At 70.1% G+C, this 228087-nt stretch carries 219 protein-coding genes, 5 tRNA genes, 3 pseudogenes and 1 riboswitch (2 of these 228 cut by a window edge); of the genes and pseudogenes, 75 read left to right on the plus strand and 152 right to left on the minus strand.

Going from position 1 to position 228087, the window contains the following annotated elements; translation table 11 throughout:
• The 4 genes from CP983_RS16715 to CP983_RS16730 all read right to left on the minus strand — a co-directional run.
• Positions 1-847 carry the 5' portion of a helix-turn-helix domain-containing protein gene (locus tag CP983_RS16715; protein ID WP_150500216.1) on the minus strand. Its footprint begins 434 nt before the window's first position, so the window shows 847 of its 1281 coding nt (coding positions 1-847); its start codon is at positions 845-847; its stop codon lies beyond the left edge, outside the window.
• Positions 848-1267: 420 nt separating this feature from the next.
• Positions 1268-1759: a helix-turn-helix domain-containing protein gene (locus tag CP983_RS16720; protein ID WP_150500218.1), complete on the minus strand. Its 492-nt coding sequence runs from the start codon at positions 1757-1759 to the stop codon at positions 1268-1270.
• 209 nt (positions 1760-1968) lie between these two features.
• Complete coding sequence (locus CP983_RS16725; RefSeq protein ID WP_167537888.1) at positions 1969-2454, minus strand: DUF3017 domain-containing protein; 486 nt, start codon at positions 2452-2454, stop codon at positions 1969-1971.
• A 25-nt stretch (positions 2455-2479) separates the two neighbouring features.
• Complete coding sequence (locus CP983_RS16730; protein ID WP_107903926.1) at positions 2480-3334, minus strand: bifunctional methylenetetrahydrofolate dehydrogenase/methenyltetrahydrofolate cyclohydrolase; 855 nt, start codon at positions 3332-3334, stop codon at positions 2480-2482.
• 274 nt (positions 3335-3608) lie between these two features.
• Between CP983_RS16730 and CP983_RS16735 the strand changes: the two genes are divergently transcribed.
• From CP983_RS16735 to CP983_RS16785, 11 genes are all read left to right on the plus strand, one after another.
• A complete protein-coding gene (locus CP983_RS16735) occupies positions 3609-4253 on the plus strand; it encodes a hypothetical protein (RefSeq protein WP_125528380.1) in 645 nt (214 codons plus the stop codon).
• 276 nt (positions 4254-4529) lie between these two features.
• Positions 4530-5498, plus strand: a complete 969-nt coding sequence (locus CP983_RS16740) for a hypothetical protein (RefSeq protein WP_125528379.1) — start codon at positions 4530-4532, stop codon at positions 5496-5498.
• A 135-nt stretch (positions 5499-5633) separates the two neighbouring features.
• Positions 5634-6383 carry an FHA domain-containing protein gene (locus CP983_RS16745; protein WP_125528378.1) on the plus strand — a complete coding sequence of 250 codons (750 nt, stop codon included), beginning with the start codon at positions 5634-5636 and terminating at the stop codon, positions 6381-6383.
• Positions 6380-7951, plus strand: coding sequence for a protein kinase domain-containing protein (locus tag CP983_RS16750; protein WP_150500222.1), 1572 nt, complete (start codon positions 6380-6382; stop codon positions 7949-7951). The genes CP983_RS16745 and CP983_RS16750 overlap by 4 nt, the downstream gene beginning before the upstream one ends.
• A 252-nt stretch (positions 7952-8203) precedes the next feature.
• Positions 8204-8947 carry a hypothetical protein gene (locus CP983_RS16755; RefSeq protein WP_107903935.1) on the plus strand — a complete coding sequence of 248 codons (744 nt, stop codon included), beginning with the start codon at positions 8204-8206 and terminating at the stop codon, positions 8945-8947.
• On the plus strand, positions 8944-10323 hold the full coding sequence (locus CP983_RS16760; RefSeq protein WP_150500225.1) for a protein kinase domain-containing protein: 1380 nt from the start codon (positions 8944-8946) through the stop codon (positions 10321-10323). The genes CP983_RS16755 and CP983_RS16760 overlap by 4 nt, the downstream gene beginning before the upstream one ends.
• Before the next feature lie 127 nt (positions 10324-10450).
• Positions 10451-11041 carry a M23 family metallopeptidase gene (locus tag CP983_RS16765; protein WP_150500227.1) on the plus strand — a complete coding sequence of 197 codons (591 nt, stop codon included), beginning with the start codon at positions 10451-10453 and terminating at the stop codon, positions 11039-11041.
• 131 nt (positions 11042-11172) lie between these two features.
• Positions 11173-11772 (plus strand): ALF repeat-containing protein, encoded by a 600-nt coding sequence (locus CP983_RS16770; RefSeq protein ID WP_150500229.1) that lies wholly within the window; start codon positions 11173-11175, stop codon positions 11770-11772.
• Between the two features lie 152 nt (positions 11773-11924).
• Positions 11925-12332, plus strand: a complete 408-nt coding sequence (locus CP983_RS16775) for a peptidase inhibitor family I36 protein (protein ID WP_150500231.1) — start codon at positions 11925-11927, stop codon at positions 12330-12332.
• A 1-nt stretch (position 12333) separates the two neighbouring features.
• Complete coding sequence (locus tag CP983_RS16780; protein WP_150500233.1) at positions 12334-12567, plus strand: peptidase inhibitor family I36 protein; 234 nt, start codon at positions 12334-12336, stop codon at positions 12565-12567.
• Between the two features lie 127 nt (positions 12568-12694).
• Positions 12695-14551 (plus strand): protein kinase domain-containing protein, encoded by a 1857-nt coding sequence (locus CP983_RS16785; RefSeq protein WP_150500235.1) that lies wholly within the window; start codon positions 12695-12697, stop codon positions 14549-14551.
• Positions 14552-14600: 49 nt separating this feature from the next.
• Here the strand turns inward: CP983_RS16785 and purH are convergent, their stop codons facing one another.
• Together purH and purN are read right to left on the minus strand one after the other, a co-directional pair.
• On the minus strand, positions 14601-16166 hold the full coding sequence (gene purH / locus CP983_RS16790) for a bifunctional phosphoribosylaminoimidazolecarboxamide formyltransferase/IMP cyclohydrolase (protein ID WP_150500237.1): 1566 nt from the start codon (positions 16164-16166) through the stop codon (positions 14601-14603).
• Positions 16163-16792: a phosphoribosylglycinamide formyltransferase gene (purN, locus tag CP983_RS16795; protein WP_126904157.1), complete on the minus strand. Its 630-nt coding sequence runs from the start codon at positions 16790-16792 to the stop codon at positions 16163-16165. The genes purH and purN overlap by 4 nt, the downstream gene beginning before the upstream one ends.
• 273 nt (positions 16793-17065) lie before the next feature.
• On the opposite strand from purN, the gene CP983_RS16800 reads away from it, so the two are divergent.
• The gene (locus CP983_RS16800) at positions 17066-17860 is read left to right on the plus strand and encodes a hypothetical protein (protein ID WP_150500239.1); all 795 of its coding nucleotides are present in this window, start codon (positions 17066-17068) and stop codon (positions 17858-17860) included.
• A gap of 24 nt (positions 17861-17884) precedes the next feature.
• Here CP983_RS16800 and CP983_RS44725 read toward each other — a convergent pair whose 3' ends face one another.
• Positions 17885-20161, minus strand: a complete 2277-nt coding sequence (locus tag CP983_RS44725) for a cell division protein PerM (RefSeq protein ID WP_425282253.1) — start codon at positions 20159-20161, stop codon at positions 17885-17887.
• A 96-nt stretch (positions 20162-20257) separates the two neighbouring features.
• On the opposite strand from CP983_RS44725, the gene CP983_RS16810 reads away from it, so the two are divergent.
• The gene (locus CP983_RS16810) at positions 20258-21367 is read left to right on the plus strand and encodes a helix-turn-helix domain-containing protein (RefSeq protein WP_150500241.1); all 1110 of its coding nucleotides are present in this window, start codon (positions 20258-20260) and stop codon (positions 21365-21367) included.
• Positions 21368-21471: 104 nt separating this feature from the next.
• Here CP983_RS16810 and sucD read toward each other — a convergent pair whose 3' ends face one another.
• The 8 genes from sucD to CP983_RS16845 all read right to left on the minus strand — a co-directional run bounded on the left by sucD (position 21472) and on the right by CP983_RS16845 (position 33526).
• Positions 21472-22356, minus strand: coding sequence for a succinate--CoA ligase subunit alpha (sucD, locus tag CP983_RS16815; protein WP_150500243.1), 885 nt, complete (start codon positions 22354-22356; stop codon positions 21472-21474).
• 27 nt (positions 22357-22383) lie between these two features.
• Positions 22384-23565, minus strand: coding sequence for an ADP-forming succinate--CoA ligase subunit beta (sucC, locus tag CP983_RS16820; RefSeq protein ID WP_150500245.1), 1182 nt, complete (start codon positions 23563-23565; stop codon positions 22384-22386).
• Between the two features lie 595 nt (positions 23566-24160).
• The gene (locus CP983_RS44445; protein ID WP_189748954.1) at positions 24161-26296 is read right to left on the minus strand and encodes a hypothetical protein; all 2136 of its coding nucleotides are present in this window, start codon (positions 26294-26296) and stop codon (positions 24161-24163) included.
• A gap of 321 nt (positions 26297-26617) precedes the next feature.
• Entirely contained in the window at positions 26618-27790 is a 1173-nt protein-coding gene (locus CP983_RS16830; RefSeq protein ID WP_150500247.1) for a chromosomal replication initiator protein DnaA, read from the minus strand.
• Between the two features lie 324 nt (positions 27791-28114).
• On the minus strand, positions 28115-29281 hold the full coding sequence (locus CP983_RS16835) for a VWA domain-containing protein (protein ID WP_150500249.1): 1167 nt from the start codon (positions 29279-29281) through the stop codon (positions 28115-28117).
• On the minus strand, positions 29278-29436 hold the full coding sequence (locus CP983_RS43995; RefSeq protein ID WP_167537716.1) for a hypothetical protein: 159 nt from the start codon (positions 29434-29436) through the stop codon (positions 29278-29280). The genes CP983_RS16835 and CP983_RS43995 overlap by 4 nt, the downstream gene beginning before the upstream one ends.
• Positions 29433-32021, minus strand: coding sequence for a DUF5682 family protein (locus tag CP983_RS16840; protein WP_229914930.1), 2589 nt, complete (start codon positions 32019-32021; stop codon positions 29433-29435). Before CP983_RS16840 ends, CP983_RS43995 begins: the two co-directional genes overlap by 4 nt.
• A gap of 374 nt (positions 32022-32395) precedes the next feature.
• Complete coding sequence (locus CP983_RS16845; RefSeq protein ID WP_150500251.1) at positions 32396-33526, minus strand: ATP-binding protein; 1131 nt, start codon at positions 33524-33526, stop codon at positions 32396-32398.
• Positions 33527-33692: 166 nt separating this feature from the next.
• On the opposite strand from CP983_RS16845, the gene CP983_RS16850 reads away from it, so the two are divergent.
• Both CP983_RS16850 and CP983_RS16855 read left to right on the plus strand, forming a co-directional pair.
• A complete protein-coding gene (locus CP983_RS16850) occupies positions 33693-35051 on the plus strand; it encodes an SWIM zinc finger family protein (RefSeq protein ID WP_150500253.1) in 1359 nt (452 codons plus the stop codon).
• A gap of 105 nt (positions 35052-35156) precedes the next feature.
• A complete protein-coding gene (locus CP983_RS16855) occupies positions 35157-36785 on the plus strand; it encodes a DUF5691 domain-containing protein (RefSeq protein ID WP_150500255.1) in 1629 nt (542 codons plus the stop codon).
• Between the two features lie 160 nt (positions 36786-36945).
• Here the strand turns inward: CP983_RS16855 and icmB are convergent, their stop codons facing one another.
• Positions 36946-37362 (minus strand): coenzyme B12-dependent isobutyryl CoA mutase small subunit, encoded by a 417-nt coding sequence (gene icmB, locus CP983_RS16860; protein WP_107903977.1) that lies wholly within the window; start codon positions 37360-37362, stop codon positions 36946-36948.
• 651 nt (positions 37363-38013) lie between these two features.
• Here icmB and CP983_RS16865 point away from each other — a divergent pair.
• Together CP983_RS16865 and CP983_RS16870 are read left to right on the plus strand one after the other, a co-directional pair.
• Positions 38014-38874, plus strand: a complete 861-nt coding sequence (locus CP983_RS16865) for an esterase/lipase family protein (protein ID WP_150500257.1) — start codon at positions 38014-38016, stop codon at positions 38872-38874.
• Positions 38875-39144: 270 nt separating this feature from the next.
• Positions 39145-40770: a M23 family metallopeptidase gene (locus CP983_RS16870; RefSeq protein ID WP_229914931.1), complete on the plus strand. Its 1626-nt coding sequence runs from the start codon at positions 39145-39147 to the stop codon at positions 40768-40770.
• 65 nt (positions 40771-40835) lie between these two features.
• On the opposite strand, the gene pcrA is transcribed toward CP983_RS16870, so the two are convergent.
• Positions 40836-43322 (minus strand): DNA helicase PcrA, encoded by a 2487-nt coding sequence (gene pcrA / locus CP983_RS16875; protein WP_150500261.1) that lies wholly within the window; start codon positions 43320-43322, stop codon positions 40836-40838.
• A gap of 354 nt (positions 43323-43676) precedes the next feature.
• A riboswitch (cyclic di-AMP (ydaO/yuaA leader) is annotated at positions 43677-43846 on the plus strand.
• A gap of 8 nt (positions 43847-43854) precedes the next feature.
• Between pcrA and CP983_RS16880 the strand changes: the two genes are divergently transcribed.
• Both CP983_RS16880 and CP983_RS16885 read left to right on the plus strand, forming a co-directional pair.
• A complete protein-coding gene (locus CP983_RS16880; RefSeq protein ID WP_150500263.1) occupies positions 43855-45033 on the plus strand; it encodes a C40 family peptidase in 1179 nt (392 codons plus the stop codon).
• Positions 45034-45353: 320 nt separating this feature from the next.
• Positions 45354-46361 carry a tellurite resistance/C4-dicarboxylate transporter family protein gene (locus CP983_RS16885; RefSeq protein WP_150500265.1) on the plus strand — a complete coding sequence of 336 codons (1008 nt, stop codon included), beginning with the start codon at positions 45354-45356 and terminating at the stop codon, positions 46359-46361.
• Here the strand turns inward: CP983_RS16885 and CP983_RS16890 are convergent.
• Positions 46339-46692, minus strand: coding sequence for a hypothetical protein (locus CP983_RS16890; protein ID WP_150500267.1), 354 nt, complete (start codon positions 46690-46692; stop codon positions 46339-46341). The genes CP983_RS16885 and CP983_RS16890 overlap by 23 nt on opposite strands.
• A gap of 423 nt (positions 46693-47115) precedes the next feature.
• Here CP983_RS16890 and CP983_RS16895 point away from each other — a divergent pair, with 423 nt between their 5' ends.
• A complete protein-coding gene (locus tag CP983_RS16895; RefSeq protein WP_150500269.1) occupies positions 47116-48168 on the plus strand; it encodes a C40 family peptidase in 1053 nt (350 codons plus the stop codon).
• A 12-nt stretch (positions 48169-48180) separates the two neighbouring features.
• Here the strand turns inward: CP983_RS16895 and CP983_RS16900 are convergent, their stop codons facing one another.
• Complete coding sequence (locus tag CP983_RS16900) at positions 48181-48900, minus strand: LuxR C-terminal-related transcriptional regulator (RefSeq protein ID WP_150500271.1); 720 nt, start codon at positions 48898-48900, stop codon at positions 48181-48183.
• On the minus strand, positions 48897-50222 hold the full coding sequence (locus CP983_RS16905) for an ATP-binding protein (protein WP_093747028.1): 1326 nt from the start codon (positions 50220-50222) through the stop codon (positions 48897-48899). Before CP983_RS16905 ends, CP983_RS16900 begins: the two co-directional genes overlap by 4 nt.
• 143 nt (positions 50223-50365) lie before the next feature.
• Here CP983_RS16905 and CP983_RS16910 point away from each other — a divergent pair, with 143 nt between their 5' ends.
• Both CP983_RS16910 and CP983_RS16915 read left to right on the plus strand, forming a co-directional pair.
• Complete coding sequence (locus tag CP983_RS16910) at positions 50366-51799, plus strand: PspC domain-containing protein (protein WP_150500273.1); 1434 nt, start codon at positions 50366-50368, stop codon at positions 51797-51799.
• A complete protein-coding gene (locus CP983_RS16915) occupies positions 51786-51992 on the plus strand; it encodes a hypothetical protein (RefSeq protein WP_107903991.1) in 207 nt (68 codons plus the stop codon). Before CP983_RS16910 ends, CP983_RS16915 begins: the two co-directional genes overlap by 14 nt.
• A 30-nt stretch (positions 51993-52022) precedes the next feature.
• Here CP983_RS16915 and CP983_RS16920 read toward each other — a convergent pair whose 3' ends face one another.
• Entirely contained in the window at positions 52023-52550 is a 528-nt protein-coding gene (locus tag CP983_RS16920; protein ID WP_125529529.1) for a DoxX family protein, read from the minus strand.
• A gap of 529 nt (positions 52551-53079) precedes the next feature.
• On the minus strand, positions 53080-54360 hold the full coding sequence (locus tag CP983_RS16925) for a hypothetical protein (protein WP_150500275.1): 1281 nt from the start codon (positions 54358-54360) through the stop codon (positions 53080-53082).
• 320 nt (positions 54361-54680) lie between these two features.
• On the opposite strand from CP983_RS16925, the gene CP983_RS16930 reads away from it, so the two are divergent.
• Positions 54681-55565 (plus strand): DUF4429 domain-containing protein, encoded by an 885-nt coding sequence (locus CP983_RS16930; RefSeq protein ID WP_150500277.1) that lies wholly within the window; start codon positions 54681-54683, stop codon positions 55563-55565.
• Positions 55566-55591: 26 nt separating this feature from the next.
• Here the strand turns inward: CP983_RS16930 and CP983_RS16935 are convergent, their stop codons facing one another.
• Positions 55592-56398, minus strand: a complete 807-nt coding sequence (locus CP983_RS16935) for a class II aldolase/adducin family protein (protein WP_150500279.1) — start codon at positions 56396-56398, stop codon at positions 55592-55594.
• A gap of 142 nt (positions 56399-56540) precedes the next feature.
• On the opposite strand from CP983_RS16935, the gene CP983_RS16940 reads away from it, so the two are divergent.
• A complete protein-coding gene (locus CP983_RS16940; protein ID WP_150500281.1) occupies positions 56541-57014 on the plus strand; it encodes a pyridoxamine 5'-phosphate oxidase family protein in 474 nt (157 codons plus the stop codon).
• 21 nt (positions 57015-57035) lie between these two features.
• Here CP983_RS16940 and guaA read toward each other — a convergent pair whose 3' ends face one another.
• Positions 57036-58610 (minus strand): glutamine-hydrolyzing GMP synthase, encoded by a 1575-nt coding sequence (guaA, locus tag CP983_RS16945; RefSeq protein ID WP_125528798.1) that lies wholly within the window; start codon positions 58608-58610, stop codon positions 57036-57038.
• A gap of 321 nt (positions 58611-58931) precedes the next feature.
• On the opposite strand from guaA, the pseudogene CP983_RS16950 reads away from it, so the two are divergent.
• Positions 58932-59222: pseudogene (locus CP983_RS16950) on the plus strand (chorismate mutase); the annotation flags it as partial.
• Between the two features lie 439 nt (positions 59223-59661).
• Here the strand turns inward: CP983_RS16950 and CP983_RS16955 are convergent.
• Positions 59662-60783 (minus strand): hypothetical protein, encoded by a 1122-nt coding sequence (locus tag CP983_RS16955; protein ID WP_150500283.1) that lies wholly within the window; start codon positions 60781-60783, stop codon positions 59662-59664.
• Between the two features lie 244 nt (positions 60784-61027).
• Here CP983_RS16955 and CP983_RS16960 point away from each other — a divergent pair, with 244 nt between their 5' ends.
• The gene (locus tag CP983_RS16960) at positions 61028-62083 is read left to right on the plus strand and encodes an LPXTG cell wall anchor domain-containing protein (protein WP_150500285.1); all 1056 of its coding nucleotides are present in this window, start codon (positions 61028-61030) and stop codon (positions 62081-62083) included.
• A 91-nt stretch (positions 62084-62174) separates the two neighbouring features.
• Here the strand turns inward: CP983_RS16960 and CP983_RS16965 are convergent, their stop codons facing one another.
• The 8 genes from CP983_RS16965 to CP983_RS17000 all read right to left on the minus strand — a co-directional run bounded on the left by CP983_RS16965 (position 62175) and on the right by CP983_RS17000 (position 77743).
• Complete coding sequence (locus CP983_RS16965; RefSeq protein ID WP_150500286.1) at positions 62175-63953, minus strand: GMC oxidoreductase; 1779 nt, start codon at positions 63951-63953, stop codon at positions 62175-62177.
• 64 nt (positions 63954-64017) lie between these two features.
• A complete protein-coding gene (locus CP983_RS16970; protein ID WP_150500287.1) occupies positions 64018-65631 on the minus strand; it encodes a succinic semialdehyde dehydrogenase in 1614 nt (537 codons plus the stop codon).
• 131 nt (positions 65632-65762) lie between these two features.
• A complete protein-coding gene (locus CP983_RS16975) occupies positions 65763-67433 on the minus strand; it encodes a serine/threonine-protein kinase (RefSeq protein ID WP_150500289.1) in 1671 nt (556 codons plus the stop codon).
• A gap of 38 nt (positions 67434-67471) precedes the next feature.
• Positions 67472-69181, minus strand: coding sequence for a serine/threonine-protein kinase (locus tag CP983_RS16980; protein WP_150500290.1), 1710 nt, complete (start codon positions 69179-69181; stop codon positions 67472-67474).
• Between the two features lie 92 nt (positions 69182-69273).
• Complete coding sequence (locus tag CP983_RS16985) at positions 69274-70455, minus strand: serine/threonine-protein kinase (RefSeq protein WP_150500292.1); 1182 nt, start codon at positions 70453-70455, stop codon at positions 69274-69276.
• A 96-nt stretch (positions 70456-70551) separates the two neighbouring features.
• Positions 70552-72297, minus strand: a complete 1746-nt coding sequence (locus CP983_RS16990; protein ID WP_150500294.1) for a serine/threonine-protein kinase — start codon at positions 72295-72297, stop codon at positions 70552-70554.
• Between the two features lie 152 nt (positions 72298-72449).
• On the minus strand, positions 72450-75386 hold the full coding sequence (locus CP983_RS16995) for a protein kinase (RefSeq protein ID WP_150500296.1): 2937 nt from the start codon (positions 75384-75386) through the stop codon (positions 72450-72452).
• Positions 75387-75571: 185 nt separating this feature from the next.
• Positions 75572-77743: a serine/threonine-protein kinase gene (locus tag CP983_RS17000; protein ID WP_150500298.1), complete on the minus strand. Its 2172-nt coding sequence runs from the start codon at positions 77741-77743 to the stop codon at positions 75572-75574.
• 209 nt (positions 77744-77952) lie between these two features.
• On the opposite strand from CP983_RS17000, the gene CP983_RS17005 reads away from it, so the two are divergent.
• Entirely contained in the window at positions 77953-79038 is a 1086-nt protein-coding gene (locus CP983_RS17005; RefSeq protein WP_107905258.1) for a serine hydrolase domain-containing protein, read from the plus strand.
• Between the two features lie 77 nt (positions 79039-79115).
• On the opposite strand, the gene CP983_RS17010 is transcribed toward CP983_RS17005, so the two are convergent.
• On the minus strand, positions 79116-80822 hold the full coding sequence (locus tag CP983_RS17010) for a glycerol-3-phosphate dehydrogenase/oxidase (protein WP_150500300.1): 1707 nt from the start codon (positions 80820-80822) through the stop codon (positions 79116-79118).
• A 263-nt stretch (positions 80823-81085) separates the two neighbouring features.
• Here CP983_RS17010 and CP983_RS17015 point away from each other — a divergent pair, with 263 nt between their 5' ends.
• On the plus strand, positions 81086-82294 hold the full coding sequence (locus CP983_RS17015) for a nucleotide sugar dehydrogenase (RefSeq protein ID WP_150500302.1): 1209 nt from the start codon (positions 81086-81088) through the stop codon (positions 82292-82294).
• Between the two features lie 128 nt (positions 82295-82422).
• Here CP983_RS17015 and CP983_RS17020 read toward each other — a convergent pair whose 3' ends face one another.
• From CP983_RS17020 to CP983_RS17035, 4 genes are all read right to left on the minus strand, one after another.
• The gene (locus CP983_RS17020; RefSeq protein WP_107904018.1) at positions 82423-83547 is read right to left on the minus strand and encodes a GuaB3 family IMP dehydrogenase-related protein; all 1125 of its coding nucleotides are present in this window, start codon (positions 83545-83547) and stop codon (positions 82423-82425) included.
• 104 nt (positions 83548-83651) lie between these two features.
• On the minus strand, positions 83652-85157 hold the full coding sequence (guaB, locus tag CP983_RS17025; RefSeq protein ID WP_150500304.1) for an IMP dehydrogenase: 1506 nt from the start codon (positions 85155-85157) through the stop codon (positions 83652-83654).
• 164 nt (positions 85158-85321) lie between these two features.
• The gene (locus CP983_RS17030; RefSeq protein ID WP_030946246.1) at positions 85322-85909 is read right to left on the minus strand and encodes a sigma-70 family RNA polymerase sigma factor; all 588 of its coding nucleotides are present in this window, start codon (positions 85907-85909) and stop codon (positions 85322-85324) included.
• 306 nt (positions 85910-86215) lie between these two features.
• Positions 86216-86827, minus strand: a complete 612-nt coding sequence (locus CP983_RS17035; protein ID WP_003948568.1) for a response regulator transcription factor — start codon at positions 86825-86827, stop codon at positions 86216-86218.
• A 380-nt stretch (positions 86828-87207) separates the two neighbouring features.
• Here CP983_RS17035 and CP983_RS17040 point away from each other — a divergent pair, with 380 nt between their 5' ends.
• Positions 87208-87537, plus strand: coding sequence for a WhiB family transcriptional regulator (locus CP983_RS17040; RefSeq protein WP_150500306.1), 330 nt, complete (start codon positions 87208-87210; stop codon positions 87535-87537).
• A gap of 84 nt (positions 87538-87621) precedes the next feature.
• Here the strand turns inward: CP983_RS17040 and CP983_RS17045 are convergent, their stop codons facing one another.
• Complete coding sequence (locus CP983_RS17045) at positions 87622-88518, minus strand: LysR family transcriptional regulator (protein WP_030946240.1); 897 nt, start codon at positions 88516-88518, stop codon at positions 87622-87624.
• Positions 88519-88597: 79 nt separating this feature from the next.
• Here CP983_RS17045 and CP983_RS17050 point away from each other — a divergent pair, with 79 nt between their 5' ends.
• The 3 genes from CP983_RS17050 (at position 88598) to CP983_RS17060 (ending at position 91013) form a co-directional block, all read left to right on the plus strand.
• A complete protein-coding gene (locus CP983_RS17050) occupies positions 88598-89266 on the plus strand; it encodes an MOSC domain-containing protein (protein WP_107904022.1) in 669 nt (222 codons plus the stop codon).
• Between the two features lie 146 nt (positions 89267-89412).
• Positions 89413-90186, plus strand: a complete 774-nt coding sequence (locus CP983_RS17055; protein WP_107904024.1) for an SDR family NAD(P)-dependent oxidoreductase — start codon at positions 89413-89415, stop codon at positions 90184-90186.
• 134 nt (positions 90187-90320) lie between these two features.
• Positions 90321-91013 (plus strand): ester cyclase, encoded by a 693-nt coding sequence (locus CP983_RS17060; protein WP_107904027.1) that lies wholly within the window; start codon positions 90321-90323, stop codon positions 91011-91013.
• A 99-nt stretch (positions 91014-91112) separates the two neighbouring features.
• Here the strand turns inward: CP983_RS17060 and groL are convergent, their stop codons facing one another.
• The 4 genes from groL to CP983_RS17080 form a co-directional block, all read right to left on the minus strand.
• Positions 91113-92741, minus strand: coding sequence for a chaperonin GroEL (gene groL, locus CP983_RS17065; RefSeq protein WP_107904029.1), 1629 nt, complete (start codon positions 92739-92741; stop codon positions 91113-91115).
• A 118-nt stretch (positions 92742-92859) separates the two neighbouring features.
• A complete protein-coding gene (gene groES / locus CP983_RS17070; RefSeq protein WP_003998759.1) occupies positions 92860-93168 on the minus strand; it encodes a co-chaperone GroES in 309 nt (102 codons plus the stop codon).
• A 218-nt stretch (positions 93169-93386) separates the two neighbouring features.
• Positions 93387-94217, minus strand: coding sequence for a polysaccharide deacetylase family protein (locus CP983_RS17075; RefSeq protein ID WP_150500308.1), 831 nt, complete (start codon positions 94215-94217; stop codon positions 93387-93389).
• Complete coding sequence (locus CP983_RS17080; RefSeq protein WP_167537717.1) at positions 94214-95266, minus strand: polysaccharide deacetylase family protein; 1053 nt, start codon at positions 95264-95266, stop codon at positions 94214-94216. The genes CP983_RS17075 and CP983_RS17080 overlap by 4 nt, the downstream gene beginning before the upstream one ends.
• A 284-nt stretch (positions 95267-95550) precedes the next feature.
• On the opposite strand from CP983_RS17080, the gene CP983_RS17085 reads away from it, so the two are divergent.
• Positions 95551-96723: a THUMP-like domain-containing protein gene (locus CP983_RS17085; RefSeq protein WP_167537718.1), complete on the plus strand. Its 1173-nt coding sequence runs from the start codon at positions 95551-95553 to the stop codon at positions 96721-96723.
• On the opposite strand, the gene CP983_RS17090 is transcribed toward CP983_RS17085, so the two are convergent.
• The 4 genes from CP983_RS17090 to CP983_RS17105 all read right to left on the minus strand — a co-directional run bounded on the left by CP983_RS17090 (position 96724) and on the right by CP983_RS17105 (position 100989).
• Entirely contained in the window at positions 96724-98061 is a 1338-nt protein-coding gene (locus CP983_RS17090) for an RNA polymerase sigma factor (protein WP_150500314.1), read from the minus strand.
• A 46-nt stretch (positions 98062-98107) separates the two neighbouring features.
• Entirely contained in the window at positions 98108-98464 is a 357-nt protein-coding gene (locus CP983_RS17095; RefSeq protein WP_030952213.1) for a YciI family protein, read from the minus strand.
• A 109-nt stretch (positions 98465-98573) separates the two neighbouring features.
• Positions 98574-99638 (minus strand): LCP family protein, encoded by a 1065-nt coding sequence (locus tag CP983_RS17100; protein WP_150500316.1) that lies wholly within the window; start codon positions 99636-99638, stop codon positions 98574-98576.
• Positions 99639-99870: 232 nt separating this feature from the next.
• Complete coding sequence (locus tag CP983_RS17105) at positions 99871-100989, minus strand: LacI family DNA-binding transcriptional regulator (protein WP_150500318.1); 1119 nt, start codon at positions 100987-100989, stop codon at positions 99871-99873.
• Between the two features lie 121 nt (positions 100990-101110).
• Between CP983_RS17105 and CP983_RS17110 the strand changes: the two genes are divergently transcribed.
• Positions 101111-103423 (plus strand): beta-xylosidase/alpha-l-arabinosidase, encoded by a 2313-nt coding sequence (locus CP983_RS17110; RefSeq protein ID WP_150500320.1) that lies wholly within the window; start codon positions 101111-101113, stop codon positions 103421-103423.
• Positions 103424-103458: 35 nt separating this feature from the next.
• Here CP983_RS17110 and CP983_RS17115 read toward each other — a convergent pair whose 3' ends face one another.
• Genes CP983_RS17115 through tsaB form a run of 4 tightly spaced genes read right to left on the minus strand, consistent with a single transcriptional unit; the run spans position 103459 to position 106022 of the window.
• On the minus strand, positions 103459-103722 hold the full coding sequence (locus CP983_RS17115) for a hypothetical protein (protein WP_150500322.1): 264 nt from the start codon (positions 103720-103722) through the stop codon (positions 103459-103461).
• Entirely contained in the window at positions 103719-104849 is a 1131-nt protein-coding gene (gene tsaD, locus CP983_RS17120) for a tRNA (adenosine(37)-N6)-threonylcarbamoyltransferase complex transferase subunit TsaD (RefSeq protein ID WP_030952202.1), read from the minus strand. The genes CP983_RS17115 and tsaD overlap by 4 nt, the downstream gene beginning before the upstream one ends.
• Positions 104842-105369 (minus strand): ribosomal protein S18-alanine N-acetyltransferase, encoded by a 528-nt coding sequence (gene rimI, locus CP983_RS17125; RefSeq protein ID WP_371127627.1) that lies wholly within the window; start codon positions 105367-105369, stop codon positions 104842-104844. Before rimI ends, tsaD begins: the two co-directional genes overlap by 8 nt.
• Positions 105366-106022 (minus strand): tRNA (adenosine(37)-N6)-threonylcarbamoyltransferase complex dimerization subunit type 1 TsaB, encoded by a 657-nt coding sequence (gene tsaB / locus CP983_RS17130; protein ID WP_125527851.1) that lies wholly within the window; start codon positions 106020-106022, stop codon positions 105366-105368. The genes rimI and tsaB overlap by 4 nt, the downstream gene beginning before the upstream one ends.
• A gap of 226 nt (positions 106023-106248) precedes the next feature.
• Here tsaB and CP983_RS17135 point away from each other — a divergent pair, with 226 nt between their 5' ends.
• Entirely contained in the window at positions 106249-106803 is a 555-nt protein-coding gene (locus CP983_RS17135) for a hypothetical protein (protein ID WP_150500324.1), read from the plus strand.
• A gap of 12 nt (positions 106804-106815) precedes the next feature.
• On the opposite strand, the gene CP983_RS17140 is transcribed toward CP983_RS17135, so the two are convergent.
• From CP983_RS17140 to CP983_RS17160, 5 genes are all read right to left on the minus strand, one after another.
• Positions 106816-107007 (minus strand): hypothetical protein, encoded by a 192-nt coding sequence (locus tag CP983_RS17140; RefSeq protein ID WP_150500326.1) that lies wholly within the window; start codon positions 107005-107007, stop codon positions 106816-106818.
• 196 nt (positions 107008-107203) lie between these two features.
• Entirely contained in the window at positions 107204-107749 is a 546-nt protein-coding gene (tsaE, locus tag CP983_RS17145; protein ID WP_125527848.1) for a tRNA (adenosine(37)-N6)-threonylcarbamoyltransferase complex ATPase subunit type 1 TsaE, read from the minus strand.
• The gene (locus CP983_RS17150; protein WP_125527847.1) at positions 107715-108956 is read right to left on the minus strand and encodes an alpha/beta fold hydrolase; all 1242 of its coding nucleotides are present in this window, start codon (positions 108954-108956) and stop codon (positions 107715-107717) included. The genes tsaE and CP983_RS17150 overlap by 35 nt, the downstream gene beginning before the upstream one ends.
• Positions 108957-109119: 163 nt before the next feature.
• A complete protein-coding gene (gene alr, locus CP983_RS17155; RefSeq protein WP_107904057.1) occupies positions 109120-110286 on the minus strand; it encodes an alanine racemase in 1167 nt (388 codons plus the stop codon).
• Positions 110287-110342: 56 nt separating this feature from the next.
• Positions 110343-111254: a L,D-transpeptidase family protein gene (locus tag CP983_RS17160; RefSeq protein ID WP_229914932.1), complete on the minus strand. Its 912-nt coding sequence runs from the start codon at positions 111252-111254 to the stop codon at positions 110343-110345.
• A 99-nt stretch (positions 111255-111353) separates the two neighbouring features.
• On the opposite strand from CP983_RS17160, the gene CP983_RS17165 reads away from it, so the two are divergent.
• The 4 genes from CP983_RS17165 to CP983_RS17180 all read left to right on the plus strand — a co-directional run bounded on the left by CP983_RS17165 (position 111354) and on the right by CP983_RS17180 (position 115595).
• On the plus strand, positions 111354-111725 hold the full coding sequence (locus tag CP983_RS17165) for a holo-ACP synthase (protein WP_093748897.1): 372 nt from the start codon (positions 111354-111356) through the stop codon (positions 111723-111725).
• Positions 111726-111983: 258 nt separating this feature from the next.
• On the plus strand, positions 111984-113423 hold the full coding sequence (locus CP983_RS17170) for an NAD(P)H-hydrate dehydratase (RefSeq protein ID WP_150500328.1): 1440 nt from the start codon (positions 111984-111986) through the stop codon (positions 113421-113423).
• Positions 113424-113624: 201 nt separating this feature from the next.
• A complete protein-coding gene (locus tag CP983_RS17175) occupies positions 113625-114821 on the plus strand; it encodes an FAD-dependent monooxygenase (RefSeq protein WP_150500330.1) in 1197 nt (398 codons plus the stop codon).
• A 9-nt stretch (positions 114822-114830) separates the two neighbouring features.
• Positions 114831-115595, plus strand: coding sequence for a DUF6193 family natural product biosynthesis protein (locus CP983_RS17180; RefSeq protein ID WP_150500332.1), 765 nt, complete (start codon positions 114831-114833; stop codon positions 115593-115595).
• Positions 115596-115629: 34 nt separating this feature from the next.
• On the opposite strand, the gene glmS is transcribed toward CP983_RS17180, so the two are convergent.
• The 3 genes from glmS to CP983_RS17195 all read right to left on the minus strand — a co-directional run bounded on the left by glmS (position 115630) and on the right by CP983_RS17195 (position 119495).
• Entirely contained in the window at positions 115630-117477 is a 1848-nt protein-coding gene (glmS, locus tag CP983_RS17185) for a glutamine--fructose-6-phosphate transaminase (isomerizing) (protein WP_125529618.1), read from the minus strand.
• A gap of 135 nt (positions 117478-117612) precedes the next feature.
• Positions 117613-118428, minus strand: coding sequence for an ABC transporter permease (locus tag CP983_RS17190; RefSeq protein WP_107904070.1), 816 nt, complete (start codon positions 118426-118428; stop codon positions 117613-117615).
• On the minus strand, positions 118425-119495 hold the full coding sequence (locus tag CP983_RS17195) for an ATP-binding cassette domain-containing protein (protein WP_150500334.1): 1071 nt from the start codon (positions 119493-119495) through the stop codon (positions 118425-118427). The genes CP983_RS17190 and CP983_RS17195 overlap by 4 nt, the downstream gene beginning before the upstream one ends.
• Positions 119496-119676: 181 nt before the next feature.
• Here CP983_RS17195 and coaA point away from each other — a divergent pair, with 181 nt between their 5' ends.
• Both coaA and CP983_RS17205 read left to right on the plus strand, forming a co-directional pair.
• Positions 119677-120645 (plus strand): type I pantothenate kinase, encoded by a 969-nt coding sequence (gene coaA, locus CP983_RS17200; RefSeq protein ID WP_167537719.1) that lies wholly within the window; start codon positions 119677-119679, stop codon positions 120643-120645.
• A gap of 16 nt (positions 120646-120661) precedes the next feature.
• The gene (locus tag CP983_RS17205; RefSeq protein WP_150500336.1) at positions 120662-121600 is read left to right on the plus strand and encodes a DUF389 domain-containing protein; all 939 of its coding nucleotides are present in this window, start codon (positions 120662-120664) and stop codon (positions 121598-121600) included.
• An 87-nt stretch (positions 121601-121687) separates the two neighbouring features.
• Here the strand turns inward: CP983_RS17205 and glmM are convergent, their stop codons facing one another.
• The 4 genes from glmM to CP983_RS17225 form a co-directional block, all read right to left on the minus strand.
• Complete coding sequence (glmM, locus tag CP983_RS17210) at positions 121688-123046, minus strand: phosphoglucosamine mutase (protein WP_150500337.1); 1359 nt, start codon at positions 123044-123046, stop codon at positions 121688-121690.
• A 235-nt stretch (positions 123047-123281) separates the two neighbouring features.
• Positions 123282-123803 carry a 30S ribosomal protein S9 gene (gene rpsI / locus CP983_RS17215; protein WP_030950653.1) on the minus strand — a complete coding sequence of 174 codons (522 nt, stop codon included), beginning with the start codon at positions 123801-123803 and terminating at the stop codon, positions 123282-123284.
• A 42-nt stretch (positions 123804-123845) separates the two neighbouring features.
• On the minus strand, positions 123846-124289 hold the full coding sequence (gene rplM, locus CP983_RS17220) for a 50S ribosomal protein L13 (RefSeq protein WP_030950652.1): 444 nt from the start codon (positions 124287-124289) through the stop codon (positions 123846-123848).
• Between the two features lie 206 nt (positions 124290-124495).
• Positions 124496-125752: a glycosyltransferase family 87 protein gene (locus CP983_RS17225; RefSeq protein ID WP_150500340.1), complete on the minus strand. Its 1257-nt coding sequence runs from the start codon at positions 125750-125752 to the stop codon at positions 124496-124498.
• A 73-nt stretch (positions 125753-125825) separates the two neighbouring features.
• On the opposite strand from CP983_RS17225, the gene CP983_RS17230 reads away from it, so the two are divergent.
• Positions 125826-126710: a hypothetical protein gene (locus CP983_RS17230; RefSeq protein WP_107904079.1), complete on the plus strand. Its 885-nt coding sequence runs from the start codon at positions 125826-125828 to the stop codon at positions 126708-126710.
• 39 nt (positions 126711-126749) lie between these two features.
• On the opposite strand, the gene CP983_RS17235 is transcribed toward CP983_RS17230, so the two are convergent.
• The 5 genes from CP983_RS17235 to CP983_RS17255 form a co-directional block, all read right to left on the minus strand.
• Positions 126750-127826: a C40 family peptidase gene (locus CP983_RS17235; RefSeq protein ID WP_107904081.1), complete on the minus strand. Its 1077-nt coding sequence runs from the start codon at positions 127824-127826 to the stop codon at positions 126750-126752.
• 17 nt (positions 127827-127843) lie between these two features.
• A complete protein-coding gene (locus CP983_RS17240; RefSeq protein ID WP_030950648.1) occupies positions 127844-128326 on the minus strand; it encodes a poly-gamma-glutamate biosynthesis protein PgsC/CapC in 483 nt (160 codons plus the stop codon).
• Positions 128327-128374: 48 nt separating this feature from the next.
• On the minus strand, positions 128375-130006 hold the full coding sequence (gene pgsB / locus CP983_RS17245; protein WP_150500342.1) for a poly-gamma-glutamate synthase PgsB: 1632 nt from the start codon (positions 130004-130006) through the stop codon (positions 128375-128377).
• Between the two features lie 7 nt (positions 130007-130013).
• Positions 130014-132272, minus strand: coding sequence for a HAMP domain-containing protein (locus CP983_RS17250; protein ID WP_150506657.1), 2259 nt, complete (start codon positions 132270-132272; stop codon positions 130014-130016).
• A gap of 211 nt (positions 132273-132483) precedes the next feature.
• Positions 132484-133650: a CapA family protein gene (locus CP983_RS17255; protein WP_150500344.1), complete on the minus strand. Its 1167-nt coding sequence runs from the start codon at positions 133648-133650 to the stop codon at positions 132484-132486.
• A gap of 125 nt (positions 133651-133775) precedes the next feature.
• On the opposite strand from CP983_RS17255, the gene CP983_RS17260 reads away from it, so the two are divergent.
• A complete protein-coding gene (locus CP983_RS17260) occupies positions 133776-134666 on the plus strand; it encodes a hypothetical protein (RefSeq protein ID WP_229914933.1) in 891 nt (296 codons plus the stop codon).
• A gap of 4 nt (positions 134667-134670) precedes the next feature.
• On the opposite strand, the gene truA is transcribed toward CP983_RS17260, so the two are convergent.
• The 54 genes from truA to CP983_RS17540 all read right to left on the minus strand — a co-directional run bounded on the left by truA (position 134671) and on the right by CP983_RS17540 (position 178527).
• Entirely contained in the window at positions 134671-135531 is an 861-nt protein-coding gene (gene truA / locus CP983_RS17265; RefSeq protein WP_150500346.1) for a tRNA pseudouridine(38-40) synthase TruA, read from the minus strand.
• A gap of 142 nt (positions 135532-135673) precedes the next feature.
• Entirely contained in the window at positions 135674-136180 is a 507-nt protein-coding gene (gene rplQ / locus CP983_RS17270) for a 50S ribosomal protein L17 (protein ID WP_030960844.1), read from the minus strand.
• Between the two features lie 166 nt (positions 136181-136346).
• Complete coding sequence (locus CP983_RS17275; protein WP_003966937.1) at positions 136347-137369, minus strand: DNA-directed RNA polymerase subunit alpha; 1023 nt, start codon at positions 137367-137369, stop codon at positions 136347-136349.
• Positions 137370-137521: 152 nt separating this feature from the next.
• Positions 137522-137926: a 30S ribosomal protein S11 gene (rpsK, locus tag CP983_RS17280; RefSeq protein ID WP_003956432.1), complete on the minus strand. Its 405-nt coding sequence runs from the start codon at positions 137924-137926 to the stop codon at positions 137522-137524.
• Between the two features lie 66 nt (positions 137927-137992).
• Entirely contained in the window at positions 137993-138373 is a 381-nt protein-coding gene (gene rpsM, locus CP983_RS17285) for a 30S ribosomal protein S13 (protein ID WP_037680379.1), read from the minus strand.
• A 190-nt stretch (positions 138374-138563) separates the two neighbouring features.
• Positions 138564-138677 carry a 50S ribosomal protein L36 gene (gene rpmJ, locus CP983_RS17290; RefSeq protein WP_003998809.1) on the minus strand — a complete coding sequence of 38 codons (114 nt, stop codon included), beginning with the start codon at positions 138675-138677 and terminating at the stop codon, positions 138564-138566.
• 59 nt (positions 138678-138736) lie between these two features.
• Positions 138737-138958, minus strand: coding sequence for a translation initiation factor IF-1 (infA, locus tag CP983_RS17295; RefSeq protein WP_003948620.1), 222 nt, complete (start codon positions 138956-138958; stop codon positions 138737-138739).
• A 180-nt stretch (positions 138959-139138) separates the two neighbouring features.
• On the minus strand, positions 139139-139975 hold the full coding sequence (map, locus tag CP983_RS17300; RefSeq protein ID WP_150500348.1) for a type I methionyl aminopeptidase: 837 nt from the start codon (positions 139973-139975) through the stop codon (positions 139139-139141).
• A 135-nt stretch (positions 139976-140110) separates the two neighbouring features.
• The gene (locus tag CP983_RS17305) at positions 140111-140776 is read right to left on the minus strand and encodes an adenylate kinase (protein ID WP_107904091.1); all 666 of its coding nucleotides are present in this window, start codon (positions 140774-140776) and stop codon (positions 140111-140113) included.
• Entirely contained in the window at positions 140776-142092 is a 1317-nt protein-coding gene (gene secY / locus CP983_RS17310; RefSeq protein WP_107904093.1) for a preprotein translocase subunit SecY, read from the minus strand. The genes CP983_RS17305 and secY overlap by 1 nt, the downstream gene beginning before the upstream one ends.
• Before the next feature lie 245 nt (positions 142093-142337).
• Positions 142338-142793 carry a 50S ribosomal protein L15 gene (gene rplO, locus CP983_RS17315; protein ID WP_093824865.1) on the minus strand — a complete coding sequence of 152 codons (456 nt, stop codon included), beginning with the start codon at positions 142791-142793 and terminating at the stop codon, positions 142338-142340.
• 2 nt (positions 142794-142795) lie between these two features.
• Positions 142796-142975, minus strand: coding sequence for a 50S ribosomal protein L30 (rpmD, locus tag CP983_RS17320; protein WP_107904095.1), 180 nt, complete (start codon positions 142973-142975; stop codon positions 142796-142798).
• Complete coding sequence (gene rpsE / locus CP983_RS17325; protein ID WP_015658456.1) at positions 142975-143580, minus strand: 30S ribosomal protein S5; 606 nt, start codon at positions 143578-143580, stop codon at positions 142975-142977. The genes rpmD and rpsE overlap by 1 nt, the downstream gene beginning before the upstream one ends.
• A 41-nt stretch (positions 143581-143621) precedes the next feature.
• The gene (gene rplR, locus CP983_RS17330; protein ID WP_030967303.1) at positions 143622-144005 is read right to left on the minus strand and encodes a 50S ribosomal protein L18; all 384 of its coding nucleotides are present in this window, start codon (positions 144003-144005) and stop codon (positions 143622-143624) included.
• Between the two features lie 3 nt (positions 144006-144008).
• Positions 144009-144548 carry a 50S ribosomal protein L6 gene (gene rplF / locus CP983_RS17335; RefSeq protein ID WP_107904097.1) on the minus strand — a complete coding sequence of 180 codons (540 nt, stop codon included), beginning with the start codon at positions 144546-144548 and terminating at the stop codon, positions 144009-144011.
• Between the two features lie 24 nt (positions 144549-144572).
• Positions 144573-144971 (minus strand): 30S ribosomal protein S8, encoded by a 399-nt coding sequence (rpsH, locus tag CP983_RS17340; RefSeq protein WP_007384075.1) that lies wholly within the window; start codon positions 144969-144971, stop codon positions 144573-144575.
• A gap of 212 nt (positions 144972-145183) precedes the next feature.
• Positions 145184-145369, minus strand: a complete 186-nt coding sequence (locus tag CP983_RS17350) for a type Z 30S ribosomal protein S14 (RefSeq protein ID WP_003948630.1) — start codon at positions 145367-145369, stop codon at positions 145184-145186.
• A gap of 5 nt (positions 145370-145374) precedes the next feature.
• Positions 145375-145932, minus strand: coding sequence for a 50S ribosomal protein L5 (rplE, locus tag CP983_RS17355; RefSeq protein WP_107904099.1), 558 nt, complete (start codon positions 145930-145932; stop codon positions 145375-145377).
• Positions 145932-146255, minus strand: coding sequence for a 50S ribosomal protein L24 (gene rplX / locus CP983_RS17360; RefSeq protein ID WP_107904101.1), 324 nt, complete (start codon positions 146253-146255; stop codon positions 145932-145934). The genes rplE and rplX overlap by 1 nt, the downstream gene beginning before the upstream one ends.
• Before the next feature lie 2 nt (positions 146256-146257).
• Complete coding sequence (gene rplN / locus CP983_RS17365) at positions 146258-146626, minus strand: 50S ribosomal protein L14 (protein WP_003998823.1); 369 nt, start codon at positions 146624-146626, stop codon at positions 146258-146260.
• Positions 146627-146724: 98 nt separating this feature from the next.
• Positions 146725-147009 carry a 30S ribosomal protein S17 gene (gene rpsQ, locus CP983_RS17370; protein ID WP_018543912.1) on the minus strand — a complete coding sequence of 95 codons (285 nt, stop codon included), beginning with the start codon at positions 147007-147009 and terminating at the stop codon, positions 146725-146727.
• Complete coding sequence (gene rpmC, locus CP983_RS17375; RefSeq protein WP_007494763.1) at positions 147009-147233, minus strand: 50S ribosomal protein L29; 225 nt, start codon at positions 147231-147233, stop codon at positions 147009-147011. Before rpmC ends, rpsQ begins: the two co-directional genes overlap by 1 nt.
• Positions 147233-147652 (minus strand): 50S ribosomal protein L16, encoded by a 420-nt coding sequence (rplP, locus tag CP983_RS17380; protein ID WP_030967307.1) that lies wholly within the window; start codon positions 147650-147652, stop codon positions 147233-147235. Before rplP ends, rpmC begins: the two co-directional genes overlap by 1 nt.
• Before the next feature lie 5 nt (positions 147653-147657).
• Complete coding sequence (gene rpsC / locus CP983_RS17385) at positions 147658-148476, minus strand: 30S ribosomal protein S3 (protein WP_055706471.1); 819 nt, start codon at positions 148474-148476, stop codon at positions 147658-147660.
• Positions 148476-148823 (minus strand): 50S ribosomal protein L22, encoded by a 348-nt coding sequence (rplV, locus tag CP983_RS17390; protein ID WP_026290933.1) that lies wholly within the window; start codon positions 148821-148823, stop codon positions 148476-148478. The genes rpsC and rplV overlap by 1 nt, the downstream gene beginning before the upstream one ends.
• Positions 148824-148867: 44 nt before the next feature.
• Entirely contained in the window at positions 148868-149149 is a 282-nt protein-coding gene (gene rpsS, locus CP983_RS17395; protein ID WP_030952374.1) for a 30S ribosomal protein S19, read from the minus strand.
• 12 nt (positions 149150-149161) lie between these two features.
• A complete protein-coding gene (rplB, locus tag CP983_RS17400) occupies positions 149162-149998 on the minus strand; it encodes a 50S ribosomal protein L2 (protein ID WP_007494772.1) in 837 nt (278 codons plus the stop codon).
• A gap of 40 nt (positions 149999-150038) precedes the next feature.
• Entirely contained in the window at positions 150039-150458 is a 420-nt protein-coding gene (rplW, locus tag CP983_RS17405; RefSeq protein ID WP_030952372.1) for a 50S ribosomal protein L23, read from the minus strand.
• Positions 150458-151114 (minus strand): 50S ribosomal protein L4, encoded by a 657-nt coding sequence (gene rplD, locus CP983_RS17410; RefSeq protein WP_107904103.1) that lies wholly within the window; start codon positions 151112-151114, stop codon positions 150458-150460. Before rplD ends, rplW begins: the two co-directional genes overlap by 1 nt.
• An 8-nt stretch (positions 151115-151122) precedes the next feature.
• A complete protein-coding gene (gene rplC, locus CP983_RS17415) occupies positions 151123-151767 on the minus strand; it encodes a 50S ribosomal protein L3 (RefSeq protein ID WP_030952368.1) in 645 nt (214 codons plus the stop codon).
• A 17-nt stretch (positions 151768-151784) separates the two neighbouring features.
• Positions 151785-152093 carry a 30S ribosomal protein S10 gene (rpsJ, locus tag CP983_RS17420; protein ID WP_003948644.1) on the minus strand — a complete coding sequence of 103 codons (309 nt, stop codon included), beginning with the start codon at positions 152091-152093 and terminating at the stop codon, positions 151785-151787.
• Between the two features lie 407 nt (positions 152094-152500).
• Positions 152501-153637 carry a pyrroloquinoline quinone biosynthesis protein PqqE gene (gene pqqE / locus CP983_RS17425; RefSeq protein WP_150500350.1) on the minus strand — a complete coding sequence of 379 codons (1137 nt, stop codon included), beginning with the start codon at positions 153635-153637 and terminating at the stop codon, positions 152501-152503.
• Positions 153634-153906: a pyrroloquinoline quinone biosynthesis peptide chaperone PqqD gene (pqqD, locus tag CP983_RS17430; RefSeq protein WP_229914934.1), complete on the minus strand. Its 273-nt coding sequence runs from the start codon at positions 153904-153906 to the stop codon at positions 153634-153636. The genes pqqE and pqqD overlap by 4 nt, the downstream gene beginning before the upstream one ends.
• Positions 153903-154640 carry a pyrroloquinoline-quinone synthase PqqC gene (pqqC, locus tag CP983_RS17435; protein WP_167537720.1) on the minus strand — a complete coding sequence of 246 codons (738 nt, stop codon included), beginning with the start codon at positions 154638-154640 and terminating at the stop codon, positions 153903-153905. The genes pqqD and pqqC overlap by 4 nt, the downstream gene beginning before the upstream one ends.
• Entirely contained in the window at positions 154637-155536 is a 900-nt protein-coding gene (gene pqqB, locus CP983_RS17440) for a pyrroloquinoline quinone biosynthesis protein PqqB (protein ID WP_150500354.1), read from the minus strand. The genes pqqC and pqqB overlap by 4 nt, the downstream gene beginning before the upstream one ends.
• Positions 155537-155544: 8 nt before the next feature.
• Positions 155545-155685, minus strand: coding sequence for a pyrroloquinoline quinone precursor peptide PqqA (gene pqqA, locus CP983_RS17445; protein WP_125526206.1), 141 nt, complete (start codon positions 155683-155685; stop codon positions 155545-155547).
• Positions 155686-155736: 51 nt separating this feature from the next.
• Positions 155737-157875, minus strand: a complete 2139-nt coding sequence (locus CP983_RS44730) for a PQQ-dependent sugar dehydrogenase (protein ID WP_229914935.1) — start codon at positions 157873-157875, stop codon at positions 155737-155739.
• Between the two features lie 200 nt (positions 157876-158075).
• A complete protein-coding gene (gene tuf, locus CP983_RS17455) occupies positions 158076-159269 on the minus strand; it encodes an elongation factor Tu (RefSeq protein WP_030046358.1) in 1194 nt (397 codons plus the stop codon).
• A 154-nt stretch (positions 159270-159423) separates the two neighbouring features.
• Positions 159424-161550: an elongation factor G gene (gene fusA, locus CP983_RS17460; RefSeq protein ID WP_107904115.1), complete on the minus strand. Its 2127-nt coding sequence runs from the start codon at positions 161548-161550 to the stop codon at positions 159424-159426.
• Positions 161551-161589: 39 nt separating this feature from the next.
• On the minus strand, positions 161590-162060 hold the full coding sequence (gene rpsG, locus CP983_RS17465; protein ID WP_003992340.1) for a 30S ribosomal protein S7: 471 nt from the start codon (positions 162058-162060) through the stop codon (positions 161590-161592).
• Between the two features lie 2 nt (positions 162061-162062).
• A complete protein-coding gene (gene rpsL, locus CP983_RS17470) occupies positions 162063-162434 on the minus strand; it encodes a 30S ribosomal protein S12 (protein ID WP_003948652.1) in 372 nt (123 codons plus the stop codon).
• A gap of 419 nt (positions 162435-162853) precedes the next feature.
• On the minus strand, positions 162854-163411 hold the full coding sequence (locus CP983_RS17475) for a DUF1707 and DUF4190 domain-containing protein (protein ID WP_150500356.1): 558 nt from the start codon (positions 163409-163411) through the stop codon (positions 162854-162856).
• 162 nt (positions 163412-163573) lie between these two features.
• The gene (locus tag CP983_RS17480) at positions 163574-167473 is read right to left on the minus strand and encodes a DNA-directed RNA polymerase subunit beta' (RefSeq protein WP_107904119.1); all 3900 of its coding nucleotides are present in this window, start codon (positions 167471-167473) and stop codon (positions 163574-163576) included.
• Between the two features lie 97 nt (positions 167474-167570).
• Positions 167571-171056, minus strand: a complete 3486-nt coding sequence (gene rpoB, locus CP983_RS17485; RefSeq protein WP_107904121.1) for a DNA-directed RNA polymerase subunit beta — start codon at positions 171054-171056, stop codon at positions 167571-167573.
• Positions 171057-171633: 577 nt separating this feature from the next.
• Positions 171634-172017 carry a 50S ribosomal protein L7/L12 gene (gene rplL, locus CP983_RS17495; protein ID WP_093746978.1) on the minus strand — a complete coding sequence of 128 codons (384 nt, stop codon included), beginning with the start codon at positions 172015-172017 and terminating at the stop codon, positions 171634-171636.
• Positions 172018-172138: 121 nt separating this feature from the next.
• Positions 172139-172669, minus strand: a complete 531-nt coding sequence (rplJ, locus tag CP983_RS17500; protein WP_030944759.1) for a 50S ribosomal protein L10 — start codon at positions 172667-172669, stop codon at positions 172139-172141.
• Positions 172670-172962: 293 nt separating this feature from the next.
• The gene (locus tag CP983_RS17505; RefSeq protein WP_229914936.1) at positions 172963-173793 is read right to left on the minus strand and encodes an SCO4651 family lipoprotein; all 831 of its coding nucleotides are present in this window, start codon (positions 173791-173793) and stop codon (positions 172963-172965) included.
• Positions 173794-173902: 109 nt separating this feature from the next.
• Complete coding sequence (locus tag CP983_RS17510) at positions 173903-174718, minus strand: SCO4651 family lipoprotein (protein ID WP_150500358.1); 816 nt, start codon at positions 174716-174718, stop codon at positions 173903-173905.
• A gap of 130 nt (positions 174719-174848) precedes the next feature.
• Positions 174849-175574, minus strand: a complete 726-nt coding sequence (rplA, locus tag CP983_RS17515) for a 50S ribosomal protein L1 (RefSeq protein ID WP_107904126.1) — start codon at positions 175572-175574, stop codon at positions 174849-174851.
• 79 nt (positions 175575-175653) lie between these two features.
• Positions 175654-176088: a 50S ribosomal protein L11 gene (gene rplK, locus CP983_RS17520; protein ID WP_016645192.1), complete on the minus strand. Its 435-nt coding sequence runs from the start codon at positions 176086-176088 to the stop codon at positions 175654-175656.
• Positions 176089-176346: 258 nt separating this feature from the next.
• On the minus strand, positions 176347-176874 hold the full coding sequence (locus CP983_RS17525) for a hypothetical protein (RefSeq protein WP_150500360.1): 528 nt from the start codon (positions 176872-176874) through the stop codon (positions 176347-176349).
• 287 nt (positions 176875-177161) lie between these two features.
• A complete protein-coding gene (nusG, locus tag CP983_RS17530; protein WP_107904131.1) occupies positions 177162-177980 on the minus strand; it encodes a transcription termination/antitermination protein NusG in 819 nt (272 codons plus the stop codon).
• An 81-nt stretch (positions 177981-178061) separates the two neighbouring features.
• Positions 178062-178346, minus strand: a complete 285-nt coding sequence (gene secE / locus CP983_RS17535) for a preprotein translocase subunit SecE (RefSeq protein ID WP_030955320.1) — start codon at positions 178344-178346, stop codon at positions 178062-178064.
• 108 nt (positions 178347-178454) lie between these two features.
• Positions 178455-178527, minus strand: a tRNA-Trp gene (locus CP983_RS17540).
• Between the two features lie 284 nt (positions 178528-178811).
• Here CP983_RS17540 and CP983_RS17545 point away from each other — a divergent pair.
• On the plus strand, positions 178812-180038 hold the full coding sequence (locus CP983_RS17545; protein ID WP_125526210.1) for a pyridoxal phosphate-dependent aminotransferase: 1227 nt from the start codon (positions 178812-178814) through the stop codon (positions 180036-180038).
• 123 nt (positions 180039-180161) lie between these two features.
• Entirely contained in the window at positions 180162-181199 is a 1038-nt protein-coding gene (locus CP983_RS17550) for an adenosine deaminase (RefSeq protein ID WP_107904134.1), read from the plus strand.
• A gap of 64 nt (positions 181200-181263) precedes the next feature.
• On the opposite strand, the gene CP983_RS17555 is transcribed toward CP983_RS17550, so the two are convergent.
• Positions 181264-181860, minus strand: a complete 597-nt coding sequence (locus CP983_RS17555; RefSeq protein ID WP_150500362.1) for a TetR/AcrR family transcriptional regulator — start codon at positions 181858-181860, stop codon at positions 181264-181266.
• A gap of 107 nt (positions 181861-181967) precedes the next feature.
• Here CP983_RS17555 and CP983_RS17560 point away from each other — a divergent pair, with 107 nt between their 5' ends.
• Positions 181968-182600 (plus strand): NAD(P)-dependent oxidoreductase, encoded by a 633-nt coding sequence (locus tag CP983_RS17560; protein ID WP_150500364.1) that lies wholly within the window; start codon positions 181968-181970, stop codon positions 182598-182600.
• 34 nt (positions 182601-182634) lie between these two features.
• Here CP983_RS17560 and CP983_RS17565 read toward each other — a convergent pair whose 3' ends face one another.
• The 9 genes from CP983_RS17565 to CP983_RS17605 all read right to left on the minus strand — a co-directional run bounded on the left by CP983_RS17565 (position 182635) and on the right by CP983_RS17605 (position 187971).
• Positions 182635-183729, minus strand: coding sequence for a UDP-N-acetylmuramate dehydrogenase (locus tag CP983_RS17565; RefSeq protein ID WP_373309868.1), 1095 nt, complete (start codon positions 183727-183729; stop codon positions 182635-182637).
• A 47-nt stretch (positions 183730-183776) separates the two neighbouring features.
• The gene (locus tag CP983_RS17570; protein WP_107904142.1) at positions 183777-184157 is read right to left on the minus strand and encodes a DUF3291 domain-containing protein; all 381 of its coding nucleotides are present in this window, start codon (positions 184155-184157) and stop codon (positions 183777-183779) included.
• Between the two features lie 68 nt (positions 184158-184225).
• Positions 184226-185686, minus strand: coding sequence for an MFS transporter (locus CP983_RS17575; RefSeq protein ID WP_150500368.1), 1461 nt, complete (start codon positions 185684-185686; stop codon positions 184226-184228).
• Between the two features lie 98 nt (positions 185687-185784).
• Positions 185785-186348, minus strand: a complete 564-nt coding sequence (locus CP983_RS17580; protein WP_125529048.1) for a TetR/AcrR family transcriptional regulator — start codon at positions 186346-186348, stop codon at positions 185785-185787.
• Positions 186349-186463: 115 nt separating this feature from the next.
• Positions 186464-186892, minus strand: coding sequence for a MaoC family dehydratase (locus tag CP983_RS17585; RefSeq protein ID WP_107904149.1), 429 nt, complete (start codon positions 186890-186892; stop codon positions 186464-186466).
• Between the two features lie 5 nt (positions 186893-186897).
• The gene (locus CP983_RS17590) at positions 186898-187362 is read right to left on the minus strand and encodes a MaoC family dehydratase N-terminal domain-containing protein (RefSeq protein ID WP_125529047.1); all 465 of its coding nucleotides are present in this window, start codon (positions 187360-187362) and stop codon (positions 186898-186900) included.
• 162 nt (positions 187363-187524) lie between these two features.
• A complete protein-coding gene (gene rpmG / locus CP983_RS17595; protein WP_003948671.1) occupies positions 187525-187689 on the minus strand; it encodes a 50S ribosomal protein L33 in 165 nt (54 codons plus the stop codon).
• Positions 187690-187779: 90 nt separating this feature from the next.
• Positions 187780-187852, minus strand: a tRNA-Met gene (locus CP983_RS17600).
• Between the two features lie 46 nt (positions 187853-187898).
• Positions 187899-187971, minus strand: a tRNA-Thr gene (locus CP983_RS17605).
• 230 nt (positions 187972-188201) lie between these two features.
• Here CP983_RS17605 and CP983_RS17610 point away from each other — a divergent pair.
• The gene (locus CP983_RS17610; protein ID WP_107904152.1) at positions 188202-189464 is read left to right on the plus strand and encodes an amidohydrolase family protein; all 1263 of its coding nucleotides are present in this window, start codon (positions 188202-188204) and stop codon (positions 189462-189464) included.
• Between the two features lie 243 nt (positions 189465-189707).
• The gene (locus CP983_RS17615; protein WP_030947623.1) at positions 189708-190364 is read left to right on the plus strand and encodes an SDR family oxidoreductase; all 657 of its coding nucleotides are present in this window, start codon (positions 189708-189710) and stop codon (positions 190362-190364) included.
• Between the two features lie 218 nt (positions 190365-190582).
• Here CP983_RS17615 and CP983_RS17620 read toward each other — a convergent pair whose 3' ends face one another.
• From CP983_RS17620 to CP983_RS17635, 5 genes and pseudogenes are all read right to left on the minus strand, one after another.
• Positions 190583-190795, minus strand: coding sequence for a hypothetical protein (locus CP983_RS17620; RefSeq protein ID WP_150500370.1), 213 nt, complete (start codon positions 190793-190795; stop codon positions 190583-190585).
• A gap of 86 nt (positions 190796-190881) precedes the next feature.
• Positions 190882-190960 (minus strand) — tRNA-OTHER (locus tag CP983_RS17625).
• 144 nt (positions 190961-191104) lie between these two features.
• A complete protein-coding gene (fxsT, locus tag CP983_RS17630; RefSeq protein ID WP_244364952.1) occupies positions 191105-193036 on the minus strand; it encodes an FxSxx-COOH system tetratricopeptide repeat protein in 1932 nt (643 codons plus the stop codon).
• Positions 193037-193204: 168 nt separating this feature from the next.
• A pseudogene (locus CP983_RS45200) lies at positions 193205-193546 on the minus strand (toll/interleukin-1 receptor domain-containing protein); the annotation flags it as partial.
• A 331-nt stretch (positions 193547-193877) separates the two neighbouring features.
• A complete protein-coding gene (locus CP983_RS17635; protein WP_150500374.1) occupies positions 193878-194885 on the minus strand; it encodes a DNA polymerase Y family protein in 1008 nt (335 codons plus the stop codon).
• A gap of 88 nt (positions 194886-194973) precedes the next feature.
• Here CP983_RS17635 and CP983_RS17640 point away from each other — a divergent pair, with 88 nt between their 5' ends.
• From CP983_RS17640 to CP983_RS17660, 5 genes are all read left to right on the plus strand, one after another.
• A complete protein-coding gene (locus tag CP983_RS17640) occupies positions 194974-195399 on the plus strand; it encodes a DUF6233 domain-containing protein (protein ID WP_229914938.1) in 426 nt (141 codons plus the stop codon).
• Between the two features lie 33 nt (positions 195400-195432).
• On the plus strand, positions 195433-195633 hold the full coding sequence (locus tag CP983_RS17645; protein WP_150500376.1) for a hypothetical protein: 201 nt from the start codon (positions 195433-195435) through the stop codon (positions 195631-195633).
• Positions 195634-195718: 85 nt separating this feature from the next.
• A complete protein-coding gene (locus CP983_RS17650) occupies positions 195719-195928 on the plus strand; it encodes a DUF6207 family protein (RefSeq protein WP_150500378.1) in 210 nt (69 codons plus the stop codon).
• 69 nt (positions 195929-195997) lie between these two features.
• On the plus strand, positions 195998-196882 hold the full coding sequence (gene ku, locus CP983_RS17655) for a non-homologous end joining protein Ku (RefSeq protein ID WP_150500380.1): 885 nt from the start codon (positions 195998-196000) through the stop codon (positions 196880-196882).
• Positions 196883-197171: 289 nt separating this feature from the next.
• Positions 197172-198428, plus strand: coding sequence for a PIN domain-containing protein (locus CP983_RS17660; protein WP_150500382.1), 1257 nt, complete (start codon positions 197172-197174; stop codon positions 198426-198428).
• Positions 198429-198661: 233 nt separating this feature from the next.
• Here CP983_RS17660 and CP983_RS17665 read toward each other — a convergent pair whose 3' ends face one another.
• Complete coding sequence (locus tag CP983_RS17665; RefSeq protein ID WP_150500383.1) at positions 198662-200149, minus strand: hypothetical protein; 1488 nt, start codon at positions 200147-200149, stop codon at positions 198662-198664.
• Positions 200150-200561: 412 nt separating this feature from the next.
• On the opposite strand from CP983_RS17665, the gene CP983_RS17670 reads away from it, so the two are divergent.
• Together CP983_RS17670 and CP983_RS17675 are read left to right on the plus strand one after the other, a co-directional pair.
• Complete coding sequence (locus CP983_RS17670; RefSeq protein ID WP_308436552.1) at positions 200562-200912, plus strand: GntR family transcriptional regulator; 351 nt, start codon at positions 200562-200564, stop codon at positions 200910-200912.
• 1 nt (position 200913) lies between these two features.
• Complete coding sequence (locus tag CP983_RS17675) at positions 200914-201480, plus strand: HD domain-containing protein (protein WP_150500387.1); 567 nt, start codon at positions 200914-200916, stop codon at positions 201478-201480.
• Here the strand turns inward: CP983_RS17675 and CP983_RS17680 are convergent.
• Together CP983_RS17680 and CP983_RS17685 are read right to left on the minus strand one after the other, a co-directional pair.
• Positions 201468-201941, minus strand: coding sequence for an NUDIX domain-containing protein (locus CP983_RS17680; protein WP_150500390.1), 474 nt, complete (start codon positions 201939-201941; stop codon positions 201468-201470). The two genes, CP983_RS17675 and CP983_RS17680, sit on opposite strands and share 13 nt — an antisense overlap.
• Positions 201942-201944: 3 nt before the next feature.
• Entirely contained in the window at positions 201945-202700 is a 756-nt protein-coding gene (locus CP983_RS17685) for a helix-turn-helix domain-containing protein (RefSeq protein ID WP_167537721.1), read from the minus strand.
• A gap of 448 nt (positions 202701-203148) precedes the next feature.
• Here CP983_RS17685 and CP983_RS17690 point away from each other — a divergent pair, with 448 nt between their 5' ends.
• From CP983_RS17690 to CP983_RS44010, 12 genes and pseudogenes are all read left to right on the plus strand, one after another.
• The gene (locus CP983_RS17690) at positions 203149-203532 is read left to right on the plus strand and encodes a RapZ C-terminal domain-containing protein (RefSeq protein WP_150500392.1); all 384 of its coding nucleotides are present in this window, start codon (positions 203149-203151) and stop codon (positions 203530-203532) included.
• A gap of 96 nt (positions 203533-203628) precedes the next feature.
• Positions 203629-203811: a hypothetical protein gene (locus CP983_RS17695; RefSeq protein WP_150500394.1), complete on the plus strand. Its 183-nt coding sequence runs from the start codon at positions 203629-203631 to the stop codon at positions 203809-203811.
• Positions 203812-203915: 104 nt separating this feature from the next.
• Positions 203916-204071: a hypothetical protein gene (locus CP983_RS44000; protein ID WP_167537722.1), complete on the plus strand. Its 156-nt coding sequence runs from the start codon at positions 203916-203918 to the stop codon at positions 204069-204071.
• Between the two features lie 250 nt (positions 204072-204321).
• Complete coding sequence (locus CP983_RS17700; RefSeq protein WP_150500396.1) at positions 204322-204588, plus strand: DUF6284 family protein; 267 nt, start codon at positions 204322-204324, stop codon at positions 204586-204588.
• The gene (locus tag CP983_RS17705; RefSeq protein ID WP_150500398.1) at positions 204585-204776 is read left to right on the plus strand and encodes a hypothetical protein; all 192 of its coding nucleotides are present in this window, start codon (positions 204585-204587) and stop codon (positions 204774-204776) included. Before CP983_RS17700 ends, CP983_RS17705 begins: the two co-directional genes overlap by 4 nt.
• Positions 204773-205633 (plus strand): annotated as a pseudogene (locus CP983_RS17710) (protein spdB). The gene CP983_RS17705 and the pseudogene CP983_RS17710 overlap by 4 nt, the downstream one beginning before the upstream one ends.
• Complete coding sequence (locus CP983_RS17715; RefSeq protein WP_150500400.1) at positions 205633-206013, plus strand: RRQRL motif-containing zinc-binding protein; 381 nt, start codon at positions 205633-205635, stop codon at positions 206011-206013. The pseudogene CP983_RS17710 and the gene CP983_RS17715 overlap by 1 nt, the downstream one beginning before the upstream one ends.
• A gap of 28 nt (positions 206014-206041) precedes the next feature.
• Positions 206042-206347 carry a hypothetical protein gene (locus tag CP983_RS17720; RefSeq protein ID WP_150500402.1) on the plus strand — a complete coding sequence of 102 codons (306 nt, stop codon included), beginning with the start codon at positions 206042-206044 and terminating at the stop codon, positions 206345-206347.
• A 103-nt stretch (positions 206348-206450) separates the two neighbouring features.
• The gene (locus tag CP983_RS17725; protein WP_150500404.1) at positions 206451-208568 is read left to right on the plus strand and encodes an FtsK/SpoIIIE domain-containing protein; all 2118 of its coding nucleotides are present in this window, start codon (positions 206451-206453) and stop codon (positions 208566-208568) included.
• A 207-nt stretch (positions 208569-208775) separates the two neighbouring features.
• The gene (locus CP983_RS17730; RefSeq protein WP_150500406.1) at positions 208776-209240 is read left to right on the plus strand and encodes a hypothetical protein; all 465 of its coding nucleotides are present in this window, start codon (positions 208776-208778) and stop codon (positions 209238-209240) included.
• Positions 209241-209643: 403 nt separating this feature from the next.
• Positions 209644-209940 (plus strand): hypothetical protein, encoded by a 297-nt coding sequence (locus tag CP983_RS44005; protein ID WP_167537723.1) that lies wholly within the window; start codon positions 209644-209646, stop codon positions 209938-209940.
• The gene (locus CP983_RS44010; RefSeq protein ID WP_268256294.1) at positions 209841-210467 is read left to right on the plus strand and encodes an RNA polymerase sigma factor; all 627 of its coding nucleotides are present in this window, start codon (positions 209841-209843) and stop codon (positions 210465-210467) included. Before CP983_RS44005 ends, CP983_RS44010 begins: the two co-directional genes overlap by 100 nt.
• A gap of 78 nt (positions 210468-210545) precedes the next feature.
• On the opposite strand, the gene CP983_RS17740 is transcribed toward CP983_RS44010, so the two are convergent.
• On the minus strand, positions 210546-211472 hold the full coding sequence (locus CP983_RS17740; protein WP_150500410.1) for an HNH endonuclease: 927 nt from the start codon (positions 211470-211472) through the stop codon (positions 210546-210548).
• A 162-nt stretch (positions 211473-211634) separates the two neighbouring features.
• Here CP983_RS17740 and CP983_RS17745 point away from each other — a divergent pair, with 162 nt between their 5' ends.
• The 6 genes from CP983_RS17745 (at position 211635) to CP983_RS17770 (ending at position 216566) form a co-directional block, all read left to right on the plus strand.
• On the plus strand, positions 211635-211955 hold the full coding sequence (locus tag CP983_RS17745) for a hypothetical protein (RefSeq protein ID WP_150500412.1): 321 nt from the start codon (positions 211635-211637) through the stop codon (positions 211953-211955).
• A 90-nt stretch (positions 211956-212045) separates the two neighbouring features.
• Entirely contained in the window at positions 212046-212951 is a 906-nt protein-coding gene (locus tag CP983_RS17750) for a bifunctional DNA primase/polymerase (RefSeq protein ID WP_150500414.1), read from the plus strand.
• Positions 212948-213376, plus strand: a complete 429-nt coding sequence (locus CP983_RS17755) for a hypothetical protein (protein ID WP_229914940.1) — start codon at positions 212948-212950, stop codon at positions 213374-213376. The genes CP983_RS17750 and CP983_RS17755 overlap by 4 nt, the downstream gene beginning before the upstream one ends.
• Positions 213373-214755, plus strand: a complete 1383-nt coding sequence (locus tag CP983_RS17760) for a DNA primase family protein (RefSeq protein WP_150500416.1) — start codon at positions 213373-213375, stop codon at positions 214753-214755. Before CP983_RS17755 ends, CP983_RS17760 begins: the two co-directional genes overlap by 4 nt.
• Before the next feature lie 240 nt (positions 214756-214995).
• Positions 214996-215205, plus strand: coding sequence for a helix-turn-helix transcriptional regulator (locus tag CP983_RS17765; RefSeq protein ID WP_150500418.1), 210 nt, complete (start codon positions 214996-214998; stop codon positions 215203-215205).
• A complete protein-coding gene (locus tag CP983_RS17770) occupies positions 215202-216566 on the plus strand; it encodes a tyrosine-type recombinase/integrase (protein WP_150500420.1) in 1365 nt (454 codons plus the stop codon). The genes CP983_RS17765 and CP983_RS17770 overlap by 4 nt, the downstream gene beginning before the upstream one ends.
• A gap of 153 nt (positions 216567-216719) precedes the next feature.
• On the opposite strand, the gene CP983_RS17775 is transcribed toward CP983_RS17770, so the two are convergent.
• Positions 216720-216801 (minus strand) — tRNA-Tyr (locus CP983_RS17775).
• Positions 216802-217028: 227 nt separating this feature from the next.
• Here CP983_RS17775 and CP983_RS17780 point away from each other — a divergent pair.
• Positions 217029-217517: a YajQ family cyclic di-GMP-binding protein gene (locus CP983_RS17780; RefSeq protein WP_107904154.1), complete on the plus strand. Its 489-nt coding sequence runs from the start codon at positions 217029-217031 to the stop codon at positions 217515-217517.
• A gap of 105 nt (positions 217518-217622) precedes the next feature.
• Here the strand turns inward: CP983_RS17780 and CP983_RS17785 are convergent, their stop codons facing one another.
• Complete coding sequence (locus CP983_RS17785; RefSeq protein ID WP_030947618.1) at positions 217623-217889, minus strand: GlsB/YeaQ/YmgE family stress response membrane protein; 267 nt, start codon at positions 217887-217889, stop codon at positions 217623-217625.
• A gap of 136 nt (positions 217890-218025) precedes the next feature.
• Here CP983_RS17785 and CP983_RS17790 point away from each other — a divergent pair, with 136 nt between their 5' ends.
• The gene (locus CP983_RS17790; protein WP_150500422.1) at positions 218026-219297 is read left to right on the plus strand and encodes an APC family permease; all 1272 of its coding nucleotides are present in this window, start codon (positions 218026-218028) and stop codon (positions 219295-219297) included.
• Positions 219298-219501: 204 nt separating this feature from the next.
• Here the strand turns inward: CP983_RS17790 and CP983_RS17795 are convergent, their stop codons facing one another.
• From CP983_RS17795 to CP983_RS17835, 9 genes are all read right to left on the minus strand, one after another.
• Positions 219502-220068 (minus strand): SMI1/KNR4 family protein, encoded by a 567-nt coding sequence (locus CP983_RS17795; RefSeq protein WP_150500424.1) that lies wholly within the window; start codon positions 220066-220068, stop codon positions 219502-219504.
• 72 nt (positions 220069-220140) lie between these two features.
• Entirely contained in the window at positions 220141-220536 is a 396-nt protein-coding gene (locus CP983_RS17800; RefSeq protein WP_125529139.1) for a YccF domain-containing protein, read from the minus strand.
• The gene (gene htpX, locus CP983_RS17805; protein WP_030947608.1) at positions 220533-221393 is read right to left on the minus strand and encodes a zinc metalloprotease HtpX; all 861 of its coding nucleotides are present in this window, start codon (positions 221391-221393) and stop codon (positions 220533-220535) included. The genes CP983_RS17800 and htpX overlap by 4 nt, the downstream gene beginning before the upstream one ends.
• Positions 221394-221634: 241 nt before the next feature.
• Positions 221635-223158, minus strand: coding sequence for an NADH-quinone oxidoreductase subunit N (locus CP983_RS17810; RefSeq protein ID WP_150500426.1), 1524 nt, complete (start codon positions 223156-223158; stop codon positions 221635-221637).
• Positions 223155-224729: a complex I subunit 4 family protein gene (locus CP983_RS17815; RefSeq protein WP_150500428.1), complete on the minus strand. Its 1575-nt coding sequence runs from the start codon at positions 224727-224729 to the stop codon at positions 223155-223157. The genes CP983_RS17810 and CP983_RS17815 overlap by 4 nt, the downstream gene beginning before the upstream one ends.
• A 6-nt stretch (positions 224730-224735) precedes the next feature.
• Entirely contained in the window at positions 224736-226730 is a 1995-nt protein-coding gene (locus CP983_RS17820; RefSeq protein ID WP_150500430.1) for an NADH-quinone oxidoreductase subunit 5 family protein, read from the minus strand.
• On the minus strand, positions 226727-227116 hold the full coding sequence (gene nuoK / locus CP983_RS17825; RefSeq protein ID WP_030947598.1) for an NADH-quinone oxidoreductase subunit NuoK: 390 nt from the start codon (positions 227114-227116) through the stop codon (positions 226727-226729). Before nuoK ends, CP983_RS17820 begins: the two co-directional genes overlap by 4 nt.
• On the minus strand, positions 227116-227736 hold the full coding sequence (locus tag CP983_RS17830) for an NADH-quinone oxidoreductase subunit J family protein (protein WP_107904171.1): 621 nt from the start codon (positions 227734-227736) through the stop codon (positions 227116-227118). Before CP983_RS17830 ends, nuoK begins: the two co-directional genes overlap by 1 nt.
• Positions 227733-228087: the 3' portion of a NuoI/complex I 23 kDa subunit family protein gene (locus CP983_RS17835; protein ID WP_126901762.1), read on the minus strand. The gene runs 197 nt beyond the window's last position; 355 of the gene's 552 nt are visible here — the last part of the coding sequence; its start codon lies off the right edge, out of view; the stop codon is at positions 227733-227735. The genes CP983_RS17830 and CP983_RS17835 overlap by 4 nt, the downstream gene beginning before the upstream one ends.

Genomic DNA, 228087 nt, shown 5'->3' on the forward strand with positions numbered 1-228087 from the left:
CGATCACGACGAGGACCCCGACGACTCCCGCGAGGAACATCGTCAGCCGGCGCTTCCCGCCGCCCCCGCCGGAGGACCCGGCCCCCGGACGCGGCCCCTGCGGCGGCTCGCCGTACGGACTCGGCGTCCCCGGTGTCCACGCGGGCCCCGACTCCGCGGCGGACGGCCCGGACACACCGGAGGCGCCGGACGCACCGGTCGCTCCAGCGGCACGGCCGCCGCTGCCCGTCGGCGACGGCCCCCGATACCCCGCGAGGCCCCACGAGTTGGCCCCGGAGGCCTCGGCGTCCCGGGCGTCACCCCCGCCGGCACCCCGTACGGGGGCGTCCCGGACCGAGGAGTCGCGGGTCTCGGGCGCCGTGGGCTGCACCGGCACGGACGGCGGCACGGTCGGTGCCACACCGGCCGGACCGGCCACCCCGGGCTTGGGCGCGGTCGTGGCGCTGCCGGCGCGGTGCGCGCCCTTGCCCGCCTTCGCGCCGCCCTTGGCGTTCGCCGGGGGCGCCCCGAACTCGCTCAGGGCCGCGCGGGCCTGGGAGATCCGGATGGCCTCCATGGTCATGTCGTGACGCATCTCCGAACGGCTCCACGCACGCTCGGCGAGCTCCCACATGGTCGTCAGATGAACCGGATTCGTACCCGTGACCTCGGCGAGCGCCACGATCGCGCCCTTGGGCGCGAGCAGCCGCCCGTTCAGGTACCGCTCCCAGGACGTCTTGCTGTATCCCGTGCGGTCGGCCAGCGCCGCGATGCTCAGACCACTGCGGTCCACGAGCCGACGCAACTGGCTCGCGAACTCCCTGACCTGCGGATCCAGTTCATCCGGCAAGGCCCTCCAACGAGGCATTGCTTCCCCCCTCTTCCCCCCGGTTCGTGCTGGTGTTTCACGCGATCCCCCGCGCGTGGTGCCCTCTGCCGAGTCCCCGATGTGGCTACCCAAAGGGATGCGCCCAGTAAGGATCTCAGTTCCCGGGGTGGGGGCGCACGGGAGCATCGGGACTGTGGGCATGCACCGTCGCACGCCCGTAGGACAGCGTCCAGTGTTCCACCGGCTTCCCTTGCCGACGGACACAACCCTGGCAGTAAGCCCTTACAGACAAGCGGGACGCCCCGGACGTCCCGATCGACCACGCTAGCCCGCTCGCTGACCGAATTCCTTGCAAATCCGCGAACTTGTCAACACATCGACACACAGAAGGCACATAGGCGATCACTCGCGCAACATGTCTGACATTCGGGCAAGTCGGACCCGGCCGCCCCGGCGGGCTCACCCCAGCGCAACGGCCCCGATCACGACCGCCAGCACCAGGAACACGGCGAGCCCTACGGCCACCATCAGCAGCCGGCGCGACGGCGGCCCCGACGTCTTGGGCGGCGCGTCCCACCAGGGCAGGGTGGGGTCGTCCTCGTACTCCTCGCCCTCGGTATCCGCACGACCGACGGCCGGCGCCGAGCCCTCGGACCTCTCCGGCACCGTGACCGGCTTGGGCCACGCCTGCACGGCCAGTTCCCAGCGGACCCCGAAGCGCTCCGCCTCGTCCTTGTCGATCCCCGCCACCCGGCACAGCGCGACGACCGCCTGCCGGGGCGGTGGCTGGGTGGCGTTGAGGTACCGCTGCCAGGAGGACTTGCTGTACGCGGTGCGCGCGCCCAGCGCGACCAGGCTCAGGCCCGTACGGTCCTTGAGCTGCCGCAACTGCTCCACGAAGTGCCGCACCTCCGACGGCAGATCGTCGGGCAGCGGCTGCCACGCACCCATCGCTCACCTCCGAACCGGCCCCGATCGGGTGACGACACGACACGGCGCATTGGTTCCCCGGACGTGACCGACGTAGCGGAACGGTCACTTCCGTGCCACAGCGCACTGACAGGCGTTGAACAGCCCCTTCGCCGTGCCCGAGGGTTGACGCGGACGGCGGTCCGTCCTTCCTCGGGGGAGAGGACGGACCGCCGTCATGGCGAACGCTCCTAGTTCTCCACCGTGAAGTGCAGCGCGTCCTTCAGGAACGGCACCGTCAGCAGCGGATTCGGCTGCGCCATCAGCGCCAGCAGCACGATCGCGAGGCCCAGCACGCCGTACGTCACCATGTCGGTGAAGCGGGACCGTACGGCGAGCATGCCGACGCTCGGCAGCAGCCACCGCATCACCGCACCGGCCAGCAGCGCCGAGCCGATCAGCACCGTGCCGACGCGGAACTCGTCGAGTGCGGTGACCAGCAGGCCGACGCCGACGAGTCCGAGGACGACGAGGATCGGCCACTGCCGGGCGGGGGCCGGCAGATCGCCGGACGCCGCGCGGCCGCCGCCCTCGGGGCGTGCCGTGTCACGGGTGAACAGCGGGAAGCGACGGGTGGTCCGGCGGGGCCGGCCCTCCGCGTCGGGCGCGCTCACCGGGTCCCGGACCTCGATCTCCTCGACGTCCTCGGTGGGCCCGGTCTCCTCGGCGTCCTGGATCTCCTGCGCCTTTCCGGCGCCCGGCTCAGCCGACACTGCGCTCCGCCGCCTCGACCACGTTGACCAGCAGCTGCGCCCGGGTCATCGGGCCCACACCGCCGGGGTTCGGAGAGATGAAGCCGGCCACCTCGGCGACGCCGGGGTGGACGTCGCCCACGATCTTGCCGTCGGCGCCCCGCGAGACACCGACGTCGAGGACGGCCGCGCCGGGCTTGACGTCCTCCGGGCGGACCAGGTGGGCGGAGCCCGCGGCGGCGACGATGATGTCGGCGCGGCGCAGGTGCGAGGCCAGGTCACGGGTGCCGGTGTGGCACTGCGTGACGGTCGCGTTCTCGCTGCGGCGGGTCAGCAGCAGCGGCATCGGGCGGCCGATGGTGACACCGCGGCCGACGACCACGACCTCGGCGCCCTTGATCTCCACGCCGTACTGACGGAGCAGGGTGAGGACGCCGTTGGGGGTGCAGGGCAGCGGGGCCGGCTCGTTCAGGACGAGACGGCCGAGGTTCATCGGGTGCAGGCCGTCGGCGTCCTTGTCCGGGTCCATCAGCTCCAGGATGCGGTTCTCGTCGATGCCCTTGGGCAGCGGCAGCTGGACGATGTAGCCGGTGCAGGCCGGGTCCTCGTTGAGCTCGCGGACTACGGCCTCGATCTCCTCCTGGGTCGCCGTGGCGGGCAGTTCGCGCTGGATGGAGGCGATGCCCACCTGGGCGCAGTCGCGGTGCTTGCCCGCGACGTACTTCTGGCTGCCGGGGTCGTCCCCGACGAGGATCGTGCCGAGTCCGGGCGTGACGCCCTTCTCCTTCAGCGCCGCCACGCGGGCGGTCAGGTCCGACTTGATCGCGGCTGCGGTGGCCTTGCCATCGAGAATCTGGGCGGTCATGACTCCCATCTTCCTGGATGACGCCCTCCCGGTTCCAATCCGGGTCCCACGTGGCCTCCGTCACCCCATCCACACCCGTATCCGCCCATGATCAGCGATGTTGCACTTGCACAACACATAGGGAATGCGGCTGGACAAGTAAGAGCAGACTAAAGAACGATGTGACTGCAGTGCCGCGGGGCAGTACCGGGGGGACAAACCGCAACCACAGCTCTCTCCTCCGATCCGTGCCGCGCGTCGTCCCCGCACAGGAGCAGACGGAGGAAAGAGCGCCATGAGTTACGGCGACCCGAACAACCCCTATGGACCCCCGCCCCAGCAACCGCCGGCCGCTCCCGGCTACGGCTACCCGCAGCAGGCTCCCGGAGTCCCGCCGCAGCAGGGCTACGGCTACCCGCAGCAGCCGGGATACCCCGGTTACCCCGGTGGCAACCAGATGGTGCCGCAGTCGATGCCGGGCTTGCTCGTCACCGCCCGCGTGTTTCTGTTCATCATCTCGGCGGTCCAGATCTTGGCGGGCCTCGCCTGGCTCTACGTTGCGGCCATCGCCAACGATGTCTCCGATGCCGCGGACGACCTGAGCTCCTCCTCCGACGACCCGTTCAGCGCGATCGGCGAGGGTGGCGACATCGCAGCAGGCGTTCTCGTACTCATCGCGCTCATCGCGCTCGGCCTCGCGGCGCTGTCCATCACCCTCGGTGTCAAGTTCAGCAAGGGCGGCCAGGGCATCCGGATCACCACGGTGGTCTACGGCGCGCTCGGCACAATCGTCGGGATCATCGGCCTGTTCGTCGGCCTCGACTCGGGTCTGGCCACAGCGGTCATCTTCCCGCTGCTGTGGGTCGTCTTCGGCGGCATCATCACCGCCGCTCCGGTGGTGGCGAGCGGCACGGCGTGGTTCAACCGCCCCCGCTACTGAGCGCACTCAGGCACCCGGCTGGGCTGTGTCACCTCTCCACTCGAGAGGTGACACAGCCCAGTCGGCATTTCAGGACATCTCGCCGAGGCCGGTAACTCGTTTCATATTAAAGGTAACTTGACGTATAACTTTGGCCAGTGATTGGCTCCTGTTGCCGCCGCCTTGACCAGTGCGCGGCCGACGGCCGTACGACCAACGGCTGTCGACACAGTTCAAGGGGACAGGGGCACCATCCGTAGGCCCCTCCCTGTGAAACGGGAGACCACACACTTGAATATGTTCGCGCAGCGCAAGGTCCGCGCCGGCGTCCTGGCCGGGACGTCACTCCTCACCGCGGTCGCCATGCTCTCCACGGCTTCCCCCGCCCTCGCCGAGACGGCGAACTCGGCGGCAGCCAAGTCCGCGTCCGTGGTGGAACGAGCCACCGGCACAGGGGACCTGGCCCTGTCGACCGGCACACCGGACAGCGCGGGCCGCGCCATCACCAGCACCGAGTCGGGCTCCGTGACGGTCACCGCGCCCACCGACTCGCTCGGCTACGTGGAGTCCACCGCGGGCGACGGCACCAAGTTCCGTCTCGACCTGCCCGAGACGAAGAAGGTCAACGGCGTCAAGGCCGGAGCGGGCACCATCGTCTACGAGGACGCTGCCGAATCGACCGACCTCGCGGTTCAACCGACCGCGGACGGCGGCGCCCGCACTCTGGTCACGCTCAAGGACAAGGCCGCACCGAACGAGTACCGCTTCGGTCTCGATCTTCCCTCCGGCACCGAGCTCCTGGAGGACGGTCAGGGCGGGTACCTGATCACCAGGACGGGCAGCAACGGCGCGGTCGTGGTGGGCTCGATCGACGCACCGTGGGCCAAGGACGCCACTGGAAAGGCCGTGCCGACCGCCTACCGCATCGAGGGCGGTTCGCTGGTCCAGAAGGTGACGACCACTGACGCGACGGCCTTCCCCGTGGTCGCGGACCCGAAGGTCAGTGTTGGCTGGAACGTCTACATCAAGTTCAGCAAGGCCGAGGTCAAGGCACTGAAGAGCAAGGTCGCTCACGCCGACACCTCTGTCGCGATGTGCGGTCTGCTCGTCAACCCCGTGGCGTCAGTGGGGTGCGCCGTGCTTGGCGGCACGGTCATCAAGAAGATCCAGGGCGTGTGGGCGTACGCCGCCGCGCACGGGCGTTGCGTGGAGCTCAAGCTGACGTACACCGGCATGTTCGGCGACGTCAAGCACTACAAGTGCTGATGTAATCCCCGCAGTCGGGGATAGGTTCACGCCAATAACTGCAAAGGGCCGTGTCTCACCTGTTCGAGGGGGGCACGGCCCGGCTGCGTCGTCCTACTCTGACGTGGGTAGCCGTCAGGCACGGGGAGACGCACCTTGTACAGCATCATCGTGGTACCTCCGCCGACCACGGAGGACGAGAACCGACGCAGCCAGCACCGGCTGGCGCCCGGCGAACGGCTGGGCTTCGGGCGGGCCGTTTCCGACAACGACCTCACCATCCCGCACGACGGGGTGTCCCGCAGGGCCGGTGAGATCACCGCGCAGGGCGCCTTCTGGATACTGAGCAACCTCAGCCGGGAGCAGACGTACGTCGTCGAGAACCCGGAAGGCGCGGGCGAGCACATCAAGGTGGGGCCGGGGCGGCTGGACGCGCCGATCCCGTTCGAGTTCTCGCGGATCGTGCTGCCCGCGGCCGGCGACCTGCTGGCGATCGAGGTGTGGGCGCCGCGCCACGACTACCTCAGTTCCGAGGGCAGCCCGGACGGGGCGACCACCGCCCCGGCCTTCTCGGTGGACCGTACGAAGCGGTACTTCGCCGTCCTCGCCGCCCTGTGCGAACCGCGCCTGCGCGGTGAACCGCACGCCGCGCTGCCCACCGTCGACCAGGTCGTGGACCGGCTGCGCCCCAACTGGCCCGCGGCTTCGCGCACCTCGGTGCAGTGGAACATCGACTACCTCGCCGTGAAGCTGCGGCTCAAGCCCGGCCCGGAGACGGCGGACACCGGCCCGCGCCTGAACGGCAAGAAGGAGTCACTGGTGTCGCTGGCGCTCCGGTTCGATCTCGTACGGGAGGACGACCTGGTCGTGCTCCGGGAGACCGCGGCCGGCCGGGTCGCCCGGTGACCGAGCCCTACGCCGTGCCGGTGCCCAGGGGGTACCGGGTGGGCGAGTGGGAGGTGCGGGAGCCGATCGCCACGGGCGCGTTCGGGAGTGTGTACGAGGCCAGACGCACCGGGGACGCCGAGGACCTGCCGAGGACCGCGGCCCTGAAGTTCCTGCCCACCGGCACCGGAACGCCCCGCCAGCTCACCCACCTGCGCGAACTCGTCGAGCGCGAGGTCGAGTTGCACCGCCGGCTGAAGCAGCCGCGGCTGATCCGGATGTACGACACCCTCGTCGTCGACGACCCGGCCCGCCCTCCGCTCGACGGCGCCACCGTCCTCGTACTGGAGAAGGCGGAGGGCTCCCTGGCCACGCTGCTGGCGGCGGACCCGCGCCCCGCCGCCGGTCCCGTCCTGCTCGCGCAGATCTGCGAGGGGCTGGCGCAGCTGCATCACGCGGGCTGGGTGCACGGGGACCTCAAACCGGCCAATGTGCTGCTGATGGCGGACGGTTCGGCCCGGCTCGCGGACTTCAACATGGCAGCCGAGCTGGAGGGCACGCACGCGTACACGCCCGCGTTCTCCACGCCCGACTACACCCCGCCGGAGCTGTTGTGGTCGGAGATCGGGGAGCGGGGCCGCCGTATCCGCCCGTCGGCGGACGTCTGGGCCTTCGGGGTCCTCGCGCATCTGCTGCTGACCGGCTCCTTCCCGCTGCCCGGCGGCACCCCGACGGCCCGTCGCGACGCGGCCGCCGCCTATGCGCGCGGCACCGACGACCTGCGGCTGTCCCCCGAACTGCCGGACGTGTGGCGGGAGATCGTCCGTGACTGTCTGACCCGTACGCACGAGGACCGCGTCGGCACCCAGGACCTGCTGCGCCGCGTCGAGGCCGCCGCCGGCACGGGCCGTTCGCCACGCCTGCCCCGGGCCCTCCTGTCGCGCCGCCGCTCCCGCCGAACGTCGGCGCTGGCCGCCGCGAGCGCCGTGATCGCGGTGTCCGCCCTCGGGTACGGCATCAGCAGCTGGGCGGACGGCGGCGGCAGCGGCGGGACGCCGGGCGGCGAGAACACGAAGGTCACGGCCGCCACGTACGGCGCCGCCGAACTCCGTACCGACAAGGGCGTCCCGGTGTCCTACCGGCGTCTCATCGTCGACTCGGCCCACGACTGTGTCCGGCCGCAGGTCACGCCCGCGCTGATCGCCGCCCTGCTGAAGGCGGAGAGCAACTTCGACCCGGACCTGTCCGATCCGTCGGCGGGCAAGGAGGGCGAGTACGGCATCGCCCGCTGGACGCCGAGCCTGCTGCGCTGGTGGATCCGCTCGGACGGCGTGCCCGCGGAGGCGACACCCCGGCCGCCCCTCACGCCGGCCGAGTCCATCCCGGCCGTGGGCCGCTACCTCTGCTACATGGAACCGCTGCTGCACAAGACCGGCCTGTCCGGCGACCGCCAGGTGCTGCTGGCGGCCGCCTACCGCACGTCGACCAAGGTCGTGAACAACGCGGGTGGGGTTCCCCCGAAGTACAGCGACTACGCCACCCGCGTCGCCCACTACCTCAAGGAGTACACGCCGCCCGGGAAGAAGTGACCCTGAGAGGTCCGAGGTACCGCTCGCACGGAAACCGGCGTCACGGTGGTCGTGTCCCCCCACGGGACGATCCCGGGCTCGCGCTCCTCCTGCCGACCGCGACCGGGCGGCCTCCGGCTTCCTCGGGGGAGAGCCGGAGGCCGTTGTCCCTCGACAACACGCCGATTTTTGCCTGCCCTTGGGCTTTCCTCGCCCGCGCTTTCTACCCTGGCCCCAGATTCCGCAGGGGGCGAGTCGGGGGAGGAAGCCGCCATGCACAGCATCATCGTCGTGCCCATGGAAAGCGCGTGCCCGGACGATCACTTTCACCTCGACCCCGGTGACGCGCTGCGCTTCGGCCGTACGGCACGCCCGCGTGGCCCGCACCTGACCATCGCTCACGAGGGCGTCTCCCGCGAGGCGGGCGAGATCACCGCCGCGGGCGCCTACTGGCGGCTCAGCAATCTGAGCGGGGCGCAGACGTACGTCGTCGAGAACCCGGAAGGCGCCGGCGAGCACATCAAGGTGCCGCCGGGCCGGCTCGACGCCCCCGTTCCCTTCGAGTTCTCGCGCGTGGTCCTGCCGGCCGGAAGCGATCTGCTGAGCTTCGACGTCTGGGCCCCGCGCCACGACTATCTGGACCGGCCCGGCCCCAGGGCCGGAGCACCCACCGCGTCCGCGTTCCCGCTCGACCGCGGCAAACGGTACTTCCAGGTCCTGGTCGCCCTGTGCGCGTCCCGACTGCGGGGTGAGCCGCACGCCGCGCTGCCCACGGCCGAGGAACTCGTGGAGCGGCTCCGGCCGTTCTGGCCGTCGGTCTCCCCCGCTTCCGTGGCGTGGAACATCGACTACCTGGCGGTCAAGCTGCGCCTCAAACCGGCTCCGGACTCGGTGCCGGGCGGCGGTCCCCGCCTCAACGGCAAGAAGGAACGGCTGGTCTCCCTGGCCCTGCGCTTCGACCTGGTACGGGAGGACGATCTGACGCTGCTGACCGGGAAGTCCGGGGCCGCCCGATGAGCGCCGAGTCGTCGTACTCCGTGCGGGTACCGCGGGGCTATCGCGTCGGTGCGTGGGAGATCGTGGAGCCCATCGCGTCCGGTGCCTTCGGGAGCGTCTACGCCGCCCGGTGCGCCGAGCCCGCCGAGGGCCTCCCGGCCGAGGCCGCGCTGAAGTTCCTGCCGACCGGCACGCAGACCCCACGCCAACTACGGCATCTGCGCGAACTCGCCGAGCGCGAGACGGAGTTGTTGCGCCGGCTGCGGCGTCCGCGCCTGATCAGGATGTACGAGGCGCTCACGGTCGACGATGCCGGACGTCCGGGCCTCGACGGCGCCACGGTCCTCGTACTGGAACGCGCCGAGGGCTCCCTCGACCAGCTGCTGGACCGGCTGTCGGCCCGGCGCGGCGCACCGGCCGACCACGCGGTGGCCGTCCCGGGCGGGCCGTCCCTGGTCGCCCAGATCTGCGAGGGGGTCGCCCATCTGCACCACGCGGGCTGGGTGCACGGGGATCTCAAGCCGGCCAACGTGCTGCTGATGGCGGACGGTTCGGTCCGGCTCGCGGACTTCAACCTGGCGGCCGAGCTGGACGGCACCCACGCCTACTCCCCCGCGTTCACGACCTCCGACTACAGCCCGCCCGAACTCCTGTGGGCCGAGGTCGGCGAGCGCGGCCACCAGACCCGCCCCACCGCCGACATCTGGGCCTTCGGCATCCTCGCCCACCTGGTGCTGACCGGCAGCCCGCCGTTCCCCGGGGCGAACCCCACGGCCCGCCGGGAAGCTGTACAGCGTTACGCGAAGGGCCGGGACGAGCTGCGTCTGTCGCCCGAACTCCCGGACGTCTGGCGGCAGATCGTCACCGACTGCCTCGCGCCCACGCACGCCGACCGGGCACCGCACTCCGCGCAGAGCCTGCTGCGCCGGGTCGAGGCCGCGGCCGGGGCGGCACGCTCCCCGCGGCTGCCCCGGCTCAAGCCGAGACGCGGCCCCCATCCGGCCGTCCTCTGGTCGCTTCTGGCGGTAGCCGCGGTGTCGCTGGCCACGGCCGGTCTCCTCGCCCTGCGCGAGCCCGCGCCTCAGGGGTACGCACGCTGCGACCAGGGCGACGTCTGCTTCTTCACACGGCCGGACGGACAGGGCGAGATGTGCGCCTGGTACGAGTACGACGACGACTGGGTCGGCGGCATCGTGACCTGCGACTGGGCGAAGACCACCCGGCCCAGGTCGGCCTTCAACAACGGCTACGTCGGGGATCCGCACCACGACGTCAGGCTCTTCCGCGAGGCCGGCCGGAAGACGCCGTTCGGCTGCGTCCAGGAACTCCAGAAGGTCAACTTCCCCGATCCCGGCGGCCTGGTGATCCGCTCTCATGAATGGGTGCGCTCCTGCTGAACCGGCGGTCGTGGTGCCGGTCGCCCCTACAACTTTCGAGGTTCCCCCATCCCGACCGGCACCGGATGGTTGGTGAGTCCGCAACGAGGTGCGGCCGAAGAACACGAACGACAACGGGGAGACGCAGATGAAGACCACGGACCCGGCCCGACGTCGCGGGGCGGCCGTCGCCCTCGCGGCCGGCGCGCTCGCCCTCTCCTTCGGCGTGGAGTCCACCGCCGTGGCCGACGAGGTCTCGGCGACCGCCAAGCCCAAGTTCCAGATGCCGTTCGCCTGCGGCACGCACTGGCGGCTCGACACCTACGACAGCGGCCACAACCCGGCGCTGGACATCGTGGTGAAGGGGAACACGGGATCGTCCGGCAAGAACGTGCTGGCCGGTTACAAGGGCAAGGTGGCCCGCACCTTCTGGGACCGCGGTGCCGGCAACGTCATCGTCATCAACCACGGCAGCGGCTGGTACACCGCGTACTACCACCTCAGGGACAGCCACGACAGGTACGTCCAGGAGGGCGACAACGTCGTCGCGGGGACCAGGATCGGCCACATCGGCGCGACGGGCGCCAACAGCGGTGGCTGGGCGCACCTGCACTACGAGCAGCGTTACAAGGCGAACGGCATCCCGACCGAGGCCGACCGTGAGGCCGTGCACTTCAACGGCACGAAGTACTCGGGCACGGGCGAGACATGGAAGGACGTCGTCAGCAACAACTGCTAGGGCCCGGCAACTGCGGGTGGTTGAAGCGTGCTTGTTTATTGCAGTGATCTCGGCCGCGGTCGGAGGGAAGATACACGCACCCGCACATGCAGCGGATCGCCGCGCATGCCGCAGACAAGGAAGGCTCCCACGTGAGACCCACCCGTGCCGCCCTGACCCTCGTGGCCACCGCCCTGGCCCCGGCCCTCCTGCTGGCCGCCCCGGCCTTCGCCGCCGGCTCGGCGCCGTCGCCCGCCACCGCCGTGGCGACGGCCGCCGCGGCCGGCTCCGGCGTCGACGACATGTCCGACGACGACGTCCGAGTCGCGATCATGCGCATCATCGGCGACCCGAACACGGGCAGGGCCGTGTACGCCGCAGCGCAGAAGGCCATGGACGGCACCATCGAGGACCAGCGGTACTTCCTGGAGACGGGCCGCTGGATCGCCCAGGCCGAGGACGACCGGGTCGCGATCGCCCGCATCCTCGGCACGGCCGACCCGAAGACCGACAAGGCGGTCATCAGGGAGGCCAACAAGGCCCTCGACACCAACACCCCGCAGGCGTTGCGCGCGTTCCTGGAGACCGGGTACCGCCTGGCCCGGGCCGAGGACGACCGCGTCCGCGTCGCCCGCATCCTGGCCGACCCGACGATCAGCGACGCGCTCCGGGCGGCGGCGGAAGACGCCATCGACGGAACGCCGGAGGAACTGCGGTACTTCCTGGAGGTCGGGCAGTACGAGACCGCATAGAGAAGCTCCACGAAGAGGGCCCGGGCACGGGTGGGAACACCGGTGCCCGGGCCCTTCGGGGTCCGGGAGCCCGACCCTGAAATGTTTGAGGTACCGCTGGTCACGGCCTTGATCCAGGGTGATGTCGAGGACATCGACCAGGAGGTAGATCCATGAAGCGAGTACGAGCACCGCGTACCAAGGCCGGCCTCGTCACGGGAGTGACGCTCCTCGCGGGGCTGGGCCTCGGCGTCACCACCGCACCGGTGCAGGCGGCCGAACCCAGCGCCTACAGCTGCCCCTCGGGGGACATCTGCTTCTACTCGAACGACGACGGCACCGGCGACCGGTGCAACTGGGACGGGAACGACAGCGACTGGCGCAACGGAGCCATCAGGTGCTCGTGGTCCGCGGACAAGAACGTGCGGTCCGTCTTCAACAACGGCACCAGCGGGATGGCCGTCGTCTACTACAGCGGCGCCAATTACGAGACCCGCAAGGGCTGCACCACGAAGGGCAAGAAGGGCAACTTGGCGGGCACGTACAAGCTGCGGTCCCACAAGTGGGTGTCGGGCTGCTGACATGGCAGGCATCCGAGCCATGCTGATCGGCGTCGCGGTCGCGGCACTGACAGCCGTCACGGTGCCGGCGACGGCCGCCTCCCGGGCGGCGAACTGCCCGGCGGGGTCCGTCTGCGTCTACAGCGGGCCCGACGGCGGTGGCAACCTCGCAGGCCCGCGGGTGTGCGTCGAACCCGTCACGACCGTGAATGTCGTCGGACGGTTCGCCTCGCACCGTTGGGTGGACCGCTGCTGAACCGCACGTGTGGCGGGCCGCACCCGGAACAGGGGGTGGCCCGCTACTCGCACGTGACGTACGAGCCCGCGATAGCCTCTCGTCAACTGGGGTGAACAACCCCGCGTGTTGTGACATCGGGGGTTCCATGTCGGAGCAGCGGCCCACGCCGCCACACTCTCCAGCATCCGCCGACGCCTCCCTGGCGCAGGCGGGTGCCACGCCCTTGCGGTCGTCGGATCCCAGCCGTATCGGGCCGTACATACCGCTCGGGCTCCTCGGCAGCGGCGGTATGGGTCACGTCTACCTCGCCCGCCCCTCCGACGGCTCCGCCGGGCTCGCCGCCGTGAAGGTGATCCGTCCCGAGTACGCCGAGGACGCCCGGTTCCGGCGGCGCTTCGAGCGGGAGGCCGCCGTGCACTCCCGGGTGCACACCCCGCGTACGCCCCAGCTCCTCGGCACCGGGTTCGACGACTCGCTGCTGTGGATGGGGACGCAGTACCTGCCCGGCCTGAACCTCGCCGAGGCGGTCCGCGAGTGCGGCCGGCTGGAGCGTGCCGGGGTCTGGCGGCTGATCGCCGAGCTCGGGCAGGCCCTGGCGGCACTGGCCGCCGCCGACGTCGTGCACCGCGACCTCAAGCCGTCCAACGTCGTCCTGTCCCTCCAGGGCGTCTACGTCATCGACTTCGGCATCGCCCAGGCCGCCGACGGCAGCGCCATCACCTCGACCGGGAGCCGCGTCGGCACGCCCGCCTTCATGGCACCGGAGTATCTGCGCGAGGGCCACTGCGACACCGCCTCGGACGTCTTCTCGCTCGCCGGGAGCCTGATCTACGCCGCCACCGGGCACGCCCCGTTCGGCGACGGCACCGGCGTCGACGTGATGCACCGGGTGGCGTTCGAGGAGCCCAAGCAGGACATCATGGCCGAACTCTCGGCCGTGGACCCCGCGTTGGCCGCCCTGATGGCCGCCTGCCTCGCCAAGGACCCCGCCGCCCGGCCCCTTCCGCGGCAGCTCATCGAGGCCGCCACGGCCGCCGGGCACAAGCACGGCACCCCGCCCGCCTGGCACGAACCCCTGCGCGACCGGCTGCTCGCCCGCCGGCAGGCCTGCGAGGTGCTGGAACGGGTCGCCGTCGAGGAGACCGTGCAGTTGCGCACGCCGGTGGCGCCGCCGATGTTCCCAGGCTCCGCCTCCGGGACAGGGCCGGTCTTCGGGCAGCCCACACCGCCCACAGCACCCACGGCACCCACGGCACCCACGCCACACACGGTGCCCGCGGCACACGCAGCGCCCACGCCGGCCTGGCAGCACCCCACGCCCGACCGGACCCGGGCCCCCGAAGGCAGCCGCCCGCGCCGCAAGCGCAAGGTTCTTCTCGCCGTCGCCGCGAGTCTCGCCGTGTGCGCCGTCGCCGCCGGCGCCTTCCTGCTCACCCGGCCGCCCATGGACGAGACGGCCTCGGCCGCGCCCACGGCGACCGACAGCGCGGCCCCCGGCGGCGCGCGGGCGTTGGCGCCGCCCGGCGAGTCCGCCTCTCCCTCCGGCAAGAAGAAGGAGTCGGAGAAGGCCGAGCCGCGGGAGTCGGACGCCGGCGCCTCCGAGAGCGCGAGCGCGACAGCCGCCGCGGGCGAGGGCGGAACCCGGCCGACCCCCGGCGACAAGCCCTCGGCCACGTCCGGCAACGGCGAAGGCGGCGGCAGCACCCCGGCCGACACCCCCACGCCGACGGCGCCCACCACGCCCGCCACCCCGCCCTGGATCTCCCAGTGCACGTACTACTCCGGCACCGAGCTGACCGTCCGCGGCAACCGGGGCCAGCGCGTGGTCCAGGTTCAGTGCATGCTCACCAAGCGCGGCTACAGCGTCGGTTCGTCGGGCGTCGACGGCGAGTTCGGCAGCGCCACGCTGGCCGCCGTGAAGCAGTTCCAGGGCGCCAAGGGCCTGGAGGTCGACGGCGAGGTCGGCCCCAACACCTGGGCAGCGCTGCGCAGTTCGACATGAGGCGGGCCCGCCGTTCACCGAACGACGGGCCCCCGGAAGCAAATACCGCTCAGTGGAAGAAGTGGCGCGTCCCCGTGAAGTACATCGTGACGCCCGCCTTCTTCGCGGCCTCGACCACCAGCTCGTCGCGGACCGAACCGCCGGGCTGGACCACGGCCTTCACGCCGGCCGCGGTGAGGATCTCCAGACCGTCGGGGAAGGGGAAGAAGGCGTCGGAGGCGGCGTAGGAACCCTGCGCGCGCTCGGCGCCGGCCCGCTCGACCGCCAGCTTCGCGGAGTCGACACGGTTGACCTGGCCCATGCCGACGCCGACCGAGGCGCCGTCCTTGGCGAGGAGGATCGCGTTGGACTTGACGGCCCGGCACGCCTTCCAGGCGAAGGCCAGCTCGGCCAGCTCCTCGGCGGACAGGGCCTCGCCGGTCGCCAGGGTCCAGTTCGCCGGGTCGTCGCCGTCGGCATGGAGGCGGTCGGTGACCTGGAGGAGGGCGCCGCCGTCGACGGGCTTGATCTCGACGGGGTTGCCCGGGCCCTCGGGGCAGCGCAGCACGCGGATGTTCTTCTTCTTGGCGAGGGCTTCCAGGGCGCCGTCCTCGTAGTCCGGCGCGACGATGACCTCGGTGAAGATCTCGGCGACCTGCTCCGCCAGCTCCTTGCTGACCGGGCGGTTGACCGCGATCACGCCGCCGAACGCCGACAGCGGGTCACAGGCGTGCGCCTTGCGGTGCGCCTCGGCGACGTCCGCGCCGGTCGCGATGCCGCAGGGGTTCGCGTGCTTGATGATCGCGACGGCCGGCTCGGCGTGGTCGTACGCGGCACGGCGGGCGGCGTCCGTGTCCGTGTAGTTGTTGTACGACATCTCCTTGCCGTGCAGCTGCTCGGCCTGCGCGAGACCGCTGCCGCTGCCGTCCACGTACAGCGCGGCGGGCTGGTGCGGGTTCTCGCCGTAGCGCAGGGTGTTCTCGCGCTCCCAGGTGGCGCCGAGGAAATCGGGGAACTGCGACTCGTCGACGGGGGCGTAGGAGGAGGCGAACCAGCTGGCCACCGCGACGTCGTACGCCGCCGTGTGCTGGAAGGCCTCGGCCGCGAGCCGCTTGCGGGTGGCGAGGTCGAAGCCGCCGTCGCGGACCGCGCCGAGGACGTCGGCGTAGCGGGCGGGGCTGGTGACGACCGCCACCGACGGGTGGTTCTTGGCGGCGGCGCGCACCATCGACGGGCCGCCGATGTCGATCTGCTCGACGCACTCGTCGGGGGTGGCGCCGGAGGCGACGGTCTCGCGGAACGGGTAGAGGTTCACGACGACCAGGTCGAACGGCTCGACGCCCAGCTCGGCCAGCTGCCGCTGGTGGTCCTCCAGGCGCAGGTCGGCGAGGATGCCGGCGTGCACGCGCGGGTGCAGCGTCTTGACGCGGCCGTCCAGGCACTCGGGGAAGCCGGTGAGCTCCTCGACCTTGGTGACGGGGACACCGGCCGCGGCGATCTTCGCGGCCGTGGAGCCGGTGGAGACGAGCTCGACGCCCGCCTCGTGCAGGCCGCGCGCGAGGTCTTCGAGACCGGTCTTGTCGTAGACGCTGACGAGCGCCCGTCGAATGGCCCGCTTGTTGCTCTCGGCGGTCACTGGATAACTACCTTTCGTCCCTCAATGCGATAGCCGTTGCGGGCGAGCCGCCCCACGACCTCGACGAGCAGCCTTCGCTCGACTTCCTTGATGCGCTCGTGCAGAGCGCTCTCGTCGTCCTCGTTGCGGACCTCGACCACGCCCTGAGCGATGATCGGCCCGGTGTCGACGCCGTCGTCGACGAAGTGGACGGTGCAGCCGGTGACCTTGGCGCCGTACGCGAGGGCGTCACGGACGCCGTGGGCGCCGGGAAAACTGGGGAGCAGGGCCGGGTGGGTGTTGACGAACCGGCCGCCGAAGCGGGCGAGGAACTCCTTGCCCACGATCTTCATGAACCCGGCGGAGATCACGAGGTCGGGCTCGTGGGCGGAGACGGCGTCGGCGAGGGCGGCGTCCCACTCCTCACGCCCGGCGTGGTCCTTGACCTTGCACACGAAGGTCGGCAGCCCCGCGCGCTCGGCCCGCGCCAGCCCCTCGATGTTCTCGCGGTCGGCCCCCACGGCCACGATCTCGGCGCCGTACGCCTCGGGACCGACGGCGGCGATCTCGTCGAGGAGCGCCTGAAGGTTGGTGCCGGATCCGGAGACCAGCACGACGAGGCGCTTGGCCACGGGCTTGGCGGCCACGATGGGGCCCTTTCTCGGGGGTGCGTTCTTCATGCGGCCGACGCTTTGTATATTCGTACGATTGCATCACGCCCCGGGATACGGGGAAGTCTACGAAGCGGGCGACCGTCAGCAACGATACCGGCACTCCCGAGAGCCCCCACGGGACGGGGGCGTGGCCGGAAGGTAGCGTCTGGGGGGAGCTGGGCCGGGAACGCGGTCGTGGTGCTGTGCGTTCAGGAAATGACAGCTCATGTCGGATCAGTCGTTCACCAAGGGGAAGACGCTCACTTGATGCCGGACCGCAGCTTGCGACTCCTCACGCTCCCCCCGCATTCCGTGCAGGGAGGGGAGCACAGCGGCGTGCTGCTGCGGGAGCGCCCCGCCTCGCCGCCCGACGCCCCTTCGGGCGGGCAGAGCGGCGGCGGGCAGGGCAGCGGCGGCCAGGGGCAGGACGACAACCCCTTCGCCCCGCCGCCGGAGGGCACACCCGACCGCCCGTGGCAGCCGCGCCGCCCGTCGGGCGACGACGACGGCTCGCAGGGCTCCGACCAGGGCGACGGCAACTCCCCGTGGGGCAACCAGTGGAGCGACCGCCAGCCGGGCCGCTCCTCCGGCGGGTTCGGCGAGAACCCCCGGGGCGGCCAGGACGGCTCCGGCGGGAACGGCGGGCCGGGCGGCGGCATGCGCTGGGACCCGACCGACCCGACCCAGCGCCGGGCGCGTTACGCCCTGCTGTCCGGCATGTGGGCCTTCTTCTTCTCCCTGTTCAGCTGGCCGTACATGGCGCTGCTCCTGGGCGCGCTCGCCCTGTACTGGGGCATCAGCAGCCTCCGCGCCAAGCCCCGCACCCCGGACCCGGACAACCCGGCGCCACAGAACAACGGCCGGCCCCAGACGACGGCGGCGGTGAGCGGGCTGGTCACGGCGTCCCTCGCCATCGCGGTGGTCGCGGCCGGGTTCGCCGCGCAGGTCGTCTACAGCGACTACTACACCTGCCGCGACGACGCGCTGACGAATCAGGCGAAGCAGTCGTGCAATGACCATCTGCCGAAGGAACTGCGGGGCATCCTGGGCGCGGAGAGCTGACGCCGCCGGTCGGGCGGGGTGGCTCTACGGGGCGTTCGGAGGTGACTCCGGGGGCTCTTGGGGGGCTGGTTCCGAGGACTTCTCGACGGGCGGCTCCTCGGTGAGGGGCTTCTCGACGGGCGGCTTCTCGGTGAGGGGTTTCTCGGCGGACGGCTCCTTGGTGAGCGGCTTCTCGGCGGACGGCTTCTTCTTTTCGGCCGATGCCTTCTCCTGGGCCGGGGCCGTCGGTGGCTTCTGCGCGGTCGGGGCGTCGGGTTCGTCCCGCGGTTCCGGGGGCGGGGGCACCGACAGCGGTCCGCTCGGCGGGAAGTCGTCCGGCTCGAAGGTCGTGTCGTGGTCGTACGTCGCGTACGGGATGTCCTGGGTGAGGGCCTCGTACCTGGCGTCCTCGCCGTACGCCGCCACCTGAGCGCCCTTCTCGCCCGTCCGGTCGGCACCGGGCCGGTCCTTCGTCGGCGCTGGCGCCTTGAACGGCGTCTTGCGGCCACTGGCCGGAGGCCTCGTCTCCGAGTCCGCCGACCCGTCGTCACCCGATCCGACCCTCGCCGATCCGCTCGCCCCAGCCCCAACAGATCCGCTCGCCCGGTCCCCGGCCGATCCACCCAGCCCTCCCCGGGGCGGTCCACCCACCCCGCCCGACTCCCCCGCTCCCGACAACCACCCGCCGACCAACGGCAGCCGATCCCGCAGCGAGCGCTCCTCCTCGGCCGGGCCGCCCTCCCCCGGCACTCCCACCCGAGGCCTGCCGATCCGTGCGCCCTGCGGCTCACTCACCGGCCCTGCGCCCTGCCGTCCCATCCAGCACCGCCAGCCGCGCACCAGCACCGCCACCGGAACCGCCACCAGCGCGACCCACCCCAGCGTCGCCGCCCCGGCCTGCCACCACACCGGCCCGAACCGCGCCAGCGCCCCCACGCCCAGCGGCCCGCCCGACAGCGTGGCCAGCACTGCGACCGCCAGCGCGCAGAACCCGGCCGCCAGCACGGCCGTGACGGCGGTGAGTCCGGGTGACCAGGTCGCCACCGGCGTCGGCCCGCCCCCGAAGCGGCCGGCCGAGGACTCCTCATCGGCCTGGAACCGGCCTGCCGAGGACCCCTGTCCGGTCCGCAACCGGCCTGTCGAAGACCCCTGCCCGGCCCGCGACCGGCCCTCGACCGCCCCCTGCCCGGCCCGTGCCCGGCCCGTCGCCGACCCGTGCCCCGCCCGGATCCGAAGCGTCGCGGACGTGTCCGGGTCTGCGGACCGCTCACGGAACCCGTCCCCCCACCCCGCCGCGAACCACCCCACCACCAGGCCCGCCGCGATGGGCACCACGGCCACGCCCCACCGCAGCGGCCCGGCGACGGCGGTCTCCGGTACCGCCTCCAGCAGCGGGAACGGCGGCAGCAACGGCGCCGGCGTCGAGGACAGCGGCCCCACGACATGCCCCGACCCGAGCACGAACCCCGGCCCCAGCGCGTACGCCGCCGCCCACACGGCCGCGTTCGGCACGAGCGCCGCGCACAGCAGCAGCACCGCGAACCGCCCCGACAAGCCCTGCGTCAGCTCCAGGAAGGACCCGCGCACCGCACCGCCGTGCCACACCAGTGCCCCGCCCACCAGCAGCGCCCCGCCGGCGGCCAGCGCCGCGACCCCCGCCCCGGCCGCCCGGGCCGCCGTACCGACGCGGGCCCGTCCCTCCGCTCCCGGCACCAGCCTCCGTACGCGTTCCGGGAGCACGAGCAGCAGGCCGTCCACGACCTCGGGCCGCCGTTCGCACGCCGTCCACACGCCGACACCCGCCGCCGCCATCGTGACCAGGGGCACCCGCAGCACCGTCCACAGCCAGGACGGTTGCAGCTCGCCCCCGGCCGAGTACACGGCGGCCGCCAGGCCGACCCCGAGGTACCCGAGGACGACGCCCGCCCACGCCGTACGGATCGACACCAGCGGCACCCCCTCGCCCCCGTCGGCAGCCGCGTCCCGTGCCGCCCGGTGCACCAGCCACACCGGCAGCGCGAGCAGCAGCAGCGGGGTGACACCGACCGGCGCGGGGACGCCGGAGAGCGTGTCGGTGCGGACCAGTTCGGCGCCGTGCGCCAGCAGCCACAGCACGGAGGCGATCCGCAGCGCGCCGCCCGGTCCGCTGTCCGGGTACGGCGAGCTGATCCACAGCGCGATCACCATCACGGCGAACACACCGAGCCCCAGCCCAGCCGCCACCGCACCGCTGAAGAGGCTGGCGCCCAGGCCGGGCGAATGGCGGCGCATGCGCGTCAGCAGGGGCGTTCGACGAGCGGTCATCTCGATCACGCTCGCCATGCTCCCAACGACACGCGCTTTCCCGTCGTAACAGGCGAACCTCCGATGTGTCGCTCAATATATGTTTATGTACTTTTTCGTACGAAAGGGCGCCCGGTGACGCAGACCTCCGCAGTCCCGCTCCCTCCGCCCGAGGAACGCCGACGCCTGCGTGAGGCCGGTGCATTGACGCAGGCTCAGGTCGCGGAACGGGTGGGCGTGAGCCGCGAGACGGTACGCGCGTGGGAGAGCGGCCGCACGGCACCGCGGGGCCGAAGGAGGGACGCGTACGCACAACTGCTGTGGTCCATCGCCGACAAGACGGGGGGTCAGGAGCCCGAGGAAGTACATGACATGACGGCACTTCAGTACCTGGCCGAGAGCACGGCGACGGCCCCCGGACCCCCGCCCGAGCGGCCCGCCGAGAGCCGGCTCACTCCCGCCCAGGCCTTCGACGCCCTCTACGCCTTCTGCGCCCCCGCCCTCGTACGGCAGACCTTCCTGCTGACCGGGCGCCGCGAGCTCGCCCGTGAGTCGGTCGAGCGGGCCTTCCAGAACGCCTGGCAGCGCTGGCCCGAGGTGGCCCGGGACCGCGACCCGGCGGGCTGGGTGCGGGCGGCGGCGTACGAGTTCGCGCTCTCCCCCTGGCACCGGTTCCGCCCCCGCTACCGGCACCCCGAACCGCCGCCCTCCGACGCGTTCGACCGCGCCCTGCTGGACGTGCTCCTCCAACTGCCGCCGCCCCAGCGCCGCACGCTCGTCCTCTACGACGGTGTCGGCCTGGACCTGCCCGAGACGGCGGCCGAGACGGAGGCGAGCACACGGGCGGCCGCGAAGCGCCTCATGAACGCGCGCACCGCGGTCGCCGCCCGGCTGCCGGACCTGTCCGACCCCTCCGCGCTCCACCGGCGCCTTGCCGAACTGGCCTCCACGGAGCGGCTGCGCGCCGCCAAGCCGATGGTGGTGCGCGACGGCGGCGAACGCCGGGCCCGCTTCTGGACCCGGGCCGCGATCGCCTTCACCGTGGCGCTCATCGGCACCACGGCACTGACACTGCGGACGGCTCCCACGCACTACGAGCCACCGGTGCCGCCGGGCTCCACGGTGCGGGGTGTGCCGCCGAGGATGGCGCCGGGGCCGTTGTCGGAGAAGGAGCGGGAGCTGCGGGAGAAGCTGCGCAAGCAGCTGCAGTCCGGCCCGGAACGGCTCCTGCCGCAGGTCACATGACCCGCGCGACCCCGCCGTGGCCCGCGGCGGGCGGAAACGCCGGTGGGCCCGCCCCCACACGGGAAGCGGACCCACCGGCTCACGGCTCAGTGCCGTGACTGCGTTCAGCCGCCCAGGATCTCGCGGGCCAGCTTCGCCGTCTCGGTCGGGGTCTTGCCGACCTTGACGCCCGCGGCCTCCAGGGCCTCCTTCTTCGCCTGCGCCGTGCCGGAGGAACCGGACACGATGGCGCCGGCGTGACCCATGGTCTTGCCCTCGGGCGCGGTGAAGCCCGCGACGTAGCCGACGACCGGCTTCGTCACGTTGTCCTTGATGAACGCGGCCGCGCGCTCCTCGGCGTCGCCGCCGATCTCACCGATCATGACGATCAGGTCGGTGTCGGGGTCGGCCTGGAACGCGGCGAGCGCGTCGATGTGCGTGGTGCCGATGATCGGGTCGCCACCGATGCCGACGGCGGTCGAGAAGCCGATGTCACGCAGCTCGTACATCATCTGGTACGTCAGCGTGCCGGACTTCGAGACCAGGCCGATACGGCCCGGCTTCGTGATGTCGCCCGGGATGATGCCGACGTTCGACTGGCCCGGAGTGATGATGCCGGGGCAGTTCGGGCCGATGATGCGGGTCTTGTTGCCCTTCTTGCCGGCGTACGCCCAGAAGGCGGCCGTGTCGTGCACGGCGATGCCCTCGGTGATCACGACGGCCAGCGGGGTCTCGGCGTCGATGGCCTCGACGACCGCGTCCTTGGTGAACTTCTCCGGCACGAAGATGACGGAGACGTTGGCGCCGGTCTTCTCGATGGCCTCCTTGACGGTGCCGAAGACCGGTACCTCGGTGCCGTCGAAGTCCACGGTCTGACCCGCCTTGCGCGGGTTGACGCCGCCCACGACCTCGGTGCCGTCACCGAGCATGAGCTTGGTGTGCTTCATGCCCGTGGCGCCGGTCATGCCCTGGACGATGACCTTGCTGTCCTTGTTGAGCCAGATAGCCATGGTGTGTTGTGTCCTCGTCCTGAGTGCTTACTTGGCGGCGTGAGCCAGTTCGGCGGCCTTGTCGGCCGCGCCGTCCATGGTGTCGACGCGCTGGACCAGCGGGTGGTTGGCGTCGGTGAGGATCTGCCGGCCGAGCTCGGCGTTGTTGCCGTCGAGGCGGACGACGAGCGGCTTGCTGACGTTCTCGCCGCGGTCCTCGAGGAGCTTGAGGGCCTGGACGATGCCGTTGGCGACCTCGTCGCACGCGGTGATGCCGCCGAAGACGTTGACGAAGACGGACTTGACGTCCGGGTCGCCGAGGATGATCTCGAGGCCGTTCGCCATGACCTGGGCGGAGGCGCCACCGCCGATGTCCAGGAAGTTGGCGGGCTTGACGCCGCCGTGGTTCTCACCGGCGTAGGCGACGACGTCCAGGGTGCTCATGACGAGACCCGCGCCGTTTCCGATGATGCCGACCTCACCGTCGAGCTTGACGTAGTTGAGGTTCTTCTCCTTGGCCGCCGCCTCGAGCGGGTTGGCGGCGTCCTTGTCGTGGAGCTCCTCGTACTCGGGGTGGCGGAACTCGGCGTTCTCGTCGAGCGACACCTTGCCGTCGAGGGCGATGACGTCACCGGAGGCGACCTTCGCGAGCGGGTTGACCTCGACGAGGAGGGCGTCCGACTTGATGAAGGTGTCCCACAGCGTGATCAGGACGTTGACGACCTTGCCCGCGACCGCGGCCGGGAACTTCGCGGCCTCGACGATCTCGCGGGCCTTGGCCTCGTCCACGCCGTCGATGGCGTCGATCGCGATCTTGGCGACGGCCTCCGGGCGGGTGGCGGCCACCTCCTCGATCTCCATGCCGCCCTCGACCGAGGCGATGGAGAGGAAGGTGCGGTTGGCACGGTCCAGGAGGAAGGAGACGTAGTACTCCTCCAGGATCTCCGGGGCCGTCTCGGCGATCATCACCTTGTGGACCGTGTGGCCCTTGATGTCCATGCCGAGGATGTCGGTCGCCCGGGCGACGGCCTCGTCCGCGTTCGCGGCGAGCTTCACGCCGCCGGCCTTGCCGCGGCCGCCGACCTTCACCTGGGCCTTGACGACAGACTTGCCGCCGAGGCGCTCGGTGGCTGCGCGGGCCGCCTCAGGCGTGTCGATGACTTCACCGGCCAGCACCGGTACATCGTGCTTGGCGAAGAGGTCCCTCGCCTGGTACTCGAACAGGTCCACGCGCTTCCGTCCCTATCAGTGATCTCGCGGTTCGTTGGATGCGTGGGCGTGCCGCGAAGGGCAACGTGACGTCCGCTGTCACTAGGGAGGCGCACACGGTGTCCGAGCGCGCGGCATGTCCGTCTCGCAGGTTATCGCTGCTTGCGGAGGGCCCCTAAATCGAGGGTCACACCTGAGCGGTGATACCTGTCACATGATGCCGCGAACAGGGGTGATCACTGGCACGGCGTGCCGACGGTGAGGTGCCGGTGATGCGGAGGAGACATGACGGCACGGCTGTTCCGGCACCGGTATACGGGCAAGGACCTCACCGGGCTGGGGTTGACCCGGTGAGGTCCCTTGTACTGCCCGGAGGGGCACGAATGGGCCGCCCCTGAGGGCTCTGGACGGGTGATCCCCACCCCAATGGGGACCACCCGTCCGGTCCGCGAGGTCCCGGCCGGATGGGGCCGATGGCTTTCGGCCGTCCGAGGCCGGGCGCCTCGCGGAGTCGTCGGTCGCCGGGGTGGATCAAAGGGGGTGATCACGGGTGGCGATCACTGGTGGTGCGATCGCTGGTTGTGATCGCGCCCGCCCCGGCGAAATGGGGGATCGGTCAGACGCGGTAGGCGTCCGCGTCCTGGCCGAGGTCCTGCGCGTAGCCGGGCGTGACCGAGTGGGCGACGCCCTGCACGCCGGTGGCGGCGTTGCCCGCGAGCGGGCCGGCCGAGTCGCGAACCGTCCCGGTCAGGTCCCCGGCGAAGGGCGCGGCCTGCCCGGCCACCCCGTGCGCGAACGGGCCGACCTCGCCGACGACACCGCCGGCGAAGGGACGGACGTCGTCCGCGACGCCGTACGCGAAGGTCGTGGCGCTGCCGCCGACGCCGTCCACGACCGGCCTGACGGTGTCCACGACCGTGTCGACGACCGGCTGCACGGCACCGGTGACGCCGTACGCGAAGGGCGGCACCTGCTCGGCGACACCGCCGGCGAACGGCACGGCCTGCCCGGCCACGCCGTGCGCCAGGGGGCCGACCTCGCCGACGACACCGCCGGCGAAGGGACGGACGTCTTCCGCGACGCCGTACGCCAGCGTGCCCGCGTCGGCGACGGCCCGACCGGCGACCGGCACCACGCCGTGCACGGCCGCGTCGGCGACCGGCGGCAGGACCGAACCGGTGACGTCGCCGGCGACATGGCCGGCCAGGCCGGTGGCGTACGGGGGCACGTCGGTGGCGACGCCCTGCACGACCGGCTGCACGTCGGCGACGGCACCCGAGGCGACGGGACGGACGTCGGCGACGGTGCCGTGGGCGAGGTGCCGGACATCGCCGACCGCGCCGTGGGCCACGGGCGCCGTGCCCTGGACGACGCCGCCGGCGACCGGCCGCACCTCCTGGACGGCCCCGCCGACCACCGGCCGCACGCCCGCGACGGCTCCGGTGGCCACCGGCTGGACGTCGGCGACCACGCCGTACGCGAGTGCGGTCGCGGCGTCGACCGTGTGCCCGGCCGTGTGGCCGACCCCGGCGACGGCACCGTGGGCGACCGGGACCACGTCGTCGGCGGTCCGGCCGACGACCGGCGTCACACCGTTCACGGCACCGCCGACCACCGGCCGGACGCCGTCCACCGCGTGCCCGGCGACCGGGGTCACCCCGGCCACCGTGCCGGTTGCGGCGGGCACGGCACCGGCGACGGCGTGCCCGGCGGTCGGGACGACGCCCTCGACGGCGCGGCCCGCGACGGGGCCGACCCCGTGCACGGCCTCGGTGACGAGGGGCGGGACGGCCGCGTCGGCGGTCTGCGCCACGACCGGCGTGACCGCGCCGGGGACGGCCTCGACCGTGCCGACGACCCGCTGCTCCGCGCCGCCGACCGTGCCGGTGACATGGCTCGGGACCGCGGAGACGGAGGCCCGCGCGGCCGCGGTGACAGCGCCGGCCCGGCCGGTGGCGCCCGTCGCCGTGTCCGTGACCCTGCCGTCGGCGTGGGTCACGGCGGCGTGCGCGACAGCGTCGACGCCCGCTGCGGTGCGACCCGCGCCGGCGACGGCGTACTGCGCCTTCGTCCGTACGACGCCCTCGGCGCCCTGCGCCTGCGAACGCGCCGCCGCCTGCACGCCCTGCACCTTCGTCTGCGCGGCGGCGAGCGCCTGCTCCAGCTCGGGGGCGAAGGCGGCGAGGGGGCCGAAGAGGTAGTCGATGGTGCCGGGGTGCTGCGGGGTGTTGTGGGGGAGGTGGTCGCGGACGTCGGTCACGGCCGCGGCGACGTGGGCCTCGGCACGCGCGGTGACGTGCGCGGTCGCGTGCGCCGTGGCCTTGTCCGCGCGGGCCGCCTTGGCGCCCTGGATGGCCTGCGCCGCGCCCTTCGCCTTGGCCTTGGTGGCCTGGGTCGTCCTGTCGGCCGCGGACGGGACCGTGAGGTCGGCGTCCACGTAACGGCGGGCCTGGTCGGCGGTGTCCGCGGGCGTCGTCCGTGCGGTGTCGGCGACCTCGCCGGTCGCGCCCTCGGTGACGCCGGTGACGGTGTCCGTGACGCCGGAGACGACACCGTTGACCGTGTCGGTCACGCCGCCGAGGAGGCCGGGGGCGTCGGCGCTGTCGGTCGCGTCCGTCACGTCGGTGGCCTTGTCCGGTACGGACAGGGTGGAGGCCGGCAGCTCGTCTGCGCTGGCCACGGTCGAACCGAGCGCCCAGGCGCCGGTGACGCCGGCGGCTATGACGATCGAACGGCGGATGTTCTTGTTCATGCTTGCGTCGGATCCCTAGATCTCGGGGCTCCGAAGACCCCCGGAGCAACGGAGAAGTGAAGCTCCGGGACTTCGGACGGTTTGGGGACATTCCGGCGCCGATCACGGTCGCGGTCCGGGGAGTTGAGGACCGGCGGGACCGGGTACGGCTCCGGTGGCTTCCGTCCGGGGGATGTCGCCGGGGATGTCGCTGGCATCCGGGAACTGGGGCGTCCGGACGGACGGGCAGACCTGTTTCCGCCCCGCGCGGCAGGTCCACGGCGGGGAGGGTCGGCCTACGGGCCTGGAGGCTCAAGGGCCCAGGCCTGGAGGCTGAGGGGCCTAGGCGGGGGAAACCGGTATGTCCCGGTGCCTGTCCTGGATCGAGTCCGCTTCCGCGCGGGCGGCGGAGCCGGGCACCAGCCGCAACGCCACACGCCGGTCCAACGAGACCGCGTGCGCGTCCCCGTGCCTCGGCGTACCGCTGTCGCCCACCGCGTGATAGCCCGCCGCACCACCCGGGTGGTCGGCCGGCGCCTGACGCGCGGGGGCGTGGCCGGACGGCGCGACGCGGTGCGCGTGACCGGCCGCCGGAGCGGGCAACGCGGTGCTGTCCACTCCGAGGTCGGGACCGTGGACGCCGTCCGCTTCCTTGCCGGTACGTCCCTTGGGGGCGCGTCCGTCATGTGAGCCGGGGGCGTCCGACCCCGGCTCAGGCGTGCCGGTGACCGGCGCCGGCAACGTCTGTCCCGGCAGCGCGGGCACATCGGCGCCCGGCAGGTCCGGAATCCCCGGAACAGTGGGGAGTTCCCACCCCGGCCAGCTCGGCCACGTGGTCTCGGGCGCGGTCGGCAGCGAGGGCATCGACGCCAACGGCGGCAGCACGGCCTGCACCTCGGCCAAGCCCGCGGCCAGATCCTGGGTCACCGTCCGCACGATGCCGCCGACGGGCTCCACGACCTGGGTGCCGACGGTCCGTCCGACCTGCTCGGTCACCGGGGTGAGGATCGTGTCGTGGGTGACGGGCCGGGAGGTGTGGGTCTGAGCGGGCTGGTCCTGGGGCTGAGTCCGCGGAGCCTGCGGCCGAGGGCGGTGGTCCTCGGGGGCCGGGTCGGCGGGTGGTGCCGTCGACTCGTCGTGGGCGCCGGGCTTGGACTGTGCGTCAGGCGCGGTGGGCTTGGTAGCCGGCGCGGTGGGCTTGGCGGGCGGGCTCAGGAGCCGCTCGACCGTGTCCTGTAGCGACGACCGGAGTTCGTCCGAGGCCGAGGATGAGGACGGGGATGAGGACGACGCGGACGACGCTGCTGATGTCGCCGGGACCGCTGATGTCGCCGAGACCGACGAAGTGCCCACCGGCACCCCGCCCGGCCCGTCTGCCGCGTACGCCCGCTCCCCGCCGAGGAGCCCGATCGCCAGCAGGCCGCCCGCCACCAGGACCAGTTGCAGCGCACGCCGCCCGGCCGCGATGCGCAGAACGCGCACGGCGGCACCGGACAGGCTGGCTGGCCAGGTCAAGACGGGGTGGTCCCTCCATGCGGCGGAACGAAGTACACGTGACGAGCGTCGAGTCGACTGGACGCGGTACGGACGGGCGGCGCGACAGCGCACCGCCTAGCAGGCGTCGATCCTTGCACGCCCCTCCTGCCGTCGCGCAAGCCCCCCGCCAACGATGCGCACTCATGTCCGTTTTGCTGGCCGAAGTCGGTCATCACTTGGTCGACAAATCACCGGTAATTCCGCGCCATTGCGTCCTGAGTCACGGGTCCTGACCCACGGGGCCCTGGGCTTTTGTCTCCGGAGCCCTTCGTGTCCTCAGACCCCTCAGACCCCTAAGGCCCCTCAGACCGCGTCGGGCACCGGAATCGGCCGCTTCTCGATGGCCGCCGCCATCACCTCCGGGAACAGGTCGGGCGTACAGGCGAAGGCCGGTGCGCCCAACGCGGCGAGCGCGGCCGCGTGTTCCCGGTCGTACGCCGGCGCCCCTTCGTCCGACAGCGCCAGCAGCGCCACGAACTGCACTCCCGACGCCTTCATCGCGGCGACCCGCTTGAGCATCTCGTTGCGGATGCCGCCCTCGTACAGGTCGCTGATCAGCACGACCACCGTCTCCGCGGGCCGGGTGATCTGCGACTGGCAGTACGCCAGCGCCCGGTTGATGTCCGTGCCGCCGCCGAGCTGGGTGCCGAAGAGGACGTCCACGGGGTCGTCGAGCTGGTCGGTGAGATCGACGACGGAGGTGTCGAACACGACCAGCCGTGTATTGATGGACCGCATCGACGCCAGCACGGCCCCGAACACCGACGCGTACACCACGGACGCCGCCATCGACCCGGACTGGTCGATGCAGAGCACGACCTCCTTCTTCACGGACTGCGACGCCCGCCCGTACCCGATGAGCCGCTCCGGCACGATCGTCCGGTACTCCGGCAGATAGTGCTTGAGGTTGGCCGCGATGGTGCGGTTCCAGTCGATGTCGTGGTGGCGCGGCCGGCTGATCCGGGCACTGCGGTCGAGGGCGCCGGTGAGCGTGGCCCGTGTGCGGCTGGCGAGCCGCTTCTCCAGGTCCTCGACGACCTTGCGCACGACGGCACGCGCCGTCTCCTTCGTCGTCTCCGGCATGGCCCGGTTGAGCGAGAGCAGCGTGCCGACCAGGTGCACGTCCGCCTCCACCGCCTCCAGCATCTCCGGCTCCAGCAACAGCGTCGACAGCCCGAGCCGGTCGATGGCGTCCCGCTGCATGACCTGCACGACGGAGGACGGGAAGTACTTCCGGATGTCCCCGAGCCACCGCGCCACGGACGGCGCCGACGCCCCGAGCCCCGCCGAACGGTCCCTCCCCGACTGCGTCCCCTTGTCCCCCTTCCCGTAGAGCGCGGTCAACGCCCCGTCCATCGCGGCGTCCTTGCCGGAGAGCGCGCAGCCGGTGCCGTCCGCGTCGTCGCCGCCGAGCACCATCCGCCATCGCCGCAGCCGCTCCCGGGCCGGGTCCATCGCCTCGGTCGTCATCGGCACGCTCCCTTTCGAGGCCGCTCCCACAGCGGCAGCACCGGCACGGTCGTCGTCAACGGCCGGCCGCCCTGTGCCGCCGACCCGTGCGGCTGCATCCCGGCGCCCACCGTCACCGCCCGCTCCCTCGGTTCCGTCACCACGTCGCTCGTCATCCCGTCGCCCCCACAAGGTCGTTGCCCACGAAGCCGCCGTCGGCGCCCTCGCCCATCCCCATCCGGTCCAGCCCCAGCAGCAGCCGCACGACCGGCACCACGGCGTCCGCCCGACCGACGTCGAACTCGTCCGCGAACCCGGGTATCCCGGCCCCGCCGACCCCCGCGCCGCCCCGTTCCCCCGGCCCACGCCGGACCAGTTCCCCGAGGGTCCGCCGCACCCCCGGCTCGTACGCCGAGAAGGTCCGCCGCAGCAGCGGCAGCACATCGGTGAACGCCTCCGCCGACACTCCCGTCAGCCATGCGTCGACCAGCCCGAGCAGCCGCTCGTCGTGCACGAGCAGCATCCCGCCGCCCGAGCCACCCCCGACGAACCCTTCGATCCACGCGGCCGCGTCCCCCGGCGGCGTCCCCGGCGACAACGCGAGCCCCATCGCCCGAGCCGCCTCGTCCTGCCCCAACTCCCCGTCATCCAGCAGCAACCGCACCGCGCGCCCCCTGATGACCCCGGGCACGGTGTCCCGCACGACCAACACCCGCAGCACGGCATGCCAGCGCTTGCGCAGATCACCGTGCGGCGGGGAGGCCGAGCCGTCCGAACCACGGCGCTCCGCCGGCGTCCCCTCGCCCTGACCGGCGCCGGACCCGCCTCCACCCACCCCCGCGTCCCGCCCCGAGCCCACCACGTCGCCCAGCAACCCGACCGCCCCGTGCACCGCGTCGACATGGCGCCGCATCTCCTCGGCCGCGTCCGCGTCCAGCGCGGCGCAGGCCGGGGGCAGGCCGACGAAGACGCGCTCGGCGAGTCCCGCGGCGACCTCCGCGAGCGCCCCCGTGTCCGTGCCGCGCACATCGCCGTACCGCAGGGAGCGGACCAGCGCGGGCAAGGCCTGGGCGAGGTGGCCGACGTCGGTGTCGAGGGCGGCCCGGTCTGCGAGGATCCGCATCACCGTGGGCAGCGCGTCCGGCAGTTCGGCCAGGAGGCAGCGCTCGGCGAGGGCGGTGACATCGGCGAGGCCCGGCGCGGAGACGGCATCCGCCTCGGCCTTGGCAGTCGCCGCCGCGAGCACGGTCGTCCCCCACACCCCCGCCTCCGCGACCCGCACCGACAGCTCCGGCTCCCACCGCAACCGCCACGTCTCCCGGAACGTCCCCGTGCTGCCCCGCGAGGCGACCGGCTCGCCCCACTCCACCCGCAGCAGCCGCAGCCGGTGCAGCAGCCTGCTGCGCTCGGCGTCGTTCTCCTTGCGCAGGTCGAGCTCCAACTCCCGCTCCAGCGCCTCCGGCTTGAGCCGCAGCCGGCGCTGGATCCGGTCGAGGTCCCGCTGCAACGGCACCGCCGGCGCCGACCGCGGCACCTCCCCCAGCACGTCCCCCACGACCAGCCGGTCCTGCACCAGCGCCAACGGCACGTCCGAGCCCTCGCACATGACCGCCCGCACCGCGTCGGTCGTCTCGCTCAGCCCCGGCAACGGCCGCCCGCGCATCGCCGCCAGCGTCTCCGCCAGCCGCACCGCCTCGATGACGTGCGCCGAGGACACGATCCGGTCCTCTTCCCGCAGCAGCCCGGCCACCTTGGTCATCCACCGCTCGACGGGCCGGTCCGGCGCGCTGAACAGGTGCCCGTACCACCCCGGCGAGTCGATCCCCGCCCCGTAGCCGCTGACCCGGGCCAGCCGCCGGTTCGTCCACGGCACCCAGGTCATGTCGGCCTTGACCTTGGGCAGCCCCTTCAGCAGCGCCTTGTCGGCGCCGACGGAGCTCTTCTGCCGCAATGCCGGCACATGCCACGCCCCGCACACGACGGCGACGTCGTCGCCGAACTCCCGCTGCGCCGCCCGCATCTGGAGCCGCATGCAGGCCTCGCGCACGAGGTCCCGGTCATGTCCCCCGCTCCCGTAAGCCTCCCGCAACGCCCCCATGGCCTCTTCGAGCCCGAGGAACGGTGCGAACACATCCCCGTCCCCCGCTCCCCGGTGCTCGACGACGTCCTCCCACCACCGCTCGGGATCGTCGTAACCGGCGACATCGGCGAGCACGGCGAGGGGGTCCACACGGACGGCGGCACGAGGATCGGTGTCTTCAGCCTGAGAGTCGGCGGGTTCGTCGGCGTCGGTGGCCGGCTCACCCCCCTCACCCGCATCCAGCGCGGTCTCGTCCTCCTTCCCCCACGCCAGCGTGTGCGTGGCGGGCAGGTCGATGAACCGGGCCGGCACCTGGTGCTCCACGGCCCAGCGGATCGCGACCCACTCCGGGGAGAACTCGGCCAGCGGCCAGAAGGCCGAACGCCCGGGCTCGTCCACGGCATGGGCGAGGAGCGCGACCGGGGGCCGCATCGCCTCGTCGGCGGCGAGCGGGATCAGCTCGTCGGCCTCCGGCGGGCCTTCGATCAGCACCGTCAGCGGCCGCGCAGCGTCCAGCGCCGCCCGCACCGCACGCGCCGACCCGGGCCCGTGATGCCGTACCCCGAGCAGCAACGGCCCCGACGGCTTCGCCACAGAACGCGATGCCGCCAAGCCGTCCAGGCCGACCGAGCTGCCCGACTCGGTGCGCTCATCGCCCGCCCCGCCGGTGACCGCGTCCATTCCCTGACTTCCCGTGTTCTCAACGCCGTTCACATCGACCCCCGCTCCCACAGCCGTCCGCCGCCATCGCCCGCCGCCTCGCCATCGCTCACGCCTCCCCCACCGCCACCCGGCGTCCTTCCGGAACCGAGGCCGGAGCCGCTGCCAGTGCCGGAACCGGATCCAGATCCGGCACCGGCTCCCCCGGTCCGGCGGCCCCACCGACAAGGCCGCCGGACCGAACCGCCCGCCCCGTCAGCCCTTCGGCCCCCGCAAGTCGCCGTCGGCCACCGTCCCGGCCACCCGTTGCCGCACCACCGCCACGGACCCGGACCCGGACCCGCTCCCACCCGAGCCCCCGCGCGGTCGACCCCAGCCGAGGTCGTCTTCGTCGCTCACACGCTCACCTCTCGACAAGCCCGGTAGAAGTCCGTCCAGCCGTCCCGTTCGCGCACGACCGCCTCCAGGTACTCCTGCCAGATGACGCGGTCGGCGGCAGGGTCGCGGACGACGGCGCCGAGAATGCCCGCGGCGACATCGCCGGGACGCAGCACTCCGTCACCGAAGTGGGCGGCCAGCGCAAGGCCGTTGGTGACGACGGAGATCGCCTCGGCCGTCGACAACGTGCCGCTGGGCGACTTCAGCTTCGTGCGGCCGTCGGAGGTGACCCCGTCGCGCAGCTCACGGAAGACGGTGACGACACGGTGGATCTCGTCGATGCCGTCGGGCACGGTCGGCAGGTCGAGCGAGCGGCCGATCTGGTCGACGCGGCGGGAGACGATGTCCACCTCCGCCTCGGCGCTCGCCGGCAGCGGCAGCACGACCGTGTTGAAGCGGCGGCGCAGCGCGCTGGAGAGGTCGTTGACCCCGCGGTCGCGGTCGTTGGCCGTGGCGATGAGGTTGAAGCCTCGGACCGCCTGCACCTCCTGTCCCAGCTCCGGTATCGGCAGCGTCTTCTCCGACAGGATCGTGATCAGCGTGTCCTGCACGTCGGCAGGAATACGGGTCAGTTCCTCGACCCGAGCCGTCATCCCCTCCGACATGGCCCGCATGACGGGACTCGGCACGAGGGCATCACGGCTCGGCCCGTGCGCCAGCAGCTGCGCATAGTTCCAGCCGTACCGGATCGCCTCCTCCGGGGTGCCGGCCGTGCCCTGCACCAGCAGCGTCGAGTCGCCGCTGACCGCCGCGGCCAGGTGCTCGGAGACCCAGGTCTTCGCGGTGCCGGGCACACCGAGCAGAAGCAGGGCGCGGTCGGTGGCCAGCGTGGTGACAGCGACCTCGACGAGGCGCCGCGGGCCCACGTACTTCGGTGTGATCACCGTGCCGTCGGCCAGCGTGCCGCCGAGCAGGTATGTGGCCACGGCCCACGGCGACAGCTTCCAGCGGGCCGGACGCGGACGGTCGTCCTGCGCGGCCAGCGCGGCGAGTTCATGGGCGAAGGCGTCCTCGGCATGCGGTCGCAACGCCTCGGTCGGTTCCGTCTCCGCCACCTCGGCGGATGTCGGTTCTACGGACACAGGCATGGCAAAGTCCCCCTCCAGCTCGGCCGGTTCAGCCGTTTCGGATCTGGCAACCACGTTGCACCACGCCACTGACAATGCGTTCCGACCTGCGCAAACGCCGTCACGGGCCCGGCGGCGGATCCGCTGCCGGGGCCGATTGTCAGTGGTGGGATCTACCTTCGAAGACATGACTCAGCAGGGGGTGCGCTGGACTGCGGATCAGGTGCTGGCACTGGCGCCTGACGCCACGTCACGCAAAGCGGGAAGCAAACTCGGAGCGGCGGGGCCGTGGTCCGAGGCGGGGAGTGCCGAGGAAGGGACGGTGTGGGGGCTGTGCAAGGGCAGTGGGAGCAAGCCGTATCAGACGGTCATCGACATCGCGGACACGTCCGGGCCCGCGTACAAGTGCAGTTGCCCGAGCCGGAAGTTCCCGTGCAAGCACGCGCTCGGGCTGTTGCTGCTCTGGGCGGGCGGGGACGGCGCGGTGCCGTCCGCGGCGGAGCCGCCGGACTGGGCGGAGCAGTGGATAAAGGGGAGAAGGCAGCGTGCCGAGGAGAAGCGGACGGCGGGCGCGTCCGGTTCCTCGCCGGCGTCCGCTGATCCGGAGGCGGCACGGCGAAGGGCGGAGCGCCGGGCCGTACGCGTCACCGCGGGGGCGACGGAGTTGGAGCAGCGGCTGTCGGACCTGCTGCGCGGCGGCCTGGCCGGCGCCGAGCAGGCGGGGTACGGGCTTTGGGAGGAGACGGCCGCCCGCATGGTCGACGCCCAGGCTCCAGGACTCGCGGCGCGGGTTAGGGAGTTGGGGGCGATACCGGCGTCCGGGCCTGGCTGGCCGGTGCGGCTGCTGGAGGAGTGCGCCCTGCTCCACCTCCTCGACCAGGGCTGGCTGCGCCGCGAGGGGCTGCCCGACGGCCTGGCGGACACGGTCCGCTCCCGGATCGGCCTGCCCGCGTCGGCGGACGGCCCGCCCGTCCGGGACCGCTGGCTGGTCCTCGCCCAGTACGACACGGCCGATGTGAAGCTCACGACACGCCGGATCTGGCTGCACGGCGCCGACTCGGGCCGCACCGCGCTGCTCCTCTCTTATGGCGCGGCCGGCCGAGCCCCCGAGCTGACGCTGCCGGTGGGTCTGGCCCTGGAGGCGGAGCTGACGGCTTATCCCGGGGCGGGCCAGTTGCGGGCGACCCTGGGCGAGCAGTTCGCACCACCCGCGCCCGCGTCGATACGACCATCCGGCATGACGACGGCCGAGGCGACCGCCCGATACGGCGACGCGCTCCGCGACGATCCATGGCTGGACTCCGTCCCGGTGACCCTGGACCGGGTCATACCGGCGCCGGACGGCGACTCGTGGCAGTTGGCGGACGCCGACGCGGACACGGCGCTCCCGCTCACCCCGGCCGCGCGCTCCCGTCCGGGCCTGTGGCGCCTGGTCGCGCTGTCGGGCGGCGCGCCGGTGAAGGTGTTCGGCGAGTGCGGCCACCGCGGCTTCACCCCGCTCACGGCCTGGCCGCAGGGGTCGGGCGAGGCCGTACGACTCTGCTGAGCACCACGCCGCTCTCCACCCACCATCACCCCCACTTACAAGACGGCACCCAGCCCCACTCACTCCACGGCACCCAGCACACGAAGGCAGAGAGGAACGAACCTCATGAACAGTCCCTCCGTTCCCGTGGACTCGCCCGCGCCGAGCGCCTGGGAGGAACTCGTCACGGCGGCGCTGCTCGGGACGGAACGGCGTACGCCGCCGGGCTGTCCGCCGGGCCGCGAGGCGCCGGTGGCACTGCTGGACGCGGCGGCCGTGGAGACCGTACGGCGCCGGGCCGGACTGCGACCGGCACGGGCCGCCGACCGTCCGCAGCCCGCCCCCGAGGACGCGCGACCGGCGCTGCCACCTGCCGCCGCGCGCAGGCTGGCGATGCTGCTGGCCGACCGTCCGGGCGCGGGCGGTGGCGGCCGCCGCGGCACGGCACCGGACCTGGTTGAGCTGCTGCCCGAGTGGCTCGCGCGCGCGAACGACCGGGGTCTCGCGCCGCCCCCCGAAGTGCTGCCCGCGCTGCTGGACGCTGCGCGGGGGCGTACGGATCTGCGCCCGGCGGCGCTGACGTTCGCGGGTCCGCGCGCGGTGTGGCTGGCCCGGATCAACCCGGACTGGCGGTTCGCCCTGCGCGCGACCCCGGGCGGGGGCGCCGCACTGCCGCACCTTGACGACCCGGCCAAGGTGCAACAGCTCTGGCAGGAGGGCCTGTTCGCGGAGCGGGTCGCCCTGCTCTCCGCGATACGCGCCCGGGAGCCCGAAGCCGCGCGTGAGCTGCTCGTCACGACGTGGGCGACGGAGCGGGCCGAGGACCGGCTGATGTTCCTCGACTCGCTGCGCATGGGGCTCGGCCCGCAGGACGAGCCGTTCCTGGAGCAGGCGCTCGCCGACCGGAGCCGCAATGTCCGGGCGACGGCGGCGGAGTTGCTGTCGGCACTGCCGGGTTCGGCGCTCGCCGGGCGGATGGCGGTGCGTGCCGGGGCCTGCGTGGCGCTGGATCACACAGGTGACGGGCCGACGATCAGTGTCGAGGCACCGCACGAGTGCGACGCGGGCATGGAGCGTGACGGGGTGGTGCCCAAGGCGCCGGCGGGCCGGGGTGAACGGTCGTGGTGGTTCGGCCAGTTGGTCGAGGCGACGCCGCTCGGCACGTGGGCTCGGCGGCTCGGCGGCCGTACGCCCGAGGAGATCGTGGCGCTCCCGGTGACGGACGACTGGCAGGCGGAGCTGCACGCGGCGTGGTGCCGGGCGGCCGTACGGCAGCGGGACGCCGAGTGGGCCAGGGCGCTGCTCGGGTCACCCTCCGCTCCGGAGGCGGGCGGTCCGGGGGCGGTGTCGCTGGCCGAGCGGGCGAAGCTGCTGGGCACGCTGAGCCCGGACGAGCGGGCGGAGTGGGTCGCCGGGTTCATCGCGACGCACGGCCTGTCGGAGGCGTTTCAGCTGCTCGGGGTGTGCACGGTGCCGTGGGCCGCGCCGCTCGGGCGGGCGGTCGTGGACGCGCTCAACATCGCGCGGGACGCGGGGAGTTATCCATGGAGCTTCAGCGGAGTGATGGGCCTGGCCGAGCGCTGCCTCGACCCGGCCGAGGCGAGCCGTCTGGACGGCCTGCTGGCGGTACCGGACGAACCGGAGGACGCGTCGCCGGGGGCCGGCGGGTACTGGGCAGAGGCGTTCCAGCGGCTGGTGACGACACTGCGGTTGCGGGCGGCCATGATCGAGGAGCTGGGCACACCGGGCGCCTGACGACGAGGCAGCCGTTCAAGCCGAACGAGGATCCGGGAGCGCCCCCAGCCACCGGCCGCCCCCACACCGGCACCCGGCACCGGCACCGGCACCGGCACCGGCGGACGCACGAGCAACAGGCACCGACACCCACGGTGCCGCCCCCGCACCGAAGAGCGACCTACGCCCCCGCCGGCTGACGCACGTTCGCCCGCACCCAGTCCACGATCGCCTGAGTGGTCGCGCCCGGCGTGAAGATCTCCGCGACGCCCTTCTCCTTCAGCGGGGCGATGTCCGCCTCGGGGATGATCCCGCCGCCGAAGACGAGGATGTCCTCCGCCTCGCGCTCCTTGAGGAGCTCGATCACGGCGGCGAAGAGGGTGTTGTGGGCACCGGAGAGAATGGACAGGCCGATCGCGTCGGCGTCCTCCTGGATCGCGGTGTCGACGATCTGCTCCGGGGTCTGGTGGAGCCCGGTGTAGATGACCTCCATACCGGCGTCGCGCAGGGCCCGCGCGATCACCTTGGCCCCACGATCGTGGCCGTCGAGTCCCGGCTTGGCCACCACCACGCGGATCGGACCGGCTGCCACACCCATCACTGCCTCCATGAAGCGACTACATCCATCCGTACCGACAAGCACTACTCATGTATGAGTTATGCCGCACTCGCCGCACATGTCATACATGGTGCGCCTATCGCACATTTCCGCCGCTCAGCGCACCGGACGCGCCCTCTCGGCACGGATGCCCCGGGCCACGCCGCCCGGAGAAGTGAACGAACGTTATCGCCAGCATCCCGCAACCGGCAGTTTCGCGGTGCAGACCGAGGGGGAAATCACACGGTGGGACACGTTCGCCGCGCACCGTTCCACATCTCTGCGGCACACGGGCCGCAGCAGTCTGCGGTACACGCGTCGCAGCGGGACCATGCGCAACGGGAGCCGCAACGAGGTCGCCGCACCACCGCGCCGCAGGCCGCGCGACGTGGCGGTGGGGCGGGTCGACGGTGGTACGAAGGGCACGTAGGGCAGGTAAGGCACGACAGCGGGGAAGCCTCGTCGCCACACCGGCAGGGAGCCCCGTCGGGTCATCGGCGCACCACGGCCTCCGAGGGCCGGCTCACGCACCGCGCGCCACGCTCGCCCCACGGGCCCTTGCCCTACCCCGCCGGCCGCCTCGGCCGCGACTTCCCACGAGGGCACACGGGGGCCGGAGCCGTCCTCCTGCGTGCCACTAGGAGGTCGGCCATGAAGGTCACCGGGACAGCACTCCCCTTTCTCCCGCTCTACCGGCGTCTGCTCCCGAGCAGGCTCGCCGGCCTCTCCCTGGCCCTGCTGAAGGCGACCGCGCTGGAGCTCGCGATCCTCGCCGGACATCTGCTCCTCTATCCCTCCGGCATCACGCAGGAGCGCCGCACCACCCCCGCGCTCCCCTCCCCGGACACGACCCAGCTGCCGACGGAGACCAGTCCGCCCGTCGTCCTGCTGCACGGGTTCATCGACAACCGCTCGGTCTTCGTCCTGCTGCGCCGCAATCTCGCCCAGCACGGCAGGCACCAGGTCGAGTCGCTCAACTACTCCCCGCTGACCTGCGACATCCGCACCGCCGCCGAGCTGCTCGGCCGGCACATAGAGGGGATCTGCGAGCGCACCGGCAGCAGGCAGGTCGATGTCGTCGGGCACAGCCTGGGCGGGCTGATAGCGCGTTATTACGTGCAGCGCCTCGGCGGCGACCACAGGGTCCGCACCCTCGTCACGCTCGGCACGCCGCACTCCGGCACGGGTGTCGTCCCGCTGGCGAACGCGCACCCCATCGTGCGCCAGATGCGCCCCGGCTCACCCATCCTCGAGGAGCTGGCCCTTCCCGCTCCGGGCTGCCGTACGCACTTCGTGAGTTTCTGGAGCGACCTCGACCATCTGATGGACCCGCTGGAGACGGCCTGCATCGACCACCCGGACCTGCTGGCGCAGAACGTCCGAGTGAGCGGCGTCGGCCACCTCGCCCTGCCGGTGCACCCGGCAGTCGCGACCGGGATCCGGCAGGCACTCGACTCCACTCGCACCGGAGCCGCGACCGTCGCCCAGGCCGACGGCATGACGGTGGCGTAACCACCCCGCCGCCACCCGTCGCCACCCCTGCGAACCGCCTCCGCACAGCCCGAGCAAAGCCGTCCGACATCGAACAATCTTCGAACACAAGGCCAACATCGCGCCCGCAGTCCGCCAAAACACGGCCGAATGCCCGTTTCCTTCGCGCGCGAAACCTGCCGAAGATTGTCGTGCCCGCGTACTGCCGGGTACAGTCGCCGCACTGCTCTGGCAGCCCCTGTAGTCGAGGCGAGAGAGAAGTTGGTGAACGATCGTCACCCGTCGGGGACCATGACGTCTCCGACTCCGGCTCCCGACGCCGCCTCGGCGCATTACGCGCCGTACGGCACGCAGGAAGCCCATTACGGTGACTCCACCACCTACGGCACCTACGACGCCACAGGTTTTGCGACCGCCGGTCACGCAGCACCGACCTTCGACGCGGACCCCCTGTTCGGCAGCCTCCCGGGCGAGGGCGCAGGCACCGGCACCGGCACGTACGACGCCACCCAGTGGTCCACCGGCAGCCACCACACCGCGCACTACGACGCCTACGCGGCCCAGCATCAGGCCGCCTACGACACCGGCGCGTACGAGACCGCGGCCTGGGGCACCGACCACGAGCGGCTCGCCTTCGTCCCGCAGCAGGCCAACGGCCATGACGTCTCGGGCCAGTGGGACGCGAACGCCTGGCTCCAGCCCGACCAGACGGCCGCCCCCCAGCCCGACCAGACCCAGAACTGGGCATGGGGCACGGCAGCTTTCGACACCGGGGCGTACGACGCCACCCAGTGGAACTCCGACGGCAGCACGACGCAGACGACCGGCGACTTCGAGCCGTCAGCAGAATCCTTCGACCAGCAGGCGACCGCGCACTTCGACCAGATCGAGCACGGCGCTGCCGCGGGTTACGACGAGCACACGCCGTACGACGAACACGCGGCCTATGAAGAGCACGCGGGCTACGACGAGCACACGGGCTACGACGAGCACGCCCCGTACGAGGACCACACGGCCTCCTACGACGAGCACGCGCCGTACGACCACGCCTCGTACGACGACCAGGCCCAGCACGAAGGCGAGTTGACCGCCACCGGCGAACTCCCCGCCGTGGCCCCTCTCCTCGACGACCAGGAGGAGACCACTCCGGCCCCCTCCCCCCGCGCCGGCTCCCGCAGCGGAGCGCGCTCCCGCCGCCGTACGCCCCCGAAGCGTTCCGCGCTGCTGACGATCGCCGTGCCCTCGGCCTGTGTCATGGGCGTCGCGGGGATCGCCGCCGCCTCCGTCGGCAACCTGACCGACGACAAGGACGCCTCCACGCTCGCCTCCGAGGGCGCCGCCGTGAAGCCGTCCACCGCGAACAACAAGCTGGACACCCAGCTCGAGAGCCTCTCCGCCGGCGCCGACGACTTCGCCGACCGGGCCAGCCGTACGCAGGAGCGCATCGACCTCAAGGCGCAGCAGGCGGCCGAGAAGCGCAAGGCCGCCGAGGAGGCCGCCCGCAAGGAGCGGCTGCGTCCGAAGTTCGCGGTTCCGGTCGCGCAGCACGGCCTCAGCGCCTACTTCGGCCAGTCCGGCATCAACTGGATGTCCGTGCACACCGGCATCGACTTCCCGGTGTCGTACGGCACGACGGTGATGGCCGCGACCGACGGCACCGTCCGCACACAGTGGAACAGCGCCTACGGCAACATGATGATCGTGACCGCGAAGGACGGCACGGAGACGTGGTACTGCCACCTCTCCAGCTACCGCGTCGCCTCCGGTACGACCGTCAAGGCCGGCGACCCGATCGCGTACTCCGGCAACTCCGGCAACTCGACGGGCCCGCACCTGCACTTCGAGGTCCGGCCCGGCGGCGGCTCGGCGATAGACCCGCTGTCGTGGCTGCGCAGCCACGGGGTCGACCCGTCGTAAGCAAGTCCACGGCCTGAACACGCGCCCCCGCCCTGCAAACGGCAGCGGGGGCGCACTTGTCGGCGCTAGAGCTTCTCCACCGGCGCGTACCGCAGCAGCAGCCGCTTCGGCTTGGTGTCCCCGAAGTCGATCGTCGCCTCGGCGTTCACGCCCGTGCCCTTCACACCCGTCACCGTGCCGAGCCCGAACTGGTCGTGCGTGACACGGTCGCCGACGGCGAGCTGGACGACCGGCTTCTCGGAGGTGCGGCGCGTGGCGAAGCCGGACGCGCCCGACGCCGAGGAACGCGAGCGGGACGACGACAGCGAGGCGGCGACCCCGGACACGGGCCCGGAGGAGACCGGCGCGGTCGCCCCGGTGCGCTTCCAGTCCACGTGCGCCGCCGGGATCTCCTCCAGGAAGCGGGACGGCGGGTTGTACGACGGCTGCCCCCACGCGCTGCGCATCGCCGAGCGCGTCAGATACAGCCGCTCACGCGCGCGCGTGATGCCGACGTACGCGAGCCGCCGCTCCTCCTCCAGCTCCTTGTTCTGGCCGAGGGCGCGCATGTGCGGGAAGACGCCGTCCTCCATGCCGGTGAGGAAGACTACCGGGAACTCCAGGCCCTTGGCGGTGTGGAGGGTCATCAGGGTGATGACGCCGGAGCCGTCCTCCTCCTCGTCCGGGATCTGGTCGGAGTCGGCGACCAGCGCGACCCGCTCCAGGAAGTCGGAGAGCCCGCCGACGGCCTCGCCCTCGCCCGTCTCCTGCTCGAACTCCAGGGCGACGGCCGCGAGTTCCTGGAGGTTCTCGATACGGGTCTCGTCCTGCGGGTCGGTGGAGGCCTGCAACTCGGCGAGGTAGCCGGTCCGTTCGAGGACCGCCTCCAGGACCGTCGCCGGTCCCGCGCCGGACTCGACGATCGTACGGAGCTCCTCCATCAGCGTGTTGAACCGCTTGACGGCGTTGGTGGACCGCGCGGCCATGCCGTACGCCTCGTCGACGCGCTTCAGCGCCTGCGGGAAGCTGATCTTCTCCCGCTGCGACAGCGCGTCGATCATCGCCTCGGCACGCTCGCCGATGCCCCGCTTGGGCACGTTCAGGATGCGCCGCAGCGGCACGGAGTCCTCGGGGTTGGCCAGCACCCGCAGGTAGGCGAGGACGTCCCGGACCTCCTTGCGCTCGTAGAAGCGGACCCCGCCGACGACCTTGTAGGGCAGCCCGACGCGGATGAAGATTTCCTCGAAGACACGGGACTGGGCGTTCGTCCGGTAGAAGACGGCGACGTCGCCGGCCTTCGCGTCGCCCGCGTCCGTCAGTCGGTCTATCTCCTCGGCGACGAACTGCGCCTCGTCGTGCTCGGTGTCGGCGACGTAGCCGGTGATGCGCGCGCCCGCGCCCGCGTTGGTCCACAGGTTCTTGGGGCGGCGGGACTCGTTGCGTTCGATGACGGCGTTGGCGGCGGTCAGGATCGTCTGCGTCGACCGATAGTTCTGCTCCAGCAGGATGGTCGTCGCCTCCGGGTAGTCCTCCTCGAACTGGAGGATGTTGCGGATGGTGGCGCCCCGGAAGGCGTAGATCGACTGGTCGGCGTCACCCACCACGCACAGCTCGGCGGGCGGGACGTCGTGGGAGCTCGGCGGCACGTCGACGGGATGCTCGCCGGTCCCGACGAGCTCGCGCACCAGCGCGTACTGGGCGTGGTTGGTGTCCTGGTACTCGTCCACCAGCACATGGCGGAAGCGCCGGCGGTAGTGCTCGGCGACGTCCGGGAAGGCGCGCAGCAGGTTGACCGTCGTCATGATCAGGTCGTCGAAGTCGAGGGCGTTGGCCTCCCGCAACCGCGACTGGTACAGGGCGTACGCCTGAGCGAGGGTCTTCTCGAAGCCGTCGGTCGCCTGGGCGGCGAAGTCCTCCTCGTCGATCAGCTCGTTCTTCAGGTTGCTGATCTTGGCGCTGAAGGACTTGGGCGGGAACCGTTTGGGGTCGAGATCCAGATCACGGCACACGAGCGCCATCAGCCGCTTGCTGTCGGCGGCGTCGTAGATCGAGAAAGAAGACGTGAACCCGAGCTTCTTGCTCTCCCGCCGCAGAATGCGCACGCACGCGCTGTGGAAGGTCATCACCCACATCGCGTTGGCGCGCGGGCCGACGAGCTGCTCGACCCGCTCCTTCATCTCGCCCGCGGCCTTGTTGGTGAACGTGATCGCGAGGATCTGCCCCGGATGCACGTTCCGCTCGGCGAGCAGGTGGGCGATGCGATGGGTGAGCACACGCGTCTTGCCGGACCCGGCGCCGGCCACGATGAGCAGCGGGGTGCCGGAGTGGACGACGGCGGCACGCTGGTTGTCGTTCAGCCCCTCCAGCAGCGCCGCGGCGTCGATGACCGGCCGCGGGGCGCCGTCGCGGTAGTGGCCGTCCCGGTCCGGTGGCACGTCGAACTTCCCACCGAACAGATCGTCCGGAACCGGTTCCGGAGCGTGGTCGTCCTCGGGCGGCGGCGGGTGCTCTTCCCCGTGGGCCCGAGGGGCCTGGAGGTCCGCCAGGAAGCTGTCGTCAAAGAGGCTGCTCATCGCTCTCCGAGTCTAGGCCGCCCCACTGACAGCCCGCCCCCACCCTCGAGACATCCCCGCCCTCGAACCCCCGACAATCAGCCCCCACTTCCTCCCTCACCCCCAGCAACGACCCCACCACAACCCGCAACCGACCACCCCAGACAACCACCAACACGCCCAAATCAACCCACACACACCCCCCACCCCCAAAACCCCGCACGCACCCCCGAACCAATCACCGCCCGCTACGTTTGGGACCAAGGTCACGAAAATGTATCGGGCATATCGAACATCAACCTTCACAGGGGCCACACGAGTTGGCTACCGTGCCGGGCAGGCCGTACGACCCCCACCGGCGAACGACGCCGGGCCGCACGGCCTCCGCCGAGTCCGGCACGCCTCACGGCGACCGGAGCCGGGGACCCACCGAACTTGGGGTGAATCGGCCCGACTTCCCTCGCGGGGACCGGCCGTAGGGCAACCCTTCCGAACCACCCGCCCGAACCCGACAGCTAACTCGGTAGGCGGAATATGGAAGGAGTCGCCTCCCTTGGCGTCGCACCGCAAGTCGCGTCCCGCCGGTACGCGCGTAGCAGGCATACGCACCCCTGCCCTCGCCACGGCAGCCCTCACGTCCGTGGCCCTGCTGTCCCAGACGGCCAACGCCAGCCCGTCGACGGACGACAAGCCCAGCCTCGAAGAGGTCGAGAAGAAGGTCGACGACCTCTACCGCCAAGCGGAGTCGGCAACCGAGAAGTACAACTCGGCCAAGGACAAGACCACGAAGCAGCGCAAGCGCGTCGACACCCTCCTCGACGACGTCGCCAAGCGCACCCAGAAGCTCAACGAAGCCCGCGAGGAACTCGGCCGCAACGCAGCCGCCCAGTACCGCACCGGCGCCGCGGCCCCCGACACGGCGACCTTCCTCCTGGCGGACAACCCGCAGGACTACTTCGACCAGACCCAGCTGATGGACCGTATGACCGGCCGTCAGAAGGAGTCGGTCGACGACTACTTCACCCAGCAGTCCGAGACGATGGAGAAGCGCCGGGAGGCCACCCAGAGCCTCGAGACGCTCACCGACTCGCAGAACGACCTCAAGTCGGCCAAGGCCACCGTCCAGCAGAAGCTCTCCGACGCGCGCGAGCTCCTCTCGAAGCTGACGGCCGAGGAGAAGGCCCGCCTCGCCGCGATCGAGAAGCGCAAGCAGGAGGAGGCCGCCCGCAAGGCCGCGGAGCTGGCCCGCCAGCAGGCGGCGGCCGAGCGCCAACGCCAGGAGGCGGCAGCCGCCGCCCAGCAGCAGGAGAGCACCCAGCCGCCCGCCGACTCGGGCACCTCGGACTCCTCGAACTCGTCGGACTCCTCGTACGCCACCAAGGCCGAGAAGACCCTGGCCTTTGCCCGCTCCCAGATCGGCAAGCCGTACGTCTGGGGCGCCACCGGCCCCGACTCCTACGACTGCTCCGGCCTCACCCAGGCCGCCTGGAAGGCCGCCGGCGTCGACATCCCCCGCGTCACCTACGACCAGGTCAACGCCGGCACCACGGTCCCCCTCTCCAGCGCCCAGCCCGGCGACCTGGTCTTCTTCTACGACGACGTCACCCACGTGGGCATCTACATCGGCAACGGCATGATGATCCACGCCCCCAAGCCCGGCGCGTACGTCCGCGAGGAGTCGATCTACTACGACGGAGAGTCGTCGATCCACAGCGTGGTCCGCCCGGCCTGACAGGAACGGACGCTTCCCCGGCACGCACGCGGTACCCGCAGTCGCCCACGGCGGTGAGGGGACGTGCCGGGGGGTGTCCGCCCGCAGCGGCGGGCGTCAAGAAACAGCACCCTCCTAAGTCAGGCCAACCGCCCGACCGAGGACGGACACCCCCCGGCACGTCCCCGCCCCACCACACAACCGCAGGCGCTACGCAAGCCCCCACCCGGCGCGACGGGCCGCCGCAGGCACCCCACCCGAACACCCGACACAGCACGATTTCCCGACACCCCCGAGCGCGCCCCACGGCCATCCCCCACCCGGCTCCATAGCATCGCCCCATGCCCGGCCCCACGACCCCCACCTCCCCGCTCCACACCTGGTGGTCGCAGCGACCCCCCACAGCCGGCGCCGCGGTCATGGCCACCGGCATCCTCTCGGTAGCCCTGCACCAGACGGACTACGAGACCCTCTCCCGCATCGCCCTGGCCCTCGCCTGCACGGCCTGGCTGGCCCTGGCCGCCGACTTCACCGCCCGCTTCCTCCAGGATCGCGAAAGATGGCTGAAAGAGGCGGCCACCCCCGCCGCCCTCACCGCCATCGCCGCGACGACAGTCCTGGGCACCCGCTTCACCGCCCTCGGCTGGGTGACCCTCGCCGAGGCCCTCCTGGCCCTGGCCACCGCGCTCTGGCCGGTGCTCCTGCTCACCGTCCTGCGCCACTGGCGCCGCCAGATGCCCGGCGCGATCTTCCTGGGCTGCGTGGCCACAGAGGGCCTGGCCGTACTGGGCGCCACGCTCGCCGCCGCCGAGACCACGGCATGGCTCGCCCACATGGCGCTCGTCTTCTTCTGGCTCGGCCTGGTCCTCTACGTCGTGGCCCTGCCCCGCTTCGACCGGCGCCAGCTCGCCCGAGGCGCCGGCGACCAGTGGGTGGCGGGCGGCGCCCTCGCCATCTCCGCACTGGCCGGCTCGAAGCTGCTCGCCGCCGACAGCCCCGCCCTCTACCTCTGGAACGACGACGACTACGGCGTCCTGCGCACGGTGACCGTCGCCCTGCTCGTACTCGACATCGCCTGGTACTCCCTCCTGCTCCTCACCGAGTTCGCCTGGCCGCGCCTGCGCTACGACGTTCGCCGCTGGGCCACGGTGTTCCCGATGGGCATGACGGCAGCGGCGACACTCTCCGTCGGCACGGCCCTGGACGCCTCATGGCTGGAGCACCCGGGCGAGGCACTGATGTGGATCGCGATCGCGGCCTGGCTGGCGGTCACGGCGGGCGCGGTCCGGAGCTACACGCGCCCCGGCACTCGCCGCGGCACCGACGTCACGTCCACAGCACAGCGATGAAGACGTTCGCCATGGCCAGCAGCCCCACCAGCCCGAACAGCCGCTTGTCCACGGTCTCCTCGTCCCGCTTCACATAGACGAGCCCGAGGATCACGACCAGCAGCGCCAGCTTCACGCCGATCTTGATGTTGTTGACGGACTGATCGTCCGCCTGATTCAGGCCGACGAGGATCACGCCGGTGACCAGCATGGTCAACGCACCGTGCAGCATCGCGGGCACGTACCGGGCGGTGCCCTGCCCCATCGCCTTCAGCTGCGTGAAGAACCCACCGAGCAGCGCGGCGATACCGATGATGTGCAGCCCGACGAACAAATGGATGAGTACGTCCATGGGCCCGGAGCCTAACCACCACGAAAATCCCGCCCGACACCGCCCCGCACCCCTCCTTCACCCCGCATATATGCGCGCCATAGCATCCCGCCACCCTCAGCCACCCCTGAATCGCCACTTCGGTCAGCACAGAGCGTGAACCAGGCGCCTCCATCCCGGGATCACGCTCACTTACGGTCACCATCGGTCCGCTCCCAGCACTTCCGCACAACCCGTCACCGGCCCGACACGGAGAGGTTTAGCGTCCTTCACCAGGTGACCGGCTCCCCACCGCCGCCCGGGCCAGGGGCGGCAGTCGGACACCACCGCCGAAAAAAGTCCGGCGGCGGCCCGCTCCCCCTGTGCGGGCCGCCGCCGGACGCGTGACCCGCCCCGTGCGGTCGTACGGGACGTGGCGGGCGGACGAAAGGACGTGCAGTCCACGTGGCAGCGCACCGAAAACCCCGCCGGCGCTCGGCCGGCGGCAATACGGCCCGCACGGCATGGACGATCGCACTGGCGGGCGCGGCGACGGCGACCGGCTTCGACGGGACCGGGCACGCCGAGCCGCAGCTGACACCGGCACAGGTGAAGGCCAAGGTGGACAAGCTGTATCAGGAGGCGGAGGCCGCCACCGAGAAGTACAACGGCGCCAAGGAGCAGGCGGACGCGGGCCGGCAGCGGATCAGGAACCTCCAGGACCAGGCCGCACGCAAGACGGAGAAGCTCAACTCGGCGCGGGAAGCGCTCGGTTCGATGGCGGCGGCGCAGTACCGCGACGGCGGCCTCGACCCGGCCCTCCAGCTCGCCCTCTCCGAGGACCCCGACCGCTACCTGGACGGCGCGGAGTTCGCCGAACGCGCCGGCAACCGGCAGGCCTCATCCGTCGCGAGCGTCCGCAGGCAGCTCCGCGAGATCGAGCAGCTGCGCGGCGCGGCACAAGTCGAACTGACCTCGCTGAAGTCCCGCCAGGCCGAGCTGAAGCGGCACAAGAAGACGATCACCGGCAAGCTGGACTCGGCCCGCACCCTGCTGACCCGACTGACCGCCGAGGAACAGGCCCGCCTCGACGATCGCGCCACCCGCTCCTCGACCGGCGCCCGCGGCTCCCTGGCCTCCCCCGGTTCCGCCGCCGCCCAGGCCCCCAACGCCCGCGCGGCGGCCGCTGTCTCCTACGCCTACGCCAAACTCGGCAGCCCCTACGTCTGGGGCGCGACCGGCCCCAACGCCTTCGACTGCTCCGGCCTCACGCAGGCCGCGTACCGCGAGGCCGGCGTCTCGCTGCCCCGCACGACCTACGCCCAGATCGACGCGGGCCGTCGCGTCTCGCGCTCCGAACTGCGCCCGGGCGACCTGGTGTTCTTCTACTCCGGCATCAGCCACGTGGGCCTGTACATCGGCAACGGCCAGATGATCCACGCCCCGAACCCGTCGGCACCGGTCCGGGTGGCACCCCTGGACGAGATGCCCTTCGCGGGCGCCACCCGGGTGGCCTGACCTTCCCCGCTCTCAGACGAGTCGCCGTGCCGTCGCCCACCGCGTCAGCTCGTGCCGGTTGGACAGCTGGAGCTTGCGCAGGACCGCCGACACATGGGACTCGACCGTCTTGACGGAGATGAACAGCTGCTTGGCGATCTCCTTGTACGCGTACCCGCGCGCGATCAGCCGCAGTACCTCCCGCTCGCGCTGGGTGAGGCGGTCGAGGTCCTCGTCGACCGGCGGGGCGTCCGTCGACGCGAACGCGTCCAGGACGAACCCGGCGAGGCGCGGCGAGAACACCGCGTCGCCGTCCTGGACCCGGAAGACCGAGTCGACCAGGTCGGTGCCGGTGATCGTCTTGGTCACGTACCCGCGCGCACCGCCCCGGATCACGCCGATGACGTCCTCCGCGGCGTCCGAGACGGACAGCGCGAGGAAGCGGACGGACTGCTCGGCGTCCGCCATCAACGGGGCGCAGCGGCGCAGGACTTCGACCCCGCCGCCGCCCGGCAGGTGCACATCGAGGAGGACGACCTCGGGCCGGGTCGCGGTGATGACCGTGACCGCCTGGTCGACGTCCGCGGCCTCGCCGACGACCTCGACACCGGTCTGCTCGGTCCGGCCGATCTCGGCCTGGACTCCCGTACGGAACATGCGGTGGTCGTCGACGAGGACCACGCGCACGTGCCGCTCGGCCGCGCTCCCGCCGGTCGGCTCCACGGACTCGTTCGCCTCGGTCGGCTCGCTCATGACGTCTTCTCCGCCCTCTCCATCTCCAGCTCGACCTCCGTGCCGCCGTCGGGTACCGCCCGCAGCCGGGCCGTACCGCCGTTGCGCTCCATGCGGCCGATGATCGATTCTCTGACGCCCATGCGGTCGGCGGGTATCGAGTCGAGGTCGAAGCCCGGACCGCGGTCCCGGACGGACACGAAGACGGTCTTTCCCTCGACCTCGGCGTAGACCTGCACGGCGCCGCCCTCGCCACCGTACTTGGCGGCGTTCACCATCGCCTCGCGCGCGGCCTGCATCTGTGCGGCGATCCTCTCGTCGAGCGGGCAGTCGCCGACGACCACGACCTCTATGGGCACGCCGTGCTTGTCCTCCACCTCGGCGGCGTTGCGCCGCACCGCGTCGGCGAGATTGGCGGGTTCGTCGGCCTCGTCCTTGCCGGTGCCCTCGGGCTTGTACAGCCAGGTGCGCAGGTCGCGCTCCTGGGCGCGGGCGAGCCGGCGGACCTCGCCGGCGTTCTCCGCGTTGCGCTGGATCAGGGTCAGGGTGTGCAGCACCGAGTCGTGGACGTGGGCGGCGACCTCGGCGCGCTCCTGGGCGCGGATGCGCATCAGGCGTTCCTCGGAGAGGTCCTGGGTCATCCGGACCAGGTACGGCCCCGCAAGCAGCGTTATACCGACGAGGACCGCGAGCGCCGCCTGGAGGACGGAGCCGAGGTGGGCGGCGGAGCCCTGGAGGACGAAGATGCCGGAGACGCCGGCCGTGACGAGGACGACGCCGCCCGCGGCACGCAGCAGGCTGAGGGTCCGCCGACGCCGCCCGGCCTCCATCCAGCGGGCCCGGCGGGCGTTGTCCGCCTGCCGCCAGACCAGGGCGACACCCGCGCCGACGAGGACGGCGGGCAGCAGGTACGCCTTGGCGCCGTTGCCCAGGTCCACGCTGCCGACGAAGACCATCGCCACGACCACCATGAGCAGCAGCGCGACGATCTGGCCCTTGTCGGGCTTGCGGGCGACGAGTCTGCGGCGGCCGTCGGACGCGGTCTCGGTGGTGAAGGGGGGCGGCCGCTGTGCGTCGACCCCGCCGAGGCCGAGCGGCACGAAGAACCAGAACGCGGCGTACAGCAGCGCACCGAGGCCGTCCGCCATGAACAGGCCGACGAAGACGAGCCGCACCCAGATGACGGGCAGGCCCAGGTGCCCGGCGAGCCCCCGCGCCACGCCCCCGAGCCAGCGTCCGTCACTGCTGCGGTAGAGCTTGCGCGGCGGCCGCGGTTCGGCGAGTGGCGCTGCTGCGGCTTCCGGCATGCCATCGATGTTCACACGCCCGGCCCAGCGAGGCATCAGGGTCGACCCCCTAGACTCCCCTGATCTTCGAGGCCCGCCGCCTCGAACACCTCCCCCGCACCCGACTCAGGGCCGATATCAGGGTCCGACCAGGGTCATTCCGACTCCCATCGGGCCGACCCGCCCGTCACCATGGACACATGACTGATCACCAGCACGCCGCGGACTCCGTGCCCGAGCCGGACGACGCGCCCACCGCGGGCACGCCGACCGGCCCGGCACCCGCGAGCGCCGCGGGTGAGGAACCGCGCGCACAGGCGGGCGCGGAGACAGCGGCGCCCGGGGAAGCGGGCGCGCTCCCCCCGCCGCACAGGTTCCGGCGCGACCGCCGGCACAAGATGCTGGCCGGTGTCTGCGCCGGTCTGGGCCGGCAGTGCGACATGGACCCGGTGTTCTTCCGGATCACACTCGCCGTGCTCTCCGCGACCGGCGGCATAGGCCTCATCTTCTACGGCTTCGCCTGGCTCTTCGTCCCGTACGACGACGAGGACGAGAACGAGGTCCGCAAGCTGCTGACCGGCCGCGTCGACGGCCAGGCGCTGACGGCCGTGCTGTTCGCGCTGGTCGGCTGCGGTGTGTTCCTGACCCTGCTGAACAACGGCGGTGTGCTGGCCTTCGCCGTCGTCCTCTCCCTCCTCGTGGCCGGCGCCGGCTACTGGTCACGGCACCGCGGCACCCCCGACCCGGACCCGCTGGCCGCCCAGGCCGTCGCCGACGCCCCGCCGGAGGCACAGGCCCCGCCGGTGCCCGCGGCCTACCCCTCCTGGTGGCGCGACCCGATCGTCAAGGACGGCACCCACGAGGGCGGCACGGGCTATCTCTGGGGCCCGCGCGACTCCCGCGACCGCGACATCGCGGCGGCCGTCAACGTCGGCCTGGGCGGCGTCTGGAGCAGCCGCCAGGACATACGGACCCGACGCTCCCAGCAGCCCAAGCCCCGCGGCCCCCGCTGGATCGGCGGCTGGGTGTTCCTGCTGGCCCTCCTCGCGGGCGCCCTCGGCACCGGCGCCACCTGGGAGGACCACGCACTCGGCACCAGCCTCCAGACGGGTCTGGCCTGCGCGCTGCTGGTCATAGGCCTCGGCATAGCCATCAGCGCGTTCCTGGGCCGCACGGGAGCGGGCTCCGTCTTCCTGGCGATCATCACCGCAGGGCTCCTTGCCGCCTCGGCAGCCCTGCCCAAGGACATCAGCACCCACTGGATCGAAGAGAACTGGCAGCCGGCGGCAGCAGCGGACGTAAAGCACCAGTACGACCTGGGAACGGGCGTGGGCACCTTGGACCTGACCCGGCTGAACCTCTCGAAGACGCAACCGATCACGACAAGGGCCGACGTGGGCGTAGGCAGACTGAAGCTGATCGTCCCGAAGGACGCGACCGTGAAGGTGAGCATCGACGTGGGCGTGGGAGACATCCAGCTCCCCGGCGAGGACAAGCAGGACGTGGACGTGGCACCGGGCAAGCACAAGGAACTGACCCTGAACCCGCCCACGGGCACGAAGAGCGCGGGCACGCTGGACATCGATCTGAGCGTCGGCGTCGGACAGGCGGAGGTCAGCCGTGCTACGTCATGAGTTCCAGCCCGGCAGGCTGGTGGCCGGCGCCTTCCTCACCATCGCGGGCATCGTCTACGCCGGAGACGCAGGCGACGCCTGGGAAACCCCGTGGTTCGTGGTGATCCCCCTGGTCATCGGCGGCCTCTCCCTGGCAGGAGCGACAGCCCTCCTCACCCGGGCGATACGCAAACGCCACCGCACACCCCACTGAGCGGCCCACCCGAGGAGGCTGCGCGGCGACCTACCGATACCCCAACCGCTGCCGTCGCCGCCCCCGCAGAGCGGCATCCAGCGAGAACACGGAAGCACCCGCGAGCACGAGCGGCAGCCAGGCCATCAAATAGGCGAGGTCATTGCCGTAGTAGTAGGGATCGGAGGCCCAGCTCACCGTCAGCCACAGACTCAGCGAGATCAACGCCCCGCCCAGCGCCGCCAGACGGGCGAACAGCCCGATGAGCGTGCCGATCCCGACGGCCAGCTCACCGAACGCGATGGCGTAACCGAAGCCCACCGGATTGTCCAAGGCCATGTCCACCATGGCCGGGATGGCGGAGGAGTCCCGAACGGCACGCATCATGTCGCCGATCGACCCCGCCCCGGAGTCCTTCATGAAGGCGCTGTCCGTGAGCTTGTCCAGCCCGGCGTAGATAAAGGTGACGCCGAGGAAGACGCGGAGCGGAAGCAGGGCGTAACGGGTGGCGGTGTCCCGCCAGCCCCGGTCGCCGTCGAGATAAGGGGGGTGCGCGTCCGTGTGCATACCGTGAGTCATCGCCCGTAGCCGCCTCTCGCCCGCCGTGCCGTGACCCCTCGAACGACGATACGTACGCAATCGCTACGCCGCTCAACCATGCAGCCCGTATTCTCCGCCGCCCCGGCCCCCCTGAAAACCCCGCGCCCCCACCAACCTCAACAAAATCCGACGCCACAGGCGGCACCCCTCAGCCCCCTGCTCCTGGGGCTGCCGCCCCAGACCCCGCTTCGGCCTAATCGGCCTCGTCCTCAAACGCCGGACGGGCTGAAAACAAAGAACGCGGACCGGCGTCGAGAGGCTCGGGTCCGAAGACCGGGTGGGTGGCGTACCCCGACGAACCCGCAGCCGCGTACGGCGGCAAGGGGCCGTGCCGGGGGGTGTCCGCCCGCAGCGGCCGGCGTCAAGAAACGTGGACCTTCTCAGCTACAGCAACCGCCGGACCGAGGACGGACACCCCCCGGCACGGCCCCGACCCACCCCCCACCCGCAGGCGCTACCCGCACACACCCCCACCCAACAGCCACAGGCCGCCGCAGGCACCGACCCGTCACTCGGTCACGTCGATCAGGTACCGATTCGTCTCGACCCCCACCGCAGTAACCACCTGCACCTCAACCCGCCCCGGCTCCACATCCGCCGGCACCGGCACAGTCAGCACCGCATCCGTCGGATTACTGAACCCCCCAGCCACAGGCACCAACGGGACATGCACATGCACCGCCCCGATCCGCACCACCATCCGCGACAACCGATCCGCCCCCTGTGCCCCAGGCGGCACAAACCCGGCCCCACGAATCTCGATGTCGTCCCCGGTCCGGATCGGCGCGTCCAGATCGCCCGCCTCCCGCGCCCGCACCACGGAGAGAATCACCGGCCGACCCCCCTCCGCATACTTCCCGGCCAAATACGTCGCCGCGGACACCAGCACCACCACCGCCAGCCCCCACGGCAGATCCGGCAGCTGATCCGGCCGCCGCCCCAACCGCACCGCCGCGAACAGCAGCGCAACCCCACCGATCACCACATACTGAATGTCCGCGAACGACCCCCGCCCCGCGTCATCCGTCAGCAGATCAGCGGCCCGAGGCCGATACGCCCGCACCTTCTGCAGCCGCTGCCCCAGCACCCGCACCCCGACGACCCGCCGCACCAGCACCGCGATCGCACACACCACGGCGAGCACGGTCACCACCCCGGCCCCCCGCGCCAGTTCGAGCCCCGAGATCAGCGCATCGCGCTCCGCGTGCCCGGACGCCGCCGCCAACCGCCCCACCAGCACGAGCACGGCGTACGCGACGAACAGCACCCACGCCCCGGCCACCGCCCGCGACGTGGAAAGCCGGTTGTCCTCACCGATGACCGGCGCCAGAGCACCACCCCGCGCCCGGTGGAACCACGACGCCGCCGTCAACGCCCCAGCGGTCACCACGGCCGCGAGCAGCCCGGCGGTACGCGCCGCCGTCCACCCGGCCCCGATCGCCGTGAGCGCCTGCACCAGCAGCAGCGCGACCACGAGCCCCCAGACGACGCACGCCGTACGCAACCACAGCCGCGCGAGCCATGCGTCACCCTCGGCCCGCCCCCGCTCGGCGACGTGTTCCGCCGACTGCGTCAGCTCCTCGGACACCCACTGCCGGGAGGCCGACACCGAGTGCGCGACCGCCGCCGGCAGCCCCTGCCCGGTGGCGAACTCGTCCCGCTTCAGCAGGAACTCGGCGACCGCTCGCCGATGCCCCGCCCGCGCCCCGTGCGGGCAGTCCCCACAGGTGCAGCCGCCTCCATGCGCGCCCAACACCGCGCCGCCCTGCCCAGCCTCCTGCACCGCCACGCCCGACGCCTGCCTTCCTGGAACTTCCCGACCCAACCGAAAACGCACAACCCGCCACCAACCACCAGCCACCCAAAACCCACCGAGCGGCCACATCACCCCATGGCCTTATAACCCACAACCCCACCACCGGCAGCCGCATCTCACATACCGGCCACGACCGCTTCCGGCAGCCGCCCGCACCACAGCCGAAGTCCCCCACAACTCCCCCGTGACGACAGCGAATTGTGCCGTACGCCACCCACCCCCCGCCCGGCAGGTCCGGTCGACGCGGGTGACGAAATCACCCCCCGTGTTGACCCGGCTGCGAGAATTCCCGTATGGCCGAGATCATCCAGCGCGACGGGACCTGGGCCTTCGACGGCACAACGGTCCGTATCACGCCGGGCCTCCACCGCTCCGTGCCGCTGTTCCGGCAGACGTACGGAGAGATCGCCGTGCCCCTCGAAGCCGTCGCCGGCATCGTCTTCGAGCCCGAACGCAAGCGCGGCCGGCTGCGCATGCGGCTGCGTGAGGGCGCCGACCCGCTGCTCCACGCGACCGGCGGCAGGCTGCCGGACACGGCGGATCCGTACCGGCTGGCGGTGGACGTCGACCGTGCGGGGGTCGCCGAGTACGTCGCGGAGGAGATCCGCCGCGCGCTGCTCCTGGACCAGATCCCCAAGGACCCGACCAAGACGTACCTCCTGCCCGGCCCGCCCGTCCCGGTCTCCGTCCGCTCCTCCGACGGCACGGTCTCCTTCGACGGCACCCAGGTGCGGATCGACTGGTCCGACACCTCGGACCGGGTCAAGCGGGCGACCGGCCCGCGGATCATCGGCGTGGGCGAACTGGTCCAGGTCGAGTGGCTGCCCAACTCCGGCTACGAGGACGGCTTCCTGCGCTTCGTGACCCGCGAGACGGTGTTCTCCAAACTGCCGCCGGAGAAGGACCCGTACGCCCTGGACCTGTGGGGCAGCGCCCGTCGCGACCTGCTCACGGCCCTGGTCGCGACCGCGATCACCGCCCGGCTGCCGCACCCGTCCACCCGCACGGGCGGCGACGCCGAGGACCGCCCGCAGCTCACGGCGACCGTCCCGCCCCCGGCCGACCACCACGACGTACTCCTGCGCAGACTGCGCGAGTTGGGCGAGCTGCACCGCGACGGCGTCCTCACGGACGAGGAGTTCGCGATGACGAAGGCCGCGGTCCTCCGAGGCTTCTGAGCAGCCCGCCCCCCGGCGCCCACGCGTCAGCTCAACAGATCCGGCTCGCTCCGGCTGATGTCCTGCCACAGCGGCTGATAGTTGATCCACGCCACCAGATCCCCGCCCAGCTGCTCTCGCGTGGCCACGGCCTGCCGGTGTTCGATCAGCACCGGCCGCCCCGCCGCCCTGGCGGTCAGCTGGACCTGGCAGGACCGTTCCATGGACAGGAACCACCAGGCCGCCGCGTCCACGGAGTCGCCGACGGTGAGCAGGCCGTGGTTGCGCAGGACGAGCGCCTTGTGGCAGTCGAGCGCGGTCGCGATGCGCCGGCCCTCCGTGGCGTCTACGGCGACGCCGGAGTAGGCGTCGTAGAGCGCGTGGTCCTCGTAGAAGGCGCAGCTCTCCTGGGTGATCGGGTCGAGCAGGTCGCCGAGCGCCGCGAGGGCCCGCCCGTGCACCGAGTGGCAGTGGGCGACCGCGACGACGTCGGGGCGGGCGGCGTGGACCTGGGAGTGCACGGTGAACGCCGCCTGGTTGACGTGGTAGCGGCCCTCGATCACCTGGCCCTCGGAATTGGCGAGGACGAGGTCGCTGACGGTGACGTGCCGGAACGGCATCCCGAACGGGTTGACCCAGAAGCAGTCGCTGAACTCGGGGTCGCGTGCGGTGATGTGTCCGGAGACCCCGTCCTCGAATCCGAGCCGCCCGAATATCCGCAGCGCGCCCGCGAGCCGCTCCTTGCGATGGCGGCGCTCGTCCTCGATCGACTCGTGCATCGGCGGCATCGCGAACCGCAGCTGATCGGTCGGCAGCGGCGAGGGCGGAATGGGCCCGAGGGGCGTCCCGTGCATGTGTCCTCCCGCACTGGGTTGCTTACGGGGCGGAAGTTACCGTCGGTCAGCGCAGGAGAACAGAGATGTTCTGTAAAGATCCCGCTACCCGGACAGCGGAAACCCGACAGAGGATGTCGGGTATGGGGGCCAGACTGGCCGTATGACAGCGAACTGGGCAGCTTTCACCGAGGCGGAGCCGGACCTCGCCCGCACCGCCGAGGAACGCTTCGGCGCCTTCACCCACCACGTCCTCGCCACCCTCCGCAAGGACGGCTCGCCCCGCACGACCGGCCTGGAGGTCCGTTTCCTGAACGGCGAGCTGTGGCTCGGCATGATGCCGGACTCGCTCAAGGCCCTCGATCTGCGGCGTGACCCCCGTTTCGCGCTCCAGGCGAACCCCGGCGAGGGTCAGTCGATGGGCGGCGGCGACGTGCGGATCGCCGGGCGGGCGATCGAGGTCGAGGACCCGCAGCAGAAGGCCGCATACGGCGAAGAGGTGGAACCGCCGGAGCCGTTCCACCTCTTCCGCACCGAGCTGACCGAGGTCGTGAGGACCTTCGTCGAGGACGACAAGTACCTGGTCGTCCAGATCTGGCAGCCCGGCATGCCCTTGCGCACGATCAAGCGCACCTAGGGCACATATGAGCCCGTGGGCTCACTCCCACTCGATGGTGCCCGGCGGCTTCGAGGTCACGTCGAGGACGACTCGGTTGACGTCCCGCACCTCGTTGGTGATCCGCGTCGAGATCCGCGCGAGAACGTCGTACGGCAGTCGCGACCAGTCGGCGGTCATCGCGTCCTCGGACGAGACGGGCCGCAGGACGATCGGGTGGCCGTAGGTCCGGCCGTCACCCTGTACGCCCACGCTGCGGACGTCCGCGAGCAGGACCACCGGGCACTGCCAGATGTCGCGGTCCAGGCCGGCCGCCGTGAGCTCCTCACGGGCGATGGCGTCGGCGTCGCGCAGCAGGTCGAGACGCTCCTTGTTCACCTCGCCGACGATGCGGATGCCGAGGCCGGGGCCGGGGAACGGCTGGCGCTGGACGATCTCCTCCGGGAGGCCGAGCTCCTGGCCGACCATCCGGACCTCGTCCTTGAACAGCTGGCGCAGCGGCTCGACGAGCTCGAACTCGATGTCGTCGGGGAGGCCGCCCACGTTGTGGTGGGACTTGATGTTGGCGGTGCCGGTGCCGCCGCCGGACTCGACGATGTCCGGGTAGAGCGTGCCCTGTACGAGGAAGGCGACCTCGGGACCCTCCTCCTGGAGGATCTCCAGCTGCGCCTGCTCGAAGACACGGATGAACTCGCGGCCGATGATCTTCCGCTTCTCCTCGGGGTCGGAGACCCCGGCCAGCGCCTTGAGGAACCGCTCCTCGGCGTCCACGACCTTCAGCTGCACGCCGGTCGCGGCCACGAAGTCCTTCTCGACCTGCTCGGTCTCGCCCTTGCGCATGAGGCCGTGGTCGACGTACACGCAGGTCAGCTGGGAGCCGATGGCCTTCTGGACCAGCGCCGCCGCCACGGCGGAGTCCACGCCGCCGGACAGACCGCAGATGGCGCGCTTGTCGCCGACCTGCTCACGGATGGCCGCGACCTGCTCGTCGATGACGTTGCCGGTGGTCCAGTCCGGCTTGAGGCCCGCGCCGCGGTACAGGAAGTGCTCCAGCACCTGCTGCCCGTGCGTGGAGTGCATGACCTCGGGGTGGTACTGGACGCCATAGAGCTTCTTGTCGTCGTTCTCGAAGGCGGCGACCGGGACGACGTCCGTGGACGCGGTGACGGAGAAGCCCTCGGGGGCGGCGGAGCAGGCGTCGCCGTGCGACATCCACACGTGCTGCTCGGCCGGGGTGCCCTCGAAGAGGGTGGAGGACGACTTCGACACGTGCAGGTCGGTGCGGCCGTACTCGCGGGCGCCGGTGTTGTCGACCGTGCCGCCGAGGGAGCGTGCCATCAGCTGGAAGCCGTAGCACATGCCGAACACGGGGACGCCGGCCTCGAAGATCTCGCGGTCGAGACCGGGGGCGCCCTCCTCGTACACGGACGAGGGGCCGCCGGAGAGGATGATCGCCGCCGGGTTCTTGGCGAGCATCTCCGCCACCGGCATGGTGCTCGGCACGATCTCGCTGTAGACCCGGGCCTCGCGGACGCGACGGGCGATGAGCTGGGCGTACTGCGCGCCGAAGTCGACGACCAGGACGGTGTCGGGGGCGGCGGGGTTCGCTGATGACACGGGTTGCCTTCCGGCGTTGAGCGAGGTGTGTGTGGGGCCGAGTCTACCGGGATCCGGGGGGCCGCCCCCGGGGTCAGCCCTGTCTCAGGATGCGAACCGGCTTGGACACCCGCGTGCCGCGCGGCATACTGGCCCCATGCTCACGCAGACGACCTTCCTCTTTACCTATGGCACCCGGCCCGCCGGCTGCCATGGTCGTGCCGCTTGAGCAACTGACAAGCGACTTCCCAGGCGCCCCGGGCCGACAAGGTCCGGGGCGTCTGGCGTTTTCCGGGTCCTGTCGCCCCCGGGGCACCCACCGCCGAAACCCAAGATCGACGAGGAGCCCCCATGACCGCGACCGACGTGACCGGTGCCCGTACCCCCGAGGCCGCCGATGTGATCACCGGCGCCCGCGAGCGCATCGACTCACTGGACGACCGGATCATCGGTCTGATCCAGGAACGCATGGCCGTCTCGGCGGTGATCCAGGAGGCGCGGATCGCCTCCGGCGGCCGGCGCGTGAACCTCTCCCGGGAGATGGACGTCCTCGGCCACTACAGGGACGCCCTGGGCAAGCCGGGCACGGCCCTCGCGATGACGCTGCTCGAACTGTGCCGCGGTCGCATCTGAGTTCGGCCGCCCTCTCACCCGTACGGCGCGTGACGGCTCCCGCACGGCTTCGTTGGTACCGGTGTCCGTGCCAGCCAGGGGCGGGCCCGAAAGAACCACGCGTGGCTCGCTGGAGCGATGAGGCGGACGGATCACCGTGCGCCGTGGGACCTCGCTCCAGGTAAGTGACCGGACGGCAGGGGACAGCAGCCCGGTCACCCTAGAGAACGGTCGGCTCCGGGGACGCCCGGGGCCGGCCGGTCGGCTGCACCTCCAGCTCTCGCCGCGGACAACCGGATCGCGGCGACCATGACCCGCGGCGCACCCCCCGGCGCCGCTCCCAGGCACCGACGCTGCCCTGACGTCGGTGCTGACCAAGGAAGGGCCCCGCGGCTCCGTCCCGCGGGGCCCTTCTCATGCCGGTCGACGTATGCCGATCGGCGCCGCCCGCCGGGTGTTCTCAGGTGCGCGAGACGGTGCCGCACTCGTCGGTGTCCCGGTCCGGGTCCACTCCCCTGCTGCGGTCGTACGGATCGATCGCCTCGCCGGAGGACTCCGAGCCGGACATCAGCTCGGACTGGAACAGCGGGTGGATACGGCCGTCACCGATCTCGCAGTCGTCGTTGGAGATCTCGCCGTCGATGCCGTACACCCAGATCCGCCCCTCGGTGCCCTGGTACTTGGCGGGGTCCGAGACGTCCACGTCGACGATCCGGCGGACGATGGCGCGGGCGACCTCGTCGCCGCCACCGGTCCTGGCCAGCGGATACACGAAGGTGTAGTCGGCCCGGATCATCGCCTTGCCGGCGCCGTCGGGTTCGACGGTCATCCGGCCGCGGACCTTCACCTCGGTGCCCACGAGCTCGACCTCGTCGTGGTCGAAGCGGGTGAAGGTCCAGGTGGGGTCGTTCTTGGCCGTGGGGTGGCGCAGCCCGGTGCGCAGGTCGGCCAGGTAGTCCTTCTGCAGCGGGTCGACGAGGGCCAGCGCGGCCTTGGGTTCGGCGCCGTACAGCACCTCGCGGTCGAGGTTGGCGGCGACGACGAAGTCCCTCGTCAGCCGCAGGGCCGTCTGGATCCGGGCGGCGGAGACACCGCTGACCGACTTGGCCTTCGGAACCTCGATGGCGGCCGCGCCGGCTGCCCAGCGGGCGGCCGGGGAACCGGTGAACGGCCGCTGCCGCGTGGGGAGTCCGGCGGCGTCGGCGGGCGCGCCGCTGGGCCGGCTCGTCTCGGGGGCAAGCGGTGAGGTCGGGGCCGCGGCCGGCCCGGAGTCCGAACCGGGCAGGACGACCGACGGCTTGAGGGCGACGACGGCGACCCCGACGGCCAGCAGCACGCCGATCGCGCTCCAGACCTTGCGGCGGCGCGAGCCGCGGCCGTTCATGTCCTGCCAGGCGGGGCCGGTGCGCCAGCCTGCGGGCTGCTCGCCCCGCGCGTCCTGCCGGCGCAGTCGTTCCGTCACCATCCGGGCACGCGCGGACGGTTCCTTCGGTGCGGCACCCTGGTCGCGCTCGGCGTCCTGGACGAACTTCTCCCAGGCCTCGTCGGATATGGACGAGCCCTCGGACGGCTTGTCGGTCACGGCGGTATGGGCTTCCTCTCAGCGGGCTGTCGGCCGGCTGAGCGTACGTCAGTTCGGAGGCCGCAAGATCAGTCAATCGCGTGTGACGCGGGCCACATAAAAAATCTGTTAGTTAAAGCACAACCATTCACCCGTGTCGCTGATCAAACCCTGCGAATCAAGGGCCACAGCCGCGCCCCACACGCGGAGGCCTCCCTATAGCGCGTGCTGCGAGATCGCAGCACACCGGACTTTCGAGGTCTTCATGAAGCTTCGCCGTGCACTGGCCGCCGCGGCCACGACGGCCGTCATAGCGCCGATCGCGCTTCTGTCGGCGCCGGCCGCGTTCGCCACGGACGAGACCACCTCGACACCGACGGTGTCGGAGAGCACGCCGGCGGCGGAGGAGTCCACCCCCGCCGCCGAGGAGAGCACGCCGGCCGCCGAGGAGTCGACCCCGGCCGCCGAGGAGAGCACGCCCGCCGCGGAGGAGTCCACCCCTGCCGCGGAGGAGAGCACGCCGGCCGCCGAGGAGTCGACCCCGGCCGCCGAGGAGTCCACCCCCGCACCCGAGGAGAGCACCCCCTCCGAGGGCGACGACGAGTGGAACCCGTACGAGGACTGCGAGACCTTCGACCTCGACGACAACCTCAAGGCCGAGATCTCCGGTCTGCCGAGCAAGATCGTCGCGGGTTCGGGCTGGCACAACTTCGAGTTCGTCGCCACGAACAACTCGGACAAGGACCTGGAGAACGTCTGGATCGAGGCGTTCACCGAGTACGCGGACGAGAACGTCGACGAGTCGCTGTACCTGAACATGGCCGAGATCCAGGTCAAGCAGGACGGCAAGTGGACCAGCAGCTACCAGGACTCCTACAAGGACGAGGACGGCAAGGTCGTCTTCACCGGCAGCTTCGTCGCCTCCCTGGACAAGCTGGAGGCGAACTCCACCTCCTCGCTGGACCTGCGCGTCCGTGTGAAGTCGTCGGCCCCGGCCGGTTCGTCCTTCGCGCTGAGCCAGGCGATCTACGCGGGCGAGGACGCGGCCTGCTACGGCAACGGTGAGTTCTACGAGTTCACCGTGCTCGCCGCGGGCACCAAGCCGGGTGACGTCGACCCGGCCGAGCCGAACGGCGAGAAGCCCACGGGCATCGACGGCAAGAAGCCGCAGGGTGAGGTCGAGGAGGTCACCGGCAACCTCGCCGAGACCGGCTCCAGCTCCAACCTTCCGGTCATCGGCACCATCGGCGGCATCGCCATCGTCGCCGGCGCCGGCGTCGTGTTCGCGATGAAGCGCCGCAAGGTGGGCGCGGAGGCGTAAGCCCCGGCACAGCTTCACGCAAGACAGAGAAGGACCTGCGCTCGGAGGGGGGCGCAGGTCCTTCTCTGTGTACGGCCGCTTTCGCGGGCCGCTACTTCTTCGGGGGCACCGCCGGTATCCCCAGGAAGGGCAGCTTCAGCGCGCCGAACGCCTCCGCCGGGACCGCCGGGGACTTCGGCTCGACCGGGTTGAGGCGTTCGTACGCCGCTCCCTGGGCCGGACGCTGGTCGGCCTCGCCGTTGTTGGGCCAGTACGACATCGCCCGCTCGGCCTGCGCCGTGATCGTCAGGGACGGGTTGACGCCGAGGTTGGCCGACACCGCCGCCCCGTCGACGACCGAGATGCCCGGGTGGCCGTACAGCCGGTGGTACGGGTCGATCACGCCGGTCTCCGGCGAGTCGCCGATCGGGCAGCCGCCGAGGAAGTGGGCGGTGAGCGGGGTGCCCATCAGCTCGCCGACGTTGGAGCCGGCGAAGCCGTTGATGTCGGCGGCGATCGCGGTCGCGGCCTCCGAAGCGGCCTTGATCTGCTTGGGGTTGGGCGCCCCGTGGCCCTGACGCGCGGTCAGCAGGCCCTTGCCCACGCCGTCCGGCTTCAGATACGTCGTCAGCGAGTTGTCCAGCGACTGCATCACCAGGCCGATGATGGTCCGCTCCGACCAGCGGCGGTTGGACAGGGAACGCAGCATCATCATCGGGTGCCGGACGGCGTTCGCCAGCCAGCCCGCGACCCGCGAGGAGCCCTCGGCGTAGGGGACCTGGAGGATCGACAGGCCGCCCATCGAGTTGGAGCCCTTGCCGTAGCGGACCGGCTCGATGTGGGTGTTCTCGTCGGGGTGGATCGAGGACGTGATGGCGACACCGCGGGTGAAGTCGACCTTCGCCTCGCCCGTGGCCCTGCGGTAGCGCCGGTTGTCGGTCTGCGCGCCGACGAGGGCCTCGGAGTTGGTGCGGGTCAGCTCACCCAGCTTCGCGGAGAGGTACGGCAGTTGCCCGCCGGCCTTCATCCGGTGCAGCAGGGTCTGGGTGCCGTACGTCCCGGCCGCGAGGACCACCCGGCGGGCCTTGAACAGCCTGCCCTGGCCCTTCTTCTTCCCGTCCGTCGGCAGCGTAGCCACCGCGTACCCGCCCTGCGAGTCGTCGGTGACGGAGACGACCGTCGTCATGGGGTGGACGACCGCGCCCGCCTTCTCGGCGAGGTAGAGGTAGTTCTCGTTCAGGGTGTTCTTCGCGCCGTGCCGGCAGCCGGTCATGCACTCACCGCACTCGGTGCACGCCTTGCGCGAGGGGCCCGCCCCGCCGAAGTACGGGTCGGCGACCTCCTGGCCCGGGGTGACCCTGGCCTCGCCCTCGGCGTCCTCGCCGTCGCCGAAGAACACGCCGACCGGTGCCATGTGGAAGCTGTCGCCGACGCCCATCCGCTCGGCCGCGGCCTTCAGATGCACGTCGGACGGGGTCATCGTCGGGTTGAGCCGTACGCCGAGCATGCGCCGGGCCTGGTCGTAGTACGGCTTCAGCTCGTCCTGCCAGTCGGTGATGTCACGCCACTGCGGGTCGTCGAAGAAGGGCTTCGGCGGTACGTAGAGGGTGTTGGCGTAGTTGAGGGAGCCGCCGCCGACGCCGGCGCCCGCAAGCACCATGACGTTGCCCAGCAGGTGGATGCGCTGGATGCCGAACATGTTGAGCCTGGGGGCCCAGAGGTAGTTCTTCAGGTCCCAGGAGTTCTTCGGCAGGCTCTCGCGGGTCCAGCGGCGGCCGGCTTCCAGTACGCCTACGCGGTAGCCCTTCTCGGTGAGGCGAAGGGCGGTTACCGAGCCGCCGAAGCCGGAGCCGACGACCAGTACGTCGTAATCGTAGGTGTCCTGAGGCACGTGTGCTCCTCGTTGAGTGTCCGTGCGGGTTCTCTGTGGCTGGTCGCGCGGTTCCTGAAAGCCTCTACTTGAACCGGAACGCCTTCATCAGGCGCAGGCTCCGGCTCATGAACTGCGCGTACTTCTCGTCGTCCATGCCCAGCGACGGCGCCATCGGCAGCAGCCGCTGCTGGGCGACCGTCTGGGCCTCCGTGTACTTGAGGATGCCCTCGGAGCCGTGGCGGCGGCCGAGGCCGGAGTCCTTCATGCCGCCCATGGGCGACTGGACGCTGCCGTACGCGGGGGCGTAGCCCTCGTTGACGTTCACCGTGCCGGTGCGCAGGCGGGCGGCGACCGCGCGGCCACGGCCGCCGTCCTTCGTCCAGACCGAGGAGTTGAGGCCGTACGGCGTGGAGTTGGCGTGCTCGACCGCCTCGTCCTCGGTCTTGAAGCGGTAGATGGAGACGACCGGGCCGAAGGTCTCCTCGGAGCAGACGGTCATGTCCGGTACGACGCCGTCGAGGATCGTCGGCTCGAAGAAGTACGGGCCGATGTCCGGGCGGGCCGCGCCGCCCGCGACGAGGGTGGCGCCCTTGGCGACGGCCTCCTCCACGTGCCGGGTGACCGTCTCCAGCTGGCGCTCGCCGACCAGGGAGCCCATGTCGGCGCCGTAGGCGAGGGACGTACCGAGCCGCATGGCCTTGGTGCGGGCGGCGAAGCGCTCCACGAAGGCGTCGGCGATCGACTCGTGGACGTACAACCGCTCGATGGAGATGCACAGTTGGCCGGCGGAGGAGAAGCAGGCGCGGACGGCGCCCGCGGCGGCCTTCTCGATGTCGGCGTCCTCCAGCACCAGCATGGCGTTCTTGCCGCCGAGTTCGAGGGAGACGCCGACCAGCCGGGCTGCGGCGCCCTGGGCGACCTGGCGGCCGGTGCGGGTGGAGCCGGTGAAGGAGACGTAGTCGGCGTGCCTGACGACCTCGGGGCCGACGACCGGGCCCTCGCCGAGGACGACCTGGAAGACGTCGGCGGGCAGCCCGGCCTCTATGAGCAGGTCGCGGGCCCACAGGGCGGTCAGGCAGGTCTCCGTGTCGGGCTTCATGACGACCGCGTTGCCCGCGACGAACGCCGGGAGCGCGTCACCGACGGACAGCTCCAGGGGGTAGTTCCAGGGGGCGATCTGGCCGACGACGCCGCGCGGGTGGCGCAGCTCGGTGACACGGGTGAGCGTGGGCACCGCGCCCGCGTGCCGCTTCGGCTTCAGATAGGCGGGCGCCTTGCGGCCGTAGTGGCGGGCCGCGACGGCGACGGCCTGCACCTCCTCGTGCGCGTGCAGCCTGGCCTTGCCCGTCTCCAGCTGGATCAGGTCGAGGACCTCCGCCTGGCGCTCCAGCACCAGGTCGTGGAAACGGAGCAGGACCGCGGCGCGCTGCCGCACCGGGACCTGGGCCCAGACGGCCTGCGCCTTACGGGCCGCCTCGAAGGCCCGCTCCACGTCCTCGGGCGTGGATTCCGGCAGGTCGGCCAGCTTCTCGCCGGTGAACGGCGTGTGGTTCGCGGTACGGCCGGAGCCGACCACGCCCTTGGTGAGCTGGGCCACCAGTTCCGGCGTGACCACGTCGGCGGCGGTACGGGCGCCCTGCGGGGCGGGGGCGAGGGGGTTGGTGCCGGTCTTGGCCGGGGCCTGCGCGTCCGTCATGAGGCGCAGAGTATGCCGGAGCGGAGGCTTTGTGTACCCGTCGGTAACGGGGATTCACCGAGTGCTCACATGATGCCAGTGTCCACTGGCAACAAACGAGCTGATCAGGGCGTTGCCGGGTCGGCGACGGATCACTCGATCTCGAGTCGGTCACGGGCGCCCTTGAAGACCGCGGTGCCCTTCTTCTCCGTGGGGGTGCCCTTGGGCATGTCGACACGCAGCTCGTACATGCGGTCGTCGCCCGTGACCACGATGAGCTGCATGACGCGGGTCGGGGACACGTCCTTGTCGTAGGTGGTGTCGGAGAGGACGGCGTCGTAGCCCTTGAAGGTGGTGCGGGTGGACTGGGTGCTCGCGTCGTGGTTGTAGCTGTCCCAGGTGTCGTGCGCCTCCTGCGCCTGCTCCAGCAGCGGGCGGGGCGACTTGTCCCACTGGGTGAGGCGGACCTGGACGAGGCCGATGTCGTAGACGACGAGCCGGGGCTGATCGGTGGCGCCGCCCTCGCGCGCGGCCTCCTTGTACTCGGTGGGGAGGAAGAGCACGGCGTCCATGTCCCGCTCGGGGTGCCCGGTCCAGCCGCCGGGGGCGGGCGTGGTCGCCGGGGCGAGGGGGGCCGAGCTGTAGGTGGGGTTCATCTCCTTGGCCTCACCGCTGTCGCCGCCGAGGAAGGAGGCGGTGGCGAGCCAGGTGCCGACGACGAGGAGGACACCGAGGACGAGAAGGGGGACCGGGCGCAGGAACCAGGAGCGGCGAGGGGGGTTCGAGGCGGCGGTGGAGGTGGTGGCGCTGGTGGCGGTCGCCGGTTCAGGGGTGGGCTCGGCTTCAGGTGGTGCGACGGGCAAGGGCTCGGGGGTCGGCTCGGCCTTCAGCCGTACGGTCCCGGAGTCCTCGGCGAACTCCCTGAGCCCGCAGGCGTCCTGAGGTCCCGACGCGGCCGCGCCCCCGGAGGGCTCCGGCACCGGCCACCCCTCGGCGACCGCCTCCAGCACCGCACCGACCTCGTCCGCGTCGGGGCGCTGCTCGGGGTCCTTCACCAGCAGCCGCACGATCAGCGATCCGAGCGGCCCGGCCTGTTTCGGCTCGGGCGCGTCGGCGGCGAGGATCGCGGCGAGCGTGGACTCCAGGGTCGTACGGCGGAAGGGCGACCAGCCCTCGACGGCGGCGTACAGGAGCACGCCGAGCGACCACAGGTCGGAGGCGGGGCCGGCGCCGCGGCCGGACATCCGCTCGGGGGCGATGAACTCCAGGGAGCCGACGAACTCGCCGCTGACGGTGAGGGATTCCTCGCCCTGGATGTGGGCGATGCCGAAGTCGGTGAGGACGACGCGGCGGTGCGGGCCGAGCAGTACGTTGGCGGGCTTGACGTCGCGGTGGACGATGCCGACGGCGTGCGCGGCGCGCAGGGCGCCGAGGACGGCGATGCCGATGCGGGCCGCCTCGGGCGCCTCGACGGGGCCGCGTTTGAGGGCCTCGTGCAGGGACTCGCCGCGGACCAGTTCCATGACGATCCAGGGCAGGCCGTCCTCCTCCACGACGACGTCGTGGAGGGAGACGGCGGCCGGATGGTCGACGCGGGCGGCGGCGCGGGCCTCTCGGTAGAGCCGGTTGGCGGCCCGCTGGTGAGCCGCGTCCTCCGGGTCGCCGGGCAACCTCGGCTGTTTCACGGCGACTTCGCGGTCCACCAGTTCGTCGAGCGCCCGCCAGACGGTGCCCATGCCGCCGGAGCCGATGCGCTCGACCAGACGGTAACGCCCGCCGATCACACGCCCGTTGGGTCCGGTGCGGCCACCGTCTTCGCTCATGTCCCATGCCTACCTTGCGGGGTGGGCACTTCGCCAGTTCAGAGCTTGCCGATCTCCAGGTTCTGGATCACCGTCCGCGCCACCTCACGGCCGCGGTCGGTGAAGTCGCCCTTGCTTGGGTAGTTGATGCTGAGTTTGTACATGTCTCCGGCGGAGGTCTTGTAGTAGAAGATCCGCATCTCGCGGGGACGGGGGTTCTGCGTGTCGGTGGTGATGAAGTCGATCGTGTTCTCGGCCGACTTCTTGCCCTGGTACATGGTCTCCTTGGGGGCCGTCCTCGGGTTCGCCGGCATGCTGACGTCGTAGTCGCCGTTCTGCTTGAAGTCGCCGTCGTCGTCGTACATCTCGGCGGCCGCAGATCCGGCGATCTGGCTGCTCGAGTCCTCGGCCTTCTTGTCGAGCCTCAGGCCGATCCAGATGGCCCCGCTCGCGTCGGTGTACGTGACCCAGTGGCCGTCGTCGGTGTCCTCGGGCACGCCCCGCTTGTAGCCGTCCGGCACCGCCAGCGAGGCAGCGAGGGCCTTCTCCTCGTGGACCTTCCAGTGGTCCGGCAGCGGCCCCGCGAACGGGTCGGCGATCACCAGGTACGCCGCCACCGCACCGGCGACCACCGCCGCCCCGATGCCGAGCAGCGCCTTGGGCCCGAGCCGTATGCCGGCCTTGACGCCCTCCGGTATGCGGACGACCTGGGTGGCGGCCTGCACCGGCGGGTTCGCGGCCTGTTCCAGCAGCGCACGCGTCTGCGCGGCGTTCGGGCGGCGGGACGGGTCCTTCTGGAGGAGGCCGTTGATGGCGTCGGCGAGCGGGCCCTGCGCGGCGGCCGGCGCCGCGGGCACGGCGTTCAGGACGGACTGGAGGGTCGCCGGGGTGTTGCTGCGGCGGAACGGCGAGACGCCCTCCGTCGCCGCGTACAGGACGACACCCAGGGACCAGAGGTCGCTGGCCGGGCCGGGGCGCTGGCCCAGCACCCGCTCCGGCGCGATGTACTCGGGCGAGCCGACGAAGCCGCCGGTGTCGGTCAGATTGGTCTCGCCCTCGATCTGGGCGATGCCGAAGTCGGTGAGGACGACGCGGTCGTGGCGGCCGAGCATGACGTTGTCCGGCTTCACGTCGCGGTGCAGGATGCCCGCCGCGTGCGCGGCCTCCAGCGCGCCGAGCACTTCGAGGCCGATTCTCGCCGCGTCGCGGGCGCCGAGCGTGCCCTCCTGCAGCGCGTCGCCCAGCGAACGGCCCTGCACGAGCTCCATCACGATCCACGGCCGGCCGTCCACGACGGCGACGTCGTGGACGTTCACGACGGCCGGGTGGTCGAGCCGGGCCGCGGCGCGTGCCTCGCGGCGCATCCGCTCGTAGGCGTTGGCGCGTTCCCGTTCGGGAAGGTGGTCCGGGACGCGGGGCTCCTTGACCGCGACCTCGCGGTCCACCGTCTCGTCCTTGGCCCGCCAGACCGTGCCCATGCCGCCGTGCCCGAGCTTGGCGAGCAGGCGGTAGCGGCCTGCGACGAGCCGACCGGTGCCGGGGTCGGGGGCGGAGGTCTGAGCGGGGGCAGCCGGGTGCGCGGGTGTGGCCGGGTGGTGGGCGGGTGCGCCCTGGTGGGCCGGCGCGGCCTGCTGCGGAGCGGCCTGCGGGGGCGTCGCGTACGGATTGTCCGGGTGCGGCGCGGGCGCGGACGGGTTCGGCTGCGGTGGTTGCAGTTCAAAACTCGTCGGCTCGTCGGACCGATAAGGGGCTCCCCCGTTGCTGCTCATGGCTCCATTCGTATCGCGGGGGGTGTCCGGGGAGCCAGCGGGAATGCTTTCCGGTCACAGAGCCGTGACTCAGGTCGCGACTTATCTCCCCTTTATTGGGAGTTGGTGGGAACAGGTCTCGAAGTGACCGGTGAGCCGGATGCGCTCGGCGAGACGGACGTGGTGCCCGGTGAAGGCGTCCCGGTGCTCGGTGACGGCGACGCGGTGGGCGACGGGGACCGGGTGGTCGCGCCGGGCGAACTCGCCGTACCGGACGGCTTCTCCGAGGTCCCCGGTGCCGAGCTGGTCGGCACGACACCGGCACCGCCACCCCCGTTCACCAGCAGCGCCGCCGCCGACACCCCCGCCACCGCCATCGCGGCGACCAGCACCACGGTGGCCAGCACGCTGCGGGGCGAGTACGTGCGATCCGCCCTGCTGAACCGTTTCGCCACGAGGGTGTGCCCCGTCTCCAGGAACTCCCGCAGCATCCGCTCCGCGCCCACCGCGTCCAGCCGCAGCGCCGGATCCCGTTCCAGCAGCCCCTGCACGACGGGCAGGATCGGCGCCGCCTGCTCGGGCGGACGGATCTCGTCGGACACCACGGCGAGGACCACGCCGCTCAACGAGTCGCGCCGGAACGGCGACTCGCCGCTCAGGGCCGCGCACAGCAGCGCCCCCACCGACCACAGGTCGGACGCGGGGCCGGTCCCGGCGCCGGACATCCGCTCGGGCGCGGTGTACTCGGGCGAGCCGACGAACGACCCGGCCTCGGTGAGCGTGGAGGCGCCCGGCACTTGTGCGATGCCGAAGTCGGTGAGGACGACACGGTCGGTGCCGTCCTCGATGACCACGTTGGCCGGTTTGATGTCCCGGTGCAGCACGCCCGCCGCGTGGGCCGTGCGCAGCGCGTTCAGCAGGTCGGCGCCGATCCGGGCCGCCTCCCGCGCGTCGACGGGCCCGTCGGCGGCGATCCGGTCGGCGAGGGAGTCGCCGTCGATCAGCTCCATGACGATGTAAGGGCGTTCGTCGTCCTCGACGACGTCGTGGACGACCATGACGTGCGGATGGCTGAGCTGCGCCACGGCCTGGGCCTCACGCAGTGTGCGTTCACGCTGGTGCCGGGCCTCGGCGGCGGAGAGCGTCTCGTCGAGGGGGAGCTCCTTGACGGCCACCCTGCGCCCGAGCAACTGGTCGGTCGCCCGCCATACGACGCCCATGCCGCCACGACCGAGCCTCGCCTCGAGGCGGTAACGCCCCGCGATCACACGGAAGTTGGCCCCCTCGGTCCCCATGAGCCCCATCATGCCGCACCGGACGGACCGACTCCGGGATGCCGATCGGCCAACTATGCAAAGGAGCAAACGACTTCAAAAGCCGCCCGACGCCCCTCAGGACCCGCCGGTCCGCCACCCTTTGAGCACCGACGTGTACTGCTCGCGCGTGGTCGTCCAGTCCTTCTCGGGCGTGGACATGTAGATCGCGTACTCCGTGCCGTCCCGGTCCACGTACGCCTGGTCGATCGCGTGGCGCGGCCCGGGGAAGGGCGTGTCCTTGGCGAGCGCGGTCCAGGTGTACTCCCACAGGGCGGCGTCGCGGTCGCGGTAGAGGTTCTGCTTCAGGGACACGGTCTCGAAGTCGACCAGCTTCTCGCCCACCTGCTGTTCCAGGTCGCGCAGATGGTCGTAGGAGTTCGCGAAGTCGGGCGTGGGGTCGAGGGAGATACGTACGAAATGCTCGCCGCCGTCCGGCGAGTAGTCGACCTGCTGGAGGCCCTCGACCTCCTCGCCGACCACCTCCCGCGACCAGCCCTCGGGCAGATACAGGCTGAACCCCAGGGGGTCGTCATAACGCTTCCAGGACGCCGGTACGCCGGCCTGCCGGGCCGGGTCCTGCGTCGTCGAAGCGCTCGGGTCCGTGGGCTCGGTCGACGTCGAGGCGGACGTGCCGCCACCCTGCGGCCCCCACTTCTGGAGCACGACCGCGGTCCCGCCGCCGATGATCGCCGCGAGCGCGACGACGAGCGCGAGCGTGCGCAGCCGACGTCGCTTGCGGGACGGTACGGCACCGGTGGCCCGGCTGCCCGTGCCGTCGTACGGCCCGCCGAGCGCCGTCGGCCCGGTCGCGGGCGGGTACGGGGTGCCGGTCACCGGCGGATACGGGGTACTGCTCCCCGACGCGTACGGGTTGTTGCTCACCGGCCTGCTGTTCGCCGCCGTCTCCGCACCTGGGGGCGCAGAGCCGGAGTACGAGGGGCCGGTGTGCGCCTCCGGCTCGTAGCGGTTGTGCTGCGTGGGCACGTACACCTGCGCCGCGCTGGGCCGTCGTCCCTCCGCCGCCTCGGCCAGCATCTGCTCGGCCTCGGCCGCGCCGGGACGGGTGGCCGGATCCTTGCGCAGCAGGGCGGTGATGACGGGCGCGAGCGGGCCGGCGTTCCGTGCCTCGGTGGGCTCCTCGTCGACGACCGCCTGCATGGTGCCCAACGGCGAGGTCCGGCGGAAGGGCGAACGGCCCTCCACGGCCGTGTACAGCGTCGCGCCGAGCGCCCACAAGTCGGAGGAGGGGCCCGGGTCGTGGCCGCGGACCCGCTCGGGGGCGAGGTAGTCGACCGAGCCGACGACCTCACCGGTGCGGGTGATGGTGGTGTCGCCCTCGATCTGGGCGATGCCGAAGTCGGTGAGCAGGACCCGGCCGTCCTCGCCCAGCAGGACGTTGCCGGGCTTGACGTCGCGGTGCAGGACCCCGGCGGTGTGCGCGGCGCGCAGCGCCCGCAGCACCCACAGGCCGATCCGGGCGGCCTCGGCGGGCTCGACGCGTCCGCGCTCCTTGACCGCGTCCGCCAGCGAGTTGCCCTCGACCAGCTCCATCACGATCCACGGCCGGCCGTCGTGCTCCAGCACGTCGTGCACGGTGACGACCGCCGAGTGGTTGATGCGCGCGGCGGCCCGCGCCTCGGCCCGGGTGCGGGCGAGCAGCCGTTCCTGGTCGCTCTCGGAGACGTAGAGCGCGGCGGTCAACTCCTTGATCGCCACGGCCCGATGCAGCACCTCGTCGCGCGCACGCCAGACGCGGCCCATGCCGCCGCTGCCGATCGCGTCGACGAGCCGGTAGCGGCCCGAAACGAGCTGGCCCTGCATCTGATTCACGTTGCCCCGCAATGTTCTTGACAGGGTCAGGTTAAGGACCGGCCGACGCGACCGGAACCACGGGGGTGCCATGGAGACCGCACTGTGATGGTTGTCGCTTTCGGCGTCCGGAAGCAACCATCACACAACGTCCGCGGGTGCAATCATCCGGTGACCTGGTACGTCGCCGACGCCTGCTCGAACAGCCGCGTCACCTCGTCCCGCTCCGCCTCCGGCCCGCGCACCTGCACCACGTGGTACCGCCCGTCGATGAGGATCGCGAGATTCCGCACGAACAGCTCGCGCCCCTCGCCGTCGGTCCAGGTGAACTGCCCCTCGGCCATGCTCCGCTCGCCGACCTGAATGCTCTTCAGCCCGCTGGAGGAGGCCCAGCTGGAGTCGCGGTACGGCTGCAACTCCCGCTCGTGCTCCCGCTGGTAGACCATCGGGTCGACGCCGTACTGGTCGGTACTGTCACGGCCCGGCACGACGAAGAGGTCGAAGTCGCCGTGCGAGTACACGACCTGCCCGCGTCCGTTCTTCGGCGTACGGTCCCATCCGTTGGCGACGGCGACCTGGAAGCCGGCGTCGTCCTTGCGCAGGGTGAAGCCGTCCGGGACCTCGGGGTCGTCGCTCTGCGTCTCGTCGTCGGAACCGGCCGACTCCGAGGGGCCGTTGCCGGACTCCGGGGAGGTCTGGTCGGGCCGCGGTTCACTGCTCGCCTCGGCGGACTCGCCGGTGTCCCCGTCACCGGCCTGGCCGGCGGAACCGGTGCGATCCCCGCCCGCGGTGCCGGAGTTGTCCTGGTCGGCCTTCGGCATGAACATCATGGCGTACGTGATCGCCGCGGCCATGCCGAGCAGGACCAGCAGCAGCAACGTACGTCCCAGCCTGCGCGGCGACGCCTCCCGCTTGGTGCGCTTGGCCCGCTTGTGCCGCCCGTGATGCGCGGGCAGCCCGGCCCGCCGCCGGCGCACCAGCTCGCCCCGGCGCCGCACGATCGGCAGCCGGTTCGGGTCGACGGGCGGGGCGGCGACGACATGCGCACCGGCCTCCGGCTCGGGCGCGGAGCGCACCAGCGAGCGCAGCCAGCCGCGCAGCTCCTCGAAGTCGAGGCGCTCGGTGGGGTCCTGACGCAGCAGCGACTCCACGACCGGCCTGAGCGGCCCGCACTCCTCGGCGAAGGCGGGCGGCTCCGCGCACACCATCTGCACCAGCTCGGCCGTCGACTCCTCCGGGTACGGCGCGTGCCCCTGCACGGCCCGGAACAGCAACGCCCCCAGCGCCCACAGGTCGGTCGCGGGCCCGATCGGCGCGGCGAGCCGCCAGTTCTCGTGCACGGGCCCGGCCTGCTCCGGCGCCCAGCGCTCGGTCACGGGCCCCACCACAGCCATCCGAGCCTGCCGAGCCCGCTCCGCGGCAAGCGCGGTGGCGGGCCCGCGATGAACGGGCCCGCCCTTCACGAGATCGTTCCAGCGGGCCGGGGGGTGGGGGGAGTTGGGGGTGCCGGGGGTGGAGGAGGCGCCTGTCGCTGCGGGGGTGCCGAGGGCGGGCGTGGTGTGCGGGGGGAAGTTGCCGGCGCCTGGAAGGGGTGCGGGGGCAGTGGTTCCGGGTGCGGGTATGGGGGTGCCGGGGGCCGGGGTGCCTTGCGCCGGGAAGCCGCCGGGCCCGGGTAGGGGGCCGCCGGCGCCGGGTCCCGACCCGCCCTGCGAGGAGAATCCATCGGCGCCGGGAACGAACGCGCCGCCCCCGGGTGCGGGCGTGCCCTGCGTCGGGAATCCGCCGATGCCGTGCGCGGGCACGGTCGTGCCGGGGGGTGTGCCGAAGCCCTGCTGGAGGTCCTGGCCCGCCGGGGGCAGTGCCGCGCGGTCGCGGTCCGCCTCGGCCGGTGTGCCGATGGCCCCGCCACGGGGCGCGGCGCCGTGCCAGGGCGTGGCCTGCACGCCGTACGGGTCGGCGATCTGCCCAGGGGGCGTCGCCACACCGCTGCCGTCACCGGAGGAGCCGGAGGCATACGGCGGTTGCGCCGCGCCGTTGGCCTGGGACACGGGGCCGCCCTCGGACGCCGGACGGGCACCCGGCAGTGCGACACGCCCGTTCTGCCGGCCCTCCTGCACTCGGGCCGCGGCACGAGCGCCGGCCCGATACGCGGCGATCGCCCCGGCCCGCGCGGCCCTGATGTCCCCGCCGGTCTCCAGAGCGCCGCCCGGAGCCCCTCCCGAGGCCCCGTCGCCATTGCCCGCCTCGGCCGCGGGCACCGGCAGCCCACCGGCCGCCCGCGCCTCTATCGCGGCCCGTCGAGCAGCCTCGGGGTCATCACCGCCGGCGCCGGATCCACCAGCACCGGGCCCAACGGCCGCAGAGCCCGAGCCAGAGCCACCGGCGAGCTGTCCGGGCCCGCCGACGCCGCCCGGGCCACCCGGCCCACCGACACCGCCCCCGGTCCCGGCCTCGCCCCCGTCAGCATCCTCGGCCGGCGGCACCGGGTCGTACCCGCACAGCGCCTCTTCCGCCGCCCCCACCGCCAGTCCGGTCAGCATCACGCGGCCGTCGTCGCAGACGAGCACCGTGCGGGCGGTGATGTTCCGGTGGACCCAGCCATGGGCGTGCAGCACGCGCAGTGCCATGAGGACGTCGGAGGCGACCTCGGCCGCCCGGTACGGCGACATCGGCTTCTCGGCGAGCAGTGCGGCCAGCGGTCGCGCGGCCACGAACTCGCTCACTATCCACAACGAGCCGCCCTCGGCGAACACGTCGAAGACCTGGTCGAGCCTCGGATGATCAGGGATCCGCGCCGCGGCCTGCGCCGCCTCGACGGCCCGCCGCACGGCGGGATCACTGGGCCGGCGGGTGCTGGACCGCGCCGACGTCCGCCGCCCCGCCCCACGCTCACGCGCATCCCGCGCGGTGAAGCCCTCGGGCAGCCCCTCGGCGTCGAGCACCTCCGCCTCTACGACCTCCGGCAACGGCACCTGCCGGACGAGGACTTCCTGCCCGCTGTAGGTGTCGAAGGCGCGGGCCTCGGTGAGTTCGTACTCGTCGGAGGGCGGCAGTGGCAGGCGGTAGCGGTCGGCGAGCACCCGACCCGCATAGTCGTCCACGTTGCCTCCCCCGGCCGCCCGGTTGGTCAATTCCGTTCGCCTTGCGTCGCTTTCCGGGCACGCGACTGGATGCGCACGGTCCGCAAGCATTCACGATACGTGCCGGAGGCAACCCACAAAGAGGGGTTGCCGTATCTCACGGTTCAAACCCGGCCGTCGCGAACACTTGCGGAGATCGACTCACCTCATGACTTCGGCTGGAACGAACCGGTCAGTGTCTTCCAGGTGTCCTTGCGGAGATCACTGTCCCAATCGGCGGCCTTCGCGGTGTACATCAGCGCATAGCCCCGACGGCTGTCCACGACGAACCCACGGTCGATCGTCCGGTACTTCGTCCCGCCGTCGACATAGGTGAACTCCCAGTCGGCCGTGTTCCAGCCGCGATAGTCCACCTTCTCTATGCGGATCCGGTCGTACTGGGAGCGCTGCATGTACTGCTCCTGGTCCTCCCAGTCCGCGACCGGGTCGTCCTGCGGCGTGGACGTCCAGGCGACGAGCAGCTTCTGCCCGTCGGGCCCGGTGAACCGGTCTCCCGAGGAGCCCGTGGTCTCGTACTTCCAGCCCTTGGGAAGCCCGATCGAGTACCCCTGGTTCCCCTTGTGGGTCGAGACGGCTCCGTTGCCACCGCCGGACCCGGCCTCGGCGCCGCTCCCCCCGGTGGCGCTCGCCTCGGCGCTCGGCGTCTTCCCGTCCTCGGATCCGGAACCGGAACCGGAACCCTTGTCCTCCGACGAGGACTTGTCGCCGTCCGTACGGGTCCCCTCGTCGTCCCGCTTGGTGTCGGAGCTCGCGCTCGCCTTGGTGGAGGCCTTTGCCCCGCCGTCGCCCGCGGCCCCGGTCGAGTCACCGCCGCCGTTCAGGACCACGGCCAGCACCACACCGAGGACGGCGAGCGCCACGACCACCGCGATGATCACCAGCGTGCGCCTGGGCACCACATCGGTGAGCGGCGCCCTCGGCACGGTCCGCTCCGGCAGATCCGGCGGCGGCATGACGGGCCACCCCGAACTCCGGCCCGCGCCCTGCCCGTTCCCACTCGCGGCATCGCGCTCACCGGCACCCGCACCGCCCTTGGCCCCGGCACCCGCCGCGGACCCGCCGGCCACACCGCCCTCGGAACCGGAACCCTGACCGGAACTCCCGGCGTCCGCCGAAGCCCCAGCCGCACTCCCCGCCGTGGCCGACCCTCCGGCCGACCCGCCGGACGTCCGAGCGGCCGACCCGCCGGCCGCTTCACCGCCCGCGACCGAACCGGACTCGCCCTTTTCACTCGCGGACTTGCCACGCGTGGCAGCCCCGGCGGCCGCCCCCGCGCCCACCGCGGCCTTGCGCACGGAACGCAGTGCCCCGCGCAACCGCTCCCCGGCCTCCTCGCCCCGCTTGCCCACGGACCCGGCACCCGAACGCCCCTTGCCCTCCGGCGCGCCGGGCTGCGGCGGCAGCGGCACGACCTTCGTCGCGTCCGCCGGCTCCGGCTCGGCCTTGCGCTCGGGCGCGTGGATGACGGCGTTGAGCATCTTCCGCGCACCGGCGTCGTCGAGCCGCTTCTCGGGGTCCTTGTTGAGCAGGCCGTAGATGACGTCCCGCAGCGGACCCGCGTTCTTCGGCTCCTCCATCGGCTCGGTCATCACCGCGGTGAGCGTGGCGATCGCGGAGCCCTTGTCGTACGGCGGCACACCCTCGACCGACGCGTACAACAGGCCGCCCAGCGACCACAGGTCGGCCGCGGGGCCCGGCTTGTGGCCGCGGGCCCGCTCCGGGGAGATGTAGGAGGGCGCGCCGACGAGCATGCCGGTCGAGGTGATGGACGGGTCGCCCTCGACCTGGGCGATGCCGAAGTCGGTGAGCACGACCCGGTCGGTGTCGGACTCCAGCAGGACGTTCGACGGCTTCACGTCACGGTGCAGGATGCCCTCGCGGTGCGCGGACCGCAGCACGTCGAGCACGGCCAGGCCCACCTCGGCCGCCCGCTTGGGCTCCAGCAGGCCGTCCTCCCGGATGACCTCGGCGAGCGACTTGCCCTCGACGAGCTCCATCACGATCCAGGGCCGGTCGTCCTCGTCGACCACGTCGAACACCGTGACCGCGCTGTTGTTGCGGATCCGGGCGATCGCCTTGGCCTCACGCAGGGTGCGTGTGATCAGGCGTCGCTTCTCCTCCTCGTCGATGTTCGAGGGGAACCGCAGCTCCTTGACGGCGACCGTGCGCCCCAGTGTCTCGTCGACGGCACGCCACACCGTGCCCATGCCGCCCCTGCCGAGCACACCGCCCAGCCTGTACCGCCCCGCGAGGAGACGCTCACGGTCGTCCTGACGAGTCTCCTGACGAGATGTCCCCGCCCGCTCCGCCTCCGACATGCGTCCCCTCATACAACCCGCCCTGACAGAGCCTCCATTGTCTCTCACCCGACAAGTGCCCAACGCCCAGGGTGCCTCTCATGCGGCCACCCGCCCGCAGGCGCCGGCACCCGGACCCGCTCTCACCCGGGGCCCCGTGTACCGCGCGTAACACTCCCCGGCATGATGAGCCGCGTGGAGGGGAGGGAACCCGCATGGCGCGACCGGTGATGCCACTGCTTCGGACACTACTTGCCTTCCCTGTGCTCCTGACGCTTCTCGGCCTCGTGTCCCCGTCGCTCCTCGGCCTGTCTCCGGCCGGCCGGCCGGCTCTCACCGCCTCGTCGACGTCCGGGGCCCCGGCGACGGACGCCCTCCTCGCACGGCTCGTGACCCGGGGCAGGGCCCCCGCGGCGGCCCTGCTGGCCCGCGAGGAGACCGGCACCCGCTACACCCGAGCCGGCCAGGGCATCGCCCGCACCGACCACTTCCGCGCCGGCAGCATGACGAAGACCTTCATCGCGACGGTCGTCCTGCAACTGGCCGCCGAGGGGCAGCTGTCCCTGTCCGACACGGTGGAGCGGTACCTGCCGGGCCTGGTGCGCGGGGCGGGCAACGACGGGCGCGCGCTCACCCTTCGTGCCCTGCTGACCCACACCAGCGGCCTGTACGACTTCACCGCGGCGACCAGAGGCGCTCTCCCCTTGACGTCGCTTCAGGCTGTCCGAATAGCACTCACCCACCCCCCTGCCGCCCGCGGCGGCTTCTCCTACTCGAACACCAACTACGTGTTGCTCGGCCTGGTCGTCGAGCAGGTCACCGGCCGCTCCTACGCCGCCGAGACCGAACGGCGCGTCATCGCCCCGCTGGGTCTGACCGGCACCTCCTTCCCTGGTTCCCGCACCTCGCTGCCCTCCCCGCACGGCCGCGCCTACGCCACCGACGGGACCGATGTCACCGAACTCGATCCCCGGGTGGCGGGCGCCGCCGGTGAGCTGGTGACCACGCTCGCCGACCTCGACCGCTTCTACGCCGCGCTGCTCGGCGGCCGGCTGCTGCCCCCGCGCTGGCTGCGCGAGATGCTCGACACCCGTGCCGCACACGGCTCGTACGGCATGGGTCTCTTTCCCGTGAAACTGCGCTGCGGCACCGTCGTATGGGGGCACAGCGGGCGCATATCCGGCAGCTACGTGCGCTCCGCGGCCACCGTCGACGGGCGTCGTGTCATGACTTTCCGGGTGAACACGACGGCGATCGCAGATCCCGGCCTCGAACCCCGGCTGCTCGCCGCCGAGTTCTGCCCTCGCACCAAGTAGAACGGCCGAGGTTCGAGCGAAGATCCCATCCCCGGCCACCCGTTCGGGTGACGTTCTCGACGACTACGCCGGCACGGTCACAGCGGCACGATGTCCGGCGCCCCCAGCCGCGCCGCGTCCGCCGTCAGGTCGTCCGGCTGGCGCTGCGACTCCCGCTCGGCCTCCACGCGCTTCTGGTAGTGCTCGACCTCGCGCTCGATGTGTCCCTTGTCCCAGCCCAGCACCGGCGCCATCAGCTCGGCGGCCTCGCGCGCGCAACGGGTGCCGCGGTCGAAGGTCTCGATGGAGATGCGGGTGCGCCGCGTCAGGGCGTCGTCCAGATGGCGCGCCCCCTCGTGCGAGGCGGCGTACACGATCTCGGCGCGCAGATAGTCGTCGCCGGACGCGAGGGGTTCGCCCAGCGCCGGGTTCGCGGTGATGAGTTCGAGCACCTCCTCGGCGAGCGACCCGTACCGGTTCAACAGGTGCTCCACGCGCACCACATGAAGGCCCGTCCGCGCCGCGATCCGCGCCCGCGCGTTCCACATCGCGCGGTATCCCTCCGCGCCCACCAGCGGGATCTCCTCCGTCACGCACTCGGCGACCCGCATGTCGAGCCCGTGCACGGCCGCGTCCACCGCGTCCTTGGCCATGACGCGGTACGTCGTGTACTTGCCGCCAGCCACGACGACGAGTCCGGGCACGGGATGCGCCACGGTGTGTTCGCGGGACAGCTTGCTCGTGGCGTCCGACTCCCCGGCGAGCAGCGGCCGCAGTCCGGCGTACACGCCTTCCACGTCGTCGCGGGTCAGGGGCACCGAGAGCACCGAGTTCACGTGTTCCAGCAGGTAGTCGATGTCCGCGCTGGACGCGGCCGGGTGGGCCTTGTCGAGGTCCCAGTCGGTGTCGGTGGTGCCGACGATCCAGTGCCGGCCCCAGGGGATGACGAACAGCACGGACTTCTCGGTGCGCAGGATGAGCCCGCTGGAGGAGTGGATGCGGTCCTTGGGCACGACCAGGTGGATGCCCTTGGACGCGCGGACGTGGAACTGCCCGCGCTCGCCCACCATCGACTGGGTGTCGTCGGTCCACACCCCGGTGGCGTTGACGATCTGCTTGGCGCGGATCTCGTACTCGCCGCCGCCCTCGACGTCCTGCACCCGGGCGCCGACGACCCGCTCGCCCTCACGCAGGAACGCCGTCACCCGCGCCCGGTTGGCGACCTTCGCGCCGTAGGCCGCGGCCGTGCGCACGAGGTTGGCCACATAGCGGGCGTCGTCCATCTGCGCGTCGTAGTACTGCAACCCGCCGACCAGCGCTTCCTTCTTCAGGGCGGGGGCGATGCGCAGGGCGTTGCGGCGGCTCAGATGGCGGTGCATGGGCAGGCCGCGGCCATGGGTGCGGGCCATCGACATGACGTCGTAGAGCATGACGCCGCACCCGGCGTACAGACGCTCCCAGCCCTTGTACTGCAGCGGGTACAGGAACGGCACCGGTTTCACCAGGTGCGGCGCCAGCCGCTCCAGCAGCAGCCCGCGTTCCTTGAGAGCTTCCCGTACGAGGCCGAAGTCGAGCATCTCCAGATAGCGCAGGCCGCCGTGAATGAGCTTGCTCGACCTGCTGGAGGTGCCCGAGGCCCAGTCCCGGGCCTCGACCAGTCCGGTGGACAGTCCGCGGGTCACCGCGTCGAGCGCTGTGCCCGCGCCCACGACGCCACCGCCCACGACCAGTAGGTCCAGCTCGCGCTCGGCCATTGCCGCCAGTGACTCGGCGCGCTCGGCCGGCCCCAGTGTCGCTGTCCTCACTGCTGCCTCCCGCTCATCGGTCGCGTGGGCCGCACCCGTCGGGCGAAGCCCGGTTCCTACCCCCTATGCCCAAAATTCTGACCGCGTTGCCCGACTTCAGCCACCACTCGCCCCCAGCCTGTGGACAACACTCACGGAAACGCGATCATTCAATGCCGCAAATCGGTCATATTTACTCCTAGTCTGACATTGCGCTCCCTCGTCCTGTCCACAGGGGTTGCGCAACCGCCCCGCTTCGGTTACTGGGAAGGACGGCCCACGCCATGCCCGCAGATCTCGCCGTCATCGGACTAGGCCCGTACGGCCTGCCGCTGGCCAAGGCTGCCGTCGCCGTCGGCATCCCCACGCTCGGTTACCGGACCGGGCCCGATTCCGGCTCCCTCAGTCCCGCCGAACTGCGCCGGATGCTCTCGGGGGGCTTCCGGCACGCCACGAACCCCGCCGAGCTCGGCCGGGTCCGCACCGCCGTCATCTGCCCACCGACCCCGCGCGGCGCCGACGGCTCCCTCGACCTGAGCCAGGTGGAGGCGGCCGCCCGCACCCTGGCCGGACAGCTGCGCCCGCACACCACCGTCATCCTGGAGTCACCGGTACCGCCGGGCACCACCGAGAACGTGCTGCGCCCCCTCCTCGAAGAGGGCTCCGGGATGCGCGCCGGCCGTGATTTCCACCTGGCGTACTCCCCCAGCCGCGTCGACCCCGGAAACCGCCACTTCACGCCCGCCAACACTCCCCAGGTGATCGGCGGGCTCACCCCCGCCTGCACCGAGTCGGCGGCCGCCTTCTACGGCCGTCTCACCGACAAGGTGGTACGCGCGCGTGGCCCGCGCGAGGCGGAGACCGTGCAGGTCCTGGAGACCAACTTCCGGCACGTCAACATCGCCCTCGTCAACGAGATGGCCGTCCTCTGCCACGACTTGGGCGTCGACCTGTGGGACGTCATCCGCTGCGCGGAGACCAAACCGTTCGGCTTCCAGGCCTTCCGCCCCGGCCCCGGCGTCGGCGGCCACGCCGTCCCGCAGGACCTCTCCGGCCCCGCCGGCCGCACCCTGCGCATGGTCGAACTGGCCCAGCAGGTCAACAGCCAGATGCCCCGCTACGTCGTGCAGCGCGCCGCCGCCCTGCTCAACGAGCACGGCAAGTCCGCCCGCGGTGCCCGCATCCTCCTGCTCGGCGTCACCTACAAGCCCGACCTCGCCGACCAGCAGTCCACACCGGCCCAGGAGGTCGCCACCCGCCTGCTGGAGCTGGGCGCGTCCATCAGCTACCACGACCCCTACATCGCCTCCTGGAGCGTCCTGGACCGCCCGGTGCCGCGCGCGGACGCCCTGTACGAGGCCGTCGCGGACGCCGACCTGACGATCCTGCTCCAGCAGCACCGGACGTACGACCTGCAAGGTCTGTCGGTGAAGGCCCAGCTCCTGCTGGACACGCGCGGGGCGGCGCCCACCGGGGCGGCACACCGGTTGTGACGCGGACGCTCCCGGCCGCCACACGCGCGTGAGCCGCTCCGGACGCAAAAGGGCCGCTCCGGACGCAAAAGGGCCGGTCACCCCACCCAGGGGTGACCGGCCCTTCCCTGACGAAGACGTCGTACGGACTAGCGCATGTGCTGCGAGTCCGCGACCGTCACCTCGACCCGCTGGAACTCCTTGAGCTCGCTGTAGCCGGTCGTGGCCATGGCCCGGCGCAAGGCGCCGAAGAAGTTCATGGAGCCGTCGGGAGTGTGCGACGGGCCCGTCAGCACCTCCTCGATGGTGCCGACCGTGCCCAGGTCGACCTTCTTGCCGCGCGGCAGCTCGTCGTTCACGGCCTCCATGCCCCAGTGGTGGCCCTTGCCCGGCGCGTCCGTGGCGCGGGCCAGCGGGGAGCCCATCATCACGGCGTCGGCGCCGCAGGCGATGGCCTTGGGGAGGTCGCCGGACCAGCCCACACCGCCGTCGGCGATCACGTGGACGTACCGGCCGCCGGACTCGTCCATGTAGTCGCGGCGGGCCGCGGCCACGTCGGCGACCGCCGTCGCCATCGGGACACGGATGCCGAGGACGTTGCGGGTGGTGTGCGCGGCGCCGCCGCCGAAGCCGACCAGGACGCCCGCGGCGCCCGTGCGCATCAGGTGCAGGGCGGCGGTGTAGGTGGCGCAGCCGCCGACGATCACCGGGACGTCGAGTTCGTAGATGAACTGCTTCAGGTTCAGCGGCTCGTGCGAGGAGGAGACGTGCTCCGCGGAGACCGTGGTGCCGCGGATGACGAAGATGTCGACGCCGGCGTCGACGACCGCCTTGGAGAACTGGGCCGTGCGCTGCGGGGAGAGCGCGGCGGCGGTGACGACGCCCGAGTCGCGCACCTCCTTGATGCGCTGCCCGATCAGCTCCTCCTTGATGGGAGCGGCGTAGACCTCCTGGAGGCGGCGCGTGGCGGCCTCGGTGGGCATCCCGGCGATCTCGTCGAGGAGCGGCTGCGGGTCCTCGTACCGCGTCCACAGGCCCTCGAGGTTCAGCACGCCGAGACCGCCGAGCTCGCCGATGCGGATCGCGGTGGCCGGGGAGACGACCGAGTCCATGGGCGCGGCCAGGAAGGGCAGCTCGAAGCGGTAGGCGTCGATCTGCCAGGCGATCGAGACCTCCTTCGGGTCCCGCGTACGGCGGCTGGGGACGACGGCGATGTCGTCGAAGGCGTACGCCCGGCGGCCGCGCTTGCCGCGCCCGATCTCGATCTCAGTCACGTCTGTGGCCTTTCCCTGATGCGTTCAGCGTCTTCCAGTATCGCCGACGGGCACGACGAGGGCGGCCCCGGATGCTTCCGGGGCCGCCCCATCAGGCGTGCTGCCTACTTACGGCTGTAGTTCGGTGCCTCGACCGTCATCTGGATGTCGTGCGGGTGGCTCTCCTTCAGACCCGCCGACGTGATCCGCACGAACCGGCCCTTGTCCTGGAGCTCGGGGACCGTGCTGCCGCCGACGTAGAACATCGACTGGCGCAGACCGCCGACCAGCTGGTGGACGACGGAGGACAGCGGGCCGCGGTAGGGCACCTGGCCCTCGATGCCCTCGGGGATCAGCTGCTCGTCGGAGGCGACGCCCTCCTGGAAGTAGCGGTCCTTGGAGAACGACTTGCGGTCGCCGCGGGTCTGCATGGCGCCGAGCGAGCCCATGCCGCGGTACGACTTGAACTGCTTGCCGTTGATGAACAGCAGCTCGCCCGGGGACTCCTCGCAGCCCGCGAGCAGCGAGCCGAGCATCACGGTGTCGGCGCCCGCGACCAGGGCCTTGGCGATGTCGCCGGAGTACTGCAGGCCGCCGTCGCCGATGACCGGGACGCCGGCCGCCTTGGCGGCCAGCGAGGCCTCGTAGATGGCGGTGACCTGCGGGACGCCGATGCCTGCGACCACTCGGGTCGTACAGATGGAGCCGGGGCCGACGCCGACCTTGATGCCGTCCACGCCGGAGTCGATGAGCGCCTGGGCTCCGTCCTTGGTGGCGATGTTGCCGCCGATGACGTCGACGCCGGCGGAGTTCGACTTGATCTTGGCGACCATGTCGCCGACCAGGCGGGAGTGGCCGTGCGCGGTGTCGACGACGATGAAGTCGACGCCGGCCTCGATCAGCGCCTGGGCGCGCTCGAAGGAGTCACCGGCGACGCCGACCGCGGCGCCGACGATGAGGCGGCCCTTCGAGTCCTTCGAGGCGTTCGGGTACTTCTCCGCCTTGACGAAGTCCTTGACGGTGATCAGGCCCTTGAGGATGCCGTGGTCGTCGACCAGCGGCAGCTTCTCGATCTTGTGCTTGCGCAGCAGCTCGATGGCCTCGACGCCGGAGATGCCGACCTTGCCGGTGACCAGCGGCATCGGCGTCATGACCTCGCGCACCCGGCGCGCACGGTCGCTCTCGAAGGCCATGTCACGGTTGGTGACGATGCCCAGCAGCTTGCCGGCCGGGTCGGTGACCGGGATGCCGCTGATGCGGAACTTGGCGCACATCGCGTCGGCCTCGCCGAGCGTGGCGTCCGGGTGGATGGTGATCGGGTTGGCCACCATGCCGGACTCGGAGCGCTTCACCAGGTCGACCTGGTTGGCCTGGTCCTCGATGGAGAGGTTGCGGTGCAGAACGCCGACGCCGCCCTGACGGGCCATCGCGATCGCCATGCGCGACTCGGTGACCTTGTCCATGGCGGCGGACAGGAGCGGGATGTTCACCCGCACGTTCTTCGAGACGTACGAGGCGGTGTCGATCTCGTCGGGTGCCATGTCCGACGAGCCCGGCAGCAGCAGCACGTCGTCGTAGGTCAGCCCGAGAGTCGCGAATTTACCGGGCACTCCGTCGACGTTGGCAGTCATGACACCTTCCCCAAATGGCCTTGATCGGTGCGGATGTCCATGCTAACGGGAAGCGCGGCTAGCAAATTCCACGGTTCTGTAAGGCTCCAGGCTTCGTATGTTCGTACGGAATCGAAGCCGGGCCCGTTCATTTCCGGGCGCCCCCAAGGGAGCGCAAGGGAGCGCTACTGCTCGGCGAGTGCGCGCAGCCGGCTCAGCGCCCTGTGCTGCGCCACCCGGACCGCTCCGGGTGACATTCCCAACATCTGTCCGGTCTCCTCCGCGGTCAACCCCACGGCGATCCTCAGCAGCAGCAGTTCGCGCTGGTTCTCGGGCAGGTTGGCCAGCAGTTTCTTGGCCCACTCGGCGTCGCTGCTGAGCAGCGCGCGCTCCTCCGGGCCGAGGGAGTCGTCGGGGCGCTCGGGCATCTCGTCCGAGGGGACAGCGGTGGAACCGGGGTGCCGCATCGCCGCCCGCTGGAGGTCGGCCACCTTGTGCGCGGCGATGGCGAAGACGAACGCCTCGAAGGGCCGGCCGGTGTCCTTGTAGCGCGGCAGGGCGAGGAGGACGGCGACGCAGACCTCCTGGGCGAGGTCCTCGACGAAGTGCCGGGCGTCGCCCGGAAGGCGGGACAGCCTGGTGCGGCAGTAGCGCAGGGCCAGGGGGTGGACATGCGCGAGCAGATCGTGCGTGGCCTGCTCGTCCCCGTCCACGGCGCGATGGACGAGTGCACCGATCGCCCCTGCGGCTTTGGCCGCCTCGTCGTCGCGCATCGGTCCATGGTGCCCTGCGGCCGTGTGCGCCGTGGCATCGCGCCCGATGTTGTGCACCGAAGCGTTATGAGCAGGTGCGCCGGAACTCATCCCTTGCGCCCTCCCCTTCCGCTCGACCGACTCGTCCCCGAGAGACTCCACACCTCAAGGATGCGGCATCCGCGGCGAAACGAGCAGCGGCCACCGACAGAGCTGCTTGGCCGACCTAGCGCCCGCGCCCCCAGAGGGGCGCGGGAAACTGCGCGACCAGCCACGACGGGCCCGCGGTCGCCGGACGGCGCGACACGGCGACCCGCAGTGACGCGATTAACGAACCAGGCCCCAGCGGAACCCGAGTGCCACCGCGTGCGCCCGGTCCGACGCACCGAGCTTCTTGAACAGCCGGCGGGCATGCGTCTTCACGGTGTCCTCGGAGAGGAACAGCTCGCGGCCGATCTCCGCGTTGGACCGACCGTGACTCATGCCTTCGAGCACCTGGATCTCACGCGCCGTGAGCGTCGGCGCGGCACCCATCTCGGCGGAGCGCAGCCGCCGCGGGGCGAGCCGCCAGGTCGGGTCGGCCAGCGCCTGGGTCACCGTGGCCCGCAACTCGGCGCGCGAGGCGTCCTTGTGCAGATAGCCGCGCGCCCCGGCGGCGACCGCGAGGGCCACGCCGTCCAGGTCCTCGGCGACGGTGAGCATGATGATGCGCGCGCCGGGGTCGGCGGACAGCAGCCGCCGAACGGTCTCTACGCCGCCCAGACCGGGCATGCGTACGTCCATCAGGATCAGATCCGAACGGTCCGCACCCCAGCGGCGGAGGACTTCCTCGCCGTTGGCCGCGGTCGTGACGCGCTCGACGCCGGGCACGGTCGCGACCGCGCGGCGGAGCGCCTCTCGGGCAAGCGGGGAGTCGTCGCAGACGAGGACGGATGTCATGGCCGCCCTCCGCAGCTGATGCACGTCACCTTGAGCCTCCAGGCTGGTACGAAATGTCACCTGTGCGGTCGACCGTCTCGGACGTCTGCCCGAGCACTTGTTGCTTCAACCGCCTCCGCCCTCTCAACGACGGTCACTCGAAAGAGTTACGGGGGCATGCGCCGTCTTCGGCACTCTACGTGAGGGGACGGACACGGGGCAGACATGCAGGGCGGACCCTCCCTGTTTCATCACATCCCGTGCCCCATTCAGCCCTTTTTCTTCCCGTTTCTTGGCGTTTGGAGCTAGATTCGCAATGAGTCATATTTTCATCTCCTTAGATCGTAGATGTACGGTCGTAGACACCGGATCCGCCCAGAACGGCTACAAGGGGTCACGTAATGGCAGATTTCTCCCGCCTTCCCGGACCGAACGCGGACCTGTGGGACTGGCAGCTGCTGGCTGCATGTCGCGGGGTGGACAGCTCGCTCTTCTTTCATCCTGAAGGCGAGCGCGGTGCGGCCCGGAGCGCTCGAGAGAACTCGGCCAAAGAGGTCTGCATGAGGTGCCCGGTGCGCGCACAGTGCGCGGCGCATGCGCTGGCGGTTCGCGAACCGTACGGCGTATGGGGCGGCTTGACCGAGGACGAGCGCGAGGAACTCATGGGGCGGGCCCGCAACCGGCTGGTGTCGGCATCGACGACCAGCGGTGACGCCGGTCCGCACACCTGAAGGAACGTTTCTGCAAACCAGGGCGCGCGTGTGCGTGCCCTTCCTTCTGGGTGCTGACCGCCGCCTCTCGGCTGCCGCCTGCGGCTAGCGGGCCGCGGCGCGCGCCAGTTGCTCCAGCGTCGCCGCGACGGCCGGTACCTGTGCCAGGTCACTCAGCGTGAGCGCGACGATCTCCCGCCGCACGGCCGGTTCCAGCGTCAGCATGCGCGCACCGCGCGGCCGTACGGACTCCACGGCCAGCTGCGGCAGGACGGCCACGCCGAGGCCGGCGCCCACCAGGCCGACGACCGCCGGATAGTCGTCGGTGGCGAAGTCGATGCGGGGCGTGAAGCCGGCGCTCTCGCACACCTCGACCAGCTGACCCCGGCAGCGCGGGCACCCGGCGATCCACGGCTCGGCCGCGAGCTCGCCGATGGAGACGGACTGCGCGCGTGCCAGCCGGTGCCGCTCCGGTACGAGGCCGACGAGGCGGTCCGTCAGCAGGGGACGTACGACGAGGTCGTCCCACTCCCCTTCCTGGGGCGCACCCTCGTAGCGGAACGCGAGCGCCACGTCGCAGTCGCCCTCGCGCAGCAGCTCGACGGACTTCGGGGGCTCGGCCTCCTCCAGGGAGACACGGGTGCCGGGGTGCGCGGCGCGCAGCGCGGCGAGGGCGGTCGGGACGAGGGTGGAGCTGCCGCTGGGGAAGGAGACGAGCCGTACGCGTCCGGCGCGCAGGCCGGCGATCGCGGCGACCTCCTCCTCGGCGGCTGTGAGCCCCGAGAGGATCCCGGCGGCGTGCCGCACCAGTGCCTCACCGGCCTGGGTCAGCCGCATCTCGCGCCCGCTGCGGACCAGCAGAGGGGTGCCGACGGACGACTCCAGGGCCTTCATCTGCTGGCTGACGGCGGGCTGGGTGCAGCCGAGCTCGCGCCCCGCCGCGGAGAAGGAGCCGGTGGCGGCGACGGCGCGCAGCACTCGGAGATGACGGGCCTCGATCACCCCTTGAGCATAAGCGAACCTTGGGTACGCCGCCGAATAATGCGTGGACGCTTTGACCGCCGTCGCCTACCGTGCCGTTATGAAGCTTCTGTCTGTGAACCTGGGCCGCCGGAAGTCCGTGCCCTACACCGATCACCCCGAAGGTGTGACCGGGATCGACAAGCAGCCGGTGGAGGGGCCGGTGCGGGTGGCGGCGCCCGGGCCCAAGGGGACCGGCGGCAGCGGTGTGGCCGGGGACCAGATCTGCAGCCTGCGTCATCACGGCGGCGACGACCAGGCCGTGTACGCGGTCGCGCGCGAGGACCTCGACGACTGGGAGCGCGAGCTGGGGCGCCCGCTGGTGAACGGCGTCTTCGGCGAGAACCTCACGACCTCGGGCCTGGACGTGTCCGGGGCGCTGATCGGCGAGCGCTGGCGGATCGGTTCCGAGCTGGTGCTGGAGGTCACGAGCGGCCGGATTCCCTGTCGCACCTTCCAGGGCCATCTGGGTGAGAAGCAGTGGGTGAAGCGGTTCATGACGAAGGGTGCGCCGGGCGCGTATCTGCGCGTGATCGAGCCGGGTGAGATCCGGGCGGGCGACTCCGTGGAGATCATTCACCGTCCGGACCATGATGTGACAGTGGCATTGCAGTTCCGCGCGGTGACGACGGACCGGAAGCTGCTGCCGCGGCTGCTGGCCGCCGGGGAGGCGCTGCACCCGGAGTCGCTGGAGGCGGCGCACAAGTACGTGGCGCAGCAAGGAGCTTGACGTACCGTCATCGGCGAGGCCGGTGAACTCACGCCCTTACGCCCGCTGACCAGCGCTCCCGACGGCCGTCTTCGCCCGGGCTTCACCGATCGGGAGGGCCTGTGCAGTAAACGGATGCACGTGGTCCGGGTCACTAATCTTGCGCCATGACAACGGCATTGATTACGGGATCGACCGCGGGTATCGGCGCCGCGTTCGCGCGGCGGCTGGCCTCCGACGGGCACGACCTCGTCCTGGTGGCCCGGGACACCAAGCGGCTGCGCGAGCAGGCCACCGAACTGCACGACCGGCACGGCATCGAAGCCGAGGTGCTGACCGCCGACCTCGCCGAGGACACCGGCATCGAGGCGGTCGCCGCCCGCCTCGGCGACCGCAGGAACCCCGTCGACCTGCTGATCAACAACGCCGGCTTCGGCAACAAGGGCCGCTACCTCGACGTCTCCATGGCCGACGAGCTGAAGATGCTCAAGGTCCACTGCGAGGCGGTACTGCGGCTGACCTCGGCGGCGACGGAGGCGATGCGGGAGCGCGGGCGCGGCGGTGTCGTCAACGTCGCGTCGGTCGCCGCCTTCGTACCGCGCGGGACGTACGGCGCGTCCAAGGCGTGGGTCGTGCAGTTCACGCAGGGAGCGGCGCGGGATCTGGCCGGGAGCGGGGTACGGCTGATGGCGCTGTGCCCCGGATTCGTACGCACGGAATTCCATGAGCGGGCCGGAATGGGAACGGACAACATTCCGGGGTGGATGTGGCTGGACGCGGACAAATTGGTGGCGGCGGGGCTCGCGGATCTGGCGCGGGGGAAGTCGGTCTCCATTCCGGACCCTCGCTACAAGGCGTTGATGGGCGCGGCGAAATTGGTGCCTCGGGGGATGCTGGGCGGGATCAGCTCCCGGACCGGGCGGAAGTACGGGCCGCAGTAGGTTTCGGAGCGGCCGGCGAGTCATGATCAGGTCGCTCGGCCGGCCGCGCCTGGGCCCGACAGGCACGGCCTCCCGGTGCCGAGGACAATGGAGACGTCCAGCCCCACCCAGCCCCATCGGGAGGCGACGACGTCATGACCTTCGTGCAGTTGATCGATTGCAGGACCAGTCGGTTCGACGAGATGAACCGGCTGATGGACAGGTGGGTCGAGCAGACCAAGGGGAAGCGGACGGCGACGCACGACGTCATCGGGAAGGACCGCTCCGACTCGGGGCACTTCGTCGAGATCGTGGAGTTCGCGTCGTACGAGGACGCGATGCGGAACTCGAATCTCCCCGAGACCGACCGGATCTTCCAGCAGATGGTCGCGCTCTGCGACGAGACGCCGACGTTCACCGATCTCGACGTCGTGCGGGACGAGCAGCTGAATTGCCTGGCCGCGCGGGGTTTCTTCGAGGACATGGGGAGGATGGCGCCGGAGGACATCGGGGACCATCTCACCGACGACTACGTGGACGACGACCCGTCGTATCCGGAGCCGGTGCGCGGTGTGGAGGGGATCCGGGAGCAGTACGCGGGGTGGCGTGCCGCCTTCGACTTCGCCTTCCGGATCGACGACCAGATGGCCCAGGACGACCAGGTCTGCACACGCTGGACGTGGAGCGCCCGGCACAACGGTGAGTTCCTGGGGATCGCGGCGACCGGTCAGGACGTGACCATGCGGGGCATGACCTGGCAGCGCTTCAGGGACGGCAGGATCTGCGAGAGCCACTGGATGTACGACCGGGCCGGGCTGCTGGAGCAGCTGGGGGTACTCGGCCGGTAGGACCCGCGAGCCCGCGAACAGGACCCAAGAGCCCGCGAAGGGGAAAGCCCCGGTTCCGCGCCTGCGCGCGGGACCGGGGCTCTCTACGAGCGGCTGGGCTCAGTGGGCGTGCCCGTGGCCGTGGCCACCGGCCGCCGCCGGCTCCTCCTCTTCCTTCTTCTCGACGACCAGGGTCTCGGTCGTGAGAAGCAGGGAGGCGATGGAGGCGGCGTTCTCCAGGGCGGAGCGGGTCACCTTGACCGGGTCGATGACGCCGGCCTTGACCAGGTCGCCGTACTCGCCGGTCGCGGCGTTGTAGCCGTTGCCCTTCTCGAGCTCGGCCACCTTGGAGACGATGACGTAGCCCTCGAGGCCCGCGTTCTCGGCGATCCAGCGCAGCGGCTCGACGGCGGCCTTGCGGACCACGGAGACACCGGTGGCCTCGTCGCCGGTCTTGTCGAGGTTGCCCTCGAGGACCTTGACGGCGTGGACCAGCGCGGAGCCACCACCGGAGACGATGCCCTCCTCGACCGCGGCGCGGGTCGCGGAGATGGCGTCCTCCAGACGGTGCTTCTTCTCCTTCAGCTCCACCTCGGTGGCGGCGCCGACCTTGATCACGCACACGCCGCCGGCCAGCTTCGCGAGGCGCTCCTGGAGCTTCTCGCGGTCCCAGTCGGAGTCGGTGTTCTCGATCTCGGCCTTGATCTGGGCGACGCGGCCCGTGACGTCCGCGGAGTCGCCGGCGCCGTCGACGACCGTGGTGTCGTCCTTGGTGACGGTGACACGGCGGGCGCTGCCGAGCACGTCCAGGTCGGCCTGGTCGAGCTTGAGACCGACCTCCTCGGAGATGACCGTGGCGCCGGTGAGGACCGCCAGGTCCTGGAGCATCGCCTTGCGGCGGTCACCGAAGCCGGGGGCCTTGACCGCGACCGCGTTGAAGGTGCCGCGGATCTTGTTGACGACCAGGGTCGACAGGGCCTCGCCGTCGACGTCCTCGGCGATGATCAGCAGCGGCTTGGAGCCACCCGACTGGATGACCTTCTCCAGCAGCGGCAGCAGGTCCTGGATGGAGGAGATCTTGCCCTGGTTGATGAGGATGTAGGGGTCCTCCAGGACAGCCTCCATGCGCTCCTGGTCCGTCACGAAGTACGGCGACAGGTAGCCCTTGTCGAAGGCCATGCCCTCGGTGAAGTCCAGCTCCAGACCGAAGGTGTTGGACTCCTCGACGGTGATGACACCGTCCTTGCCGACCTTGTCCATCGCCTCGGCGATGAGCTCGCCGACCTGCTGGTCCTGGGCGGACAGCGCGGCGACCGCGGCGATGTCGGACTTCTCGTCGATCGGGCGGGCCGAGGCGAGGAGGTCCTCGGAGACGGCGGCCACGGCCGCGTCGATGCCCTTCTTGAGCGCGGCCGGGGAGGCACCCGCGGCAACGTTCTTCAGGCCCTCGCGGACCAGCGCCTGGGCCAGCACGGTGGCGGTGGTGGTGCCGTCACCAGCGATGTCGTTGGTCTTGGTCGCCACCTCCTTCACCAGCTGGGCGCCGAGGTTCTCGTACGGGTCCTCGATCTCGACCTCACGGGCGATCGTGACACCGTCGTTGGTGATGGTGGGCGCGCCGAACTTCTTGTCGATGACGACGTTGCGGCCCTTGGGGCCGATCGTCACCTTGACCGTGTCGGCCAGCTTGTTGACGCCGCGCTCGAGGGCGCGACGGGCGTCCTCGTCGAACTTCAGGATCTTCGCCATGACAGCGGGAGCCCTCTCGAAATCTGTGGGTTCAAAAAGACACTGCGCCCCGGGCGCCCGGCTTCTTTAAGTGGTCGCGGGGGCCAGGGGCGCAGCTGGAAAAACTATGAGGTGGTGCTTACTTCTCGATGATCGCGAGCACGTCGCGAGCCGAGAGGACGAGGTACTCCTCGCCGTTGTACTTCACCTCGGTGCCGCCGTACTTGCTGTACAGCACGATGTCGCCGGTCTTGACGTCGAGCGGCAGGCGCTCGCCGTTCTCGAAGCGGCCCGGGCCCACGGCCAGGACGACGCCCTCCTGGGGCTTCTCCTTGGCGGTGTCCGGGATGACCAGGCCAGAGGCGGTGGTCTGCTCGGCGTCGAGCGGCTGGACCACGATGCGGTCCTCGAGCGGCTTGATGGCAACCTTGGAGCTGGTGGTCGTCACGATCCGACCTCCCCCTTCGGAGATCTCACGGGGTTAACTGTCTGAGGTGGCGACCAGGTGGATCCGTCGTCGCGGGTGCCGGACCTGCCCGTCGCGTAGTTGGCACTCTCCAGTGGGGAGTGCCAGACCCGAGACTATGACCGTGATTAGCACTCGGTCAAGCGGACTGCTAATTCACGACGGCGCGGCGCATCCCGGCGGCCTCGCCCTCGGCCTCGCTACAGGTAGTCCTCCAGGCGCCCCACCGTGAGTCCCCGCTGCTGGATCTCCCGCAGCAGCCGGGTCGTCCGCTCCCGCAGACTCAGTCCGGCGGGCTCACCCGAAGGGACGGACACGATGTCCCCGGCGCGCAGCCGGGCGGGCCCCCCGGCGTACGTCAGTCCGCCGTCGCCCTCCATCGCCGCCCGCCAGAGCACGACCGCCGTGACACCGCAGTGCGCGGCGGCGCGCAGCGTGGTGGCGTCGTAGGTGCCGTAGGGCGGGCGGAAGAGGCGGGGGCGGATGCCGAAGCGGGCGCGGAGCTTGTTCTGCTGGCCGCAGATCTCGGCGCGCTGCCCCGCGTACGGCAGACCGCGCAGGGCGGCGTGGTGGAGGGTGTGGTTCTGGATCGACGCGCCCACCGAGCGCAGCCGGGCGAAGTGGCCGTAGCCCGGGCCGACCACGCTGTCCGTGAGGAACATGCTGACGGGCAGCCGCAGCTCGCGGACCATGTCGACGAAGCGCGGGTCCTTCTCGGCGCCGTCGTCGTAGCTGAGGAAGACGACCCGGTCGCGGGTGGGGACGCGGTGCACGACGGGCAGCCGGTCGCCGGCCGGGTGCGGTGTCCTGCGCGCGGGCGGGGACGGCGGCGCGGGCAGCGGGGCGGTCAGGCCCCAGCGGCGGTACGGCTGTTGCGTGTGCGTGGGGTTCTTCGCCGAGCGCGCCGACCGCTCGGCCGGCCCGCCGCGGGGGTCGGCCGGACCCGTCGGCTGCGCACAGCCCGCGAGCAGGGCGGACGCCAGGACCACTGCCGCGAGGGCCCGCGACCCCGGCGTCCGCGCCGATCTCACAGGTAGTCCTCCAGCCGTGCCACCGCGTACCCCTCGGCCGTCACCTTGTTCAGGAACCGGCGGATCATGTCGGGCATTGTGCCCTTCCAGTCCTCCCGGCCCCGGAAATGACTGAGCACGATGTCACCCGGTCGGATCTTCCGGTCCCACTCGCGGTAGTCCCAGTGGTCGACGAAGACCTCCTCGTTCCACAGCGGGACGTACTCGATGCCGCAGGACTTCGCGGCCCGCAGGCTGTTGCGGTTGTAGTTGCCGAAGGGCGGGCGGAAGAGCAGCGGGCGCTTGCCGTAGCGCTCCTCGATGACCTCCTGCATGCCGCAGATCTCGTGCTGCTGGCGGCGGTAGGACAGGGCCGGGAGGTAGGGGTGGTGCAGGGTGTGGTTGTTCAGGCCCACGCCGCTGCGCTGCATCCGCCTGAAGTAGCCGTAGTCATCCTTGATCAGGTAGTTGCTGAGGAAGGCGGTGTACGGCACCTGGAGGTCGTCCATCATCCGCAGGAAGGTCGGGTCCTTCTCGGCGCCGTCGTCGATGGTGAGGAAGACGACCCGGTCGCGGGTGGGGACGGTCGTGAAGACCGGCGGCAGCCCGAGCTCCTCGTGTCCGTCGACCTCGAAGCCGTCGCGGGTGGTGATCTCCGGCTTCTTCGCCGGGGGCGGCGGGGGCGTGAGCGGGACGCTGTCCAGGCGCCAGCGCCGGGCGGCGGCGATCCGGGCGGTGCGGGCCTCGTGGACCGACTGGAACTTCTCGGCCTGCGAGTTCGCGGTGGCGGCCGGCGACGACGCCTCGAGCGGCTGCCGGCTCGGCGGGGCGCCCGCGGCCTCGGATCCGCCTCCCGGGCCGGACACGCCCGTCGGCCCGGACGCGCCTCCCGCCCAGGGCGGAGCTCCGGTCCCGGGTCCGCCGGGCCGGGCACAGCCGGAGGCGATGGCGGCCACGACCAGCACGGCCATGACGCCGTGGACGCGCGCACGCCGGGCCGTCCGCCGACGGTGTCCTACGGGTACCGCCCCATTCCCGAGGCATTTGTCATTTTGTACTACTAGTCGCATGGAGCCGGATCCTGGCAGGCTCCCGCCCCGAACCCGGCCCGACACCGCGGCAGTCGGCGGACCATCCACCGACTGGCCCACAGCGCGGGCGGCGCGGCGCGTGGCCGACGGGTGGCGGGCGGTACGGGCCGCGGGCGGTACGGGCCGCGGGCGGGACACGGTCCCGACGGTGGGCGGCAGACGGTCCGGGCGGCGGGCGGGACACGGTCCGGCGGCGGGCGCCGGGCAGCACCCCGCGACCGGGCCGTACGCCGTCCGCGCCGCGCCTGGCCGACAATGTCCCGGTGAACGACCACCTCGCCTCCCTCTCCCTGCTCCTCACCCCCGAGGGCCGCGCCCTCCTCGACGTCGTCCGTGACACCGACCCCGCCGACGAACTCGCCGTCGCCACCCGGCTGCGCCGCGAGCACCCCGCCGAGCTGGTGTCGGCGGCCCTCGGTCAGGCGCGCCTGCGGCAGCGGGCGGTGGCGAAGTTCGGGGCGGCGGACGCGGGGCGGATGTTCTTCACGCCGAACGGGGTCGAGCAGTCGACGCGGGCGAGCGTGGCGACGTACCGGGCTGAGCGGATGCGGGAGCTGGGCATCGGCTCGGTCGCCGACCTGTGCTGCGGGATCGGCGGCGACGCCGTCGCGCTGGCGCGGGCCGGGATCCGGGTGCTGGCGGTGGACCGGGATCCGGCGACGGCGGCAGCGGCGCGGGCGAACGCCGAGGCCCTCGGACTCGCCGGCCTGGTCGAGGTGCGGGAGGCGGACGTCACCGAGGTGGACACCAGCGGCTACGACGCCGTGTTCGTCGACCCGGCGCGGCGCGGCGGACGCGGGCGGATCTTCGACCCGGAGGCGTATTCGCCGCCGCTGTCCTGGGCCGTCGAGGCGGCACGCAAGGCACCGCACGCCGCCCTGAAGATCGCGCCCGGCGTCCCCCACGAGGCGGTCCCCGACGACGCCGAGGCCGAGTGGATCTCGGACGGCGGGGACGTGAAGGAGGCGGTGCTGTGGTTCGGCACCGCCCCCGGGGCGATCCGCGCCACCCTGCTCCCGGGCCCGCGCACGCTGCTCTCCCGCGGCCTGCCCGACCCCGAAGTCCGGTCCGTCGGCCGGTACTTGTACGAGCCCGACGGCGCCGTCATCCGCGCCCATCTGGTCGCCGAGGTCGCCGACGACCTGGACGGCGGGCTTCTCGACGCGACCATCGCGTACGTCACGGCCGACGAACTGCGGCCGACGCCGTACGCGACGGCGTACGAGATCACCGACCGGCTCCCCTTCAACGTCAAGAAGTTGAAGGCGCTGCTGCGGGAGCGCGAGGTGGGTGTCCTGACCGTCAAGAAGCGCGGCTCCGCCGTCGAGCCGGAGGAGCTGCGCAAGAAGGTCAAGCCGCAGGGGCCGAACGCGGCGACGGTGTTCCTGACCCGGGTGGCGGGGGCGCCGACGATGCTGGTGGGGCGGCCCGCGTAGTCACGCGCCGGTGTCCGCCGCCCGCCTGAGCAGCATCTCCCGCTCGGGCGCGTTCCGGGTCAGCGTCGCCGCCCGCTCGAACTCCGCCCGCGCCTCCGCCGTACGACCGAGGCGCTGGAGCAGGTCGCCGCGGACGCTGGGCAGCAAGTGGTAGTCCCGCAGCGCCGGTTCGGCGGCGATGGCGTCGACGATCTCCAGGGCGGGCTCCGGGCCGTCGGCCATCGACACGGCGACCGCGCGGTTCAACTCGATGACCGGGGAGGGCACTCGGGCGGCGAGGAGGCCGTAGAGGGTGGCGATGGTCTTCCAGTCGGTCTCGTCGTAGGTGTACGCGTGCGCGTGGCATGCGGCGATGGCCGCCTGGAGGGCGTACGGGCCGGGGGCGCCGGTGGCGGTGGCGTCGGCGCGGGACAGGGCCTGGATGCCGCGGGCGATGAGCATACGGTTCCAGCGGCCGCGGCTCTGGTCCTTGAGCAGGATCGGCTCGCCGGACGGGCCGGTGCGGGCCGCCGCGCGGGACGCCTGGAACTCCAGGAGGGACGTCAGGGCGTGCACCTCCGGCTCCTTCGGCATCAGCCCCGACAGCACGCGGGCCAGCCGCAGCGCGTCCTCGCACAGCCCCGGGCGCAGCCAGTCGTCGCCGGCCGTGGCGGCGTACCCCTCGTTGAAGATCAGGTAGATGACGTCGAGGACGGAGCCGAGCCGGGCCTCGCGGTCGGGGCCGTACGGGACCTCGAAGGCGACGTTCTTCGTGGCGAGCGTGCGCTTGGCGCGGACGATGCGCTGGGCGACCGTCGGCTCCGGGACCAGGAAGGCCCGGGCGATCTCCGGCGTGGTCAGACCGCCGAGGAGGCGGAGGGTGAGGGCGATGCGGGACTCCGGCGACAGCACCGGGTGGCAGGTGGTGAAGACCAGGCGCAGCAGGTCGTCGTCGATGTCGTCGGGGTCGGAGGGCTCCTCGGGGGGTGCCGTCGTCTCCAGGTCGCGGCCGATCTCGGCGAGTTTGCGGGCGTAGTTCTCGCGGCGGCGGATCAGGTCGACGGCACGGTTCTTGGCGGCGGCCATGAGCCAGGCGCCGGGGTTGTCCGGCACGCCGTCGCGCGGCCACTGCTCCAGCGCGGCGACCAGCGCGTCCTGCGCGAGCTCCTCGGCGATGCCGACGTCGCGGACCAGCCGGGTGACGGCCGCGATGACCCGCGGGGACTCGATACGGAAGACGGTCTCGACGGTCGCGGCCGTGCCGGCGGCGACACTGCCGGGCTCGGCGGTGCCGCGGTCGCTGTCCGCGGCGGCACGGCCGGTGTCGGTGTCCGCGGTGGGCTGGGGCTGTGGTTCCACAGCCCACCATCAGACACCCGTACGGCCACGGAGCCAAGGAACCGGATCAGCCCTCGGCGATCTCCCGCACCTCGCAGGTCACCGTCCACTCCTCGCCGTGCACCTTGACGAACCGCTTGGTCCACTCCAGGGCCTCGGCCATGTCCTTGCACTGCATGAGCGCGTAGCCGCCGATGACCTCCTTGGACTCGGTGAAGGGCCCGTCGGTGACGGAGATGCTGCCGCCCTCCCAGTGCACGCGGCTGCCCTGCGCGGACGGCGTCAGTCCGGCCGTGTCGAGCATGACGCCGGCCTTGGTGATCTCTTCCATCAGCTCGCCCATCCGCTGCATCAGCTCGGGGCTCGGGCCCTCGGCGGGGGCGGTGGACTCGTCGATCTTCACGAGCGACAGGTAGCGGGGCATGGTGGCTCCTCGTGTGCGGGGACCGGGTTCTTCCCGGCCTCTCACACCTTCGTCGAACGGCGGACCGCCCGATCGACACGCCCCCCGGATTTCCCCGAAGATTTTTTTCTCACCTCAGGGACTCCCACAGCTCGCCCGCCTCCGGCTCCTCGGCCACCACCCGGTTGCGGTCCGACGGCGCCGGTACGACCGGCATCATGACCGTCCGCACCGCGTCCGACGTCAGGCCGCTCAGGCTGCGGCCGAGGCTCACCAGCTCGGTCAGGGAGTCCAGGCCGGTGTCGGTGGTCAGGCCGGCCGTCACCGCGTCGGCGACCCGGTAGAGCCGGGTGGGGTCGGTGAGCAGGGACGTGGCGGACATCTGGTCCAGGAGGGCCTTCACCAGCGTCTGCTGCAGGCCGATGCGGCCGAGGTCGCTGCCGTCGCCTATGCCGTGCCGGGTGCGGGCGAGGGCCAGCGCCTGCTCGCCGTCCAGATGGTGCGTGCCCGCCTCCAGGGTCAGATGACTGTCCTCGTCGTCGATGTCCTCGTCCGTCGTGACGGTGACGCCGCCCAGCGCGTCCACCAGCTTCGCGAAGCCGGAGAAGTCGATCTCGATGTAGTGGTCCATGCGGATGTCCGTGAGCGACTCGACGGTCTTGACCGCGCAGACGGGGCCGCCGATCGAATACGCGCTGTTGAACATGGAGTTGTACGACACCTCGGTCGACCCGCCCGACGGCAGCGGGCAGGACGGGCGGGTGACCAGGGTGTCGCGCGGGATGGAGACGACCGTCGCCTCCGTGCGGCCGGCGTCGATGTGCACGACCATCGCGGTGTCGGAGCGGGCGCCGGTGCTGCTGCCGCCGCCGAGTTCCCGGTTCTCCTCGCCGCTGCGCGAGTCCGAGCCGAGGACCAGGATGTTCAGGGAACCCGTGGGCAGCGGGGACTCGGAGGCGGAGGGGGCCGGCGTAGTCATCGCCCTGGGCGGGCGGTTGTCGCCGAGCGCGCTGTCGATGTCGACGCTCTTGATGTTGTCGTTGAGGTGCCAGTAGACCCAGCCCGCTGCGGCGACGCCCAGGGTCAGGATGCCGGCGAGGAGAAGGCCGACGGTCTTGAGTGCTGTCGACCGCCGGCCCGGGTCTCTGCCGTCGTCCTCGTCCGCTTCCCGTCCGTTCGCGCCAAGTCCCGTCATAGGCAGGAACGTACGTCCGAATTATTACGGGCAGGGATGCCAGACCGCCTTTTCTTCGGAAATTCTCAGACTTCCCGACCGAACCGGCCCCGATTCAGGACCCGTTGGCACGGGACGCCCCTGAACCACCGCCGGAAGCCAGCCTGTTGTCGAAAGTTTCGTCCGCACGACCGACTGACTTCGGTGCGCGGTGAAGGCGGCGCGAAACACCCGTCCCTGCGGCAACGGACCCCTACCGCTGCGTCGCAGGCGGCTCCCCCGTGCTGCTGCGCACCACCAGGCTGGTCGCCAGCTCCACCCGTGTCGCCGGCGCCCCTTCCTCGCGCGCGAGGTCGAGCACCAGCTTCGCCGCCGCCTCGGCCATCTCCGTCAGCGGCTGCCGTACGGTCGTCAGCGGCGGCCCGACCCAGCGGGCGACCGGCAGGTCGTCGAAGCCGACGACGCTGAGGTCCTCGGGGATGCGCAGCCCCAGCTCGCGCGCGGCCTCGTACAGTCCGAGCGCCTGGAGGTCGTTGCCGGCGAAGACGGCGGTCGGCCGGTCCGGGCGGCGCAGCAGCTCAAGGCCCTGCCGGTAGCCGGTCTCGTGGTGGAAGTCGCCGGGCCGGATCAGGTCCTGCTCGACCGGCAGCCCGGCCGTCTCCAGGGCGGCCCGATAGCCGTCGAGGCGGGCGCGGCTGCACATCATCCGGGACGGCCCGGTGATCGCGCCGATCCTGCGGTGGCCGAGGTCGACGAGGTGCCGGGTGGCGGCGAGCCCGCCCTGCCAGTTGGTGGCGCCGATGGACGGCACGTCGGCGCCGGGGTCGCCCGCCGGGTCCATCACCACGAACGGGATCGAGCGGCTGGTGAGCAGGGCGCGCTGGGACTCGTCGAGGCCGGACAGCACGAGGATCACGCCGTGCGGGCGGCGGGCGGCGACCTGGTCGGCCCAGGTCCGGCCCGGGGTCAGCCGCCCGGCGCTCTCGCTCAGCACCACGCTCAGGCCCGCGTCGCGGGCGACGTTCTCCACGCCCCGGATGACCTCCATCGCCCACGCGCTCTCCAGCTCGTGGAAGACCAGGTCGATCAGCGGCGAGCGGCTGGCCTCGGCCCGCCGGCGCCGGTAGCCGTGGGCGCGCAGCAGCTCCTCGACGCGGGTGCGGGTGGCCGGGGCGACGTCGGCGCGTCCGTTGAGGACCTTCGAAACAGTCGGCGCGGACACGCCTGCCTCACGCGCGATCTCGGCGAGCGTGGCGGTCTGCGCGGACCGGCCGGCCGCAGGTGCCGTCGTCGTGGTCGTCCGGGTTTCCGACGTTGTCGACCGGCTTTCCGACTCTGTCGTCCGGGTTTCAGCGGGCTCACGGGCTGTCATGGCGGCGATCGTATCCCTGCGCGACCTCTTGACGAACCCTTCTCGCCGCACCTAGGTTCCGGAACATTCGAGGTGAATAACGAAACATTCGCGAGTGGGCCATCGCCCCGACAGGAGTTTCATGACCACCGCCCCCTGGCGCGACCCCGCCCTGTCCGCCGCCGCCCGCGTCGACGACCTCCTCTCCCGGATGACCCTTCAGGAGAAGACCGCCCAGCTCTACGGCGTCTGGGTGGGCGCCGCCACGGACGGCGACGGTGTCGCCCCGCACCAGCACGACATGGCCACCGACCGCACCGCCGACGAATGGGACGAGCTGATCACGCACGGCCTCGGCCAGCTCACCCGCTCCTTCGGCACAGCGCCCGTGGACCCCGCGCTCGGCGCGCAGGCACTGGCTCGCGCCCAGCGCCGTATCGCCGGGGCGGGCCGTTTCGGCATCCCCGCGGTGGCGCACGAGGAGTGCCTGGCCGGCTTCACGGCCTGGCGGGCCACGGCGTACCCGGTCCCGCTCGCCTGGGGAGCCACCTTCGACCCCCCGCTCGTCGAGGAGATGGCCCGGCGCATCGGCCGTGACCTGCGCTCCGCCGGCGTCCACCAGGGCCTCGCGCCGGTCCTGGACGTCGTACGCGATCCGCGCTGGGGCCGGGTCGAGGAGACCATCGGCGAGGACCCGTACCTGACCGGCACGATCGGCACGGCCTATGTCCGGGGTCTGGAGTCGGCCGGCGTCATCGCGACGCTCAAGCACTTCGCCGGGTACGCGGCGTCGGCGGGCGCACGCAATCTCGCGCCGGTGCGGGCGGGCGTGCGCGAACTCGCCGACGTCACCCTCCCTCCGTTCGAGATGGCGCTGCGCGAGGGCGGGGCGCGGTCGGTGATGGCGGCGTACAACGAGACGGACGGGGTGCCTGCGTCGGCGGACCCGGGGCTGCTGACCGAACTCCTGCGCTCGGAATGGGGCTTCACGGGCACGGTGGTCGCCGACTACTTCGGCATCGGCTTCCTGCAGACGCTGCACCGGGTGGCGGGCAGCCCGGCACAGGCGGCGCACGCGGCGCTGGCGGCGGGCATCGACGTGGAACTCCCGACGGTGAAGTGCTACGGAACGCCGCTCGTCGAAGCCGTCCTGGCGGGCGAGGTCCCGGAGGAACTCGTGGACAGGGCGGCACGGCGGGTGCTGCTCCAGAAGTGCGAGCTGGGACTGCTGGACGAGGACTGGACGCCGGAGCCGGCGACGTCGCACATCGACCTGGACTCCCCCGGGAACCGGGCGTTGGCCCGCCGGGTGGCCGAGGAGTCGGTGGTGCTCCTGGACAACCCGGACGGCGTGCTGCCGCTGCCGCCGGACGCCCGCGTGGCGGTGGTGGGCCCGCGCGCGGCGGACGCCCTGGCCATGCTCGGCTGCTACTCCTTCCCGTCCCACGTCCTCACGCACCACCCCGAGGTGCCGATGGGCATCGAGATCCCGACGCTCCTGGAGGCCCTGCGCACCGAACTCCCCGACGCCAAGGTGACGTTCGCGGAGGGCTGCGGGGTCACCGACCCCGACACGGCCGGTTTCGAGGAGGCGGTGGCACGGGCGTCGGAGGCGGACGTGTGCCTGGCGGTGCTGGGCGACCGGGCGGGCCTGTTCGGGCGCGGCACCTCGGGCGAGGGCTGCGACGTGACGGACCTGCGGCTGCCCGGCGTACAGGCCGAACTCCTGGACGCGCTGGTGGCGACGGGCGTCCCGGTGGTCCTGGTCCTGCTGACCGGCCGGCCCTACGCCCTGGGCCGCTGGGCGGGCCGCCTGGGAGCGGTCGTCCAGGCCTTCTTCCCGGGGGAGGAGGGCGGCCCGGCAGTGGCAGGAGCCCTGTCGGGCCGCGTGAACCCTTCGGGCCGACTGCCGGTGAGCGTGCCCCGGGACCCCGGGGGCCAGCCGTGGACATACCTCCAGCCACCACTGGGCCTGGCGGGAGAGGTCAGCAACCTGGACCCGACACCGCAGTACGCCTTCGGCCACGGCCGCTCGTACACGACGTTCACCTGGGACGACTTCCAGGGCACGGCCTCGGAGATCCCCACCGACGGCACGTACGACCTCTCACTCACGGTCCGCAACACGGGATCCCGAGCGGGCGCGGAGGTCATCCAGCTCTACCTGCACGACCCGGTGGCCTCGGTCACCCGCCCGGACGTCCGACTGATCGGATACCAACGAGTGAACCTGGAACCGGGCGAGTCCCGCCGAGTGACCTTCCACTTCCACCCCGACCTGTCCTCCTTCACCGACCGCTCAGGACGAAGGGTGGTCGAACCGGGGGAACTGGAGCTGCGGGCGGGGGCGTCGAGCACGGACGTACGGCATGTGGCACGGATCCAATTGACCGGCCCTGTGCGGGAGTTGGGGATGGACCGGCGGTTGCGGTGCGAGGCGGAGGTGTCGGCTTGACGGGACGCCGGAGCGGGGCCGCGCCTCCGCTCCGGTCAGCGGCCCTCGATCCCCACCGACTCGAACCGCCACCGATGGACCGCCCGGGTCACCAACTCCCCCTCCGGCTCCGGAAGTTCGGGCAGGTCCGTGTCGAGAGGCGCATCCCACCAGGTGATGACGAGGACGCGGTCCTCGGGGGCCTGGAAGGTCTCCCGGCGTAGGGGGCGTACCGCCAGCTCCTGGCCCCGGGCCCACGCGAGGAGTTCCGCGCCCCGGCCGGGGGCCGCTCGTGCCTCCCACATCAGTGCGACCGTCACGAGTACAGGTTCTCCTTGCTGACCTCGTGCACGTGGTCGTGGTCATGGGTGTGGCCGTGGGCCTCGTCCGTGAAGTTTCCCGGTACGTGCGGGTCCGTCACCGGCAGGGACGAGTCCGCCGACAGGTCCCAGCTGGACGCCGACCGGTTGCGGGCCACCATCTCCGCGCCCAGTGCCGCCACCATCGCGCCGTTGTCGGTGCACAGCTTCGGCCGCGGCACCCGGAGCCGGATGCCGGCCGCCTCGCACCGCTCCTGCGCCAACGCCCGCAGCCGGGAGTTGGCGGCCACTCCACCGCCGATCATCAGGTGGTCGACGCCCTCGTCCTTGCAGGCCCGTACGGCCTTTCGGGTCAGCACGTCGACGACCGCCTCCTGGAAGGACGCCGACACGTCACGCACCGGCACCTCCTCCCCCGCCGCCCGCTTGGCCTCGATCCAGCGGGCGACCGCCGTCTTCAGACCCGAGAACGAGAAGTCGTACGCCGGGTCGCGCGGGCCCGTCAGTCCGCGCGGGAAGGCGATCGCGTTCGGGTCGCCCTCGCGGGCGTAGCGGTCGATGACCGGCCCGCCGGGGAAACCGAGGTTCAGCACGCGCGCGATCTTGTCGAAGGCCTCGCCGGCCGCGTCGTCGATGGTCGCGCCCAGCGGCCGTACGTCCGAGGTGATGTCGGTCGACAGCAGCAGCGACGAGTGGCCGCCGGACACCAGCAGCGCCATCGTCGGCTCCGGCAGCGCGCCGTGCTCCAACTGGTCCACGCAGATGTGGGAGGCCAGGTGGTTGACGCCGTAGAGCGGCTTGCCCAGCGCGTAGGCGTACGCCTTCGCCGCCGAGACGCCCACCAGCAGCGCGCCCGCCAGGCCCGGACCGGCGGTCACCGCGATGCCGTCGAGGTCGCGGGCGCTCACCCCGGCCTCCTTCAGCGCGCGGTCGATGGTCGGGACCATCGCCTCCAGGTGCGCCCGCGAGGCGACCTCCGGCACGACGCCGCCGAAGCGGGCGTGCTCGTCGACGCTGGAGGCGACGGCGTCGGCGAGCAGGGTGGTGCCGCGGACGATGCCGACGCCTGTCTCGTCACAGGAGGTCTCGATGCCGAGGACGAGGGGAACGTCGCGCGAGTCAGCCATTGATCTCGGTTCCTTGTACGGAGTTTTCGGGGGCGGTCAGTCGCATCACCAGGGCGTCGACGTTCCCCGGCTGGTAGTAGCCGCGTCGGAAGCCGATGGCCTCGAAGCCGAAGCGCTCGTAGAGCTTCTGCGCGCGGACGTTGTCCACACGGCACTCCAGCATCACTTCGGCGCACTCGAAGTCGCCCGCGGCGCGCAGCAGTTCGGTGAGGAGCCGGCCGCCGAGGCCGGTGCCCCAGTGGTCACGGGCGACGGCAATGGTCTGGATGTCGGCGAGGTCCCCGGCGGAGGCGAGGCCGGCGTAGCCCACGACCCGGTCGGGTCCCTCGGCGACCACATAGCGCCGGGTCGCCTCGGGCCCGCGCGAGTGCGCCAGCTCGGACCAGAACATGCCCCGGGACCAGGCGTCCTCGGGAAACAGGTCCTTCTCCAGCTCCAGCACGCGATCGATGTCCCACCAGCGCATCTCGCGCAGCGGAGGACCGGAGGCAGCGGCGGCGGGAGTCACGGGTTCGGTCACTTGGGGGTGACCACCTTGTAGTTCTTGGGGACCTGGGCGTCGGGCCTGCGCAGATACAGCGGCCGCGGCGCGGGGAGTTCCTCGCCCGCCGCCAGCTTCTCGGCGGCCAGTGCGGCGAGCGCCGCCGCCGACACGTGCTCGGGCTCGTGGGCGCGGGGGAAGGTGTCGGGGTACAGCAGCGCGCCCGCGCCGACGGCCGGCAGCCCGGCGACCTCGTCGGCGATGTCGGCGGGCCGGTCGACGGCCGGGTCGGTCAGCCGAGTGCGGGAGTCGGCGTACCGCGCCCAGTAGACCTCCTTGCGCCGGGCGTCCGTCGCGACGACGAACGGGCCCTTCTCGATGTCGGCCGCGTAGGCGAGGCCGTCCAGCGTGCACAGGCCGTGCACGGGGACGCCGAGGGCGAGCCCGAAGGTGTCGGCGGTCATCAGGCCGACGCGCAGCCCGGTGTAGGGGCCGGGTCCGATGCCTACGACGATGGCGGTCACGGCGTCGAGCCGTTTGCCGGCCTCGGCGAGAACTCGGTCGACGGCCGGCAGCAGCAGCTCGCCGTGCCGGCGCGCGTCCACCTGGCTAGAGGAGGCGATGACGTCCGTGCCGTCGTGCAGCGCGACGGTGACGGCGGGGGTGGCGGTATCCAGAGCGAGCAAGAGCACGCAAACAGCCTACGGCGCCCGCGCCCCGTCGGGCGCCGCCGCGTTGCACGGCCCGTTCGCCCACGGGGTGCCCTCGGCCGGTCCGGCGGACGCGAGCCTGCTCAGCGCGTGTTCGACACCGGCGCGCCCCTTCGGCTCACTCGCGGGGCGGGCGCTTGACGGCTGCTACGGTCGGGCTGAATCGGGCTGGATCACGACATATGACGCGAACGCTGAGGTGAGCGCGGTGGCAGGCAGCAGCTCCTCAATCGTGGCGGGGCTGACCGCGGCTGCCCTGGCGACGGTCGGCTTCCTCGCCTTCCGGGCCTCGGCCACCGTCCCGGCCGACCTGGCGGGGCCGCGCGGCGGCGACGTGCAGGGGGTGAGCGCCTCCAAGGTGCCGCGTGACCGCGAGGACCCCGACGCGCTGCCCGACGGATCCGGTACGGGGCAGCGGGTCGTGTACTCGGTGGACGACGACCGGGTGTGGCTGGTCGCCGGGGGCGGCAAGGTCAAGCGCACGTTCCGCGTGTACCCCGGATCGGTCGACCCCCCGACGGGCGTGTACGCGGTCACCTCGCGCTCCAACGCGGCCACCGGCACCGACGGCGCCTCCATCGAGCACGTCATCCGCTTCGCCAGCGTGGACACCGTGACCATCGGCTTCAGTACGACCGTCAGGAGCCCGTCGACGCATCCCGACCCGGCCCTGGAGACGGGCGGTATCCGTGAGTCGCGGGCGGACGGCGACGCGATGTGGGACTTCGCGACGATCGGCCGCGCGGTCGTGGTGATCCGCTAGGCCCCTGGGCCCCTAGGCCGCTTCGCGGTGCGTGGTGCGCGGCGGGTGCTCCGGCCGCCCGTGCTGCCGCGGCCGCCCGGCCTCGGGCTCTCGCGGCGGAGTGGAGATCAGTCTCGCCGCGGCGCCGGCCGCGAGCAGATCACGCATGGACACCCCGGCGGTCACCTCGGGCCGCTGCTGGGCCGTGTTCTCCGATGCCGGCATGGACGCCTCCTGGGGGCCGGGGGCGGACGTAGTTAGGCACACCTAACTACGGACTGGGTACCATGTGACCACGCACAAGACCGCGAACGCAATATTTTGCCGACGTCTTGTCGGAATGTTCATCGCCGACGGCAGGCGCAGACCGCCGACGGCACGTTCAGGCCGGCGCAGCACGCTCAGACCGCCGAGTGCACGCTCAGGCCGACAGCACGCTCAGGTCCGCCGTCGCCCAGCGCTCCCCGAGCCCGGTCACGGTCACGTGCCGCACCTCGTCGGTCTCCGGGGGTCCGGGGGTCGCCCCCCGGGAAGACGCAGTGCCGACGGCCCGGTGGATCACGACCTGGAGCCGCTCCTCGGTCAGCTCCTCGACCTTGCCCTCGCCCCACTCCACGACGATCACCGAGTCGGGCAGCGAGACGTCGAGGTCGAGGTCCTCCATCTCGTCGAGTCCGCCGGACAGCCGGTAGGCGTCGACGTGGACGAGCGGCGGACCGTCGCCGAGGGACGGGTGCACACGGGCGATCACGAAGGTCGGGGACGTGACCGCTCCCCGGACCCCCATCCCTTCGCCGAGCCCGCGCGTCAGCGTCGTCTTGCCCGCGCCGAGCTCCCCGCTCAGCATCACCAGGTCGCCGGCGCGCAGCAGCTTGGCGAGGCGGCGGCCCAGCTCCCGCATCTGGTCGGGAGCGGTGACGGTCAGCTGAAGGTCACCCGCGTTGTGCGGTGCTGCTGGTGCTTCCATAGCCACTAACGGTAGCCCCTGCCGGCACGGCACCCGCCCGGGTGAGCAGGTCGGCCAGACGGTCGGTGACCACTTCCGGGTGCTCCAGCATGACCAGGTGCCCGGCGTCCGGCACGAGCACCAGTTCGGCCTCCGGCAGATGGTCGGCGATGGCCTCGCTGTGCTCGCTGGGCGTGACGAGGTCGCCCACGCCGGCCAGGACGAGCACCGGCATGTCCGTGAACAGGGCGAGCGCCTCGGTCTTGTCGTGGTCGGCGAAGGCCGGGTAGAACTCCGCGACCACGTCGATCGGCGTCCCCTCGATCATCCGCTCGGCGAACCGGGCGACGGCCGGGTCGACGTCCCGGGACGAGAACGAGTACCGCTTGATGATCCCGGCGAACAGGTCGGCGGTGGCCCGCCGCCCGCGCTCCACCAGCTCGGCCCGCTGCCCCAGCGCCTTGAGCACGCCCGGCAGCACTCGCCGCACCGCGTTCACCCCTGCGACGGGCAGTCCGAAGTTGACCTCGCCGAGCTTCCCGGACGACGTACCGACGAGTGCGGTGGCGACGACCCGGTCGCGGATCAGGTCCGGGAACTGGTCCGCGAGCGCCATGACGGTCATCCCGCCCATGGAGTGCCCGACCAGCACGAGCGGCCCTTCCGGCGCGGCCGCGTCGATGACGGCCTTCAGGTCGCGCCCGAGCTGCTCGATGTCGACGTGCCTGCCCTCCTGCGTCTGGGCGACGCCGCGCCCCGAGCGGCCGTGGCTGCGCTGGTCCCAGTGCACGGTGCGCACGACGCCCCGCAGGGCGGCCCGCTGGAAGTGCCAGGAGTCCTGGCTCAGGCAGTAGCCGTGGCTGAAGACGACGGTGACGGGGGCCGGTGCCTTGCGCCCGAAGAGCCGTCGCCGGCGCGGGCTGAGGGCGGGAGCGGCCTCGGGGTCGATGTCGTCGACCTCGTAGTACAGCTCGGTGCCGTCGTCGGAGTACGCCTTGCCGGGTGTGCCGCGCAGCGAGCCGTACGGTCCCGCCGAGTCGAGCGCGAGTCTGGCCTTCTGCCGCATGCCGCGGCCCACTGTCATGCGCTCTATGGCGACGCCGGCCGCGGCGCCCGCCGCGATCACGCCTATCGCCGCACCGGCGATGCCGGTGGCCCTGCGCCAGTTCGCGGCCGCCCCCGTGGCGGAGGCGACGGCCGCGACGGCCTCCGCACTGCTCTCGCTCACGTACCGCTCCTCTTCGCCTGGTCTGGTGGTGCCGTTGTGACGTGTGTGGTCGATGGTGCCGGTGTTTCGATCATGCGTCCCGCTACGGGTTACCCGTCTCGTTCCTCATTCACTTAGCCGCACACAGATGGACGCATCACATAGCCCGGATCACAGCGCCGCATCACATGGACGCATTCCTATAGACGCGCGGAACGCGCGTTCCGATCCGGGTGACGATTTCGTACGCGATGGTCCCCGCCGCCTGCGCCCAGTCCTCGGCGGTGGGCTCACCGCCGTCGCCGGGCCCGAACAGCACGGCCTGCGCACCCGGCTCGGGCTCGTCCCCGCCCAGGTCGACGACGAACTGGTCCATGGCGATCCGCCCCGCGACCGTCCGCCACTTGCCGCCGACCAGCACAGGGCCGGCGCCGGAGGCGTGCCGCGGGATGCCGTCGGCGTAGCCCAGCGGGACGAGGCCGAGGGTGGTCTCGCCGGGGGTGACGTAGCGATGGCCGTAGGAGACGCCGTGGCCGCCCGGCACGTGCTTGACCAGGGCCAGGGACGCCGACAGCGTCATCACGGGCCGCAGCCCGAAGTCGGCGGGGCTGCCCAGCTCGGGGCTGGGCGAGATGCCGTAGGTCGCGATGCCGGTGCGCACCAGGTCGAAGTGGCTGTCCGGGAGGGTGAGCGTGGCGGGCGAGTTCGCGATGTGCCGCACCTCCGGCCGTGCGCCCTGCCCCTCGGCGTACGCCACCATCTCCCGGAAGCGGGTGAGCTGGGCGGCGATGGAGGGGTGCCCGGGCTCGTCGGCGCAGGCGAAGTGCGACCACAGCCCGGTGACGCTCAGGAGCCCTTCGGCCTCGGCCCGCAGGGCCTCGCGGACCAGCTCGGCCCAGTCGTCGCCGGGCTGGCAGCCGCCGCGCCCGAGCCCGGTGTCGGCCTTGAGGTGCACGCGGGCGGGGGCGCCGGCCTGCCGGGCGGCCTCGGTGACCTCCCGAAGGGCCCACATCCCGCTGACGGAGACGTCGACGTCGGCCTCGACGGCCTCCCGCCAGGGGCCGCCCGGCGTCCACAGCCAGCACATCATCCGCATACCGCGCAGCCCGGCGGCCCGCAGTACGAGGGCCTCCTCGGGGGTCGCCGTACCCAGCCAGGTTGCGCCCGCGTCGACGGCGGCGCGGGCGCACCGGACGGCCCCGTGGCCGTACGCGTCCGATTTCACGACGGCCATCAGGGCCGCGCCCGGTGCGTGGGCGCGCAGGCTCAGCACGTTGGACCGCAGGGCGGCCAGGTCGATCTCGGCGCGGGCTCGCAGGGGCGCGGTCCGCAGGGCTGTTGTCTCTGTCATCGCGCCCCCAGTGTCTCAGAGGGGTCCGACATCGCCGCCGCGCCGGGAGCCATGGCCTACTGCTCCTGCCTGTGCCCCCACACGTAGACCCGGTCGCCCTTCTTCAGCAACCCCCACAGCTTCCGGGAGTCCTTCAGGGTCATGTTGACGCAGCCCCGCGAGCCGACGGGGGTGTAGAGGCTGCCGTAGACGCCGTGGAACGCCTGGCCGCCGCTGAAGAACTGGGAGTAGGGCATGGGGCTCTTGTAGAGCGTCGACACATGGTTCTTGTGCCGCCAGTAGACCGCGTGCCAGCCGTTGCGCGTCCCATATCCGGTACGTCCGCTGCGGATGGGCACGGGTCCGAACACCACGCCGCCCTTGCCGTGCTGCACCCAGGCGATCTGCCGGTCGAGGTCGACACAGGCCACCCGGTACGCCCGCACCGGGCACTTCTTGGCCGCGTTGGGGTTCTTGCGGGCGCCGACGAGCTGCATGGTGGCCCAGGTCACGGGCCCGGCGTACCCGATGGCGGGCTTGATGCGGTACTTCTTCTGGAAGACGCGGATGGCCTTGCAGTCACCCTTCGACTGCTCGCCGTCGACCGGCCGCTTCAACCACCGCTCGACCTCCCGCTGCCGCAGGCCCGTCTCCTCGCTGCACGTCACGTCCCCGAAGGAGTCCATGGGGTCGACGTACTCCACGCGGTCGTACGCCTCCTCCGGGGCGTCCTTGGGCTCGACGGCCTCCTCCGCGCGGGTGGGCTTGTACACCTTCGGCGGCAGTGCCTGGTCGGGTGTGTCCATCTCCGAGAGCGGCAGCAGGGTCAGGGGGATGCCGGGCACGAGATCGGCGGTCTGCGGTCCGGACGTCGGGGGCACCGGGTCCGAGGAGTCCGCCGGGTCCGCCGAGGCGCCGCCGACGGGCATGATGACCGCCCCGGCGAGAAGCACGGCGACACTCCGGCGTGCGATACGTCTGCTCATCATGCGCACAGGGAAGCGTGATGGCCCCGCCCGCGCGGAGGCGCCGCGCGGCTGGGTCACTCTTTCGAGGACCATCTCGCGAGGACCCATAGGGTGCTCGGCATGAGCATCATCGGGGTCGGCATCGACGTGGCCGAGATCGACAGATTCGAGGCGGCACTGGAGCGCACCCCCGGGCTGGCCGAACGGCTCTTCCTGGAGCGGGAGTTGCTGCTGCCGAGCGGCGGCCGCCGGGGCATCGCCTCGCTCGCCGCCCGCTTCGCCGCGAAGGAGGCCCTGGCGAAGGCGCTGGGCGCGCCGGCCGGTCTGCTCTGGACCGACGCCGAGGTCTGCGTCGAGGACAGCGGGCAGCCCCGGCTGCGGGTGACGGGCACGGTGGCGGCCCGGGCGGCCGAACTCGGCGTCCGCTCCTGGCACGTGTCGCTGAGCCATGACGCCGGGGTGGCATCGGCCGTGGTGATCGCGGAGGGCTGAGCGGGACCCTCGGGTCGCATACGAACTGCCTACGGCGTGGCGATGGCGGTGGTGGCGGAGCGTCGAGCGGAGGCTGCCACGCTCGCGACGCCACGGCGAAGCGGCGATAGACACGACTCGCCTCGGCCCGTAAGGAACCTCGGGTCTCGTACGAACTGCCCACGGCGGAGCGTCGAGCGGAGGCTGCCACGCTCGCGACGCCACGGCGAAGCGGCGATGGATGCGACGCGCCTCGGCCCGTACGGGAGACTCGGTCGTATGCGGACTGCGTACGGCGTGGAGACGGTAAGGGCGGCCGAACGGGAGCTGATGGCACGGCTCCCGGACGGGGCGCTGATGCAGCGGGCGGCGGCCGGACTGGCCGCGGCCTGCGCGGATCTGCTGGGCCGGGTGTACGGCAGCCGGGTCGTGCTGCTGGTCGGCAGCGGCGACAACGGCGGCGACGCCCTGTACGCCGGTGCCCGGCTGGCCCGGCGCGGAGCGGGCGTGACGGCGGTGCTGCTGGCGCCGGAGCGCGCGCACGCCGGGGGCCTCGCGGCGCTGCGGCGGGCGGGCGGGCGTCCCGTCGGCCTCGATGCCGCCGAGGAGTTGATCGAGCGCGCGGACCTGGTCGTGGACGGCATCGTCGGCATCGGCGGCAAGGGCGGACTGCGGCCGGACGCGACACCGCTGGCCGACGCCGCGGCCCGGTCCGGGGCCGCGGTGGTCGCCGTCGACCTGCCGAGCGGCGTGGACGCCGACACGGGCGAGGTGCGGGGCGCGGCGATCCGCGCCGACCTCACCGTCACCTTCGGCACGCACAAGCCGGGCCTGCTGATCGACCCGGCGCGGGAGTACGCCGGTGTCGTACGGCTCGTGGACATCGGACTGGCGCTGCCGGCCGACGCGGCCGAGCTGGAGGCGCTCCAACACGCCGACGTGGCACGGCTGTTGCCGCTGCCGGGGGCGGAGACCGACAAGTACCGGCGCGGGGTCGTGGGCATCGCGGCGGGATCGTCGAGGTACCCGGGCGCGGCCGTGCTGGCGGTGGCGGGCGCGCTGCGGGGCGGGGCCGGGGCGGTGCGGTACGTCGGTCCGGCCGCGGACGCGGTGATCGCGCGGTTCCCCGAGACGCTGGTGTCGGACCGGGGACCGAAGAAGGCCGGGCGTGTGCAGGCCTGGGTCGTCGGGCCGGGCGCCGGGGACGACGCGTCGACGGTGGCGGAGGTGCTCGCGACGGACGTACCGGTGCTGCTGGACGCGGACGGGCTGCGGCTGGCGGACGCCGGGACGGTACGGGAGCGCGGGGCGCCGACCCTGATGACCCCGCACGCCGGGGAGGCGGCGGCGCTGCTCGGGGTCTCCCGCGAGGAGGTCGAGGGGGCCCGGCTGGCCTCGGTACGGGAGTTGGCGCGGCGGTACGCGGCGACCGTGCTGCTGAAGGGCTCGACGACGCTGGTGGCCCGGGCGGGCGGCGCCGGTGCGGTGCGGGTGAATCCGACGGGCACGGGATGGCTGGCCACGGCCGGCAGCGGGGACGTGCTGTCGGGCCTGGGCGGATCGCTGCTCGCAGCGGGCCTCCCGGCGGTGGACGCCGCGAGCGCGGCGGCGTACCTCCACGGCCTCTCGGCGAGATTCGCGGCGGACGGGGCGCCGTTGGGGGCACATGACGTGGCGGCGGGCATTCCGGAAGCCTGGCGGGATGTGCGGGTGGGGTGAGGAGAGGTTCGGAGGGCTGGTCGACTGGGTGGCTGCAACCCCCCAGGGGCGCGGGGAACTGCGCGACCAACCCCCACCCACCCGCGGACGGGTACGCGCCGCCACCGCCCTCCCCTTGACCCGCACGCTCCCCTCCACGAGGTTGGCCGTCAGCACCAGGGCATGGGCGGGCGGGCAGGTCCGGCGGAGTGAGGTCGTGGGATGCGGGCGATCGTCGTGGGCGCGGGCATCGGAGGACTGGCGGCGGCGCTGAGCCTGCGCCGCGCGGGCGTCGACGTGACGCTGGTCGAACAGGCGCGGCGCTTCTCGGAGATCGGCGCCGGGATCCAGCTCGCCCCCAACGCCACACGGGAGTTACGCCGGCTCGGTGTGCTGGACCCGGTCGCCGCCCTGGCCGCCCACCCGCCGCAGGTCAGCTTCCTCACCTGGTCGGACGGTTCGGAGATCTGCCGTTACGCGCTGGGCCGGGAGGCCGAGGAGGAGTTCGGGGCGCCGTACCTGGTGGTGCACCGGGCGGATCTGCACGGCGCGCTGGCCGCCGCGGTGCCACCGGAGGCCGTACTACTGGACACGGCGGTCGTCGCGATCGACCAGGACGACAGGGCCGCCCGGGTGACGACGGCGACGGGTGAGCGGCTGGAGGCCGACCTCGTGGTGGCGGCGGACGGCATCCGCTCCGCGGCCCGCCAGTGGCTCTTCGGCGAGGACTCGGCGGTGTTCTCGGGAACTGCCGCCTACCGGGCCCTGCTCCCCGCCGGCGAGGTCACCGACCTGGGCCTCCCGCCGCTGGCCGTCTGGCTCGGCCCGGACCGCCACTTCGTCCACTACTGGGTGCGGCGCGGCGAACTGCTCAACGTGGTGGCCGTGTTCACCACCCGGGCCGCGACCCAGGAGTCCTGGACGGCGAAGGCGGAACCCGGCGAACCGCTGCGCGCCTTCACCGACTGGGACCCCCGCGTCCGCACGGTCCTCGAACGCGCGGGCCAGGTGTTCCGCTACGGCATCCACACCCGCACGCCCCTCACCGTCTGGAACACCGGACGCGTGACCCTGCTCGGCGACAGCGCGCACGCGATGGTCCCGTTCCAGGCCCAGGGCGCGGCCCAGGCGATCCTGGACGCGGCGGTACTGGGCGACGAACTGACGGACGCGACCCCGGGCGACGTACCCGCCGCCCTCGACCGCTACGTCCGTCGCCGCGTCCCGGCAGCCAACGGCATGCAGTCCCGCTCCGCCCGGGCGGGCAGGGACTTCCACCTGCCGGACGGGCCGGAGGCCGAGGCACGCAACGCCCGTATGGCGGCGCACGCGGCGGAGCACAGGTTCATGCCGCAGGCGCCGGCGTGGAGGGCGGACGTACGGCACGACCACCCACCGGGACCCACGAGCGGCGCATAATCGAACACCGTGGCCAAGCACCCTGCTCCCGAAGTCCTGTACCCCGACGTCGTCGCCCGAGGCAGCCTCCGGGCGGCGCTCCAGGCCCTGGCCGACGAGGGCGGCCTGTCCGTCCCCTTCACGGCCGAGGATCCCGGTGCACTGACATACGCCGTCGCCGAGAGCGGGTTGCCGCATCGCAAGAGGCTGCTCGTCAATTCGTGGGTGCACGAGCGGCGGTGGTCGATCCGTGGGGAGGAGACCGCCCAGGGTCTGGCACTCGTCCAGGGTGACACCGACGATCTGGCGCAGGTCGCCCGCGCCGCGCATGCCTGGCACGACGGGGCGGCCCTGAGCGACATCCGCGCCGCCGCGCCGTTCGTGCGTCTCACCGGCCGCTTCGAGGTGCCCGACCACGACCCCGTACGCCTTGCCGAATCCGAGTGGCAGCACATGCGCGCGGAGGCGGGCGAGCAGAACTGGCCCGCGTATCAGGCGCTCGTCGAGGCGGCGTACGCCGAGCCGGCGCTGCGGGCCCTCTACCCGTTCACCAGTCACTGGACGCTGCGCTTCTCGGCCACCACGCGCCCCGGCCTGACCATCACGGGACCGTGCCTGCTCGCGCTGGGCGTCGAGGAGTACCTGGTCAGCAAGGGCTTCACGGGTGCGGACCCGCTCGCCCGGACCACCACGGCACAGGAGGCGGTGGCTGCCGCGGTACGCCATCTCCCCGCCGGCCTGGGCCCGGTCGCCTCGGGAGCGTTCGACGAGAGCGGGCGGAGCGGGCCGCAGTGAGCTCACACCGCTCGTACGCGCCCCGGACTGCCGCTCACTCCACGGTCACCGACTTGGCCAGGTTCCGGGGCTGATCCACCTCGTTCCCCCGCGCGGTCGCCAGCTCGCACGCGAAGACCTGCAACGGCACCGCGGCCACCATGGGCTGGAGCAGGGTCGGCGTGACCGGGATCCGGATCAGGTGGTCCGCGTACGGCACCACCGCCTCGTCGCCCTCCTCCGCGATCACGATGGTCCGCGCACCCCGCGCCCGGATCTCCTGCATGTTGGACACGATCTTGTCGTGCAGCACCGAGCGGCCCCGCGGCGAGGGCACCACGACCACGACCGGCAGATCGTCCTCGATGAGGGCGATGGGCCCGTGCTTCAACTCCCCCGCCGCGAAGCCCTCGGCATGCATGTAGGCCAGCTCCTTCAGCTTCAACGCGCCTTCGAGGGCGACGGGGTAGCCCACGTGCCGGCCGAGGAAGAGCACCGTGTTCTTGTGGGCGAGCGACCGCGCCAGCTCCCGTACCGGCTCCATGGTCTCCAGGACCCGTTCGACCTGACGGCCGATCTGCGCCAGGTCCCGGATCACGGCGTGGATCTCGTCGCCCCACTTGGTGCCCCGGACCTGCCCGAGATAGAGGGCGACCAGATAGCAGGCCACCAGCTGCGTCAGGAACGCCTTCGTCGAGGCGACCGCGACCTCCGGCCCGGCGTGCGTGTACAGCACCGCGTCCGACTCACGAGGAATGGTCGACCCGTTGGTGTTGCAGATCGCCAGCACCTTCGCGCCCTGCTCACGGGCGTGCCGCAGCGCCATGAGCGTGTCCATGGTCTCCCCGGACTGGGAGATGGCGATGACGAGGGTCTGCTGGTCGAGGATCGGATCCCGGTACCGGAACTCGCTGGCCAGCTCCACCTCGCACGGGATCCGGGTCCAGTGCTCGATGGCGTACTTGGCGATCAGCCCGGCGTGGAAGGCCGTACCGCACGCGACGATGACGACCTTGTCGACCTCGCGCAGCTCGGAGGCGCTGATCCGCACCTCGTCCAGCGTCAGCGAGCCCGCCGCGTCGATGCGCCCCAGCAGAGTGTCGGCGACCGCCTTGGGCTGCTCGGCGATCTCCTTGAGCATGAAGTAGTCATAGCCGCCCTTCTCCGCGGCCGAGGCGTCCCAGTCGACGTGGTACGACCGCACGTCCGCCGGCCGTCCGTCGAACCCGGTGACGGTCACCCCGTCCCGGCGCAGCTCCACGACCTGGTCCTGCCCGAGCTCGACCGCCGAGCGGGTGTGGTCGATGAACGCGGCGACGTCCGAGGCGAGAAAGGCCTCACCCTCCCCGACGCCCACCACGAGCGGCGAGTTCCGGCGCGCCCCGACCACCACGTCGGGCTCGTCGGCGTGCACCGCGACCAGCGTGAACGCCCCCTCCAGCCGCCGGCACACCAGCCGCATGGCCTCGGCGAGATCGGCACCGGCGGAGAACTCCTCGGCCAGCAGATGCGCGACGACCTCGGTGTCCGTCTCGGACGCCAGCTCGTGCCCGCGCTCGGCCAACTCGGCCCGCAGCGCGGCGAAGTTCTCGATGATCCCGTTGTGCACCACGGCGACGCGCCCGGCGTTGTCGAGATGCGGATGGGCGTTGCCGTCGGTCGGCCCGCCGTGCGTGGCCCAGCGCGTGTGCCCGATCCCCGTGGTCCCGCTCGGCAACGGCCGCTCGGCCAGTTCCTTCTCCAGATTCGCGAGCTTCCCGGCCTTCTTGGCCCCGGCCAGCCCGCCGTCCGCGAGCACGGCGACGCCCGCCGAGTCGTAGCCCCGGTACTCCAGTCGCCTGAGCCCGGCCATCACGATGTCCAGCGCCGACTGCGACCCCACGTAACCCACAATTCCGCACATGCGCGGCAGCCTACGGCCGAACTCCGGTCAGAAAAGGCCACAGCGTGCCCGATTTCGGAAATTCCTACGGTGGTACGAACGCCCGGAACGACACCATCCGGAACGGCACCGCCCGCACGCCCGGCCGACACACCGTCAGGTCTTCGCCCGATACGCCCGCATGGCAAGTGGATAGAACACCACGGCGATCCCCGCGGCCCACACCAGCGACCACAGCACCGGCCCGGCCACCGGCCCGCCCAGCAGCAACCCCCGGAAAGCGTCGGACAGATGCGTCACCGGATTCACGTCGCTCCACGCCTGGAGCCACCCCGGCATGGTGTCCACCATGACGAACGCGCTGCTGGTGAAGGTGATCGGGAAGATGATCGTGAAGGCGAACGCCTGCACCTTCTCCGCGTCGCCGGCGAGCATCCCGATCAGCACCGCGCTCCAGGACACCGCCGCCGCGAACACGATCACCAGCAGCGTCCCGAGCAGGAACCCGCCCACTCCCCCGGTGACCCGGAAACCGAGCAGCAGACCGAGGCCGATCATCAGCAGCAGCGCCCACAGGTGCTTGGCGAGGTCGGCGGTGATACGGCCGATGAGCGGGGCGGAACGGGCGATCGGCAGGCTGCGCAACCGGTCGAAGACGCCCTTGGTGAGGTCGGTGTTCAGGGCCATCGCCGTGTACATCGTCATGAACAGCGTGTTCTGAACGATGATCCCCGGCAGCGCGTACTTCAGGTACGCCTCCGGCGACCCGGCCATCTGCCCGCCCAGCACATACGTGAAGAGGAACACGAACATGATCGGCGTGATGCTGTAGTCGACCAGCTCCAGCGGGTTGTGCTTGACCGCGACCAGACTGCGCCAGGCCATCGTGAAGGTCTGCCGCAGCCCGTCCAGCGGGCGCACCCGGCCCGACTTGGTGATCGGCGCCGTGACGGTCGTGGCGGCGGCGGTCATGACCGGCTCACCGCCTTCTCCCACTCGCCCTCACCGTCCCGGACGGCCGCTCCGCGACCCCCGTCCCCGTCGGCCTCCCCACCGCCGTCCCCGTCCCCGCCGTCCGTGTCCCCGTCGCCCTCCGGCCCGCCGGGCTCGGCGCGGTGCCCGGTCAGCGCCAGGAACACCTCGTCCAGCGAGGAGCGCCGCAGCGCCAGCTCGCCCACCGCTATCCCCTCGCGGTCCAGCGTGCGCACGACGGCCGGCATCAGCTGGGGGTCCTTCACCGGCGCGGTGATCGTCTCGCCCTCGATCTGGGTCTGCGGTCCCGCCGCCTCGGCCACCAGCGCGTGCACCCGCGCGAGGTCGTCCGCCAGCACCGGCCGCAGCTCCAGCACCTGCCCGCCGACCTGCGACTTCAGCTGGTCCGGCGTGCCCTCGGCGATCACCCGGCCCTTGTCGATCACCACGATGTCGTCGGCGAGCACATCGGCCTCGTTCAGATACTGCGTGGTCAGCAGGGCCGTCGCACCGTCCGCGACCAGCCCCCGCAGCAGGTCCCACAGCTCACCGCGGCTGTGCGGGTCGAGGCCGGTGGTCGGCTCGTCGAGGAAGAGGATGCTGGGCCGGCCCACCAGACTGGCCGCCAGGTCCAGTCGTCTGCGCATGCCCCCGGAGTACGTCTTCGTGGCCCGTCCGGCCGCGTCCGCGAGCTGGAACCGCTCCAGCAGCTCGGCCGCCCGCGCCCGCGCCTCCGGGCGCGGCAGCCCCAGCAGACGTCCGATGAGCAGCAGATTCTCCGTGCCGGTCAGATTCTCGTCGACCGCCGCGTACTGCCCGGTCAGCCCCACCATGGCGCGTACGACCCCGGCCTCGCGGACCACGTCGTGGCCGGCCACCCGGGCCCTGCCCCCGTCGGGCCGCAGCAGCGTCGCGAAGATCCGCACCGCGGTGGTCTTCCCCGCGCCGTTGGGGCCCAGCAGCCCGAGCACCGAGCCACGGCGGGCCCCCAGGTCGACCCCGGCCAGCGCCTCGGTCTCCTTGAACCGCTTGACCAGGCCTTCCGCCTCTATCGCATACGTCGTCATGGGTCACCCCTCGGGGTCGGTGGACCCCGGCCCGGGCCCACCTCTTCCACAACTGTGACGCACGCCACTGACATTCCGCGCCTTGTCCGGATTTCCCCCAGATGCCACCGCGTGACGGATCCCACCCCGCCGTCCGTTCGTACTCCCGTAACAATGGACTGTGATCTCTCCGGTCTCCTCGATGCCCCGGAGCGCCCACCGGCAACGGCCGGAGGCGACTCCCTACGTCGACCTCACCCGCTCGGAGTGGAGCGCGCTGCGCGACAAGACCCCGCTGCCGCTCACGGCGGAGGAGGTCGAGAAGCTGCGCGGTCTCGGCGATGTCATCGACCTCGACGAGGTGCGTGACATCTACCTGCCGCTCTCCCGCCTGCTCAATCTCTACGTCGGCGCCACCGACGGCCTGCGCGGTGCCCTGAACACCTTCCTCGGCGAACAGGGCTCGCAGTCCGGCACCCCGTTCGTCATAGGGGTCGCCGGCTCGGTCGCCGTCGGCAAGTCCACGGTCGCCCGGCTCCTCCAGGCCCTGCTCTCCCGCTGGCCCGAGCACCCGCGCGTCGAGCTGGTCACCACCGACGGCTTCCTGCTGCCCACCAAGGAGCTCCAGGCCCGCGGCCTGATGTCGCGGAAGGGGTTCCCCGAGTCCTTCGACCGCCGCGCCCTCACCCGCTTCGTCGCCGACATCAAGGCGGGCAAGGACGAGGTCACGGCACCCGTCTACTCCCACCTGATCTACGACATCGTCCCGGACCAGCGGCTCACCGTCCGCCGCCCGGACATCCTGATCGTCGAGGGCCTGAACGTCCTGCAGCCCGCCCTGCCCGGCAAGGACGGCCGCACCCGGGTCGGCCTCGCCGACTACTTCGACTTCAGCGTGTACGTCGACGCCCGCACCGAGGACATCGAGACCTGGTACCTCAACCGCTTCAAGCGGCTGCGCGAGACCGCCTTCCAGAACCCGTCCTCGTACTTCCGCAAGTACACCCAGGTCTCCGAGGAGGAGGCCCTCGACTACGCCCGCACGATGTGGCGGACCATCAACAAGCCCAACCTGGTGGAGAACATCGCCCCCACCCGCGGCCGGGCCACCCTCGTCGTGCGCAAGGGACCGGACCACAAGGTGCAGCGGCTGAGCCTGCGAAAGCTGTGACGGCTAGTCTGCCGCCATGCTGCACCTGCGCCTGATCACACCGTCCGACAAGACGGACGACGTGGTCCGCCTGATCGAGAGCACCGTGGGGACGACCCATCTCGCCGTCCTGCCCGGCGTCGCCCGCAACCCCGCCGGGGACATGGTGCTGTGCGACGTGGCGCGCGAGGCCGGTGACGAACTCCTCACCGATCTCCAGCGGTTGGGCATCGAGGAGCGCGGTTCGATCGCCGTCGAGAACATCGACCTGTCGCTGTCCAAGCGGGCCGACAAGGCCGAGGACGAGGCGCCGGGCGAGGGCGCGGACGCGGTGCTGTGGGAGCACCTCGCGGACGCCACGGACGAGGAGTCGACCCTCTCCGTCACCTACGTCGCCTTCATCACGCTGGCGACGATGATCGCGGCCTGCGGTGTGGTGCTCGACAACGCGGTGCTGATCGTGGGCGCGATGGCGGTCGGCCCGGAGTTCGGCCCCCTGGCCGGCATCAGCACGGCCGTCGTCCAGCGCCGGCCGCGCCTGGCCCTGCGCTCACTGATCGCGCTCGTCGCCGGCTTCGCCCTCGCCATGGCGGTGACGGTCGGCTTCAGCTGGTTCATGGACGCCCTGGACCTGTTCTCCAGGGAGCAACTGGAGGGCGACCGCCCCAACACCGGGTTCGTCTACGCCCCGGACGCCTTCTCGTTCATCGTGGCGGTACTGGCCGGCATCGCGGGCACCCTGTCCCTGACCTCCGCCAAGTCCGGCGCCCTGGTGGGCGTGGCCATCTCGGTCACCACGGTCCCGGCGGCGGCCAACGCGGCGGTGGCCCTGAGCTACGGCGACACCGAGCAGACCTGGGGCTCCACGGAACAACTCCTGCTGAACCTGCTGGGCATCGTCGTGGCAGGCACACTCACCCTGCTGACCCAGAAGTGGCTCTGGTCAAGACAGCGCCGCACACTGCAACGCCCCTGAAGGGGCGCGGGGAACTGCGCGAGCAACCACGTACAACGGTCAGCCCGCAACGACCAGAAACCCCCCGCCCCCACCCGGCACGACCAACTAACCCAGCGCGGACTTCACCGCATCGGCCAGCCGCCCGGCGACAGACCGAGCCTGATCAATATCGGCGGCCTCCACCATCACCCGCACCAACGGCTCGGTCCCCGAAGGCCGCAGCAACACCCGTCCGGTCGCCCCCAGTTCCCGCTCCGCCTCGGTGACCGCCGACGCCAGCTCCCCCGAGGTCCTCACCCGCGACTTGTCCACGTCCGGCACATTGATCAGCACCTGCGGCAGCCGCTCCATGACGGACGCGAGGTCCTTGAGCGTACGACCGGTCTGCGCGACCCGAGCAGCCAGCAGCAGCCCGGTCAGCGTGCCGTCACCGGTCGTGGCGTGGTCGAGGATGATGACGTGCCCGGACTGCTCGCCGCCGAGGGCGAACCCGCGCTCCTTCATCTCCTCCAGCACATACCGGTCGCCCACCGCGGTCTGCACCAGCGCGATGCCCTCGCGCTCCATGGCGAGCTTGAACCCGAGGTTGGACATCACGGTCGCGACGACGGTCTCGGACCGCAGCTCGGACCGCTCCCGCATCGCGAGCGCGAGCACGGCGAGGATCTGGTCGCCGTCCACTTCCTCACCGGTGTGGTCCACGGCGAGGCAGCGGTCGGCGTCACCGTCGTGCGCGATGCCGAGGTCGGCCCCGTGCTCGATCACGGCGGCCTTCAGCTTCTCCATGTGGGTGGATCCGCAGCCGTCGTTGATGTTGAGCCCGTCCGGCTCGGCCCCGATCGTGACGATCTCGGCCCCGGCCCGCGTGAAGGCCTCCGGCGAGACACCCGCGGCGGCGCCGTGCGCCTCGTCGAGGACGACCTTCAGGCCCTCCAGCCGGTTGGGCAGCACGTTCAGGAGGTGGGTGACGTACTCGCCGAACCCGGCGTCGTAGGACCGCACGCGTCCGACCCCGGAACCCGTCGGCCGCTCCCACGGCTCGCCGTGCCGGTGCGACTCGTACACCGCCTCGATCCGGTCCTCCAGGTCGTCGGCGAGCTTGTGGCCGCCGCGGGCGAAGAACTTGATGCCGTTGTCCGGCATGGCGTTGTGGCTGGCGGAGAGCATGACGCCGAGGTCGGCGCCGAGCGAGCCCGTGAGGTGCGCCACCGCCGGCGTCGGCAGCACGCCGACCCGCAGGACGTCCACACCGGCGCTCGCGAGGCCCGCGACCACGGCGGCCTCCAGGAACTCCCCGGACGCGCGCGGGTCCCTTCCGACCACCGCAGTCGGCCGGTGGCCCTCGAAGGTGCCCGCCTCGGCCAGTACGTGCGCCGCCGCCACGGACAGACCGAGAGCCATCTCGGCCGTCAGATCCGCGTTGGCGACACCACGCACGCCGTCCGTGCCGAAGAGTCGTCCCACTTGTCCTCCTGAGGAAACATCAGTTCCGGTTGCGGAGCCGGCGCTCGCTGTGCCACGTGCCACCGGGGGCTCCCGCTTCCAGGCATTCCATGCCTGGGCATCGGATCACACAAGCCTTTGAACGTCTTGTGCCGTTATACGCCCGAGCCCGGGGATAAGACGAACGCCCCGGCGGCACTGTGGCGTGCCGCCGGGGCGTTCGGAGTACCGGAGTACGAGCAGAGGCAGCTTGCGCTTAGCGCTTGCTGTACTGCGGGGCCTTGCGGGCCTTCTTGAGACCGGCCTTCTTGCGCTCGACCGCACGGTCGTCGCGCTTGAGGAAGCCGGCCTTCTTCAGCGGGCCGCGGTTGTTGTCGACGTCGGCCTCGTTCAGGGCGCGGGCGACACCGAGACGGAGCGCACCGGCCTGGCCGGAGACACCGCCACCGGCGATGCGGGCGATGACGTCGTAACGGCCCTCGAGCTCGAGAACCTTGAACGGCTCGTTGACTTCCTGCTGGTGCACCTTGTTCGGGAAGTAGTCCTCGAGGGTGCGACCGTTGATCTTCCACTTGCCGGTGCCCGGAACGATCCGGACGCGGGCGATGGCGTTCTTGCGACGGCCCAGGCCGGCGGCCGGCTGGGGCTCGCCGAAGCGGGACGCGAGCGACTCGGAGGTGTACTCGCCCTCGACGGGCACCTCGGACTCGGTGGTGTAGCTGTCGATGTCGACAAGCTCAGTCTCTTCGACCGGCTGCTCAACGGTGGTCTCGGCCACGATTCTCCTCAGATTCTCTTCAGTCTTAGGGGGTGGCCGGACTTACTGCGCGACCTGGGTGATCTCGTACGGCTGCGGCTGCTGCGCGCCGTGCGGGTGCTGGTCACCCTTGTAGACCTTCAGCTTCGAGAGCATCTGACGGCCCAGCGTGTTCTTGGGGAGCATGCCCTTGACGGCCTTCTCGATGGCCTTCTCGGGGTTCTTGTCGAGGAGCTCGTCGTAACGGACGGAGCGCAGACCACCCGGGTAGCCGGAGTGGCGGTACGCCATCTTCTGGGTCCGCTTGTTGCCGGAGAGGTGCACCTTGTCGGCGTTGATGATGATGACGAAGTCACCGGTGTCGACGTGGGGCGCGTAGATCGGCTTGTGCTTGCCGCGGAGAAGGGACGCGGCGGTGGTGGCCAGACGGCCCAGGACGACGTCCTGAGCGTCAATGACGTGCCACTGGCGAGTCACATCGCCGGGCTTGGGGCTGTACGTACGCACTTCGCAGCCTTCTTCTTCAGTGGATGGGTGCTGACACATGGCATCACTGAAGCGATCGTGCAGCTGGGGACGACAATGCCGGGGACGCTTCCCGTATGCCGCCCACTGGTAACTGCTCCAGGGAACCTAGGTAGAGGCCACTCCCGTGAGAATGAGCAGGCCAATACACAATGAACACGCAGGATACCTGCGCCGCCACGGCCGGGTCAAAACGGGTTGCCCTGGGACGCCCCCTGCTGTCTCCCCCCAGCGTAACCGCGCGTCCCGGACATCACGGCCACGAGCCCCCGCCCCGGCCCCGCCGAGTGACCGACGTCATTCCCGCGCGCCGCGGTCCGGCGGCAGTGTGCGGCCAGCGTCACCGCCAGCACGCACAGCGTCACGGCGTCCCGGAAGGCCCGCCGCTCCCCCGCCTCCAGATAAGGCCAGGTCACCCCCGGCAGCTGCGGCACCAGCGCCAGCCAGAACCAGGGCCCCCGGACCACCGAGCCCGCCTTCAGTGCCCCGGCCAGCAGCAGCGGCACGACGACCAGCAGATAGTGGTCGTACGACGGCCTGGACACCAGGAACGCCGAGAGCATCAGCAGCGCCGCCGTCTCGGCCGGCCGCAGCGGCCCCTCGTCCCCGGCCCGCCACCGGCGGTACGCGCAGCCCACCCCCACCGCGGCCATCCCGAACGCGAGCAGCGCGGCCAACGCCGCCGGCACCCCGGCCCGCGGCAGCACCGCGAGGGGCGACGCCTCATAGAGCCGTACGAAGCCGTCGTCGCCCCGCAGGAGAAAGGGGAGGGTGCGGGTGAGGAAACCCGCCGGGTCGGGCAGCAGCAGCGCCGCACCGGCCGAGGCGGCCGCCGGCACCCCGGCCAGCCACGCCAGGGCCCGCCACCGGCGCGCGAACACGAACAGCAGCCCCATCGGCGCCAGCAGCGGCTTCAGCGCGACCGCCGCGCCGAGCACCAGCCCCGCGGCCACCCAGCGCCCGCGCCCCACCAGCAGCACCGCGAGCGGCAGTGCGAGCGCCGCCGTCGCCGTCCAGTTCCCCAGCAGCACGAGATGGGCGAACGGCGCGAACCCGGCCGCCAGGCCGATCAGGCCGAGGGCCGCGAAACGGCTGCGCGGCGCGACGCCGTGCAGCCGCAGCGCGCAGACCCAGCCGCCCACCAGACATCCGGCCACCAGCACCGGCACCAGCACGCTCAGCACACCCCGCGGAATGGTCGCCCACGGAGCCGCCGCGACGACCGCGCTCGGCAGATAGAGGAAGTGGGGGTCGTCATACGGCGATCCGCCGGCCAGCCACACCCGTGCCGCCCGCACCACGATCGCGTTGTCCATCCCTCCGTCCGAGGTCAGCCGGGCCGTACGCGCCACGGCGGCCCCCAGCACCGCCCCGAGCACCGCCCACAGATGCCACGAGGCCGGTCGTACCAACCACCCGGAGATGTCGCTTTTGCGCTCGCTCATCGACTGAACGCTAGGGGCCCGTGCGCCTCTTGGGGCGGACCGGCACACCTCGGGGCCGTCTAAGATGCGGCCCATGAGCTATGGGCAGCAGGGGGGACCCCAGTCCCAGTGGGATCCCTGGAAACCGCATTCCCAGCAGCCGTGGAACGACGGCGCAGATCAGACTCCGGACTGGGCCGCGCTCGCCGAGGCCTCGGAGACCCGCAACAAGCGGCGTCGGCTGCTGTTCATCGGCGGCGGCGCACTCGCCACCGTCGCGATCGGTGCTGCCGTGGCGGTGGCGGTGGTCTCCGCAAACGGCAGCAACTCCGCTTCGAACAAGCCGTCTTCCTCGCTGCCGGGGACCGCGGACCTGCCGAGCGAGTCGGGCGCCGCGCCGTCGTTCGCGCCGACGAGCGCTCCGCCGCCGCTGGATCCGAAGGACTTCATCTCCAGCAAGAGCAAGGACACCGCTCCGCTCGGCGCCCAGATCCTCTTCCCCGGCACTCAGCTGACGGTCGGCGGCAAGGTGTACAAGAAGGGCGCAACGGACGACACCAAGAGCTGCTCCGCGGTCACCAAGGGCGGGCTCCCGAAGATCCTCACCACCAGCGACTGCACCCGTTTCATGCGCGTCTCGTACGTGAAGGACGGCATCGCGGTGACGGTAGGCGTGGCGGTCTTCGACACCGCGGCCCAGGCCACCAAGGTCAAGGGCCAGGTGGACACCAAGAAGGACATCATCCGATCGCTGTCCGGCAAGGGCGTCAAGGACTTCTGCACCTCGTCGGTCTGCCTGTCGACGTCCAACTCCTACGGCCGCTACGCCTACTTCACCATCACGGGCTTCACCAGCGGCAAGGACATGACGGACAAGGACACCGCCGCCTTCCAGGTCAGTGACGAGCTGGAGGAGTTCACCTTCCACCAGATCCTCAGGCGCGGCCAGGCACAGGCCTCGGCGGCGGCCAACGAGTAGCGGCGGCCGCGGGCCCGGTGTCCCCGGGCCCGCCCGCGACTACAGCCGCTTGGCGCTGCGCAGCGTCTTCGCGTAGTAGCCGTTGCCGTCGAGCCGGGACACTCCGCCGACGTCGCCGATGGTGGGCCCGTTGACCTCCTCGCGGCTCGACACGAAGATCAGGTGCCCTTCGGTGTCGTGGCCGAGGACCATCCCGACGTGGTCGAGCCGATCGCCGGTGCGGGTGTCGAGCTTGAAGAAGACGAGGTCGCCCGGCTGGAGCTGGTCGATCGCGGAGGGCCGGTCCTGCGCCGAGATGCCGGCCAGCGGCAGGATGTCGACGCCCGCCTTGGAGCGGGCCATGCCGTTGGCGGTACGGGGCAGTCCGTCGCCCGAGGCGTCCGAGGACATCAGGGGGTAGCGGGCCCGGTAGCCCAGCACCATGCGCATGAAGCCCGAGCAGTCGATCGACCGGGCCCGCATGCTCTCCGGCTGCCCGACGGTGCCGTCCCGGAACGGGTACTGCACACCGAGGTAGTCGTAGAAGTCGGACTGCTCAAGGCGCAGGTCGCCGCCCTCGGCGCCGGTCGTGTTCAGCGGACCGAAGTTCGCGTCACCGGCGTAGACGGTGCCCTGCGCGTCCTTCTTCACCGGTGCGCCCGCCACGTACTGGAAGGCGAACGCGAAGATGTCGTCCTCCTTGCTGTCCTCGTACTCGGCGTACCAGTCCTTGAACCACTTCTTCGACTCCGCGCCCTTCTTCCAGCGCTCCGGCATCAGCCGCACCCAGTCCGTCGTGCTGACCTTGGACGCGGTCGAGGTCGGCTCCTGGAAGGTGCGGGCAGAACCGGTCAGCGTCGCGGTGCGCGCGCCGTCCGTGAAGACGGCCTTGATCTGGCCGTCGGAGCCGCGCAGCACGGACCGCGCCGGGTTCTCCAGCCGGGACCAGGTCTCCTTGCCGCTCTCCGTGGCCGTGCCGGTGCTCCGGCCGCCCTCCAGGACGCCGACGTTGCGCACCTCGGTGACGCCCTGCTCGTCCTGCTTGCGCAGCTCCAGCGTCAGGTAGCCGGAGGTACCGACGAGCGCCAGCAGCACCAGGCCGGTGACGACGGGCCTCGACTTCTTCTTCCCTGCCATCGTTTGCTCCTCGGTTCTCAGACGGTCGGCATGACGCCGAGCAGCAGGCCGGCGGCGACGACGATGTAGGCCATGAGGGAGACGGTGCCGGTGGCCAGCAGCGTGGCCCCCTTGGGCTGGCGCACCATCTGGTAGGCGATCAGGCCCGGCACGATGAAGCCGAGCGTCTGGTTGCCGTAGAGCAGCGGGAACTCGAGCGAGAGCACGATCATCACCGTGGCCTGGAGCAGCACGCCCAGCAGCACCACCGCGGCGAACAGCCGCTTGCCGTAGAGGATCACCAGCCGCTGCATGATCTTGGTGCCGCCGTAGGTGAGGGCCGTGACGCCCACGACCATCGCCGCGCGCTGGAGGTCCTCGATGAGGGTGAGCGCGAGCCAGCCGGGCGTGATCATGCCGCCGGGCGACAGGTTGGTCGTCAGATAGCACAGCAGCGAGAAGAACAGGCCTATGGCGATGCCCAGGGCGGCCATCTCGGGTGTCAGGGCGGCGGTGGTCAACGGGGTTCTCCGGACGAGGGGATGCGGGTTCGTGGGGCGGGGCGGGCGTCAGGCACGCGGGGCGTGTCCGCCGCCGTCGCCGGCCGGCGGGCGGCGTCGCCGGTCGTGGTGCTCTTCGGGGTAGGGCTGCGGTGCCTGCCCCGTGCCGTACGACTGCTCGGGGCCGTACCCCGAGTGGCCGGGCCCCTGCGGCAGCTCGGGCCGGCCGGGCAGGTGCCGGTCCGGTGCCTGGAACCAGCCCTGAGCCTGCGGTTGAGGTGCCTGGGTCCGCGCCCCGCCGTACTGGTCCGTCCCCGGCACGGGAGCGCCGGTGTACGCCCCGGCCGGGTGGCCGTACGGCTGCTGCGGCTGCGGGATGCGGACCACCGGGATCTCCTGGGTCTGCGACGCCTGGTACCGCTCCTCGTAGGCCGTCGGGTACGAGGCGTACGGGTCCAGGCGCTGCTGCTGGGCCGGCGCGGCGGTAGCGGGCCGGTCCTGGCCCTCGTCCGCGGCGCTCTCGTCCGTCGGGAGCTCGGCCAGGTACTCCAGGAGTTCCTCGCCCTGCCCGTGGATGTTGCCGATGGCGACCAGGGAGGAGCCGTCGGACATCCGGCCGAGCAGCGTCGGCATGAACTCGTCCGCCGAGCGGCGCTCGCCACCGAGGTCGACCGCGCGGTCGCGCCAGTCGGCGGGGATGGCGTCGATGGCGCTCTTGGCGGGGTGCCCGATGACGAAGACGTTGTCGGGCTTCAGGTCGGGGATGATCTCGCCCATCTGCCCGTTGCGCTCCACCCGGTCCGGGCGGCAGTTGATCACGACGTTCAGGGGACGGCGGATCGCGCCGAGGTCGAGCAGCTGGTTGATGTTCATCAGCGTCGACTCGGGGTCGTTGGCCGCGAAGACGTTGGCGAAGGCGAGCCGCTTGTCCTCGGGGGTGACGTACCGCTCGACGGAGAGGACGCCCGGGTCCGGCGGGGCGTCGTACATGCCCTGGAGGGCGACCCCCCGCTCGACGCCGAGCAGGTCCGCCACGACCAGCGCGATCGCCACGTTCTCCTTGAAGGTGAACCAGCTGAAGCCGCGCAGCTCCTCGTCGCTGACGGTCTCCGGGTCGGCGTAGATCAACTGGCAGTTACGGGCGTCCGCCTCCTCCTGGAGGATGTGGAAGCGCTCCTTCTCGGCGGTGACGCAGATGCCGTCCTCCGGCATCGAGCGGCACAGCGAGCGCGCCACGTCGTCCAGGGTCGGTCCCATCTCGGCGAGGTGGTCCTCACGGACGTTGCACAGCACGCCGATCGTGGAGCGGATCAGCTTGCTCTGATTGACCTCCTGGAGGGCCGGCATGACCGCCATGCACTCGATGACGAGGGCGTCGGGGCGGTAGGTGGCGGCCCGGCGGACGATGCCGATCTGCTCCACCACGTTGGCGATGCCGAACTTGCGGTAGACCGGCTCCTCGGTGGCGTCCGGGTGGATGAAGCGCGCGGCGGTGCCCGTCGTCTTGGCCACGGTGACCAGGTCACCACCGCGCAGGGCACCCGCGCACAGCCGGGTGATGGAGGACTTGCCGCGGATGCCGTTGACCAGCACCCGGGAGGGGATGGTGTGCAGGGCGGCGTAGTGCCTGCGCTGTTCGACGATGCCCGCGATCAGCAGGAACACCGAGCCGATCAGGAGGACGAAGTAGAGGTAGAGCACGGTCCGGTCACCTTCCTCCGGCGCCGAGCCGTGGCTCGGCACTCCGGCGTGCCTGGTTCTGCCTGCGGGCCTGCAACTGCTGGCGGACCAGTTCGAGGCTGCGGACGACGGCCCCCACCTCGTCGTGGTAGCGGGGGTACAGCACGGTCTTGAGGTCGCCGTCGGCGAGCTTCTCGGCGCCGCCGGCGAGGGCGCGCAGCGGCCGGACGACGACCAGGTGGATCCAGCCGAGGCAGACCACGATCAGCGCGAGCCCGAGCATCCCGGCGAGCACGCTGCGGTCCTCACGCTCGTACGGGGCGATCTCGAAGTGCTTGGCGTTCTGCCAGCTGACCACGGTCCAGCCGACGTCGGCCGCCACACCGCCGCCGGAGAAGGGCGCCGCCGCGGCGACCGTGACCGAGCGCCCCTCGCGGATGAGCAGGCCGTTCTCCACGGGGCCCGCGCCGACCCTGACGCCGCCGGCCCGCACGAGGTCGGTGAGCGACTCGCGCGGCAGGCTCTCGAAGGCCAGGAAGCCGTTGCTGCCGGCGAGGGTCCGCGCCTTCGCGTCGACCACGCGGACCTCGCCGAGTCCGGGCCGGGCCAGCAGCGAGTTCAGGAACTCCACCCGGATCTCGCCGACCAGGGTCAGGCCCTTGGCGTCCGGTACGGCCGCCCCGGCCTGGATGACGGGCTTCTTGCCGCCCTCGCCCGCGACCCGGACGAGTGACGCGTCCTTCTCGTCCTCGCTCCAGTCGGCGCTGGGCTCGTCGCCGGCGCGGGCGACGACGTCGCCGCCCTTGTCGACGACGTACAGGGAGCCGTAGCGCGTGTGCTTGCGCAGGGCGTCGTCCAGCACGCCGGTGGTGGCGTCGGGGTCGTCCGCGTCGATCAGGCGGGTGGTGGAGACGAGGTCGGCCTGGGCCTCGTTGAGGGCGCGGCGGACCCGGTCGGCGACGAGGTCGGTGCGGTCGCGCTGGTCGTTGACCATGGTGCTCGGCACGCTCACCGAGGCGTCCGTGCGGTTGAGGAGCAGTCCGACCGGCACGCACCACAGCAACAGCAGGACGGCGGTGAGCGCCAGCGGCACCCGCAGACCGAACCGGCCCCGGCGGCCCTTGCGGTCACCGGTCTCCCGGTCCGCCCCGGCGTCGCCGGACAGCTGGGCCCGCAGCCGCTCCAGGGCGGCACCGACGCGGGCGGTCTCGCCCCAGCGGGGTATCTCGACGGGGCGGGTCAGGTCGCCGCGGGCCAGTCGGCGCGACTCCAGGAAGAGGTGCAGCAGGGGCCGCTGCACGGCCATCCACAGCAGGGCCGCCGCCAGCAGTCCGAACACCACCAGGGCACCGGCCACGACCAGCCCGTACAGCTCACGCTCCTGCCCGACGGCGTGTTCCTGCACCACGGGCAGCATGGCCACGACGGTCAGCCCGAGGCCCGCGCCGACGCTCTTGCGCTGCTCGGGGTCGGCGGAGGCGAGGGAGGCGTATCCGGCGGTGGCCACGCGGCCGTTGTAGGAGTCGCCGAGCAGGGTTCCGCTGACGCCGGGGTAGCCGCGGGAGCCGGGCTCCCGTGCGCTGACGGGGTCCTCCTCGGCCTCCTTGGCGCCGCGCTCGGACAGCCGGGTCATCTGCTTCCGGAGGAAGGCGAGCTCATCGCGCTCGGCGTCCGAGTTGAGCGCCTCGGCCTGCTCGAAGCCGGCCGTGGCGAGGACCTCGCCGCCGCGGGCCACGACCGCCATCGAGCGGAACGGGCCCAGGTTGATGGCGGGCACGGAGAGGCTGTTGGAGGCGATCAGCAGCTCCTGCGGACGGTCCTTCCAGTCGAGGAGGGCCATCGTCATCAGCCGTACGTCGCCGGTCTTCAGGCGCACCATGCGGGGGGTCAGGGCGTGGTCGCCGGTGAGGACGTCCTTGTCCAGCCAGGCGAGGGGAATCGTTTCACCCCTCGCGGCGAGGATCTTTCCGCTCTCCAGGTCCAGCACCGTGGTGCCGGTCCACTTCTGGTACGTGTTGCTCAGGTCCGACAGCACCCGCTCCGGGTCGGCGGGCTCACCCGCGTTCAGCGCTGCCGCGGTGCGGTTCAGGTCGGTGACCCGCTCGTCGATCGACGCGCGTAGTGCGATCGCGCCGTCCTCCGCGAAGTGCTGCTGGGAGCCCAGCACCGCCTTCGGGACGACCGGGTCGCCGGCCGGGCCCAGCACCTTGGCGGTCAGCCCGGCCAGGGCGAGGATCAGCAGGCACAGCAGCGCGATCGGCGGACGGATGCCGCCCAGCAGCGGCATGTCCGCGCGTCTGCGCAGGCGTCTGCGCCCGCCCCGTGCGGGACGCTGTGCGCCTTTGGTTGGAGTCACCGGTGGTCTTCCTTCGCCTCTTCACTACTCAGGCGCTCGCAGGAGCCACCGCTGACGCGGGCGTGAGACGCCGTCCCTTTAAAAGACTTCCGACACGCGCCGGGGTTGGGTTCCGGGGCGCAAGAGCTTGCTGTGTCGCTCGTCACGTCCCGAGATCGAGCTGCTCGAGGCCGTCGCCGCCGGGGGCGCCACGGTTGGTCAGGAAGCCGCGGGTGCGGTCGGCGGCCAGCTGATAGCGGGCCAGCCGGTCCTCGGAGAGCTCGCCGGGGTGGTCGAGCACGTTCTGCACGTCCACCACACGGTGGTCCTCGACCGCGTCATCGGGGAGCTTCTCCCCCTCCTCCACCTCCGGCGGGATGTCGACCAGCGTGGTCCGGTAGCGGGCGCTGACGTCCCAGCCGTCGGTCGTCTCCTTGAACTCGAACCAGCCGATCGCCCCCTCCTCGGTGAGGCCGGTCGGCGAGGAGTGCCGGGCGACCTGGTTGCCGAGGCTGTAGGCGACCCAGGTGCCGTTGAGCTTCTGGATGGGCTGCACGACGTGCGAGTGGTGGCCGATGATCAGGTTGATCCCGGTCTCCTCGGTGATCCGTTCGGCCAGCTTGAGCTGCGGGACGCTCGGCTCGTTGTAGTGCTCCAGACCCCAGTGGACCGAGAGGATCACCACCTCGGCGCCCTTCTTGCGGGCCCGGGCCTCGGCCTTCTTCACCGCGTCGAAGCCGATCCGGTTGAAGGCCCAACGCTCCTTCTCGGGCGTCGGATTGAGGAAGGACTCCCAGGAGAACGCCAGGTGGGCGACCTTGACGCCGTTGACGTCCCGAATGTTGATCTGCTCTGCTTCGTCAGGCGTGCGCGAGGACCCGGTGTGCCCGAGGCCCACCTCGTCCATCGCGTCCAGGGTGCGCTTCACGGCCTTGAGGCCGTGGTCGTAGGTGTGATTGGAGGCCGTCGAGCAGGTGTCGTAACCCACGTCCTTGAGGGTCGTGAGGATCTGCGGTGGCACGAGGAACTCCGGGTACCCCTCGAAGGGGCCCTTGGGTTTTCCGACCGGCGTCTCCATGTGGCAGATGGCCAGGTCGGCCTTGCTGATGATGGGCTTCACGCCCGCCATCAGCGGTCCGAAGTCCAGCCCGGCCTGTCCCTCACCGGTCTTCTCGGCGTCCTTGGCCGCCTGTTCGACGAGCTCGGGGTGGATGAGCACATCACCCGCGGCGGCGACGGTGAACGAGCGCCCGCCGGGCTTCACCTGAGCCCCGGACGGCTCGGAGGTACAGCCGGCGACGAGGCCTGCCAAAGCCCCCAGAACCGCCATCGAGCGACCTATACGGAGAGACTTACGGAATGTCACCGCGACATACTCACACGCCACTCACACCTCAACCGGTCTCTACCATCACAAGAACGTCACGTTTCGCTCGCATTCTTGCCCCTACGGTTTTGATCCTCGCGCTGGCGGGTTGTGACTCCGCATCGCCCGAAAGCGCGGAACATTCCGTTCCGAAAGCCCGCGAACTCGTCGACCTGCGCGACCGGATCCTCACCTACACGGCCGACTTCGGGCCCGACGGCCCCTACACCCCGCCCGGCGACAGCCGGCGCGAGGAACTGGCGCGCGGCGTGGGCCACCTCCTGGACGGCGACGCGGCCGGGGCCGAGCGCGTCCTCGCCCCCCTCGGCCTCGGCGTCACCCGCCTCACCGACACCGACTCCGGCCGCCGCTACGACGAGATCGCCGCCCTGCGGCCGAACAGCGAGGCCGCCCGCTGGGGCCGCCTCTACCTGACCGCCGACTCCGACGTGCGCTGGAACGTCCAGGTCCCCCACCCGGTGTCCGACCGCGACACCGAGGAACTCGGCGTCCGGCTGCTGGAGAACACACCCTCCGGCTCACTGGTCGTCGCCGGCGCCCACCGCCGCGCCGGCCGCTCCGACGCCGCCGACGTCGCCCACCGCGAGGACAGCGCCTTCCACTCGATCGTCGTGGAACTCCAGAAGCGCGGGGTGCCCGGCCTCCAACTGCACGGCTTCGCCGAGTCGTCCGACCGCCCCTACGAGGCCGTCGTCTCCGGCGGCTCGGCCCAGAGCACGTCACGCGAGGCGTCGGCGCTGGCCGACCGCCTGGAATCGGAGGGGCTGCGGGTCTGCCGGGGCTGGTCCGCGCGCTGCCCGCTGGAGGGCACCACCAACGTCCAGGGCAGGTCGGCGGAGCGCCGGCACGCCGGCTTCCTGCACGTGGAACTGGCCCCCGACGCCCGCGACGACGGCCGTGACGCCGACGAGACCGAGGAGGCCCTCGGCGACCTGCTGAGGACGTGGTCCGAGGACTGAGGGCTCAGCAGCAGCCGAAGGCGCCCGGCAACGTCCGCTTGTTGCGCGCCTCCCTGCTCCGCGCGGCCAGCAACTCGTCGGCCGGGTACCCGACCTCTTCGAGCGTCAGCCCATGGGGCCGTACGACATGCACCGCGGAGTCCCTGACACCGGCGGCCAGCACCTTGCCCGGCCAGTCGGCGGGCCGGTGCCCGTCCCCCACGAACAGCAGCGCCCCGATGAGCGAGCGCACCATGTTGTGGCAGAACGCGTCGGCCCGCACGGTCGCGGTGACGATCCCGTCGTCCCCCCGCACCAGGCTCAGCTCCTGAAGCGTGCGGATGGTGGTCGCGCCCTCCCGCTTCTTGCAGTACGCGGCGAAGTCGTGCTCCCCGAGCAGCCGTTGCGCGGCCTCGTTCATGGCGTCGACGTCCAGCGGCCAGTCGTGCCACAGGACGTGGCCCCGCAGCAGCGGGTCGACTCCGCCGGGGTTGTCGGTGACGCGATAGGCGTACCGCCGCCAGATCGCCGAGAACCGCGCGTTGAAGCCGGCGGGCGCCTCGCGCAGCGCCCACACCCGCACGTCCCGGGACAGCCGCCCGGCGAGCCGCTTCAGCAGCTTCTCGTGGTGCTCGCGCCAGACCTGCTCGGGCAGGTCCACATGCGCGACCTGCCCCCGCGCGTGCACCCCGGCATCCGTCCGCCCGGCGACGGTCAGCTCGTACGTCGTGCCCCCCGACCGCGTGACGGTCCGCAGCGCGTCCTCGATCTCGCCCTGCACGGTCCGCCGCCCACCGGCCTGCTTGGCCCACCCGGAGAACTCGGTCCCGTCATAGGACAGGTCGAGGCGGACACGCACATACCCGGGCTCTGCTTCGTCACTCACCCGTAGATCCTCTCAGCAACACAAAAGCGGGCCCGCCCCTCGAAAGGAACGGACCCGCCAACGCCCTGAAGGGGCGCGGGGAACTGCGCGACCAGCCACCACGAACCCGCAGCCGCAGACCGCACAGCCCCCGGCAGAACGCTTACGCGTCCTTCGACTCCTCGGCAGCCTCGTCGGCCTGAGCCTCGGCAGCCTCGTCGGCCTTGGTCGTGTCGACCTTGGCCTCGTCGGCCTCCTTGACCGCACGCTTGGTGGCGGCCTCGGCCTCACCAGTGGCCTGCTGCGCGACCGTCAGCGCCTCGACCAGCTCGATGACAGCCATGGGCGCGTTGTCGCCACGGCGGTTACCGATCTTGGTGATGCGGGTGTAGCCACCCGGACGGTTCTCGTAGCGCGGGCCGATCTCGGTGAAGAGCGTGTGGACGACGCTCTTGTCCGTGATGACCTGGAGCACCTGACGGCGGTTGTGAAGGTCGCCCTTCTTCGCCTTGGTCACCAGACGCTCGGCGTAGGGCCGCAGACGGCGGGCCTTCGCCTCGGTGGTGGTGATACGGCCGTGCTCGAAGAGCGCCTTCGCGAGGTTCGCGAGAAGCAGCTTCTCGTGCGCGGCACTGCCGCCCAGACGGGCACCCTTGGTGGGCTTCGGCATGTCAATCTCCTGTGTGTCTGCCCCGGCCGTATGAGGTACCGAGGTCAGTATCCGAGCAGGCGGTTACCTGTCGGAGATCCGGGCGCCTTTTCAGACGCCCGGAGGGTCCGCGCCCCAAAGGGGCGCGGGGAACTGCGCGACCGGCCACAACGGACCGGAAGCCGAATCAGTACTGCTCGGTCTCCACGAAGCCCGCGTCCGCGTCGTCGTCGGCGCCGAAGGCGTCGGCGGCGGCGGTCGGGTCGAACCCGGGAGGCGAGTCCTTCAGGGCCAGGCCCATGCCGGCGAGCTTGGCCTTGACCTCGTCGATGGACTTCGCACCGAAGTTGCGGATGTCCAGCAGGTCGGCCTCGGAACGAGCCACGAGCTCACCCACGGAGTGGATGCCCTCGCGCTTGAGGCAGTTGTACGACCGAACGGTGAGCTCCAGCTCCTCGATCGGCAGCGCCAGATCAGCGGCCAGGGCGGCGTCCGTGGGGGACGGGCCCATGTCGATGCCCTCGGCGTCGATGTTCAGCTCGCGCGCCAGACCGAACAGCTCGACCAGGGTCTTACCGGCCGACGCCATGGCGTCACGCGGACGCATGGCCTGCTTGGTCTCGACGTCGACGATCAGCTTGTCGAAGTCGGTGCGCTGCTCGACACGCGTGGCCTCGACCTTGTACGTGACCTTCAGAACCGGCGAGTAGATCGAGTCGACCGGGATACGCCCGATCTCCTGACCGACCTGCTTGTTCTGCACGGCGGACACGTAACCGCGGCCGCGCTCGACCGTGAGCTCCATCTCCAGCTTGCCCTTGCCGTTGAGCGTGGCGAGGACGAGGTCGGGGTTGTGCACCTCGACACCGGCCGGGGGCGCGATGTCGGCGGCGGTGACCAGACCCGGGCCCTGCTTGCGCAGGTACATCACGACCGGCTCGTCGTGCTCCGAGGAGACGACCAGCTGCTTGATGTTGAGGATCAGGTCGGTGACGTCCTCCTTGACGCCCGGCACGGTGGTGAACTCGTGCAGCACGCCGTCGATACGGATGGACGTGACCGCCGCACCCGGGATCGAGGAGAGGAGGGTCCGACGCAGGGAGTTGCCGAGGGTGTAGCCGAAGCCCGGCTCCAGCGGCTCGATCACGAACCGGGAGCGGAATTCGTCGACGACCTCTTCGGTCAACGAGGGACGCTGAGCGATCAGCATGTGTGGATCAGATCCTTCTTTCGTGGACGCCCGCTATTTGACGCCCGACGGAACCGTCCCCGGCAAAAGGGACGGGTACTGCAAGGGTACGGGCGATACAGCCCCGAAGAGCCGTACCGCCCGAAACCAAGCCTGCGTGAAGCAGTCGTGCGTCAGACGCGACGACGCTTCGGCGGACGGCAGCCGTTGTGCGGGGTCGGGGTGACGTCCTGGATGGAGCCGACCTCGAGACCGGTCGCCTGAAGCGAACGGATCGCGGTCTCACGACCCGAACCCGGACCCTTCACGAACACGTCGACCTTGCGCATGCCGTGCTCCTGGGCGCGGCGGGCAGCCGACTCGGCGGCCATCTGCGCGGCGAACGGCGTGGACTTCCGGGAGCCCTTGAAGCCGACGTGGCCGGCGGAGGCCCAGGAGATCACGTTGCCGGACGGGTCCGTGATGGAGACGATCGTGTTGTTGAACGTGCTCTTGATGTGGGCGTGCCCGTGAGCGACGTTCTTCTTTTCCTTGCGGCGCACCTTCTTGGCAGCGCCCTGACGACCCTTGGGGGGCATCTGTACTCCTACGGGAGGTGGTCGGTCCTACAGCGAAGACCGCTGGACGGCGAAGTCCGCTGTGGACTACTTCTTGCCCGGCTTCTTCTTACCGGCGATGGCGCGACGCGGGCCCTTGCGGGTACGGGCGTTCGTGCTGGTGCGCTGACCGCGGACGGGCAGACCGCGACGGTGACGGAGACCCTGGTAGCAACCGATCTCGACCTTGCGGCGGATGTCGGCCTGGATCTCGCGACGGAGGTCACCCTCGGTCTTGATGTTGTTGTCGACGTACTCACGAATCGCGACGAGCTGCTCCTCGGAGAGGTCGCGAACGCGAGTGTTCGGGTCGATGCCGGTCTCGGCCAGCGTCAGCTGGGAGAGCGTGCGGCCGATACCGAACACGTAGGTCAGGGCGACCTCCACGCGCTTTTCGCGCGGGATGTCAACACCGGAAACGCGTGCCATTCAATGGCTCCTGGTGATCTTCGGAGGTCTTCCGCAGAACCGAGTCCCAGCCGCCGTATGAGGTACGAACTGAGTCCCCGGCCTCCGAACCGGGGGTGTCAGGCAAAGGTTCGCCTGGATTCTGCGTATGAACATATTCAGCTTGCGTCGCGCGAATCTCTGCGATGGATGCAGAGGGATCGGTCGTGCGTCAGCCCTGGCGCTGCTTGTGGCGCGGGTTCTCGCAGATGACCATGACCCGACCGTGACGGCGGATCACCCTGCACTTGTCGCAGATCTTCTTGACGCTCGGCTTGACCTTCATGGGATTGAGGTTCTCCGGGTCAGTGCCACCACCCCGCCGAAGCGGGATGCGGGCAAGATCTACTTGTAGCGGTAGACGATCCGGCCACGCGTCAGGTCGTACGGAGACAGCTCCACCACGACCCGGTCGTCAGGGAGGATGCGGATGTAGTGCATACGCATCTTGCCGCTGATGTGTGCCAGGACCTGGTGGCCGTTCTGGAGCTCGACCTTGAACATGGCGTTCGGCAGAGACTCGACGACAGTGCCCTCGATCTCGATGGCACCTTGCTTCTTGGCCACGCTTCGCCCTTCGGAATCGACTACCTTGATCGACTCCAGTGCTTTCCCTTACGGGCGCATGCGGACATGCGGGTGCACGAGAGCCGACGAGTCAGTCTACGTCAGCGCACCCGGAAAGACGAATCGGGGAATCCTGCCCTGACCGGCAGATCATTAAGCACGTGGTCCGCGGAAGGGCGCTCAGGCCAGCGGATCCGGCGCGGCGACGATGCCGAACTCGGCCAGCTTGGCCTTGCCCGCGTCGGGAGCGGTCAGCACCAGCGGACCCTCCTCGGTCAGCGCGACGGAGTGCTCCCAGTGCGAGGACCAGGTGCCGTCGGTGGTGATGACCGTCCAGTCGTCCGAGAGGACCTCGGTCTTCGGGGTGCCCAGGGACACCATCGGCTCGATCGCCAGGCAGAACCCGGGGACCAGCTTGGGGCCCTTGCCCCGCCGGCGCTCCACGTAGTTCAGCAGGTGCGGGTCCATGTGCATCTCGGTGCCGATGCCGTGGCCGCCGTAGTCCTCGATGATGCCGTAGCGGCCGCCGCCGGGCTTCGGCTGGCGGCGGATGTAGGTCTCGATGGCACGGGAGACGTCGACCAGGCGGTTGCCCTGCTTCATGGCCGCGATGCCGGCCCACATCGACCCCTCGGTCACCCGGGAGAGCTCGATGAGCTCCGGGGCGTGACCGGAGCCCACGAAGGCGGTGTAGGCGGCGTCGCCGTGCCAGCCGTCGATGATGGCACCGCAGTCGATGGAGATGATGTCGCCGTCCTTCAGGACGACGTCCTCGGACGGGATGCCGTGGACGACGACGTCGTTCACGGAGGTGCAGATCGTCGCGGGGAAGCCGCCGTAGCCGAGGAAGTTCGACTTGGCGCCGTGCTCGGCGAGCACCTTGCGGGCGACCTCGTCCAGATCCTTGGTGCTGGCCCCGGGCACCGCGGCCTCGCGCGTGGCCGCGTGAATGGCGGCGACGACCAGCCCCGCCTCACGCATCTTGGCGATCTGCTCGGGGCTCTTGATCTGCACCATGGGGACGGGGGCCTTTCCTGCCGGGTGGAGGGACTGCTTCAACCATAAGGGCGGAGCCGGGACACCCCCGCCCACACAGCAGCCGCGGTCCCCTCGAAGGGAACCGCGGCCAGTGCTGCGTACCAGCTGAGAACGCTACTGCTTGCCGTCCTCGTCACGCTTGAGGGCCTCCATCGCACGCCCCGTGACCTCTTCGACCTTGCCCAGCGCGGAGATGGTGACGACCAGCCCCTGCGCCTTGTAGTAGTCGATGATCGGCTCGGTCTGCGTGTGGTAGACCTCGAGACGCTTGCGGACCGTCTCCTCCGAGTCGTCGTCACGCTGGTACAGCTCGCCGCCGCAGGCGTCGCAGACGCCTTCCGTCTTCGGCTTGCTGTACGTCACGTGGAAGACGTGGCTGGAGTCCTTGCGGCAGATCCGACGCCCGGCGATCCGCTTGACGACCTCTTCCTCGGGGACTTCGAGGTCAAGGACCGCGTCCAGCTTCATGGACTCGGACTGGAGCATCTCGTCCAGTGCCTCGGCCTGGGACACGTTGCGCGGAAAACCGTCCAGCAGGAAGCCGTTCTCGGCGTCCGGCTTCTCCATGCGGTCCTTGGCCATCCCGATGGTGACCTCGTCCGGCACCAGGTTGCCCGCGTCCATGTAGGACTTCGCGAGCTTCCCGAGCTCCGTCTGCTGGCTGATGTTGGCGCGGAACAGGTCGCCCGTGGAGATGTGCGGGATCGACAGGTTCTTGGCGAGGAACGCGGCCTGCGTTCCCTTGCCGGCACCCGGCGGCCCGACGAGGACGATACGCATCAGCGGAGGAACCCTTCGTAATTGCGCTGCTGGAGCTGGCTCTCGATCTGCTTCACCGTTTCAAGACCGACACCCACGATGATCAGGATGCTGGTACCACCGAACGGGAAGTTCTGGTTTGCCCCGAAACCAGCCAACGCCATCGTCGGCACGAGAGCGATCAGACCCAAGTACAGCGAGCCCGGCCAGGTGATCCGGTTGAGCACGTAGGAGAGGTACTCAGCGGTCGGTCGGCCAGCCCGGATGCCCGGGATGAAGCCACCATACTTCTTCATGTTGTCCGCGACTTCCTCGGGGTTGAACGAGATAGCCACGTAGAAGAACGCGAAGAAGACAATCAGGAAGAAATAGAGGGCGACGTGCACGGGTGCCCCCGTGTCCGCCAGGTTCTTTGTGACCCAGGTCGCCCAGCCGGACTCCTGGTTGTTGGAGAACTGCACGATCAGCGCCGGAATATAGAGCAGCGACGACGCGAAGATGACGGGAATCACGCCCGCCTGGTTCACCTTGAGCGGGATGTACGTCGAAGTACCGCCGTAGGAACGGCGGCCGATCATGCGCTTCGCGTACTGCACCGGAATACGGCGCTGGGCCTGCTCCACGAAGACGACCAGTCCGACCATGACCAGGCCCACCGCGATGACGGTGCCGAACTCGATCCAGCCGCCGGCCAGGTCACCCTGCTGCTTGATGGCCCACAGGGCGGACGGGAAGGTCGCGGCGATCGAGATGAACATCAGGATCGACATGCCGTTGCCGATGCCGCGGTCGGTGATGAGCTCACCGAGCCACATGACGACGGCCGTACCGGCGGTCATGGTGATGACCATGGTGATGGTCGTGAAGATCGACTGGTCAGGAACGATCTGGCTGGACACCTGGCAACCCTGGAAGAGCGCGCCGCTGCGGGCGGTGGCCACCAGGCCGGTGCCCTGCAGAATGGCGAGCGCCACGGTCAGGTAGCGGGTGTACTGCGTGATCTTGGCCGTCCCCGCCTGGCCCTCCTTCTTGAGGGCTTCCAGGCGCGGGATCACGACGGTCAGCAGCTGAAGGATGATGCTCGCCGTGATGTACGGCATGATGCCGAGCGCGAAGATCGTGATCTGAAGCAGCGCGCCGCCGCTGAACATGTTGACCAGACCGAACAGGCCCGTGTTGGTGCTGGCCTGGTCGATGCAGACCTGGACGGCCGAGTAGTCGACGCCTGGAATCGGAATGTGGGTACCGATCCGATACACCACGATGATGGCGAGCGTGAAGAGCAGCTTCTTGCGCAGGTCGGGCGTCTTGAACGCCCGGGCGAACGCGGTGAGCACGGTGCCTCCTGCGACCCCCGCGCATCTGCGTCAAGGGTGACGGTCTTGAGGTTCGACTAATAGGAACGACTTAGCTAACGGTCAACTGCCGCTCAGAGTGCCTCACGAACAGCACTCAGTAAAAGTGGACAGTGCAGGCCACCTTACCGGCGAGACCGCCCCCCTTGGAACGACCAACCGGGGATACCCCATTTGTGGGGTATCCCCGGTCGGGATCGCTCAAGTCATCGAGACGCCTGATGTGTTCAGACGAGCTCGGTGACGGTACCGCCGGCGGCGGTGATCTTCTCCTTGGCGGAGCCGGAGACGGCGTCGACCGTCACCTGCAGCGCCACGGAGATCTCGCCCTGGCCGAGGACCTTGACGAGGCTGTTCTTGCGAACGGCACCCTTGGCGACCAGGCCCTCGACGGTGACCTCGCCACCCTCGGGGTACAGCGACGCCAGCTTGTCGAGGTTCACGACCTGGAACTCGGTCTTGAACGGGTTCTTGAAGCCCTTCAGCTTCGGAAGACGCATGTGGAGGGGCATCTGGCCACCCTCGAAGCGCTCCGGAACCTGGTAACGAGCCTTCGTACCCTTGGTACCACGACCGGCCGTCTTACCCTTCGACGCCTCACCACGACCGACACGGGTCTTGGCGGTCTTGGCGCCCGGGGCGGGACGGAGGTTGTGGATCTTGAGCGGGTTGTTCTCCGCCATGATCAGACCTCCTCAACCGTCACGAGGTGGCGGACGGTGTGCACCATGCCGCGGAACTCGGGGCGGTCCTCCTTGACGACCTGCGTGTTGATGCCCTTGAGACCAAGGGAGCGCAGGGTGTCACGGTGGTTCTGCTTGGTGCCGATGTACGACTTGACCTGCGTGATCTTGAGCTGCGCCATTACGCACCAGCCCCGGCACGCGCACGCAGCAGAGCCGCGGGAGCAACGTCCTCGAGCGGCAGGCCACGGCGGGCCGCGACCTCCTCGGGGCGCTGCAGACCCTTCAGGGCCTCCACGGTCGCGTGCACGATGTTGATCGCGTTGTCGGAGCCGAGCGACTTCGACAGGATGTCGTGGATACCGGCGCACTCGAGCACGGCACGCACCGGACCACCGGCGATAACACCGGTACCGGGCGACGCGGGCTTGAGCAGCACGACGCCGGCAGCCTTCTCACCCTGGATCGGGTGCGGGATGGTGCCCTGGATACGGGGGACCTTGAAGAAGTGCTTCTTGGCCTCCTCAACACCCTTGGCGATGGCGGCCGGCACCTCCTTGGCCTTGCCGTAACCGACACCCACGGTGCCGTCACCGTCGCCCACCACGACCAGCGCGGTGAAGCTGAAGCGACGACCACCCTTCACAACCTTGGCGACACGGTTGATCGCGACAACGCGCTCAACGTAAGCGGTCTTCTCGGCGGCAGCTGCGCCGCCGTCACGGCCCTTCCGGTCCCGCCGCTCGCCGCCACCGGCACCGCCACCGCGGCGCTGGGGTCCAGCCATTGGAATTACCTCTCTCTTTTTCCGCTAGCTACGGAAGCGGCTCAGAACTTGAGTCCGGCTTCGCGGGCGGCGTCCGCCAGGGCGGCGATGCGCCCGGCGTACTGGTTGCCACCACGGTCGAATACGACGGCCTCGACGCCGGCGGCCTTGGCGCGCTCGGCGACCAGGGCTCCGACCTGCTTGGCCTGCGCGGACTTGTCGCCCTCGCCACCGCGGATCGAGGTGTCCAGGGTGGACGCCGACGCAAGGGTGTGACCCTTGAGGTCGTCGATCACCTGGGCCACGATGTGGCGGTTCGAGCGGGTAACGACCAGACGCGGACGCTCCGCCGTTCCGTTGATGTGCTTACGGATCCGGATGTGGCGGCGCTTGATCGCGGCGCGCTTGTAGGCGTCGCCCTTGAGGATCTTCTGTCCGTATGCCATGGCTTACTTACCCGCCTTTCCGACCTTGCGGCGGATGACTTCGCCCTCGTACTTGACGCCCTTGGCCTTGTACGGGTCGGGCTTGCGCAGCTTGCGGATGTTCGCCGCAACCTCGCCGACCTTCTGCTTGTCGATGCCCTCGACCGAGAAGCGGGTCGGGTTCTCCACCTTGAAGGTGATGCCCTCGGGAGCCTCGACGGTGATCGAGTGGCTGTAGCCGAGCGCGAACTCGAGGTTCGATCCCTTGGCCGCAACGCGGTAACCGACACCGCTGATCTCGAGCTTCTTCACGTAACCCTGGGTCACGCCGGTGATCATGTTCGCCACCAGCGTGCGGGACAGGCCGTGCAGGGCCTTGTTCTGACGCTCGTCGTTGGGGCGGGTGACGTTGAGTACGCCGTCCTCACCCTTGGCGATCTCGATCGGCGACACGACGGTGTGGGTCAGCGTGCCCTTGGGGCCCTTGACCGAGACCGTCTGGCCGTCGATGGTGACGTCCACGCCGGCGGGAACCGCGATGGGGAGCTTGCCGATGCGCGACATAGCTGTTTCCTCCGTTCCCTTCCGTTACCAGACGTAGGCGAGGACTTCTCCGCCTACGCCCTTCTTGCCGGCCTGCTTGTCGGTGAGGAGCCCGTGGGACGTGGAGATGATCGCCACGCCGAGGCCGCCGAGCACCTTCGGCAGGTTGGTGGACTTCGCGTAAACCCGGAGACCGGGCTTGGAGATCCGCTTGATGCCCGCGATGGAGCGCTCACGGTTGGGGCCGAACTTCAGCTCCAGGACGAGGTTCTTGCCGACCTCGGCGTCCTCGACCTTCCAGCCCGTGATGAAGCCCTCCTGCTGGAGGATCTCCGCGATGTGCGACTTGATCTTCGATGCCGGCATCGTCACGGAGTCGTGGTATGCCGAGTTCGCGTTCCGCAGACGCGTAAGCATGTCTGCGATCGGATCAGTCATGGTCATGAATTGGCCTTCGGCCTCTCTCGCCGGGGTTTCCTGGTGCGCCATCCCTCTCCCCGATCCGAGACGGGACGGGTGCGGCGCGGTGGACCTACGGCGTAGTAAGTCGTACGGGCGCGACAGGCGCCCAACCCCACAAGCCTAAGCCATGCGGAGGTGGGCCCCTGTCCACCCAGATGCTTACCGAGAGACTCCGGAATCCCTTATTAGGGGGATTACCAGGAGCTCTTGGTCACGCCCGGCAGCTCGCCACGGTGAGCCATCTCACGAAGGCACACGCGGCACAGGCCGAACTTGCGGTACACGGAGTGCGGACGGCCGCAGCGCTGGCAGCGCGTGTAGCCACGCACACCGAACTTGGGCTTGCGAGCAGCCTTGGCAATCAGAGCCTTCTTCGCCATCTCGCTCACGCCTCCTTGAACGGGAAGCCGAGGTGACGAAGGAGCGCGCGGCCCTCAGCGTCGTTGGTCGCCGTGGTCACCACGGTGATGTCCATACCCCGGGTACGGTCGATCTTGTCCTGGTCGATCTCGTGGAACATGACCTGCTCGGTGAGACCGAAGGTGTAGTTGCCACGGCCGTCGAACTGCTTGGGGGACAGACCACGGAAGTCGCGGATGCGCGGGAGCGCGAGCGACAGGGTGCGGTCCAGGAACTCCCACATGCGGTCGCCACGGAGCGTGACGTGGGCACCGATCGGCTGGCCCTCACGCAGCTTGAACTGCGCGATGGACTTGCGGGCCTTGGTGACGGCCGGCTTCTGACCGGTGATCGTGGTGAGGTCGCGGATCGCGCCCTCGATCAGCTTGGAGTCGCGGGCGGCGTCGCCCACACCCATGTTGACCACGATCTTGACGAGGCCGGGAACCTGCATGACGTTCTCGTACTTGAACTCGTCACGCAGCTTGCCCGCGATCTCCTCGCGGTACTTCAGCTTCAGACGCGGGCTGGTGGTGGTCGTCATCAGATGTCCTCACCCGTCCGCTTGGCAACGCGGATCTTGTTGCCTTCGTCGTCGAAGCGGTAGCCGACACGCGTGACGACCTTGTTGCCGTCCTTCTCAACGACCAGCTGGACGTTGGAGACGTGGACGGGCGCCTCGGTCGTGACGATGCCGCCGGCCTGCGAACCCTTGGCGGTCGGGCCGGCCTTGGTGTGCTTCTTGACCCGGTTGACACCCTCGACCAGGACACGGTCCTCGCGGGGGTAGGCCGCGATGACCTTGCCCTGCTTGCCCTTGTCCTTACCGGTGATGACCTGGACCAGGTCGCCCTTCTTAATCTTCATGCTTACAGCACCTCCGGAGCCAGCGAGATGATCTTCATGAACTTCTTCTCGCGCAGCTCACGCCCGACCGGGCCGAAGATGCGGGTGCCGCGAGGGTCGCCGTCGTTCTTCAGAATGACGGCGGCGTTCTCGTCGAAGCGGATGTACGAGCCGTCCGGACGGCGGCGCTCCTTGACGGTGCGAACGATGACCGCCTTGACGACGTCACCCTTCTTCACGTTGCCACCGGGGATCGCGTCCTTGACGGTGGCGACGATGACGTCACCGATGCCCGCGTAGCGGCGACCGGAGCCACCGAGCACACGGATGCAAAGGATTTCCTTCGCACCAGTGTTGTCGGCGACGCGCAGTCGCGACTCCTGCTGGATCACGTCTATCTCCTGTTTGTCTGCCGGTTCCCGGCAGGGGGCTCAGTACGAGCACCCCTGCCGAGCCTGGCGGAACTGTCCTGCGGGAAACCCCGCAGGAATTACTTGGCCTTCTCGAGGATCTCGACGACGCGCCAGCGCTTCGTCGCGGACAGCGGCCGGGTCTCCATGAGGAGGACACGGTCGCCGACACCCGCGGCGTTCTGCTCGTCGTGCGCCTTGAGCTTGTTCGTACGGCGGATGACCTTGCCGTACAGCGCGTGCTTCACACGGTCCTCGACGGCGACGACGACGGTCTTGTCCATCTTGTCGCTGACGACGAGACCCTCACGGGTCTTGCGGAAACCGCGCGCCTCTGCGTTCTCAGTCACGTTCTTCTCGCTCATCAGGCGTTCTCCACCGTTTCGATGCCCAGCTCACGCTCGCGCATCAGGGTGTAGATCCGCGCGATGTCCTTGCGGACCGCCTTCAGACGGCCATGGTTCTCGAGCTGACCGGTCGCCGCCTGGAAGCGGAGGTTGAACAGCTCTTCCTTGGCCTCGCGGAGCTTCGCAAGAAGCTCCTCGTTGCCCAGCTCGCGCAGCTCGGACGCCTTGGTACCGGCCGACATCACGCTTCACCTGCCTCGCGCTTGACGATCCGGCACTTCATCGGCAGCTTGTGGGCGGCGCGAGTCAGAGCCTCACGGGCGATCTTCTCGTTGGGGTACGACAGCTCGAACATCACGCGTCCGGGCTTGACGTTGGCGATCCACCACTCCGGAGAACCCTTACCGGAACCCATGCGGGTCTCGGCAGGCTTCTTGGTGAGGGGACGGTCCGGGTAGATGTTGATCCAGACCTTGCCACCACGCTTGATGTGACGCGTCATGGCAATACGAGCGGCCTCGATCTGACGGTTCGTCACGTAGGCCGGGGTGAGCGCCTGGATGCCGTACTCGCCGAACGCAACCGTCGTGCCACCCTTGGCAGCGCCGGAGCGCTTGGGGTGGTGCTGCTTGCGGTGCTTGACCCTACGGGGGATCAGCATTTCGGTCAGGCCTCCGTTCCGGTGCTCTCAGCCGGAGCGGCGGGGGCCTCGGCCTTGGGGGCCTCGGCGCCGGCAGCCTGCTGCGGCTTGCGACCGCGCCGCTCGCCACCACGGCCACCACGGGCCGGGCGGTCTGCACCACCACGGGCCGGGCGGTTACCCGCACGGGCCGCAGCGTTCTCGGCGCGGACCTCGGCGATGTTCTTGACGTCGCCCTTGTAGATCCAGACCTTCACGCCGATGCGGCCGAAGGTCGTCTTGGCCTCGAAGAAGCCGTAGTCCACGTTCGCACGGAGCGTGTGCAGGGGCACGCGGCCCTCGCGGTAGAACTCCGAGCGGGACATCTCGGCGCCACCGAGGCGGCCGCCGCACTGGATCTTGATGCCCTTGGCGCCGGCCTTCATGGCGGACTGCATGCTCTTACGCATGGCCCGACGGAAGGAGACGCGGGAGGAGAGCTGCTCGGCAACGGCCTGGGCAACCAGCTGAGCGTCGGTCTCGGGGTTCTTGACCTCGAGGATGTTCAGCTGGACCTGCTTGCCCGTGAGCTTCTCGAGGTCACCGCGGATGCGGTCGGCCTCGGCGCCACGGCGGCCGATGACGATGCCCGGACGCGCGGTGTGGATGTCCACGCGGACACGGTCACGGGTGCGCTCGATCTCAACCTTCGAGATGCCGGCGCGCTCCATGCCGGACGTCATCATCCGACGGATGGCGACGTCTTCCTTGACGTAGTCCTTGTACAGCTTGTCGGCGTACCACCGGGACTTGAAGTCCGTGGTGACACCGAGCCGGAACCCATGCGGGTTAACCTTCTGGCCCATTACCGGGTTCCTTCCTTGCTGCTGACGACCACAGTGATGTGGCTGGTCCGCTTGCGGATCCGGTAGGCACGGCCCTGGGCACGCGGACGGAACCGCTTCAGGGTCGGGCCCTCGTCAACGTACGCCTCGCTGATGACCAGCGAGGAGGCGTCCGGGTGGTCGTAGTTGTGCGCGGCGTTGGCAATGGCGCTGTCGAGCACCTTGCCGACCGGCACGGAGGCTGCCTGCGGAGCGAATCGCAGAACAGCCTGAGCCTCCGTGGCATCCATGCCACGGATAAGGTCCACCACGCGGCGGGCCTTCATGGGCGTAACGCGGATGTACCGCGCCTGGGCCCTGGCTTCCATGGTTGTCCCTCTCAGTTACTTACGTGTCTGAATGCGATCCGCTACTAGCGGCGCTTCGACTTCCGGTCGTCCTTGACGTGGCCCCGGAAGGTGCGCGTCGGCGAGAACTCGCCGAGCTTGTGGCCGACCATCGACTCGGTGACGAACACCGGGATGTGGGTCTTGCCGTTGTGCACCGCGAGCGTGTGGCCGAGCATGGCCGGCACGATCATGGAGCGACGGGACCAGGTCTTGATGACGTTCTTGGTGCCGGCTTCGTTCTGGGCGTCCACCTTCTTGATGAGGTGTCCGTCGACGAAGGGCCCCTTCTTGAGACTGCGCGGCATCTAAACCCGCTCCTAGCGCTTCTTGTTCGTCTTGCGGCGGCGGACGATGTACTTGTTCGACGCCTTCTTGGGCGAACGAGTACGACCTTCCTTCTGACCCCAGGGGCTGACCGGGTGGCGACCACCGGAGGTCTTGCCCTCACCACCACCGTGGGGGTGGTCAACCGGGTTCATCGCCACACCACGAACGGTCGGGCGGACGCCCAGCCAGCGCTTGCGGCCGGCCTTGCCCCAGTTGATGTTGCTCTGCTCGGCGTTGCCGACCTCGCCGACCGTGGCGCGGCAGCGCTGGTCGACCAGGCGGATCTCACCGGAGGGCATGCGGAGGTGGGCCATCGAGCCCTCCTTCGCGAGCAGCTGCACGGAGGCACCGGCGGAGCGGGCGAACTTGGCGCCGCCACCGGGACGGAGCTCGATCGCGTGGATCGTGGTACCGACCGGGATGTTGCGGAGCGCCAGGTTGTTGCCCGGCTTGATGTCGGCCCCAGGACCGTTCTCGACGCGGTCACCCTGCTGCAGGTTGCGCGGGGCGAGGATGTAGCGCTTCTCGCCGTCGGCGTAGTGCAGCAGCGCGATGCGCGCGGTGCGGTTGGGGTCGTACTCGATGTGCGCGACCTTCGCCGGCACGCCGTCCTTGTCGTGACGACGGAAGTCGATCACTCGGTAGGCGCGCTTGTGTCCGCCACCCTGGTGGCGAACGGTCACACGACCGGCGTTGTTACGGCCGCCCTTGCTGTGCAGGGGGCGGACCAGCGACTTCTCCGGCGTGGACCGCGTGACCTCGACGAAGTCGGCGACGCTGGAGCCGCGACGGCCCGGCGTAGTCGGCTTGTACTTGCGGATTCCCATTTCTCAGTCCTCGTCCGATATCGGACGATCCGGACCGCCCTTAGGCGGTCGGACCGCCGAAGATGTCGATACGGTCGCCCTCGGCGAGGGTCACGATCGCGCGCTTGGTGCCCGCGCGCTGGCCGAAGCCGGTGCGGGTCCGCTTGCGCTTGCCCTGGCGGTTGATCGTGTTGACCCCAGTGACCTTGACGTCGAAGACCGCCTGGACGGCCTGCTTGATCTGGGTCTTGTTGGCGCTCGGGGCGACGATGAACGTGTACTTGCCCTCGTCGAGAAGCGCGTAGCTCTTCTCGGAGACGACCGGCTTCAGCAGCACGTCACGGGGGTCCGTGAAGGACTTGCTGACCGGGGTCTCGACGGTGTTCTTGCCCTCGGCGGCGTGACGACGCGCCTTGGCGACGCGCGCGGCCTTGGCGGCCTTGGCCGCCTTGGAGGCAATGCTCGGGTGACGCGTAGCCATCAGGCCTCGCTCCCTTCGGTGTCATTGGCCTTCGGGCCCGACACGAAGGACTCGAACGCGGCCTGGGTGAAGACCACGTCGTCCGAGACGAGAACGTCGTACGTGTTCAGCTGGCCCGGCTCCAGGATGTGGACCTGGGGCAGGTTGCGGGCGGACAGCCACGCGGCCTCGTCGGCGCGCTCGACGATCAGGAGCAGGTTCTTGCGCTCGCTGATCTTGCCGAACAGGCTCTTCGCGGCCTTGGTGCTGGGGTTCTCGCCCTCGATCACGCCGGAGACGACGTGGATGCGGTTGTTGCGGGCCCGGTCGGTGAGGGCGTGGCGCAGGGCCGCGGCCTTCATCTTCTTCGGGGTCCGCTGCGAGTAGTCACGCGGCACGGGACCGTGCACGACGCCACCACCGGCGAACTGCGGCGCGCGGGTCGAGCCCTGACGGGCGCGACCGGTGCCCTTCTGGCGGTAAGGCTTCTTGCCACCACCACGGACCTCGCCACGCGTCTTGGTCTTGTGCGTGCCCTGGCGGGCAGCGGCCAGCTGCGCGACGACGACCTGGTGAAGCAGCGGAACGCTGATCTTCTCTACGTCGAAGATCTCCGCGGGGAGCTCGACGGTACCGGCCTTGTCGCCCGCCGGCGAAAGGATGTCAACAGTGCTCATCGGTTACCTCAGGCCCCCTTGGCCGCGGTGCGGACCAGGACGAGGCCGCCGTTCGGACCGGGAACCGCGCCCTTGATGAGCAGCAGACCCTTCTCCGCGTCAACGGCGTGGACGGTCAGGTTCTGGGTGGTGACCCGCTCGTTGCCCATACGACCCGCCATGCGGAGGCCCTTGAACACGCGGCCCGGGGTGGCGCAGCCACCGATGGAACCGGGAGAGCGGTGCTTGCGCTGGGTGCCGTGTCCGGCGCCGAGGCCCTTGAAGTTGTGACGCTTCATGACACCGGCGAAGCCCTTGCCCTTGCTCTTGCCGGTCACGTCGACCTTCACGCCGGCCTCGAACACCTCAGCGGTGATCTCCTGGCCGAGGGTGTACTCGGCGGCGTCCGCGGTGCGGATCTCGACGAGGTGGCGACGGGGGGTGACGTCGGCCTTCGCGAAGTGGCCCTTGAGGGGCTTGTTCACCTTGCGCGGGTCGATGTCGCCGAACGCGATCTGGACGGACTCGTAGCCGTCGGCGTCGTTCGTGCGGACCTGGGTGACGACGTTCGGGCCGGCCTTGACGACGGTGACCGGAACAACACGGTTGTTCGCGTCCCACACCTGCGTCATGCCGAGCTTCTCGCCCAGGATGCCCTTGATCTGCTTAGCCATTCTCAGATCACCGGCCCCTAGAGCTTGATCTCGATGTCGACACCGGCCGGGAGGTCGAGTCGCATCAGAGAGTCAACGGTCTTGGGCGTCGGGTCGAGGATGTCGATCAGGCGCTTGTGCGTGCGCATCTCGAAGTGCTCGCGCGAGTCCTTGTACTTGTGCGGCGACTTGATGACGCAGTACACGTTCTTCTCAGTGGGCAGCGGCACCGGGCCCGCGACCGACGCACCAGTGCGGGTCACCGTCTCGACGATCTTCTTCGCCGAGGAGTCGATGACCTCGTGGTCGTAGGCCTTGAGCCGGATGCGGATCTTCTGTCCCGCCATGGCTACTCAGTAGTCCTTTGTCTCGTAACGCTCTGGAACCCGGTGTTCCTGTGCCCTGCTCTCCGACCCACGCGGTCGGGCGTGTCGCGCTCTCGCTGACACAGATGCCCCTTGTTCGAACATCCCTTGCCTGGGAGCACGGCCCTTCCGGAACCGCAAGCCGGGGACTAGGAGGTCCACCGGGTGCCTGGTCGGTGCCGCACTGACACTTCCCGGAAGATTCCCGTACGTCCGCCCCAGCGCTGCCTTACGGCAGTTAGGGCGACGAGTACTGTGGGACTCGCTTCCGGTCCTCCCGGCGGGAGGCGCGCAGCATCAACACTCGACCGAGCAACTCGGACAGTCTGCCATATGGGGCAGGGGGTCCGCCAATCGAGCCGGAGAGAATACCCCGAGGGTGACGCAGGTCAAACCCGGGCGGCTGCGCCCTTGACCCGGCCGGGCACCCGGCGTCTGATCTGCACTGTTTCGTCCGGTTCGGCCTCGGCCAGCCCTCGGATGAGCCCGTGGTCCGGCGAGAGCCCGCATGCCGGATCCGTACGGGTGGCGTCCCCGGTGAGTGCGTAGGCCTGGCAGCGGCAGCCGCCGAAGTCCTCCTCGCGGCGGGAACAGCCGCGGCAGGGATCGGGCATCCAGTCGGTGCCGCGGTAGCGGGTGAACGCCCCGGAGTGGTCCCAGATCCAGTCCAGCCGGTGATCGCGGACGTTCGGTGGATCCAGGTCCGGCAGCGCGGCCGCCGCGGGGCACGGCAGCACCGTGCCGTCGGGGGCGACCGTGAGCGAGACCGCTCCCCAGCCGCCCATGCACGGCTTGGCGACGCCATCGAAGTAGTCGGGGACGACCCAGACCAGCTCGGGCCCGTCCGGGAGCCGCCCGCGCCACCGCTGGACCGCCTCCCGTGCGCCGGCGAGCTGCTCGCGGGTGGGCAGCAGCGCGGCGCGGTTGAGCAGGCCCCAGCCGTAGAACTGGACGTTGGCGAGCTCGATGCGGTCCACGCCCCAGGACACGCCCAGCTCGACGAGCGCGTCGAGGGCGTCCAGGTTCTCGCGGTGCAGGACGACGTTCATGCCGAGCGGCAGTCCGGCGGCCCGCACCAGCTCGGCGGCGCGTTCCTTCTCGGCGAAGGAGCGCCGCCCGGCGATGCGGTCGGAGGCGCGTGGGTCGGCGTGCTGCACGGACAGCTGGACGCTCTTCAGTCCGGCGGCGGCGAGGGCTGCGAGGCGCGGCTCGCTCAGGCCCACGCCGCTGGTGACCAGCTGGGTGTAGATGCCGGCCGCCTCGGCCGCGGCGACGATCTCCGCCAGGTCCCGGCGCAGCAGCGGCTCGCCGCCCGACAGATGGGTCTGGACGACGCCGAGCTCTCCCGCCTGGCGCAGCACGTCCGCCCACTGTTCGGTGCTCAACTCGCTCGAACGGCGTTTCAGTTCAAGGGGGTTGGAGCAGTAGCCGCAGTGCAGCGGACAGGCGTGGGTGAGCTCGGCGAGCAGGGCCCAGGGGCGGGCGGGGGGCGTGGCGGGGCCGGCCGGCGGGTCCGTCGGGGTCATCGCAGCCAGCCCTCCTTGCGCAGCCGCTCCAGGAACACGGGGACGTCGGTGGCCACGGGGGCGTCGGGGAAGCGCTCGGTGAGTTCCGCGACGATGTCGGCGACGCTGCGGGTGCCGTCGCACAGGCCGAGCACCGTGCCGGCCGAGCCGGTCAGGACGCCGACCCGCTCGGGCAGGAGCAGCAGGTCCGCGTCCCGTACGGGGTCGTGGCGGCGCACGGTGGCGGGGGCCGGGGCGGGCCGCCAGTCGGTGCCGGGCGGCCCGCTCACGCCGGCTCCCCGCGGCCCGCGCCGTCCACGGTGTCCAGCAGCGACCACAGGACGTCGCACTTGAAGCGCAGCGCTGCCACGGCGCGCTCCTGTTCGTCATGGGTGCGGGCCCAGCCGAGGACCAGGTCGAGCGCCTCGCGGCTGTCGCGCCGCCCCTGGGAGACCCGGGTGCGGAAGTAGGCGAGGCCCTCGGCGTCGATCCACGGGTAGTGGCGCTCGAAGGCGTCGATGCGGGTGCGCATCAGGTCCGGGGCGGACAGTTCGGTGAGCGAGGCGGCGACGGCCTCCAGGGGCGGGCGCAGCCGGCAGAAGTTGACGTATCCGTCGACCGCAAGCCGTACGCCCGGCAGCACCGAGTCGGCGCGCAGCAGGGTCTCGCGGTCCAGGCCGGCCGCCTCCCCGAGCCGCAGCCAGCGCTCGATGCCGCCCTCGCCGCTCTGTGCCCCGTCGTGGTCCTGGATGCGGCGCAGCCACATCCGGCGCAGCTCCGAGGTGGGGAGCTTGGCGGTGATCAGGGCGTCCTTGACGGGGATGTGGCGCTGGTAGTGGAAGCGGTTGGCGATCCAGCGGCGCAGTTCGCCGGGGCTGAGGTCGCCGTCGTGCATGCGGATGTTGAAGGGGTGCAGGTGGTGGTAGCGCTGCTCCCCCACCGCACGCAGTCGCGCCTCGAACTCGGCGGGACTCCAGGGCTCCTCGGGCGGGGCCGGGCTCGTGCTCACAGCGGCTGTGCTCATGGCTCGATCACCATTCCGTCGTGCGCCACCTCGATGCCCAGCCGGGCGAGCCGCTTGTGCTGGGGCGCGGCCGGGTCGACGAGGGGGTTGGTGTTGTTGAGGTGCGTGTACAGGCACCGTGCGGAGAGGGGGGCGAGCCGCTCGGCGGTGCCGCCCGGGCCGTCGATGGGCAGATGGCCCATGCCGGTGGCGGTGCGCGAGGAGATGCCGGTGCGGCGGGGCTCCTCGTCGTCCCAGAAGGTGCCGTCGACGATGACGCAGTCGGCCTCGGCGGCGGCCTGCTGGAGGCGGTCCGGCCAGGCGGCCAGGGCCGGGGCGTAGAGGACCGAGGCGCCGGACGACGGGTCGTACAGCCGCAGCGCGACGACCCAGGCGTCGTCGTCCGGGGCGTCGGCGGCGTACCGCGGGCGCTTGCCGGAGACCGGGATGCCGCTGACCTGAAGGCCGGAGGGCGTGCCGTCCAGCGGTTCGGCGCCGTGCCCGGGCAGCTCCCGCCAGGTCACGTCGGTGTACGGGGCCAGGACGTCGCCAAACCGCTGGCGGTCCAGCAGCGCCTGCCGTACCGGGGCCGTCGCCAGCACCTGGAAGCCGTCCGCCTCGCGCAGCCGGGCGATGCCCAGGGTGTGGTCGAGTTCGGCGTCGGTGAGGATCACTCCGGCGAGCGGGGTCTGCCGGGGGCCGGGCCCGGGGTGGAGCTCGGGCCGTTCCTCGATCTGGTCGCCGATGTCGGGGGTCGCGTTGACGACGTACCAGCGGCCCTCGCCGGTGCGTACGGCCAGCGAGGCGTGCCGGCGGCGCCGGTGCGGGTGGGCGCGTGCCCCGGAGCAACCGGGGCACGCGCAGTTCCACTGGGGGATGCCGCCGCCGGCGGCAGTGCCGAGTACCAGCAGCAGCATGGCGGCCGCTAGCGGGTGCTGAGCGAGTAGGCGGTGACCTCCAGCGCGGTGTCGACGACCTCGAAGGCGGGGGCCTGCCAGGTGGTGTCGTCCGGCTGCGCCGAGGGGGCCTGCTCGACCGGCTTCAGCGGTTCCTTGGTCTCGTGCATCGGTCGTACGTCCCTTCTTTCGGGGTTACTTGGGGAGGGAAGGGGCCGGGCTCACCTGATCGGGACACGGAGGATCTTGTCGTTGCCGTACCCCAGGTCGCTGGTGCCGACCCACAGTTCGTTCGCGCCGGGCACCTTGGCGATGGCGCGGAGCCGGCCGTAGGCGCCGGGGTAGAAGGCGGTCTTCGTGCCGAGGCGTTCGCTGCCGCCGTCGATCGGCACGCGCCACAGCCGCTGCCCGCGCAGCGACGACACGTACAGGACGTTGCGTACGACGGCGAGCTGGGCCGGGACGCCCTTCTCGGGGCTGAAGGTGGCCTTCGGGCCGGTCATGCCCTTGACGGAGCAGACGCCCTCGCAGCTGGGCCAGCCGTAGTTGGCGCCCCGCTTGATCAGGTTCAGTTCGTCATGGGTCTGCTGGCCGATCTCCACCGACCACAGCCGGCCCTTGGCGTCCCATGCCAGGCCCTGCGGATTGCGGTGGCCGTAGCTGTAGACCCGGTTGCCGAACGGGTTGCCGGGCGCCGCCTTGCCGCTCCTGGTGATCCGCAGGATCTTGCCGTTGAGCGAGGACTTGTCCTGCGCCAGCTTGGGCTGAAGGGCTTCGCCGGTGGTGACGTACAGGTACTTGTCGGGGCCGAAGGCGATCCTGCCGCCGTTGTGGTCGCCGCCCCGCCGGATGCCGGTCAGGATCGGCTTGTAGTTGCGCAGCGAGGTGCCGTCGTAGTCCATCCTGACGACTCGGGTCTCGCTCTTGGTGGTGTGCACGAAGAACACCTGCTTGTCCTTCTTGCCGTCCCACGTCGGCGACGGGGCGACCCCCAGCAGTCCGCCGGCGCCCTCGTCGTACGGCTCCGGGACGGTGTACGGCACCTCGCCGACCCACTTCTTGGTGCCGTTCCGGTCCAGGCGGTAGACCTGGTAGGAGAGGCGCTCGGTCACCAGGGCACTCCGGCCGTTCGGCAGGAACGAGATGCCCCAGGGGGTGTGCCATCCCTTCGACAGCGTCTTGGCGCCGGCCGGCGCACCGCCGTCGACGGCCGCGCTCCGCTGGATGCCCGGCGCCCCTTGGGCGCGTTGCCCAACGGCTTCGCCGACGGTCACCCGCAGGATCCGGTCGCCGTTCGCCCCTCGCGCGGTGCCCAGCCACAGTTCGTTCCTGCCGGGGACCTTCGCGAGGGCGCGCAGGGCGTAGCCCGAGAAGACCTTGGTCCTGGCGCTGTCGCCCTTGCCCTGGAGGGCCGCGGTGATGGGGACGCGCCAGAGCTGATAGCCCCGCAGCGTCGACACGTAGAGGTCGTCACCCACGACGGCGACCTGGGCGGGGGCCGTGGTGTGGTCCCAGGTGACCTTCGGGTCGGTCATGCCCTTGGTGGCGCAGACGCCCTCGCAGCTGGGCCAGCCGTAGTTGGCGCCCGGCTTGATCAGGTTGAGCTCGTCCTTGGCTTCCTGGCCGATCTCCACCGACCACAGCCGGCCCTTGCGGTCCCATGCCAGGCCCTGCGGATTGCGGTGGCCGTAGCTGTAGACGCGGTTGCCGAACGGGTTGCCGGGGGCCGCCTTGCCGGACTTCGTGATCCGCAGGATCTTGCCGTTGAGCGAGGACTTGTCCTGCGCGAGCCTGGCGTGCGTGGCCTCGCCCGTCGCGACGTAGAGGTACTTGTCGGGACCGAAGGCGATCTTGCCGCCGTGGTGGTTGGACCCCCGCCTGAGGCCGTCGAGGACGACCCGGTAGTCGCTGAGCGACTTGCCGTCGTAGTTCATCCGCACCACCCGGCTCCCGGTCGCCGTGGTGTGCATGAAGAACACCTGCTTGTCCTTCCTGCCGTCCCACGTCGGGGACGGAGCGACACCCAGGAGCCCGCCCTTGGCGGCGTCACCGGGCTGGAGGACGGCGACCTTCGGCACCTTGCCGATCAAGGTCCGGCGGCCGTTGTCGCGCAAGCGGTAGACACGGGCGCTCTCGTTCTCCGTCACCAGTGCCGAGCGCCCGTCAGGCAGGAAGGAGATGGCCCACGGATTCGACCAGCCCGTGGAGAACCCGGTCACGTCGACGGCGGGCCGCGGAGCGAGGTCCGCGGCGACGGCGTTCGTCGACGGCACCGCGCCGACCAGCAGGGCGGCCGCGGCGGCGAGCGAGGTTATGCAGAACCGGGACGAATAACGCACCCAGTGGCCTGAATGTGCCATGCCGACACCTTTCTTGATTCCTCACAGCAATCTTTGCGAGGCGTGATCGGCCTGCCACTCGGGGTGAGCCGCGAGGGTGAGACCGTCACCGGCCCAGCCCTCGTGACACCCCCTCAGAAACAGCGAAAGGGCCCGTACGACCGAAGTCGTACGGGCCCCTTCAGGAGCTCGCGCTTGGAGCTACCAGGTCAGATCGACAATTACTTGTTGATCTTGGTGACCTGGCCGGCGCCGACCGTCCGGCCACCCTCACGGATGGCGAACTTCAGGCCCTCTTCCATGGCGACGGGCTGGATGAGCTCCACCTTCATCTCGGTGTTGTCACCCGGCATGACCATCTCGGTACCCTCGGGGAGGGTCACGACGCCGGTCACGTCCGTCGTACGGAAGTAGAACTGCGGACGGTAGTTGTTGAAGAACGGCGTGTGGCGGCCACCCTCGTCCTTGGACAGGATGTAGGCCTGGGCCTCGAACTCGGTGTGCGGCGTGACCGAACCGGGCTTGATGATGACCTGGCCGCGCTCGACGTCCTCGCGCTTGATGCCACGGAGGAGCAGACCGACGTTCTCACCGGCCTGGCCCTCGTCGAGCAGCTTGCGGAACATCTCGATGCCGGTGACCGTGGTGGTGGTCTTCTCCTGCTTGATGCCCACGATGTCAACGGTCTCGTTGACCTTGAGGACACCACGCTCGATACGGCCGGTGACGACCGTACCGCGACCGGTGATCGTGAAGACGTCCTCGATCGGCATCAGGAACGGCTTGTCGACGTCACGCTCGGGCTGCGGGATGTTCTCGTCCACGGCCTTCATGAGCTCGAGGACGGTGTTGCCCCACTCCTTGTCGCCCTCAAGGGCCTTGAGCGCCGAGACCTTGACGACCGGCAGGTCGTCGCCCGGGAACTCGTACTCGGAGAGCAGCTCACGGACCTCGAGCTCGACGAGCTCCAGGATCTCCTCGTCGTCCACCATGTCGGCCTTGTTCAGGGCGACGACGATGTACGGAACGCCGACCTGGCGGGCCAGGAGCACGTGCTCCTTGGTCTGCGGCATCGGGCCGTCGGTGGCGGCGACAACGAGGATGGCGCCGTCCATCTGCGCCGCACCCGTGATCATGTTCTTGATGTAGTCCGCGTGACCGGGGCAGTCGACGTGGGCGTAGTGACGCGTCTCGGTCTGGTACTCGACGTGCGCGATGGAGATGGTGATACCGCGCTGGCGCTCCTCGGGAGCCTTGTCGATCTGGTCGAAGGCCGAGGCCTCGTTCAGGTCCGGGTACGCGTCGTGCAGCACCTTGGTAATGGCGGCCGTAAGGGTCGTCTTACCGTGGTCGATGTGACCGATGGTGCCGATGTTGACGTGGGGCTTAGTCCGCTCGAACTTCGCCTTCGCCACGGGGTCCTCCTGTGGAGTGGTTCTGAACGCCTTGCTTCATCGGCGCCAGGTGATCTTTGCTGGAAAGCCCGGGCCCGAGGGCATTCCCCCACGAATGCGGGTGAATGCCCCTCCAGGCTCCGGAGTCAAGCCTAAAGCGTGTGAACGCGGTGCGTTACTCGCCCTTGGCCTTCGCGATGATCTCCTCGGCGACGTTCCGCGGAACCTCGGCGTAGGAGTCGAACTGCATGGAGTAGCTGGCCCGGCCGGACGTCTTGCTGCGCAGGTCGCCGACGTAACCGAACATCTCCGAGAGGGGCACGAGGCCCTTCACGACGCGAGCACCCGCCCGCTCCTCCATGGCCTGGATCTGACCACGGCGGGAGTTGATGTCGCCGATGACCTCACCCATGTAGTCCTCGGGCGTGGTGACCTCGACGGCCATCATCGGCTCGAGCAGCACGGGGCTGGCCTTGCGCGCGGCCTCCTTGAAGGCCTGCGAGCCGGCGATCTTGAACGCGAGCTCGGAGGAGTCGACCTCGTGGTAGCCACCGTCGAGCAGCGTGACGCGCACGCCGGTCATCTCGTAGCCCGCGAGGATGCCGAACTGCATGGCCTCCTGCGCACCGGCGTCGACCGAAGGGATGTACTCCTTCGGGATACGACCACCGGTGACCTTGTTCACGAACTCGTACGAGGCGTCGCCGCCCTCGATCGGCTCGATCGCGATCTGCACCTTGGCGAACTGGCCGGTACCACCAGTCTGCTTCTTGTGCGTGTAGTCGACGCGCTCGACGGCCTTGCGGATCGTCTCGCGGTAGGCGACCTGCGGCTTGCCGACGTTGGCCTCGACCTTGAACTCACGGCGCATGCGGTCGACCAGCACCTCGAGGTGCAGCTCGCCCATACCACCGATGATGGTCTGGCCCGTCTCCTCGTCCGAGTGGACCTGGAAGGAGGGGTCCTCCTCCGCGAGACGCTGGATGGCGACACCCAGCTTCTCCTGGTCACCCTTGGACTTGGGCTCGATCGCGACCTGGATGACCGGCGCCGGGAAGTCCATGGACTCCAGGATCACCGGCTGCTTGTCGTCGCTCAGCGTCTCACCGGTGGTGGTCTGCTTCAGGCCCATGACGGCGACGATGTCGCCGGCGCCCACCGCCTCGATCTCCTCACGCTTGTTCGCGTGCATGCGGTAGATCTTGCCGATGCGCTCCTTCTTGCCCTTGACGGAGTTCAGCACGGCGGTGCCGGACTCCAGGCGACCGGAGTAGATCCGGACGAAGGTGAGCTTGCCGAGGTGCGGGTCGCTCATGATCTTGAAGGCAAGAGCCGACAGGGGCTCCTCCTCGGACGGCTTGCGCTTGACGACGACCTCGGGGTCCTTGACGTCGTGGCCCTCGATGGCCTCGACGTCCAGGGGGGTCGGCAGGTAGCGCACGACCGCGTCGAGCAGGGGCTGGACGCCCTTGTTCTTGAACGCGGTGCCGCAGAACACCGGGGTGACCGTGGTGTCGCTCGACTTGCCGGACGCGATGGTGATGCGACGGATCGCGGCGTACAGCTGCTCCTCGGTGGGCTCCTGGCCCTCCAGGTACAGCTCCATGATCTCTTCGTCGTTCTCGGCGACGCCCTCGATCAGCTTGCCGCGGTACTCCTCGGCAGCCTCGGTGTGCGTGGCCGGGATGTCGACGACGTCGTACATCTCGCCCTTGGCGGCCTCGGCGGACCACACGAGCGCCTTCATGCGGACCAGGTCCACGACGCCCTTGAAGTCGGCCTCGGCACCGATCGGAAGCTGCATGACCAGCGGCTGCGCACCAAGGCGGTCCGAGATCATGTCGACGCAGCGGTGGAACTCGGCACCGGTGCGGTCGAGCTTGTTCACGAAGCAGATGCGCGGCACGCCGTAACGGTCGGCCTGACGCCACACCGTCTCGGACTGCGGCTCGACACCGGCGACACCGTCGAACACCGTGACGGCACCGTCGAGGACGCGCAGCGAGCGCTCCACCTCGACCGTGAAGTCGACGTGGCCCGGGGTGTCGATGATGTTGATCGTGTAGTCGTTGTCCTCGAGCGGCCAGTGACAGGTGGTGGCAGCAGAGGTGATCGTGATGCCACGCTCCTGCTCCTGCTCCATCCAGTCCATGGTGGCGGCGCCGTCGTGGACCTCACCGATCTTGTAGCTGACGCCGGTGTAGAAGAGGATCCGCTCGGTGGTGGTCGTCTTGCCCGCGTCGATGTGGGCCATGATCCCGATGTTGCGGACCTTGGCCAGGTCAAGTGAAGTGGTAGCCATAAGGCTTCAGTCTTCTCTCGGTCTCGATGGGGTCTGCGACTACCAGCGGTAGTGCGCGAAGGCCTTGTTGGACTCGGCCATCTTGTGGGTGTCCTCGCGCTTCTTCACGGCCGCACCGAGGCCGTTCGAGGCGTCGAGAAGCTCGTTGAGGAGACGCTCGGTCATGGTCTTCTCGCGACGGGCGCGGGAGTAACCGACCAGCCAGCGCAGCGCGAGCGTGTTGGCACGACCGGGCTTGACCTCGATCGGAACCTGGTACGTCGCACCACCGACACGGCGGGACTTGACCTCGAGGGTCGGCTTGATGTTCTCAAGCGCGCGCTTCAGCGTGATGATCGGGTCGTTGCCCGTCTTCTCACGCAGACCCTCCATGGCGCCGTAGACGATGCGCTCGGCGGTGGAGCGCTTGCCGTTCAGCAGCACCTTGTTGATGAGCGACGTGACAAGAGGAGAACCGTAGACCGGGTCGATGATGACCGGGCGCTTCGGGGCGGGGCCCTTACGAGGCATTCTTACTTCTCCTTCTTGGCGCCGTAGCGGCTGCGGGCCTGCTTGCGGTTCTTGACACCCTGGGTGTCGAGGGAGCCGCGGATGATCTTGTAGCGAACACCCGGCAGGTCCTTCACACGGCCACCACGCACGAGCACGATGGAGTGCTCCTGCAAGTTGTGTCCCTCACCCGGAATGTAAGCGGTGACCTCGATCCCGCTGGTCAGACGCACACGCGCGACCTTACGCAGGGCCGAGTTCGGCTTCTTCGGGGTGGTCGTGAACACACGCGTGCAGACGCCACGACGCTGAGGGGAACCCTCGAGTGCGGGCGTCTTGTTCTTCTCGACCTTGTCCTGCCGGCCCTTACGGACCAGCTGCTGGATCGTAGGCACTACTTCTCCGGTTTCTGTGTGCCGAATGGTGAAGCTAACCTGGAACGTCGCCGACCCACGCGGTCGGGTGTGTCGAATCCGGCGGACTTCCGCCGTGAGGCGAAAAGAGCACAGATTGCGGTGGCCGCTCACAGCTCGTTATGCGGTTGAAGGCACGCACGAGAGCCAGGGCACACCCCAGGCACAAGGTCTGAGCGTACCTACCTCATTCGCTGCGGTCAAAACAAATGGACCTCGCCCGCATCGCCATACGACGGATGTCAAGACCACGCGACGGTTTTGATCTTCGAATCCACCGCCTGGCGAAGTCACCGGCGGCTCTACAGCCCCCTCAAGGGGCGCGGGGAACTGCGCGACCAGGCACGACGGCGCGGCAGTCGAACGACGGCTGAACATCGCGGCACCTCCCAGCGGAGCGCCTACGCGGACACCGCGGCGGCCACGAGCATCAGCGTCAGCAGGACCGCCCAGGCCGCGTTCGACACCCAGCCGAACACCAGCCCGGTCAGGGCGAGCGCGTCACCGCCCTCCCCGGTCCGCCGTATCTCGGCACGGGCCGCGTGTCCGAGCACCACGGCCGGGATGCCGGTCAGCCCGAAGCTCACCAGGCACAGCACACCGCAGACCGCGGAGCCGACCGCCTTGCCGTTGGTCTGCGGCCGGACGACCGGCAGGAAGGTCCCCGGCACGGGCGTCACGGGTGCCGGCAACGGCATCGGGCCCTGGGGCAGATCGGCGACGAGCAGCGCCAGCTCCCCCACCGTACGGGCCGTATAGGCGCGCGCGACGCGCTTCTCGAACTCGGGCTGCTCCAGGCGTCCCTCGCCGTAGCCGGCCCTGAGCACGTCCACGGCCCGCTCGCGGTCGGCGTGCGAGGCGAGCATCGACGGTGTCGCCGGGGTGCCGGGCCCGGTCCACGGCTGCGGAACACCACCGCCCTGCCACGGCTGCCAGGGCTGCCACGACGGTTGCGCCATGGAGAGCACCTCCCCCGTACTGGTCGGAGTCTCTCCATGATGCGCCGAACCGGCCCTCCGGGCATCGGGGTCCACCCCGAGAAAACCCCGACACGTCCCCGGACACGCCGAAGGGCGGCCACCCCGGGAGGTGACCGCCCTTCAGTGCGTCAGACGCACGCCTTACTGGTTGTACGGACCGTAGTCGTAGTCCTCCAGCGGAACGGCCTGGCCGGAGCCGGTGCCGAACGGCGAGTAGTCGATGTCGTCGTAGCCGACGGCCGAGTACATCGCGGCCTTGGCCTCCTCGGTCGGCTCGACCCGGATGTTGCGGTAGCGGGACAGACCCGTACCGGCCGGGATGAGCTTACCGATGATGACGTTCTCCTTGAGGCCGATGAGCGAGTCGGACTTGGCGTTGATCGCCGCATCCGTGAGGACTCGCGTCGTCTCCTGGAAGGACGCCGCCGACAGCCAGGACTCCGTGGCCAGCGAGGCCTTGGTGATACCCATGAGCTGCGGACGACCGGAGGCCGGGTGACCGCCCTCCTGCACCACACGACGGTTCTCGGTCTCGAACTTCGAGCGCTCGACCAGCTCACCGGGCAGCAGCTCGGCGTCGCCGGACTCGATGATCGTCACACGGCGCAGCATCTGCCGGATGATGATCTCGATGTGCTTGTCGTGGATCGACACACCCTGCGAGTTGTAGACCTTCTGGACCTCGCCGACCAGGTGGACCTGGACGGCACGCTGACCCAGGATGCGCAGCACGTCGTGCGGGTTGGTGGCACCCACGGTGAGCTTCTGGCCCACCTCGACGTGCTCGCCCTCGCTGACCAGGAGTCGGGCACGCTTCGAGATCGGGTACGCCGTCTCGTCGCTGCCGTCGTCCGGGGTGACGACCAGCTTCTTGGTCTTCTCGGTCTCCTCGATCCGCACGCGGCCGGTGGCCTCGGAGATCGGGGCGACACCCTTCGGGGTACGGGCCTCGAAGAGCTCGACGACACGCGGCAGACCCTGGGTGATGTCGTCACCGGCCACACCACCGGTGTGGAAGGTACGCATCGTCAGCTGGGTACCGGGCTCACCGATGGACTGGGCGGCGATGATGCCGACCGCCTCACCGATGTCGACCAGCTTGCCGGTGGCCAGCGAACGGCCGTAGCACATCGCGCAGGTGCCGACCTGGGACTCGCAGGTCAGGATCGAACGGGTCTTGACCTCCTCGACACCGTGGTGCACCAGCTGGTCGATGAGCACGTCGCCCAGGTCCACGTTGGCCGGCGCGATCACCTTGCCGTCGATGACGACGTCCTCGGCGAGCATGCGGGCGTAGACGCTGGTCTCGACGTCCTCGGCCTTGCGCAGCACGCCGTCGGCGCCGCGCGAGGCGATCCGCAGCTTCAGACCGCGCTCGGTGCCGCAGTCCTCCTCGCGGATGATGACGTCCTGCGAGACGTCCACCAGACGACGGGTCAGGTAACCCGAGTCGGCGGTACGCAGGGCGGTGTCCGCCAGACCCTTACGGGCACCGTGCGTGGAGATGAAGTACTCCAGCACGGACAGGCCCTCACGGAACGACGCCTTGATCGGACGCGGGATCGTCTCGTTCTTGGCGTTCGACACGAGACCACGCATACCGGCGATCTGACGCATCTGCATCATGTTGCCTCGTGCACCCGAGTTCACCATCATGAAGATCGGGTTGGTCTTCGGGAAGTTGTCGTTCATCGCCTCGGCGACCTCGTTGGTCGCCTTGGTCCAGATCGCGATGAGCTCCTGCGTGCGCTCGTCCTTGGTGATCAGACCGCGCTCGTACTGCTTCTGGACCTTCTCGTCCTGCGCCTCGTAGCCGCGGACGATCTCCTTCTTCGCCTCGGGAACGACGACGTCGGAGATGGCCACGGTGACACCGGAACGGGTCGCCCAGTAGAAGCCGGACGCCTTCAGGTTGTCGAGCGTCGCCGCCACGATCACCTTGGGGTAGCGCTCGGCGAGGTCGTTGACGATCTCGGAGAGCTGCTTCTTGCCGACCTCGTAGTCGACGAACGGGTAGTCCTCGGGCAGCAGCTCGTTGAAGAGCGCGCGGCCCAGGGTCGTCCGCAGACGGAACGAGTCACCCTGCTGCCACTCCGGCTCGCCCTCCTCCTGCGCCGGCGGCATCCAGCCGCGGGGCGGGATGGTGCCGACCGGGAAGCGGATGTCGATCTTCGACTGGAGCGAGAGCTCGCCCGCGTCGAAGGCCATGATCGCCTCGGCCACGGACGCGAAGGAGCGGTCCTCGCCCTTGACGTTCCGCATCTCGGAGTCGGTGGTGAGGAAGAACAGACCGAGGACCATGTCCTGGGTCGGCATCGTCACCGGACGACCGTCGGCGGGCTTGAGGATGTTGTTCGAGGACAGCATCAGGATGCGGGCCTCGGCCTGCGCCTCCGCGGACAGCGGCAGGTGCACGGCCATCTGGTCACCGTCGAAGTCCGCGTTGAACGCGGTGCAGACGAGCGGGTGGATCTGGATGGCCTTGCCCTCGACCAGCTGCGGCTCGAAGGCCTGGATGCCGAGGCGGTGCAGGGTGGGAGCACGGTTCAGCAGAACCGGGTGCTCGGCGATGACCTCTTCGAGGACGTCGTACACGACCGTGCGGCCGCGCTCCACCATGCGCTTGGCGCTCTTGATGTTCTGCGCGTGGTTCAGGTCGACCAGGCGCTTCATCACGAACGGCTTGAAGAGCTCCAGCGCCATCGCCTTGGGCAGACCGCACTGGTGCAGCTTCAGCTGCGGACCGACGACGATCACGGAACGCGCGGAGTAGTCCACACGCTTGCCGAGCAGGTTCTGACGGAATCGACCCTGCTTACCCTTCAGCATGTCGCTGAGGGACTTCAGCGGACGGTTGCCGGGGCCCGTCACCGGGCGACCACGACGACCGTTGTCGAAGAGGGCGTCAACAGCCTCCTGAAGCATGCGCTTCTCGTTGTTGACGATGATCTCGGGCGCGCCGAGGTCGAGAAGCCTCTTCAGACGGTTGTTGCGGTTGATCACACGGCGGTACAGGTCGTTCAGGTCGGAGGTCGCGAAGCGGCCACCGTCCAGCTGCACCATCGGGCGAAGGTCCGGCGGGATGACCGGCACGCAGTCGAGCACCATGCCCTTGGGGCTGTTGCTGGTCTGCAGGAACGCGGAGACGACCTTGAGGCGCTTGAGCGCACGGGTCTTCTTCTGGCCCTTGCCGGTACGGATGATCTCGCGGAGCTTCTCGGCCTCCTCGTCGAGGTCGAAGGACTCCAGGCGCTTCTGCAGCGCCGCGGCACCCATCGAGCCGTCGAAGTACGTGCCGAAGCGGTCGCGCAGCTCGCGGTAGAGGAGCTCGTCCCCCTCGAGGTCCTGGACCTTGAGGTTCTTGAACCGGGTCCACACCTCGTCGAGGCGGTCGATCTCGCGCTGCGAACGGTCGCGCAGCTGCTTCATCTCACGCTCGGCACCCTCGCGCACCTTGCGGCGCACGTCGGCCTTGGCGCCCTCGGCCTCCAGCTCGGCCAGGTCGGTCTCGAGCTTCTTGGCGCGGGCCTCGAGGTCGGCGTCGCGACGGTTCTCGACCTGCTGACGCTCCACGGAGACGTGCGCCTCCAGGGAGGGCAGGTCGCGGGTACGGCGCTCCTCGTCGACGTACGTGATCATGTACGCCGCGAAGTAGATGACCTTCTCGAGGTCCTTGGGAGCCAGGTCGAGCAGGTAGCCCAGCCGGCTCGGGACACCCTTGAAGTACCAGATGTGCGTCACGGGCGCGGCCAGCTCGATGTGGCCCATCCGCTCACGACGCACCTTGGCGCGAGTCACCTCGACGCCACAGCGCTCACAGATGATGCCCTTGAACCGGACACGCTTGTACTTGCCGCAGTAGCACTCCCAGTCCCGGGTCGGACCGAAGATCTTCTCGCAGAAGAGTCCGTCCTTTTCGGGCTTGAGGGTGCGGTAGTTGATGGTCTCGGGCTTCTTGACCTCGCCGTGGCTCCACTGACGGATGTCGTCAGCGGTGGCCAGACCGATCCGGAGCTCATCGAAGAAGTTGACGTCGAGCACTATGCGTCAATCCCTCTCAGGGTTGTAAGTCTTGGGTCTGAAACGGGGGCCTGGGGGTCGGCGGGGCTCTGTGGTTCAGAGCCCCGCCGGACTCCCGTCAGACCTCTTCGACGCTGCTCGGCTCGCGCCGGGACAGGTCGATGCCGAGCTCCTCCGCAGCGCGGAAGACGTCCTCGTCGGTGTCACGCATCTCGATGGACATACCGTCGCTGGACAGCACCTCCACGTTCAGGCAGAGCGACTGCATCTCCTTGATGAGCACCTTGAAGGACTCGGGGATGCCGGGCTCGGGGATGTTCTCGCCCTTGACGATGGCCTCGTAGACCTTCACGCGGCCGGTCACGTCGTCGGACTTGATGGTCAGCAGCTCCTGGAGGGCGTACGCGGCGCCGTAAGCCTCGAGCGCCCACACCTCCATCTCACCGAAGCGCTGGCCACCGAACTGGGCCTTACCACCCAGCGGCTGCTGGGTGATCATGCTGTACGGACCGGTCGAGCGGGCGTGCAGCTTGTCGTCGACCAAGTGGTGCAGCTTCAGGATGTACATGTAGCCGACCGAGATCGGCTCCGGGAACGGCTCACCCGAGCGGCCGTCGAACAGCGGCGCCTTACCGGTCGGGAGCACCATGCGCTCGCCGTCCCGGTTCGGGATCGTGTGCTCCAGCAGACCGGCGAGCTCGTCCTCACGCGCACCGTCGAAGACCGGGGTGGCGACGTTGGTGCCGGGCTGGACGCTGTCGGCGCCGATCGCCTGGAGGCGCTGCGCCCACTCCTCGCCGAGGCCGGAGACGTCCCAGCCGCGGCTGGCGAGCCAGCCGAGGTGGATCTCCAGGACCTGTCCCGGGTTCATTCGGGACGGCACACCCAGCGGGTTGAGGATGATGTCGACCGGGGTGCCGTCCTCCAGGAACGGCATGTCCTCGATCGGCAGGATCTTGGAGATGACACCCTTGTTGCCGTGACGGCCGGCGAGCTTGTCACCGTCGGTGATCTTGCGCTTCTGCGCCACGTACACGCGCACCAGCTGGTTCACACCGGGGGGAAGCTCGTCGCCCTCCTCGCGGTCGAAGACGCGGACACCGATGACCTTGCCGATCTCGCCGTGCGGCACCTTCAGCGAGGTGTCACGGACCTCACGGGCCTTCTCACCGAAGATCGCGCGCAGCAGGCGCTCCTCCGGCGTCAGCTCGGTCTCGCCCTTGGGCGTGACCTTGCCGACAAGGATGTCTCCGGCGACGACCTCGGCACCGATCCGGATGATGCCGCGCTCGTCGAGGTCGGCGAGGACCTCCTCGGAGACGTTCGGGATGTCCCGGGTGATCTCCTCGGGGCCGAGCTTGGTGTCACGGGCGTCGACCTCGTGCTCCTCGATGTGGATCGAGGAGAGGACGTCGTCCTGCACGAGGCGCTGCGACAGGATGATCGCGTCCTCGTAGTTGTGACCCTCCCACGGCATGAACGCCACGAGCAGGTTCTTGCCCAGCGCCATCTCGCCGTTCTCGGTGGCCGGACCGTCGGCCAGGACCTGGCCCTCGATGATCCGGTCGCCCTCGTTGACGATGACCTTCTGGTTGACCGAGGTGCCCTGGTTGGAGCGGGCGAACTTGGCCAGGCGGTACGTGATGTACGTGCCGTCGTCGTTGGCGGTGGTGATGTAGTCCGCGGAGACCTCCTGGACCACACCCGCCTTCTCGGCCTTGACCACGTCGCCGGCGTCGACGGCGGAGCGGTACTCCATGCCGGTGCCGACGAGCGGGGACTCGGACTTGATGAGGGGCACGGCCTGACGCATCATGTTCGCGCCCATGAGGGCACGGTTGGCGTCGTCGTGCTCCAGGAACGGGATCATGGCGGTCGCGACCGACACCATCTGGCGCGGCGAGACGTCCATGTAGTCCACGTCGTCACCGGCGACGTAGTCGACCTCGCCGCCACGGCGGCGGACCAGCACGCGGTTCTCGGTGAAGCGCATGTCGTCGTTGAGCGTGGCGTTGGCCTGCGCGATGACGAAGCGGTCTTCCTCGTCGGCCGTCAGGTAGTCGACCTCGTCGGTGACCTGACCCTCGACGACCTTGCGGTACGGCGTCTCCACGAAGCCGAACGCGTTGACGCGGCCGTAGGAGGCGAGCGAACCGATCAGACCGATGTTGGGGCCTTCGGGCGTCTCGATCGGGCACATACGGCCGTAGTGAGACGGGTGCACGTCACGGACCTCGAAGCCGGCCCGCTCACGGGAGAGACCACCCGGGCCAAGAGCCGACAGACGGCGCTTGTGGGTGAGACCCGACAGCGGGTTGTTCTGGTCCATGAACTGCGACAGCTGGCTGGTGCCGAAGAACTCCTTGATGGAGGCGACGACCGGCCGGATGTTGATCAGGGTCTGCGGCGTGATCGCCTCGACGTCCTGAGTCGTCATGCGCTCACGGACGACGCGCTCCATACGAGCCAGACCCGTGCGGACCTGGTTCTGGATGAGCTCGCCGACGCTGCGCAGACGACGGTTGCCGAAGTGGTCGATGTCGTCGGTCTCGACGACGATCGTCTGGCCGTTGTCGGCGGCCGTCTCGGTCTCACCGGCGTGCAGCTTGACCAGGTACTTGATCGTCGAGATGACGTCCTCGACGGTCAGGACGCCTGCGTCGAGCGGAGCCTCCGCACCCAGCTTCTTGTTGACCTTGTAGCGGCCGACCTTCGCGAGGTCGTAGCGCTTGGGGTTGAAGTACAGGTTCTCGAGGAGCGTCTGCGCCGCCTCGCGCGTCGGGGGCTCGCCCGGACGCAGCTTGCGGTAGATGTCGAGCAGCGCGTCGTCCTGGCCCTGGGTGTGGTCCTTCTCCAGGGTGGCGCGCATGGACTCGTACTCGCCGAACTCCTCCAGGATCTGCTCGGTCGTCCAACCGAGAGCCTTGAGCAGAACGGTCACGGACTGCTTGCGCTTGCGGTCGATGCGCACACCGACCATGTCGCGCTTGTCGATCTCCAGCTCCAGCCAGGCGCCCCGGGACGGGATGACCTTGGCGGAGAAGATGTCCTTGTCGGACGTCTTGTCGATGGAGGAGTCGAAGTAGACACCGGGCGAACGGACCAGCTGCGACACCACGACACGCTCGGTGCCGTTGATGACGAACGTGCCCTTGTGCGTCATGAGCGGGAAGTCGCCCATGAAGACGGTCTGAGACTTGATCTCGCCGGTCTCGTTGTTGGTGAACTCTGCCGTCACGAAGAGCGGGGCCGCGTACGTGAAGTCGCGGTCCTTGCACTCGTCGATGCTGTTCTTCGGCGGCTCGAAACGGTGGTCGCGGAACGTCAGCGACATCGACCCGGAGAAGTCCTCGATCGGGGAGATCTCCTCGAAGATCTCCTCGAGACCGGACTTGGTGGGGACGTCCTGACCGGACTCCAGAGCCGCCTCGACCCGACTCTGCCAGGCGGTGTTCCCGAGCAGCCAGTCAAAGCTCTCGGTCTGCAGCGCGAGCAGGTTGGGAACCTCGAGGGGCTCCTTGATCTTTGCAAAGGAGATGCGCAGCGGGGCGGTGCTGGCGCCGTTGTTCGTATTCGCGGTCGAGGCGTTGCGCGAGGCGGCCAAGAGGGGGTCCTTCCGAGGGCTCGGACTCACTACGCGCGTACCGGCCCCTCACCGGCGCACAGAGACAGGTGTTTCCATCTCCAGCCAAAGAAGGCCAGGTCAGGGAGGTCCGGTCATCGGTGCTCAAGCGAGGGCATGCCCCTGGTGACGGGCAGGGGACAGCTAACAGGCAGCGCAAAGGGTCAGTGTAGCCACTTGGCACACTGATGTCCAGTGCGGGTTTTTCGCGACCCTCGTTGCTCTCAACGCCCTCGGCCTGCTTGCCCTCAATGCACGTTGATACTGCCCTCTTCGTCGCCGATCCATGCCTCGGATTCGGATCCTTGTGGCGACGCGTCCTGAGAATTGCGCGCTGCGTGCGGTTCGTCAAGGCCCCCATGCCCGAACCCTGGGGGCCCGGAGACACGACGAAGATCACCATACCCGCCGTCGAAGCGGGCGCAAGGCAACCGTGGCCGCGCCCTCAGGAACGCCGAAGAGCGACCACCCGAATGGATGATCGCTCTTCGGTGCGACTGCGTTACAGCCTCAGGAGGCCGGATTCTGCAGCGCTACGGCCGTACTCGGCCGAAAGGTGTTACTTGACCTCGACGGAGGCGCCGGCGCCCTTGAGGGACTCGGCGGCCTTCTCCGCGGCCTCCTTGGCGACCTTCTCGAGAACGGGCTTCGGGGCGCCGTCCACGAGGTCCTTGGCCTCCTTCAGACCCAGGGAGGTCAGCTCACGCACGACCTTGATGACCTGGATCTTCTTGTCGCCGGCACCCGTGAGGATGACGTCGAACTCGTCCTGCTCCTCAGCGGCCTCGGCGGGGGCGCCCGGCACGGCCGGACCGGCGACGGCGACCGCGGCGGCGGCGGTGACGTCGAACTTCTCCTCGAACGCCTTCACGAACTCGGAGAGCTGGATGAGGGTCATGCCCTCGAACTCGGCGAGCAGTTCGTCCTGGGTGAGAGCCACGATGGCTTTCCTTCCACTAATTCGGCTGGTGCCGGATGTACATGTCTGGCGGGCGTACGCTCGGCCCGCTACGACCACTGCCTCAGGCGGACTGCCTCAGGCGGCGATCATGATGCGAGCCGAATTACTCGGCACCGCCCTGCTCGGCCTGCTTGGCACGAAGCGCCTCCGCGGTGCGGACGAACTTCGACGGGAGCGCCTGGAAGACCTGGGCAGCCTGCGTCTGCTTGGCCTTGAAGGCGCCCGCCAGCTTGGCGAGCAGAACCTCGCGGGACTCGAGGTCCGCAAGCTTCTTGATCTCGTCGGCGGACAGTGCCTTGCCGTCAAGGACACCGCCCTTGATGACGAGGTTCGGGTTGTCCTTGGCGAAGTCACGAAGACCCTTCGCCGACTCCACCGGGTCACCGGTGACGAAGGCGACCGCCGTCGGACCGTTGAACAGGTCGTCGAGCGTCGAGATCCCGGCCTCGTTGGCCGCAATCTTGGTCAGCGTGTTCTTCACCACGGCGTACTGGGCGTTCTCACCGAGCGAACGACGCAGCGTCTTGAGCTGCGCCACGGTGAGACCCCGGTACTCGGTCAGCACGGCGGCGTTCGAGCTGCGGAACTGCTCCGTCAGCTCGGCTACCGCGGCAGCCTTGTCGGGCCTTGCCATGAGCGTCGGCCTCCTTCCGGGTGATGACGACCGCTCAGAAGGGGCTGGGGAAAACGAAACGCCCCGGCACAGGCGCACGGGGCGTAGCTCGACCGGGTATTCGCAGCGCGAGCAGCGAACTCCGGGAGCACTTCCACAGTCACCTGCGCGGGTCGTCCGCGGTTCAGCGGATCCTTCGGCCACCGCGCCCTCTTGCAAGCACACGGCAACGACCAGCGGTCTTTGGCTTCTGTAGGAGAGTACGGGACACGGTCACCGTCAGGCAAATCGGTCCCCGCGACCGTCGGCTCCCCCTACTTCTCCAGCGGTTTCCGCAGGTCCGCGGTGTCGTCGGGGCGGGGTGCGCGGACCGTCACCGGCTTGCCGTAGTCGAGGAAGGTGACGGTGAGATCGAGCTCACCGTGCCGTCCGAATCCCTGGGTGCGCAGCCGCCTGACGCGGTCGTCGCCGTCGATCCATACGTCCAGGGTGAGCTCGTCGACGCCGGCCTTCTCGTACTGGTCGAGGCTGCGCCTGCGGCCCTCGCGGGCGGCCTTGTCCTCGACCTCGTCGAGCGAGGCACGCAGCTCGTCGACGGCGGCCGTGCCCGTGTAGTGCGTGGTCCCGGTCCCCTCGACCTTCTCGTCGCCGACCCGCCTCGCATCCGGCGCGCCGGCCAGGAAGGCCGCCTCCCGGGCCGGGTTGCGGGCGACCGAGTCGCGCAGGGCGCCGACGTCCATGCGCAGGCCGCCGTGGGTGGTGAAGTGGGCGGCCGGGCCGTAGCTGATCCAGTGCCGGCCGCCCATCTCCTCGACCATGTCGCCGGTCGCGCTGCCGTACAGCACCCCGTCGACCAGGCGCAGCTCGGTCTCGCCCCGCTCGGCGCCGCTCAGGTTGGCCGTCCTCAGGCTGGCCGTCACCGGCTTCGTGCGGACGGTTCCCTCGTCGGCTATGCGTCCCCGCTCCGGGAAGCTGCCGGTCACCTTGTAGTGCAGCGACGTGACGCCCTCGGTCTTCGCCACGGCCCTGGCCACGGCGTCGGCGGCCGAGGCACCCGAGGCGTCCTGGTCGGCGCCGGCTCCGCCCGCGCAGCCGGCGAGGAGCAGCGCGGCGGCGGGCACGGCGGCACGTACGGAAAGCCTCATCGTTTTCCCCCAAGGAACGCTCGGCCGGCGCCGACGGGCGCACAGCAAGATCGGGAGCGTAACCCCGGGAACCCCGAACGGGTCCTGCGAATACCTGGCCGTGCCCGGCTCACGAGGTGCCGTCGAGGGCCCCTTCCTCCAGCAGCTCTTCCAGGTCCGCGGTGTCGCCGGCCGGAGGCTTCTCGACCGTGGCCTTCACGCCGTAGTCGCTGTAGTACGCGGTCTGGGTCAGCTGCCCGGTGGCCGTGCGGCCCTTCTCGACCTTCTTGACCAGCAGGTCCCGGTCGTCGACCCATATGTCGACGGTCTGCGAGGTGGCGCCCGCGACCCGGACCGTGCCGGAGTAGCGCGTGGTGCGCTCACCGCTCACGGTCTCGTCCCCCACCTTGCGCACGTCCGTGGAGGACAGCAGCAGCTTCACCGAGGTGTGCGGGACGGTGCCGCGCATCTGGTCGGCGAGATCGGCGCCGGAGCTGCCGGCGAGGCGCTCCAGGTCCTCGTAGGCGTACTTGATCCAGTGCTTGCCGTCGGTCTTCTCGGCGAACGCCTCGCCCATGCGGGCGTAGTAGGCGTCGGGGAGATAGCGGGCCTGCATCGAGGTGGTGCCGAGGCGGCGCATCGTCTCGGCCGTGGTGCCGCCGGTGTACGTGATCGTCAGGGCGCCGGTGAGGCCGTCGTGCCAGGCGAGGGTGCCGTGCGCCTTCATCGACAGGGCCGAGCCCACCGTGGTGGTGGAGCGGACGCGCGCCGATTCGGCTCTGTCGGTGGAGCGCTCGACGGTGCGCAGGGCGGCCGTGACCGCGCGGGATGGCTTCGGGCTGTCCCGTTCCCCGGAGCGGTCGGAGGAGGTGCAGGCGGCCGGGGCCGTCAGCGCGGTCAGCAGCGCGACCCAGAACGCCGACCGGCGCGCCCTCGTGCTCGTCATCCGTCCCCCCTGAGCGAATCCCGTGAATGCACGTTAACCCAGGGCACTGACAAACGGGGGCGGCAAAGGGGACGGGCCCCGCACCCTGGAAGGGTGCGGGGCCCGTCGTCGAGCCTGGTGAGCCGTTGGCTCAGACCGCGGCCGGGTCCTCCTCGACGAGGAGGTTGCGGGTGCGGTTCGGGTCGAGCGGAATGCCGGGGCCCATCGTGGTGGTGATGGCGGCCTTCTTGATGTAGCGACCCTTGGCGGCGGACGGCTTCAGACGGAGGATCTCCTCCAGCGCGGCGCCGTAGTTCTCCACCAGCTTGGTGTCGTCGAAGGACGCCTTGCCGATGATGAAGTGCAGGTTCGAGTGCTTGTCGACGCGGAACTCGATCTTGCCGCCCTTGATCTCGGTCACGGCCTTGGCCACGTCCGGGGTCACGGTTCCGGTCTTCGGGTTCGGCATCAGACCACGCGGGCCGAGGACACGGCCGAGGCGGCCGACCTTGCCCATGAGGTCCGGGGTGGCGACGACGGCGTCGAAGTCCAGGCGGCCCTTCGAAACCTCGTCGATCAGTTCGTCGGAGCCGACGATGTCGGCGCCCGCGGCCTCCGCGGCCGCAGCACGGTCACCGGTCGCGAAGACCAGGACCCGGGCGGTCTTACCGGTGCCGTGCGGAAGGTTCACGGTGCCACGGACCATCTGGTCGGCCTTGCGCGGGTCGACACCCAGGCGGAAGGCGACCTCGACGGTGCCGTCGAACTTGCTCGTGGACGTCTCCTTGGCGAGACGGACGGCCTCGAGCGGGGCGTAGAGCTTGTCCCGGTCGACCTTGGCGTCCGCAGCGCGGAGAGACTTGCTGCGCTTGCTCACTACTGCTCCTGTGTGGTCTTAGGAGTTGTGGTCCGGGCCGAGCAGGCCCCGCCACTCACTTCTGCTGGGGAGGTTGAGGTCAGCCCTCGACCGTGATGCCCATGGAACGGGCGGTGCCGGCGATGATCTTGGACGCGGCGTCCAGGTCATTGGCGTTGAGGTCGGGCATCTTCGTGGTGGCGATCTCGCGGACCTGCGCCTCGGTGATCTTGGCGACCTTGGTCTTGTGCGGCTCGCCGGAGCCCTTCTCGACACCAGCGGCCTTGAGGATCATCTTCGCGGCCGGCGGGGTCTTGGTGATGAAGGTGAAGGAACGGTCCTCGTAGACCGTGATCTCCACCGGGATGACCCAACCGCGCTGCGACTCGGTCGCGGCGTTGTAGGCCTTGCAGAACTCCATGATGTTGACGCCGTGCTGGCCCAGCGCGGGGCCGACCGGCGGAGCCGGGTTGGCCGCACCGGCCTGGATCTGGAGCTTGATAAGCCCCGTGACCTTCTTCTTCTTGGGAGGCATGCTCTCTCCGGGTCCTTAGTGAGAGGTGATCCGCCGCCATCCGTACCGTGAGCCACCTAGAACGGTGAACGTCCGGATCATCCGGATGGAGGCATACCGCACAACGATAACGGGTAACGCGTCAGGGCCAAAACCGGCAGCTCAGGCCGCTGGTCGCCCGCCCCCTGACAGCGGTCGGCCCCAGCGGCCCGTGCCCCGGACAGGAAAGGGCCCCGGCCGTCGCGCGTCGGCCGGGGCCTGCATGGGGCTTGAGCGGGGTCAGCAGCGCTTGGCCGTGGTGGCCTGGCCCGCCACCGGGTCGCCGGGGGCGCGCAGCGTCCCGATGGCGGCGGTGCACTCGCTGATCGTGTCGGCGGGGAAGGACCAGAACTCCTGGCTGTTGGTGGCGTTCCACCAGTCCTGGCCGACGACCTCGTCACGGGCGTAGCTGTAGACGCCGGTGCTGACGTCGTAGTCCTTGATCTTGTCGCGGAAGCTCTGCCAGACCCAGACGTAGCCGTAGTTCGCCTTGCACCTGGGCGAGTAGAACTGCTTGACCGAGGCGGCGTGCGCGCCACCGCGGTTGATGTAGGCGGTGGCGCCGATCTGGTAGGCGTCGGAACAGACGCCGGCCGCCTGCGCCTTGGCGGTCAGCGGGTTGCCCGCCTCGGACGGGGCGGCCGAACGGGCGGTCTGGTTCTGCTTGTTGGGAGACGGGGCGGGTCCGGTGCCGGCGACCGCGGAGGTCGTCGGCAGCAGGACGCAGGCGGACGCGGCCGCCACGACCAGGAGGGTGCGAGTGCGCATGAGGAAGTTCCCCCTACTTCTGGGTCGTCACTTCTGAGTCGGCGCGGGCAGCGATCAGCGCAGCACAAACCGCCACAAAGAGTTGGGGATCACCATGAAGAACGCTGTCCACGCGTTTCGGTCATCAAGTCAGACCGGCCGGGGCGCCCGATGGTTGTGGTGCAACACACATTTATTGAGAAGCCACCCAGAACGCGGCCGTCACCCGCCCCGCCGCATACGACGAAAGGGCCTCCCACCGGCGGAATCCGCCGACGGGAGGCCCTTCGTCGAGAGCTGCTGTACCGCTAGTTCTTCTGGATCTGGTCGAAGGAGAGCTCGACCGGCGTCTCGCGGCCGAAGATCTCCACCAGGCCCTTGACCTTCTTGGAGTCGGCGTTGATCTCGTTGATCGTGGCCTGCAGCGTGGCGAACGGGCCGTCGGTGACGGTGACCGAGTCGCCGACCTCGAAGTCCAGGACCTGGACCTCGACCTTGCGCTGCGGAGCGGGCTTGCCCTCGGCCTCGGCGGCCTCGCGGGCGGCCTTCTCCTCGGCCTCCGGGGCGAGCATCTTCACGATCTCGTCCAGCGTCAGCGGGTACGGGTCGTAGGCGTTGCCCACGAAGCCGGTGACGCCGGGGGTGTTGCGGACGACACCCCAGGACTCGTTGGTGAGGTCCATACGGACCAGGACGTAACCCGGCAGCTTGTTCTGCTTGATCGTCTTGCGGTCGCCGTTCTTGATCTGGACGACCTCTTCCTGCGGCACCTCGGCCTGGAAGATGTAGTCCTCGACGTTCAGCGAGACGGCGCGCTGCTCCAGGTTGGTCTTCACACGGTTCTCGTAACCGGCGTAGGTGTGGATGACGTACCACTCGCCGGGCAGCGTGCGAAGTTCCTCGCGCAGGGCGGCGATGGGGTCGACCGGCTCGGTCTCCTCCTCGACGGCCTCTTCCGCGTCTTCGTCGTCCTCGACGTGCAGCGCGGCCTCCTCGGCCGGCTCGCCCGCCTCGGCGTCGGCAACCTCGACCTCGTCCAGGTCCTCGTCCGCGCCCTCGACGATGTCGAGCTCGTCTTCCACGGACTCGTCCGGCTCGACGGCGTCGTTCAGGTTCTGGTCAGACACGGTGGCTGCTTCTTCCTGGATACATAGGGGTGGAACATGCGAAAGGGGCGCCGGTAACCAACGGCGCCCTTCGCTCTCGGCTCAGCCAAAAACGTACTTGGCAGCGTGGTCGAGCCCATAGTCAATCACGGTCACCAGGGCGATCATGACGACGACGAAGAAGATCACCACGGTGGTGTACGACGTCAGCTGATTACGCGTCGGCCAGACGACCTTGCGAAGCTCCGCGACGATCTGGCGGTAGAAGAGGGCAAGCCGCTTCAGCGGGCCCTTCTTCGCGCGCTTGCCGCCCTTGCGGGCCTTCTTCTTCTCCTGCGCCTCATCCTGGGCGTCAGGCGTATCGATGGAGCCCACGGCGTCCGCCATCCGTCCTCACCTGATCCCGGGTCGTGGCCGTGCCGCGCCCGGTCTGAGCCGCACGGCGTTGCAATGCTGTACGTACATGCGCACACATCCTGGCGAAGGTGTGTGTAGCAGGGCCGGAGGGACTTGAACCCCCAACCGCTGGTTTTGGAGACCAGTGCTCTACCAATTGAGCTACGACCCTTTGTGTGTCCCCCAACGTACCGCATCCGGTCGAGTGCTCGCTGTGCACTGTGCGACTGCGGGCTGCTGAAGGCCAACGAGGTGAGAGTGTACGTGGTCCGGGGCGCGCCGTCGAACAGAAAGTGCCCGATGGGGGCTTGATAGGCGAAAGATCGCCAGGGGCCGGACGGTGACCCGCCGCAAGATCGCCCAGGCCGAGGGCCGGATCCGGACGGATGTTCAGTCGATGTTCAGTCCGTGAAACCCGCGTGCCGCGCGCGTTTCCTGTCTGAAACGATGGGGCCCATGAGCGCTGCAACCCCTTCGACCGAGCGCCGGGTCTCCGCCCGAGTCGGCGCGATCTCCGAGTCCGCCACTCTCGCCGTGGACGCCAAGGCCAAGGCCCTCAAGGCCGCCGGGCGTCCGGTGATCGGCTTCGGCGCCGGTGAGCCCGACTTCCCGACGCCGGACTACATCGTCGAGGCCGCCATCGAGGCGTGCAAGAACCCGAAGTTCCACCGCTACACGCCGGCCGGCGGTCTGCCCGAGCTGAAGGCCGCGATCGCCGCGAAGACCCTGCGCGACTCCGGCTACGAGCCCGACGTCTCGCAGATCCTCGTCACCAACGGCGGCAAGCAGGCCATCTACGAGGCCTTCGCCGCCATCCTCGACCCGGGCGACGAGGTCATCGTCCCGGCGCCGTACTGGACGACGTACCCGGAGTCGATCCGCCTCGCGGGCGGTGTCCCGGTCGAGGTCGTGGCCGACGAGACCACCGGCTACCGCGTCTCCGTGGAGCAGCTAGAGGCGGCCCGCACCGAGCGGACGAAGGTCGTCCTCTTCGTGTCGCCGTCCAACCCGACCGGCGCCGTCTACACCGAGGCCGAGACCGAGGCGATCGGCCGCTGGGCCGTCGACAACGGCCTGTGGGTGCTGACGGACGAGATCTACGAGCACCTCGTCTACGGCGAGGCCGCCGCGGTCTCCCTGCCGGGGCTGTTCCCCGAGCTGCGCGACAAGTGCATCGTGGTCAACGGTGTCGCCAAGACGTACGCCATGACGGGCTGGCGGGTCGGCTGGGTCATCGGCCCGAAGGACGTGGTGAAGGCCGCGACCAACCTCCAGTCCCACGCGACGTCGAACGTCTCGAACGTGGCGCAGGTGGCCGCTCTCGCCGCCGTCTCCGGCGACCTGGACGCGGTCGCGAAGATGCGTGAGGCCTTCGACCGCCGCCGCAAGACGATCGTGCGGATGCTCAACGAGATCGACGGCGTGGTCTGCCCGGAGCCCGAGGGCGCCTTCTACGCGTACCCGTCGGTGAAGGCCGTGCTCGGCAAGGAGATCCGCGGCAAGCGCCCGCAGAGCAGCGTCGAGCTGGCCGAGCTGATCCTGGAGGAGGCCGAGGTCGCGGTCGTCCCGGGTGAGGCGTTCGGCACGCCGGGCTATCTGCGGCTGTCGTACGCGCTCGGTGACGAGGACCTCGTCGAGGGCGTGAGCCGCATCCAGAAGCTGCTCGCGGAGGCCACGGACTGACGTCCGCCTTCCGCCCTTGGGGCCACCTCCGGTTTCGGAGGTGGCCCCATTTGTTTGTGCGAGCAAGACCACTAAAGGGGAAACCGCTACCGGGAGGGCGCGGGCGTGCGGCAGGATCCTGGAATGGAGCGTGTACGTGATGTCTCTGAACTGCCGAAAGCCCATCTGCACCTGCACTTCACCGGCTCGATGCGGCCGACGACCGTGCTGGAACTGGCCGACAAGTACGGTGTGCGCCTGCCCGAGGCCCTGACCGACGCGCTGACCAGTGGGGAGCCCCCGAAACTGCGGGCGACGGACGAGCGCGGCTGGTTCCGCTTCCAGCGCCTGTACGACGCGGCGCGCTCGTGCCTGCGGCAGCCGGAGGACATCCAGCGCCTGGTCAGGGAGGCCGCGGAGGAGGACATCAAGGACGGCTCGGGCTGGCTGGAGATCCAGGTCGACCCGACGTCGTACGCGCCCCGGCTGGGCGGTCTGATCCCGGCGCTCGAGATCATCCTGGACGCGGTGGAGACGGCGTCGCGGGACACGGGCCTCGGGATGCGCGTCCTGGTCGCCGCGAACCGTATGAAGCACCCGCTGGACGCCCGCACGCTGGCGCGGCTCGCGGTGCGGTACGCCGACCGCGGCATCGTCGGCTTCGGGCTGTCGAACGACGAACGCCGTGGCATGGCGCGGGACTTCGACCGCGCCTTCCACATCGCCCGCGAGGGCGGCCTGCTGTCGGCCCCGCACGGCGGCGAGCTGACCGGCCCGTCCTCGGTCCGTGACTGCCTCGACGACCTGGACGCGCACCGGATCGGGCACGGCGTGCGGGCGGCGGAGGACCCGCGGCTGCTGAAGCGCCTCGCGGACCGGGGGGTGACGTGCGAGGTGTGCCCCGCCTCGAACGTCGCTCTCGGCGTCTACGAGAAGCCCGAGGACGTCCCGCTGCGGACCCTGTACGACGCGGGGGTGCCGATGGCCCTCGGCGCGGACGACCCCTTGCTGTTCGGCTCGCGGCTCGCCGCCCAGTACGACCTCGTGCGCCGCCATCACGCCTTCACGGACGAGGAGTTGGCGGAACTGGCCCGGCAGTCGGTGCGTGCGTCGGCCGCGCCCGAGGAGATGAAGGGCAAGCTGCTGGCGGGCGTGGACGACTGGCTCGCCCAGCCCGTGTAGTACGGGCTCGCGGGGCCCGCGTCAGGACCGGCTGCCCGGTCCGCCTCGCTCGCGGGGCCGGCTGTCAGTCGGCGATGCCGGCGAGGAGCGTGCGGGCCAGCCGGGCGGCGAACTCGTCCACCGGCGGCCGTACCGCCTCCCTGGTCGCGTCGTAGGCGAACGCCCGCTGCGCGCAGGCGCCCATCAGCAGCGAGGCCGCCGCGAACGTGTCCGCGTCCGTGCGGACCCGGCCCAGCTCCTGCTCCGCCCGCAGGTAGGTGTCGAGCTCCTGGATCGGCACGTGCGGGCCGGCCCCCATCTGCCGTACGGCGTCGTCGTGCCGCCGCTTGAGCTCGGTCTGCGCGTACAGCGACGCGGCGATCGGGAAGCTCTGCTCGTAGAACAGCGCGGCCTGGCGGGCGATCTCGGTGAGGTTCTCCTGGACGGAGTGCCGGCCGGGCTCGGCCGCGAGGCCGCTGAGCAGGGGCCGCAGCGGAGGCAGCCGCTCGGTGAGCACCTGGATGAAGAGTTCCTCCTTGCTGGCGAAGTGCTTGTACAGCGCCGCCTCGGAGCACCCGGCCGCCCGCGCGATCTCCTTCGTCGTAGCCCGCGCCAGCCCGACGGTGAGCATCAGGTCGTGGGCGGCGTCGAGCAGTCGAACGCGGGTGGGTCGGTTCTCCATGAAACGTCCAATCGCCCTTGACGGGTGGGTGAGTACTTACTCACTCTAGAGGAGATGGGGGTGAGTGAATACTCACCCACCCGAATCCCACCCACCCGGGAGAGCTCATGAAACTCACCGTCTTCGGTGCCACGGGAGGCACCGGCAAGGAGATCGTCCGCCAGGCGCTGGACGCCGGTCACGAGGTCACGGCCATTGTCCGGGACCCCGCCCGCTTCCCCGTCACCGGCGACCGGCTGGAGGTGTTCCGCGCGGATCTGACCGACCCGCAGGCGCTGCGCCCCGCCGTGGCCGGACGGGACGCGGTGCTGTCCGGGCTCGGTGCCCGCAGCCGCAAGGACGCCGGGATCGCGGCGCGTCTGACGCGTACGGTGCTCGGCGCTCTGGAGGCCGAGGGGGTGCGGCGGCTGGTCGTGGTGAGCGCGGCACCGGTCGGCCCCGAGGCGGAGGGCGACGGCTTCGTAGACCGGGCGGCGCGCGGCATCGTCTCGGCGGTCCTCAAGGACATCTACGCCGATCTGCGGGAGATGGAGGCCGAGTTGGCCCGCAGCTCCACGGAGTGGACGTCGGTGCGGCCGCCCCGGCTCCAGGACAAGCCGCTCACCGGCTCGTACCGGAAGGTCGTGGGCGGGTTCCCGGTCCGGGGCCGCTTCCTGGGGCGCGCCGATGTGGCGCACGCCATGCTGGCGGCGGTCGGCGACCCGGCCACGGTGAAGCAGGGCGTGGGCGTCGCCTACTGAGGCCGCACGCGGCCGCCGAAGCCCCGCGCTGGCGCTACAGGCTGACGCCGACCGTCACCGGCTCGTTGACCAGCGTGATGCCGAAGGTCTCGCGGACGCCGGCGACGACCTCGCGGGCGAGCGCGAGGAGGTCCTCGGTGGTCGCCTCACCGCGGTTGGTGAGGGCGAGGGTGTGCTTGGTGGAGATGCGGGCGGGGCCCGTGCCGTACCCCTTGGTGAAGCCGGCCTTGTCGATGAGCCAGGCCGCGGAGGTCTTGGTGTGCCCCTCCCCCGCCGGGTAGGCGGGCGGCTCGGTGCCGTCGCCGAGGTGCTCGCGCACGCGTGCGTGGAACGCCGCGAACTGCTCGGCTGTGAGGATCGGGTTGGTGAAGAACGATCCGGCCGACCAGGTGTCGTGGTCCTCGGGGTCCAGGACCATGCCCTTGCCGGTACGGAGCTTCAGCACCGTCTCGCGGGCGGCGGCCAGCGGCACGCGGTCGCCGACCTCGACGCCGAGGGCGCGCGCGGTCTCGGCGTACTTCACGGGGGCCGAGAGCCCGTCGGCGTCCTCCAGCCGGAAGCGGACGCGCAGGACGACGTAGCGCTCGGGGTCGGCCTTGAAGCGGCTGTGGCGGTAGGAGAAGGCACAGTCGGCGTTCGGGATGACGACCGTCTCGCCGGACCGGCGGTCGTACGCGATCACCTCGATGATCGTCGAGGAGACCTCCTGGCCGTAGGCGCCGACGTTCTGGATCGGTGTGGCGCCCGCGGAGCCGGGGATTCCGGCGAGGCACTCGACCCCGGCGAGCCCGGCCTCGACGGTGCGGGCGACGGCGTCGGTCCACACCTCGCCGGCGGCCAGTTCGAGCGTGGTGCCGTCCAGCTCGAAGCCCTTGGTGGCGATGACGAGTGCGGTGCCCGCGAAGCCCTTGTCGCCGATGACCAGGTTCGATCCGCCGCCGATGAGCAGCAGCGGGGTCCCGGCGGCGTCGGCCTCGCGCACGACGTCGATCACCTCGGCGTCGGAGGTGGCGGTGACCAGACGGGTGGCGGGGCCACCCAGCCGGAAGGTGGTGAAGGGGGCGAGGGGGGCGTCGTGGAGTTCCTGCACGCGCTCAAGACTACGAGACGCCACCGACAGCCCCGGCACCCCTGTGGAGTGCCGGGGCCGATGCGCGCTCCACGCGCGCGTGCCGTTCACGTCAGCCGCCGGAACGCCTCCGTCCAGTCGAGCGGGAGATCCTCGCCGGGCACCTGCCAGGTGGCGAACTTCGCGTCCCGCATCTGCGCCGCCAGCCCGCGTGAGGTGGGGGCGTGCGTGCCGGAGCGGGCGAAGTCCTTCAGCGCCGCGGGCGACTCCCACGCCGACAGCGTCCAGAAGGTGCGCTTGAAGGGCTCCGCCTTCAGGGAGGCGCCGTATGCGCCGGGCGCCCGGCTCACCTGCCACCACACGCCCGGCGTGCGGGCGAGGAAGCGGAACGCTCCCCAGAGGGTGCGGGTCTCGAAGCGGGAGGCGAAGACGTGCGCCTCGCTGCCGGGCGGTGCGGGGTTCGGGACGGTCCAGGGAAGGGTGGGCATGACTGCTCCTCGTGTCCTCGTGGTCCGGATTCGGTGCCGTCGATGGGGTGGAGCCAGGGCTGGCGGGATCAGCCGGCGGCCGTCTCCAGCACCCGCTCCGGGGCCTGCTCGGCCGGGTCCTCGGCCGCCTCGGCCCGCCGTCGCGACGGGATGATCAGGGCCGCGACGCCGGCGACGGCGACCACGGTGGCGCCGGTGACCAGGGCGGGCCGCAGACCGTCGACGAAGCTCTGGCCGCTCTCGTAGCCGCCCTGCGCGGAGAAGATCGACGCCATGACGGCGATGCCGAGCGCGCCGCCGACCTCGCGCAGTGCGTTGTTGGCGCCGGACGCGATGCCCTGTTCGGAGGCGCGGACGCTGGACATGACCAGGTGGGAGGCCGGGGCGAAGAACAGTGCCATGCCGACGCCGCTGATGATCAGGCCGGGCAGCTGGGCGGCGTAGGAGACGTCGACGGTGACCACGGACGCCATGTACGCGAGCCCCGCGGCCTGGAGGAACAGGCCGGTGGCGACGACGGGCCGGCCGCCGATGCGGTCGGCGAGGATGCCGGCGATCGGCGCGACCAGCATCGGCATGCCGGTCCACGGCAGCATCCGCAGGCCCGCCTCGGTCGGCGAGTAGCCGAGCACTCCCTGCATGTACTGGCTGAGCAGGAAGATCGACCCGAACATCCCGAGGAACATCAGCATGCTCGCGGCGTTGATCCCGGAGAACGCCCGGGAGCGGAACAGCCGCATCGGCAGCATCGGGTTCTTGGCGCGGGTGCTGTAGATGACGAACCCGACGAGCAGGGCGCCTCCGGCGAACAGGCCGGTCAGGACCAGACGTCCGGTCCAGCCGTCGGCGGGGCCGCGCACCAGGCCGTACACGATCCCGAAGAGGCCGCCGCTGGCGAGCAGGGTGCCGGGGATGTCGAGCCGGGCGCCGGTGCCGTGCGACTCGGCGAGGCGCAGGCGGGCGAGCGGCAGCAGGGCGATGCCCAGCGGAACGTTCAGCCAGAAGATCCACTGCCAGGAGATGTGCTCCGTGAGGCTGCCGCCGATGAGCGGCCCGGACGCGATCGCGAGCCCGTTGACGGCACCCCAGATGCCGTACGCCATCCCGCGCTTGGCCGCGGGCACGGCTGCCGTCAGCAGGGTCAGCGTCAGCGGCATCATGATCGCCGCACCGGCGCCCTGGACCGCGCGGGCGGCGATCAGGGAGTCGATGCCGGGCGCGAGGGCCGCGGCGGCGGACGCGACGGTGAAGATCGAGATACCGACGAGGAAGAGCCTGCGGCGGCCGAAGCGGTCACCGAGGGCCGCGCCGAACATCAGCAGGACGGCGAAGGTGAGTGTGTACGCACTCACCGTCCACTCCAGGTCGTGCAGCGCTCCGCCCAGATCCTCACGGATGGAGGGCAGTGCGGTGGTGACGACGAGGTTGTCGAGCGCGGCCATGAACCCGGCGACGCTCGTGATGACGAGGGCCCATACGGCCCCGCCCGGGCGGGCTGCCCGCGCGTTCTGATCGGTGTGGTGTGACATCGCTCCCCCTGGGGTGATGCGTTCCGCTTACATGGATAGTTATCGATCACTAACTTTGGCAGTCATAAAAAGACAGGGTGACCCTTGCCACCCCGCTTCTACTCCCGCTCCTCGTCCCGCCCCGCCGGGTCCATCCCCGCCCAGACCCGGTGATCCGGCGGAAACCCCATGGCCACCAGGCAGTTGATGAGCATCCCGTACGCCATGAAGGTCGTCGTCTCGCCGACGTCGGCCCCCAGCGGCAGATGGACGGTGTCCCACAGCCGGGTCCAGCCGGCCCGCACCGCCTCGCCGAACTCGTGGTCGCCTTCCTGCTCGGCGGCCGCCACGGCGAGGTACATCTGCATCTGCATCATCAGCCGCTCGGGCTCTTCCGAGACGACCTTCCGGTACGCGTCACCCATGGCATGCAGGGCCTCTTCGCCCTCCACCCCTTCGGCGGCGTCCTCGAACATCCGGATGGTGTCCTCCACGCAGCGTTCGGCCGCGGCGAGGAAGATCGCCTTCTTGCCCGGGAAGAGCCGGAAGAGATACGGCTGCGAGACGCCGACCCGCTTGGCGATCGCCTCCGTGGACGTGCCGTAGTAGCCGCCGCGGGCGAACTCGGTCATCGCCGCACGGACGACACTCTCGCGCCTCTCCTCTGCACTCATCCTGACCATGAGAAGAAAGTTAGTACTCAATCACTAACTTGGTCAAGGGGGCGGCCCACCAGAAATGCGTAAGGGGCGCCCCACCATGGAGAACGCCCCTTACCTCACGGCACGCGCATGCCGTTCACGCGAGCTGCACGACCGCCCGGGACATGCCGAGCACCTTGCGGCCCTCGCTGACCACGGTCAGGTCCACGCGGACCTTGTTGTCTTCGAGCTTGGCCGCGACCTTGCCGCTGACCTCGATCGTGGCGCCCTGGTCGTCGTTCGGCACGACGACCGGCTTGGTGAAGCGGACGCCGTACTCGACGACCGCCGCCGGGTCGCCGGTCCAGTCGGTGACCACACGGATCGCCTCGGCCATGGTGAACATGCCGTGCGCGATGACGTCCGGCAGCCCGACCTCCTTGGCGAACTTCTCGTTCCAGTGGATCGGGTTGAAGTCCCCTGAGGCGCCCGCGTACTGGACGAGCGTGGCACGGGTCACGGGGAAGTTCTGGGCGGGCAGCTCGGTGCCGACCTCGACGTCACCGTACGCAATCTTCGCCGTCATGACGCTCAGCCCTGCCCTTCTTCGGCGTCCGCCCCGCGAGCCACGAGCTTCGTCCAGGCGGTCACGACATGCTCGCCCGCCTCGTCGTGGACCTCACCGCGGATGTCCACGATCTCGTTGCCCGCCATGGACTTCACGGCCTCGATGGTCGAGGTGACGGACAGCCGGTCGCCGGCGCGCACCGGCCGGGTGTACGCGAACTTCTGGTCACCGTGCACGACCCGGCTGTAGTCCAGGCCCAGCTGGGGGTCCTCGACGACCTGTCCGGCCGCCTTGAAGGTGATCGAGAAGACAAAGGTCGGCGGGGCGATCACATCCGGGTGGCCGAGCGCCTTGGCGGCCTCCGGGTCGGTGTACGCCGGGTTGGTGTCCCCCACGGCCTCCGCGAACTCGCGGATCTTCTCCCGGCCCACCTCATAGGGCTCGGTGGGCGGGTAGCTCCGCCCCACGAAGGACTGGTCGAGCGCCATGGCCCGGTACCTCCTGCTGTCTGCTGCGGTTGACCTGCTGGTTCGCCTGACTGATGCGCCGGGCTGATGCGCCTGGACCGGCCGGAACCGACCGGTAACCGGGCCAGAAACGACGCGAGGCCGCCCCCACTGTCGGGGGGCGGCCTCGCGTACGAGCCTGATTTATCGCGTCTCGCGGTGCGCGGTGTGCGCGTTGCAACGCGGGCAGTGCTTCTTCATCTCAAGACGGTCCGGGTTGTTACGCCGGTTCTTCTTGGTGATGTAGTTCCGCTCCTTGCACTCCACGCAGGCCAGCGTGATCTTCGGGCGGACGTCGGTGGCAGCCACGTGAGTGCTCCTTGACGAACGGGTGGGATTGATTTAACGCAAGAAAGAGTAGCCGATCGAAGGACCGACCCCGCAATCGGCTACTGTCAGTAGCGGTGACCGGACTTGAACCGGTGACACAGCGATTATGAGCCGCTTGCTCTACCGACTGAGCTACACCGCTTTGATGTGATCCGTTCCCGCCTCGCGGCGGGAACCTCTCACACCAGAGCCCCAATACGGAATCGAACCGTAGACCTTCTCCTTACCATGGAGACGCTCTACCGACTGAGCTATTGGGGCGAGCGATGAAGACATTACACGCTCAGCCGCCGTTCACCCAAATCCGTTTCGCGGCCCGGTTCTGCGGCCGATCGGCGGACCCGCGCGGACACCTCGCAGGCCACCGCGGTACCGCGGACATGCTCCCGTTCGGCGGACCACACCGGTACGACTATTGCGCTCCTGCGCTCCGCCGCCTCCTCGTGACCCTAGGCTCGACTCACTCTGCGTGATCTTGCCTCTGGAGTGCGATGCCCGACAGCCACCCCCAGCCGCCCCATTCGTCCTCCTCGTCGGGCTCGTCCGGACCGGCCGACCCGGGTGCCCTGCTGCTGTGCGGGGCACGGCTGACCGACGGCCGGACCGTGGACGTACGGCTGGACGGCGGGCGCATCGAGGCGGTCGGCACGGCCGGCAGCCTGGCGGGCGGCACACGCGCGTGCGGGACGCGCGTGGACCTCGGCGGCTATCTGCTTCTGCCTGCCCCGGCCGAACCGCACGCCCACGGCGACACCGCGCTCTCCGCCGACGAGGGCGGACCGGTCTCCTACGACCCTCATGACGTGCAGCGACGGGCCACCGAGGCCGCCCTGCTCCAGCTCGGGCACGGCGCGACCGTGCTGCGGGCACATGTGCGCGTGGACGAGATCCAGGAGCTGAACGCGCTCGCCGCCGTACTCCAGGCACGTCGTTCGCTGCGCGGGCTCACCGAGCTGACGACCGTGGCGATGCCCCGGCTGCTGACCGGCGTCGCCGGGGCCGACGGGCTCGCGATGCTGCGGGACGCCGTGAAGATGGGCGCGTCGGTGGTCGGCGGCTGTCCCGACCTCGACCCGGATCCGACGGGCTACGTGGAGGCCGTCCTGGAGGTCGCCTCCGAGCACGGCTGCCCCGTCGACCTGCACACCGACGCCACCGATCCGGCGCGGCTGTCCCGCGTCGCCGCGATGGCCGGTGGTCTGCGCCCCGGCGTGACGCTCGGCCCGTGCGGCGGCCTGGGGCGACTGCCCGCCCAGGTGGCCTCCCGCGCCGCGGACCAGCTCGCCGCGGCAGGTGTGACGGTCGTGTGCCTGCCGCAGGGCGGCTGCGGGGGCGTGGAGCGACGGGCGACGGCGCCCGTACGACTGCTGCGCTCCGCCGGCGTGCGCGTCGCCGCCGGGAGCGGTGCCCTGCGGGACGTGTCGAACCCGGTCGGCCGCGGGGACCCGCTGGAGGCCGCGTACCTGCTGGCCTCCCGCCACGGGCTGCGCCCCGAGGACGCGTACGACTGTGTCAGCGCCTCGGCGCGGGCGGCACTGGGTCTGCCCGAGGTGCGGGTGGAGGCGGGCTTCCCGGCCGAACTGCTGGCGGTCCGCGGGGACCGGCTGTCGGGCGCGCTGTCGCTGGCGTACAGCCGCATCGTGGTGCACCGCGGGCGGGTGGTGGCGCGGACGAGCGCGGTGCGGGAGTACTGCAACTCGGCGGTGGCCGCGGAGTTGGGGCTGCCCCGGCAGGGGCGGGGGGAGTTGTCGTGAGGCGGCGCGGGCGGGACCTGGCGTTGGGCAGTGCGGGCGGACTTGGCGTGAGGCGATGCGGGCGGGACTGGCGTGAGGCGGCGCGGGCGGGACTTGAGGGGCGCACGGCCGGGTGCGCGATCGCGCGCATGCGCCGATGACCTGCGCCCCTGACGCCCTTATGTGAGGCGCACGCTTCCAGGGCACTGGGGCGTGGCTGAAGTCGTGCGGCGGATGCGGCTGTCCGGGCGTACGGTCGGAATCATGCGCATTGTCATCGCTGGTGGTCATGGTCAGATCGCGTTGCGGCTGGAGAAGCTGCTCGCCGCGCGCGGGGACGAGGTCGCGGGGATCATCCGCAAGGCCGAACAGAGCGCCGATCTGCGGGAGGCCGGTGCCGAACCCGTCGTGCTGGACCTGGAGTCGGCGTCCGTCGAGGAGGTGACCTCCCATCTCCAGGGCGCGGACGCGGCGGTCTTCGCGGCCGGCGCGGGCCCGGGCAGCGGAACGGACCGCAAGGACACGGTGGACAAGGGGGCGGCCGTCCTGTTCGCGGACGCGGCGGTCCGGGCGGGCGTACGGCGCTTCCTGGTCGTGTCGTCGATGGGCGCGGACCCGCAGCACAAGGGCGACGAGATCTTCGACGTCTATCTGCGCGCCAAGGGCGCAGCCGACGAGTACGTCCGCGGCTTGGACGCCCTGGACTGGACGATCCTGCGCCCCGGAATGCTGACGAACGACGCCGGGAACGGCCAGGTGCGCCTGGAGGCCCACACCGGCCGCGGCCCGATCCCACGCGACGACGTGGCCGCCGTACTCGCGGAGTTGCTCGACACCCCGGCCACGCACGGCCTGACACTCGAACTCATCAGCGGCTCGGCCCCGGTGTCGGTGGCGGTGAAGTCGGTGGCGGGGAACTGAGGATGGATGGCGCCGGGGCCCAAGGCGGCTCCGGCGGCTCCGGCGGCATCTGAACGGGGTCCGGCGGCAGGCTGTGGGGCTGGGCCGTACGGCTAAGCGGAACGGCCTGATGGGCTGTTGGGCTACCGGCCTGTTGGGCTACCGGCCTGTTGGGCTACCGGCCTGTTGGGCTACTGGGCTGGTCGGCGCGGGAGTTCACGGCCGAGCGCCCTCAGGGTTCAGAAGAGCGGAAGCTGGCCGGGGAAGTCGGGCACGGCGTACCCGTCCAACGCGGGCTGTGCCGCACCGAGTTCCGCGTGTCGCCGTGATCCGGGGCACGACACGAGTTCGCCGTGCTCCCGCGCGCCCGGCGGGTCGTGCCGTGCGAACCGGCCGGCGACGACGGCGATGTCCCGTCGGCACTCGGGGCAACTTCTGCGACGCGTGCTCATGGGATCAGTGTGCCCCGGGCGCACCCCGGGAACGCGAAAACCCCTCCGCTCTACGCTTCCGTAGATCGGAGGGGTTTTCCCCAGTGTGGCGGCGCCAGGATTCGAACCTGGGAAGGCTGAGCCGGCAGATTTACAGTCCGCCGTTGATGACCCCGGCGCGTTGCCTCTGAGCTGGAGAGACTTATCAGGCGGCGAGCGTCACTCTGGTCCCCGTCCATGCCTCGTCCAGGAATCGTCCGAGCCAGAATCTGAAACGAACCACGACTGACGTGGCGAGACGTGAACTCAGGACCAGATCACTAGGCGGTGTCAGTCATGGCTGTGTCGTGAAGCACCGTCGAGCCAATGTGCCGTGACCAGGGTGCTGCGGTGGTCTTGACCCAACACCCGCCGCTGGCGGACCAGGGTGTCTTCACCCAACTCCAAGGCCTCCTCCACCCGCCCCGCGGCAACCAACCGGACCGCCAGGTTGGACGCGGTCATCAACGTCTGAGGGTGGTCCTCACCCAACACCCGCCGCTGCCGGACCAGGGTCTCTTCACCCAACTCCAAGCCCTCCTCCACCCGCCCCGCGGCAACCAACCAGAGCACCATCCCGGTCGCGCTCATCAACGTCTGAGGGTGGTCCTCACCCAACACCCGCCGCTGCCGGACCAGGGTCTCTTCACCCAACTCCAAGGCCTCCTCCACCCGCCCCGCGCTCGCCAACCGGAGCGCCTGAGAGGCCGCGGACAACAGTGTGTTGGGGTGGTCCTCACCCAACACCTGCCGCTGCCGGGCCAGGGTCTCTTCACCCAACTCCAAGGCCTCCTCCACTCGCCCCACGGCAACCAACCGAACCGCCAGAGAGGCCGCGGACAACATGGTGTGGGGGTGATCCTCACCCAGCGCTCGCCGCTGCCGATCGAACAGGTCCTGGTGAATGGCATAGGCGCGTTCCCGATCGCCAGAGAGAGCAGTAGCCGACGCCACATAGTTGGCTGCCCACCAAGTGTGTACGTGATCAGGGCCCAGCAGGGTGTTCCAGGCTTTGTGCAGGGCATCAAGGCGGGGCAGGACGGCCGGTGCGCTGCCACGTTCAACGAGGTACAGACATGCTTCGCAGGCGGCGAAGCGTGCATCGCCGGTGACCAAGTCGGTCGGGTCGATCGCCAGCAGGTGAGGCAGAAGGTCGGGCCAGCGAGGCCAGGAAGCAGGTTCCTGCGCCCCCCCGGGGTACGCCGCGGCGAGCAGAAAGCTGGCGTTCTTGGCCGCGGCGACGCGCTCCTCGGTGGTGAGCTGGTCTTTGAGGACGGCTTGGGTGAGGCGGTGCAGGTGGAGGCTGCCGCCCGCTACCCGGGCCAGCCCGTGCTGGTGGAGGGTCGACAGGACACGGGTTCTGGTGGGTCGGTCTGTCACCACCAGACTCACAGACGCGTCTTCGTGGGTTCCTTGCCCACTGCCGGTGGGCAGGGAAAACGGCTCGGGGGCCAGCAGCGCACAGGCGTTCATCACGTCTGCCGCCTCGGGGTCCAGCGCCCGCAGCCGTCGCATACTCAGCCGGATCTGTGCGGCCAGCGACCATCGATAGTCACGCGGCCTGCCTTCGTCAGTGACCTCGCTGGCGTTGTTTGCCAGCAATGCCAGGTAGTCGTCCACGGTCGTCGTCGTCAGGACCGCTGCCGCCTGTACCAAGGCCAGCGGCAGGTCATCCAGCGCCTCGGCCAGACGCCCCGCATCGATTTCCGACAGCCATGGCGTCCGGCGGCGCAGCAGGTCGACCGCATCCCGGCGAGCCAGCACGTCGACGTCCAATGGCGAGGCCACGCTGTGCCAGTCCGGGTTGCGAGAGGTGATCAGCACATGACCTGCCCCGGACGGGACGAAGTCCGCCAAGGCTTCGGGATCCTCCGCGTTGTCGAAGACGACGAGCCAGCGCGCTCGCGACCGCAGCTCGTGCCCCAGCGCCTGCACCGCCTTCTCGGGCGGTGTGTCCGGTTGAGCAGCCCCGGTCTCAACCGCCAGCAGAGCCAACTGGCCGGGAATCAGGGCCGGGTCTTCCGCCCGCACCCACCACACCAGCTCATACTCCCCGCAAAACCGGTGGGCGTACTCGGCAGCCAATTGTGTCTTGCCCACACCACCACGGCCGTCCAGCGCCACCACCGCCACCGCACGGCCGCCCGCCAGCCGGGATCGAACCTCTACCAGCAGGTCATCCCGGCCCACGAATCCGGGATTGCGGGCCGGAACGTTCCACACCCTCGGCAACGTGCCCGGCAGCCGCGGGCCGGTCGCCCCCATACTCCGCAACCGCCCCGCCCCACCCTGGCCCGGAAACCGTGGACACACTCGTGGAGACCCAGTCGGTCCTGCTATCGCAGCCAGGAGCACTTCCCGCGCCCTGTCCTCGCCTACTCCGAAGAGCTCTGGTGCGAGTAATGCTCGCAGCATCGGCGGTACAGCACAGTCCTCGACCCGAACCGGGATCAGCCTCTCCCGGCCCGCCAGTTTGGCCGTCCACTCCTCAGTGGTCCATCGCTCAGAGTCGAAGTACGCGGCCGAGAACAGTGCCACCATCGGCCCGCCAGCCAAGGCCCTATCCATGTTCGTCACGAAGTTGTCCCCGGCCCCCCAGTGCCAGGCAGCCAACTCCACCTCATACCCGGCATCCTGCAACTGCCAGGCTACCCACTCCGCCCAAGCAAGATCCGCCCCCGCATGCGAGACGAACACACGGTCTTCGCCCGCGCCATCCTCGACACCTGCCACCTGGACCCCCGTACCAGCCCCGCATCAACCCTGCATCGAGACTAGAACCCACCCTGACCACCACACACGAACTTGCACCGATTCGGTTGGTTTCATCGCTCCGGTACGACGATCTCATCCACACGAACGGCGCATGTGAGAAACCACTGATCGCGCCCCATCGTGTGCCGCTATCAACGAACCATGCTCAAAGCGGTGTTCCGCGGCCTCACGGCCGCAGCCCGCACCTTTGCTCCCCTGCCGCCCCGTCACCCGTCCACGCCGCTGTGCCGAACCGGCGGCGAGTCTGGGCGGGTTGAGGATCACAGCTCACCTCCAGGAGCGGTTCGGGTCATGAGGCGCGGCGGAAGACGGTGGCGGGGCCGATGCGGCGGGGGCCGAACTTGCCGCGGACCCGGTCGACAGCCGCTTCGGCGATGAGCCGGGACTCGCGCGTGCCGTCCAGGCTGATCTGCTGGGCGACACGGTCGGCGTCGATGAGGTCCTCGCCCTTGAGGGCGAGTGCGGTCAGGCGGCCGCGTTGCAGGCCGGCGGCGTCCATCAGCTGGCAGGCGATCAGGCGCAGGTCGTCGTCGTGTCCGGACGGTTCGGCGAGGCGACGGGTCTTCCCCCAGCGGCCGTCGCCAGTGAACGTGAGGGTGAGGGTGAGCGCGCGGGCCGCCTGGTCGCGGCCGCGGAGCAGTTGTCCGAGGCGGATGACCAGGTTGAGGAGGGCGGCGCGGGCGTCGGCGCCGTCCAGCGTGTGCCGGTCGAACCTCCAGCGGACGGTCACGGCCGCAGGCAGGTCGCGTGGGACGACGGGTCGAGGGTCGATGCCGCGGGCTCGGTCGGCGGCGGTGCGGCCGGCACGCCCTCCGAGCAGGCGCTGCACCGTGGTTGGCCGAACGGCGGCGAGCAGGCCGACGCTGTGGATCCCGTAGTCGATCAGCGTTTCGGCCTGACGGGGCCCGATGCCGTGCAGGGCGTCGACCGGCAGCGGCGCCAGCCACGGGCCGGCCTCTCCGGGTTCGACGGCCAGGACTCCGCCGGGCTTCGGGATCTGGGTGGAGGCGGTGGCCGCGACCGTGATCGAGGGGCCGATGCCGACGCGGACGTCGACGCCCAGCCGTGAGAGGGAACGCACGCGCAGGACCTCGCCCAGGCGGCGCGTGTCGGTGCCGTGGTAGCGCAGCGCGCCCTTCAGTTCCACCAGGGCAGCCGTGGGCGGCAGGGCCTGCACGACCGGGGAGAGCTCCGCGAGCAGCTCCAGGACCTGCCGGTAGGTCTCCTCCCCCAGCCGGTCCGGGCAGCGCACATGCATCACCGTCGAGACCTGGTGTGCCGTTCCGTCTGGGGTCATCACCCTCACCTCCCACACCTCACGTTATCGAACAGAAAATCGAACACGCGAGGGTAGCGAGCCGGATCGTGAGCATAGAATCAAAAATGTGTTCGATGACCTGCCGCCCGATCTGGAGCGACTCCACACGCTGCGCGTCTGGCATGCCCTGTGGGTGGAGCGCATCGACCGCAAGATCGCAGCCGTTCAGCGGCGGCAGGCCGAAGAGGAACGCGGCCGGCAGAGCCAGCCCGAGCGGCCGGACTGGATCGTCGAACTCGGCATCGGCGCCGACCGCGCCCCCGTGCAGGTTCATGCCGGCGACTGCTACATCGCGGGCAAGCGGCGCCGCGCGGTCAGCCGCGACGAAGCCCGCCGCCTCCTCGTCGCAGGCCTCGAAGCCTGTACCCACTGCGAGCCCGGCACCCGGCTGCACATCCTCGACTTAGCCCGGCGGCGCAGCACAGGCCCCTCACGCCCGGCACGCAAGATCGAACAACCGTGCCATCCGAGGCGTACTCTTCGACCGCGGTGACGCAGGACCGTCACCCGGAACAGGACCCACACGATGACTACACCCCCGCCCCGGATCAGCGAGCCGGACCCGTCCGCGCTCACCTGCTCCGGCGACCAGGTCGGCCCCTGCTGCGCCTGCCATCGCAAGACCCACCGCTACGGCCGCGGCGGCAGCCCGCTGTGCCAGTGGTGCATGGCAGCGGCGAAGGAGAAGTGGGGCCCGAACGTGCGCATGGCCAGCAACCGCCCCTGACCCCCGCATTACCCGTCGGGCACGCGATCGGGTGAAGCCCTTCCGATCGCAGAACCACCCCAGCCCTGACCGCGTGGTGCCGTTCATGAGGCCGATCAACGAAGCACATGTGGCAGAGCCGGGACTGGCTGTGGTCGAGGTCGCGGCGGCCGACGACGCGACCGCCTTCGCCGTCCAGCAACTACTCGCCGGACAATGCGCTCTCGCGCCGGCGGAACGCACGACACGGGTGCCTGGCGAGCCGGGCGTGCGGCTGCGCTGCTTCCTCGACCTGCGCCAGGCACCCGGCTTGTAGCAGCACGCCTGGCGAGATGCGCGTGGCGTCGTAGGCTGATGTTGCTCGGGGCAATTGCGGAGGTACGTCATGCCTCGATCGATCTGGTCAGGTGCCATCAGCTTCGGCCTGGTCACGGTGCCGATCAATGTGGTCAGCGCGACCGAGGACCACAGCATCCGCTTCCACCAGTACCACCTGGAGGACATGGGCCGGGTGCGTGTGCGCAAGTACTGCGAGGTCGAGGACCGCGAGGTCGCGCAGGCTGAGATCGGCAAGGGCTACCAGCTGACCAAGGAACAGGTCATCCCGATCAGCGACGAGGAGCTGCGCGAGATCCCCCTGCCGACGGCCAAGGCGATCGAGATCGAGGCCTTTGTGCCGCTGGAGTCGATCGACCCGATCCGGATCGGCGAGGGCTACTACCTCCAGCCGTCCGGCCAGGTGGCGGCGAAACCGTACCGGCTTCTTGTTCAGGCCCTTGGCCGTTCTTCGAAGGTCGCCGTCGCCAAGTACGCCTGGTCCGGGCGGGAGCGCTTGGGCGTCCTGCGCGTGAAGGACGACGTCATCGTGCTGCACGCCATGCGCTGGCCCGACGAGATCCGCGACCCTGCCGAGCTGCTGCCTGAGCCCGTGGAACTGACCGAGGACGAGCTCGACGGCGCCCTGGCCCTCATGGACAGCATGACCCGCGACGACCTCGACGATCCCGAATTCCGCGACACCTACACCGACGCCCTGGCCAAGGTCATCGAAGCCAAACGCGACGACAAACCCTTGCCCAAGGCACCCGAGCCCGAAGAGACGGGCGGCAAGGTCCTCGACCTGATGACCGCCCTTAACGAATCCGTGGCCAAGGCGCAAGCCGCCCGCGGCGCAGGCGCCGGCGACGCACACGAGATGCCGAAGAAGAAGACCGCGGCCAAGAAGACGACCGCGAAGAGGACATCGGTACGACGGCCGCGTAGCGCCTAGGGGTAGCGGCCCATAGCCCTGCGCGGCCGACGCCTCGCGCACTGAGCCTTCAGACCTGCGCATTGCGAATTGTCCGATCTTGGGCCGCGGGCGTCCACAGGCGTACGTCATGAGCACTGCACGCCTGTTCAGCCCGCTAGCCGGACTATGACGGACCCAAGCGGATTGCCTCGGACTTGACCTCAAGCGAGACCGCGACTGAGACCGTAAGTTCATCGATGGCAAAACGCCGCCATCGATGCCTCATCTTGCCTAGCCTAGGAGCAGTGAAGCGAGAGCTGGGGGCCACGTGACCAAGTATCACAAGGGGACTTTCACCGCCGGGTACGAAGGTTATTGGCGGAAGGATAAGGCAGACATCGAATATGCAATAAAGAGCAGCGTAATCGTGCTGGACACAAACGCTCTTCTCAGTCTGTACAGGATGGAGCGATCTGCCAGAGAAGAGTATTTCGGAGTCTTGCACGCTTTGGCTCCTCGCATTTGGATACCGAGGCAGGTGGCAGACGAGTTCCACCGGAACCGCATTTCATCTCTGGACGCCCACCTCAATGCACTGAGAAAAAAATCTGAAGCGGTTGCCGAGTCCATCAGTGAGCTGAGAAAGAATCTTCGAGATCTCGCGAAACTGCGTTCACTCGCTGGCCCGAAATCCGACGATTATATGCATCCATTCAATGAGGCCCTGAGTGGCATCGAGTCACGCATAAAGCAAGACCTGTCAGACTTCGATTTAAGTGCGGGAAAGCTTGCTTCCCACGACCCGATTCTAGAGGAGCTGTCCGTCCTTCTCGACGGCAAGGTAGGGGAAAACCTAGACAAGACAACAAAGTCAGAACTTGAGGCCGAGGCCCAACGCAGAGGCGAAAATGAAATCCCTCCTGGCTACAAAGATTTCAAGAGCAAGGGGGAAAACGGACTCGGCGACTGCCTGCTTTGGCTACAAATGGTCGACCACGCGACAAAAAATAAGCAGCCCATTCTCTTCGTTTCGACAGACGTCAAAGACGACTGGATCAGATATCAGTGCGGTTTGGCTATCGGACCGCGCCCCGAGCTGATTGCAGAAATGCAGAGCAGTGCGGGTGCGGATTATCATCACCTCACGCTATCCGAACTGCTCTCGCGAGCTGGACAGGCACTCGAAGTCGCCGTTAGTCAGGACACTATCGACCAGGCTGCCGAGAGGCAGAAGGATCAGGCTCGTCAGCGAGAACTGAACCAGCAGTATGCCGCAGTCGCTGCCGAGTTGGCGAGAGTTTCAAGCGAGATCGAGGCAACTAGGAGTGTTAGGGATATAGAGAGGTCCGACGCGGCAGAGCTGGCCGCACAAATCAAGCTTCTACAGGAAAAAATGGAGCAGGACCCAACTAGCAAGGAAGACCCTTACAATAAGTCACTTCTCGAAGAGGGGAATAGACGTCTATTGATCCACTCATCCAACATGAAAGAAGCTTCTACGGAACTCCGAAAACTCGCCGAGCAGGAGATCCGACTGTTCCAGAGATTGCAGAATATCGAAAATATCCTAGCTGATCAGGAGTAGATCCTATCGAAGACACGCAAGCCCTTCCAAATCGCAACGCTTCCCAGATAGGCGAGGCCTCAGCCTCGCCCTGCATTGAGACCTTTGTGTCACCTCCGGAAAAAGCGGCTTACGAAAACTCTCGCACCGTTGCATAAGCCCTGCACTCCCCGTACGGCTTGGTGACGAGGAGAGCTGACGGCACTTTTGAGACCGCGTTCTTCAAGAAGAGACTATCCCTTCCGGCTATGCTCCTACAAGCGGAACTTCGCCCGTAGTTCGGATTCCAGGGATCTACGCAGCTCGGCCTTCGCGTTCTCAGAGTTCACTTCCTGCACAATCAGCCCTTCAATTTCCTCTGAAATGCTCTGTAGCACTGAGCACAATTCTTCAACACTGATCTGAGGAGAGACGCGAAACGCCCCCTCACTGCTATCAAGAATGCATGACTCTACATCTGAGCGAGCAGGAAGATCGGACGAGATGTTCCGCCAAAAATGCCGCGCTTCAGGCGTAACCGAGAACATGAGTCGACTCTGTGGCTGACCGCCACGAATCTCTCGAAACTCCGTCAACCAAACGCGCTCGACCCATGCTGGGAACCCTTCCTTGGCGGCCTCGTATGACTCCTCGTATGAATCCGCCTCAGCTCGCAGCGCATTGCGAGATGCTTCACTCTCGGATCGCTTCTGTGCGATCTCGTCCTCGACCCGCAAAAGTGCCGTGGAAATCTGATCGGCCAGGCCTGACGGAAGCTCAGCTTCTTTAGTGAGCCAAATCGTGAGCTGCCCGCTGTCAGTTACTTTGCACCACCCTTTGGGCTCAAGACCGTCACTAACTAGACGAGTCAGAATATCTCGCCACACGTTGAATTCGTCGTTCGGCGGGACGTCCATCAGGTCCACTTCGATTAGGAATTTCCCTTGCTCCCCACGCACCCTGACATCACTGACACTCGCACACACGGAGGAGGAGCGGATACGACGCTGCTCCGCCTGACGCTGATACCAACGGTCAGGAATAAAGGATTCCTGAAACGACTCCCATCTGGTGATCCATCCGAATACGAATCCTAGCGCTCGCTGCGCCTCGTCCAAAGTAGCAACATCCATCGCTTCCGGATTCGCGGTGACATCTCGGAACCATACGTACTCTCCGGGATCCCCCGAGAGCGCCATTGCAACTGATGCATCGTTTACTTCCGACACTTCCCTCTTTAGGTACTGATACCCCTTGGTATCAAGTACTTCATGGCTCATTGGCTCGTGGTGAAAGGGGGTCCGACGGCGGTACTGTTTCCGCCAGTGATCGTATGCGACTCGGAATGCATCTTGCGATTTTCGGATACTGTCAGCAGGATCATTCCGCAAAAGGCGCTTCTCGGCCTCATCCAGCAACACTCGAAGGTCGGTATCTTTCACAGCCTCTGCCAACGTGACTTCATTTACGTTTACACCCCAAACGGCAGCAACCAAGGAACGGGTGTAAGAAGATGTCGCTGAGGCCCATACGTTGACGTTCTTCTGATCGACCTCTAGCCCTTCGTGTTGAACAAGGTTACGCGTTCTATGCAATCTGCGAATATCTGGCCATGTGGGCGTTGACCAGCGACCCCCAAGATCATTCTTCACAACCTCCATGATCTGTTCAAAACCAGCCCTGTTCGGGATAGTGAGGTTGAGAAAAATAGCCGCGAAATGCGTGACTCTTTCGTTCACAGCGTCAAGCAAGACTACTGCCATGGGTCTTGTAATGGATGAGTTTGAGCGGCTGGCTCGATCCGCAGAAGCAAGGAGGGAGCGAAGTTGCACGAGACTGGTGACAGTCTCTGGGGACAGGGGAACTGTGGCCATGTCCAACACATTACGGTCCGGATCGGACGAGCGGGGAGCAAACCAATCAGGTCGGCCAAGCCCTCTGGGGAAACCCGCACACAGCAGGCCGCCAGGGAGATGGCTAGCTGCTTCACGTCTGCGCCGCCCAGGGCTCCTGGCAGGATGGCCAATGCCTGGGAGACAATAAGAGGACGAAGAGGGGGAGCGAGTGTCGCAGCAGCCCAGCCCGCGTGGAACCTTCCTAAAGATCGCTGACGCCCTGAGGTCAAGGATCGAGGCGGACCCTGGCATGACCGAACTGCCGTCTGCTGCGGACCTCATGCACGACTATGAAATCTCGCGTGGGGTCGTCCTCCGTGCCTTCGGTGCCCTCCAGCGAGACGGCGTCGCAGAACCGGTGCCGGGCGGACGGTGGCGTGTCACACGCGCAGGCGATCGAGCCGACCGGCGCTCGTTGGAAGACCGGATCGCTGACATCGTTACGGATGAAGGGCTCGAAGTAGGGGCAGCTTTCCCCAGCGCATCCGTTCTAGCTAGACAGTTCGGAGTCTCACGCCCCACCGTGACCAAGGCTCTGGACAAGCTGGTGGCGGCCGGCGTACTGGCCAGTGGAGGGCAAGGCAAGGTGCGGACCGTCAGTGCCGTGCCGATTCGAGAGGAGCGTTCCTAGCTTGTCGGACCTGACGGAGTGGGCCTATCCCCTCGCCGAGTCATTGCTCGCCGAGCCGCTGCCGCGGCGGTGGCAACACTCGCTGGGGGTAGCCGAGCGAGCGCGCACCATCGCGCTCATCCTCGGGCAGGACGCCGAACTGCTGGAAGCATCAGCCGTCCTTCATGACGTTGGCTACTCGCCAGACCTGGCCAAGACAGGCTTTCACCCGCTTGATGGCGCTCGCTACCTCCGTGACGTGGCGCATGCCGAGGCACGGGTCGTGAATCTGGTGGCCCACCACTCGTGCTCATGGATGGAGGCCGAAGCGCGCGGCCTGCGCGAGGAACTGGAGGGCGAGTTCCCCCGCGAGCCTGCGCACCTCAATGACGCTCTCTGCTTCTGCGATATGAACACCACTCCGGACGGCACGCCCACGAATCCGGTCGACCGCGTCAACGAGATTGCCAGCCGGTACGGGACCGATAGCCTGATCGGCACGTTCATTCGCCGTGCCGAGCCGGAGATCCTCGCGAGCACGTCGCGTGTGCTCGAACGCGTCGCCGCCGCTAAGCATCAGCCGATGTAGGGAGCCTTCCGCGTCCGATCCATGGCGTGCTCAATCCGGAGCAGCATAGTGGGGTGGATGTCGAGCTTGGATAGGTCCGCTGGGTCAACCCAGCGGACCTGTGTCGTCTCGTTGCTCGTGCGCACCTCACCTCCAACCGGCCGCGCGCGGAAGCAGATGCTGAACTGCTGGCGGATCTCGCCATCGTCGTACTGCATCCGGTGACCAGGGTCCGTGTAGATCCCGGACATGTCGACGACTTCCGCCTTGATCCCCGTCTCTTCCCAGACTTCGCGTACGACGGTGTCACTGATGGACTCGCCGACGTCGTGCCCACCGCCGGGCAGCGCCCAACGGCCGTTATCGGATCGCTGGATCATCAGCACCTGGCCCGCGTCGTTCTGCACAAACGCCACGACGGATGGCACGACAGAGTTGGCCGGCGGAGCGTCCGGGTCGTGTAGGTAGTCGATGCGGCCCATGCCTCATGCTCCTGTGATGTCGTGTTCGGTCGCTGGCCTGGCGCCTTCCCAGGTCTGCTGAACGCTATTGGCGAAGGTGTCGAAAAGCCCGCCCCCGGGGAGTCGTCGCAGGTGAAGAACCGGAGCCAGGTAGGCGCCAACGCCATACACGTGCGTGTTGACGAGCATCTCGTCATCCACACGGTAGATCGAGTTGTAGAGCACCGTGTCATGCAGACGGAAGGCAATCTCAGGGTGGCTGGTGAACAGAGGGCGATAGTTGACCAGCGCGTTACGGATCTTGCCGTCCATGATGCGGTGCCCTTCGTCGATGCCGCGCCGGATGACGGCCTCGCACGCCGGATCGCCCATCAGGACGCGAATGGCGACGCTCTGCGATTTCGCCTTGAGGACTGACAGGAAGCGTGGGTCTTCCGCCAAGCCGATGCCTGCGTACACAAGGATGTCGATGCGCTCGTTGGCGCGTTCGCACATCTCCCGCCATAGGTCGGTCGGTACGACGTGGCGGTGCGGGTACACCGTGACGATCTCCGCCTTGCACAGGTCAGTTGCACTGTCGAGCGAGCGTGTGTCATCCCACAGCGTCGTCACGTCGACGTTCAGCAGGGACGCGGTGGCGTATTGATGGCGCCGGTAAGGCACCTTGCCCTGCGTGATCCAGCGCTCGACTGTCTTCGGGTTGACTTCGATGGCTTCCGCGAGTTGCTGCACGGTCATGTTCTGTGCCAAGAGAGCCGACCGCAGCCGCTCGTTGGACATCTCCACCCCCGATGGGACGTCTAGGGACCTCTTGAAGGTAGCCAGATCAACCAGAGCTGTCCATGAGTGGGGTAACCAACTCCCCTAACCTGCACCGATTCTGATCGTGCACCAAGAAGTTCCGGTGCAAAGCCAAGAGGTTCCGTCGCTGTACTTGACGGACCCCTATGCAGTCCCTGTAAAACAGGTACTGCATTGCCCGGAGGGCCCCGTGGAACGGGCTCGAAGGAAGCGACAGCAGCTTGAGAACTCAACAGCGTGCCGAGGGAAGCCCGTCCCCCCTTCGCAAGCAAGAGGGCGGGCGCGCATGGGTTCTGTCCTGTGCGCGGTACAGCGCCATTCGACCTTTTCGCAGCTCAAGGGCTGCGGCCGGTTGCCTCCGCTGCTCGTCTCGTACGAGCAGCGCTGAGGGGAGCCGGAACACCTCTTCGCCTCTTAGGAGTCCTGCATGTCTGCTTCCGTCGAGATCGTTTCGTTCGGCTACTTGCACGACGCGCCGCCGGCCGCTCACCTGACCATCGACCTGCGGCACCACTTCCGCGACCCGCACGTCGCCCCGGAGCTGCGGTACATGACCGCCGACGACGCACCGGTCCGCACGGCCGTGCTGAACACCCCCGGCATCACGGACTTGGTGGCGGCGACCGCCAGGGCGGTTGCTGCGTTCGCGTCCGGCCCGAGTGCCGGAACGGTCGTCGTGGCCGACGGATGTGCCGGTGGCCGCCACCGCGCCCCGACGTTCGCCCGTGCTCTCGCCGCCTGCCTGCGGGCCGCCGGGCACAGCGTGTCCGTCTCGCACCGCGACATGGGCAAGGACGTCGTCCAGCGCTGACGACTGCCCGCGCCGCAGGACCCCGCACCACCTGCGGCAAGGGGAGCCGTACAGACCCGACGGCCCACCCGGTCACCCACTCAGGGAGTGCCTCTCATGGCTCAGCACGACAACTGCAACATCAGCGGCGACGTCACCGGCACCGTCATTCAGGGCGAGGTCAACGGCATCGTCACCGGCGACCATAACCCGTTCCAGAACAGCCCCGTCGTGATCACCGGCAACGACGTCACCGTGCACGAGGGCGGCAACACCGGTGGCATCCGCCAGAACTTCTGACCTGCTCTTCCAGCCCTTGCCGGGCCGATCCCGGGCCTACGCCGCAAACGCGGGCGAGGGCACGCACCACCCACTCATCAACAACCAGATCAAGGAGCACGCACATGGACTGGATGTGGCAGCGGAAGGCCGAGGAATCCGGCGAGGCCGAGGAGGCCCGCGTGTACCAGCAGAGGCGGGCCAACGAGGAAGCAGAGGCCGAGAGGAACCGGCAGTTCTGGGAGTACGCCGCCAAGTTGCACGGCGAACACGGCAACTGAACGCAGCGAGGGCCCCGGGCGGACGATCCCGCCTGAACGCCGCGCCAGCGCGCACTGACCCACCCAGCCCCGGCAGTCAGCCGTGAAGGGCGCGGGATCGAATCTCGCCCGGGGCACTCCGGCCACCGCTCTGTGGCCGCGCCGCACCGCGTTCTGCGTGCGGCATCCCCTCTCAACGGCGTGCACCCCCGGAGCTGGCACTCCGGGGGTGCTGTACGGGCCGTTGCACCTGCTAGGGAGACCACGACCCATGAACTCCATTGTCACAGTTCAGGACGCTGCTATCGCGTTCGCCGACTGGATCGAACCGACGGACGCGGAGCTGGACGCGATCGAGCAGGAGATGCCCGTCATCCTGGCGGACGTCGAACTCCTCGACGCGCAGATCATCACCCTCGACCGCACCCCGACCGAGCTGGACGCGCGCCGCATCCGCCGCGCCCGCCGCCGCGCGCTCGCCGCCCGGGTCGCACTGATCAACCGCAAGAACGCGAGCATGCCGGGCGGTGCGGCATGAGGGCGAACACGTCCCCGACCGGCCTGGCCCTGCTGCTGATCGTGGCGGGCCTGCTGGTCTCGTTCACCAGCGTCACGGCCGCGTTCGTCACGCATGAGCCCATCTGGCGCTACGTGATCGCGGGCGGCTGCTTCGTGCAGTTCCTCGGTTGGATGGTCCACGGCCGCCGGAACGGCGGTGCGGCGTGAAGGCCAAGACCGTTCTGCCCGCCGCCGTGATGACGGCGGTGTCCATGGTGCTCACCCTGGCCGTGGTCGTGATGTGGCTCGGCACCGCCGTACCCGTACCGGTCGCCCTGGTCGTCGGCCTCGGCATCGACGGAGGATGGCTGGCCACCCTCGCCTACGAACGCCGCCTGGCCGCACAGGGCGACCACAACCGCGTCGTGACCGGGGTGGGCTGGTTCTTCGGCCTGGCCGCCTCCGGTGTCCTGGTCGCCCACGCCCTCACCGCCGAATCCTCCGCCGGCGCGTGGCTGGCGGTGGCGTGGCTACCGATCGCGGCCAAGGCCCTGTGACTGGTCCACGGCCTGTGGGAGCGCACCGCGCTCACCCCCGCCGCCCTGGACGCAATCCGGGGCATCCAGCAGGAGGCCCGCGACGAGGCGGCCGTGGCTCGCGCTCGTCTGCGGGCCGAAGCGGGCGCCGAAGAGACCCGCTTGACGGCCGTGACGGGGGCGGGTGCGCGTGTCGCACGCGTCCAGGCCAGGACCGCCAAAACCCTCGCCGGGGCGTGGTCGACGCTGGAAGAGACGCGGCAGGGCGAGAACACCGGCCGCGCGCTGACCAGCGTGACGAGGCCCGTCACGCCCGGCGTCACAGCCAATTGGGAGCTCCCCGTGTGGGGCCCCAGTGAACCGACCGGACTGCCCGCACTGGAGGCAGGACCCGCGCTCACCGACGCCGCACTGGACGCTCTGGTGGACGAGATCCGGCACAGCGAGACGCCTGCACTGTCCTACCGGGAGATGGCCAGTCGCTTCCGGGCTGCCGGCCACTCCGCATCCGAAGTCCGCCTGCGCGCCGCGTGGAAGCGGGTGGCCTGATGTCGGCCGCGTGGGGCAATTGCTTTGACCCGTCGGGTGCCCGCTACGGGGTGCCCACCTACCCGTGGCGCCTGGCGCCGGACGGGTTGGCCACACGGCGGCAGTTACGGGCTGAGGGTCTGCGTCCGGGCGGTCAGCCGATAGCGGCACAGGTCATGCGCATGAACCGCCGCACCGGCACCGAGAGGGTGGCCTACCTCTACCGCATCGACCGCGCCCTGCCCGTGCGGTCGATGACCTCCCGCAAGTGGGGTGCCCTGGCGCTGGCGATGCTCGCCCGCCGTACCTGCCCGGCCTGCCGTCTGGACGTCGGCTATTGCATCCCCCGCTCGCACGGCATCTGCGGCATGTGCCTCGCCGCACAAGACGCCGCCGCGTGACCTCTCACCTACCACCGAGGAGTACGTGATGGGCAACTCCGACCTGCGCCGTCTGGACCGGGAGATCCGGGCCACGACGAAGAAGCTTGAGGCCGTGCGGAACGGCGAGTGGTGGCCGCTGACCGCCCGAGAACGACTGGCCATGTCCCGCGCCCTGGCCAGTGGCGCCCGCAGCGTCACCAAGGGCCGCAGCACCGGCCGCGCCGAACAGCAGATGGACACCACCGGCTCCGCTGCGGAGACGCGGCTGAGCGCGGAGCTGTCCGGCCTGTACGTCGAGCGCCGGCGCCTCATCGCTGAGTCCAGGAAGAAGAAGTCTTCGCGCTGGTTCTGACCAGCGATGACGCCCGGGTGGCCGCCTCTTTCCACGGACACGGCCACCCTGGCGCCTCACTCCAATTCCCGCCCTGATCAGGGCAGTCAGGAGAGCTCTCAGCATGACCGAGAACGTCGTTCACCTCCGCAAGACACCCGAACCCCCCGACCCGGATGCCACGGTGACCACGCTGACCGTGGTGCCCGATGCCCCGCCCGCGCGGCCCGTTCCGCTGTGGGTGCGCTCCGGCCGCGCCATCAGGACCGCTGCCACCGCCGACGGCACGAAGACCACGGTCCGCGCGGTCGCCCGGCACGGCCTCTACACGTTCAACGGGGGTCGGATCGTGGCCCGTCGGACCTGGGACGGCCGTACCGGCGCCCGATACGAACGCATGCTCCGCGCGGCTGAGGCCGCCGGGAACTACGAGGTGGCGGAGGAGTGGGAAGAGCGCTTGCAGCGGTTCCGCGACGCCCGCCACCGCCGGCGCATGGACCTGCTGCACTCCCCGGTCGAGGTCGCCAAGGGTGCCGCTGTCGGCACCGGCATGGGCATCGGGGCGCTGGTCGCCCTGGGTGTCGTGATGGCCATCAGCAACGGCGAGGTCAAGGACATCATCACCCCGCTCGCGGCCACCATCAACTTCATCGCGACCCTGATCCGGATCGTGCAGATCGTCTGGCCTTACGCCGTTGTCCTGGGGCCGCTGTTCGCCCTTCTCGGCATGTGGGCGGTCGGCAGCAAGCAGCAGGCCGCGCCGCAGTGGGCGCTGCCCGCCAACGTTCGCTCTGGTGATGGTGAGCCCATCACGCCCTCGATCGTGGTCAAGGCCCTGCGTGACCTGGGAGTTCCCGCGCTGCGCAACGCCATCAAGGACATGGGCGACGCCGGCGCCTCGATGCTCGGGCCGATCACGATCGCCGGATGCGGTGTCGAGGTCGACGTCACCCTGCCCTCCGGCGTCTCGACGATCGAGGTGCAGAACAAGCGGCGCAAGCTCGCGGAGAACCTGACCCGGCACGAGCACGAGGTCTTCATCACCATCCCGCAGGCCGCCCGCACGGTGCGGTTGTGGGTTGCCGACTCCGGCGCCCTCGATGAGCCGATCGGCCCGTCGCCGCTGGTTACCGACGAGACCATGACCGCCAACTACAAGACCGGCCGCGCCCCTTGGGGTCAGGACCTGCGCGGGGATGCCGCCACGCTGAGCCTGTATCAGCGCCACCTGCTCATCACCGGCCTGTCCAACCAGGGCAAGACCGTCGCCCTGCGCTCTCTCGCCCTGTGGCTGTCGCTGGACAAGTCGGTGCAGTTCCTCATGGGTGACCTCAAGGGTGTGGGCGACTGGGCCATGTTCGACGGACTCGCCACCACCCTGATCCAGGGACCGACGGATGAGCACGTGATCCAAGTGACCGAGATGGTCGAGGGCGCCGTGGACGAGATGAACCGCCGCATCCAGGCCCCACCCGGGACCGTGTTCCCGCCATTGATCGTGCTGGTCGACGAGGCGCAGGTGGCGTTCATGTGCCCGGCCAAGGACGAGGACAAGCGCCCCTACGGCGGCGCCAAGGCCAACTCCCGCTACTTCATGGCCGTCCGCAAGATCCACAACCAGGGTCGTGCGGTCAACGTCCTGATGTGGCAGGGCACCCAGGACCCCACCAACGAGAACCTCCCCAAGCTGGTCCGCGAGGGTGCCCACACGCGTGCCTCGCTCGCGCTGGGCACCGAGTCGCAGGCACGCATGGCGCTCGGGGACAAGGCCGTCGACGGCGGCGCCGCCCCCAACCTGCTGCGCCCCGGCCTGGACAGGGGAACCCTGGTCGTCGCCTCCGACGGCATCACCATCCCGGCCGGCCAGTCGTCCATCACCGTGCGCACCCACTACATCGACGACGACGGGGCCGAAGCCATCACCAACCGCGCCAAGGCACTGCGCGACGGCGTCACTACCCTGCACGCCATCGAACGCGGTGAGGACCGTGACCCGCTCGCCGACATCGCATCAGCGGTCGGGGACGCGGCGCGGGTGCGGACCAAAGACGTCCTGGCGCGGCTGGCGATGCTGAACGAAGACGCCTACGGCGGCTGGTCGTTCACCGACCTCAAGCGCGTCCTCGACGACGCCGGGCCGGACATCGCCTACAAGTCCGACGGCGTCATGGTCGTCAGCCGCGACCGCCTCACCCGCGCCCTCGCCAACCGCGACGCGGGGGGTTCCGCTTCCACCGAATGAGAGCAGGGAGCCGACCTCGCCCAGGTCAGAGAGACAGGGAGAACTCCCTGAACCCCTCCCTGACCCGCCTCCCTGGCCCTGACCTGCACGAATGATCGTTCAGGGAGGCAGGGAGGCACTCCAGGTCAGCCCCCTGAAACCCCCTTCACCGTGTACCCCGAAGGGGGTGCGTCTGCCTCCCTGGCCTACTGCCGGAAGGGATTCCGCATGTACCCCGAGCCTGCCCGCCACGCGCCCTACGAGCGGGCCGTGGAAGTCCACCAGCCCACCCCGATACAGCCCGCTGCCGTGACGTCGGCGCCGCTCGTTCCCGTGCCGCCCGGCCATGTCCCGGCGGTGGCGAGCGTGGTCCTGCCGGACGGGCGCGTCGTCACCGGCTACACCATCAGCCCCATGCAGCCCGAACCGCTCGCTGCCAAGCCGGCCGTCTCCCGCGCGGCGGTGAACGTCGCCCTCGGGGGCGTCGGGTTCCTCGCCGTGTGCGGCGGACTGCTCCTGCTGACCACGTTCATCACCGCACTCACCGCACTGATCACTCAGCTCATCACGCTCGCCGCCGTGCTCTTCGGCGGATACGCGGCCGTGCAGATCTTCAAACCGTCCGGCGCCAAGAGCGGCAACGCCTTCCACATCCGTAAAGCGATCTTCAAGCGCAACCACTTCAACGGCTGAGGGTCAAAGTCCACGACGCCTCTTGAGATGGCCGGGTTCAGTCGCAGGCTGGTCGATCGCTCCAGGACGGCAGATCTCCAGTGAACACACCGAGAGTGGGGCAGATCACGCACACGCTCAGGGGAAATCTTGAGACGTGTGTAAGTACTTCTGTGACCGAGTCCGTCTCTCGTACGACGGGCGCTCCCAAGGCTCCGTCATTCGCCTGGTTGTCGGGCTCCGGGCAAAGAGTCCCCGACAACCAGGCTTCAAGAACGGTATACGGTCTGTGACCGCCTGTGCGTAAGGAGCATTGGCGGGGTTTGCTATGTCCGGATGCGTGCGAGATCCTATGCCCCGTCATGTAATGACCCCCTCGGTGGTGACCACGCCCGGAGCCCCGAGGATGAACCTTGGGAGCGCCATGAGCTCTGCCGCACTGCCCCCCTCTGCCGCGTCCGGCCTGGTGTCGGACGCGAAGAAGTGGGTGGCTTCCGCGACCGTTGTGGTCACCGAAGCCGTTCAGCAGTTCACCGACCCCGACTCGCTGTGGGGTTCCGGTGCCGAGCACCTTCAGACGGTGGCGATCGCCGGCGTCGGTGTTCAGCTCCTCGTCATGGGGTGTCGTCGCCTGCGGAGGGATGTCAAGCCGCACGTCGACCCCAGCGGTGCCATCCGACTCTTCCGGAGCCGGGACGACGAGGGGTCTGGGCGCTCTTGACGGAGCGGGCTAGTCGCCCTACGGCGGCGGAGCAGTCTCGGGATAGCTCCGCCGTCGCGTTTGACGCTTTCTATGTAGAAAACCATATGATTATGCTCCGTTACGCTCAGTCAGTGCTGCGAGCGGATGGAGGCTTGGCCGAGGAGCTGGTCCACGATGCGTTCATCACCATGCTCCGTCAGTGGGACAAGGTCATGTCGACTGTCAATCCTCGCGCCTACGCCTTCGCGATTCTTCGGAATCAGATCCGCGATCACCATCGGCGCTCGCATCCGACAAGCACTCTTGACGCGGTACCCAGCGGTGAACCGTCAGGAGACGGCGGCATCGGCGAGGCCGAAGCATCCGTCGTACTGCGCGACCTTCTCAACCGCCTGCCGGAGAGGCAGCGGGAGGTCCTTCTCCTGCGATACGTGGTTGATCTAACGAATCGCGAAATCGCAGAGCTACTTGGGCTTTCCGAACGCACTGTGTCGGTCCACATTCATCGAGCCCGCACAGCCCTTCGGGCAGCTGGCACGGTGTGACACCATCGCGGGCACAGACGGGCATGGTCGTCGACGCGGGGCGAGGCGGCGATGCAGCGTGAGCATCGCCGCCCGCGGCTAGGGCTGGCGGTGCATCTGCCAGTGTGCCGTCAGCCACTTACGCTGCTTGGGCATGACCTTAGGGACCAGCAACGGCTGTCCGTGCATGGCCTTGTACAGCGGGTACGTGGCGATCTCGTCAGCGACGTCCAGCAGCAGCGTCTCCGGGTGGACCGCGATCAAGCCCACATCGAACAGGCGATGCAGGTCACGGCGGAGCAGGAAACCACCACCGTTGTGGTCGCCGGTGTTCGCGTAGCTGTACAGGTGGGCGGCTTCGAGTACGACGGCCGGCAAGGGACCGCTGAAAGCGCAGTGCTCGCCGTACGTGTCCAAGAGTTGCTGGCGGAAGCTGGCCTGGCCCTTCCGGACCCGCACGGTGGCCGTTCCGTGCCCACCGGCGATGACCTTCTCGGTGTTCTCCACGACCCCCAAGGGCGTGGCCTTGCCCTTGTCGGCGAGCGCGGTCCGCACCTCGTCCCACTTCAGCCGACGGAAGCTGTTCTGTGCCTTGGGGTGCACACACAGCTGCCGCAACTCCGCCCCGGATAGGGCACCTTCCATACTGACCCAGCCGGCTTCGTAGGTACCGCGATACTGCTTGACCTTCTTCGACTCCTTGACCGGCTCGTCGAACTCGAAGTTGCACTCCTTGTTCGCGCACCTGAAGACCGGTGTCTTGGTCTTCCGCGGGTTGATCTCCGTGTCGTTGCAGTTGGGGCAACGGTGCAGGTCCTTGACGCCCATCTTCGAGTCGATGGCTTCCAGGACCGAGATCCCCAACAGTGTCTCGCCGGTCCACATCACGATGACGTCGCCCACGGCCACCGTGCCGTGGTTGGGGACCGTGTCGTCCCAGCTGTAGTGCACGCCGAGAACGTCGTCATACAGCTCGCCTGAACGCGACCGGTCCGCCCCTGTGACCAGTGCCAACCACGCCGTCATAGCTCGCCCTTCTCCCCGTGCTACCGCCCCACCACCAGGGGCGTGATGCCTGCCTATCCCAGCACCGTAATCGGCAGCACTGACAATCCCGCATCCCAACTCCCTGGACCGGCCGGCCACTCCGAGATTCAGAAGCCGCCTGGCCGCACACGAAAGGACGTCATGTTCGAGATCCGCATTGTCTGCGAGCACGCGGATGTGCCCCGCATCGCCCAAGCCGTCCTCGGCTCGGTCGACGCCACCTCGGTGCGCCGCATCCCGGTCGCGGGCGGCACCCGCAGCAACCTGCTCATCACCGCCGAACACCGCAGCGACCACTCCGACTGCCCCATCTGCGACGACGGCATGACCCTGTGGCTCCTGCCCGACGGCACCGAGCAGCGCCGCCCTTGCACCGGCATCGACTACGAAGACCTGCTCGCCGCCGGACTCCTGCCTCACGCCCCGCGCCGCGAACCCTGGCGCCGCCGCACGCACCGCTAGCTACGGCAAGGGCGGCCCCTCACGTCTCGCCAAAGTCGCGGGGCCGCCCTTGCTCGCCAGTCACCCATCAAGGAACTGGAGACATCCAGCATGACCCATGACCCCCGTTCCACGCTGCTGTCCGCAGCGCTGGACGCTGCCGAGCGCGGCTGGCACGTCTTCCCTCTCCGGCCCGGAGGAAAGCCGCCCGCCCTGCACGGTGAGAAGTCCTGCACCCGCACCGGCGAGTGCGCAGGCGGGCACCGCAAGTGGGAGCAGCGCGCCACCACCGACCCCGACCGCATCCGCGTGGCCTGGTCGCGGGCGCCGTTCAACGTCGGCATCGCCACCGGCCCGTCCGGGCTGATCGTGGTCGACCTGGACACGCCAGAACACAAGGGCAGTTCGGACGCGCCTGACGGCGCGGCAACCTTTGGAGCGCTCTGCGAGCGCGCCGGGCACGCCGTCCCCGACACCTACCGGGTGCGGACCACCAGCGGTGGAACCCACCTGTACTTCACCGCCCCGTCCGGCGTGCGAATCGGCAGCACCGCGGGCACCGTCGCCGCGTCGGTCGACACTCGCGGGTGGGGCGGATACGTCGTCGCTGCCGGCAGCATCCTGCCCGCCGGAGACTACGAAGCGCTGAGCGGCTCCGTGGCGGCCCCCCTGTCGTCGTGGCTCCAAACCATCCTGCAACCCTCCCCCAAGCCCTCTCAGGCGCCCTCTGTGGCCGTAACGGGGCAATCACGTCGATATGCGGATGTAGCGCTCGCCAACGAGACGCGGAATGTCGCCACGGCTCAACACGGGGAACGCGAGCGGAAGTTGTTCACCGCAGCGCGCGCCCTCGGACGGTTTGTCGCGTGGGGCGACCTCCCCCGGCACATGGTTGAGCAGGCTCTTCAGGAGGCAGGGGAGGCGACCGGACTCGCCGCGTCCGAGTGCCGCTCCACTCTCCGCAGCGCCCTCAACTGGTCCATCGCCCACAACAGCCGCACGGGGGCGACCACATGAGCGCCCCTCCCCGCCCCCACCTGAAGAGCATCCCCGACATCCCGGCCGGTCCTCGCGCCGCCGAATCAGCCGCACGACGGACCGCTGTGGGCGAGCCGAAAGGCGCCGCCCGCAAGGGCGTCGTAACTGCCCTTCGCTCTAAAGGCTTCCGGACCAGCGACATCCGCCCCGCCGCCGACCCGACGATGGAGCAGCCCGGGATCCGCATCTACGCGCCACCGGTCTACCGGGACCACTACGACGGCGCCCGCTGGTCCAAGCGCCAGGGAGACACCCCCAACGCCGCCTACGCCTGCCCCTGCGGGCAGACCGGCCGCGCCCGGGGCCGGGACTCCGTGGCCGCGCTGGTCTACGAGTACGCCGCCCACACATCCAGCTGCACCGGCACGCCCGCTGCCTCCATGGAAGGGAGGGCCGCCGCATGACCGACCTGGAAGAACTGCCCGCACCGTCCAACCCCCTGGCCGTCGCCCGACGCCTCCTGCCCGACTGGCAGAGCGAAGACGGACGCCTGGTATGCCGACGCTGGCGCGCCTCCTGGATGCACTGGACCGGCACCTGCTGGCGCGAGATGGACGACGCCCAGATGCGCGCGACCATGTACACGCGCCTGGAACACGCGATCTACATGACCTTGGGCAAGGACAACAAACCCGAGAGGCACGACTGGGCGCCGACGAAACAGAAGATCGGCAACCTGCTCGACGCCCTCGGCGCCATCACCCTCCTGCCCACCGACACCGACGCCCCGGCCTGGATCAATGACCAGGGCGACACCGGGCAGGACCACGGCCCCATCGTCGCCTGCGAAAACGGCCTGCTGCGCATCCGAGACCGCGCCCTGCTCCCACATGGGCCCGGATTCTTCAACCTCGTCTCCGTCCCCTTCGCCTACGACCCTGCCGCGAGCGCGCCGACGTGGGAGGCGTTCCTGGCGCAGATCTGGCCAGACGCCCCCGACGCCATCGCAGCACTTCAGGAATGGTTCGGCTACGTCCTCTCCGGTCGTACCGACCAACAGAAGATTCTGCTCATGGTCGGCCCGTCCCGGTCCGGCAAGGGCACCATCGCCCGCGTGCTGAAGATGCTCGTCGGAAAGGAGAACCTCGCCGGCCCGACCCTGGCAGGGCTGGGCACGAACTTCGGGCTGTCCACCCTGGTCGGCAAGCCTCTTGCTGTGATCTCCGACGCCCGCCTGTCCGGCAACGACAACAGTCAGGTCGTGGAACGGCTACTCACCATCTCTGGTGAGGACACCATCGACATCGACCGCAAGTACCGCCAGCCCTGGACAGGGAAGCTGCCCACCCGGCTGATGATCCTGTCCAACGAACTGCCGCACTTCGGCGACTCATCCGGCGTCATCGCCCGCCGCTTCATCCTGCTCAACATGACCGTGTCCTGGCTGGGCAAGGAAGACCCCACACTGACGGACAAGCTCATCGCGGAGATGCCCGGCATCATCAACTGGGCCCTCGACGGCCTGGCCCGCCTCCAACGCACCGGCCGGATCACCGAACCGGCCTCCAGCCGCGACGCCATCACCACCATGCAGGACACCGCCTCCCCCACATCCGCATTCGTTCGGGAGCGCTGCACCACTGGGCCGACCTGCACCGTTCCCGTCGATGACCTCTGGGCCGTCTGGCGAGAGTGGGCGGAAGACAACGGAGTGCGGGCCGGCACGAAACAGATCTTTGGCCGCAACCTCTTGTCCGTGGTCCCCCAGCTCAATCGTGCTCGCCCACGTACCCCGTCAGGCGAGCGGATTGCCACGTACAACGGCATCGGCCTCAGCGCTTGAGCCCACATTCGTCCGGGTCGCGGCCCAGCGCGACCCAACGCCCCTGACCTGCGGCTTTCCCTCCGCGCCATCGCGGCCCACCGCGTCCCAGAACCGAGCAGGTTTGGGCCGCGATAAGCCGCACGAGAGCACCGCAAAACCCCAGGTCACAGGCTTGGGCCGCGATGGGCCGCGACCCACAGCATTGTGCCGCCAACCACACACCGAGCCACCCTCTCCTCACCCCAAGGAGATCTCTGCATGAGCACCTCGACCCGGCGACGCCGCGCGCCAAAGGACGAACTGGTCCCGCTGCCCGAGGCCTTGGTGGAGATCGGCATCAGCCGTGCCACCTGGTATCGGTGGCGCGATCGCGGCTATGCGCCGGAAGCTCGCCGGACCCCGTCCGGTCGCATCTGCGTGCGCCGAAGTGTCCTGGACGCCTTCAAAGACGAATTGGAAGCCGCGTGACCGAGTGGAGCTACACCGTCAAGATCTGGGCCATCAGGAAGCGTGACTACCGGAAGCCCTACCAACTCCGATGGAAGGTGGGAGCACGCCCTCACTCGGAATCGTTCCTCACCCTGGGCCTGGCGGACAGCCGCCGGGCCCAACTCATCACGGCGGCACGCGAGGGCGAGCCGTTCGATGTGGACAGCGGATTGCCGAAGTCCATGGTCGACAAGAAGCGGGACATCTCGTGGTACGAGCACGCCCGCAACTACATCGCCATGAAGTGGGACGACTCTCCCGGTAACACCCGCCGGACCCTGGCGGAAGCCATGGCGACTGTGACGCCGGCCTTCGTGAAAGACACCAAGGGAATGCCGGACGCGAGAGTCGTCCGACGCGCCCTCTATAGCTGGGCGTTCAACAAGAACCGGTGGGATGAGGAAGTACCCGCCGACGTGGTCAAGGTGCTGGACTGGTTCGGCCGCAAGTCGCTGCCCATGTCCGCGCTTTCTGACCGCCTGACCGTAAAGGCAGCTCTGAGCGCCCTGTCGAGGAAGCTGGACGGCACGACCGCAGCAGCGGGGACGATCAGCCGCAAGCGCGCCATCTTCTACAACTCCCTTGAGTTCGCAGTCGACGCCGAGTTGCTCAGCGACAACCCGTTGGACCGAATCAAGTGGACGGCTCCCGAGCAGGTCGTAGAGGAGGTGGATCCGGAGTGTGTGCCGAATCCGGTGCAAGCGGCCAAGCTCTTGGCCGCTGTGCGGGATCAGAGCAAGCGGGGCCGCCGGCTCGCCGCGTTCTTCGGCTGCATGTACTACGCGGCTGCACGGCCGGCTGAAGTCATCGGCCTGCGACTTGGTGACTGCGACCTGCCGCGTCGCGGGTGGGGTCTGCTCCGACTCCGCGAGACGCGTCCGCGCTCAGGAACCGCGTGGACGGACAGCGGCGAGGCACACGAGAAGAGGGGACTGAAGCACCGCCCGCGCAAGGCAGTTCGGCGCGTACCGATCCCGCCGGAACTGGTCGCTCTGCTGCGGTGGCACCTCACCGCATACGGCACCGCCACCGATGGACGGGTGTTCCAGACGATGCGCGGCGGGCTCATCCAGGACACCGGGTACGGCGAGGTCTGGGCGGAGGCTCGCGTACGGGCCCTGACAGCGAGCGAATTCGAGTCGGTGTTGGCCAAGCGTCCATATGATCTTCGCCACGCTGCGGTGTCCACGTGGCTCAGTTCCGGAGTTGAGCCGCAGCTTGTGGCCGAGCGCGCCGGCCACAGTGTGGCTGTGCTCTTCCGCGTGTACGCCAAGTTCCTCAAGGACGGGGACGAGGCCGCGAACGCCAAGATCTCCGCTCGGTTGGAGCAGAGCGCGTGACGGGCCGGAAATCCCGTCCACGCGCCGTCCACGCAGTTCGAGATGGGGCGTTCGAACGCGAGACAGTGTGAGACAGCGCGCCGATTGGCCACGGGCATGGCTAAGGGCCCTTGACCTGCTAAAACAGCAGGTCAAGGGCCCTTAGTTCCCGTGTGGCGGCGCCAGGATTCGAACCTGGGAAGGCTGAGCCGGCAGATTTACAGTCTGCTCCCTTTGGCCGCTCGGGCACACCGCCGGGGTTTGCTGCCGCTCGAACCGCTCTGTCGGCGGTTCTCCCTGGCAACGACGTAAACAATACCCGATGCGGAGGGGTGCTTCGCCACCCGATTGATCGCCTCCCGGGGGACCTGGGGTGGCTAGGCTTGTCCGGATGCGGTCCGGGGCCTGCCCCGGGCTCGGCGGCCACCCCCACGCCCGCCGAATCGCACCCCACACGCACCCCGATACAAGGAGCCACAGGACATGGCCGACTCCAGTTTCGACATCGTCTCGAAGGTCGAGCGGCAGGAGGTCGACAACGCCCTCAACCAGGCCGCCAAGGAGATCTCGCAGCGCTACGACTTCAAGGGCGTGGGTGCCTCGATCTCGTGGTCCGGGGAGAAGATCCTGATGGAGGCGAACTCCGAGGACCGGGTGAACGCCGTCCTCGACGTCTTCCAGTCCAAGCTGATCAAGCGGGGCATCTCCCTGAAGGCCCTGGACGCGGGCGAGCCCCAGCTCTCGGGCAAGGAGTACAAGATCTTCGCGTCGATCGAGGAGGGCATCTCCCAGGAGAACGCGAAGAAGGTGGCGAAGATCATCCGCGACGAGGGCCCCAAGGGCGTGAAGGCCCAGGTCCAGGGCGATGAACTGCGCGTCAGCTCCAAGAGCCGGGACGACCTCCAGGCCATCATCGCCCTGCTGAAGGGCAAGGACTTCGAGTTCGCGCTCCAGTTCGTGAACTACCGGTAAGCGACCCTCAGGGTTACGAGAAAGGGTGGGCACTCCGCTGTGGGTGCCCACCCTTTCCCGCCTGCTGGCTGCGGTCCGGAGGTGTCGCTCTGCGGCTGATCCCGGTCAGCTGCGGGAATGGCCGAACAAGATGCGGTAGGCGATCAGGAGCACGAGGGAGCCGCCGATCGCCGAGGCCCATGTCGCGCCGTCATAGAAGTCCTTGGTGATCGGGTGGTCCAGCCAGCGGGACGAGATCCAGCCGCCGATGAACGCGCCCGCGACGCCGATGAGCGTCGTGCCGATGAAGCCGCCCGGGTCACGGCCCGGCAGCAGGAACTTGGCGATGGCCCCGGCCAACAGCCCCAGAATGATCCAGCTGATGATCGTCATGCCTTGAACCTGCCCCTCCGCGCTGTGCCTGCACTTTTCCGGCACTGTGATCTCGGGCGCGCTTGTTCGTGCTCTGTTGATGAGCAGGACGTCACGGGAGCACCCCTCGGTTGCAGCGATCAGTAGGGTTCCGGCCATGACACAGTCCGGCTCCGCCTCCCCCGAGCTGCGACGCACCCTGGGCGTCGGGGACGCCGTGATGATCGGGCTCGGCTCGATGATCGGGGCAGGGATCTTCGCGGCGCTGGCGCCCGCGGCGCGCGCGGCGGGTACCGGACTGCTGCTCGGACTGGCGGTCGCGGCCGTGGTCGCCTACTGCAACGCCACGTCGTCGGCGCGGCTGGCCGCCCTGTATCCCGCCTCGGGCGGCACGTACGTGTACGGGCGCGAGCGGCTCGGGCCGTTCTGGGGGTATCTCGCGGGCTGGTCGTTCGTGATCGGCAAGACGGCCTCCTGCGCGGCGATGGCACTCACCGTGGGCGCCTACGTCTGGCCGGAGCAGGCGCACGCGGTGGCGGTCGCGGCCGTGGTGGCGCTGACCGCGGTGAACTACGGCGGCGTTCAGAAGTCCGCCTGGCTGACCAGGGCGATCGTGGCGGTGGTCCTCGCTGTCCTCGCCTGTGTGGTGGTCGTGTGTCTGGGTTCCGGGCAGTCCGATGCCGGGCGTCTGGACATCGGGACCTCGGACGGCATCGGCGGGGTGCTTCAGGCGGCGGGACTGCTGTTCTTCGCCTTCGCCGGGTACGCGCGGATCGCGACCCTGGGCGAGGAGGTGCGGGACCCCGCGCGGACCATTCCCCGGGCGATTCCGGTGGCCCTGGGCATCGCGCTGGCGGTGTACGTGTGTGTGGCGGTGGCTGTCCTCTCTGTGCTGGGGCCGGAGGGCCTCGGGCAGACGAGCGCGCCACTGGCCGACGCGGTACGGGCGGCCGGGGTGCCAGGGCTTGCGCCGGTGGTACGGGTGGGTGCCGCCGTCGCCGCGCTCGGCTCGCTGCTCGCCCTGATCCTGGGCGTCTCACGGACGACGCTGGCCATGGCCCGTGACCGGCATCTGCCCGGCGCCCTGGCGGCCGTGCATCCGCGGTTCCAGGTACCTCACCGGGCCGAACTCGCCGTGGGCGCGGTGGTCGCGGTCCTGGCCGCCACGGTGGACGTGCGGGGCGCGATCGGGTTCTCCTCCTTCGGGGTGCTGGCGTACTACGCGGTGGCCAACGCGTCGGCCTGGACTCTCGGCTCGGCGCCGGCCGCGCGCGTCGTCCCCGCGGTGGGGCTCCTCGGCTGTGTGGTGCTGGCCTTCTCCCTTCCGGGCGTCTCCGTGGCCGTCGGTGCGGGGGTGCTGGCCGTGGGCGTGGCCGCGTACGGCGTTCGGCGGTGGGTGGCGGGTCGGACGGGGGCGCGGGGGCGTTAGCCGGCGGGCTTGGCGATGCGGTCGCGGTAAGAGCACGTCGGAGGGCGCGGCGGTCAGGGCGTGGGTGTTGCCGCCGTGCGTATGCGGGCGTGCGGGCGCTGGCCGACGGCCGGCGGGGCGCCGCGGCGAAAGGATGGCCGGGACCGGAGGAGGGCCGGGAACGCGCCGAGTTGCAGGTGGGAGCAAATCGCGGAGCGGGGCCGGTCAGGGCGCCGGTGTCGCCGCCGTGCGTATGCGGAAGTCGGTCCAAGGGGCCATCTCCAGCTCCTCGTTCATCTCCTCGTACCAGCCCGTGCCGTCGATCCAGGCGCACAGCCAGTGGGCGAGGCTCGGGGCGTCCACATACCAGGCGTGGTCCGCGTCGTCGGCGTTCGGTTCGAAGAGCAGGACGGTGGGCTCGGGGCCGCGGCAGTCGACGCAGGCGTACATCGCGCAGCCCCAGTGGGATATCGCCAGGACGCCCTCGGGCCAGGGCCAGTCCGGGTCCTTGCGGGCGTGCTCGCGGTTGGCGAGGTACTGCGTGACGGCGGCGGGCTCGCCGGCCGGAGGGCTGTCGAGCAGGGGCAACAGGCCGTACTCCGGGCCGAATCCGCCGTCTCCTATCCGGAGGTAGAGGTCGGCGAGCAGCGGCGGCAGGCGGAAGCCGAGGGCGGCCTCGGCACGGGCCACGGTGGCCGCGTCCACGGGCTCGGGCAGCGAAGTCCAGCCCCACGGTCGGGTGTTGCGGGCCTTGTCCGCCACCCTCGTCAGCAACTGCTCGTTCTCGGTCATGCGTTCATGATGCAAGCCGCCACTGACATTGGAGCCGGCCTGTGGACAACCGACGGGTTGTGGAAAACCCTCCTACCAACCCGACGCGAACGGCCTGTCGGTCGGGACGATTTCGCGGCCCAGCGGGAACAGCGACACCGGGATCAGCTTGAAGTTGGCGATGCCGAACGGGATGCCGATGATCGTGACGCACAGCAGCAGGCCGGTGACGATGTGGCCCAGGGCGAGCCACCAGCCCGCAAGGACCAGCCACAGGACGTTGCCGACGCAGGACGGGGCTCCGGCGTCGTGGCGCTCGATCGTCGTGTACCCGAAGGGCCACAGGGCGTAGACGCCGATGCGGAAGGCGGCGATGCCGAAGGGGATGCCGATGATGGTGATGCAGAGCAGCAGGCCGGCGGCCAGGTAGCCGAGGAACAGCCAGAAGCCGCTCAGGACGAGCCAGATGACGTTCAGGATGGTTTTCACCGAGGACCAGCCATCCTCTCGAGCCGGGCGATACGGTCCGCCATGGGCGGGTGGGTGGAGAACATCTTGGAGAACCCCTGACCTGGGCGGAACGGGTTGGCGATCATCATGTGACTGGCGGTCTCGATACGCGGCTCGGGCGGCAGCGGGAGCTGCTTCGTGCCGGCGTCGAGCTTGCGCAGCGCGCTGGCGAGGGCGAGGGGGTCGCCGGTGAGCTGGGCGCCGGACGCGTCGGCCTCGTACTCCCGTGAGCGGCTGATCGCCAGCTGGATGAGCGAGGCGGCGAGCGGCCCGAGGATCATGATCAGCAGCAGGCCGAGGATGCCGGGGCCGTCGTCGTCATCGGAGCGGCCGATCGGGATCAGCCACGCGAAATTGACCAGGAACATGATCACCGACGCGAGCGCCCCGGCGACCGATGAGATCAGGATGTCGCGGTTGTAGACATGGCTCAACTCGTGGCCGATGACACCGCGCAGTTCCCGCTCGTCGAGGATGCGCAGGATTCCTTCGGTGCAGCACACGGCGGCGTTGCGCGGGTTGCGGCCCGTCGCGAACGCGTTCGGGGCCTCCGTCGGGGAGATGTACAGGCGCGGCATCGGCTGACGGGCCTGGGTGGAGAGGTCGCGGACCATGCGGTACAGCCCGGGAGCCTCGAACTCGCTGACCGGGCGGGCGCGCATCGCGCGTAGCGCCAGTTTGTCGCTGTTCCAGTACGCGTAGGCGTTCGTGCCCAGCGCGATGACCACCGCGATGACGAGCCCCATTCGGCCGAAGAAACTGCCGATGACGATGATGATTGCGGACAGTCCCCCGAGGAGGACTGCGGTCCTGAGCCCGTTGTGCCGGCGGTGCACGGTACGCCCTCCAAGTGGTGCGGCAGGGGAACCCTTTGCTGGTCGATCTCCGATGCCACTGGTGCCGTGATGTCACGTCCAGTGGACCCTTCTGTACTGGTCAACGCCAGGCGAGGGCCCCGGGTTCCCTTGCCCGTGCGGCGGCGGGCGTGGGCCGGACGGGTGAACGCGCCCGCGCGCGTGGAGGGCGGGTCGTTCCACGCGCGCGTACGGAACGCTCCCCGGGGCTCGGCCCCAGGGTTCAGAAGAGCCCGGTGTCGGTGAACCGCAGGATCAGCTGGGGCGCTCCGGACAGGGCGATGCCGATGACCCCGGTGAGCGCCATCGCGGCCGTGACCGGCGCGGGGGCGAGGTACCGGACGGGCTCGCCCTCGGGGGCGCGGAACAGCAGGGCCGTCCACTGGAGGTAGTAGAACAGCGCGATCACGACGTTGACGGCCATGACCACGGCGAGCCAGCCGAGTCCGGCGTCGACGGCCGCGGAGAAGACAGTGACCTTGGCGAAGAGGCCGATGATGCCTGGCGGGAGTCCGGCGAGGCACAGCAGGAAGAAGGCCAGGATCAGGGCGGAGATCGGGTTGCGCGCGTACAGGCCGCGGTAGTCGCTGATGCGGTTGAGGGTCTTCGTACGGCCCACGAGCGCGGCCACCGCGAAGGCGCCGAGGTTCACGGCGGCGTACATAAGCGCGTAGGCGACGGTGGAGCCGATGGAGCGCTCTGCGTCGTCGGAGTACGCGGCGGCGGCGATCGGCACCAGGAGGTAGCCGGCCTGTCCGACGGAGGACCAGGCGAGCAGGCGTACCGCGCTGTACGCGCGCGTGGCCTGCTGTCGCAGGGCGCCGACGTTGCCGACGGTCATGGTGAGCGCGGCGAGCGCCGCGAGGGCGGGGCCCCATACGTCGGCGTACGACGGCAGCGCGATGACGGTGATGAGGATCAGGCCGGTGAAGCCGACCGCCTTGCCGACGACCGACAGGTAGGCGGCGATCGGCAGCGGCGCCCCTACGTAGGTGTCCGGCACCCAGAAGTGGAAGGGCACGGCGGCCGTCTTGAAGGCGAAGCCGACCAGGGTGAGGACGACTCCGGTCTGGGTGAGGGTCTCCAGTTGGCCGTCGACGTTCTGGACGCGGTCGGCGATCTGCGTCAGGTAGAGGGTGCCCGTGGAGGCGTACACGAAGCTGATGCCCATGAGGCTGACCGCGGTCGCGGTGACCGAGGACAGGAAGAACTTCAGTGCCGCTTCGGAGGACTTGCGGTCGCCGTGGCGCAGGCCGACGAGGGCGAAGGCGGGCAGTGAGGCGACTTCCAGGGCGACGATGAGGGTCGCGAGGTCCCGGGAGGCGGGCAGCAGGGCGGCTCCGGCAGCGGAGGAGAGCAGCAGGAACCAGAACTCCCCTTCGGGGAGGCCCTTGTTGGCGTCCTTCAGTGCCGTGACCGACAGCAGGGCCGCGAGGAGGGCGCCGCCGAGGACGAGGAACTGGATGACGAGGGTGAAGCGGTCGGCCGTGTAGCTGCACAGCTCGGCGTCGCCGGCCAGGCAGAAGGTGGAGCGGTCGCCGTCCAGGAGGGGCAGCAGCAGAAGCGCGGAGGCGGCGAGTCCCGCCACGGAGGTCCAGCCGAGCACCGCCTTCTTGTTCTCCGCGATGAACAGGTCGGCGACGAGCACCACGAGTGCGACGACCGCCGCGAGGGTGGGCGGCGCGATGGCGAGCCAGTCGACGGACTGGACGAGGTTCGCGGCCAGTGGCTGGGCCAGGGAGCTCATCGGGTGCCTCCTGAGAGGAGCTGCTGCACGGCCGGGTCGGTCAGGCCGAGGAGGGTCTTCGGCCACAGTCCGGCGACGACGGTGAGGGCGACGAGCGGGGTCCAGGCCGCGAACTCGTAGCTCTGGACGTCGGCGAGCTTCGGGGCGTCCTGCGGTGCGGCGCCCATGCAGACGCGGCGGACCACGAGGAGCAGGTACGCGGCGGTGAGCAGGGTGCCGAAGGCGCCGATCGCCATGAAGGTGAGGAAGGCCGGGCGGCTGAGTTCGGGGGCGGGTTCGAACGCGCCGAACAGCGCGAGCATCTCGCCCCAGAACCCGGCGAGTCCGGGCAGCCCGAGCGAGGCGACCGCGGCGAAGGCGAGCAGACCGCCGAGGCGCGGGGCCTTGCCGTACAGGGCGGCGCCGGTCTGCTCGGCAAGGGCGTCGAGGTCGGTGGTGCCTGTACGGTCCTTGAGGGCTCCGACCAGGAAGAACAGCAGGCCGGTGATGAGGCCGTGGGCGATGTTGGCGAACAGGGCGCCGTTCACGCCGGTCGGGGTCATCGTGGCGATGCCGAGCAGGACGAAGCCCATGTGGCCGACGGAGGAGTAGGCGATGAGGCGCTTCAGGTCGCCCTTCGCGCCCTGCTTGGCGAGGGCGAGGCAGGCCAGCGATCCGTAGATGATCCCGACGACGGCGAAGGCGGCGAGATAGGGCGCGAAGTCGGCGAAGCCGTCCGGGGTGATCGGCAGCAGAATGCGGATGAACCCGTACGTACCCATCTTCAGCAGTACGCCGGCCAGCAGGACCGAGCCGACGGTCGGGGCTGCGGTGTGGGCGTCGGGCAGCCAGCTGTGCAGCGGCCACATCGGGGTCTTGACGGCGAGCCCGATCCCGATCGACAGAACGGCGATGACCTGCACGGATGTGGTCAGCGACCGGCCGTTGTCAGTGGCGAGTGCCACCATGTCGAATGTGCCCGCCTTGATTCCGATCAGGAGCAGGCCGAGCAGCATGACCACGGAGCCGAGCAGCGTGTAGAGGATGAACTTCCAGGCGGCCGCGGTCCTGCCCTCGCCGCCCCAGCGGGCGATGAGGAAGTACATCGGGACGAGGACCATCTCGAAGGCGAGGAAGAACAGGAGCAGGTCGAGGACGGCGAAGGTGGCGAGGGTGCCGGACTCCAGGACGAGCACGAGTGCGACGAATGCCTTCGGGGTCGGGCCCGCGGGCATCTTGAAGTAGGAGTAGAGCGCGCAGAGGAAGGTCAGCAGCGCGGTCAGGACCACGAGGGGGAGGGAAATGCCGTCGACGCCGAGGTGGATGCGCACGTCGAGTGCGGGGATCCAGCTGATGTCCGTGCCGGCCTGCATCTTCGACGGCTGGTCGTGGTCGAAGCCGAGCGCCAGGACGATCGCCGCGATGAGGACCGCGCCGGTGACGGTGACGCCGTGCCGGAGCACTGCCTGCTCGGGTGACTTCCCCTTCAGTCCGGGCGGGGCGGGCAGGAGAGCGGCGGCCGCGCCGAGAAGCGGGCCGACGACGACGAACGCCAGAAGGAACTGCATCACGGACTCGTTGATATCGATCACGCCTGCTCACGCTCCCGTGGCGACGAGGACGGCGGCGACCGCGAGGACGACGGTGCCGGCGAGCAGCGCGCTCACATAGGTCTGCACATTGCCGGTCTGGGCGCGCCGTACGGCGATGCCGAGCCAGCGGGGTAGGGCGCCCGCGCCGCGTACGTAGGTGTCGACGACCTCGCGGTCGAGGAACCGGACGAGACTCGCGCCGGCCTGGACCGGGCGGACGAACAGCGCCTGGTAGACGGCGTCGAGGTGGAAGCCGACGGCCGCATGCCGGTGCAGGGGGCCGAGCAGCAGCCGCCCGGGGTCCGCCGGGTCCGGTGCGTAGGCCACTCCCCCGTACACGGGCGCGTGGCTGGCGATGGCCTCGGCCTCGACGAGTCCGGCGTCGCCCTCCGGGTGGGCGGCGACCGCGCCCAGCGCGAAGCGGGCAGCGACCGAGGTGGTGTGCCGCCAGGCCGCGTACGTGACGATGCCGCCGACGAGAGCCACGCCCGTGCCGAGGACGGAGGTGGTGAGGGTCGGGGTGAGGTCGCGGCCGTCGAACCAGTCGGGCAGCACGCGGTAGGCGAACGCGCCTACGGCGAGGGACGGCACGGCGAGCACCCACAGCACGACGGTCATCGTCAGCGGCTGCCTGCCGTGGCCGGGGGCCTCGGCACCGTGGCCGCGGAAGGCCAGCAGCCACAGGCGCATCGCGTACGCGGCGGTGAGCAGGGCCGTGACCAGGCCGGAGACGAGGACGAGCCAGCCCGTGGCGGCGGGAGCGTGCTCGGTGTGGCCGGTGACGACGTGCTCGGCGGCGCCGAGGACGGACTCCTTGGAGAAGAAGCCGCTGAACGGCGGGATCGCGGCGAGCGCGAGAAGCGCCACGGTCATCGTCCAGAAGGCGTCCGGGACGCGGTCGCGCAGGTGGCTCATGCGGGACATGGCGGCCAGCGAGTTGGTGCCGGAGGCGTGGATGATCACGCCGGCGGCGAGGAACAGCAGCGCCTTGAAGGCGCCGTGCGACAGGAGGTGGAAGACGGCGGCACCGCGGTCGGCGACGGCGAGGGCGCCGGTCATGTACCCGAGCTGACCGATCGTCGAGTAGGCGAGGACGCGCTTGATGTCGTCCTGGGCGAGCGCGGCGAGACCGGAGCCGATCATCGTGACCGCGGCCATCGCGGCGAGGACGATCATCGCGGCCTGGGAGGCCTCGAACACCGGGAGGAGACGGGCGACGAAGTAGACACCGGCGGCGACCATCGTCGCGGCGTGGATCAGCGCGGAGACGGGCGTCGGGCCCGCCATCGCGTCGGGTAGCCAGGTGTGCAGCGGGAACTGCGCCGACTTGCCGGCCACGCCCGCGAGCAGCAGCAGGGCGACCAGGGTCGGGTTGTCGAGGCCGCCGTCCGCGACGGTGTCGAGGATCGTCGTGATGCGGAAGGACCCGGCGTCGGTGGCCAGCGCGAACAGGCCGATGAGGAAGGGGACGTCACCGAGCTTGGTCACCAGGAAGGCCTTGATGGAGGCGGCGCGGGCCTCCGGGGTCTCCCAGTAGTGGCCGACCAGGAAGTACGAGCAGATGCCCATGATCTCCCAGCCGACCAGCAGCACCATCAGGTCGCCGGAGTAGACGACGAGCAGCATCGCGGAGGTGAACAGGGAGACGAGGGCGGCGTAGGAGGGGTAGCGCGGGTCGTCGCGCAGGTAGCCGGTCGAGTAGATCTGCACGCAGGTGGCGACGACGCCGACGAGCACGGCGACCAGGGCGGCGAAGCCGTCGATGTGCAGGGCGAGTTCGATCGGCACCGAGCCGGTGGGCGTGAGTTCGGTGGCGGAGTTGATCGCCTGGCCGCCGCCCTGGCGCACGGCGACGACCGTGGCGAGCACGAGCGACGCGAGCGGCGGCAGGACGGCGAGGGGGCGGACGAAGCCGGGGGCCGTGCGGCCGAGGAGCAGGCCGGCCGCGGCGCCGAGGAAGGGAAGGAGGGGGACGAGTACGGCGAGGGTGGTCGTGGTCACGCGGTGGCCTCAGCCTTCTCGGCCTGCCCGGCGGTGAGGGCGTCGTGGTCGGGGCCGTCGGGCTCGTGGCCTTCGGCGGTGTCGCGGAGCTTGTCGATGTCCGAGGTGCCGCGGTTGCGGTGGACGGCGAGCACGATCGCCAGGCCGATGCCGATCTCGGCGGCGGCGATGGTGATGGTGAACAGGGTCAGGGCCTGTCCGGAGTGCAGGGTCTCCTCGGCGGCTCGGCTGAGCCAGACGTCGAAGGCGACCAGGTTGAGGTTGACGGCGTTGAGCATCAGCTCGACCGACATCAGGACCAGGATCGCGTTGCGGCGGGCGAGGACGCCGTACAGGCCGGTGCAGAAGAGGAGGGCGGAGAGTACGGCGGGATAGGCGAGATGCATCAGCGCGGCTCCTTCTCGCTCGGGGCACCGGGCTCGGGGGCGGTCTCCTTCGCCTTGCGGGACAGGACGATCGCGCCGACCAGGGCGGCGAGGAGGAGGACGGAGAGGGCCTCGAAGGGGAGGACCCAGTTCTGGAAGAGGCTCTCGCCGGTGGTCCGGGTGGAGCCGGCGGCAGGGCCGTCGAGGTCGATCCAGGTCGTGCGGAAGGCGTCGACGACCACCCAGATCAGGGTGGCCGCGGCGACGACGGCCACGGTGAGGGCGGCCCAGCGGTTGCCGGAGTCGGCGTCCGGGGAGCGGCCGATGGGGGCCCTGGTGAGCATCAGACCGAACAGAAGGAGGACGACGACCGAACCGACGTAGATGAGGACCTGCACCCAGGCGATGAACTCGGCGGTGAGCAGGAGGTACTCCACGGCGAGGCCGCCGAGGGCGACGACCAGCCACAGGGCGGCGTGCACCAGTTGCCGGGTGGTGACGGTGACCAGGGCGGCGCCGAAGGTGACCAGGCCGACGAGGAGGAAGGTGATCTCGACGCCGGTCGGCGAGAGGAAGCCGTGTGCCTCGGCGGCGGTGGTGGTCGAGGCGTGGGCCGTCGCGGCGGCTGCGGCAAGGCTCACGACTCTCCCTCCTGCGGTTCCGCCTGGGCGGCCGCCAGCTTCTCGGCGGTCTTGCGGGCGGCGGCGATCTCCTTGGGCTCCTCGGCGGCGGGGTCCAGGGCGGGCGGGGCCGGGACGGTCCACATCCACTCGCGGAGCTTGTCGCGCTCGTGGGTGAGTTCGCGGATGTCGGTCTCGGCGTACTCGAACTCCGGGGACCAGAACAGGGCGTCGAAAGGACAGACCTCGATGCAGATACCGCAGTACATGCACAGGGAGAAGTCGATGGCGAAGCGGTCCAGGACGTTGCGGCTGCGCTCGCGGCCACCCGGAGCGGCGGCCGGGACGGTCTCCTTGTGGGAGTCGATGTAG

Source organism: Streptomyces chartreusis, assembly GCF_008704715.1.
GTDB classification, from domain to species: Bacteria; Actinomycetota; Actinomycetes; order Streptomycetales; family Streptomycetaceae; genus Streptomyces; species Streptomyces chartreusis.

Coding starts and splice junctions, on each gene's coding strand:
- CP983_RS16720 (WP_150500218.1), bottom strand. CDS start 1,759: ATGGGTGCGTGGCAGCCGCTGCCCGACGATCTGCCGTCGGAGGTGCGG.
- CP983_RS16730 (WP_107903926.1), bottom strand. CDS start 3,334: ATGACCGCCCAGATTCTCGATGGCAAGGCCACCGCAGCCGCGATCAAG.
- CP983_RS16735 (WP_125528380.1), top strand. CDS start 3,609: ATGAGTTACGGCGACCCGAACAACCCCTATGGACCCCCGCCCCAGCAA.
- CP983_RS16740 (WP_125528379.1), top strand. CDS start 4,530: ATGTTCGCGCAGCGCAAGGTCCGCGCCGGCGTCCTGGCCGGGACGTCA.
- CP983_RS16755 (WP_107903935.1), top strand. CDS start 8,204: ATGCACAGCATCATCGTCGTGCCCATGGAAAGCGCGTGCCCGGACGAT.
- CP983_RS16760 (WP_150500225.1), top strand. CDS start 8,944: ATGAGCGCCGAGTCGTCGTACTCCGTGCGGGTACCGCGGGGCTATCGC.
- CP983_RS16765 (WP_150500227.1), top strand. CDS start 10,451: ATGAAGACCACGGACCCGGCCCGACGTCGCGGGGCGGCCGTCGCCCTC.
- CP983_RS16775 (WP_150500231.1), top strand. CDS start 11,925: ATGAAGCGAGTACGAGCACCGCGTACCAAGGCCGGCCTCGTCACGGGA.
- CP983_RS16780 (WP_150500233.1), top strand. CDS start 12,334: ATGGCAGGCATCCGAGCCATGCTGATCGGCGTCGCGGTCGCGGCACTG.
- CP983_RS16785 (WP_150500235.1), top strand. CDS start 12,695: ATGTCGGAGCAGCGGCCCACGCCGCCACACTCTCCAGCATCCGCCGAC.
- CP983_RS16800 (WP_150500239.1), top strand. CDS start 17,066: ATGCCGGACCGCAGCTTGCGACTCCTCACGCTCCCCCCGCATTCCGTG.
- CP983_RS44725 (WP_425282253.1), bottom strand. CDS start 20,161: ATGGCGAGCGTGATCGAGATGACCGCTCGTCGAACGCCCCTGCTGACG.
- sucD (WP_150500243.1), bottom strand. CDS start 22,356: ATGGCTATCTGGCTCAACAAGGACAGCAAGGTCATCGTCCAGGGCATG.
- CP983_RS44445 (WP_189748954.1), bottom strand. CDS start 26,296: ATGAACAAGAACATCCGCCGTTCGATCGTCATAGCCGCCGGCGTCACC.
- CP983_RS16835 (WP_150500249.1), bottom strand. CDS start 29,281: ATGACGACCGAGGCGATGGACCCGGCCCGGGAGCGGCTGCGGCGATGG.
- CP983_RS43995 (WP_167537716.1), bottom strand. CDS start 29,436: ATGACGAGCGACGTGGTGACGGAACCGAGGGAGCGGGCGGTGACGGTG.
- CP983_RS16840 (WP_229914930.1), bottom strand. CDS start 32,021: ATGGACGCGGTCACCGGCGGGGCGGGCGATGAGCGCACCGAGTCGGGC.
- CP983_RS16845 (WP_150500251.1), bottom strand. CDS start 33,526: ATGCCTGTGTCCGTAGAACCGACATCCGCCGAGGTGGCGGAGACGGAA.
- CP983_RS16850 (WP_150500253.1), top strand. CDS start 33,693: ATGACTCAGCAGGGGGTGCGCTGGACTGCGGATCAGGTGCTGGCACTG.
- CP983_RS16855 (WP_150500255.1), top strand. CDS start 35,157: ATGAACAGTCCCTCCGTTCCCGTGGACTCGCCCGCGCCGAGCGCCTGG.
- icmB (WP_107903977.1), bottom strand. CDS start 37,362: ATGGGTGTGGCAGCCGGTCCGATCCGCGTGGTGGTGGCCAAGCCGGGA.
- CP983_RS16865 (WP_150500257.1), top strand. CDS start 38,014: ATGAAGGTCACCGGGACAGCACTCCCCTTTCTCCCGCTCTACCGGCGT.
- CP983_RS16870 (WP_229914931.1), top strand. CDS start 39,145: ATGACGTCTCCGACTCCGGCTCCCGACGCCGCCTCGGCGCATTACGCG.
- pcrA (WP_150500261.1), bottom strand. CDS start 43,322: ATGAGCAGCCTCTTTGACGACAGCTTCCTGGCGGACCTCCAGGCCCCT.
- CP983_RS16885 (WP_150500265.1), top strand. CDS start 45,354: ATGCCCGGCCCCACGACCCCCACCTCCCCGCTCCACACCTGGTGGTCG.
- CP983_RS16890 (WP_150500267.1), bottom strand. CDS start 46,692: ATGGACGTACTCATCCATTTGTTCGTCGGGCTGCACATCATCGGTATC.
- CP983_RS16900 (WP_150500271.1), bottom strand. CDS start 48,900: ATGAGCGAGCCGACCGAGGCGAACGAGTCCGTGGAGCCGACCGGCGGG.
- CP983_RS16905 (WP_093747028.1), bottom strand. CDS start 50,222: ATGCCTCGCTGGGCCGGGCGTGTGAACATCGATGGCATGCCGGAAGCC.
- CP983_RS16910 (WP_150500273.1), top strand. CDS start 50,366: ATGACTGATCACCAGCACGCCGCGGACTCCGTGCCCGAGCCGGACGAC.
- CP983_RS16920 (WP_125529529.1), bottom strand. CDS start 52,550: ATGACTCACGGTATGCACACGGACGCGCACCCCCCTTATCTCGACGGC.
- CP983_RS16930 (WP_150500277.1), top strand. CDS start 54,681: ATGGCCGAGATCATCCAGCGCGACGGGACCTGGGCCTTCGACGGCACA.
- CP983_RS16935 (WP_150500279.1), bottom strand. CDS start 56,398: ATGCACGGGACGCCCCTCGGGCCCATTCCGCCCTCGCCGCTGCCGACC.
- CP983_RS16940 (WP_150500281.1), top strand. CDS start 56,541: ATGACAGCGAACTGGGCAGCTTTCACCGAGGCGGAGCCGGACCTCGCC.
- CP983_RS16960 (WP_150500285.1), top strand. CDS start 61,028: ATGAAGCTTCGCCGTGCACTGGCCGCCGCGGCCACGACGGCCGTCATA.
- CP983_RS16970 (WP_150500287.1), bottom strand. CDS start 65,631: ATGACGGACGCGCAGGCCCCGGCCAAGACCGGCACCAACCCCCTCGCC.
- CP983_RS16975 (WP_150500289.1), bottom strand. CDS start 67,433: ATGAGCGAAGACGGTGGCCGCACCGGACCCAACGGGCGTGTGATCGGC.
- CP983_RS16980 (WP_150500290.1), bottom strand. CDS start 69,181: ATGAGCAGCAACGGGGGAGCCCCTTATCGGTCCGACGAGCCGACGAGT.
- CP983_RS16985 (WP_150500292.1), bottom strand. CDS start 70,455: ATGGGGACCGAGGGGGCCAACTTCCGTGTGATCGCGGGGCGTTACCGC.
- CP983_RS16990 (WP_150500294.1), bottom strand. CDS start 72,297: ATGCAGGGCCAGCTCGTTTCGGGCCGCTACCGGCTCGTCGACGCGATC.
- CP983_RS17000 (WP_150500298.1), bottom strand. CDS start 77,743: ATGTCGGAGGCGGAGCGGGCGGGGACATCTCGTCAGGAGACTCGTCAG.
- CP983_RS17005 (WP_107905258.1), top strand. CDS start 77,953: ATGCCACTGCTTCGGACACTACTTGCCTTCCCTGTGCTCCTGACGCTT.
- CP983_RS17015 (WP_150500302.1), top strand. CDS start 81,086: ATGCCCGCAGATCTCGCCGTCATCGGACTAGGCCCGTACGGCCTGCCG.
- guaB (WP_150500304.1), bottom strand. CDS start 85,157: ATGACTGCCAACGTCGACGGAGTGCCCGGTAAATTCGCGACTCTCGGG.
- CP983_RS17030 (WP_030946246.1), bottom strand. CDS start 85,909: ATGCGCGACGACGAGGCGGCCAAAGCCGCAGGGGCGATCGGTGCACTC.
- CP983_RS17035 (WP_003948568.1), bottom strand. CDS start 86,827: ATGACATCCGTCCTCGTCTGCGACGACTCCCCGCTTGCCCGAGAGGCG.
- CP983_RS17040 (WP_150500306.1), top strand. CDS start 87,208: ATGGCAGATTTCTCCCGCCTTCCCGGACCGAACGCGGACCTGTGGGAC.
- CP983_RS17050 (WP_107904022.1), top strand. CDS start 88,598: ATGAAGCTTCTGTCTGTGAACCTGGGCCGCCGGAAGTCCGTGCCCTAC.
- CP983_RS17055 (WP_107904024.1), top strand. CDS start 89,413: ATGACAACGGCATTGATTACGGGATCGACCGCGGGTATCGGCGCCGCG.
- CP983_RS17060 (WP_107904027.1), top strand. CDS start 90,321: ATGACCTTCGTGCAGTTGATCGATTGCAGGACCAGTCGGTTCGACGAG.
- groL (WP_107904029.1), bottom strand. CDS start 92,741: ATGGCGAAGATCCTGAAGTTCGACGAGGACGCCCGTCGCGCCCTCGAG.
- CP983_RS17080 (WP_167537717.1), bottom strand. CDS start 95,266: ATGCGACTAGTAGTACAAAATGACAAATGCCTCGGGAATGGGGCGGTA.
- CP983_RS17095 (WP_030952213.1), bottom strand. CDS start 98,464: ATGCCCCGCTACCTGTCGCTCGTGAAGATCGACGAGTCCACCGCCCCC.
- CP983_RS17100 (WP_150500316.1), bottom strand. CDS start 99,638: ATGACGGGACTTGGCGCGAACGGACGGGAAGCGGACGAGGACGACGGC.
- CP983_RS17105 (WP_150500318.1), bottom strand. CDS start 100,989: ATGACAGCCCGTGAGCCCGCTGAAACCCGGACGACAGAGTCGGAAAGC.
- CP983_RS17110 (WP_150500320.1), top strand. CDS start 101,111: ATGACCACCGCCCCCTGGCGCGACCCCGCCCTGTCCGCCGCCGCCCGC.
- tsaD (WP_030952202.1), bottom strand. CDS start 104,849: ATGGCTGACTCGCGCGACGTTCCCCTCGTCCTCGGCATCGAGACCTCC.
- CP983_RS17140 (WP_150500326.1), bottom strand. CDS start 107,007: ATGCCGGCATCGGAGAACACGGCCCAGCAGCGGCCCGAGGTGACCGCC.
- tsaE (WP_125527848.1), bottom strand. CDS start 107,749: ATGGAAGCACCAGCAGCACCGCACAACGCGGGTGACCTTCAGCTGACC.
- alr (WP_107904057.1), bottom strand. CDS start 110,286: ATGACAGAGACAACAGCCCTGCGGACCGCGCCCCTGCGAGCCCGCGCC.
- CP983_RS17160 (WP_229914932.1), bottom strand. CDS start 111,254: ATGATGAGCAGACGTATCGCACGCCGGAGTGTCGCCGTGCTTCTCGCC.
- CP983_RS17165 (WP_093748897.1), top strand. CDS start 111,354: ATGAGCATCATCGGGGTCGGCATCGACGTGGCCGAGATCGACAGATTC.
- CP983_RS17170 (WP_150500328.1), top strand. CDS start 111,984: ATGCGGACTGCGTACGGCGTGGAGACGGTAAGGGCGGCCGAACGGGAG.
- CP983_RS17175 (WP_150500330.1), top strand. CDS start 113,625: ATGCGGGCGATCGTCGTGGGCGCGGGCATCGGAGGACTGGCGGCGGCG.
- glmS (WP_125529618.1), bottom strand. CDS start 117,477: ATGTGCGGAATTGTGGGTTACGTGGGGTCGCAGTCGGCGCTGGACATC.
- CP983_RS17190 (WP_107904070.1), bottom strand. CDS start 118,428: ATGACCGCCGCCGCCACGACCGTCACGGCGCCGATCACCAAGTCGGGC.
- CP983_RS17195 (WP_150500334.1), bottom strand. CDS start 119,495: ATGACGACGTATGCGATAGAGGCGGAAGGCCTGGTCAAGCGGTTCAAG.
- coaA (WP_167537719.1), top strand. CDS start 119,677: ATGCCCCGGAGCGCCCACCGGCAACGGCCGGAGGCGACTCCCTACGTC.
- CP983_RS17205 (WP_150500336.1), top strand. CDS start 120,662: ATGCTGCACCTGCGCCTGATCACACCGTCCGACAAGACGGACGACGTG.
- CP983_RS17225 (WP_150500340.1), bottom strand. CDS start 125,752: ATGAGCGAGCGCAAAAGCGACATCTCCGGGTGGTTGGTACGACCGGCC.
- CP983_RS17230 (WP_107904079.1), top strand. CDS start 125,826: ATGAGCTATGGGCAGCAGGGGGGACCCCAGTCCCAGTGGGATCCCTGG.
- CP983_RS17235 (WP_107904081.1), bottom strand. CDS start 127,826: ATGGCAGGGAAGAAGAAGTCGAGGCCCGTCGTCACCGGCCTGGTGCTG.
- CP983_RS17250 (WP_150506657.1), bottom strand. CDS start 132,272: ATGCCGCTGCTGGGCGGCATCCGTCCGCCGATCGCGCTGCTGTGCCTG.
- CP983_RS17255 (WP_150500344.1), bottom strand. CDS start 133,650: ATGGCGGTTCTGGGGGCTTTGGCAGGCCTCGTCGCCGGCTGTACCTCC.
- rplQ (WP_030960844.1), bottom strand. CDS start 136,180: ATGCCGAAGCCCACCAAGGGTGCCCGTCTGGGCGGCAGTGCCGCGCAC.
- CP983_RS17275 (WP_003966937.1), bottom strand. CDS start 137,369: ATGCTGATCGCTCAGCGTCCCTCGTTGACCGAAGAGGTCGTCGACGAA.
- rpsK (WP_003956432.1), bottom strand. CDS start 137,926: ATGCCCCCCAAGGGTCGTCAGGGCGCTGCCAAGAAGGTGCGCCGCAAG.
- rpsM (WP_037680379.1), bottom strand. CDS start 138,373: ATGGCACGCGTTTCCGGTGTTGACATCCCGCGCGAAAAGCGCGTGGAG.
- rpmJ (WP_003998809.1), bottom strand. CDS start 138,677: ATGAAGGTCAAGCCGAGCGTCAAGAAGATCTGCGACAAGTGCAGGGTG.
- map (WP_150500348.1), bottom strand. CDS start 139,975: ATGGTGCAGATCAAGAGCCCCGAGCAGATCGCCAAGATGCGTGAGGCG.
- CP983_RS17305 (WP_107904091.1), bottom strand. CDS start 140,776: ATGCGTATCGTCCTCGTCGGGCCGCCGGGTGCCGGCAAGGGAACGCAG.
- rplO (WP_093824865.1), bottom strand. CDS start 142,793: ATGGCGGAGAACAACCCGCTCAAGATCCACAACCTCCGTCCCGCCCCG.
- rpmD (WP_107904095.1), bottom strand. CDS start 142,975: ATGGCGCAGCTCAAGATCACGCAGGTCAAGTCGTACATCGGCACCAAG.
- rpsE (WP_015658456.1), bottom strand. CDS start 143,580: ATGGCTGGACCCCAGCGCCGCGGTGGCGGTGCCGGTGGCGGCGAGCGG.
- rplR (WP_030967303.1), bottom strand. CDS start 144,005: ATGGCATACGGACAGAAGATCCTCAAGGGCGACGCCTACAAGCGCGCC.
- rplF (WP_107904097.1), bottom strand. CDS start 144,548: ATGTCGCGCATCGGCAAGCTCCCCATCGCGGTTCCCGCCGGCGTGGAC.
- rpsH (WP_007384075.1), bottom strand. CDS start 144,971: ATGACCATGACTGATCCGATCGCAGACATGCTTACGCGTCTGCGGAAC.
- CP983_RS17350 (WP_003948630.1), bottom strand. CDS start 145,369: ATGGCGAAGAAGGCTCTGATTGCCAAGGCTGCTCGCAAGCCCAAGTTC.
- rplE (WP_107904099.1), bottom strand. CDS start 145,932: ATGACGACCACCACCAGCCCGCGTCTGAAGCTGAAGTACCGCGAGGAG.
- rplX (WP_107904101.1), bottom strand. CDS start 146,255: ATGAAGATTAAGAAGGGCGACCTGGTCCAGGTCATCACCGGTAAGGAC.
- rpsQ (WP_018543912.1), bottom strand. CDS start 147,009: ATGAGCGAGAAGAACGTGACTGAGAACGCAGAGGCGCGCGGTTTCCGC.
- rpmC (WP_007494763.1), bottom strand. CDS start 147,233: ATGTCGGCCGGTACCAAGGCGTCCGAGCTGCGCGAGCTGGGCAACGAG.
- rplP (WP_030967307.1), bottom strand. CDS start 147,652: ATGCTGATCCCCCGTAGGGTCAAGCACCGCAAGCAGCACCACCCCAAG.
- rpsC (WP_055706471.1), bottom strand. CDS start 148,476: ATGGGCCAGAAGGTTAACCCGCATGGGTTCCGGCTCGGTGTCACCACG.
- rplV (WP_026290933.1), bottom strand. CDS start 148,823: ATGGAAGCCAGGGCCCAGGCGCGGTACATCCGCGTTACGCCCATGAAG.
- rpsS (WP_030952374.1), bottom strand. CDS start 149,149: ATGCCGCGCAGTCTCAAGAAGGGGCCCTTCGTCGACGGACACCTCATC.
- rplB (WP_007494772.1), bottom strand. CDS start 149,998: ATGGGAATCCGCAAGTACAAGCCGACTACGCCGGGCCGTCGCGGCTCC.
- rplW (WP_030952372.1), bottom strand. CDS start 150,458: ATGGCTACGCGTCACCCGAGCATTGCCTCCAAGGCGGCCAAGGCCGCC.
- rplD (WP_107904103.1), bottom strand. CDS start 151,114: ATGAGCACTGTTGACATCCTTTCGCCGGCGGGCGACAAGGCCGGTACC.
- rplC (WP_030952368.1), bottom strand. CDS start 151,767: ATGGCTAAGCAGATCAAGGGCATCCTGGGCGAGAAGCTCGGCATGACG.
- rpsJ (WP_003948644.1), bottom strand. CDS start 152,093: ATGGCGGGACAGAAGATCCGCATCCGGCTCAAGGCCTACGACCACGAG.
- pqqE (WP_150500350.1), bottom strand. CDS start 153,637: ATGACCCCGACGGACCCGCCGGCCGGCCCCGCCACGCCCCCCGCCCGC.
- pqqC (WP_167537720.1), bottom strand. CDS start 154,640: ATGAGCACAGCCGCTGTGAGCACGAGCCCGGCCCCGCCCGAGGAGCCC.
- pqqB (WP_150500354.1), bottom strand. CDS start 155,536: ATGCTGCTGCTGGTACTCGGCACTGCCGCCGGCGGCGGCATCCCCCAG.
- pqqA (WP_125526206.1), bottom strand. CDS start 155,685: ATGCACGAGACCAAGGAACCGCTGAAGCCGGTCGAGCAGGCCCCCTCG.
- CP983_RS44730 (WP_229914935.1), bottom strand. CDS start 157,875: ATGGCACATTCAGGCCACTGGGTGCGTTATTCGTCCCGGTTCTGCATA.
- fusA (WP_107904115.1), bottom strand. CDS start 161,550: ATGGCTACCACTTCACTTGACCTGGCCAAGGTCCGCAACATCGGGATC.
- rpsG (WP_003992340.1), bottom strand. CDS start 162,060: ATGCCTCGTAAGGGCCCCGCCCCGAAGCGCCCGGTCATCATCGACCCG.
- CP983_RS17475 (WP_150500356.1), bottom strand. CDS start 163,411: ATGGCGCAACCGTCGTGGCAGCCCTGGCAGCCGTGGCAGGGCGGTGGT.
- rplJ (WP_030944759.1), bottom strand. CDS start 172,669: ATGGCAAGGCCCGACAAGGCTGCCGCGGTAGCCGAGCTGACGGAGCAG.
- CP983_RS17505 (WP_229914936.1), bottom strand. CDS start 173,793: ATGAGGCTTTCCGTACGTGCCGCCGTGCCCGCCGCCGCGCTGCTCCTC.
- CP983_RS17510 (WP_150500358.1), bottom strand. CDS start 174,718: ATGACGAGCACGAGGGCGCGCCGGTCGGCGTTCTGGGTCGCGCTGCTG.
- rplK (WP_016645192.1), bottom strand. CDS start 176,088: ATGCCTCCCAAGAAGAAGAAGGTCACGGGGCTTATCAAGCTCCAGATC.
- CP983_RS17525 (WP_150500360.1), bottom strand. CDS start 176,874: ATGCGCACTCGCACCCTCCTGGTCGTGGCGGCCGCGTCCGCCTGCGTC.
- secE (WP_030955320.1), bottom strand. CDS start 178,346: ATGGCGGACGCCGTGGGCTCCATCGATACGCCTGACGCCCAGGATGAG.
- CP983_RS17545 (WP_125526210.1), top strand. CDS start 178,812: ATGAGCGCTGCAACCCCTTCGACCGAGCGCCGGGTCTCCGCCCGAGTC.
- CP983_RS17550 (WP_107904134.1), top strand. CDS start 180,162: ATGGAGCGTGTACGTGATGTCTCTGAACTGCCGAAAGCCCATCTGCAC.
- CP983_RS17555 (WP_150500362.1), bottom strand. CDS start 181,860: ATGGAGAACCGACCCACCCGCGTTCGACTGCTCGACGCCGCCCACGAC.
- CP983_RS17560 (WP_150500364.1), top strand. CDS start 181,968: ATGAAACTCACCGTCTTCGGTGCCACGGGAGGCACCGGCAAGGAGATC.
- CP983_RS17570 (WP_107904142.1), bottom strand. CDS start 184,157: ATGCCCACCCTTCCCTGGACCGTCCCGAACCCCGCACCGCCCGGCAGC.
- CP983_RS17575 (WP_150500368.1), bottom strand. CDS start 185,686: ATGTCACACCACACCGATCAGAACGCGCGGGCAGCCCGCCCGGGCGGG.
- CP983_RS17580 (WP_125529048.1), bottom strand. CDS start 186,348: ATGGTCAGGATGAGTGCAGAGGAGAGGCGCGAGAGTGTCGTCCGTGCG.
- CP983_RS17585 (WP_107904149.1), bottom strand. CDS start 186,892: ATGACGGCGAAGATTGCGTACGGTGACGTCGAGGTCGGCACCGAGCTG.
- CP983_RS17590 (WP_125529047.1), bottom strand. CDS start 187,362: ATGGCGCTCGACCAGTCCTTCGTGGGGCGGAGCTACCCGCCCACCGAG.
- CP983_RS17610 (WP_107904152.1), top strand. CDS start 188,202: ATGCCCGACAGCCACCCCCAGCCGCCCCATTCGTCCTCCTCGTCGGGC.
- CP983_RS17615 (WP_030947623.1), top strand. CDS start 189,708: ATGCGCATTGTCATCGCTGGTGGTCATGGTCAGATCGCGTTGCGGCTG.
- CP983_RS17620 (WP_150500370.1), bottom strand. CDS start 190,795: ATGAGCACGCGTCGCAGAAGTTGCCCCGAGTGCCGACGGGACATCGCC.
- CP983_RS17635 (WP_150500374.1), bottom strand. CDS start 194,885: ATGACCCCAGACGGAACGGCACACCAGGTCTCGACGGTGATGCATGTG.
- CP983_RS17645 (WP_150500376.1), top strand. CDS start 195,433: ATGACTACACCCCCGCCCCGGATCAGCGAGCCGGACCCGTCCGCGCTC.
- CP983_RS17650 (WP_150500378.1), top strand. CDS start 195,719: ATGAGGCCGATCAACGAAGCACATGTGGCAGAGCCGGGACTGGCTGTG.
- ku (WP_150500380.1), top strand. CDS start 195,998: ATGCCTCGATCGATCTGGTCAGGTGCCATCAGCTTCGGCCTGGTCACG.
- CP983_RS17665 (WP_150500383.1), bottom strand. CDS start 200,149: ATGGCAGTAGTCTTGCTTGACGCTGTGAACGAAAGAGTCACGCATTTC.
- CP983_RS17670 (WP_308436552.1), top strand. CDS start 200,562: ATGCACGACTATGAAATCTCGCGTGGGGTCGTCCTCCGTGCCTTCGGT.
- CP983_RS17680 (WP_150500390.1), bottom strand. CDS start 201,941: ATGGGCCGCATCGACTACCTACACGACCCGGACGCTCCGCCGGCCAAC.
- CP983_RS17685 (WP_167537721.1), bottom strand. CDS start 202,700: ATGTCCAACGAGCGGCTGCGGTCGGCTCTCTTGGCACAGAACATGACC.
- CP983_RS17690 (WP_150500392.1), top strand. CDS start 203,149: ATGTCTGCTTCCGTCGAGATCGTTTCGTTCGGCTACTTGCACGACGCG.
- CP983_RS17695 (WP_150500394.1), top strand. CDS start 203,629: ATGGCTCAGCACGACAACTGCAACATCAGCGGCGACGTCACCGGCACC.
- CP983_RS44000 (WP_167537722.1), top strand. CDS start 203,916: ATGGACTGGATGTGGCAGCGGAAGGCCGAGGAATCCGGCGAGGCCGAG.
- CP983_RS17700 (WP_150500396.1), top strand. CDS start 204,322: ATGAACTCCATTGTCACAGTTCAGGACGCTGCTATCGCGTTCGCCGAC.
- CP983_RS17705 (WP_150500398.1), top strand. CDS start 204,585: ATGAGGGCGAACACGTCCCCGACCGGCCTGGCCCTGCTGCTGATCGTG.
- CP983_RS17715 (WP_150500400.1), top strand. CDS start 205,633: ATGTCGGCCGCGTGGGGCAATTGCTTTGACCCGTCGGGTGCCCGCTAC.
- CP983_RS17720 (WP_150500402.1), top strand. CDS start 206,042: ATGGGCAACTCCGACCTGCGCCGTCTGGACCGGGAGATCCGGGCCACG.
- CP983_RS17725 (WP_150500404.1), top strand. CDS start 206,451: ATGACCGAGAACGTCGTTCACCTCCGCAAGACACCCGAACCCCCCGAC.
- CP983_RS17730 (WP_150500406.1), top strand. CDS start 208,776: ATGTACCCCGAGCCTGCCCGCCACGCGCCCTACGAGCGGGCCGTGGAA.
- CP983_RS44005 (WP_167537723.1), top strand. CDS start 209,644: ATGAGCTCTGCCGCACTGCCCCCCTCTGCCGCGTCCGGCCTGGTGTCG.
- CP983_RS17740 (WP_150500410.1), bottom strand. CDS start 211,472: ATGACGGCGTGGTTGGCACTGGTCACAGGGGCGGACCGGTCGCGTTCA.
- CP983_RS17745 (WP_150500412.1), top strand. CDS start 211,635: ATGTTCGAGATCCGCATTGTCTGCGAGCACGCGGATGTGCCCCGCATC.
- CP983_RS17750 (WP_150500414.1), top strand. CDS start 212,046: ATGACCCATGACCCCCGTTCCACGCTGCTGTCCGCAGCGCTGGACGCT.
- CP983_RS17755 (WP_229914940.1), top strand. CDS start 212,948: ATGAGCGCCCCTCCCCGCCCCCACCTGAAGAGCATCCCCGACATCCCG.
- CP983_RS17760 (WP_150500416.1), top strand. CDS start 213,373: ATGACCGACCTGGAAGAACTGCCCGCACCGTCCAACCCCCTGGCCGTC.
- CP983_RS17765 (WP_150500418.1), top strand. CDS start 214,996: ATGAGCACCTCGACCCGGCGACGCCGCGCGCCAAAGGACGAACTGGTC.
- CP983_RS17780 (WP_107904154.1), top strand. CDS start 217,029: ATGGCCGACTCCAGTTTCGACATCGTCTCGAAGGTCGAGCGGCAGGAG.
- CP983_RS17785 (WP_030947618.1), bottom strand. CDS start 217,889: ATGACGATCATCAGCTGGATCATTCTGGGGCTGTTGGCCGGGGCCATC.
- CP983_RS17790 (WP_150500422.1), top strand. CDS start 218,026: ATGACACAGTCCGGCTCCGCCTCCCCCGAGCTGCGACGCACCCTGGGC.
- CP983_RS17795 (WP_150500424.1), bottom strand. CDS start 220,068: ATGACCGAGAACGAGCAGTTGCTGACGAGGGTGGCGGACAAGGCCCGC.
- CP983_RS17810 (WP_150500426.1), bottom strand. CDS start 223,158: ATGAGCTCCCTGGCCCAGCCACTGGCCGCGAACCTCGTCCAGTCCGTC.
- nuoK (WP_030947598.1), bottom strand. CDS start 227,116: ATGCATCTCGCCTATCCCGCCGTACTCTCCGCCCTCCTCTTCTGCACC.